Annotated in this window: 174 protein-coding genes and 1 pseudogene (1 of these 175 running past the window's edge); 86 read left to right on the forward strand and 89 right to left on the reverse strand. The window is 34.3% G+C overall.

What is annotated here, in order from left to right:
- The 3 genes in view from B3C18_RS05645 to B3C18_RS05655 are tightly spaced (at most 45 nt apart) and all read right to left on the reverse strand, a layout consistent with a single transcriptional unit that may run on beyond the window.
- On the reverse strand, positions 1–336 hold the start of the coding sequence (locus B3C18_RS05645) for a ferritin-like domain-containing protein (protein ID WP_291143725.1). 1,182 nt of this gene lie to the left of the window's left edge; 336 of the gene's 1,518 nt are visible here — the first part of the coding sequence; it begins with the start codon at positions 334–336; its stop codon lies off the left edge, out of view.
- 20 nt (positions 337–356) lie between these two features.
- Positions 357–2,351 carry a hypothetical protein gene (locus B3C18_RS05650; protein WP_291143728.1) on the reverse strand — a complete coding sequence of 665 codons (1,995 nt, stop codon included), beginning with the start codon at positions 2,349–2,351 and terminating at the stop codon, positions 357–359.
- 45 nt (positions 2,352–2,396) lie between these two features.
- Positions 2,397–4,115, reverse strand: a complete 1,719-nt coding sequence (locus B3C18_RS05655) for an alpha-keto acid decarboxylase family protein (RefSeq protein ID WP_291143730.1) — start codon at positions 4,113–4,115, stop codon at positions 2,397–2,399.
- 539 nt (positions 4,116–4,654) lie between these two features.
- On the opposite strand from B3C18_RS05655, the gene B3C18_RS05660 reads away from it, so the two are divergent.
- Positions 4,655–5,020, forward strand: a complete 366-nt coding sequence (locus tag B3C18_RS05660) for a hypothetical protein (protein ID WP_291143733.1) — start codon at positions 4,655–4,657, stop codon at positions 5,018–5,020.
- Positions 5,021–5,092: 72 nt separating this feature from the next.
- Here B3C18_RS05660 and B3C18_RS05665 read toward each other — a convergent pair whose 3' ends face one another.
- Complete coding sequence (locus B3C18_RS05665; RefSeq protein ID WP_291143736.1) at positions 5,093–6,052, reverse strand: Gfo/Idh/MocA family protein; 960 nt, start codon at positions 6,050–6,052, stop codon at positions 5,093–5,095.
- Between the two features lie 160 nt (positions 6,053–6,212).
- Between B3C18_RS05665 and B3C18_RS05670 the strand changes: the two genes are divergently transcribed.
- Positions 6,213–6,581 (forward strand): winged helix-turn-helix transcriptional regulator, encoded by a 369-nt coding sequence (locus B3C18_RS05670; RefSeq protein ID WP_291143739.1) that lies wholly within the window; start codon positions 6,213–6,215, stop codon positions 6,579–6,581.
- 376 nt (positions 6,582–6,957) lie between these two features.
- Here B3C18_RS05670 and B3C18_RS05675 read toward each other — a convergent pair whose 3' ends face one another.
- Positions 6,958–7,212, reverse strand: coding sequence for a hypothetical protein (locus B3C18_RS05675; protein ID WP_291143741.1), 255 nt, complete (start codon positions 7,210–7,212; stop codon positions 6,958–6,960).
- 169 nt (positions 7,213–7,381) lie between these two features.
- Between B3C18_RS05675 and B3C18_RS05680 the strand changes: the two genes are divergently transcribed.
- A complete protein-coding gene (locus B3C18_RS05680) occupies positions 7,382–7,525 on the forward strand; it encodes a hypothetical protein (RefSeq protein WP_291143744.1) in 144 nt (47 codons plus the stop codon).
- A gap of 995 nt (positions 7,526–8,520) precedes the next feature.
- Here the strand turns inward: B3C18_RS05680 and B3C18_RS05685 are convergent.
- Positions 8,521–9,441 carry a hypothetical protein gene (locus tag B3C18_RS05685; protein WP_291143747.1) on the reverse strand — a complete coding sequence of 307 codons (921 nt, stop codon included), beginning with the start codon at positions 9,439–9,441 and terminating at the stop codon, positions 8,521–8,523.
- A gap of 399 nt (positions 9,442–9,840) precedes the next feature.
- On the opposite strand from B3C18_RS05685, the gene B3C18_RS05690 reads away from it, so the two are divergent.
- Positions 9,841–10,155, forward strand: a complete 315-nt coding sequence (locus tag B3C18_RS05690; RefSeq protein ID WP_291143750.1) for a hypothetical protein — start codon at positions 9,841–9,843, stop codon at positions 10,153–10,155.
- On the opposite strand, the gene B3C18_RS05695 is transcribed toward B3C18_RS05690, so the two are convergent.
- The 14 genes from B3C18_RS05695 to B3C18_RS05760 form a co-directional block, all read right to left on the reverse strand.
- A complete protein-coding gene (locus tag B3C18_RS05695) occupies positions 10,156–10,320 on the reverse strand; it encodes a hypothetical protein (RefSeq protein ID WP_291143753.1) in 165 nt (54 codons plus the stop codon).
- 49 nt (positions 10,321–10,369) lie between these two features.
- Complete coding sequence (locus tag B3C18_RS05700; RefSeq protein ID WP_291143756.1) at positions 10,370–10,798, reverse strand: IS3 family transposase; 429 nt, start codon at positions 10,796–10,798, stop codon at positions 10,370–10,372.
- Positions 10,782–11,975 carry an IS3 family transposase gene (locus B3C18_RS05705; RefSeq protein ID WP_291143758.1) on the reverse strand — a complete coding sequence of 398 codons (1,194 nt, stop codon included), beginning with the start codon at positions 11,973–11,975 and terminating at the stop codon, positions 10,782–10,784. Before B3C18_RS05705 ends, B3C18_RS05700 begins: the two co-directional genes overlap by 17 nt.
- 61 nt (positions 11,976–12,036) lie before the next feature.
- Positions 12,037–13,272: an IS1595 family transposase gene (locus B3C18_RS05710; RefSeq protein ID WP_291143761.1), complete on the reverse strand. Its 1,236-nt coding sequence runs from the start codon at positions 13,270–13,272 to the stop codon at positions 12,037–12,039.
- Positions 13,273–13,835: 563 nt separating this feature from the next.
- Positions 13,836–14,306: an energy transducer TonB gene (locus tag B3C18_RS05715; protein ID WP_291143764.1), complete on the reverse strand. Its 471-nt coding sequence runs from the start codon at positions 14,304–14,306 to the stop codon at positions 13,836–13,838.
- A gap of 15 nt (positions 14,307–14,321) precedes the next feature.
- Entirely contained in the window at positions 14,322–15,002 is a 681-nt protein-coding gene (locus tag B3C18_RS05720) for a 3-keto-disaccharide hydrolase (protein WP_291143767.1), read from the reverse strand.
- A gap of 184 nt (positions 15,003–15,186) precedes the next feature.
- Entirely contained in the window at positions 15,187–18,435 is a 3,249-nt protein-coding gene (locus tag B3C18_RS05725) for a TIM-barrel domain-containing protein (RefSeq protein ID WP_291143770.1), read from the reverse strand.
- A 100-nt stretch (positions 18,436–18,535) separates the two neighbouring features.
- Positions 18,536–20,659 (reverse strand): RICIN domain-containing protein, encoded by a 2,124-nt coding sequence (locus B3C18_RS05730; protein ID WP_291143773.1) that lies wholly within the window; start codon positions 20,657–20,659, stop codon positions 18,536–18,538.
- Between the two features lie 182 nt (positions 20,660–20,841).
- Positions 20,842–22,005 carry a SusF/SusE family outer membrane protein gene (locus B3C18_RS05735; protein ID WP_291143776.1) on the reverse strand — a complete coding sequence of 388 codons (1,164 nt, stop codon included), beginning with the start codon at positions 22,003–22,005 and terminating at the stop codon, positions 20,842–20,844.
- A 16-nt stretch (positions 22,006–22,021) separates the two neighbouring features.
- The gene (locus B3C18_RS05740) at positions 22,022–23,914 is read right to left on the reverse strand and encodes a RagB/SusD family nutrient uptake outer membrane protein (protein ID WP_291143780.1); all 1,893 of its coding nucleotides are present in this window, start codon (positions 23,912–23,914) and stop codon (positions 22,022–22,024) included.
- Positions 23,915–23,931: 17 nt separating this feature from the next.
- Complete coding sequence (locus B3C18_RS05745) at positions 23,932–27,072, reverse strand: SusC/RagA family TonB-linked outer membrane protein (RefSeq protein ID WP_291143783.1); 3,141 nt, start codon at positions 27,070–27,072, stop codon at positions 23,932–23,934.
- A 645-nt stretch (positions 27,073–27,717) separates the two neighbouring features.
- Positions 27,718–28,701, reverse strand: a complete 984-nt coding sequence (locus B3C18_RS05750) for a glycoside hydrolase family 43 protein (RefSeq protein ID WP_291143786.1) — start codon at positions 28,699–28,701, stop codon at positions 27,718–27,720.
- A 75-nt stretch (positions 28,702–28,776) separates the two neighbouring features.
- Positions 28,777–30,942, reverse strand: a complete 2,166-nt coding sequence (locus B3C18_RS05755; protein ID WP_291143789.1) for a TIM-barrel domain-containing protein — start codon at positions 30,940–30,942, stop codon at positions 28,777–28,779.
- A gap of 187 nt (positions 30,943–31,129) precedes the next feature.
- Positions 31,130–32,179, reverse strand: coding sequence for a glycoside hydrolase family 43 protein (locus B3C18_RS05760; RefSeq protein WP_291143792.1), 1,050 nt, complete (start codon positions 32,177–32,179; stop codon positions 31,130–31,132).
- Positions 32,180–32,588: 409 nt separating this feature from the next.
- Here B3C18_RS05760 and B3C18_RS05765 point away from each other — a divergent pair, with 409 nt between their 5' ends.
- On the forward strand, positions 32,589–36,539 hold the full coding sequence (locus B3C18_RS05765) for a hybrid sensor histidine kinase/response regulator transcription factor (RefSeq protein WP_291143796.1): 3,951 nt from the start codon (positions 32,589–32,591) through the stop codon (positions 36,537–36,539).
- A 14-nt stretch (positions 36,540–36,553) separates the two neighbouring features.
- Here B3C18_RS05765 and B3C18_RS05770 read toward each other — a convergent pair whose 3' ends face one another.
- Positions 36,554–37,870, reverse strand: a complete 1,317-nt coding sequence (locus B3C18_RS05770) for a sugar porter family MFS transporter (RefSeq protein WP_291143797.1) — start codon at positions 37,868–37,870, stop codon at positions 36,554–36,556.
- A gap of 211 nt (positions 37,871–38,081) precedes the next feature.
- Here B3C18_RS05770 and B3C18_RS05775 point away from each other — a divergent pair, with 211 nt between their 5' ends.
- Together B3C18_RS05775 and B3C18_RS05780 are read left to right on the forward strand one after the other, a co-directional pair.
- Positions 38,082–40,568, forward strand: coding sequence for a beta-glucosidase (locus B3C18_RS05775; protein WP_291143798.1), 2,487 nt, complete (start codon positions 38,082–38,084; stop codon positions 40,566–40,568).
- A 41-nt stretch (positions 40,569–40,609) separates the two neighbouring features.
- The gene (locus tag B3C18_RS05780) at positions 40,610–43,804 is read left to right on the forward strand and encodes a glycoside hydrolase family 2 TIM barrel-domain containing protein (protein ID WP_291143799.1); all 3,195 of its coding nucleotides are present in this window, start codon (positions 40,610–40,612) and stop codon (positions 43,802–43,804) included.
- A gap of 82 nt (positions 43,805–43,886) precedes the next feature.
- On the opposite strand, the gene B3C18_RS05785 is transcribed toward B3C18_RS05780, so the two are convergent.
- From B3C18_RS05785 to B3C18_RS05840, 12 genes are all read right to left on the reverse strand, one after another.
- Positions 43,887–46,589: a glycoside hydrolase family 78 protein gene (locus B3C18_RS05785; protein WP_291143800.1), complete on the reverse strand. Its 2,703-nt coding sequence runs from the start codon at positions 46,587–46,589 to the stop codon at positions 43,887–43,889.
- A 493-nt stretch (positions 46,590–47,082) separates the two neighbouring features.
- Positions 47,083–49,041, reverse strand: a complete 1,959-nt coding sequence (locus tag B3C18_RS05790) for a glycoside hydrolase family 97 protein (RefSeq protein ID WP_291143801.1) — start codon at positions 49,039–49,041, stop codon at positions 47,083–47,085.
- A 66-nt stretch (positions 49,042–49,107) separates the two neighbouring features.
- Positions 49,108–51,288, reverse strand: a complete 2,181-nt coding sequence (locus B3C18_RS05795; RefSeq protein WP_291143802.1) for a GH92 family glycosyl hydrolase — start codon at positions 51,286–51,288, stop codon at positions 49,108–49,110.
- A 32-nt stretch (positions 51,289–51,320) separates the two neighbouring features.
- On the reverse strand, positions 51,321–52,751 hold the full coding sequence (locus B3C18_RS05800; protein ID WP_291143803.1) for a glycoside hydrolase family 125 protein: 1,431 nt from the start codon (positions 52,749–52,751) through the stop codon (positions 51,321–51,323).
- A 40-nt stretch (positions 52,752–52,791) separates the two neighbouring features.
- Positions 52,792–55,092, reverse strand: coding sequence for a GH92 family glycosyl hydrolase (locus B3C18_RS05805; protein WP_291143805.1), 2,301 nt, complete (start codon positions 55,090–55,092; stop codon positions 52,792–52,794).
- A gap of 3 nt (positions 55,093–55,095) precedes the next feature.
- Positions 55,096–56,904, reverse strand: a complete 1,809-nt coding sequence (locus B3C18_RS05810) for a glycoside hydrolase family 2 protein (RefSeq protein WP_291143807.1) — start codon at positions 56,902–56,904, stop codon at positions 55,096–55,098.
- Positions 56,905–57,031: 127 nt separating this feature from the next.
- Positions 57,032–58,216, reverse strand: coding sequence for a glycoside hydrolase family 76 protein (locus tag B3C18_RS05815; RefSeq protein ID WP_291143809.1), 1,185 nt, complete (start codon positions 58,214–58,216; stop codon positions 57,032–57,034).
- A gap of 61 nt (positions 58,217–58,277) precedes the next feature.
- Entirely contained in the window at positions 58,278–59,399 is a 1,122-nt protein-coding gene (locus tag B3C18_RS05820) for a SusE domain-containing protein (protein WP_291143811.1), read from the reverse strand.
- A 29-nt stretch (positions 59,400–59,428) separates the two neighbouring features.
- Positions 59,429–61,054, reverse strand: coding sequence for a RagB/SusD family nutrient uptake outer membrane protein (locus B3C18_RS05825; RefSeq protein WP_291143813.1), 1,626 nt, complete (start codon positions 61,052–61,054; stop codon positions 59,429–59,431).
- 11 nt (positions 61,055–61,065) lie between these two features.
- The gene (locus B3C18_RS05830; RefSeq protein ID WP_053470463.1) at positions 61,066–64,134 is read right to left on the reverse strand and encodes a SusC/RagA family TonB-linked outer membrane protein; all 3,069 of its coding nucleotides are present in this window, start codon (positions 64,132–64,134) and stop codon (positions 61,066–61,068) included.
- A 518-nt stretch (positions 64,135–64,652) separates the two neighbouring features.
- A complete protein-coding gene (locus B3C18_RS05835) occupies positions 64,653–65,678 on the reverse strand; it encodes a LacI family DNA-binding transcriptional regulator (RefSeq protein ID WP_291143816.1) in 1,026 nt (341 codons plus the stop codon).
- A 160-nt stretch (positions 65,679–65,838) separates the two neighbouring features.
- The gene (locus B3C18_RS05840) at positions 65,839–66,783 is read right to left on the reverse strand and encodes an ROK family protein (RefSeq protein ID WP_291143818.1); all 945 of its coding nucleotides are present in this window, start codon (positions 66,781–66,783) and stop codon (positions 65,839–65,841) included.
- A 548-nt stretch (positions 66,784–67,331) separates the two neighbouring features.
- Here B3C18_RS05840 and B3C18_RS05845 point away from each other — a divergent pair.
- Both B3C18_RS05845 and B3C18_RS05850 read left to right on the forward strand, forming a co-directional pair.
- The gene (locus B3C18_RS05845; RefSeq protein WP_291143822.1) at positions 67,332–67,775 is read left to right on the forward strand and encodes a DoxX family protein; all 444 of its coding nucleotides are present in this window, start codon (positions 67,332–67,334) and stop codon (positions 67,773–67,775) included.
- 5 nt (positions 67,776–67,780) lie between these two features.
- Complete coding sequence (locus tag B3C18_RS05850) at positions 67,781–68,230, forward strand: carboxymuconolactone decarboxylase family protein (protein WP_291143825.1); 450 nt, start codon at positions 67,781–67,783, stop codon at positions 68,228–68,230.
- Between the two features lie 84 nt (positions 68,231–68,314).
- On the opposite strand, the gene B3C18_RS05855 is transcribed toward B3C18_RS05850, so the two are convergent.
- Positions 68,315–68,758 (reverse strand): carboxymuconolactone decarboxylase family protein, encoded by a 444-nt coding sequence (locus B3C18_RS05855; RefSeq protein ID WP_291143827.1) that lies wholly within the window; start codon positions 68,756–68,758, stop codon positions 68,315–68,317.
- A gap of 243 nt (positions 68,759–69,001) precedes the next feature.
- Between B3C18_RS05855 and B3C18_RS05860 the strand changes: the two are divergent.
- Positions 69,002–69,478: pseudogene (locus B3C18_RS05860) on the forward strand (Crp/Fnr family transcriptional regulator); the annotation flags it as partial.
- On the opposite strand, the gene B3C18_RS05865 reads toward B3C18_RS05860, so the two are convergent.
- The 3 genes from B3C18_RS05865 to B3C18_RS05875 form a co-directional block, all read right to left on the reverse strand.
- Positions 69,473–70,114 carry an FMN-dependent NADH-azoreductase gene (locus B3C18_RS05865; protein ID WP_291143830.1) on the reverse strand — a complete coding sequence of 214 codons (642 nt, stop codon included), beginning with the start codon at positions 70,112–70,114 and terminating at the stop codon, positions 69,473–69,475. The pseudogene B3C18_RS05860 and the gene B3C18_RS05865 sit on opposite strands and share 6 nt — an antisense overlap.
- A 93-nt stretch (positions 70,115–70,207) precedes the next feature.
- On the reverse strand, positions 70,208–70,642 hold the full coding sequence (locus tag B3C18_RS05870) for a GNAT family N-acetyltransferase (protein WP_291143833.1): 435 nt from the start codon (positions 70,640–70,642) through the stop codon (positions 70,208–70,210).
- Positions 70,643–70,761: 119 nt separating this feature from the next.
- Positions 70,762–72,234: a PLP-dependent aminotransferase family protein gene (locus B3C18_RS05875; RefSeq protein WP_291143836.1), complete on the reverse strand. Its 1,473-nt coding sequence runs from the start codon at positions 72,232–72,234 to the stop codon at positions 70,762–70,764.
- A 143-nt stretch (positions 72,235–72,377) separates the two neighbouring features.
- On the opposite strand from B3C18_RS05875, the gene B3C18_RS05880 reads away from it, so the two are divergent.
- From B3C18_RS05880 to B3C18_RS05905, 6 genes are all read left to right on the forward strand, one after another.
- A complete protein-coding gene (locus B3C18_RS05880) occupies positions 72,378–72,821 on the forward strand; it encodes a carboxymuconolactone decarboxylase family protein (protein WP_291143839.1) in 444 nt (147 codons plus the stop codon).
- A gap of 34 nt (positions 72,822–72,855) precedes the next feature.
- Positions 72,856–73,272 (forward strand): DUF4345 domain-containing protein, encoded by a 417-nt coding sequence (locus B3C18_RS05885; protein WP_291143842.1) that lies wholly within the window; start codon positions 72,856–72,858, stop codon positions 73,270–73,272.
- Between the two features lie 275 nt (positions 73,273–73,547).
- Positions 73,548–74,378, forward strand: a complete 831-nt coding sequence (locus tag B3C18_RS05890; RefSeq protein ID WP_291143845.1) for an AraC family transcriptional regulator — start codon at positions 73,548–73,550, stop codon at positions 74,376–74,378.
- Between the two features lie 81 nt (positions 74,379–74,459).
- Positions 74,460–75,020 carry an ester cyclase gene (locus B3C18_RS05895; protein WP_291143849.1) on the forward strand — a complete coding sequence of 187 codons (561 nt, stop codon included), beginning with the start codon at positions 74,460–74,462 and terminating at the stop codon, positions 75,018–75,020.
- 9 nt (positions 75,021–75,029) lie between these two features.
- Positions 75,030–75,920 carry a 4,5-DOPA dioxygenase extradiol gene (gene ygiD / locus B3C18_RS05900; protein WP_291143852.1) on the forward strand — a complete coding sequence of 297 codons (891 nt, stop codon included), beginning with the start codon at positions 75,030–75,032 and terminating at the stop codon, positions 75,918–75,920.
- Positions 75,921–75,988: 68 nt separating this feature from the next.
- Complete coding sequence (locus B3C18_RS05905; protein ID WP_291143855.1) at positions 75,989–76,645, forward strand: alpha/beta hydrolase; 657 nt, start codon at positions 75,989–75,991, stop codon at positions 76,643–76,645.
- Between the two features lie 49 nt (positions 76,646–76,694).
- On the opposite strand, the gene B3C18_RS05910 is transcribed toward B3C18_RS05905, so the two are convergent.
- Positions 76,695–77,963, reverse strand: a complete 1,269-nt coding sequence (locus tag B3C18_RS05910) for an NAD(P)/FAD-dependent oxidoreductase (RefSeq protein WP_291143859.1) — start codon at positions 77,961–77,963, stop codon at positions 76,695–76,697.
- A 228-nt stretch (positions 77,964–78,191) separates the two neighbouring features.
- Here B3C18_RS05910 and B3C18_RS05915 point away from each other — a divergent pair, with 228 nt between their 5' ends.
- On the forward strand, positions 78,192–78,767 hold the full coding sequence (locus B3C18_RS05915; RefSeq protein ID WP_291143862.1) for a Crp/Fnr family transcriptional regulator: 576 nt from the start codon (positions 78,192–78,194) through the stop codon (positions 78,765–78,767).
- Between the two features lie 10 nt (positions 78,768–78,777).
- Here the strand turns inward: B3C18_RS05915 and B3C18_RS05920 are convergent, their stop codons facing one another.
- Entirely contained in the window at positions 78,778–79,968 is a 1,191-nt protein-coding gene (locus tag B3C18_RS05920) for a hypothetical protein (RefSeq protein ID WP_291143864.1), read from the reverse strand.
- Between the two features lie 178 nt (positions 79,969–80,146).
- Entirely contained in the window at positions 80,147–82,660 is a 2,514-nt protein-coding gene (locus B3C18_RS05925; protein ID WP_291143868.1) for a T9SS type A sorting domain-containing protein, read from the reverse strand.
- A gap of 310 nt (positions 82,661–82,970) precedes the next feature.
- Between B3C18_RS05925 and B3C18_RS05930 the strand changes: the two genes are divergently transcribed.
- From B3C18_RS05930 to B3C18_RS05945, 4 genes are all read left to right on the forward strand, one after another.
- Positions 82,971–83,405 (forward strand): GNAT family N-acetyltransferase, encoded by a 435-nt coding sequence (locus B3C18_RS05930; RefSeq protein WP_291143871.1) that lies wholly within the window; start codon positions 82,971–82,973, stop codon positions 83,403–83,405.
- 54 nt (positions 83,406–83,459) lie between these two features.
- Positions 83,460–84,275: a LytR/AlgR family response regulator transcription factor gene (locus tag B3C18_RS05935; RefSeq protein ID WP_291143873.1), complete on the forward strand. Its 816-nt coding sequence runs from the start codon at positions 83,460–83,462 to the stop codon at positions 84,273–84,275.
- A 108-nt stretch (positions 84,276–84,383) separates the two neighbouring features.
- Positions 84,384–85,517 carry a serine hydrolase domain-containing protein gene (locus B3C18_RS05940; RefSeq protein WP_291143876.1) on the forward strand — a complete coding sequence of 378 codons (1,134 nt, stop codon included), beginning with the start codon at positions 84,384–84,386 and terminating at the stop codon, positions 85,515–85,517.
- Between the two features lie 66 nt (positions 85,518–85,583).
- On the forward strand, positions 85,584–85,874 hold the full coding sequence (locus B3C18_RS05945) for a DUF1272 domain-containing protein (RefSeq protein ID WP_291143879.1): 291 nt from the start codon (positions 85,584–85,586) through the stop codon (positions 85,872–85,874).
- 69 nt (positions 85,875–85,943) lie between these two features.
- On the opposite strand, the gene B3C18_RS05950 is transcribed toward B3C18_RS05945, so the two are convergent.
- Positions 85,944–86,255: a winged helix-turn-helix transcriptional regulator gene (locus B3C18_RS05950; protein ID WP_291143882.1), complete on the reverse strand. Its 312-nt coding sequence runs from the start codon at positions 86,253–86,255 to the stop codon at positions 85,944–85,946.
- 72 nt (positions 86,256–86,327) lie between these two features.
- Here B3C18_RS05950 and B3C18_RS05955 point away from each other — a divergent pair, with 72 nt between their 5' ends.
- From B3C18_RS05955 to B3C18_RS06015, 13 genes are all read left to right on the forward strand, one after another.
- Positions 86,328–87,398 carry an alkene reductase gene (locus B3C18_RS05955; RefSeq protein ID WP_291143885.1) on the forward strand — a complete coding sequence of 357 codons (1,071 nt, stop codon included), beginning with the start codon at positions 86,328–86,330 and terminating at the stop codon, positions 87,396–87,398.
- A 55-nt stretch (positions 87,399–87,453) separates the two neighbouring features.
- Positions 87,454–88,380: a ClpXP adapter SpxH family protein gene (locus B3C18_RS05960; RefSeq protein ID WP_291143888.1), complete on the forward strand. Its 927-nt coding sequence runs from the start codon at positions 87,454–87,456 to the stop codon at positions 88,378–88,380.
- Positions 88,381–88,507: 127 nt separating this feature from the next.
- Positions 88,508–89,068: a Crp/Fnr family transcriptional regulator gene (locus B3C18_RS05965; RefSeq protein WP_291143891.1), complete on the forward strand. Its 561-nt coding sequence runs from the start codon at positions 88,508–88,510 to the stop codon at positions 89,066–89,068.
- 83 nt (positions 89,069–89,151) lie between these two features.
- On the forward strand, positions 89,152–89,829 hold the full coding sequence (locus B3C18_RS05970; RefSeq protein WP_291143893.1) for a hypothetical protein: 678 nt from the start codon (positions 89,152–89,154) through the stop codon (positions 89,827–89,829).
- Positions 89,829–90,140 (forward strand): hypothetical protein, encoded by a 312-nt coding sequence (locus B3C18_RS05975; protein ID WP_291143896.1) that lies wholly within the window; start codon positions 89,829–89,831, stop codon positions 90,138–90,140. Before B3C18_RS05970 ends, B3C18_RS05975 begins: the two co-directional genes overlap by 1 nt.
- 12 nt (positions 90,141–90,152) lie before the next feature.
- On the forward strand, positions 90,153–91,100 hold the full coding sequence (locus B3C18_RS05980) for an NADP-dependent oxidoreductase (protein ID WP_291143899.1): 948 nt from the start codon (positions 90,153–90,155) through the stop codon (positions 91,098–91,100).
- A gap of 16 nt (positions 91,101–91,116) precedes the next feature.
- Positions 91,117–91,986 (forward strand): PhzF family phenazine biosynthesis protein, encoded by an 870-nt coding sequence (locus B3C18_RS05985; protein ID WP_291143902.1) that lies wholly within the window; start codon positions 91,117–91,119, stop codon positions 91,984–91,986.
- Positions 91,987–92,040: 54 nt separating this feature from the next.
- Positions 92,041–92,859: a LytR/AlgR family response regulator transcription factor gene (locus B3C18_RS05990; protein WP_291143905.1), complete on the forward strand. Its 819-nt coding sequence runs from the start codon at positions 92,041–92,043 to the stop codon at positions 92,857–92,859.
- Between the two features lie 324 nt (positions 92,860–93,183).
- Positions 93,184–95,568: a TonB-dependent receptor gene (locus B3C18_RS05995; RefSeq protein ID WP_291143908.1), complete on the forward strand. Its 2,385-nt coding sequence runs from the start codon at positions 93,184–93,186 to the stop codon at positions 95,566–95,568.
- Positions 95,569–95,579: 11 nt separating this feature from the next.
- Positions 95,580–96,398, forward strand: a complete 819-nt coding sequence (locus B3C18_RS06000; RefSeq protein ID WP_291143911.1) for a DUF4249 family protein — start codon at positions 95,580–95,582, stop codon at positions 96,396–96,398.
- A 62-nt stretch (positions 96,399–96,460) separates the two neighbouring features.
- On the forward strand, positions 96,461–96,871 hold the full coding sequence (locus tag B3C18_RS06005; protein ID WP_291143914.1) for a hypothetical protein: 411 nt from the start codon (positions 96,461–96,463) through the stop codon (positions 96,869–96,871).
- A gap of 15 nt (positions 96,872–96,886) precedes the next feature.
- Positions 96,887–97,297 carry a DUF4345 family protein gene (locus B3C18_RS06010; RefSeq protein ID WP_291143916.1) on the forward strand — a complete coding sequence of 137 codons (411 nt, stop codon included), beginning with the start codon at positions 96,887–96,889 and terminating at the stop codon, positions 97,295–97,297.
- A gap of 304 nt (positions 97,298–97,601) precedes the next feature.
- Complete coding sequence (locus B3C18_RS06015) at positions 97,602–97,988, forward strand: secretion protein (protein ID WP_291143918.1); 387 nt, start codon at positions 97,602–97,604, stop codon at positions 97,986–97,988.
- Between the two features lie 74 nt (positions 97,989–98,062).
- On the opposite strand, the gene B3C18_RS06020 is transcribed toward B3C18_RS06015, so the two are convergent.
- From B3C18_RS06020 to B3C18_RS06045, 6 genes are all read right to left on the reverse strand, one after another.
- Positions 98,063–98,251 carry a hypothetical protein gene (locus B3C18_RS06020; protein WP_256634672.1) on the reverse strand — a complete coding sequence of 63 codons (189 nt, stop codon included), beginning with the start codon at positions 98,249–98,251 and terminating at the stop codon, positions 98,063–98,065.
- Positions 98,252–98,594: 343 nt separating this feature from the next.
- Complete coding sequence (locus B3C18_RS06025; RefSeq protein ID WP_291143926.1) at positions 98,595–99,005, reverse strand: hypothetical protein; 411 nt, start codon at positions 99,003–99,005, stop codon at positions 98,595–98,597.
- A gap of 247 nt (positions 99,006–99,252) precedes the next feature.
- Positions 99,253–99,852, reverse strand: a complete 600-nt coding sequence (locus tag B3C18_RS06030) for an REP-associated tyrosine transposase (protein WP_291143929.1) — start codon at positions 99,850–99,852, stop codon at positions 99,253–99,255.
- A gap of 218 nt (positions 99,853–100,070) precedes the next feature.
- Positions 100,071–100,589, reverse strand: a complete 519-nt coding sequence (locus B3C18_RS06035; RefSeq protein ID WP_291143931.1) for a hypothetical protein — start codon at positions 100,587–100,589, stop codon at positions 100,071–100,073.
- Positions 100,590–100,898: 309 nt separating this feature from the next.
- On the reverse strand, positions 100,899–102,389 hold the full coding sequence (ppk1, locus tag B3C18_RS06040; protein WP_349680568.1) for a polyphosphate kinase 1: 1,491 nt from the start codon (positions 102,387–102,389) through the stop codon (positions 100,899–100,901).
- Positions 102,341–102,859, reverse strand: a complete 519-nt coding sequence (locus B3C18_RS06045) for a hypothetical protein (protein ID WP_414655339.1) — start codon at positions 102,857–102,859, stop codon at positions 102,341–102,343. The genes ppk1 and B3C18_RS06045 overlap by 49 nt, the downstream gene beginning before the upstream one ends.
- 510 nt (positions 102,860–103,369) lie before the next feature.
- Here B3C18_RS06045 and B3C18_RS06050 point away from each other — a divergent pair.
- The 5 genes from B3C18_RS06050 (at position 103,370) to B3C18_RS06070 (ending at position 110,907) form a co-directional block, all read left to right on the forward strand.
- Positions 103,370–104,671 carry a hypothetical protein gene (locus B3C18_RS06050; protein WP_291143936.1) on the forward strand — a complete coding sequence of 434 codons (1,302 nt, stop codon included), beginning with the start codon at positions 103,370–103,372 and terminating at the stop codon, positions 104,669–104,671.
- 211 nt (positions 104,672–104,882) lie between these two features.
- Positions 104,883–105,752: a formate dehydrogenase accessory sulfurtransferase FdhD gene (gene fdhD / locus B3C18_RS06055; RefSeq protein WP_291143939.1), complete on the forward strand. Its 870-nt coding sequence runs from the start codon at positions 104,883–104,885 to the stop codon at positions 105,750–105,752.
- Positions 105,753–105,843: 91 nt separating this feature from the next.
- The gene (locus tag B3C18_RS06060; RefSeq protein ID WP_291143942.1) at positions 105,844–108,213 is read left to right on the forward strand and encodes an FdhF/YdeP family oxidoreductase; all 2,370 of its coding nucleotides are present in this window, start codon (positions 105,844–105,846) and stop codon (positions 108,211–108,213) included.
- 156 nt (positions 108,214–108,369) lie between these two features.
- Entirely contained in the window at positions 108,370–110,262 is a 1,893-nt protein-coding gene (locus B3C18_RS06065; protein WP_291143946.1) for a M1 family metallopeptidase, read from the forward strand.
- Between the two features lie 120 nt (positions 110,263–110,382).
- The gene (locus tag B3C18_RS06070) at positions 110,383–110,907 is read left to right on the forward strand and encodes a DUF4442 domain-containing protein (protein WP_291143949.1); all 525 of its coding nucleotides are present in this window, start codon (positions 110,383–110,385) and stop codon (positions 110,905–110,907) included.
- Positions 110,908–110,920: 13 nt separating this feature from the next.
- On the opposite strand, the gene B3C18_RS06075 is transcribed toward B3C18_RS06070, so the two are convergent.
- Complete coding sequence (locus B3C18_RS06075; RefSeq protein ID WP_291143952.1) at positions 110,921–112,045, reverse strand: LytTR family transcriptional regulator DNA-binding domain-containing protein; 1,125 nt, start codon at positions 112,043–112,045, stop codon at positions 110,921–110,923.
- Positions 112,046–112,235: 190 nt separating this feature from the next.
- Between B3C18_RS06075 and B3C18_RS06080 the strand changes: the two genes are divergently transcribed.
- Complete coding sequence (locus B3C18_RS06080; protein WP_291143955.1) at positions 112,236–113,216, forward strand: cytochrome P460 family protein; 981 nt, start codon at positions 112,236–112,238, stop codon at positions 113,214–113,216.
- Between the two features lie 2 nt (positions 113,217–113,218).
- Positions 113,219–113,689 (forward strand): hypothetical protein, encoded by a 471-nt coding sequence (locus B3C18_RS06085; RefSeq protein WP_291143959.1) that lies wholly within the window; start codon positions 113,219–113,221, stop codon positions 113,687–113,689.
- Positions 113,690–113,708: 19 nt separating this feature from the next.
- Here B3C18_RS06085 and B3C18_RS06090 read toward each other — a convergent pair whose 3' ends face one another.
- Positions 113,709–114,089 (reverse strand): winged helix-turn-helix transcriptional regulator, encoded by a 381-nt coding sequence (locus tag B3C18_RS06090; protein WP_291143962.1) that lies wholly within the window; start codon positions 114,087–114,089, stop codon positions 113,709–113,711.
- A gap of 123 nt (positions 114,090–114,212) precedes the next feature.
- On the opposite strand from B3C18_RS06090, the gene B3C18_RS06095 reads away from it, so the two are divergent.
- Together B3C18_RS06095 and B3C18_RS06100 are read left to right on the forward strand one after the other, a co-directional pair.
- Positions 114,213–115,007: an SDR family oxidoreductase gene (locus B3C18_RS06095; protein WP_291143965.1), complete on the forward strand. Its 795-nt coding sequence runs from the start codon at positions 114,213–114,215 to the stop codon at positions 115,005–115,007.
- Positions 115,008–115,045: 38 nt separating this feature from the next.
- Positions 115,046–115,366 carry a nuclear transport factor 2 family protein gene (locus B3C18_RS06100; RefSeq protein ID WP_291143968.1) on the forward strand — a complete coding sequence of 107 codons (321 nt, stop codon included), beginning with the start codon at positions 115,046–115,048 and terminating at the stop codon, positions 115,364–115,366.
- 146 nt (positions 115,367–115,512) lie between these two features.
- Here B3C18_RS06100 and B3C18_RS06105 read toward each other — a convergent pair whose 3' ends face one another.
- Positions 115,513–116,601: an NADH:flavin oxidoreductase gene (locus B3C18_RS06105; protein ID WP_291143971.1), complete on the reverse strand. Its 1,089-nt coding sequence runs from the start codon at positions 116,599–116,601 to the stop codon at positions 115,513–115,515.
- Between the two features lie 226 nt (positions 116,602–116,827).
- Here B3C18_RS06105 and B3C18_RS06110 point away from each other — a divergent pair, with 226 nt between their 5' ends.
- The 7 genes from B3C18_RS06110 to B3C18_RS06140 all read left to right on the forward strand — a co-directional run bounded on the left by B3C18_RS06110 (position 116,828) and on the right by B3C18_RS06140 (position 121,547).
- Positions 116,828–117,193 carry a DsrE family protein gene (locus tag B3C18_RS06110; RefSeq protein WP_053470424.1) on the forward strand — a complete coding sequence of 122 codons (366 nt, stop codon included), beginning with the start codon at positions 116,828–116,830 and terminating at the stop codon, positions 117,191–117,193.
- A gap of 147 nt (positions 117,194–117,340) precedes the next feature.
- Positions 117,341–117,808, forward strand: coding sequence for a nucleoside deaminase (locus B3C18_RS06115; protein ID WP_291143974.1), 468 nt, complete (start codon positions 117,341–117,343; stop codon positions 117,806–117,808).
- A 6-nt stretch (positions 117,809–117,814) separates the two neighbouring features.
- Positions 117,815–118,693 carry a helix-turn-helix domain-containing protein gene (locus B3C18_RS06120; RefSeq protein WP_291143977.1) on the forward strand — a complete coding sequence of 293 codons (879 nt, stop codon included), beginning with the start codon at positions 117,815–117,817 and terminating at the stop codon, positions 118,691–118,693.
- Positions 118,694–118,845: 152 nt separating this feature from the next.
- The gene (gene msrA / locus B3C18_RS06125; protein ID WP_291143980.1) at positions 118,846–119,337 is read left to right on the forward strand and encodes a peptide-methionine (S)-S-oxide reductase MsrA; all 492 of its coding nucleotides are present in this window, start codon (positions 118,846–118,848) and stop codon (positions 119,335–119,337) included.
- 89 nt (positions 119,338–119,426) lie between these two features.
- A complete protein-coding gene (locus tag B3C18_RS06130) occupies positions 119,427–120,284 on the forward strand; it encodes a helix-turn-helix domain-containing protein (RefSeq protein ID WP_291143983.1) in 858 nt (285 codons plus the stop codon).
- A 70-nt stretch (positions 120,285–120,354) separates the two neighbouring features.
- Positions 120,355–120,936, forward strand: a complete 582-nt coding sequence (locus B3C18_RS06135) for a DUF417 family protein (RefSeq protein WP_291143986.1) — start codon at positions 120,355–120,357, stop codon at positions 120,934–120,936.
- Between the two features lie 74 nt (positions 120,937–121,010).
- The gene (locus B3C18_RS06140) at positions 121,011–121,547 is read left to right on the forward strand and encodes a carboxymuconolactone decarboxylase family protein (protein ID WP_291143989.1); all 537 of its coding nucleotides are present in this window, start codon (positions 121,011–121,013) and stop codon (positions 121,545–121,547) included.
- Between the two features lie 92 nt (positions 121,548–121,639).
- Here the strand turns inward: B3C18_RS06140 and B3C18_RS06145 are convergent, their stop codons facing one another.
- From B3C18_RS06145 to B3C18_RS06155, 3 genes are all read right to left on the reverse strand, one after another.
- Positions 121,640–122,242 carry a murein L,D-transpeptidase catalytic domain-containing protein gene (locus tag B3C18_RS06145; RefSeq protein WP_291143992.1) on the reverse strand — a complete coding sequence of 201 codons (603 nt, stop codon included), beginning with the start codon at positions 122,240–122,242 and terminating at the stop codon, positions 121,640–121,642.
- A gap of 376 nt (positions 122,243–122,618) precedes the next feature.
- The gene (locus B3C18_RS06150; protein ID WP_291143996.1) at positions 122,619–124,043 is read right to left on the reverse strand and encodes a SusD/RagB family nutrient-binding outer membrane lipoprotein; all 1,425 of its coding nucleotides are present in this window, start codon (positions 124,041–124,043) and stop codon (positions 122,619–122,621) included.
- 12 nt (positions 124,044–124,055) lie between these two features.
- Complete coding sequence (locus B3C18_RS06155; protein WP_291143998.1) at positions 124,056–127,238, reverse strand: SusC/RagA family TonB-linked outer membrane protein; 3,183 nt, start codon at positions 127,236–127,238, stop codon at positions 124,056–124,058.
- A gap of 607 nt (positions 127,239–127,845) precedes the next feature.
- Between B3C18_RS06155 and B3C18_RS06160 the strand changes: the two genes are divergently transcribed.
- The 4 genes from B3C18_RS06160 (at position 127,846) to B3C18_RS06175 (ending at position 135,912) form a co-directional block, all read left to right on the forward strand.
- A complete protein-coding gene (locus tag B3C18_RS06160; RefSeq protein ID WP_073481727.1) occupies positions 127,846–128,538 on the forward strand; it encodes a response regulator transcription factor in 693 nt (230 codons plus the stop codon).
- On the forward strand, positions 128,528–129,895 hold the full coding sequence (locus B3C18_RS06165; protein ID WP_291144004.1) for a sensor histidine kinase: 1,368 nt from the start codon (positions 128,528–128,530) through the stop codon (positions 129,893–129,895). The genes B3C18_RS06160 and B3C18_RS06165 overlap by 11 nt, the downstream gene beginning before the upstream one ends.
- 1,055 nt (positions 129,896–130,950) lie before the next feature.
- Positions 130,951–134,166: a TonB-dependent receptor gene (locus tag B3C18_RS06170; RefSeq protein WP_291144007.1), complete on the forward strand. Its 3,216-nt coding sequence runs from the start codon at positions 130,951–130,953 to the stop codon at positions 134,164–134,166.
- 135 nt (positions 134,167–134,301) lie between these two features.
- On the forward strand, positions 134,302–135,912 hold the full coding sequence (locus tag B3C18_RS06175; RefSeq protein ID WP_291144009.1) for a class I SAM-dependent methyltransferase: 1,611 nt from the start codon (positions 134,302–134,304) through the stop codon (positions 135,910–135,912).
- A 108-nt stretch (positions 135,913–136,020) separates the two neighbouring features.
- Here the strand turns inward: B3C18_RS06175 and B3C18_RS06180 are convergent, their stop codons facing one another.
- A complete protein-coding gene (locus B3C18_RS06180) occupies positions 136,021–137,406 on the reverse strand; it encodes a leucine-rich repeat protein (protein WP_291144013.1) in 1,386 nt (461 codons plus the stop codon).
- Positions 137,407–137,558: 152 nt separating this feature from the next.
- Here B3C18_RS06180 and B3C18_RS06185 point away from each other — a divergent pair, with 152 nt between their 5' ends.
- The 6 genes from B3C18_RS06185 to B3C18_RS06210 all read left to right on the forward strand — a co-directional run bounded on the left by B3C18_RS06185 (position 137,559) and on the right by B3C18_RS06210 (position 145,707).
- A complete protein-coding gene (locus tag B3C18_RS06185) occupies positions 137,559–138,323 on the forward strand; it encodes a phosphatase PAP2 family protein (protein WP_414655340.1) in 765 nt (254 codons plus the stop codon).
- Between the two features lie 55 nt (positions 138,324–138,378).
- Positions 138,379–139,056 carry a response regulator transcription factor gene (locus B3C18_RS06190; protein WP_291144019.1) on the forward strand — a complete coding sequence of 226 codons (678 nt, stop codon included), beginning with the start codon at positions 138,379–138,381 and terminating at the stop codon, positions 139,054–139,056.
- Positions 139,049–140,314 carry a sensor histidine kinase gene (locus B3C18_RS06195; protein WP_291144022.1) on the forward strand — a complete coding sequence of 422 codons (1,266 nt, stop codon included), beginning with the start codon at positions 139,049–139,051 and terminating at the stop codon, positions 140,312–140,314. The genes B3C18_RS06190 and B3C18_RS06195 overlap by 8 nt, the downstream gene beginning before the upstream one ends.
- Before the next feature lie 63 nt (positions 140,315–140,377).
- The gene (locus tag B3C18_RS06200; protein WP_291144026.1) at positions 140,378–142,789 is read left to right on the forward strand and encodes a TonB-dependent receptor domain-containing protein; all 2,412 of its coding nucleotides are present in this window, start codon (positions 140,378–140,380) and stop codon (positions 142,787–142,789) included.
- A gap of 75 nt (positions 142,790–142,864) precedes the next feature.
- Entirely contained in the window at positions 142,865–144,823 is a 1,959-nt protein-coding gene (locus B3C18_RS06205) for an LTA synthase family protein (protein WP_291144028.1), read from the forward strand.
- On the forward strand, positions 144,823–145,707 hold the full coding sequence (locus tag B3C18_RS06210) for a diacylglycerol/lipid kinase family protein (protein WP_291144031.1): 885 nt from the start codon (positions 144,823–144,825) through the stop codon (positions 145,705–145,707). Before B3C18_RS06205 ends, B3C18_RS06210 begins: the two co-directional genes overlap by 1 nt.
- Before the next feature lie 69 nt (positions 145,708–145,776).
- On the opposite strand, the gene B3C18_RS06215 is transcribed toward B3C18_RS06210, so the two are convergent.
- A complete protein-coding gene (locus B3C18_RS06215) occupies positions 145,777–146,502 on the reverse strand; it encodes a phosphatase PAP2 family protein (RefSeq protein WP_291144034.1) in 726 nt (241 codons plus the stop codon).
- A 283-nt stretch (positions 146,503–146,785) separates the two neighbouring features.
- A complete protein-coding gene (locus B3C18_RS06220) occupies positions 146,786–149,725 on the reverse strand; it encodes an Ig-like domain-containing protein (protein ID WP_291144037.1) in 2,940 nt (979 codons plus the stop codon).
- Positions 149,726–150,076: 351 nt separating this feature from the next.
- On the opposite strand from B3C18_RS06220, the gene B3C18_RS06225 reads away from it, so the two are divergent.
- Positions 150,077–150,640 carry a GNAT family N-acetyltransferase gene (locus B3C18_RS06225; protein ID WP_291144041.1) on the forward strand — a complete coding sequence of 188 codons (564 nt, stop codon included), beginning with the start codon at positions 150,077–150,079 and terminating at the stop codon, positions 150,638–150,640.
- 18 nt (positions 150,641–150,658) lie between these two features.
- On the opposite strand, the gene B3C18_RS06230 is transcribed toward B3C18_RS06225, so the two are convergent.
- From B3C18_RS06230 to B3C18_RS06250, 5 genes are all read right to left on the reverse strand, one after another.
- The gene (locus tag B3C18_RS06230) at positions 150,659–151,153 is read right to left on the reverse strand and encodes a GNAT family N-acetyltransferase (protein ID WP_291144044.1); all 495 of its coding nucleotides are present in this window, start codon (positions 151,151–151,153) and stop codon (positions 150,659–150,661) included.
- 100 nt (positions 151,154–151,253) lie between these two features.
- On the reverse strand, positions 151,254–151,706 hold the full coding sequence (locus B3C18_RS06235; RefSeq protein WP_053470390.1) for a hypothetical protein: 453 nt from the start codon (positions 151,704–151,706) through the stop codon (positions 151,254–151,256).
- Positions 151,707–151,814: 108 nt separating this feature from the next.
- Positions 151,815–152,525, reverse strand: a complete 711-nt coding sequence (locus tag B3C18_RS06240; RefSeq protein WP_291144049.1) for a hypothetical protein — start codon at positions 152,523–152,525, stop codon at positions 151,815–151,817.
- A gap of 225 nt (positions 152,526–152,750) precedes the next feature.
- On the reverse strand, positions 152,751–152,945 hold the full coding sequence (locus tag B3C18_RS06245; RefSeq protein WP_180857841.1) for a hypothetical protein: 195 nt from the start codon (positions 152,943–152,945) through the stop codon (positions 152,751–152,753).
- A gap of 72 nt (positions 152,946–153,017) precedes the next feature.
- On the reverse strand, positions 153,018–153,671 hold the full coding sequence (locus B3C18_RS06250) for a GNAT family N-acetyltransferase (protein ID WP_291144055.1): 654 nt from the start codon (positions 153,669–153,671) through the stop codon (positions 153,018–153,020).
- Between the two features lie 315 nt (positions 153,672–153,986).
- Between B3C18_RS06250 and B3C18_RS06255 the strand changes: the two genes are divergently transcribed.
- Positions 153,987–155,978: an ATP-binding protein gene (locus tag B3C18_RS06255; RefSeq protein ID WP_291144058.1), complete on the forward strand. Its 1,992-nt coding sequence runs from the start codon at positions 153,987–153,989 to the stop codon at positions 155,976–155,978.
- A 50-nt stretch (positions 155,979–156,028) separates the two neighbouring features.
- On the opposite strand, the gene B3C18_RS06260 is transcribed toward B3C18_RS06255, so the two are convergent.
- Positions 156,029–156,841: an oxidoreductase gene (locus B3C18_RS06260; RefSeq protein WP_291144060.1), complete on the reverse strand. Its 813-nt coding sequence runs from the start codon at positions 156,839–156,841 to the stop codon at positions 156,029–156,031.
- Positions 156,842–157,063: 222 nt separating this feature from the next.
- Between B3C18_RS06260 and B3C18_RS06265 the strand changes: the two genes are divergently transcribed.
- The 6 genes from B3C18_RS06265 (at position 157,064) to B3C18_RS06290 (ending at position 161,552) form a co-directional block, all read left to right on the forward strand.
- Positions 157,064–157,525 (forward strand): VOC family protein, encoded by a 462-nt coding sequence (locus B3C18_RS06265; RefSeq protein ID WP_291144062.1) that lies wholly within the window; start codon positions 157,064–157,066, stop codon positions 157,523–157,525.
- Between the two features lie 94 nt (positions 157,526–157,619).
- A complete protein-coding gene (locus B3C18_RS06270; RefSeq protein ID WP_291144065.1) occupies positions 157,620–158,198 on the forward strand; it encodes a Crp/Fnr family transcriptional regulator in 579 nt (192 codons plus the stop codon).
- A gap of 130 nt (positions 158,199–158,328) precedes the next feature.
- Entirely contained in the window at positions 158,329–159,186 is an 858-nt protein-coding gene (locus B3C18_RS06275; RefSeq protein ID WP_291144068.1) for an SDR family oxidoreductase, read from the forward strand.
- 62 nt (positions 159,187–159,248) lie between these two features.
- Complete coding sequence (locus B3C18_RS06280; protein ID WP_291144071.1) at positions 159,249–159,884, forward strand: nitroreductase family protein; 636 nt, start codon at positions 159,249–159,251, stop codon at positions 159,882–159,884.
- A gap of 8 nt (positions 159,885–159,892) precedes the next feature.
- Positions 159,893–160,879, forward strand: a complete 987-nt coding sequence (locus B3C18_RS06285) for a VOC family protein (RefSeq protein WP_291144074.1) — start codon at positions 159,893–159,895, stop codon at positions 160,877–160,879.
- Positions 160,880–160,973: 94 nt separating this feature from the next.
- Positions 160,974–161,552: a Crp/Fnr family transcriptional regulator gene (locus B3C18_RS06290; protein ID WP_291144077.1), complete on the forward strand. Its 579-nt coding sequence runs from the start codon at positions 160,974–160,976 to the stop codon at positions 161,550–161,552.
- A 250-nt stretch (positions 161,553–161,802) separates the two neighbouring features.
- Here B3C18_RS06290 and B3C18_RS06295 read toward each other — a convergent pair whose 3' ends face one another.
- From B3C18_RS06295 to B3C18_RS06305, 3 genes are all read right to left on the reverse strand, one after another.
- The gene (locus B3C18_RS06295) at positions 161,803–162,300 is read right to left on the reverse strand and encodes a DinB family protein (protein ID WP_291144081.1); all 498 of its coding nucleotides are present in this window, start codon (positions 162,298–162,300) and stop codon (positions 161,803–161,805) included.
- A 207-nt stretch (positions 162,301–162,507) separates the two neighbouring features.
- Positions 162,508–163,086 (reverse strand): Crp/Fnr family transcriptional regulator, encoded by a 579-nt coding sequence (locus B3C18_RS06300; RefSeq protein ID WP_291144085.1) that lies wholly within the window; start codon positions 163,084–163,086, stop codon positions 162,508–162,510.
- 72 nt (positions 163,087–163,158) lie between these two features.
- On the reverse strand, positions 163,159–164,793 hold the full coding sequence (locus B3C18_RS06305) for an NADP-dependent glyceraldehyde-3-phosphate dehydrogenase (protein WP_291144088.1): 1,635 nt from the start codon (positions 164,791–164,793) through the stop codon (positions 163,159–163,161).
- A gap of 355 nt (positions 164,794–165,148) precedes the next feature.
- Between B3C18_RS06305 and B3C18_RS06310 the strand changes: the two genes are divergently transcribed.
- From B3C18_RS06310 to B3C18_RS06330, 5 genes are all read left to right on the forward strand, one after another.
- Entirely contained in the window at positions 165,149–166,579 is a 1,431-nt protein-coding gene (locus B3C18_RS06310) for an FAD-dependent oxidoreductase (RefSeq protein WP_291144091.1), read from the forward strand.
- 110 nt (positions 166,580–166,689) lie between these two features.
- Positions 166,690–167,469 carry a hypothetical protein gene (locus tag B3C18_RS06315; RefSeq protein WP_291144094.1) on the forward strand — a complete coding sequence of 260 codons (780 nt, stop codon included), beginning with the start codon at positions 166,690–166,692 and terminating at the stop codon, positions 167,467–167,469.
- A 131-nt stretch (positions 167,470–167,600) separates the two neighbouring features.
- On the forward strand, positions 167,601–168,695 hold the full coding sequence (locus B3C18_RS06320) for an acyltransferase family protein (protein WP_291144098.1): 1,095 nt from the start codon (positions 167,601–167,603) through the stop codon (positions 168,693–168,695).
- A 39-nt stretch (positions 168,696–168,734) separates the two neighbouring features.
- Entirely contained in the window at positions 168,735–169,385 is a 651-nt protein-coding gene (locus B3C18_RS06325) for a hypothetical protein (RefSeq protein ID WP_291144102.1), read from the forward strand.
- Between the two features lie 42 nt (positions 169,386–169,427).
- Entirely contained in the window at positions 169,428–170,264 is an 837-nt protein-coding gene (locus B3C18_RS06330) for a hypothetical protein (RefSeq protein WP_291144105.1), read from the forward strand.
- 8 nt (positions 170,265–170,272) lie between these two features.
- Here B3C18_RS06330 and B3C18_RS06335 read toward each other — a convergent pair whose 3' ends face one another.
- From B3C18_RS06335 to B3C18_RS06370, 8 genes are all read right to left on the reverse strand, one after another.
- Entirely contained in the window at positions 170,273–170,788 is a 516-nt protein-coding gene (locus tag B3C18_RS06335) for a hypothetical protein (RefSeq protein ID WP_291144109.1), read from the reverse strand.
- Between the two features lie 84 nt (positions 170,789–170,872).
- Positions 170,873–171,175: a hypothetical protein gene (locus B3C18_RS06340; RefSeq protein WP_291144112.1), complete on the reverse strand. Its 303-nt coding sequence runs from the start codon at positions 171,173–171,175 to the stop codon at positions 170,873–170,875.
- Between the two features lie 62 nt (positions 171,176–171,237).
- Positions 171,238–171,870 carry a hypothetical protein gene (locus tag B3C18_RS06345; protein WP_291144115.1) on the reverse strand — a complete coding sequence of 211 codons (633 nt, stop codon included), beginning with the start codon at positions 171,868–171,870 and terminating at the stop codon, positions 171,238–171,240.
- 176 nt (positions 171,871–172,046) lie between these two features.
- The gene (locus B3C18_RS06350; RefSeq protein WP_291144117.1) at positions 172,047–172,886 is read right to left on the reverse strand and encodes a DUF4249 domain-containing protein; all 840 of its coding nucleotides are present in this window, start codon (positions 172,884–172,886) and stop codon (positions 172,047–172,049) included.
- Between the two features lie 5 nt (positions 172,887–172,891).
- Complete coding sequence (locus B3C18_RS06355; RefSeq protein ID WP_291144120.1) at positions 172,892–175,507, reverse strand: TonB-dependent receptor; 2,616 nt, start codon at positions 175,505–175,507, stop codon at positions 172,892–172,894.
- Between the two features lie 102 nt (positions 175,508–175,609).
- Complete coding sequence (locus B3C18_RS06360; protein WP_291144123.1) at positions 175,610–176,458, reverse strand: FecR family protein; 849 nt, start codon at positions 176,456–176,458, stop codon at positions 175,610–175,612.
- Positions 176,459–176,470: 12 nt separating this feature from the next.
- Positions 176,471–176,680 (reverse strand): hypothetical protein, encoded by a 210-nt coding sequence (locus B3C18_RS06365; RefSeq protein WP_053470363.1) that lies wholly within the window; start codon positions 176,678–176,680, stop codon positions 176,471–176,473.
- Positions 176,681–176,726: 46 nt separating this feature from the next.
- Entirely contained in the window at positions 176,727–177,248 is a 522-nt protein-coding gene (locus tag B3C18_RS06370) for an RNA polymerase sigma factor (RefSeq protein WP_291144126.1), read from the reverse strand.
- Positions 177,249–177,529: 281 nt separating this feature from the next.
- On the opposite strand from B3C18_RS06370, the gene B3C18_RS06375 reads away from it, so the two are divergent.
- Positions 177,530–179,956: a tetratricopeptide repeat-containing sensor histidine kinase gene (locus B3C18_RS06375; protein ID WP_291144129.1), complete on the forward strand. Its 2,427-nt coding sequence runs from the start codon at positions 177,530–177,532 to the stop codon at positions 179,954–179,956.
- 345 nt (positions 179,957–180,301) lie between these two features.
- On the opposite strand, the gene B3C18_RS06380 is transcribed toward B3C18_RS06375, so the two are convergent.
- The 8 genes from B3C18_RS06380 to B3C18_RS06415 form a co-directional block, all read right to left on the reverse strand.
- Positions 180,302–181,408 (reverse strand): alkene reductase, encoded by a 1,107-nt coding sequence (locus tag B3C18_RS06380; protein WP_291144132.1) that lies wholly within the window; start codon positions 181,406–181,408, stop codon positions 180,302–180,304.
- Positions 181,409–181,730: 322 nt separating this feature from the next.
- Positions 181,731–183,104: an alginate export family protein gene (locus B3C18_RS06385; RefSeq protein WP_291144135.1), complete on the reverse strand. Its 1,374-nt coding sequence runs from the start codon at positions 183,102–183,104 to the stop codon at positions 181,731–181,733.
- Positions 183,105–183,142: 38 nt separating this feature from the next.
- Positions 183,143–184,162, reverse strand: coding sequence for an MBL fold metallo-hydrolase (locus B3C18_RS06390; protein WP_291144138.1), 1,020 nt, complete (start codon positions 184,160–184,162; stop codon positions 183,143–183,145).
- A gap of 51 nt (positions 184,163–184,213) precedes the next feature.
- Entirely contained in the window at positions 184,214–185,218 is a 1,005-nt protein-coding gene (locus tag B3C18_RS06395) for an alpha/beta fold hydrolase (RefSeq protein ID WP_291144141.1), read from the reverse strand.
- Between the two features lie 335 nt (positions 185,219–185,553).
- Positions 185,554–185,784: a hypothetical protein gene (locus B3C18_RS06400; RefSeq protein WP_291144144.1), complete on the reverse strand. Its 231-nt coding sequence runs from the start codon at positions 185,782–185,784 to the stop codon at positions 185,554–185,556.
- 118 nt (positions 185,785–185,902) lie between these two features.
- Positions 185,903–186,205 carry a putative quinol monooxygenase gene (locus B3C18_RS06405; RefSeq protein WP_291144147.1) on the reverse strand — a complete coding sequence of 101 codons (303 nt, stop codon included), beginning with the start codon at positions 186,203–186,205 and terminating at the stop codon, positions 185,903–185,905.
- An 86-nt stretch (positions 186,206–186,291) separates the two neighbouring features.
- Complete coding sequence (locus B3C18_RS06410) at positions 186,292–187,086, reverse strand: type 1 glutamine amidotransferase domain-containing protein (protein WP_291144150.1); 795 nt, start codon at positions 187,084–187,086, stop codon at positions 186,292–186,294.
- Between the two features lie 129 nt (positions 187,087–187,215).
- Positions 187,216–187,785, reverse strand: coding sequence for a Crp/Fnr family transcriptional regulator (locus tag B3C18_RS06415; protein WP_291144153.1), 570 nt, complete (start codon positions 187,783–187,785; stop codon positions 187,216–187,218).
- Between the two features lie 191 nt (positions 187,786–187,976).
- Here B3C18_RS06415 and B3C18_RS06420 point away from each other — a divergent pair, with 191 nt between their 5' ends.
- The 3 genes from B3C18_RS06420 to B3C18_RS06430 all read left to right on the forward strand — a co-directional run bounded on the left by B3C18_RS06420 (position 187,977) and on the right by B3C18_RS06430 (position 189,969).
- Entirely contained in the window at positions 187,977–188,333 is a 357-nt protein-coding gene (locus B3C18_RS06420; protein ID WP_291144155.1) for a hypothetical protein, read from the forward strand.
- Positions 188,334–188,505: 172 nt separating this feature from the next.
- Positions 188,506–189,057 carry a hypothetical protein gene (locus tag B3C18_RS06425; protein WP_291144158.1) on the forward strand — a complete coding sequence of 184 codons (552 nt, stop codon included), beginning with the start codon at positions 188,506–188,508 and terminating at the stop codon, positions 189,055–189,057.
- A gap of 3 nt (positions 189,058–189,060) precedes the next feature.
- Positions 189,061–189,969: a phytanoyl-CoA dioxygenase family protein gene (locus tag B3C18_RS06430; protein ID WP_291144161.1), complete on the forward strand. Its 909-nt coding sequence runs from the start codon at positions 189,061–189,063 to the stop codon at positions 189,967–189,969.
- A 4-nt stretch (positions 189,970–189,973) separates the two neighbouring features.
- Here B3C18_RS06430 and B3C18_RS06435 read toward each other — a convergent pair whose 3' ends face one another.
- Positions 189,974–190,612 carry an NAD(P)H-binding protein gene (locus B3C18_RS06435; RefSeq protein WP_291144164.1) on the reverse strand — a complete coding sequence of 213 codons (639 nt, stop codon included), beginning with the start codon at positions 190,610–190,612 and terminating at the stop codon, positions 189,974–189,976.
- A 157-nt stretch (positions 190,613–190,769) separates the two neighbouring features.
- Here B3C18_RS06435 and B3C18_RS06440 point away from each other — a divergent pair, with 157 nt between their 5' ends.
- Both B3C18_RS06440 and B3C18_RS06445 read left to right on the forward strand, forming a co-directional pair.
- A complete protein-coding gene (locus B3C18_RS06440; protein ID WP_291144166.1) occupies positions 190,770–191,789 on the forward strand; it encodes an SDR family NAD(P)-dependent oxidoreductase in 1,020 nt (339 codons plus the stop codon).
- 83 nt (positions 191,790–191,872) lie between these two features.
- Positions 191,873–192,685 carry a helix-turn-helix domain-containing protein gene (locus tag B3C18_RS06445; protein ID WP_291144169.1) on the forward strand — a complete coding sequence of 271 codons (813 nt, stop codon included), beginning with the start codon at positions 191,873–191,875 and terminating at the stop codon, positions 192,683–192,685.
- 1 nt (position 192,686) lies between these two features.
- Here B3C18_RS06445 and B3C18_RS06450 read toward each other — a convergent pair whose 3' ends face one another.
- Positions 192,687–193,055, reverse strand: coding sequence for a hypothetical protein (locus B3C18_RS06450; RefSeq protein ID WP_291144171.1), 369 nt, complete (start codon positions 193,053–193,055; stop codon positions 192,687–192,689).
- A 30-nt stretch (positions 193,056–193,085) separates the two neighbouring features.
- Entirely contained in the window at positions 193,086–193,607 is a 522-nt protein-coding gene (locus B3C18_RS06455) for a PPC domain-containing DNA-binding protein (RefSeq protein WP_291144174.1), read from the reverse strand.
- 203 nt (positions 193,608–193,810) lie between these two features.
- Here B3C18_RS06455 and B3C18_RS06460 point away from each other — a divergent pair, with 203 nt between their 5' ends.
- Positions 193,811–194,401, forward strand: a complete 591-nt coding sequence (locus tag B3C18_RS06460) for a hypothetical protein (protein ID WP_291144177.1) — start codon at positions 193,811–193,813, stop codon at positions 194,399–194,401.
- Positions 194,402–194,534: 133 nt separating this feature from the next.
- On the opposite strand, the gene B3C18_RS06465 is transcribed toward B3C18_RS06460, so the two are convergent.
- A complete protein-coding gene (locus B3C18_RS06465) occupies positions 194,535–195,305 on the reverse strand; it encodes a methyltransferase domain-containing protein (RefSeq protein ID WP_291144180.1) in 771 nt (256 codons plus the stop codon).
- Between the two features lie 187 nt (positions 195,306–195,492).
- Between B3C18_RS06465 and B3C18_RS06470 the strand changes: the two genes are divergently transcribed.
- The 4 genes from B3C18_RS06470 to B3C18_RS06485 all read left to right on the forward strand — a co-directional run bounded on the left by B3C18_RS06470 (position 195,493) and on the right by B3C18_RS06485 (position 200,292).
- A complete protein-coding gene (locus B3C18_RS06470; protein WP_291144182.1) occupies positions 195,493–196,083 on the forward strand; it encodes a TetR/AcrR family transcriptional regulator in 591 nt (196 codons plus the stop codon).
- Between the two features lie 77 nt (positions 196,084–196,160).
- Positions 196,161–196,610, forward strand: a complete 450-nt coding sequence (locus tag B3C18_RS06475; RefSeq protein WP_291144185.1) for a PaaI family thioesterase — start codon at positions 196,161–196,163, stop codon at positions 196,608–196,610.
- Between the two features lie 341 nt (positions 196,611–196,951).
- A complete protein-coding gene (locus B3C18_RS06480; protein ID WP_291144188.1) occupies positions 196,952–198,760 on the forward strand; it encodes a T9SS type A sorting domain-containing protein in 1,809 nt (602 codons plus the stop codon).
- 41 nt (positions 198,761–198,801) lie between these two features.
- Entirely contained in the window at positions 198,802–200,292 is a 1,491-nt protein-coding gene (locus B3C18_RS06485; RefSeq protein ID WP_291144191.1) for a hypothetical protein, read from the forward strand.
- A 639-nt stretch (positions 200,293–200,931) separates the two neighbouring features.
- On the opposite strand, the gene B3C18_RS06490 is transcribed toward B3C18_RS06485, so the two are convergent.
- Both B3C18_RS06490 and B3C18_RS06495 read right to left on the reverse strand, forming a co-directional pair.
- Positions 200,932–202,413 carry a DUF1254 domain-containing protein gene (locus B3C18_RS06490; RefSeq protein WP_291144194.1) on the reverse strand — a complete coding sequence of 494 codons (1,482 nt, stop codon included), beginning with the start codon at positions 202,411–202,413 and terminating at the stop codon, positions 200,932–200,934.
- 170 nt (positions 202,414–202,583) lie between these two features.
- Complete coding sequence (locus B3C18_RS06495) at positions 202,584–204,728, reverse strand: catalase (RefSeq protein WP_291144197.1); 2,145 nt, start codon at positions 204,726–204,728, stop codon at positions 202,584–202,586.
- A 313-nt stretch (positions 204,729–205,041) separates the two neighbouring features.
- Between B3C18_RS06495 and B3C18_RS06500 the strand changes: the two genes are divergently transcribed.
- Positions 205,042–205,482 (forward strand): hypothetical protein, encoded by a 441-nt coding sequence (locus B3C18_RS06500; RefSeq protein ID WP_291144199.1) that lies wholly within the window; start codon positions 205,042–205,044, stop codon positions 205,480–205,482.
- Positions 205,469–208,030, forward strand: a complete 2,562-nt coding sequence (gene ligD / locus B3C18_RS06505; RefSeq protein ID WP_291144202.1) for a DNA ligase D — start codon at positions 205,469–205,471, stop codon at positions 208,028–208,030. The genes B3C18_RS06500 and ligD overlap by 14 nt, the downstream gene beginning before the upstream one ends.
- Here the strand turns inward: ligD and B3C18_RS06510 are convergent.
- Both B3C18_RS06510 and B3C18_RS06515 read right to left on the reverse strand, forming a co-directional pair.
- A complete protein-coding gene (locus B3C18_RS06510; RefSeq protein ID WP_291144206.1) occupies positions 208,027–208,803 on the reverse strand; it encodes a Ku protein in 777 nt (258 codons plus the stop codon). The two genes, ligD and B3C18_RS06510, sit on opposite strands and share 4 nt — an antisense overlap.
- Positions 208,804–208,957: 154 nt before the next feature.
- Positions 208,958–210,187: a PQQ-dependent sugar dehydrogenase gene (locus B3C18_RS06515; protein WP_291144209.1), complete on the reverse strand. Its 1,230-nt coding sequence runs from the start codon at positions 210,185–210,187 to the stop codon at positions 208,958–208,960.
- Positions 210,188–210,393 lie beyond the last annotated feature (206 nt).

Here is a 210,393-nt window from a genome sequence, read left to right on the forward strand (position 1 = left end):
TTGTTTCACATTACATGCAAGTGCCAGGTGCAGCATTTCTTCAATAACAACACTCATAATTAAAGCAGCCGATTTGTTGGAATAAACTAATATATCCAGTTTTAGGTCTTGCGCTAATTCATCAATTTCGGCAGCAGTGCGCACACCAGATTGTGAAAGCTGAGCATGAAGTTTAGCGTATAGTTTATCCTGATCCTGCGCTCTGTTTATCGAATAATAGGTTGACAAATACGTGGGAATTGTAGCAAGCTCCAGTGCAATTGCTTGTTGCATTACTTCTTCGATATTATCTGGTGTTACCGAAGTAGAATAGGTAAATAGTTTTTTGTTTTTCATTTGTTTTTGGTTAAAATAGATTACTCCGGACTGATAAATGGATAGTATTTTTCGTCAATAATAGGTTCAATTCCAAAGAAATCATTCAGCACAGATTCGGCAGTACAAAATGCACCTTCAACCCAAGCCTGATCGTTTGAATATGTTTCTCCAACGATAAAAATTTCGCAGTCTGTGTTTGGAACAAGCTGTGATGGTTTTCTAATTTTTCTTTGCACATCGCCTAAATTATAGTGCGATTTATAGGCATGATATCCTGCATTAAATGGAGGAAGCGACCAGTCCATGTATTTAGTTTCTAAAGGTTCTGGCACATATGAATAATCAGCCTGCGGCCCAAAATGCAGTGACGCTAGTTGCGAACGAAGCATTTTTACCATTACAGGAGTAGCTTCTCTTGGCCCTTCAAGAGGCTGGCAGTCTCTGGACTCAGGAATTTCACGTGTTGTATTAGGTCCAAGTTCTAAAGCTTTCCAGAATGTTGAATATTGAATATCATCATAACTTGCTAAAATACCGTATACTTTTTTCCCTTTTCCGTCTCTGGCATTATCACCAAAATAAACAACTTGTCTAATAGGCATATCGGTAATACTTGGGCCAATAGTATCTAGTTCTGCAATCGTTGATATTTGTTTTTCTTCTTTAAAAGTTAAACGCTCCTGAATTGCATTTTCTACAGCAGCTATAAAACTGGCTTTATCATTAAAGGTATTTGCTATAATAACTGGGTTTTTAGCCTTTTCTATTTCTTTAAGATATTTAGATGGAAAACCTTCTTTTCTTAATTTCTCAATTCCTTCTTGTGTTAAGAAATAACTTGTAATCTTAGCAGGATAAGTTGGACTTCCCGCCTCGGTTACTCTCCACCACGGTGTATCGAAAAACATTCCTATTTTGTATGAAGGTTCCATTAATACAGACTCTAAATAAAGCTGTACTTTTTCATGATTTAATACATCTGTTCCTTCATCATCACTGTATCTGCTTGCCTGCGCTACCAAGTCAATTGCTGCTCTTGGCATAGCAAGAAATGCTGCATCACATTTTTTTCTTTCTGCAAGTGCATCTGGATCTTTACGTGTTGCAGTTGTAAAATTCACTCCAGATTTAGTGTGCACAATAGAACGCAGCCTAACATTTGGATAATAATTTAGCGTGATTCCTTTTTGTTTTGCCAGTTTTTCAACTTCTTCAAATAAGCTGTCAAATAAGCTGGAATATCCTTTTATTAAAGTTTTGTATTCTGTTCCCGGAAGAAACTCGTCATTGACATTAAATGACTGAGCACTATTACTGTTTACTACGTTTGAACTATAGCCATTACCATCAGATAAATAACCAAATCCTTCTTGTCCAAGCATATCATAACCCAGGTTCCAATATCCAATTTCTTTTAGTAAATCTCCTTTTTGGTAGATCGAACTATCAGGCATGTCAACATTGATTCTTCCTTCTTCATAAAATTTGCACCATTCTCTTCGGGTAGTCGGCCCTGATGTTTGAGTGATTGCTACAGATTGTATCGTTGTAAAACCATCATCTGGCGGAGCATCCTGAGCGTAATTGTTTGCGAAATATGGAGCTGGCTGATTAGAATTGATATCTGAGATATACATGTTTTTAGAACGTAAAGACATCAATGGGTCTGCTGATTCATTAAACGGAACTGAATCTTTCTTTAAATCTAATTCTTCTATGGTTTTAGTCACTAAACGATGTCCAGGTCCTTCAGGAGTGCCATCCCAGTACAAATATCTCATACCCCCTAATTCAAGGTACGAATTGTCTTTGTCGTCTTTATAATGCCATGTACAAACACGTGCGCCCGGTTCTCTGGTTCCTGGATTTTTTTTAGAAAAATCATATTTTCCCCAGTCATAAAGTTCTAATACATCGCCCTTAACTAGTATTTTTTCGTTTTTGGCAAGTTTAGATTTTCCATCAAGTAATCTCCACGCCGTGTAGAGTCCGGCTGCACCTGCTCCAAAAATAGAGTATGTTTTTTTGCTCATGATAGTATAGTTTTAAATTTTTAGTAGTTTTTATAGATAGTGGTTTTATTCATTTCCTAGTCTTGCCATTTGCTGTGCGAGATCTTTTTGAGGAATCACAATTTCTACCAGAGTTGGAAGATTTGTTTTTTTCTTAAGTTTTAGAAGTACTTCGTCTAACTGTGAAACAGTTTCAGCGCGATAGCTGTTTGCTCCAAATGCTTTGGCAAGTGCCTGATAATCCCATTTTGGAAGAATATCAAATTCGTCAAATTTATGATCCGGACCTGCTTTAAACGAATCCATGTCTACATATACTTGCTCAATTGCATATACTCCATTGCTCATCACAAAAATTACAGAGTTGATGTTGTATTTTACAAGGGTCGAAAGTGATTGCGCGATCATCATAAAACCACCGTCACCGGCTACAGTCCATGCTTGTTTACCGCTCCCTAGCTGAGCGCCCGAAGCTGCACCGGTTTCAAAACCAATACACTGCCACGCTGCCGAAGATATATAGGCGTTTTGAGATAATCCGTAAATATTGGTAGCCACGTACATTGACGAACTTACACCAAAAGTCATTACAATATCGTCCAGCATTTTTTCTTTTTTCAGAAAAGATGTAGCATGTTCAAAAAAGCGGTTAAACGTTATTACTTCTGGAGTTAAATCGTATTTAGGATCTGAATTAGATCGCCAAGGTTCAGGGAATTTTGGCTGAGACGGAGCTATAGCTTTTAAAGGATATCCTGAAGCTTTTTTAAAGCGCTCTGTTAAGGCTTCGATAAAGTCTTTTAAAGTTACTCCCGAATAGGTAAAATAACCAACTCTAGTTTCCTGAGTTGTTACCTGAATCATATCCGAAAATTTATTTTCTACCAGCCATAAATAATCATCGGTAATAATAGTTCCTAAAGATAAAATACAGTCAGAAGCTTCGACTAATTTTATAACTTCAGGTATTGAAGCCTGATCAGAATAAGTTCCTATAAATTTATCGCCTTTCTCATCCAGAACCGTTTTTCCAAGTGAAGTTGTAGTGTACAACATTCCGCTTGCTTTAATAAGTTCTTCTAATTGTTTTGTTAGTTTATGTCGCAAAAGCTCTACTCCTGCAAAAATTATAGGTGTTTTGGCCTGACTAATTTGTGACCAAGCCTGAGAAACAGCATTTTCAAGTGCTGCTGGTTCACTTTTTATGATTTCAGGTTCTAATTTTTTACTAGACGGTTTTGGACAAGGTTCCCCCCACACCTCTTTATAACATGCTATGTAAACAGGTCTTTGGTGTGTAAGTGCTGCGATAAGTAATTTATCGATTTTTTCAGGTGCACCTGCAGAAGTGCTCAAGGTTTCTGCAGCAACAGTTACTCTTTCATACACTTCCTGATCTGCGTTAAGATTTCCTGTAGAGTGATGGTAAAGTACATTGTACATACTCCCAATTTGTCGTGCATCGGCTCCCGGTGTGGCACTAATTACAACGACAGGACTGCGCTCTACATAAGCTCCTGCAATAGCATTTAATGCGCTAAAAGTACTTACTCCGTATTGTAGAGATACAGCGGCTAAACCTCTTGTACGTGCGTAAGCATCTGCTGCATAAGAAGCATCTAGTTCGTTTGAAGTTCCAATGGTTTCAATTCCATCAAAGTATTCCAGAGCCTGTGTAAAATGTTTTACATAGTCCCCCGGAATTTGAAAAACCTCAGTGACATTTAATTGTTTGAGTCGGGTAAGCAGATAATCTGCTACCGTAAATTCTTTTGTAGGTTTCATTTTGTTATGTGTTTTGGTTCTTTTCAGTTTAGTTATGTCTCGTTTAGAAAAGTGATTCTAAGACACATTGACACATGTATCTCATTTCAGTAATAAAATTAGTATCACGCTATAGTTCAAATTAAAAAAAAGGCACGAGTGCGGGATTTTTATCCATGAGAGGTCGAAATAAAAGCACAAGATCATTTTGCTTTATTTAAGAAGTAAAATCGGAATGACGTAAAAAACAAAAAACCCGCTATAATAGCGAGTTTTAGTAGAAAGGTTCAGCATTTCTTTTTATTCTATTTCTATAAATGACTTTGGCTTGTATTGCAGTAGAATTGACTGTAACTATCTGTAAATCAAACAAAAAATACTCTTTTTAATCATTATTATGCTATTTTATTTACCTTTAAACCCTTCTACAAGCCGTCTATATATCTCACAATTAGACCATTAAATCTACACTTCCGAAAGATTACTGCAAATAAAATCCATACTTAGAAAGTCAATTTTTAATATAAATCAAACCATTATTAACCATTAATTTTAAAGCTATGAAAAAGAAGATGATTATCAGTTCAATACTACTATTATTATCATTATGCATTAGTCCTCAATTTAATGCTGCAACGCTTCAGCAGAAGCATAATACTATCGTAAACAAGTTTGTACGCGTAAATATCGCTGTTCAATTGGAACAAGCTGGTGTTGTTGTTCCCCCATTAACATTCACAGTTACTAATTCTACAACAGGAACAGCGGGAACATTAATTCAAAACAATACGTCATATAGGGTTGTTGCACAAGAAGGTGATGTTATAACCTTTAATTTGGGAGGTTTAATTGGCATCAAACAATATACTATTACCGCAGAAGATGCATTTATCCATTTTGCATCTGTTGAATTATTAGATTTATAGTACCCTGTAAATAATTAATATAAAAACTGCTAAACGAATGGTTTAGCAGTTTTTTATTTGATAGAAGAATTATTAATTTTTAATGATATTCAGAATATCTAAAATCGTTGATATGTTATCTACAGATTCATTCATCATTAAAATCTGTTCCTCTTTATTATAGTTTTTAATATGATCTGCAAAGGCTTCTGCTTCAAAACGAAAACCGCTTCCAAAATCAACTTCAATCTTTTCTAATTCATAGTTCCAATCTAAACCTTTTTTTATTTCTATAAAAGCTGTATTGGGTTTTGTAACATTATTATATCCGCAGGTAATTATACCTTTTGCGCCTATCACACGGACATAACGATGTGGTGCAGCACTGAAATTGCAGTTTAACTGTGCCGTTATTTTGCTTTTAAATCGCAGCATTGCCGAAACAGAAATATCAAGCTGTTGGTCATTTAACTTACCGAAAGCCATTATTTCATTCGCTTTTTCGCCCGTAATAGCACGAATCATACTTACCGGATAAGCACCTGCATCCCACATTACACCTCCGCCAAGTTCGGGTTTTAAGCGTATATTGTTTTCAGCATCATCAACTGTAAATCCAAAATCGGCATAGATTTGTGATACTTCTCCAATCTCGCCTTCTTCAATTTTTTTTAATAACAAAATAGTCTGCGGCTGAAATTTATACGGATATCCTTCCATCAGGAATACATTATTAAGCATTGCCTGTTCGTACATTTCCTTTACATCTTCGACAGTTAAGGCAATTGGTTTTTCACATAAAATATGTTTTTTTGCCTTTGCAGCTTTTATAACCCATTCTGCATGCATGGAGTTTGGAAGTGGAATGTAAACCGCATCTAAATCCGCATCATCCAAAAGATCCTGATACGATGAATATGATTTTTCGATATCAAATTCTTTTGCAAATGCTGCAGCGCTTTCTAAAGTTCGGCTGGCAATTGCAGTAACTTTAATTTCCGAAGAACCTTTTATGGCTTCTGTAAATGAGCGTGCAATATTTGCCGTACTCATGATTCCTATTTTTAGCATATTTTCTAAATTTTATCGGCTTTTTAAAAGAATTAAACCGAATTATTTAGACAAATGTAAGTGCTGATTTTCACCCAGAAAAGTACTAACCATTTGGTTAGCTATGAACATATTGGTTAGATTTGTAGAAAATTAGATCGTTATGGACGAAAAAAAAATAGAAAAAAATACAAGTCCGGAAAACTATACCGATGGTGACAGCTTTTTTTCCTGTCATGTTGAACTTGCGAACAAAAGTATTAGTGGCAAATGGAAAATTCTTATTCTATACAGATTATCATTACAGCCTATTAAACGCTATACTGAATTAAGAAAAGAATTGGGATCTATTTCAGAAAAAGTACTTAGCAATCAGCTTAAGGATCTTGAAAATGATGGATTAGTCCACAGAACTGTATATCCTGTAGTACCGCCAAAAGTGGAATACAGCCTCACCGAAAACGGTAAAGGCATTATTCCTGTTATTATTGCTTTGAGAAATTTTGGCTGTTTTTTAAAACACCGCAGTTAATAGGCAATTTTGCTTATTAAAAATTGATAATAATATACCCAGGTTACCACTTTAATTTCTAAACAAAACCTAGATTTTTAATAAGATAATAATACCCTGTGTACAATTTGAAGATATCCGCCATAAGAGACATTTTTATTTTATCACAGAATATATCAAAACAAAAAAGAGCAGATATTTCTATTTGCTCTTTTAATATTCTTTAAAATCAATTAAAATCGTAGCCCGATATCCCTTCTAATTTTAAAGATTATTCTGTGTTAGTCTGCACAGGCTTATAATGTTAGGATGATTCTTGTCTTATTTTCAATGCAAATAACACCTTGTCAAAGGTATAAAAAATAAAATAAATTTAAGCGATTAACTTACAAAATTATCAACTTGTAAAAAGCCCTTTCGACTTAATAGAACTTTCATCTGTATTTGAATTTAATGTTATCAGACCATCATTTTCTAAACTAATAAGCGCATTTAATACTTGGGCTTGAAATTCTCTTTCAAATGAAATATCTTGATATAAAAGGTTATTAGGGATTACAGCCATAGTTAATTCTTCTAAACTGTATAACTTGCTTGGGTTTTGAGCAAGAATTTTGAGTACGTTTTTAAATAATTCATTCTTAACTTCCATAAAAACAGCTTTATTCTAAGATATGAAAAAATATAGTAATATATCAATTTTTCTATTTCAAATTTAAAGACTTTGAGGAGAGTATCGTTAATTAGCTAACGCAAACATGTCTTATTCAACCTGATTATTGTTTAATTATATATACTATATAATTTTAAACAAAGATATCATGAAAACACTTTCTAATCACATTCAGGAAAGTTTTGCACCTGTAAAAGAAGAACAGCAAACAGTTATAGAGAATCAAATTGACAACAAGGAAGAAATTGTTAATGAAGATGAATCTTTAGAAAAAGAAAAACCGTCTGAATAGACGATTTTATGTTTTAATTTAAATCGTTTTTCATCGTTTAAATTTGTTTTTCAACGTTTTTAATGCTTAAAAAAGTTTAAATTTGATTAAATTAGTTCTTTTTAGACCGATACTAAATAATTTTTTAACAAAACTTTACAGGTAAAAACCTACAAAAAATAATAAAATTTAATACCTTTGACTATGCTTAAAAACATATTTAAACATAAAATACACATAATCAGCATTTTAGCTTATTTATAATGATTATAAATTAATAGGATTAGCTGTAGATATGTTGTATATTTATATAAAAAGTTATTTTTGTTAAGTCGAAAAATGTCATACGAATGACATTTAAAAAGCTGTTCTAAAATAAAAAAGTCCCACCCGATTACGTGGAACTTCTTTTACCATCAACAGCATTCTCTTTGAAAAGATCTGTATACCATAATATTTTAAAAATGATAGTTTTTTAGATTTTTACGAGAAATCTATATAAACCACCATCTGCTTTATATTGTCTTTTACCCTTGATAGTTCTGTATCTAGAGTAAATATATCTATAACCAGCCGGAGCTTCATTTTGCATCATGTTGTTATGATGTGTTAAATTATAAAATTGGTATGATAAGTTCAGCCTTATCATTTTTACAGAGTCTTATTTCAAAGAACAAAAACATTCAGATTTTACTAATCGATGTAAAACTGATTTCGTATCATTTAAAAGGCATCATCTTTAGAATGCCTTTTATTGCTTTATCGAGTAAGCATAAGACACAAATATATCAATTTTTATCACTTTCCACAACTATATTGTTTGTAAACTTTAACACTTTATTGTAATACATTGATTACCAGCGAGAAGAGCTTTGGAATAAATGAAAATTATATAACATTTTAACAATATTCTATAACAATTCAAAAATATAATATATGTTAAACAACAAAAACCGTCTTAAATAAGACGGTTTTGTTAAATATTTGAAATCTAAAATTATTGGTTTGAAAAGAATCTACATTCCCAACACTCCCTTAGAAGCTCCTAAGTTATCTGTAAATTGTTGTCTCAAACCTGTCATTCTATCAAACGGAGTGAAAGAATAATTTCCTGCATATTGTTCTCCAAGCTTTGAGATTTGATCATTAAGCTTTTGTGCTTGTGCCGTTGCATTTTTCCACGCATTTATATTAGCAGTAGACATTTTGTTTCTTTGTATTCGATAAAGTCCAAGATACTTGTCAAGACTTTTTGAATGTGGAACCGTCTGCTGAACTAATGATTTCAACTTAATCTGGTAACTGTCTAATGAGGTTATATAAGATATATTCTTTTTCAGTTCGTTATACGTCCAATTATCTAATTTAACCTCACAAGTCTTAGATTTGATGTAATAGTAGTTTTCGTAATAAGCTTCCTGTGTTTTATAAACTTTGAATCCTTGTTTCTCAACAATTTTAATAAGTTCTTTCGTTTTAACATAGTCAGAAATAGATTTTAGACTTTCATCTTTTATTGCATACAATTTACCTGAAGAATCATTTTTGTAAATGTCATAAATGGTTTCAGTTAAACTGCCGTCATTGTTGTACTCTATTGAATTATCGACCAACTCGCTTTCAATATATTTACCTCGACGGTCATCTCTTCTTGCATGACGATATTTAATTGGGGTTGCTGAATATGAACCGATGATCTCATTATCATTTAGAAGTTCGTTACTCATAAATAAAACAGGTCTTTTAGTTTCGATAATCGTATCATGGACTATCCGTTGTAATTTTAAATCTTTCTCTTTTACGTATTTACAGATGTCTTCTGAAATTGATAGAGAATTGTTTTCTTGACTGAAAGTTCTTGTGGAAAATAAAAATGTAGAAATGGAAATAATGGCGTACGCAAAATGTATGCAGTACTTTTGGTAGTGCTTTTTCATTGGTGTGGTAATTTGGATTTATAAATGTTTAGTGGAAAAAAGAAGCGTGGACAATTACACCAAGCTAAATCCTGGGCTACCACACCCTTAAACAAGCAATGATGCAAAGCCACGCCATAGCGGCGTACCTTACATACATTATTTGCTTGTTAAATCGAGAAGCCGTTGAGCCTCAGGGTGGTAGTTTAGATTTAGCAATAACGTAATTAAGCACGAATATTTTTACAATACAAAAATAAATAAAAAGGACGACGTGTAACAATGAAACTAAACAATGTTGTGATAGTTTATGAACAGAATATTGTTTTATTATACATAGTTTAAAATATCATTATTATGTTCAAACTTCGTCTGTATAAATTTTTAAGTATCTTTATTCCTTACTTTAAAAGGAAACTAATGAGTGAAATATATAATCTAATTAAAAACAATTTAGATAATCATATTAGAAAATATGATAAGAAGAACTTGTTTACATTATCCTTGATTAATAACTTAGAAAAGATATATGCTGTCAAGTATATAACTAAATATAAAGGAGTAGATTTTTCAATCGAAGTCGAATATATTGACGAAAAGATAATATTTGCAACTTTTATAGGCGAATCTCATTCTAGTGAAGCTTCGTTAGAAATAACGGATTTTATGAAATTCATATTGATAATGCTCAAAGAAGATTTAACAAGACAAATTCAATTTGCTTTGAGTCGATAGTTATTTTTTATCCTCCGCATCTCTCGACGTACCTCTTGTAATTGCACTATCTTTTGCAATACTTGTTCTCATTATATCTGACAAATCTTCTTCGACAGGTTTCTCTTCAACTTTCTTGATTGTCTTATTTAATGATTCTTCAATACGTTGAGTTAATGTTTTCATAGGGTAGATTTTTATAGTATATATAACTGAAAAAAAACTATACTTTGGTCTAATTCTTTTTTACCATACTTGTCAATCCCATTTCACTCATATATTTTCTTACAGTCACTGCTGATAATTGATATCCTGATTTTTGAAGTTCTGTGGCAATTCGGTCACTGCCATAACGTCTTTCAAAAGTAAAGAATATTGAAGTTATTTCTTTCTGCATTAAAATTTTTCTTTTCTGAGTTTCATTCAATGGTACATTTTTCCATGCATGATATTCTCTTCTATTTATACCTAAAGCTTCTGACATTAATCTAATAGAATATGTTTTTTCATTGTTTAGTATAAAATCAAAAACTTTAGACTTTCCTTGATGAAGGCATATACCAGCACTTTTTAGAATTTCAAATTTCAAATCTGATTTCTTAATTTTTTTTTCAAGTTCAAGAATTTTTCTTTCTTTAAGTATTATTTTATCTGCCTTTTTCATATTTAAAAATATTTTCAAAATAGTGATCTGCATTGAATTGCTCTATAGTTCTATTATTCAATGCAGTATGTATTCTTTTTGAATTGTACCATTTTTCTATAAATTCAAATATTTCTACCCTCATCTGTTTCTTAGTTCGTAGATTGCTTTTTCTGTCAATTAACTCTCTTTTTAAAGAACTGAAAAAACTTTCAGTTATAGCATTATCAAAATGATTTCCTTTACGACTCATGCTCCTTATACATTTATAAGACTCAAGTTTTTTTGAAAAAGCTTTATTTGCATACTGAATACCTCTGTCGGAATGAAATATCAATCCATTTGATATTTTACGATTTGTTACTGCCATTTCTAATGCAGGTAATGTAGTTTTATTGGTAGAAAGTCTAGCTCCTAGACTCCAGCCTATTATTTTACGGTCGTATAAGTCCATGATAATTGTAAGATATAAAAAACCTTTTTGAGTCGTAAGATAAGTAATGTCCGATGTCCATACTCTAGAATGTTCACACACCTTAAATTCTCTATTTAAAATATTTGGTGCAGTATAATAACCATGTTTGGAGTCGGTCGTTACTTTAAATTTTCTTTTCTTGATATGCTTTAATCCTAATTGATGCATATAAAACGATACCTGCCTTTCACATATCTTATATCCTAACTTATGTAGTTCTTTTGTGATTTTATTTCTGCCATAATGCTTTTTAAAACGAAAAAACAACGATTTTATATCGTCTTTTAAAATACTTGTCTGGCGTTGTTTTTCAGAAATCCCATTCTTTTTCCATCGATGATATTTACCATATCCCACTTCTAACACTTCACACATTCTCAATATTGAATATTGATGCTCATTATCTCTTATGAACTCATAAATTGCTAAATTGCCTCGATAAAGAAAAGGTGTTGCATTCTTTAAAATCTCGTATCTGAGCTCATATTCTTTTGATTTTTTTTCTAGATCAAAAATTGGTTTATCTTCAGGATTTATTCTGTCGTATCCTGATCCTAGAAAACTCCCTTCTCCGAATTTTTGATATTCTTTTCTCCAACGTGTTAGTAGACATGGTAATATTCCAAGTTCTTCTGAAAATTCTTTAAGAGTGTTTTTTTCATAGCTTAATAGGACTGCATCTATTTTGAAAATACGATCATATTTTTTGTATTTCTTTGCCATAGACGAATATCAAGTGTTGTGTAGTCATTCCCAGGTCTAAGATAATTGAATTACAATATATTTACGAAATCAACTCCTTATATCTTAACCTCTCATCACAATTAATCAACGTAAAGTTAAATTGTTCTCCGACACTCATTGTTCTGGTATTATATCGATATACAAATTCATCACAATAACGATGTAAGTGCTTGTCACTTGTTTTATGATATATTCCAATAATACCACGTTTTAAAAGCCCCCAAAATCCTTCAATTCCATTAGTGTGGTATGAGCCTTTCTTGAAAAATCCTAAATTATGCTGGATAACTTTATGGCTATATTGTTTGTATAGTCCATTATATCCTATCCATCCATCACTTACAATTGTAGAACCTTTTTTAACCTTCTCATTGATGATACCTTTAAGAGTAGCACCTTCTGTGTTTTCAACTACTTCAGTGTAAACAATTCCGTTGTTGAGCATTCCAAACACTGGAGTTTTTGTTTTAGTACTTCTACCTTGTGTATTATCAACCTTTTTTCCTTTGCTACGATTTTTGTTTTTTCCTCCAATAAAAGTTTCATCAACTTGAGTAATACCGTCAAATTCGAAATCGTCTCTCATTCGAACTGAATTTCTAAGTCTACTTAGCATAAACCAAGCAGTTTTCTGAGTTACACCTATTTCTCTCATTAGTTGATAACTGCTTACGCCTTTCTTATTTGTTGTAAACATAAAAACAGCCATGAACCATTTTTGCAAAGGAATAGTTGATTTTTCAAAGATTGTTCCTTTTGTAACACTAAAAGGTAGTCTGCAATCTTTACATTTGTAATAACCATTATCATATCCTCTCTTTTTGATACGATAATGGTTTTCACGTTGACTTCCGCAATGTGGACAAATTGGTTCTCCGTTCCAACGAAGTTTTTCCAAGTGTTCACGACATGCTATTTCTGTATTTAATACCTTTCCCATGTCATATACAGATTTAAAAATCTGTACAGTATCAAGTTGAATATCAATATGTTTGCTCATATTTGTTTTATTAAAAATAATACTTTTTGGCGTAACAGGTAAGGTTTTTCTTGCTTTTTTCGAACGAGTTATTAACAATTTCACTGGATCGGGAAACCTAACAAAGATTGGCTTAGGAAGTACTATTCCACATTGAACTAGAAGTTCGTTTAAAAAATCTTCGCATGCTTCATGTAATACAGTTGGTTCTAAATCGGGATAGATTTCTTCATAATCAATATGTGAAAAGTCATATGCGTCGTAACAAGATGTAAAGTCATATTTAATTGATGTCATAATTTAATTTTTAGAATTATGACCAATTCAACAATATTGATCTACAAAAAAAAATAAAATTTGAAAAAGTGATGCGAAGTCCTGTAGAATAAGGAGGTTGTTTAATTTATAAAATAAAATCACCTGCTGGGAACAGGTGATTTTTGAAACATAATTAGGAAATTATCTTTATTAAATACTCAATGATAACAGAAATGATTGCTTGAGATATTGTACTTAGGATAATTTTCCAGTTTAACTTAATCAGATTGAAAAAGTTTCTTAGATGATTTTTGATTTGCTGACTCACAGCCTGAATAAAATTGAACATACTCAAAGTATTTTTATATTAATATTTGAGAATTCAACAATATTGATCTACAAAAAAATCAAACTTGAAAAAGTAATGCTACGCCCAGTAAAATAAGGTGTTGAATTAAATGAAAAAAGCCATCTGTATAAACAGATGGCTTTCAAAATTGTGGAACTTGTGTACAAGACCCTAAATTATTGTTATATTGTATCAAAACCATTTACCAAAAATAAGATTGGTAACCTGGGTATATTATTATCTAAAAATTTACCTACTGAAAATAAAAAGGAACGCTGTACAAACATCTTACTCGTTTTCCTCCCTTTAATGCAGGTATCCAGTTAGGAGATAATTTCAAAACCCTTAGCATCTCTTCACCTGATCCATAACCAAAATCGCGAAGAACCTTTATATCTGATAATGTTCCATCTTTTTCAATTACAATAGTTGAAAAAACTGGCCCTATCGCTTCTTCTTCAACTGCTTTTTTTGGCAAAACATAAGTCTTCGTTAAGAAAACATGAAACTTATTTAAGCCTCCGGGATATTTAGGCAAAGAATCTACCGATGATGCATTATAAATTTCCTTGTCATTTTCATCAATACCATATTCTAATACAGTTTTTTTTGGAGCTTCTTTTTTAACTTTTAAAGGAGGATTAACAATTGCAGGTTTACTGCTCTCTTTTTGACAGCTTATAATTAAAATCAAGCTAAAAAGTAAAAAAAACGGTTTCTTCATTTTGTTCCTGTTTATTTATAATTGTTTTAGCTCAATGTTACGGTACCATACATTGTTTCCGTGATCCTGCAACGCTATTTTTCCTTTTTTGAATGTTCCAAAATCAGGCCATCCGGCAAATTTACTTCCGTCTATTAATTTTTTAAAATTATCATCCCAAAGTACTGTTTCAACTACAGTAACTCCATTTAAAATCAAGGTTAATTTTCCTTTATTACTAATAACCTCTGCTTTATTCCATTCTCCAACTGGTTTTACAGGCTCTGATTTACTTTGAATCAAATCGTATAAATTTCCCGCACGATGTTTTGTGATTTTTCCGTCTGGATGACCGTCGTTATCCAAAACCTGCATTTCTAAACCTGTACTAAAAGTATTTGGGTATTTTTGAGGATCTTCATTCACATAAAAAATAATCCCGCTGTTTCCGTTTGGTGATATTTTCCATTCTAGTTTTAAATGAAAATTTTCAAATTCAGCATTGGTTACTAAATCTCCTCCCTGCCCGTCTTTAGCCGCATCGGGATTAAAATGCAATAATCCGTCTTCTACATTCCATCCGGCCAGAGCCGAATCTTTACCGTAAGTATGCCAGCCATTGGTAGTTTTTCCATCAAAAAGAGGTTTAAAACCTTTTTGAGCCTGAATTATTTGTGTAAAAGATAAAATCAAAACTGCTGCTATAACTTTTTTCATGTGGTTTATTTTTTTGATAAACTGAATTTTATTTCAGTCTTTTCAGTTAGTAAATTCTTTAAATATTGGGTAAAGATTGGATTTAGGATTCCCAACCTTAGTAAAAATAGTAAAAAAGGATGAACATTTTTTGCTCATCCTTTTTTAATAGTATTATGTCTTTTTTTCTTCTAAAAATTTCCCTTTAAATAGAAGGAAAAAGACTGGTTTTAGCGATTTTCTCTGATGAAAAGTCAACCGACAATCCTGCGCCATAACTTTCCTGAAAATATTCTAATCGAATTGGCACTAATCCTTTCTTTAAGATTATTTCCGATTTTTTTTCGTCAAAGCCATGTAAGCCATCATTATCAATAAGCAATTGATCGTTGATATAGAATTTACTTCCATCATCAGATGAAACATAAAAAGTATATTTTCCGTCTTCGGGAACGTTTATAAATCCATTATATACCAAGCCATAATTGTTGTCGTCGTGCTTAATTTTGTTTAAATCAAAATCTGGGGCATAACCTTTATCAACTGGAGTAAGTTTACTGAAATCAGGTGTTTTGCTCCATTTTCCTTTGTATAAATTATAATTTAAGCCTGTTTTTTTATTATAAAATATCTTCGAAATAACAGAACTCGTTGAACCTTCGCCCGCTGGAACTGCAATTGCATTTACGCGTGCAGGAACTGAAACTTCAAATGCTTTTGTATAAAGCTGCGAATTGCGTGTTGGAACTGAACCGTCTGTGGTGTAATAAATTTTATCGGTACCTTTTTGAATAAACTCTACTTTTGCTTTTGTGCCAGATTCTAACTCCGTTTCGTTGTTTTTAAATTCTGGTCTTTCGGCAATTTTCCCGTAGATTTTCAGTAATTCGTAATACGGTTTGTAGACTTTATTGGTTTCACTGATTGATTGAATAGTCAATAAAGCACTATTCCAGCGGTTGTTAAATCCATCAATTTCTTTTTTAATGTCGGCAATATTATATTCAATATTTTGGCCAAATTGAGAAAGTGACATTATTTCGAATGGACTGTATAATCCATCATTCCAATTGTTTAACAAACGAAATGTTTCGAAATTTTTCATGTATTTAATTTGTCCTTTTTTACCCGAAAGAAGCTGCTGATCGTAATCTGGAAATTGTACCTCAACAGAAACTTTTGTATTCGTTGAAGATTCGGGTACATAAATACGGGTTTCAAAATCATCTCCAACATACGACCAGGTTCCTGTTTTAGGTTCTTCGCTGTACGGAATATTTTGTCCGTTTACTGATACCGTTGTTGGAGGAAACGAACATGGAAAACGCAGTTCATAACTTCTTGAAGTCAGCATTCCGGGAAATGAACCTTCAACAGGCGCGATCACGATATTTGTTTTATTTCCGGTTTGTTCTGAAGTTATTGGCGTATACGTAAAAGCATTTTTCTTGAAATTGTTGTTATTTCCTTCGTCTTCATACAGTTTCAAACTTCCTTTTTTACCCGGATAAAAAGCAAGAATTAAAGGGTTTAATGGTTTTTCATCTGTTCTTTCGACTTTTGACTGCATTGGAATTATAGCGCCTTCTTTTACAAAAACCGGAATATCTCCTAAAGTAAAAGGCATCGCAACTTTTTTGCCGCCTTTTATAATGTTTCCTGTACTCAATTCATACCATTTACCTTCTGGCAGCCATGTTTCATGCGTCAGGAAAACACTTCCTTTTTCGATAGGTTTTGTTATGGGATGTACAATCATATCACGCCCAAACATATATTCGTTTGGTGTAGCATAAGCGGTTTCTTCTTTTGGATAATCATAATACATTGGATGCACGGTAGAAACTCCGGTTTCGTATGTATTGCGTGCTTCGTTGTATAAATACGGAACAAGAGAATATCTCATTTGATACGCTTCTCTCATAATAAGGAAATTATCAAGCGGATAAGCCCAAATACGTCTTTCGTGCTGTGGTGCAGCCGTTGCATGGGTTCTGAATATCGGACTAAAAACACCCCACTGAATCCATCTTGTATACAGTTCTGCAGTTCCCGCGTCGCCTTGGTGTCCGCCAATATCATGGCTCCAATATCCAAATCCAACGTTGGCAGCTGTAGCGGTAAAATAAGGCTGATAATTTAATGATTCCCAAGATACGTGTGTATCGCCAGAGAATCCTATTTGATATCTGTGATTTCCTAAACCACCCCAACGATGAAATATAAGCGGACGCACTTTGTTTTGGCGTTCCATGTCACTGTAATGTACATAATTTAAGTAGATAGTCGGGTTAACACCGGGAATATTGGTACTTCCCCATTGCTGCCAGTCTAACCACCAAAAATCAACACCTGCTTTTTCAATAGGATGTAATACCAAATTCATGTAATTGGTAGCAAATTTTTTATCCGTAATATCAAAAGGCACATATTTTTTGGTAGAAGGATCAATTCCCATTGCTTTTGCCATTTCGGGATATACTTCTTCAAAAGGCTGAATTCCAGATGCGGGATGCAGATTTAAACACGTTTTAAGATGTTGCTCATTCGTCCATTTTAAGAATTTTTCAGGAGAAGGAAATAAGTTTTTATTCCATGTAAAACCAGTCCATCCAGAATCTTCTCCGGCCTGATCTCTTTGTCTTTGTCCGTTTTTGAAAAATTCAGGCAATGATTTTACGTGCCAGTCCATATCGATTACAAATACATCAAGCGGAACGTCATGCATTTTGAATTCGCCTACTAAATCACGAAATTCAGTATCAGAGTATTCTCTGTATCGTGACCACCACGCACCAAACGCAAATCTTGGCGGCATGGCTATTTTTCCGGCAATATCAGTAAAATCTTTTAAGGCCGCTTTATAATCAGAATCATAAGCAAAAAGGTATAAATCCTGTGGTTTATCTCCCGGACGCGCCATAACCCACGGCCACTCTGAATTATCAAAAAGCGGGCGTTCGCTGTCGTCTATTAAATACCATCCATCACGAGAAATTATACCTTTTTCCAGTTCCTTAGCCGGCCCGTCAACTCCATCCAGCGTGCGGGTTGTTCCTAACAGGTTTTTAGTATTGGCCAAACCTGGTTTCCATGAAACAGGTTTACCGTTTACAATAAAATCTACACTTAAATTTTTGTCGTTAAAATTGCCTGAACCTGTTTTGTATTTAAGTTTTACGACATCGGTTACAATTTGTAGTACACCATTACTTTCTTTTTTGGTAAACGACGGCACGGGAAGGTTTCGGTTTACAAAGGTCAGCGAAGCATTGTCTGTAAACTTTCCGTCTGAACTCCATTCCATACGAATTACTCGCGGAGAAAGTACTGTAAATCTGGCATTGCCTGAAACTACCATTGCTTTGGGATTGGCTTCGGGTTTATATTCCTGAGCGGATAAAGCGGCGGAAGCAAGACAAATAATTGTAACTAAAAATTGTTTTGTTTTCATATTTTATTTTAAAATTAATCTTAAATAAATACTTCAAATCGTTTCGTTAAAATAATGATTTTAATGATCTTATTTGAAGTATTTACTTTTCATTCTGCGTTTATTTTTTAATAAATCGTTTTGTAACTTTTGTTCCGTCTTTTTCAAAAACAGCAAAATAAATTCCTGTTGCCAAGCCCGAAACATCGATACTATTTTCTTTTACTATTTGCTGCGAAACCTGACTTCCGGTTTCTGAATAAACCTGAACTTTTATTCCTGCCATTTCAGAAGTAAAAAAGAGCGTATTTTTTACCGGATTTGGATATACATTTAAAGTTTCAGCAGCATTTGGTGTAGGCTTCGAAATTTTGGCAGTTCCTAAAGTTGGGGTGAATTTTAGTAATTGCAGTTTCCAGCGTTGTGCATCGTTGTTGTTATCCGTCCACTGATGTACGTTTGTTCCCGGTTCTGCAAGATTATTTACTACGTCCAGACATAAATTCGTGTTTTTATGGGTCAGTTTAAAATAACCGTCATTCATTAATTCTATTTTCCAACGCTGTGCATCGGTTCCCAGATCAGACCATTGCTGTACATTAGCTCCGGGCTGACTGCTGTTGTTATCTACATCTAAAACCTGAGTTGTACCTCGATGCGTTAATTTATAAAAACCATCTGATTCTTTTGTAATTACCCAACGCTGTGCATCGGTTTCATTACTGGTGTATTGCTGCACATTTGCGCCTTGCTGTGTACTGCCATCGCTTACATCGAGGCTTTGGTTTGTTCCCTTGTGAATTAATCTGTAAACTCCGCCGGAAACAATTGGCACTTCAATTAAATCTAATTTCCATCTTTGGGCATCATTATTCGCGTTCAGGTTATCTGTCCATTGCTGTACATTGGCGCCAGACTGGCTGCTGTTGTTATCAACATCCAGACATTGATTTGTTCCTTTGTGGGTTAACTTTGCATAACCATCAGACATTATTTCAATTTTCCAACGCTGTGCATTATTGTTGCTGTCCAGCCATTGCTGTACGTTTGCGCCTTGTGCATTACTGTTATTATCAACATCCAAACACTGATTTGTCCCTTTGTGGGTTAATTTATAAAATCCGTCTGCTTCGAGTGTTATCACCCAGCGTTGTGCATCATTACCATTGTCTGTACTTTGCTGCACGTTTGCTCCTGACTGACTGCTGTTATTAACAACATCAAGACATTGATTAGTCCCTTTGTGGGTTAATTTATAAATTCCTCCCGAAACAATGCTTTGCGTTGGACAGGATTGATCCGGGATTCTTGGTGCCACACCGTAATTGGTCATGTTTACTGGTTCAATCAAATCATTAGAATTGAAATACATTCTGTCAATGGCAATTTTTCTATCTCCAGATGTGCCATTTTCGTAACGATGGTAAACCATGTAATATTCATCACAGTTTCCTATTTTGATTACACCATGATGACCCGGGCCTTTATCTTCTACATTAGAACTCAATACTTTTCCTCTATAAGTCCAGGGTCCCATTGGTGTATTTGAAGTAGAATACTGCACATTATAAGTATCATTAAACCAGGATCCATTGGAATACATCATATAATAAATTCCTTTTCGTTTTACCATATAAGGACCTTCCGTATAATTTTGAGGTGTTATATCGGTTGGGCCTGTGGCTAATGAAACCATATCTGGATTTAATTTACGAACAACCATTCGGCTTTTGCCTGATCCTCCGTAATAAATATAAGCCTGACCATCATCATCAACAAAAACATTGGCATCGATAATATCATCGGTATATGGATCTGTTGCGATAAGCGGTGCGCCTATATCTGTAAAAGGGCCTATGGGTGTATTTCCTACTGCAAGGCCTATTTTGGTTTCCGCAGTATAATAAAAATAATATTTGTTATTCCGAAAAACTACTGCGGGAGCCCAGCCGTTGTATTGCGCCCACGGACTATCCGGAAAGAGATCAAAAATAAGACCTTCGTCATGCCAGTTGGTCAAATCTGTTGAAGAATACGCATGAAATTGTGTACCATAAATCGCAGTAGTATAGATATAATATTTATTGTTGAAGTAATGAATTTCGGGATCGGCTCCTGTAAACAAGGGATTGCCGCTTGTTTGTGCCTGAACGGTATTGGCTAAACTTATAAATATTAAAAATAATGTAAAACGCAGTCTTACGGTATCCATAAAACAGAAACTATTTATTTTAAATTGTATCATAACTTGTTTTTTTATAAGAATTACTACTAACTTCTTCGTTTTCCGTTTAACGGAAATCTAAAAAGCATGCCTTATTTAGTTCTTGAAAAAAGTTAAAAAAAGAATCCAAAACTCTCCAGTCCAATATGGACTGAAAAGCCTTGTCTTCTCCAACTTAACTATCTAATTTTTATGCCATCGTATTATAGTTTTTTCAATAGAATAGTCATTTTTGCCGGATTTATAGTAAGTTCATATTGTCCTGCGCTTTCAATAATCCATTTATTATCCGGTGATCCATTTGGCATCAACATCACAGTTGGATTATCAGATGCTTCTCCTTTTATCACCGTTCCATTTGCTGGAGGCATTAAAAATCTGCCGCCCCAGTTACCCAAATCTAAAGCAAGTTTAAATTCTCCGGCATCAAATTGTCCTTTATAGGTAAATACTTCAGGGTTTTGAGGATCCCAATTCATTGGTTTTGCTTTTCCAATATCCCAGCCAATACCCGTTATGGCGTTTCCAACCATATAAACATTTTCATAAGGCACATATCCAAAGGCATAGGTTCCCTGATCAATATCCAAATAGAAAGAATGACGACCTGCCTGAGTTACTTTAAAGACATTATCATTGTTTCTTGGCTCGGTTTCGTTGTACACAATTTTGTTTCCGGCTATAGGATCATAAGATGGTAATTCGCTGCCTGGTTTTTCAATCACTTTGAATGAACCTACTGAAAAATCTCCTATGAAATTGTAAATGGTTCTTTCTGTTTTTTCCGGTAAAATTTTACCTGCGCTGTAATCCCAGCCGCCGCTTATGGCATCTCCAACCATAAATAATGGCAATGGTCCCGGACTGTAACTGGTTACGGCAAAACTTGAGGTAGATACTTCCGGCAGCTGATATTGTGCTGAATTATCGACTCTCGCAATAATCTGCACTTCAAGATTGGTAATAACTCCGCCCGGACGTTTAAAGTTTTTGAGCAATAAAGCATTTAACTGCCCTACGGTATAGGATTTTGTAAAAACGCCTGCCGGAATTTCTTCCGTAATTGTTGTACTTGTTCCGGGTGCTGCACCTTCTCCAAAATTATTTCCTGCAATATCCATACGGAAAAAATACGTCAGGCTGGTTCCGGCTCCTCTGTCATTTCCTTGTGTCCAGGTAAATGTTATAGCATTTGCCGCTTCATTATCTTTCGTCAATACAATTTCTTTGCTCGAAAGTGTTATAGTCAAAGGATTGGCAAAATTAGGCTGCTTAAGCCAATCCTGATTTTCAAGTCCGCTGTCTTCACAGGAGACAAAAACCAAACTCATTATTATAAATGAGATAATATTTTTTATATTTTTCATTTGCTTTGATTTTTAGTTATTTGTCCCAGAAAGGAGCCTGAATTAAATTAGGGTTCTTTTCGATTTCTGCTAAGTATATCGGGAACCAATAGAAAGATTTTCTGTATACTCTCGTTTGATACGCCGTTCTTTTATAGAATTCAGATGCATCTTTACCATTAAAATTCATTCCGTAGAATTGCCCATTCAAAACCGTTTCTGCCAGTTTCCATCTTCTTAAATCATCGTAGCGAATTCCTTCTGTACAAAGCTCCACTCTGCGTTCCATTCTGATAATTTTTCTAATACTTTCCTGATCGCTGTTTACATGAATATTGTCAACATCTGTTCCGCCAGTTGTATAGGTTCTTACTCCGGCTCTTGTTCTAATTTTATTTAGGTAAAGCAAGATTTCCGGATTTCCGGGATCAGACTCGTTAAGGGCTTCTGCATAATTTAAATAAGCTTCGCCTAAGCGATATAAAATTCCGTGACGAGGGGCAAAATAACCAATAGTAGGATTTCTTGTTGGGTCTGTTCTTTTTCTGGCTAAATATCCATTTTGTGGGGCATCATGAGTATTGTTATTGTCTTTTTTACCGTTAAAAAATTCCAGTTTTCTCCCTTTATCTTTTCCGGCATTATCACCGTCTGTATACCATGCACCGTCAAAATTTACAGCTAGATAAAATCTTGGCTCACGATTGCAGTACATATTATAAGTCCCTGCAAGTGTTACAAGTCCCGGGCTTTTTACTTCATTAAATTTGGTTACTCCGTTTGACCAATATCCATCCTGAGAAGAAAAACCAGTTTCAACATATCCGGAATTAGAATCTGTTATAGGCAATCCATTTGCGGTAAAGAAAGCATCTACTAATGATTGAGTTACGCCATATCCTCCTGCTCCACCTGCTCCGCCCGGTGCGGTATGTCTGTCATATTCTTTAGAATCAACATTTACACGGGCAAAAAGTACTTCACTATTTCCTTTGCTTGCTTCTATAAGATGAAGGTTTTGACAAGATAAAAAGGGATCAATTTTTCCGGCTGAGTTAGTTTCTATATATAACTTATGTCCGGCTGCTTCTGCACTTAGAATTAAATCTTTACTCGCATCTGCGGCAACTTTCCACTTGTTGGCATCATAAGTAGAGTTGAATAATGCTTTTCCATCTTTAGTAACATGATTTGCATATTCTGAATTTCCATTAACAAGCGGACTTGCGGCAAAAAGCAGCATTCTGGCTCTTACGGCTTTACACATAATTGATGTAGCGCGTCCAAATTTTCTTCCGTCTGAATAATTTGCTGGTAAAATTGTTTCAACTTCTTTCAGTTCTTTATTAATCCAGGCTACAATATCATCATACGGGGTTTGTCCTACTTGTAGGTCTGAAAGGTTATAATTTACAGGTGTAATTTCATCCGGACTAAAAGGAATTGGGCCATACGTATTGATCAATAACGAATAATAATAGGCTTTTAAAAAACGACATTCAGCAATCATTAAACGAACTTCATCTTCATTTAGATTTTGTTCCGGTAATGGTTTAATGTTTTGTATCAGAATGTTACATTCTCTAATTCTTTGCGGAAGGTTGTTCCAATATCCTGGACTCCATTGTGAACCTACAGACCAGTCTCCTAAAATAAAAGGAATTACCTGCCAGTCGTATTGACGCCATCTTTCTGAAGGTGTCATATCATCTCCTAAAATTTCCCATCCCAAACTGCGGGTATATCCCCACGTAGGATCTGGAATTCTGGAATAACAGCCTGCCAGCCAGTTTTCTGTTTTTGTTTTACTCTCAAAAACACCATCCAAAGTAAGTTCGGTATCGCTTTCTTTGTCCAGATAATCAGAACAGGATGACGATAATAATAATCCTAGAAAAAGGAAAATCGATCTAATGTATATATTTTTCATTTTAATTTCTTTTTAAATTATAGTCCGATTGATAAACCAAAAAGGACAGATTTTGTTGATGGATATTTCAAACCATTTCCTGTATCCAATTCGGGATCCCATAGTTTAAAATTAGAAGCGTACCATAAATTATTTCCGCTGATGTAGATTCTTAATCCCTGCAGATAGAATTTTTCAATTAGTTTTTTATCTAATGTATATCCAACTTCCATCGTTTTTAAACGGCCAAAACTCATGTCTTTTTTCCACCATGTTGAAGCAACTGAATTGTTTACGTTAGGGCCGTAACTTAATCTTGGCCAAAACACATCCTGACTTGGATTTTCTTCTGTCCAGCGATCGTTGTAATTAGAATAAATATTTCCTAAAGTTCCTGTTCCGCTTCCCGGAATAAAGTTTGCTCCGCCAATGATTCGCTCCGATTTGGCTACACCCTGAAAGAAAAAACTAAAATCGAATTGTTTGTATTTTAAATTGTTTCCAAAACCATACACAATTTGAGGATCAGTTGTTCCGCCAATAAAACCTTCGTCTAAACCACTAATGATTCCGTCACCGTTTCTGTCTTCATATTTAATATCACCCGGACGTAACGCTGTACCAAATGTTGGAATTGGCAGTCCCGGTGCTAAAACTCCCGGTGATGTAAAATCTTCATTCGTATATAATCCGGTTGCGGTATAACCGTATAAAGTATTATTTTGAATTCCTGTTCCAGAACGGTAAGTTCCTTTTACAGCTTCGGCTTCGTCTCTTTCTGTTACTTTGTTTTCAACAAAAGTGAAGTTCGCACGCCAGCTCATAAAGAAATCCGGAGTTACCTGTTTATTGATATTAAGACCAATCTCGATACCTTTATTTTCCATTTTTCCGAAATTGGCCCAAGGCGCATTGATAAATCCTGCCTGAGTTGGAACTGTATTTCTTTCTACAAAAATGTCTTTCCTTTTTTCCTGAAATATATCTACTGTTAAGTCCATCATATTCAGTATTCCTAACTCGATACCAATATCAGCTTTTGCTACTTTTTCCCAAGTCAAATCGTTTACTCCAATCTGGCCTTCTTCAATTCCTTCAAATTTTACTCCCTGTCCTGTACCAAACCAGTAATCAGAATTGTTATTATCGCTGATTGTAGTCAAGTAAGCAAACCTTCTGTTGGCTCCAATATTATCATTTCCAACTAATCCGTAAGAACCACGAAGTTTGATTTTATTAAAAATATCTTTTACAGGTTCCATAAATTTTTCTTCAGATGCAATCCAGCCTAAAGCTACAGAAGGGAAAAATCCGTATCGGTTTCCTTTTGCAAAATTTTCTGATCCGTTGTAACCAAAGTTAAATTCCCCAATATATTTTCTATCAAAAGTATACGAAGTTCTTCCTGCTAATCCCTGATGTTTAAAAGCCTGAGGCGCAGTTCCGTCGTTATAACTATCTTGGTTGTATAATAAAAGTCCGCTTAAATCATGTTTACCGAAAGTGCGGTTGTACGTTGTATTCGCTTCCAGATAAACACGTCTGTTACCAAACTCAGCCGATCTTTCATAACCAAGATATTCCTGTCCATACGCCTGAACCGTTCCGTGAATCAAACTTCCGTCAAGATCTCTTTGAGTTGCCACGTTATAATAATCCGGTGATTTACCACGTGTAATTCTGTTTTCTGAGTAAGAGTCAAACGAATAAGTAAATTTTGCTTTTAAACCCGGCGTAATTGCTTTAAAATCCTGCTCTAACGATACTAAACTTTCGATCTTACTTCCGCCTTGTCTGTAATATCCTTGCTGCGTGCTCATCGCCCACGGATTTTCACGGGCAAAAACTCTCGGAATAGTTCCATCTGAGTAAATAGCAGGATGAACAAACGGTGTTGTTTCAAAAGCCGTGTTGAATAACGCATCTGTACTGCTGTTTCCTTTTTGAAGGTTTTGCAGAAATCCTCCAATATTTACTCTTAATAAAGTTGTTTTAGATACGTTTACGTCGACATTGGTACGAACGTTTGCTCTGTTTAAATTTGTTTCAGAATCGTAGGTTTGTTTTGGATCTGCGGCAAGGATTCCTTTTTCGCTATAATAAGAAGCGGTTAAGGCATATCTTAAAATTTCTGATCCTCCGGCAACATTTAAATTTGATCTTGATGTAAAAGCATAATCTTTAGTTATGGCATCAACCCAGTTTACATCTGGATATAGATCCGGATCATATTTGCTTTCTGTTTTTGAAATACGATCTTCAGAAAACAAAACTGGTTTGCCCTGTTCTACTGCCAGTTCATTTAAAAGTCGCATATAAGGACCTGCTTTAATGAACTCCGGTAATTTTGTAGGTTCCTGAATCGAATATTCTGTTCTTACCTGAATTCTTGGCGCACCGACAAAACCTCTTTTGGTATTGATCAAAATAACTCCGTTTGCTCCTCTCACTCCGTATACAGCACTTGCGGCCGCATCTTTTAAAACAGAGAAAGATTCTATTTCTGAAGGGTCAAGATCGTTAAGGTTTCGCTCAATTCCGTCTACTAATACAAGCGGATTAGTTCCTCCTTTAAAAGTAGAGATTCCACGAATCTTAATATCGGATTGATCATAACCCGGTTCTCCAGAACGCTGTACGGCCATAATTCCCGTAATCTGACCTGCAAGGTTGTTTCCTAATGTACGTGCCGTTCCTACTTGTAATAACGAAGGTTTTATAGTTCCAATCGCTCCTACTACCGAGGCTTTTTTCTGAGTTCCGTAACCTACAACTACAACGGCCTGAAGATCGCTGGTTTCGTCTACCATGGTTACGGTTATTGTTTTGGCATTATTCAAAGGTTTTTCGACCTCTTTCATTCCAATAAATCTAAATACAAGTATCGCTTGCGGAGAAGATACTGTAATGGTAAAAGTTCCGTCAAAATCTGCCGTGACTGCATTCTTAGTACCTTTTTCAATCACGGTTGCACTGGGCAACGATAATCCTTTTGAATCAATTACTTTTCCGGTAATTTTTACGGGGTTTTGAGAATTATCATTTTGTGCATAACTGGTCTCTGCAAAGAGGGCCAGGAACAATAAAAAAATCAATCCGGCACTGCTAAACTTTATTCTACCCGGGGTAAAAAAGCTTAAAAGATTGGATGACATTTTCCAAGTCGTTTTAATTTCCATTTGGTTAATTTTTTGGTTGGTTAAAAGTTAGTTTTATCGAATTAAAAATTCATTCTAAGGATTTTTTTGAAGCACGTCTAAAAAAATAAGATTAATCTTGTAAATACAAATAATAGATTATACCTTCTTATTTTTTAATACATGATAAAATATCACATACTTTTTTATTGATACTTCAATTTATCTCTTAAAAATTTCATTTTAATTTTTGACCAAATTAGCGCATTGGTAACATTATTTTAATCCCATTTCGTGTCATAATTGTGTTCAAATGATTCACGAGGCCTTGAAAACACTGAAATGTAAGTTTTGGAGTGGTAATTTCTAGTTATGAATTATGAGTTATGAATTATGAGTTGGAAATACAGTTAAAAATGATGAATTGTGAATTAGAAGTTATGAGTTGTAAAGTGTGAAATATGGAATGTGGAATGGATAATCTTTTTGAAAATAGTAATTATGGATATTGAATAAATACAACCCAAACTCATAACATATATATCAAAACTCATAATTCATAATTCAAAACTCATAACTCATAACTCATAACTCATAACTCATAACTCATAACTCATAATTCAAAATTCAAAAAAAAAAATAACGCATCACTGCGTTATTTTTACGTTCTACAACTATCACTAAAAATTATTTAATCACATTAGCTTTTACGCCTTCGTTGGTGATAACAACGGGTTTAATAAAACCATTTTCATCAAAATGCATTTCTTCAATGCAGGTTTCTCTGGAGTTTCCATCGGTTTCTGTGAGTGGTCTTCGGTGGTAAACTATAAAATACTGGTCAGAATCTGGTTTTTTAATAACGGAATTGTGCCCGGCACCATTGGCAATTTTAAAATCTTGTTCCAAAATTTTTCCAATTCTTTTAAACGGTCCCATTGGCGAATCAGCGATGGCGTAGGCTACGCAATAATCGGGTCCTGTCCAGCCGCCTTCTGACCACATAAAGTAATATTTGTTATTTTTGATGAACATGAAAGGGCCTTCAACATAATTCTCTGGCGTAATTTCTTTAAAAACCGTTTTATCTTCAAAAGGAATAAAACCGGTAAAATCAGGTTTTAGTTTGGCAATATTACAATGTCTCCATCCGCCGTAAATTAAATAATGCTGTCCGTCTTTATCCCTAAACACAAACTGATCAATAGGCTGTGCCCCATTATAAAATTTATCAACGAGCGGTTTTCCTAAATAATCTTTAAAAGGGCCTTCTGGTTTTGAGGAAACGGCTACGCCAATTCCGCCAATTTCATTGTCACTCTGAATATCATTTGCGCCAAAAAACAAAAAGTATTTATTTTTATTTTTAATTATAGATGGCGCCCACATTGCTTTTTTTGCCCATTTTACTGCCGATGTATCTATAATTCTGGGATGTTTTTTCCAATTGGTTAAATCTTTTGATGAAAAAGCATCCATAAAAACCTGATCTTCATAACGGGCAGAAAATGTGGGATAAACCCAATACGTTTTATCAAAAATAATTCCCTCCGGATCTGCATACCAGCCTTTGAATATAGGATTATTGTTTTTTTTCTGATTTGAAACTGTTTCTTGTGCGATTGTTTTTGTGCACGAAATAAGCAGTAGAAAATATAATACTTGTTTCATAACATTTGGTTTGGTTTAAGGTTAGTTACAGCAATTTATGAAATTTAAAAAAATGTGGTTTTATTCTAATGAAATTTACTTTAAAGTAATTGTAATTCCATCTTTAAGATTTCCGTTTCCTGTATACGTTTTACCGTCAAGTAGTACATTTACAATGATATCTTTTACATCCTTGCTGCTATTTCTTTTACCTATTTGATCAGAAACTTTAACCACAACAGCATTGTCCTTTCTTTGCGCGCTAAAAGTTAACAAAGCGTAATCTTGTTTTTCAAACCCAAAACCATCTCCTTCATCGATATACAAATCTCCATTTGCTTTTCCATCTTTATCAAGACATACGAAAAGACTCAACGGATCGAATGAATTTTCTCCAGCGTTTTGAATAATTTTTCCGGCCGGAATAATGCTTCCGCCTTTTATACTCAATTTGGCCTGATATTTATCTTGTTGGTCTCCATCAACTAAACTTAATTTTTCCCAAATTCCTGAAGGAAGTATCGGATCTTTGGCGAAAGCCGGAACAACCAAAAGATTTTCTCCTAATAAAAAGACCTGTTCTTCAGCTCTTAAGCTCGAATCTTTAGCATTTGCAAAAAATACCGGAGCCATAACGGGCAATCCTGTTTGTGAAGATTCATAAAAAAGCGTGTACAAATACGGTAATAAACGATAACGTCTTTCTAAAGCAATACGAGATGTTTTTTCAATTTCTGCGCCGTAAGCCCAAGGTTCTTTATCGTTTGTTCCTGCGCAGGCATGTCCACGTGCAAAAGGCATAAAAGCTCCAAAACCAAGCCAGTTTGCCCATAAATCTCCGTCTGTATTTCCAAGGAAACCTCCAATATCCGGTCCGTTAAACGGCTGTCCTGATAATCCCAAAGTAAGGGACATTGGAACCGATAATTTTAAATGATCCCAGCCCGCATAATTATCTCCTGTCCAGGTTGCTGCATAACGTTGTCCTCCCAATAAATTAGATCGTGTAAGCAAAAAAGGACGTTTTGATGGATTTGTTTTTAAAATTCCGTTATAAGATGCTTCTACCATTAAACGTCCGTAAGCGTTGTGATAAAGTAAGTGAGAACCTTGTGGTAAATTTCCGCCTCCTTTGTGCGGCGTATCGTATGGCATTGTTCCCAAACGTTTGTCTTCCGGAAAATCATTATCATTTACGGCAGGTTCGTTCATATCATTCCAAACACCGTCAATTCCTGTCGCTAAGAAATCTTTGTAAAGTCCGCCCCACCAATTTCTTGTTTTCGGACTTGTAAAATCAGGAAAAGCACAATCGCCCGGCCATACTTTACCGTGATATTCTTCTCCGTTGTTTTGCATCACCCAAACATCATTTTGAGTTCCGGTATTATAAACAGCATAATCTTTATCTACTTTCACACCCGGATCAATCATATAAACAGCACGAAATCCTTTTTTATGCAAATTATCATTTAGCACTTTCGGATTGCGAAATCTAATGCTGTCAAAAGTAAAAACCCTGTAACCCTGCATATAATCAATATCCATCCAGATTACGTCACACGGAATTTTCTTTTCTCTAAAAGTATCGGCGATTTCCATAACACGTTTTTCGCTGTCATAAGAAAATCGACATTGGTGATATCCTAATGCCCAGCGAGGCGGTAATTTTATAGTTCCCGTTAATTCTGAAAGCCCTTTAATCACTTCCTGAGGTGATTTTCTATCAATAATATAAACTCTGAATAAAGCACCTTCAGAATTATAAATAATCTGATTTGAGTTTGTTATTAATTCCGCTTTCCAGGTACTGTCAAAGATAATTCCGAAAGCAGAACCATCTGCACGCACGCCCATAACCCACGGATGCGTTTGATACAATCTTTTTCCGCCTTCAACGCTGTAAGCTCCGGTATCAGTATTCCATAATTTTATCGATTGTCCGTTACGCAACAACGGGCCTGTTACTTCTCCTCCGCCATAAAGACTTATATCGCCTTTAAGATTAAGAACGGCACTTGCTTTTTCATTTTTAAACGTAAATTCAGGAACCAGCGACCAGTCTGATGGAAGCTTTCCTTTTGCTTTTGGTTCAGAAGCAAGAATTAACGATGGCGTTTTGTTTTTATCAAATCCTTTAGGAATAAATTCTGCAATTCTGTTCCCTACTAATGAAGATTTTAATACTGAAATTTCCTGAGCAGTTGTTGTGGTTATTCCTGCTGCAATTAAAAAGGAAAATAAGATAGGTTTTAAATTCATGTTAGAAAGTTAAATGTTATAAACGGTTATGAATCAACATATACGAATATACTAAAACGTTTTAGTGTATTTATAAAAATATTGACAAATTTTGTGTTTTTCAATTATAAGCTATGAACTGCCTTTTGTCCCGTCAATAAAATAACAAGCCAAAAGACAGTTTTATTTTGTTTTAAAAATAGTACTCTTACATAGCCGGAATAGCCAATACAGCTTCTTCCGACATTGGATCTCCAATTACCGGATTTCCGCTTTTATCCCATTTGATCTGCTGCATTCTTGGTGACCTTTTTTCGCCGCAGCCTTCTCCCGGATTAGAATTAGCATGGTACAAAATCCAGTCTTCTTTACCGTTTGGCGATTTAAAAAACGAATTATGTCCCGGGGCATATACTTTACTTTTATCGGATTGACATAAAATAGGCTTATCCGATTTTACCCATGCCGAAGCATCCAGTAAATTATCTTTCCCTGTAAAGGTTAAAAGTCCCAAACTGTAATTATCTGTCCAACATCCGCTTGCAGAAAAAACAATAAACACTTTATTTTTATGAGATAAAAATTGAGGTCCTTCGTTTACGTTTACCTGCGGCGGATTTACATCGTCATGCAATGCACCAAATAATTCCCAAGGATTTGACGGACTTGAAATTCTCACTCTGTCTCCATCAATTTGTGTCGGGCTTTTCATTTTAGCGATGTAAATATTCTGCTGTCCGTTGGTATCTCCCTCCCAGCCAGACCAAATCATGTACAATTGTTTTTTGTAGGTGAACACATTTCCGTCAATTGCCCATTTATCTGTTTCGGCTGCAATTTTTCCTTTAAAAACCCATTCTCCTTCCATCGGATTTTTCGAAGCATTTTCTAAAACATACATTCGGTGTGTATTGTTAGAACCATTGTCTGCAGCAAAATACACATACCATTTGTTGTTGATGAAATGAAATTCCGGTGCCCAGATTTCAGCAGAATAATCGGTGTTTTTAGGCGCAATCCAAATGGTTTTCTTTTCGGCATTTTTTAAATCTGCCAGATTTTTAGATTTTAAAAGCACCAAACGATCCTGCATGGTATGCGTGTAGTAATAATAACCATCATGATACGTGCTGTAAGGGTCTGGCCCGTAATCCAGAATAGGATTCGAAAAGGTTTGCTGCGCCGATGCAATATTGCCTGTGATACCAAACAGCATTAACAACAGAGTTTGTTTTAATATGGATTTTTTTCTTTTCATAAATAACTTTTGGTGTTTTTTTGATCCATTACTGGTCGTTTTTGTTTTTGGTTTTTAGGTTAGTTTATTCGATATGATTTTAAAAAATAACTTTTAACAATTTCATTTGTATTATTAAAAATATAAGTAATATTGCAATCGCTCTATTGCTGTTTATTTTGAGTCCTTTCAAAATATTTTGCTTATTTTTCAACAATTCCATAATTTATATATTAAAAAAATATCAATTTAATTTTTGACCAAAGTAGCACACAGCTCACTTTATTTTTATCTCATTTTGTTTCACAATTGTGTTCAAATGGTTCAAATGTCCTTTTAAAACAAGGCAAAAGCGAGATAAAAATCAAAATGAATGCTTGTGACACAAAAGGGGAAACTATTTTTATAAAAAATTAATAAAGACATTTACATGCAGCGCTTTTTAAAACTTGGGACATTAGCTTACTTTTTCTTTTTGTCTACTACCATTTTTAGTCAGGAATATTATTTTAAACATTATAAGGTTGAAAATGGAATGTCTAACAATACCGTTTTGGCTTCTATTCAGGATAAAGACGGATTTTTGTGGTTTGGTACCAAAGACGGTTTGAACCGTTTTGACGGTTATCATTTTAAGACCTTCCGAAGCGGTGCAGATCCTAAAACTTCCTTAGGAATAAACTACATTCAGTCACTGCATGAATTCAAAAATTATATCTGGGTAGGAACTGATAAAGGATTGTATTCTTATGATAAAAAACTGGAAAAATTTACCTTTATAAACGAAGCCATCAACAACCGCATTAATGATATTGACAATGATTTAAAGAATAATTTATGGTTTATTTCTATTGGAACATTAATTAAATATAATGTTGACACGAAAGAAACCAGAATGTTTGACGGCAGAAATTCCTTTTATGCCACTTCTATAACCTGCGATAAAAATGGTGTGATCTGGGTTTCTTCTTACGATGATTTATACCGATATTCTGAAGCGACTCAGAGTTTTGATAAGATTAAAGTGCAAATGCCCAACAGCACTTTTTCAATCTCTGTAATTTATGCCTTAGATGCCAATTCCATTCTAATTGGAACGCGAGATCATGGCATTTACAAATATGATGTCGCAACGGGAAAAACTGCGCCATTTATTAATGATGTCGAAAAACCGGTTTTTGTCCGTCAGTTTAAAAGAAACAAAAATGAATTGTGGATTGCCAGCGAATCTGGTGTTTATATTTATAATTTAAAAGATAAAACAACCCGAAATTTACGCAAAAGTCCGAGTGATCCTTACGCCATTTCAGACAATGCGGCGTATTGTATTACGATTGATAAAGAAAACGGTGTCTGGATTGGAACTTATTTTGGCGGTGTCAATTATCATCAAAAACAATACGATCAGTTTAAGAAATACTTTCCGCGAAAAAGTGAAAATGCAATTGTTGGAAGTGCCGTTCGGGAAATTCACAAAGACGATCACGGGAATCTCTGGATTGGTACGGAAGATGCCGGAATCAACAAGTTTAATTTACAGACCAAGAAATTTGTAAATTTTAAACCCGACGGAACAAAATCGGGACTTTCGTTTTATAATATACACGGCGTTTTACCCAGAGGAAATAAAATCTGGATTGGAACTTTTGAGCACGGACTTGACGTTATGGACGCTGCAACCGGAAGGGTTATCAAACATTATGACCATACTACGAGCAGTTTTAAAAGTGATTTTATTGTTACGTTTTACGAAACTCCCGATAAGAAATTATACGTAGTAACGTCTGTTGGAATTTATTTGTATGATGAGAAAAATGACAGTTTTAAAATCTGTGATTATTTTTCAGAAAGCACACATTTTACCTGTATGTTTAACGACAAAGACGGGAATTTATGGGCGGGATCTTATCGCGACGGATTGTTTTATTATAATCCAAAAACGAAAGAAAAAGCAGTTTACAGACACGATTTTAAAGAGGATAAAAGTATTAGCAATGATTTTATCACTTCGATTTTTCAGGACAAGCAAAATAACCTTTGGATTGCAACCGAAAATGGTTTGAATTTATTTGATTTTAAAACGAAAGTATTCAAAAAATTTACGACTAAAGATGGTTTTTCGAGCAATGTAATCTATTCTATTTTGCAAGATGAAAATCAGAATTTATGCATAACCACTTCAAAAGGATTAGTAAAATTCAATTATAAAACAAAAGCAGTTAAAATTTTCACGACGGCAAACGGTTTACTGAGCGATCAGTTTAATTACAGTTCTGCTTTTAGGGATTCTAATGGCGATATGTATTTTGGAAATCTGAACGGAATGATTAGTTTTAATCCTAAAAATTTCAGCACTTACAAATACAATCCTCCTATTTTTATTACGGGACTTCAAATCAATAATCAGGATGTAATTGTAAATGATAAAGATTCTCCGCTAGATGAATCTGTTTCGTATATCAAAAAAATTACTTTAAAAAATTATCAGTCTAATTTTAATATTGATTTTGCTTCGCTGAGTTATACTGCACCCGAACTTACGCAATATTGGTATAAACTCGACGGAATCAGCGATGACTGGGTTTATCTCAATAAAAACAATAAAGTGTTTTTTACGGAACTTCCTTCCGGCAGTTATAAATTCAGGGTAAAATCGTTAAGTGCAGGCGGAATCTGGAGCAAAGAAGCTGTGGTAGAAATTACCATTTTACCACCTTTTTGGGCAAGCGGTTATGCTTTTTTCTTGTATTTTTTAATTATTTCGGGATGTCTTTACTGGCTTTTACGTAGATATCATCATATGAATATCAAGGAAAATAACCAGAAAATTGCCAACCTGAATAACGAGAAAGAGAAAGAAATTTATCATGCTAAAATCGAATTCTTTACGAATGTAGCGCATGAAATACGAACGCCTTTAACACTGATTAAAAGTCCGTTAGAAAGTTTATTAAAAAGAACGTACGAGTCTCCGGAAATTATCCCGAATTTATCTATAATGGAGAAAAATACTTCCCGTTTATTGAATTTGGTAAACGAGCTTCTGGACTTTAGAAAAACAGAAATGGAAGGTTTGGGACTGACTTTTGTGGAAACAAATATTTCATTATTAGTGAGACAATTACACTCGCAGTTTACACCTTTAATTGAAGAAAGAAATATTCATTTAGAATTGGAACTGGGAGAAAAAAATATCTACGCTTTTGTTGATGAAGAAGCGATTCGAAAAATCCTGACCAATTTAATTAGCAATGCCATTAAATATGCTAAAAAAGAAGTGATTATTACTTTGTTCAGAGATGAAGATTCACTGGAATTTATCGTAAAGAACGATGGAAATTTAATTCCGAAAAGTCTTAAAAGTAAAATTTTCGAACCTTTCTTTAGAATTTTAGGTTCTGAAACACAAACCGGAACTGGAATTGGTTTATCGCTCGCCCACTCTTTGACAGAACTGCATAACGGAACTTTAAAACTACAGTTTGTAGACGATTCTATGAATACTTTTGTTTTGAGACTGCCGCTGCGTCAGCAAAGTGAATTTCATTTGTATAAAGATTCGGCTGATACGGTAAAAGATAATGATGAAGAATTTGAAAATGAGATTACGGCTAAAAATGTAAAAACCCAAATCCTGATTGTGGAAGATAATCTTGAACTTCTCAATTTTATGAGTAAAGAATTGAGTAAAGAATATAAAATCTATAAAGCGGCAAACGGTGAAGAAGCTTTAAAGATTATTCACAATCAAACGATTCATATTGTCATAAGCGATATTACAATGCCAATAATGGACGGAATCGAATTGTGCAGCCGTATTAAATCTAATATTGAAACCAGTCATATTCCGGTGATTTTATTGACTGCTTTAAGTGCTATCCAAACTCGTATTAAAGGCCTCGAATCTGGAGCTGATGCTTATATTCCGAAACCATTTTCAATGGATTTTATTCTGGCACAAATTGATAATTTACTATCAAACAGACGTCACGTTATGGAGTATTATGCGAGTTCTCCTTTATCGCATTTAAAATCTATTGCCCATAATACCATCGACGAAGAATTTATTAAAAAACTGGATGATATTATCGATCAAAATATGGCTGACACGAATTTAAGTGTTGAATCTCTTGCCGATATTTTACACATGAGCCGTTCAACTTTATACCGAAAAATTAAAGATATTTCCAACCTAAGTCCGAACGAACTGATTAATAACGCCCGTTTGAAAAAAGCCGCCGAATTACTGCTTTCCGGCAAATACAAAGTGTATGAAATTGCCGAAATAGTAGGCTACAATTCGCAGTCCAGCTTCAGCAGGAATTTCCAAAAAAGCTTTTCGATGTCGCCATCGGAGTTTATTAATGCAAACGAAAATTAATTGTTAATTAATAATTACTTCAAAATTGTTTCCTGAAGTTCTTCCAGCGTTTTTCCTTTGGTTTCCGGCATCATGAAAATGACAAAAAACAACTGGAAAACCATCATAATGGCAAAAATCAAAAATACGGCTGCTGCTCCAATTGTAGAGAATAAAAACGGAATCATAGATGGAATAATGGCAGCCAAAACCCAATGTGTGGAAGATCCAAATGCCTGACCGCTGGCTCTTAAATGGTTTGGAAATATTTCTGAAATAAAAACCCAAATTACCGCACCTTGTCCTATTGCGTGTGAAGCTATAAATAAAAACAGAAAAATTGGAACCTGCAGTCCTTCCCATTTAAAGAAAAATGCCGCCGCAACTAATCCTAAGGAAATGACATATCCTATTGATCCTATGTACATCAAAATTTTTCTTCCTAAAACATCAATTAAAAAAACACCGAAAAGTGTAAATATTAAATTGGTTATTCCGATGCCTACACTGCTCATTAAAGCGGCACTTTCGCCCAATCCTGCTTCTGCAAAAATTCTTGGAGCATAATACAAAAAAGCGTTAATCCCCGAAAATTGATTGAATACAGCGATCAGAAATGCTAATAACAACGGAAATCGGTATTTCTTTAAAAATATAGTTTCGCCTTTATTGTTTTCATTATCGTTTCCCAAATGCATTTCGTGCAGTAAATCTTCAATTTTAGCTGTCGGATCTATTTTTTCTAAAACTGCTTTTGCTTCAGTAATTTTTGATTTTGATAACAGCCATCTTGGACTTTCTGGAATTGTAAATACTACAATCGTATAAAAAAATGCAGGAAATGCCATTATACCAATCATCCATCGCCAGGCATTTTCGCCCGCATCACGCAATAAATAATTAGACAAAAACGCCATTAAAATTCCCAAAACAATATTAAACTGATACAGTGAAACCAATCGCCCTCTGTCTTTTGCCGGAGCAATTTCAGAAACATAAGCCGGAGCCGCAATGGTTGAAGCACCAATTCCCAATCCGCCTAAAAATCTAAAGAAAGCAAAAGTCCACGGATCATTTGCCAATGAAGAACCTATTGCCGAAACCAAAAATAAAATACCAATCCAGATCAGCGTTTTTTTACGTCCTAATTTGTTCGTGGGAATTCCGCCAAAAATGGCACCCACAACCGTTCCCCAAAGCGCCATTGCCATAACAACAGATCCATGAAAAACATCAGATGTATGCCATAATTCCTGCAGTTTAGTGTCTGCACCAGAAATTACAACGGTATCAAAACCAAATAAAAACCCGGCCAATGCGGCGGTAACAGACCATAATAGTATTTTATTCATAATAAGTATTTGTTAGTATCATCCATATAAAAACTCACAAAAAACTATAGTAACTAAAAAAAATCACATAATTTTTTATCAAATGTAAAAAAAATATTTTCAAATACTAAAACGTTTTAGTATTTTTATTGAATTATTAAATGTTTAATTTTTCAAAACCAAAAAATTGCTATTCAACAAAACTTAAAACTACTACCGCAAAATAAACCACATGAAAAAAACAATTATCATAGGCTTGTTAACCACAACATTTGCCTTGAATGCACAAGTCTACAAAGACCCCAAAGCGCCAGTTGAAGAACGGGTCAAAGATTTACTCGGCCGCATGACACTGGAGGAAAAAGTAAATTACATAAATGGTACCAACTGGATGTATACCAAAGAAATCAAACGGTTAGGGATTCCACAATTTAAAATGAGTGACGGGCCTGTAGGAACAAAATCCTACGGAAAAAGCACCGCCTACCCTGCCAGCGTAATGAATGCTGCCACATGGAATACCAGTTTGGTTTACGATCTGGGCGTTGCATTAGCAAGGGATTCACGTTCCAGAGGTATCAATTTTCTTTTATGGCCCGGCGTAAATATTGCGCGTGCTCCTATGACAGGACGCAACTTTGAATATTTGGGAGAAGATCCGTTTCTCTCAGCAGCGTTAGCCGTTAATTATATAAAAGGAGTTCAAAGTCAGCGTGTGGTGGCAACTGTAAAACATTTTGCCGCGAACAATCAGGAATACGATCGAAATTTTGTTTCTTCGGATATTGATGAACGAACCCTTCAGGAAATTTATCTGCCTGCTTTTAAAGCTGCCGTTCAAAAAGCAAAAGTCGGCGCAGTTATGAACAGTTATAACTTGTTAAACGGAGAACATACTTCGCAAAATGCTCATTTGAATTTAGACATTCTAAAAAAAGACTGGAAATTCGACGGCATTTTAATGTCTGACTGGGGCGGCGTTCATGACGGAATAGCTGCATTTAAAAACGGAACAGATCTCGAAATGCCGGGTGATGAACATATGCTTCCAACATTACTTCTGCCCGCTTTAAAAAATGGCGAAATTCAGGAAACAACTTTAAATGATAAGGTTTCACGAATTTTAAGGGTTTGTTTCAGCTACGGCTTTTTTGACCGAAAACAAACCGACGAAAGTATTCCGAAAGATGATCCTAAAAGTGCCAAAGCAGCATTAAAAATCGCTCAGGAAGGAATTGTTCTTCTAAAAAATGAAAATAACATTCTTCCAATAAATCCTACAAAAACTAAAAAAATTGCTTTTATCGGACCAAATGCCAATTCATTTAATGCAGGCGGCGGAAGTTCTCAAACAGAACCTTTTCATTTTATCTCATATTATAACGGATTTAAAACTGCTGCAAAAAATAGCACTGTAACGTATGCAATGGGGATTCCGAGTTTGAATGCCTTGTCTGAACAATCTGTTTTTTATTTAGAACCGGGTTCTCAAACTGTTGGTTTGAAAGCAGAATATTTCAATAATAAAGAGTTATCGGGAATTCCATTGGAAGTAAGAAAGGATAAAATTGTCGATTTCTCGTGGGTTCAGACTCCAAATGTTATTGGAATGGGGCAGGATAATTTTTCCGTAAGATGGACAGGCATTATCAAACCAACAAAAACTGCTGTTTATAAATTTGCTGTTCGAGGCGATGATGGCTACAGACTGTTTATCAACGACAAAATTGTGCTGGATTACTGGAGCGATCACGGCCCAATCGAAAAAAATGCTGAACTTACTTTAAATGCTGATACAGAATACAAAGTAAGACTTGAATATTATGAAAATAGCGGAGACGCTTCTATAACATTTGCCTGGTTTGAACCAAAAGAAGAAAATTTCAACGAAGCTATAAAACTAGCTTCCGAAGCAGATATTGCTATTCTTTGCGTAGGTTTTAATCAGCAGATTGAACATGAAGGAGACGAAAGACCGTTTGAACTTCCCGAAGCTCAGGAAGAATTGATAAAAGTGGTTGCAAAAGCAAATCCCAATACTATTGTGGTTTTAAATGCCGGAGGAAATGTGTATATGCAAAACTGGCTTCCAAACATTAAAGGCCTTGTTCATACTTTTTATGCCGGACAAGGAGGCGGTGCCGCTTTGGCAGATATTTTACTGGGAAAAGTAAATCCGAGTGGAAAACTTCCGGTAAGTTTCGAAAAAAACTGGAAAGACAATGCCACTTACAACAATTATTATGATACCGATAATGACAAAAGAGTGCAATACAAAGAAGGCTTGTTTGTAGGCTACAGACATTATGATAAAAATAATATTGAACCGCAGTTTGCTTTTGGTTTTGGATTATCTTACACGAGTTTTCAATACAGCGATCTTAAAGTTTCCTTACAGCAAAACGAGGGAAAAATTACTGCTAATGTTACGTTTAAGGTAAAAAACACAGGAAATGCAGATGGTGCTGAAGCGGCACAATTATATGTTCGCGATATCGTTTCTCCGGTCGAAAGACCCGTGAAAGAATTAAAAGGATTTAGCAAAATGTTTCTGAAAAAAGGGCAAACCAAAGAGTTCAAAATAACGCTGGACGAAAGTGCTTTTTCGTATTACAAAACAGCTCTAAAAGATTTTGGTTACGATGCAGGAGAGTTTGAAATTTTAATTGGTGCGTCATCAAAGGACATTCGATTAAAAGAAACCATTTCTTTAAATTAATAAACAGCATAATGATAACTAATGACCGAAATTTTAAATTTATGATGCCACCATTATTAAAAAATCAAGCTTCCAAAATTTTATTATTTTTAATTCTGATCCTGAACCAAAATTCAATTTTTGCCTTTCAAAAATTAGAACAAAACCTTACGTCTCAGGATACTGCCAAAGTTCCGAAAGAAATTGAAGATCCGGAAAACATTGGCATAAATAAAGAAACTGCTCATGCAACCTTGATGCCTTATGCTTCACTTAAAGAAGCGCTGGCAGCGAACCGACACGCTTCTACTTTCAGTAAAAGTTTAAACGGAATGTGGAAATTCAACTGGGTCGACTGGCCGCAAAAACGTCCCGTAAACTTTTATAAAACAGATTATGATGTATCTAGTTGGAAGGAAATAAAAGTGCCTTCAAACTGGCAGATTGAAGGTTATGGAACGCCTTATTACAGCAATTACAATTATATTTTTCAGAAAGATTTTCCTAAAGTAATGAGTACGCCGCCCGAAAAATTTACGGCATTTCACGAAAGAAATCCTGTGGGAAGTTACCGCCGTGATTTTACCGTTCCCGAAAACTGGAAAGGAAGACGCATTTTAATCACTTTTGATGGTGTTGATGCCGGTTTCTTTATTTGGGTAAATGGCAAAAAAGTCGGTTACAGCGTAAACAGTCGTAATGCTGCAGAATTTGACTTAACGAAATATCTTGTTGCCGGAAAAAATACGCTTGCTGTCGAAGTATACCGTTTTACAACCGGAAGTTATTTAGAAGATCAGGATATGTGGCGATTAAGCGGTATTTTTAGAAATGTAACGCTTTGGAGTACGCCGCAGCAGCATATTAGAGACTATTTCATCAAAACTAATCTGGATAAAAATTATAAAGATGCCGAAGTTATTGTTACTTCTAAAATTAAAAACTACGGAAATACAGCAACAAAACCCCGCTTAATTGAAGCTGTTCTTTATGATGGAGAAAATCCTGTGAGTAAAGCTGTTGGAAAGAAAAATATTCCGGCTTTGAAACCGGGTCAGGAAATTACGGTTGATGTCGCTTTTCATGTCAGTAATCCTAAAAAATGGACTGCCGAAACGCCTTCTCTTTACACAACCGTTATCAATTTAAAAGAAGGAAAAAATACAATCGAAACCTTATCATCAAAAACAGGTTTTAGAAAAATTGAAATTAAAGGCCGATTGTTTACTGTAAATGGCACTGCGATAAAACTGAAAGGTGTTAATCGCCATGAAAACTGGCCGGACGACGGACACGCCGTTACAGAAGAACAAATGATAAAAGATATTCTTTTGATTAAACAAGCCAATTGTAATCATGTGAGAACAAGTCATTATTCTAATGATCCGCGATGGTATGAATTATGCGATCAATACGGTCTTTATTTAGTTGCCGAAGCCAATGTAGAATGTCACGGCGCAATGAATGAATTTAATGATGAACCGCGAATGAAAGCGGCAATTGTTGATCGAAATGTAGCGAATACAGAAAATTTTAAAAATCACCCTTCAGTTTTGATCTGGTCTTTGGGTAATGAAAACGGAACGGGCGGTGTGAACTTTAGAACGGCTTTAAAAACAATTAAAGAAATTGATCCAACCAGACCTACGCATTATGAAGGCTTTGGTATTGCGTTAAATAATCCGGCAGATATTGACAGCCAAATGTATACGGATGTTTTTAATTTAGAAAAACATGCTAATGATGCCTCTTTAACAAAGCCTTTTTATTTATGCGAATATGCGCATGCGATGTTTAATTCGATGGGATCTGTAGATATCTACAATGATTTATTTGATAAATATCCGGCTTTGCTTGGCGGTGCGATCTGGGAATGGCAAGATCAGGGAATTTATAATAATCGTGATTCTAAACATCCTATAACGGCTTTTGGTGGTGGTTTTGGCGAATATCCAAACGATCAGTATTTTATTCATAAAGGTGTTGTTTTTTCTGATAGATCATTAAAACCGCATTATCCGGAATTAAAACATGCGTATCAATGGATTTCGATTGTAGATAAAGACAGTAAAAATGGACTTTTCACGATTAAAAACCGTTACGAAACCAAGAATTTAAACAGTCTTACTGCCAAATGGGAATTAACGCAAGATGGCAATTTGAGAGCTTCAGGGGATTTAAAAACGGGTTCTATTAATCCTGGTGAAGAAAAAGAGATTAAAATCCCTTTAGATATTTTGTATAAACCGGGTTCAGAATATTTTTTACGTATTTCATTTGCTCTTGCTGAAGATGAATTATGGGCCAATAAAGGTTACGAAGTAGCTTCACAGCAATTCGAACTTCCGGTTTATATTCCGCCAATTTTACAACATATTGCAGAAGCAGATTTATCTGTAAAAAACAGTAAAAACTTTATTCAGCTTATTGGTACTAATTTTAAAATTGAGTTTGATAAAAACAAAGGGACGTTTTCTAAAATTGAAAAAAACGGTAAAAATCTTTTGCAGGAAAATGGAGGGCCGCTTTTGCATTTATGGCGCGCACCGCACAGAAAAGACGATATGTGGGCTTATGAAAATTGGGATAAATACGGTCTACAAAAAATCAAATGGACAGCAAGCAACATAAAAACACAAAAAATATCAAGCGGCAGTTTTGAAATTAAAGCCACATTAACCGGAACGGGTAAAGAAAACTTTAAAGTAATACACAACGTTTTTTATACCATTAGCGGAAACGGTTCTATTAAAATCACAAATGATGTGAGTTTTAATGATCCCAATTTAATTTTAGGCCGAATTGGTGTTCGTTTATTTTTAGATAAAGATTTAAACCAATTTGATTATTTAGGACGCGGGCCAATGGAAAATTATCCTGATCGAAAAAGTGGCTTTGACGTTGGTCATTATTCCAGTTCTGTAAACGAACAATTAACGCCTTATGAAAAACCTATGGAAGCCGGAAATCATGAAGATGTACGCTGGGCAAATGTAAAATCTCAAAATGGTTTAGGTTTAACGATCAAACAAGGCGATGATTTACTGCAGGTTGCTGCGCTGCCCTACAGTGATGAAGAAATGGAAAATGTAGAATACAAAATAGATTTACCTAAAAGTAAAGGAACTGTTTTGTGTGTTTCGCATAAAACGTTAGGCGTTGGTTCCTGGGGATGCGGACCAAAACCTTTAGAACAATTTTTGGTGTATGCCAAAGCGACTTCTTTTAATTATGAAATTGATTTGAATTCGAAATAACCATATAATCAGTTAATTTGAAACCAAAAAAGCATTAGTAAATCGTTACTAATGCTTTTTGTTTTAATAGAATCTAAAGTTTTTATTCTTCAGTAATTTTAAAAGAATAAGTACCCGATTTAAGTTGAATCACTTTATATATTCCTTCATTTGTAACATTAATATCTTTTGAATTGCAAGTAAAAGTGCTGTTCTTGCCTAAATAAAAACTCGCATTTGAATTTGGCGGAACAACTACTTTATAAAGTATATTTTTATTTTCCCGTTTCCAGTTTGATACAATTTTGCCGTAAGGAGATGTATGTTCTGATTCAAAAAAATCAAGTCCGCTGACAAAATTTGGTTTTAATAGAATGTGCTTAAAACCCGGTGCATTTTCATCAGGAAAAATTCCGCCCAATCCTTTGTACATCCACGCTCCTATTTCTCCAAACATAATATGATTTAAGGATGCGTCGTTTTTTTCAACATGCAGCGGCCAGTTTTCATACAAAGTTGTAGCCCCGTTTTTTATCAAATAACCCCACGAAGGAAAATCTTCCTGCGAAGCAATTTTATACGCCGCATCGGCATAACCATTTTCGCTTAAAGCATTTAGTAAAGACTTCGTTCCTAATAAACCAACATCCAAATGAAAATTAGTTTCCTGCACTTTTTTATACAAATTATCAGCTACTTTTTGTTTGAATTCATCAGGAACTAATCCCCAATAAAGCGGGCCCGATAATTCGGTTTGTGTTCCGCTGGCATATAAGTTTGTTGACGAATTAAAAAACTGTTGGTTGAATGCGGTTTTAATTTTTGCTGCTAATTTAAAATAGTGTTCTGCATCGCCCGTTTTTCCTAATAGTCTGGCTGTTTTGGCTAAAATCAAAGCATCTGCATAATAATACATAGTAGAAGTAAGCGGTTTAGAACTTTGACTTTTAACAGGAACCCAATCGCCTAATCCCCAATCTGTAATACCTGTTGGATATTTTTGATCAATTAAATCTACATATTTTTTAATGTTCGGATACATCTTATTCAGCAAACTGCTATCGCCATAAAACTCATATATTTTCCACGGAATAATCGCAATCGAACTCGTCCAGTCCGGACCCGTTGCAAATTCATATCCAAAAGCTCCGGGATTTGGAACAATATTAGAAATTCCGCCGTCTGGCTGCTGCTCGTCCTGATGATCGGCAAGCCATTTTTCGTAAATCGTAATGCCGTCAAAATTGTATAATCCGGTTTCTACATTGGTTTGCGCATCTCCTGTCCATCCGTTTTTTTCGCGCTGCGGACAATCTGTTGGATAACCAAATAAATTGGCGAGATAACTGCTGTTTGTGGCTTCCCAAATCTTATTAAAAACCTCATTTGAAGTTTTAATTTTTCCGACAGAAGGAACGTCACTGTGCATTTCCAAAGCCAAAAGACAATCGTCATTTAATTTAAAAGGTTTATTTGAGGTTACTTCTACAAATTGAAATCCTTTGTAATTGAATTTTGGAGAAAAACTTTCATCGGCATTTCCTTTTACAATAAAAATATCCGTTTGAAAAGGATCTGAATTGTCAGTTGGGCGATAATGCAAGTCGATATTAGAAAGATCAACCATTCCGTTTTGATACAAACGTTCCGCATGTTTTATTCTGAAAATAGTTCCCGGAGCTGCATTTTTTATCGAAAAACGAACGGTTCCTGCAATATTTCTGGGGAATGAAAATACGGTTAAAGTATCATTAACCCGATTAATTTTTGTTGGTTTTAACTGAGCGGTAACCCGAATAGGATGCAATTGCTGTGATACCAAGTTTGATGATGGCGCTTTTACAACTATTGCTTTATTCCAATTGCTGTCGTTAAAATCAGGTTTGTTCCAATTGCTGATTTCTTTACGGGCATCATAATGTTCGCCTGTATAAATGCTGTTGAAAATTACGGGGCTATCAGTTGTTTTCCATGTTTCATCGGTAACTATTGTTTCGGTTGTATTATCAGAATAGGTAATTCTGATGTTTACCAAACAACGCGGACGATTTCTCCAAATTGTTTTATCAAACTTCCAAACGGCAGTCGATTGATGATTGTACCAGCCGTTTCCTAACAAAATTCCAAAAGCATTTTTTCCTTTTTGTAAATCGTCTGTAATGTCTAAAGTGGCATATAAATTTCGGCTGTCAAATTTTGTAAACATTGGGTCGAGAAGTCGGTTTCCGACTTTTTTTCCGTTTACATAAAATTCATATAATCCTCCGGCTGTAACATAAACACGAGCTTTTTTTATTGTTTTTTCTGTAGAAATTTCTTTTCTGAAATACGGCGCAGGTTTGTAATTTATATCATGTGAATCTGAAATCCAGCTTCCCTTCCAATCACTGGATTGCATCATGGCGGTTTCAAAACGCTGTATTTTTGAAATTTGCGTTTTGTTATTCTGATCCCAAACTTTTACTCTCCAGAAATAGGTTGCAAAAGATTTTAGGGATTCTCCTTTATAAGAAATTAAAATATCTGATGAAATTACTTTTCCGGTATTCCAAATGATTGCTTTTTCTTTGCTTAAAGCAAATGAATCTGTGGCAATTTCTATTTGATATGCGGTTTGATATACATTATTCTTGCTACCGTTTAACTGCCAGGAAAATCTGGGCTGTTGTACATCAATTCCTAATGGATTTACCAAATGTTCGCATTTGAGATTTACAGGCGTTTGTGAATGGCCTGCTAAACTCATTAACAGAAAAAGGAAAAACAGATATGTTGTTTTATTAATTTTTTTATTCTGTATTATCATTAGGTTTTATTTTTTAATACGTTTAAAAGGTGTAGTCCCTAACGGGACAAAATAATTTCGGTAATTGATTTTTGCTACCGATATTAAATCCCTAACGGGATAAACTAGTCTTATCATATTGCTCCACATATAAAATCCCTTTGGGATAAAACCGTAATTAATTATTTTTTTTAATTGTATTTACTTCAAGACTATTTGTTTAGTCCCTAACGGGACAAAATAATTACGGGCATTGATATATTTCTACTGATATTAGATCCCTACGGGATAGCACACAATCGATTGAAATGTTTACAAAAAATTATGCAACATTTTATTTGCTTTATCCCGTAGGGATTTTATATCTGTAATAATATACAAACGCCCAAACTAGTTTATCCCGTTAGGGATTTAATATCAGTAGAAATATATCAATGCCCGCATTCATTTTGTCCCGTTAGGGACTAAACAGACAATTAAAAATTAACAATATCTTTCAAAAATTTCGTTAGTTCTAAATCTCTTCTAAAACCGCAGCCCATCCTCCATTTCTAACCATTTTGATTTTCAGGACATCATTTTTACTGACTTCAGTACTTTTTTTTCTGTAATCCATCGCTTGATATCCGGCATTAATTCCGTCTTCAAATGTGGTTAATTTGTACTTTTTTGACGTTAGAAAATCTAATTTTATTTCAAAAGAACGTTCTTTTTCGGCGCTGTTTGTGATTCCTCCAATGAACCATTTTGTTCCTTTTCTTTTGGCTACAATTGCGTATTGTCCGGCGTTGGCTTCTAAGGCTTTGGTTTCATCCCAAGTTGTTGGGACAGAAGTGATAAAATCGGTACATTCTTTTTCACGATAATAAAGAGTTGGATTATCTGCCAGCATTTGCAGGCCGCTTTCAAACACTACAAACAAAGCAAGCTGATAGGCTCTTGTGCCAATACTTCCAGAATTTGGTCTTTCAGATCGGTACACTTCCGGCTGCATGCTGATCATTGCGCCCGGCGTGTAATCCATTGGGCCGACTGCGTTTCGCATAAAAGGAAAATACAAACTGTTGTCTGGTTTACAACCGTCCATTTGCTCCATTCCTCTTACACCTTCGTAGGAAATTAAATTTGGGTATTTGTATTCTAAACCTGATGGCTTAAATGCGCCATGAAAGTCTACAAAAATTTGATATTTGGCCGCTTCTTTTACTACTTTTTCATAATAATTCACCATTACCTGATCGCTTCGATCCATAAAATCAATTTTTACGCCGGCAATTCCCCATTCTTTAAAGGTTTTAAAAAGCTCCATATTTTTATCTACTGTAAGCCAAGTAAGCCATAATACGATGCCGACTTTCTTTTCTTTTCCGTAGCGAATAAGTTCCTGAACATTTACATTTGGATTTGGCGAATAGGGATCTTCTGTGTTATTTGCCCAGCCTTCATCCATAATGATATATTTTATGCCAAATTTTGAGGCAAAATCAATGTAATACTTATACGTATCTAAATTATATCCTGAAACAAAATTAACATCCGGACCATAAGGCGTTGCGCCATTCCACCATTCCCAGCTGGCTTGTCCGGGTTTTATCCATGACACATCTTTTAGTTCACTTTTTGGAGCGAGTTTCAGCGTCATTGTATTTTCTATCAGTTGTTTGTCATTTTTTGTAATGACAAAATAACGCCACGGTAAATTTCTTGTTCCTTGTGTTTTTGCTATATAGTTGGCTTCTTTTAAAATTTTAAGGCTTCGGTCGCCATCTGGACCAAATTCTAAAGGTGTTTTTGGAAAAGTCGATACAACGCCAGTTCCTGTTCCATTTAAAAACATTCCTGCGTAATCAGAAAGGTCAGATTCACTTATTAGAATTTTGTATTGCTTTTTTGTATCAACTAAAATGGGAAGTGTTGACATTTTATCTGAAGGTTTCCAATCTTTGACTGTCGTTTGTGAATAGGCTTCTTCATAAGAAGTTTTAAAACTTCCTGTCTGTTGTAAATGCAGTACATAATCGTCTGAAAAATTAACTGTAAAATCCTCGTTTATTACTTCAATTTCTCCTTTTTTTGCGGTTATAAACCGATATGCAATTCCTTCATCAAAAGCCCTGAATTCTACTGAATAGTTTCCTTTAAAATTCAGCAATAAATAATTGTAATTATTAGAAACAGATGAAAATTTCAACGGAACTACGGGTTTAATTTCTTCTTTTATTTTTCCTGTTTTGCTTCCGCTTAATTTTGGATTTAAACCTAAAGTTTCATCTTTAAGAACTAAAGCCAAATGATTTTTTGAGGTTAAAACTTCGTTTCCTGCTGTAATTGAATAATAAATTTTATCACTCAAATTAACCGAAACTTTTAATTCTCCGTTTGGTGATGTGATTTCAAAATTGGTTTGCTGCGAATGCACATTTGAAATACTCAAAAGCAATAATAAGCATGTAAATAATTTTATATTTTTCATAAAAAACGTTTTTATATGAATAACGTCCCATTTTCGTGGGACGTTATTTTTATTTATAAAATACTGTTATTTTGTTGTAAGTTGTATGTCTCCGCCATTTTTAAACAAATCGTGAGAAATGAAATAACTGTCTATTTTAGAACCGTTTACTTTAATCGTTTCCAGATTTCTTTTTCCATTTGGATTTTTAATGGTTACTTTTTTGCCTGCCGGCGTTGTCCACGAAACTTCTTTAAAAATAGGAACGGTTACAATATATTCAGGATCGGCGGGAGATAACGGGTAAAGTCCCAATGCTCCAAACACATACCACGAAGACATTTCGCCCGCATCATCCATACCGCTCATGGCCAGTTTTTCAGGGCCAATTCCGTACATCGTTTCTAATATTTCGTCTATTCTTTGCTGTGATTTCTCTGGTTTGTTTACAAAATAATACGAAAATGGAGCTTCATGATCCGGCTGGTTTCCATGACAATATTGGCCAATAAAACCAGAAATATTCCAGGCAATATAATTTGGGTTCCATGGTTTTGTAAACAATTCGTCCAGTTTTGCTTCAAAAGGTTTTGCGCCTCCGTAAAGCTTTACTAATCCCGGCATATCATGTGGCGTAAAGAAAGAAACCTGCCATGCATTTGCTTCTCTATACATGTATTCGTAATACGGAAACTCCGGATTAAACGGCGTAACCCACGAACCATCTGCTAATTTTCCTCTCATAAAAGTAGTCGATTTATCGAATACGTTTGCATAGTTTTTAGAACGTTTTACCAAATCATTGTAATGTTCTGTATCGTTCAGTTCTTTTGCCAATAAGGAAAGTGCGTGATCGTCATAAGCATATTCTAACGTTTTTGTAACGCCGGCATTTGCTACCGTTTCTATCTTTGGATCTTTAATATCTTGTTCCGGCACATAACCTTTTGCAATATATTCTGCAATATGGGGTCTTGTTCCGCCTTCTTTATAGGCGTTATTTAATAATAATTCATATGCTTTTTTAACATCATAATTTCTAATTCCTCTCATGTATGAACCTGCAATGAATGATGCTGCGTGATCTCCGTGAAAAAATGTTGGAATAAAACCTTTAATTTCTCCTTCGTTGATAATGGAACTGATTACATCGCTGGTAACTTCCGGAGAAAAAATACTTAATAAAACGAGTTTATTTCTGTAATCGTCCCATAAGGAAGGAAGTGTGTAATAATGGTAATTTTCTTTTCTTACTTTTCCGGCTTCATCTGTAAATTGTCCGTTTACGTCGCTGCGTAAGGCAGGCCATAAAAACGATCTGTACAACATGCTGTAAAACATAACGTTTTGCTGCTCTGTTCCGCCTTTTACCTGAATTTTAGAAAGCAGGTTTTCCCATTGTGTACTTCCTTCTTCAAAAACTTTAGTCAGGGTTTTATCCCCAACTTCGGCTTTTAAATTTTCTTTTGCATTTTCTACGCTCACAAATGATAAAGCTATTTTAACCGTTACGGGTTTTGTATCTCCGTCTTTAATATTTACCAATGCATAACCGTTGCTTTTAGCGATATCTTTGATATCTACTTTATCAATTGGACTGCTTAAAGCGGCGTAGAAATATATTTTTTCGCCTCCGGTTCTTTGAAAACCGCTTACGGCATTTGCGCCTTCCTGTTTAATCTGCCAATCGTCTACGTGATTGTTTGCTCTTCCTAAATCAAAAAGCACTTTTCGCCCTTTGTTATTTTTAAAAGCGTATTCATGAATACCACAACGCAATGTCGAAGTTAATTTTACCTGTACATTATAATCTTTTAAATAGACTTCATAATACGCCGGACTTCCTTTTTCCTGATCGTGGCTAAAGGATGATTTATACGGAAATGATGCTCCTTCTGAAACAGGCAAAAGCGGAATATGACACAAATTCCAATGTCCTTTGTTGGTATGTGTAAATCCTAAAATTTCGGTGTCTTCGTATTCATATCCTGCTCCGGATCTGTATTTTGTCATTGGACTTAACTGAACCATTGCATTGGGAACTGATGAACCCGGGAAAACCAATCCTGCCCATACGCGCATATCTGCGGGCGGTGTGTAGCCAATTATTTTGGTATCTAATAAAGGTGCAGTTCCAATAAACGGATTTACCAGCGCTGTATATTTTCCTTTTGCAAGTCCGCCGCCCGGTTTTTGTGCCGCCGCATTATAGCCAAAAAATGATATGGAAAGGGCTGCAAGAACGATATTCTTGTTGAATTTTATCATTTTATATAAAATTAAAACGTTTTACAAATAAGTTATAGCTCCAGTAATTTTGGATTTTTTTGATAGGTGTCCCATAATAATTCTCCAAATAAGGTGTTTGTCCAGGCAAACCATGATCTGGTGAAATTTTTAGCGTCGTCTTTATGAAACGATTCGTGCATAAAACCAGTATCTCCGTGTGATGCTTTCAACATTTTGATACATTGTTTTATTTCATTTTGATCTGATGTTGTGTAGGCTCTCATAACCAATGACATTGGCCAGATCATATCCATACCTACGTGCGGGCCTCCTATTCCTTCGGCTACTTTTCCTTTAAAGAAAAACGGATTATCTTCTGAAAGGACAAATTTTCTGGTATTTTGATAAATTGGGTCATTCACATCAATGGCATCTAAGTACGGAAGGCTTAATAAACTTGGCACATTGGAATCATCCATCAATAAATGACCGCCAAAACCGTCTACTTCAAATGCAAAAATATCACCGTATTTTGGGTGTTTTACTACTCCGTATTCTTTAATTGCTTTGTCAACTTCTTGTGCTAAGGCTCTTAATTCCTGTGCTGAAGCTGTATCTTTTTTAATAGATTCCAACATTTCTGCAGCTTGTTTCATACTGGCTACAATAAAGAAGTTGGAGGGAATCAGAAAAGAAAAAACGGTTGCATCGTCACTTGGCCTGAAAGCCGAACACACTAAACCAACTGGTTTCACCGGATATCCGTAACCTTTTAAAGGTCTTGTATCTGTAGCAAATTGCGTTGTTCTTTGAAACGTGTATGGATTTTTACCGTCTTTTTGCTGCTGTTCTTTAAATACTTTTAGTGTTGTTTTAATGGCTTTTACCCAATTTTCATCAAATGGAGAAGTGTCTCCGGTATTTTTCCAGTAATTATAAGCTAACCTGATTGGGTAGCAAAGTGAATCTATTTCGTATTTTCTTTCGTGAACGCCGGGTTTCATATCGGTGTGATCTGTTGTCCACTCGCCTTTTTTGTTGGGATCGTTATAAAATGCATTCGCATAAGGATCTTTCAGGATATATTCGGTTTGTCTGTTTATGACACCTGCAATCAGGTTTTTTAGTTTTGTATCTTTTCCTGCAAAAGCCATATACGGCCAAACTTGTGCAGAACTATCTCTAAGCCACATGGCATCAATATCTCCGGTAATCACGTACGTATCTGGTCTTCCGTTTTTTTGAGAAAAGGTTACTGTGGTGTCCAGCGTATTTGGGAAACAGTTATTAAATAACCATCCTAATTCTTTGTCTTTTACATTCTTTTGAAATTCGGCGATTGTTTTTTCAATAAAATCACTTTCAAAATTTCTTTTGCCTTTTGCAACCCTTACAATAGGGAAATCTTTGACCATTTTAGTTCCTGCAATAATTTCCATAGGATCGATAAGGGCTAAACTGCCAAATAATGCAGCGTTTTGGATAAATTTTCTTCTTTGCATTTGTTGTATATTTTAAAATTATAAAGGTCAAAACCTTTTATTATTCGTTTGTTAATGAGTATGGAACGTCTTCTTTACTGGTTCCTCTGTTTAAATTTGGCGATGTGGACATATCAAAATCTAATGTTGCTCCATTCATTAATTCAGAATGGCTTAACCAGTTTTTTGTGTATGATTTTCCATTGAATTTCATGTCTTTGATATATCTGTTTTGATTGCTGTTTTCGGGAGCATTGATTTCTATTTTCTTTCCGTTCTCCAATTCAATAGTTACTTTTTTGAACAATGGTGCTCCAACAACATATTGATTTGAAGCGGGAGTAACGGGATAAAAACCTAAAGAAGAAAATACATACCAGGCCGAAGTTTGTCCGTTATCTTCGTCTCCGCAATAACCATCTGGCGCTGCGTGGTACATTCTGTTCATGGTTTCCCTTACCCAATATTGTGCTTTCCACGGTTCTGCTGCATAATTGTAAAGATAAATCATGTGCTGAATAGGCTGATTTCCATGTGCATATTGTCCCATGTTTACAATCTGCATTTCTCGCATTTCATGAATTACTCCGCCAGTGAAGTTTGATGTTGCAAAAACAGGAGGCGCAGAAAATACTTTGTCTAATTGTGAAACAAATACCTGATTTCCGCCCATTAAATTAATTAAACCTTGTACGTCGTGAAAAACAGACCATGAATAATGCCAGCTGTTTCCTTCTGTAAATCCGTTAAACCATTGAAAAGGATCAAAAGGTTCCATGAATTTTCCGTCGCTGTTTTTTGGGTGCATCAAATTGTATTTCGGATCAAAAAGGTTTTTATAATTTAAACTTCTCTTTTTATACAAATCAATTTCTGACTGGGGTTTGTTCAGGGCTTTCGCCAATTGATAAATCGCAAAATCATCGTATGCGTATTCTAATGTTCTGGCTGCACTTTCGTTTACCACATCCTGCGGTACATAACCTAAAGTATTGTACGCATCTACTCCTGCGCGTCCAACTGCTTTTAGCGGACCTGCATTATTAGCGCCATGAATTACGGCTTTGTATAAATTTTCGATGTCGTATTTATTTCCTTTTCCGCTTTTTAAATAAGCTTCAGATACGATTGATGCGGAGTTGTTTCCCACCATAATATCACGTAATCCGGGACTTGACCATTCCGGCAGCCATCCGCTTTCATTGTATGCGTTTGAAAGTCCTTCCTGCATTTGGGCATTCAATTCCGGATACATTAAATTTAAAAAAGGGTATAATGCTCTAAAAGTATCCCAGAAACCGGTATCGACAAACATATAACCCGGCAAAACTTTTCCGTTGTAAGGGCTGTAATGTACTGGTTTTTTGTTTTTATCAAATTCGAAAAATTTTCTCGGAAACAAAAGCGATCTGTACAAGCAGGAATAAAAAGTTCCCATTTGGTCTTGTGTTCCGCCTTCGACTTTTATTCGGCTTAATTCTTTGTTCCAGGTTTCTTTTCCTTTTTCTTTAAGCTCGTCAAAATCGTCTTTTCCAATTTCTTTCAGGTTTCGTTCTGCTTGTTCATAGCTTATAAATGACGAAGCGACCTGAGCATTTACTTTTTCTCCGGCTTTTGTTTTAAAACCAATTACGGCTCCGGCATGATCTGCCTGCATTTCTAGAGCGTTTCCTAAAATATCTCCGTTGAAGGTAGAATGTACTTCAAAATCTTTATCAAAAGTAATGACAAAGTAGTTTTTGAAATTTAACGGAACTCCGCCGCTATTTTTAGTAGTGAAACCGATAATTTTTCTTTCTGACGGAATTATTTTCACATACGATCCTTTATCAAAGGCATCAACAACAACATACGATTTATCTGTTTCGGGAAATGTAAACCTAAATCTGGCGGCTCTTTCTGTTGGCGTGATTTCGGTTGTTACATTATGATCTGCCAGATAAACGCTGTAATAATACGGCGTTACGATTTCTGCTTTATGCGAAAACCAGCTTTGTCTTTCTTCTTCCTTAAATTTTAGTGCGCCGGTTACGGGCATTATCGAAAACTGACCGTAATCATTCATCCACGGCGAAGGCTGATGGGTTTGTTTGAAACCTTTAATTCTGCTTGATTTGTAGGTATACGCCCATCCATCGCCCATTCCGGCAGTTTGTGGTGTCCAGAAATTCATTCCCCACGGCATTGCAATTGCGGGATACGTATTTCCGTTTGAAACTCCGTAATCAGAATCTGTTCCTATTAATGGATTTACCCAATCTACCGGGGGTTTAGATTCGCATACCGTTACATTTTGCGCATTGATTTGAGTAAAAACAAGTAACGCAAATAAGCTAAAAAGTTTATATCTGTCTTTTATCAAAACTTAATTATTTATAGCGTTAATGACTTCTTTGTTTATTTTGCTTACTTCAGAAAAATTCATTTTATCGACTTTACGATCGTAGGTCATAAAACCATTTACTTCGCCTTCAACATCTGTTGTCTGCGTGTAAACTGCTGCCGAAAAACCAACTTTTGCTAATGTTTTTAACTGTTCTGCGTATTCTCTGTATTTGGCGGTTGTTTCGTCATTATTTTTAAACTGAGTGTATCCCCAGTTTTTATCTGTCTGCCATAAATGTCCGGTAACCGGAAGACCAATTCCGCCGTATTCGCCTAAAACTGTGATTCTGCGTGCGTCATACAATTTTAAATTTGGTTCAGGATAATGGTGAATGTCTAACATATCTCCAGTTTGAAAATGGTTTCCGCCGCTTGATGAATTTACTAATCTGCTTGGATCATGATTTTTTGTCCATTCTGTAATTTCAACTGTTTTAAATTGTCCCCAAGCTTCGTTAAACGGAACCCAGACTACAATACTTGGATAAGAATATAAATGATCCATTATTTCTCGCCATTCTTTTTTATATGTTTCTTCAGATTGTGCTGTTCTTTTTAATTCTGTGCCTTCAAAGTATTTGTGCATTTGCCAAATTGGACCGTCGTCTCCGTTTGGCATATCCTGCCATACTAAAAATCCCATTCTGTCGCAATGTGTATACCATCTTGCCGGTTCTACTTTTACGTGTTTGCGGATCATATTGAAACCTAATTCTTTGGTTCTGACAAGATCGTATTTTAAAGCTTCGTCTGTTGGCGCGGTATATAATCCGTCAGGCCACCATCCCTGATCCAGAGGGCCAAATTGAAAACAGTCTTTGTTATTTAACTGAATTCTCACGATGCCTTTATCATCTCTTTTTGAAGAAATTTTACGCATTGCGAAATAGCTTTTCACTTCGTCGGTTACTTTGCTTCCGCTGATTAGTTTTACTTTGATATCATATAAAAATGGGGAATCCGGCGACCATAATTTTGGGTTGTTCACTACAATATCTAGCGGCTGACCTGCAACTGCTTTTTCTACTGCAATTGTTTTAGCTCCGTCAAATACGGTAATTTCAACAATATCTCCTGCTGAAATTCCTTCTACTTCTGCATTGATATTGATGGTATTGCGGTCTATATCTGGTGTTGTTCTTAAATTGGTAATGTGTTTTTTACTAACTGGTTCTAACCAAACGGTCTGCCAGATTCCGGTTACAGGTGTGTACCAGATACTTTCAGGATTTTTAACTTGTTTTCCTCTTGGCTGTGTTCCGTCGCTTGTTGGGTCCCAAACTTTTACAACCAGTTTTTGGGATTTTCCATTTAGGAAAGGTGTTATATTAAAACTAAAAGGAACATATCCTCCGGTATGTGTTCCAATTTTTACGTCGTTAATCCAAACTTCTGTTTTCCAGTCTACAGCTCCAAAATGCAGTAAAATGTCTTTACTTTTCCAGTTGCTGTCTACCGTAAAATTGGTTTCATACCATAATTCGTTTTCTGATCCTACTTTTTTCATTACGCCCGAAAGGCTTGATTCAACAGCAAAAGGAACGAGTATTTTTCCTTCGTAGCCTTTTGGCGCTGTTTGTCCTGCGGGTTGTATGGCGTAGTTCCATAAACCATTAAGGTTTTTCCATTGGTTCCTTTCCATTATGGGGCGGGGATATTCAGGAAGCGGATTGTTTGGGTCTACCTGTTCTGCCCATTTTGTTTTGATTTTATCTCCTTGTGGTTTCCATTGTGCAAAGGATGCAAGGCTTACCAAAAGAAAACATATAATTGTGATTTTATTCTTCATTATAATATTTTATTTTTTTGAAATTGCAGAACTGCTTTTCTGTTGAATGGTTAAATAGTATAAAACCTGAAGGCTGTTTATTTCCTTCAGGTGTTACAAAAATTACTAACAAATACTAACTTACTAATTAATCAAAAAAGCCATCTTTATCCAGCTTGGCAGCTGCTTCTATTAACATTACACCGCTCAGCTGAGTCGTTAAATCAACGCTTGCTCCTGCTGATGGCGCTACTTTCCAGTTGTTTCCGGAAAGCATTGTAGGTCTTAAAATCCCTTTTTTATAGAATGATTCTGCATTAAATTTCAGAAATGAGGCAAATTTTTCTGTATCTGTAGAGTTGATGGTTGGCTGTTCTATAAGTTCTGTAAAATAGCGTACTAAAATACCTTTAAACAATCCTCCGTCGCCTTGTCCTTCGTCTCTCAAAAGTCCTTCTGAAAGTAATTTTGGATTGGTTAAAACATTTCTTCCTGATTTTACGGCATCGTCAAGATAAGTCTGCTCATTTGTAGCTTTGTACAATCTTAAACCTGCACCAATCCATGTTCCCATGTTATAGGTAAAAACCCAGTCTTTGTTGGTTACAACTGCTCCGTTTACTTCTGAAATATTATCCCAAACAGCTCCCGAAACCGGATCAACTAAATTGCTTTTTTGCCATGCGTAAATTTTCTTCGCCCAAACTAAATCATCCGGATCATTATCGATTTCATATAATCTTAGGGCAAGAATTACAGCCGGACCGTTTGATACGGCATTTTTTTGTTTTGGTGTATCTTGTTTCCAAGTGATTCCTCCTCCAAAAACATCACTCCAGCTTAGTTTTATTCTTTCCCATAAAAAGTCTGCAACGTCTTTGTATTCCTGATCGTTTGTTGCATTGTAAGCACGAACGCAGGCATTAGCAAGCCAAAGCATATCATCATTAAAAACATTGTTGTAGGTATTGTTTCCGTTTTTAATTTTGATTCCTTGTACCAAAGCTTTCATTTTGGTTTTGTAATTTTCATTACCAGTTCTTAAATAACCGTCTACCAAAACATCCAGAACGTGAGCATTTGGCCAGTAATTAAAGGTGCTGTTTCCAGCATTGTTTTGTACAAAAGTTCCGTTTGATCCCAGATAATTATTATAAGTTGAAAGCTGTAAAGAATCGGCTGTCTGAGCCCATGTATATTTAAATTCAGGGCCTGTTTGTCCGTTTGGGTCACGCAGCGGAATTGCTTCATCATCACAAGAGACAGACAATAACCCAAATCCTACTACGCAAAGCAATAAGGCCGTATAACGTGTTGAAAATAATTTTTTCATGATATATTTCGTTTAATAAAAACGTCTCTTAAAAAACATCTTTAAGAGACGTTTGGGTTATTTATAGAATTGTGAAACTGTGTGTGTAAGCTGGTGAAGCTGCACTGAAATTAATTTCTGCATTTACGTTAGCATTGTCTACTGCAGAGGCAAATTTGAAACAGTTATTCCAGAAATCACTTGTTACCGGAACCATGTACCAGAATGATGCTGCTGTACTTGCATCTGGTCTGTTGTTGTCCCCGTTTATACTTCCGTACCATTCTTCGGTTGTAGCAGCACCGTTTACTACTGTAAATTTGAATTTGTAACGCTCGTCTCTACCCCAAGATTCTTGTTTGAAAGAAATGTGTTTGTTAGCTGCTTTCCAGATTCCGCCGCCTGCGTATGTATATTCAAAAAGGTACTGGCTAAGTGGAGGGAACCATAATTCGATTTTCTTAATCTCTGTCATAGTTGTTACTCCTGTACTAAAGTCAAGTACAATTTTATACACTTTTGCATCTCCAGTAACAGTGGTTTCACCATTTTCTTTTAATTTTCCGTTATCAACATAGTAAACTACCGGAGTACCATTTTTTGTTGTAATGAATTTGTAAGTACCTGCACTTAACTTCGTGTAAATTTCAAATTTTGTTGTTCCTACTTTTTTGAAAGCCTGAGCATTGGCAACTGTTGTTCCGTTTTCAGAACCTGTTCCTGTAATAAACAACTGATCTGGAGTTGGGAATCCGCTTGCTGTAAGTACTTCAAAAATACCAGATGCTGCTGATTTTTGAACATTAATTCCTTTAGATGAATGAACCGTCCATTTTAATTTCCCGACAGCTTCAGTTGGAATACCTGCTAATCCTGCAATTTTATTCAAATCTGAAAAAGAAAGTGTTAGTGTTTTTTGAAATCCGTTACCATCAGATGGCATTGTGTAAACTGGTTTAGAGAAATCCCCGTTTTCCTTATCAAAAACTACATCATAAAGTACAACTCCGTTGTCTTCTGCTTTAGCTGCTTCCCATTCAAAAACCGCAGAACTCTGCGCGTTAAGATCAAAGAACTTATTATTTGCCGGTGAATAAAGAGTATTTACTGCGCTTACATTGGTATGACTCATTTCGTCATTATCGCAGCTTACAAGAAATACTGTACACAGTATTAAGACTAATTTTGAATATATATTTTTCATGTTTTTTATTTTAGGTTGTTAGTTAGTTTTTACCAGTTTGGGTTTTGAGATAAATTGGTGTTAATCAAACGTTCGTCTCTTGGTATTGGCCATAAATAATGTTTTCCGGGATCAAAAGTTCTTAAGTTCACTCTTAAGTAACCATTGTCTACAGACGATACGCCAAATTTGGCTCCGTGTGCATATCCGTTTAAAACATTTTCGGCAATTTTCCATCTTCTGATATCAAAAATTCTTAAGCCTTCCATTCCAAATTCTGTACGGCGCTCGTTTCTTATTACTTCTTTAAGTCCGGCTTGTCCTAATGCTGCATTATAATTTAAAGCTGCTGCATCTGTAAAACCTGCACGAGATCGTATTGGTTTAATAGTCTGATCCCAAACTGTGCTGGCCATTTGGCTTAACTCATTTTTAGCTTCTGCATACATCAATAAAACATCTGCATATCTAAACAACATTAGATTTATGCCTGATTTTAAATCCGTTCCATGTTGTACATCGTAATATTTACGTGTAAAATATCCCGTTGGTGTTGAAGATGAACCTTGTGCAAATTCATCCGGATGCTCATTAGTTGGAGAAGATCCCGGTTTGATGTAAATAATGTGTGAACTTCCATCAGCTTCTTTCCAGTTGTATTGATCATAAACTACTGTATAAGTAAGTCTTGGATCTCTGTTTACATAAGGATCATTTTCATTGTATCCTGAACCTGTTTCGTTGATTTTTTTTCCGTTAAGCATTAAATAACTATCCACTAATTCCTGTGTTGGAGCAAGGGCATTTAATCTTGAACCTGCAGAAATTGGTGCCATATCAAAAAATTCACCCCACGTTCTGTCTATTGGTACATATTGTAAGCTTAAAATATCTTCACTGTTGTATTCATTTTGCTGTTGAAAAAGACCTTCATAAGAAGGAAACAAACTGTACGTTCCGTAAGTATTTGTTAAAAATGGTTCTAATGTCTGCACAACTTCCTGCCATTTTCCTTCGTATAAAAGTACTCTTGCTTTTAAGGCTACAGCAGCTCCCATTGTGATTTTTCCTCTGCCTGCAGTGGCAAGCTGTGTGTTTTTTGGCAATGCCGGAATGACAGCGTTCAATTCATCTAATACAAACTGAATTACTTCTGCATGCGACGTTCTCGAAATTGTAGTTGCTTCTGTAAGAGACGGATCTTTTTGTAAAAGAGGAATATCTCCAAACCATGTTGTTAACTGAAAATGCTGAAATGCTCTTATAAAACGAGCTTCTGCTTTCATTCTTGTAATTACTCCCGGATCTGCATTTGGCACTCTGTCAATATTTTCTAATAAAAGATTACAGGATTTAATTCCGCCGTATCTGTCGTTCCATTCTTCTTTTATTCTTCCTAAAGAAGGATCGTAAAGTCCTGCTCCAATAGATGCTGCTCCAGCATTATCACCTCTTCCGTTGTAAGCATTATCAGAAAGTGCTTCGTTATAAAAGAAATACTGGCTTTTTTGCATTTGCGAATAAGCTGTATTCAACATCAATTGTGCTTTTTCTACGCTTGTCCAGTAATTAGAATCTGTAAATCGATCTTCTGGTGCAAGATCAAGATCTTCGCAGCTTACCAGTAGTAAGAATACTAATGGTATGAATTTTATGTGTTTAAATATATTTTTCATTTTGATTTTTTTTAAAAACTGATATCAATACCCATTCCGTAATACACCTGCGTTGGATAAGCTCTTCCGCTGTTAGCTCCTGAAGTCGACATGCTGTTGTTGAATTCTGAAAGTTCAGGATCAACAAATTTTACTTTAGATAAGGTCAGCAGGTTTTGTCCTGAAACGTAAACACGGAATGCACTCATTCCTAAACTGCTTGCAACATCATTTGATAATGAATATCCTATTTGTACATTTTTCAGTCTTGCATAGGCACCGTCATACAAATACATATCAGAACCTCTTCTGAAATTGTTTGTATTAGACTGCGTACCGTTGTTTGCCAGTCTTGGATATCTTGCATCAGGATTTTGCGGAGTCCAGTAATCTAATTGGTGTGTATACATTGTCATACCATAATTGTAGTGAAATGGCTCTACAAGCTCACCTCTAATCATCATGGTTCTTTTTCCAACACCTTGTATAAAAATGCTTAAATCAAAATTCTTGTAATCTATGTTGTATGTAGCTCCGTATGTGTATCTTGGAAAAGGATTACCAAAGATAAATTTATCATTGTCATCGATTTTTCCGTCTTTATTTAAATCTACATAACGATTGTCTCCTGGATGTACTGTAATTCCGGCCGGAACTGCTGCTCCCTGAATTTCTTCAACATTTTGGAAATAGCCGTCTCTTTTTAAACCAACATATGAATTAAAAGGAAGTCCTTCGCGAAGAATAACCTGAAGTTCTTCAACTCCTGTTAGTTTTTCTTGTCCGTTATTATAATCAAGGACTTTATTTTTAGAGTCTCCAATATTTACAGTAAGGCTTTGGTTTACTTGTTTTCCTTTATGTCTGTAAGTAGCGCTGAATTCCCATCCTCTGTTACCTACTTTAGCAGCGTTAAAATCTGGAAGCGATGTTCCGTAAACTCCTGGTACCTGCGGCGGAACAAGAATGTCTGATGTTACTTTATCAAAGAAATCGAATGAAACAGATAAAGCTCCTTTAAAGAAATCTGCATCAAGTCCAGCATTGAAAGTTGCCGCTTTTTCCCATTGAAGATCAGCGTTTGCAAAGTTAAATCCTGCACCGCTTACCGGTTTGTTGTCAAATCCGTAACCGTTTTGAAAAGAAAAATACGTTGTTTGATATTGGTAATTGTTTACGTTTTGATTCCCTACAAGTCCATAAGAAGATCTCAATTTAATATTACCAACTTTATTGCTGTAGTTTTCCATGAAACCTTCTTTAGTTAAAGCATAACCAATTGTGGCAGATGGAAAGAATCCCCAGCGAATTTCTTTTCTAAATTTTGATGAACCATCATATCTAAAACTGAATTCAGCAAAATATTTATCGTTGTAATCATAAGAAGCACGTCCGAAAAGAGAATTAAGGCTGTTTTTAGGAGAAGCCGGATTCTTGTTTGGGTCACTACCGTTTGAGTTATAAGAATCCTGTCCAATAACAGTTTCACTCGTTGGCGTTCCTAAATCAGGATCTGTAAATTTCTTGTAAATACCAATTCGTCTTTCTGAATGATTTTCGTTAGAAACCCCAACTAAAGCACCTACATTATGATTTCCAAATGCCTTGTTGTATTCTACCATAAACTGCGTATTCAGGTCAAGTGCTTTTGTAGTTTCATCTCTGGTATCGCGATCTGCACCATAAACTCCCTGCGGAGAAAACTGCACTTTTTTCACTCGGCTGAACATACTGCCGTTCCATAAACGTCCTCCGAAAACTCCTTTAATTTTGAACGATTTTGTTAACTTAAGTTCAGCATTTAAAGCTCCGAAAAGATCATCATTATCGTATTTTCTAAAGCCTCCCTGCTCTAAAATACCTAATGAGTTAAACTGTTGTAAAACGTCGTTTGTTAAGTAATTTCCATTTGCATCTTTTTGAGTATAATATAAAGGAACCCTGAAGGCATCAACCATTAAGGTACTTGTGTTTGATGAATGGTCATTAATTAATTGTTTTGAATAGGCCAAAGTAGACGTTAATTTAAATTTACCGTACTCATTAGTAAGGTTCATTCTAAAATTATAACGTTCCATACCTTTCGTAGGCCCAACAAAGTTGCTTCCCTGATTTAAATATCCTAAGGAAACTAAATAAGTTGAGTTTTCACTTCCGCCTGAGATCGAAAGACTTTGGTTTAACTGCGCTGCCGGTTTTACAATTTCTTCTGCAAACCATTCTGTGTCGCCTTTTGCTTTTAAATCTGCAATTTGAGCGGCAGTAAATACGGCAGTTGTTTCACCAGAGTTAAATGCGGCTTCGTTTCTAAGCATTGCATTTTCATATCCGTGAACCGGTTTAGTAAAGAATTTTGGTGTATTAAATCCGGTTAAACTGTTGTACTGAATGGACATTGGTTTGCTTTTACTTCCTCTTTTGGTCGTAATTAAAACAACACCATTACTTGCTCTTGATCCGTAGATAGCCGCGCTACCCGCATCTTTTAATACTGATACACTTTCGATATCGGCAGGGTTCAGCGAATTAATATCGCCTCCTACTATACCGTCAATAACAATCAGCGGACTATTGTTCCCTAATGTACTAATACCACGAATGTTTAGGTTTATACCCGCACCCGGCTCAGAATTAGTCTGCTGAATAGTTAAACTTGGCGCTTTACCCTGTAAGGCCAGTGTTGCATTTACATTTGGTCGCCCATTAAATGCATCTTTATTTACCTGATCGATGGCGCTGACCACTTTTCTCTTTTTCTGCGTACCGTAACCTACTACTACAACTTCATCTAAAGCTGATACATCTAAGTCCATTTCTACATTTATAACACTTCTGTTATTTACTTTTACTTCAACTGGTTTGTAACCAATCATTGTAAAGCGTAAAGAACCAGTTCCGTTTTTTAATGATATACTATAGTGTCCGTCAAAATCTGCATTAACAGCATTTCTTGGATCACTTACATCACTAATTGAAACTCCCGGAAGAGACAAATGATCTGAAAGAGAAGTAACAACTCCCGTAACTTGAGTTTTTTGGGTCTGGGCAGCAAGATTATTAAGGCCCCCACAAATGAGAATAATTGTGAGAAAAAAATGCATACAGAGCATCTTTTTCTTTCTGCAATTTGATTGTTTCATCATGTAAAAAATTTGGTTAGTTAGTTTTTATCGAATTAATCCCGAAGTTTAAAAAGGCTTCTCTCACCAGCCTGATTATTTAAAAAAATCAACATAGAAAAATCTTTGCGCATCGATTAAAAGTCCGGTAATTTTTAATCGTTAAATTTTATCTAGTTAGATTAACATATTAATTCTTTAACAAACATACTAAAACGTTTTAGTATAAAAAAATATTTTTTGTTAAATATAATTTTAATGTTAATTTTATAAGATATGTGTTTATTTCAGACTAATCATTGAGTATTATTCAATAAAAATCTACGAAAACGTTATAAACGAATAGAAAAAAGAAGAATCTTAAAATTTTCAAAAAATGGATATTTGCAGAAAATTAAAATTTAAGTAAGAAATGACATAAAAAAAATCTGACTATCAACAGAAGTATTGATAATCAGATTTATTAGGTAAAAATTTAAGGAAGATGTTCAGTAATTAAACTACTTCTGCAATGATGATTCCCGAATTATTAATTCTGTTTTTAAAATCACTTTATGGCTTGTTTCGGTTACATCTTTTTTCTTTAAAAGAGGCAGCATCACTTCCATTAATTTTGTACTTATTTCCAGTAAAGGCTGGGAAACTGATGTAATGGCGGGATCGTAAATCTTGAACATATCATTATCATCAAAAGCAATAATCCCTAAATCCTTAATTAATCTTGGATTGTTTTCTTTTAAAACTTCCAGTCCGCTTTGTGCAAGGTAATTGGTGGCAAAAAACATAGCGTCTAAATCAGCATGCTGGTCTATAAACTCCTTAATATACTGCTTCCCTTTTCCTTTAATAATCTCGTTAAACGGAATTTGAAGTGTATTGGGTTTTAAACCGTTTTCTACTGCCGCTCTTTCATATCCAACTAAACGTCCGTGCATCTGGCTTTGATCTGAAGCTGTAGTAACAAATCCGATATTTTTAAATTTATTCTGGATCAAATGCTGCGTTGCATCAAAAGAAGCCTGCTCATTATCAATAACCACACTGTTACAATCTAATCCTTCAAAAAATCGATCCAGTAAAATAACCGGGATATTATCTTTTATTAAATTTTCGATTGTGTCTTTTATTCCTGGAGACGGTACAATAATGAATCCGTCAACCTGACGAAAATTGAATAATGTGATTAATTCATTTGATTTTTCATCATCATTCTCGTTACTGCAAAAAATAACTTTATATCCTTTTTCGTAAGCGATGTCTTCAAAAATTCGGGCCAGTTTTGAGAAGAAATTATTCGAAATATCTTCGACCATAAAAACAAGCAGTTTCGACTTTCCTGTTCTAAGGCTTTGTGCAATTTGATTAGGTCTGTAATTTATAAGTTTTGCATAATCTAAAACCTTTTTTGTAAGCTCCTTAGAGATGTGCTTTTCTTTTGCTTTTCCATTTAGGACAAATGATACAGTGGTAACAGATATTTTTAGCTCTTCTGCGATATTCCTAATAGAAACAGGTTTTTTTTTCATGTGTGAATTATTTTTACTTTAAAACCTATAATTTTTCGTCAAATATAGTAAAGTTTATTGTTTCCTAAATAGCAGGAACTTAAATTAGTGTGATACAAATACTTATAAAAAACAGAACTTTAAAATACATTTACAGACTTCTCAATTGTTTACTGCCAGATTAAAAAAGTGGCAATTCTTCTTTTATTTTTTCCCAAAACGACTCATTAAAAAGATAACTCGAACCCAGAATACTGGTCTGCTCTGTATTATCAACAATGCTGACCGCTAATTCTATGTTTCTGTTTTTTAGGCTTTCTTCAAAAGGAGCTAAAAACAAGCGATGTGATTTTGCAATATTTCCTCCAATAACCAGTAATCCGGCATTAAATTCCGTAATATAAGGCGCTAAAAATTCAGCCAGATTAAAAGCAAAATTTTTAAAGATTTTTACTGCGTGTTCATTTTCAATATCCGCTATTTCCTTTACTCCGTCTGTTAGCTTTTCACCAGTACTTTGTTCATATTGATTTAAAAACCATCTGGTTGAAAAACAATTATCTGCAAGATCCCCATTGTATTTTTTATCCCAAAGACAGCCATTATCCGGCACATTATCGCCTTGTGTTATAGGCAGTTTGTTATCTAAAAAAGCGGCTCCAAAACCTGTTCCTAAAGTTATAGCAATAACCTTTTTATTTTCTGGTTCCTGTTCTTGTTTCAAAACTCCTCCAACTCCAAAACAGCTGGCATCATTGAGAAATCTAAAACTTACATTTTGTGTTTTTAAGTATTTTAAAAGTTCATCCGGCACAGAAACATTATATAAGGATTCGTATTTATCATTTCCTTCAAACATCGCAATTCCGCTTTGATACTGAAAAGGCCCAGGCATAGAAAAAGCTATTCCTATTTTTTCATCAGCATCAAATTCCGGAATATTGTGAACTACATCGATGGTATGGTTAATTATTTCTGCCCATTTTTCTAAAATAACTTCTTTGGAAGCTTTGCTGTTTACTGCTCCGCTGAAATACGTTCCGTCAATTATTGTAAAAACATTGCTTTGTATTGCAGCACTGCTTATATGACTTCCTCCAATATCTACTCCTATTATTATCGACATCTATTCATTATTTTTAGTAGTTATTTTTAATACTAATTAGACTTTGTTAACTAAAGCTTTTTTGTAATGGTGTAAGGTTCAAACCTAAAAGGAAAGAATTACAAAATCCAATACTTTATTATCAAAAAGCAATACTATTTACCTCGTACATCGGAATTTTATCTCACAGCTATTCCGATATTATATACTTTGGGTTAAAACATTAAAAAGTGATTATACGCATTTTGTCACCGGACAGAAAAAACAACATACTCTACTCTCATTACACTAAAGCAGTAATATTTTAACTATAAAAACTAGTTATCACTAAACAAATAACATTATAACTAGTTTCTAAATAAATAAGTTAACAATTGGGACAAATATACTAAAACGTTTTAGTATACAAAACAATTCTTCTTTTATTTTAGTTTTAAGCCAGAGTAAATTTATCTCTGGACTACTTAACAAACTAAAACTGGTCTAAAATGCTCCCTTTGTGCCTCCTTAATTTTGAGCTGCCAAATAAAAAAAGCATAAAATTTCCTAACTATTTTAAAAATCAATAAATGAAAAATTCAAACGGAATACCACAATTGTTTCTTCGTATCGCATTAGGATTAGGTTTTATTTTACCGGTCATGGACAGAATTGGATTAATGGGACTACCCGGCTCAGGGAAAGTAGCCTGGGGCGACTGGGAACATTTTATAGATTATACTAACACTCTTATTCCATTTGCCAGCAGATCTGTTGCCAATATATTTGGACTTACGGCTACCATTGCAGAGGTTATTATAGGAATCTGCCTAATCGCAGGACTTAAGATAAAACTAGCCGCTCTTGGCGCAGCCCTTATAACAGCAACTTTTGCTGTGTTCATGATTTTCGCATCAGGAATTGGTGCTCCTTTTCAATATCCGGTATTTGTTTTTACAGGAGGTGCATTACTGCTTTCAACATTAGATAATTTTAAATGGAGTCTTGATACTTATATAAATAAACCAAATTAATTAATATGAAAAAGAGATTGTTATTTCACGATTACCTTCCTGAAGCTTATAAACTGATGAAGGAAATTGATGCTGTCGCAAAAGAAGGCATTAAACCCTTATACATTGAAATAATAAAAATCCGCACTTCACAGCTTAACGGATGTGCGTATTGCCTGAATATGCATACTACAGATGCCATAAAACTTGGAGAAGATCCGCAGCGTCTTAATGTCCTTTCAGCATGGAGAGAAGCTTTGAACTGGTTTACAGAAGAAGAACAAATTATTCTTCAATTAACCGAAGAAGTTACTCTAATTGGACAACACGGAATAAGCGATAAAGTCTATGATCGCGCAGTTGAATTATTTGGAGAAGAAAAACTGGCCCGTTTAATTCTTGCGGCAATAAACATAAACAGCTGGACAAGAATTGGTGTAAGCCAGCATCTTCATCCTGTTAAGTATAAAGTTTAAGTCGCGGTTTTCAGTTTTCAGTCGCAGTATTCAGTCGCAGTAAATACTGAAAACTGCGACTGAGACTGAGAACTAATAAAAAAACTATTCATCCAGATCAGGCTGTTGATGCGTTGTAATGGCGATTCTGTTCCAGGCGTTTATGGTGATTATCGCCATAATGGTTTGAGAAAGTGTAACCTCATCCATAAGTTTGGCTATATTGTTATAAGTCTGTTCAGAAACGCCTTTGTTTATAAATGTCATTTCTTCAGCAAGTGCTAACACTGCTTTTTCAAGCTCACTAAAAAAAGAAGTTTCTCTCCATGCGTTTAAAGCATAAATTCTCTGTTCTGTTTCTCCCATTTTTCTGGCATCTTTTGTATGCATATTGATACAGAATGCACAGCCGTTAATCTGCGATACTCTAATTTTAATTAATTCTTTTAGTGAAGCATCGAGATTTGATTTTTCAAGATATTTTTCAAACCCAAACATTACTTCATAAGCCTGTGGCTGCACTTCACTGATAACTACTCTTTTACTCATTTTTTTATGTATTTAAATTATTAATGATGCAAAATTGAGGATAGTACAGTTCTAAAAAATTAAAGTACTTGAAGAAAAAAGTTTTAGACAAAAAATACCTTTGACCGAAGAAATATTTTAAACCAAATCATTAAATAACATTCGATATTATGAATCCGCATGAACTTTTATTCAGCCATATTAAACGATTTACAACCTTAAATGAAGATCAGGAACAGCTAATTAAAATACCGCAAAGTAAACCGTAAAGATTTTTTGCTAAAAGAATATGAAGTCTGTTCGTGTTATTATTTTGTAACCAAAGGATGTCTGCGATTTTATCGAAATACAGAGAATGGATTTGAGCAGGTATTGCAGTTTGCTATTCCGGGTTGGTGGCTAAGCGATTTTCAAAGTTTTGAAACCCAAAAGCCATCAGAATATTTTATACAAGCCGTTCAGAATACAGAAATGCTGATTCTGCATCGATCCGATTATCAGGAACTGTTTACTGAAGTTCCTGTTCTGAATACTTATTTCAGATTGATGATGCAGAAAGCATATACTGCGTCGCTAAAGAAAATGGAACTAATTCTTTGTGAATCTGCAGAAGAAAGATATTTACAGTTTATAAATTCCTTTCCTGATTTTGTGCAGATTGTTCCGCAATATATGCTTGCATCATTTTTAGGTTTTACACCACAGTTTATGAGTATGCTGCGGGCAAAAAAAGAATTATGACAAATGTCTTTTGATAAGCGTTTTTATTCTTGCATTTGAATTATTTTTTGCCAATTCAAATGCTTCTGTACCAAAAGCTTCACCGTCAACGCTTACTTCCTGAATATCGGTTATACCAATAATATTGAAAACTGTTCTCAAATAGTCAGACTGGAAGTTCATGTGTTCATTATAACCTCCTTTTTCATATCCCTGTGCACCTCTTGAAAGAAGCAGAAACAAAGATTTATTTTTTAATAGTCCAATGTACGGATTACGCTGATCTTCATGATTGACTTCCCAAGTTTCATTTACTCTCAAAACCTGATCTATATAAGCTTTTAATGAACTTGGAACAGACCAGTTGTACATTGGCGAACCCAAAACAATAACATCGGCATTTTTCAGCTCTTTTATAAGTTCTGCGCTGAATTTTAGTGTTTCAATTTCTTCAGGAGTTCTGGCAGATTCGTGTTTGAATGCTCCCGCTATCCATTTTTCGTTTACATGCGGAACATTACTTTTGCCTAAATCCCTGAATTGTATTATAGATTCCGGCTTACATTCTTTGTAATATTCAACAAAAACATCCGTAAGCCTTCTGCTGTGTGATCTTTCCTCACGAGGGCTTGCGTTAATTACTAGTATTTTTTTCATATTGCTAATTTTATTGCAAATCTAGCCTCTCGGCTCATTTTAAAAGTTAATCTAGTTGAAGAAGCAACCAAACTTCCTTCGATTTTAATTGAATTATTCTTTCATCATTTTGGCAAAGTGGTGACATGCCAAAAAATATCCTTTACTCAAATAAAGTCTGTGAGCAGGATGCAGCGCAAAACCGCTGTCTAAGTGTACTGATTTTATACCTCTCTGCACAGCAAGCTGATCTACATAATCTAAAAGTTTTCCCGCATAGCCGCGTCCGCGATATTCAGAAAACGTAAAAAGATCATCAATATAAATCATCTTTCCGGTTCTTAGCATATTTATAACTCTAAAGCCTACAAAGGCTGCGGCTTTACTCCCATCGTCTGATGGAATGCAGGCCAATTCAAAACCTCCGCTGGTAATCATTTCAAAAACCTGATCTACCACATTTTCTGATTCTAAATTAGTTCTGAATTCTAAAATTGCTTCTTTAGCAAATTCAATTTCTGCTGTTGTCTGAACATTTAGTATATCCATAATTTCATTTTATTTGTTTTATGAAGCAAAATTAGAGGTCATAAAAACGCCGTACAGAGACCAGATTACAATAATAAGCTAGTCCAAGACGAAAATAAAATAGAATTATAAATTTCGGATTACAGGTTTTGAGTAACCGTTTTGATAATATGGACTGCTTCTGTGAGTTCCTGCTCATTTAAAGAAGCAAAACCAAACCTGAAAGCATTAAAATGAGCATCCTTTCCGATACAATAGGTACTGCCTTTTATGGTAAGACCTTTGAGATCGGCCTTTTTAATAATTTTTGATAAATCATATTGGGGTTTTACTCTCAGCCATAATGCCATTCCGCCTGTGGGTTTTGTAAAATCAATCATATCGCTCATTTCTGAACTTACTAAATCCGATAGAAAATCACATCTTTGAGAATATAATTTATTAGTTTTTTGAATATGTCGCGCCAGATCTCCATTTGCAATCATTCCAGAAATGGTTTCTTCCATTATAAAATCACCTCTCAAATCAATAAGAGTTCTCAGTCTTGCAGCCGCATGAAGAAAATCTGAAGTCGCAATCATATAACCCAGACGAAAAGGCGAACCCAGAACTTTGGTAAGCGAACCTATATAAATTATTCTGCCGCCATGATCGCCGCTCGCTAAAGGCAGATAAGGATCATATTTAAATTGAAAGTCATAATCGTAATCATCTTCAATAACCGCAAAATTATAAGCGGTAATAAGTTTCATCAAATGATTTCTTCTTTCCACGCTCATTGTAACCGTTGTTGGATGATGGTGATGCGGAATGATATAAAGCATTTTTATGGCATTTTTTTTCAGAATATCTTCCAGTTTTTCTGTACACATTCCCTCGCCGTCCATTGGCACACGAATAAGTTCGGCGCCCAGTTTCTCAAAAAGCGCCTCCGCTATAAAATAAGTCGGTTCGCTCACTACAACTTTGTCGCTGGGTTTTATAATAAGTGATGCCGCTATATAAATGGCCATTTGAGCTCCGCGTGTTGTAAATAAGTTCTCTTCTCCCATATCAATTCCGCGTGTCTGATTAAGAAACGAACGCAGCGAAGTCTTGAAATTTGAAGAACCGCCGTCTAAATTTACTCCTGAGCGTCTGCTCGATGCAGAAGATTCTAAAGTCTTCTTAAACTGCCTTGATATTGCCTGAACAGGAAGCAGCGAAATATCCGGAAAACCGTCATTAATCTCTAAACGATGATTATTTAAGGAACGAGATAAAGGCATTACAAGTTCAAAATGATCAAAATCAAAAGTTCCTGCTTCTGCAAATGGGCTTACTCTTTTACTATTATAAGATCTCGGCCTAACCATTGGCAGATCTGGTGATACGGTGTAACTTTTACGGGGTAAATTATCAATCCAGTTTTCAGACACAAGGGTTTCATAAGCTGCCACAATTGTTTTTCTGTGCAGCTGCAAATCAAAAGCAAGCGTTCTGGTACTTGGAAGTACAGCGCCTGGAGGCAGTTTTCCTTCCTGAATTAAGGAAATAAGCTGTAATGAAATTTGTCTGTAAACTGGCAGACTGTCTTTTTTATCAATTATAATAAGGTTTTTATAAGGAAGCATAGGAAAGTTTTGAAGTCTGTTTATTAATCGATTACAGCAATTCAAATATAACAAAACTGGACTACTAATGAAACATTTTCTGGTCTATGATTCCGATTTTTATGTATAATAATTTTGCATGACCAAAAGCAAAACAAGATACTATGGAAAGTACATTAAATTTCAAAAGTTTTATTCTGGATTTCTACCAAATTTTAAGTCAGCTCGACGTATTAATTTCCAATTCAGGATTAAACAAACTACAGCAAGGACTCATAAAAATCAGAACCTCGCAGATTAACAGCTGTGATTTCTGTGAACAGCTTCATACTTATGATGCCCTGCAACATGGTGAAGATCCTAAAAGAATTTCTATGTTAAGTTCTTGGCGGGAAGCCAAAAAATGGTTCAGCAGAGAGGAACAGCTTATGCTGGCTTTATTAGAAGAAGTAACCACAGTATCTGATCACGGATTAAGCAGCGAAATCTACAACTCGGCACTCGATACTTTTGGTAAAGAAAAAACCTCCAAACTGATTATGGCTGTAGCTAATATAAACGGATGGAACAGAATAAGCGTTTTACTAAACACAAATCCTTTTGCATAACAATCTCACTTTAACTAATTTATAAATCTGACTTATGAAATCTTTTATTCTAACAGTAAGAATCTTGTCCGTCGCCTTTATTGGAGTATCGTTACTACATTTGTTTATGGGCATGTATGCAGATGCTACACTTGGCGCGCCTGTTACCGCTCAAATGGCATCAAATCCTTCATTTGATAGTCAAAATCGTTTTTATGGTATTACATTTTCTTTGCTTGGAGTTGCATTATTAATTTCCTGTACTGATTTGCGCCGTTATTATCCGATTATGAATGCGGCTTTTGCGGTATTATTTGCAGCAGGAATTGCCCGTGTCGCTGCGTGGATAATGAATGGTGCGCCTTCTCCAATCATCATAGGAATTCTTTGTGCCGATTTACTGCTTCCTCCGGTTCTTTATTTTTGGTTGAAACACAATCTTAAATCTTTAGACCGTTATCCAAATTCTTAAACAGTACTTTATTAATATTTAACCCGTTAGGTGTAATGCATAAAAAATAATAATTAAACACATAGAGACATAGATTTTATGTTTTTGAAAAAAGTAAATCAAAAAGAAACTTGTTTCTCTCACATAGTCCCGAAGCTTCGGGATGTGTGTTAATGCAAATGAAACGCCTTTCTTGAGTTCATCCCGACGCTTAGGCACTATGTTTCTATATGTTAAAAATAATTACACCCAACGAATTAAATACTTACTTTTAACTTATCTTTCAAAAAACCACTATGACAGAGATCTTTAAAATATTTCGTATTACTGCTGCTGAGTCTTTTAAGATTCAGCTTACTGTAAACGAGCCTCATGTCCATGATTTTGAAGAACTCATTATAGGCGGACAAGGTCAGCTGGAACATTTTATAGATTTTAAATCCCGTTTAATCGATGCGCCGTTTATCAGCTTTGTTACCCAAGGAAAAATCCATCGTGTAAAACCTATTATTAAAGACGGTTTGTGTGATATGTGGGTTTTAAGATTTAAAAGTGAATTTATTGCAGAAACGATCTTTAGTCTTTATGCTTCTTTTCATGATAAGGCTAATATTCGTATGCAGAGTAATGACTGTTTTAATAGACTAGATATAATCTGTAAAATGATTCATGATGAATACAATCAGGAAGTGTCTGATTTGGCTGTTATTAGACAATTGTTAAGCACTCTTTTTACCATCATAGAATCAGAACGTCGTAAATTAAATCTAAACGACGATGAGTCGAAGAAAATACAAAGCAGCACTTTTAAAAATTTCCTTAGACTTTTAGAAGAATATTACAAAGAGTCTAAAGATGTGAATTTTTATGCTGAAAAACTTTTCATGACGACACGCAATCTCAATTTAATCTGCCAGAATGTATTGCAGCAAAGTGTTTCGGAAATTATAGAAACCCGCAAACTTACCGAAGCCAAAAACTTATTGATGACTACGGATAAGAATATTGCCGAAATAGGTTATGAACTCGGATTTAATGAAAAAACCTATTTTACTCACGCCTTTAAACGCAAAGCAGGCCTTACTCCTACTGAGTTTCGGGAAGAAATGCTAAAAATGCTTTCCTAAAAACACAACCATTCTTCCGAAAAGCGTTACCGTTCCCTTATCATTTAGATGCAGCTTTGTATCAACAAAATAAATGATATTATGAAAAATTCAATTTTAATACAAGCAGCCGCTTTGGCTCTTGTTTTTACTGTAAGCACTACAGTAACCGCTCAGAAAAAAGATGATAAGGCTGATTTGGTAAAACAAATTAAAGAACTTGCTGCTGCAAATGCGCAAATAGCTAAAAATCTGGAAACTTTTGACACTTTAGACTTTACGGTTTTCAGCAACCGCGACTGGTCAAGACTTCACGAAAGCCATGCAAAAAACATCAAAGTACATTTTCCTGATGGACATACCGAAGTTGGTTTAGAACAGCATATCAAAACGCTGGATGCTATGTTTGTATATGCTCCTGATACCAGAATTAAGGAACATCCCATTAAAATTGGTTCGGGCAATATTACGGCTGTAATGGGTTATATGGAAGGAACTTTTACAAAACCAATGCCAACGGGTGACGGAAACTTTATACAGCCAACTGGAAAAAAATTCAGACTGCCAATGGCAACTATCGGAATTTGGGAAAATGGGACTATGCAGGAAGAATATCTTTTTTGGGATAATAAAGCCTACATGGAGCAAATACTAGGTAAATAAATTGAAGAAATGGACAGAAAAGATTTTTTAAAAACTATGGCCATTTTACCATTGGGAGCTGCAGCAATGCAGCTCAGCTCCCTAAAAATAGCAACAGATACTTTTGGCGCAACAGAGCGTATGCCCGTTCTTTTTCTTGGACACGGGAATCCGATGAATGCTCTTGCAGATAATAATTTTACTCAGGGTTTTGAGCAAATTGCCAAAACATTGCCCAAACCACGTGCTATACTTTGTATTTCTGCACATTGGGAAACTAAAGGTACTTTTGTTACCGCAATGCAAAAACCGGAAACCATTCATGATTTTGGCGGTTTCCCAAAGGCTCTTTTCGACCTGCAATATCCTGCGCCCGGAAGTCCGGAATTAGCATTAGAAACACAAAAACTTATCACTTTTACTCCGGTTGGGCTCAGCAATGATTGGGGTCTGGATCACGGATGCTGGTCTGTAATAAAGTTTCTTTATCCAAATGCCGATATTCCTATTGTAGAAATGAGTATCGATTATACAAAACCTGCTTCTTATCATTATGAATTAGGTAAAGAATTGGCAGCGTTAAGACGCAAAGGTGTACTTATTGTAGGAAGCGGAAACTCGGTACATAATTTACAGCTTGCGGCATGGGATAAAATGATGGTTCCCGGATATGCCTACGAATGGGCACATATTGCAAATGAAAAAATGAAAAAAATGATTTTGGAAGATGATCATCAATCGCTTATCAATTTTGATAAACAAGGACGTGAATTCGAACTCGCTGTTCCTACACCGGAACATTATATTCCAATGTTATACATATTAGCACTTAAAGAAAAAGACGAAAAAGCTACTGTATTTAATGATGCCTTAGTAGCCGGTTCACTCAACATGATGTCTATCAAAATTGACAAGGCATGATTGTAAAAAAGCATTTTTGGGTATCCTTTGGTATCCTTATTTTAATTTCAATTTTTAGTTTTACTATTATGAATTCAAGCAGAGAAAATACCAAACTACATTATTTGGTAAGACAACCTAAAATCAAAACTACAAATCCGCCCTTAATTTTGTTATTGCATGGCGTAGGCGGAAATGAGCAGAACCTTTTTTCTTTTGCTAATGATTTGCCCGACAACTTTTTGGTAGTCTCTGCACGCGGGCCGCTTACTTTTGGCCCGGAAAGTTTTGCCTGGTTTCAGGTAAATTTCGTTGACGGAAAACCACAAATCAACGAACAACAGGCCGAAGCTGCGAGAGTAACGATTTTAGATTTTATAGAAGATTTAAAACACGAACTTCATTTTGATGAAAAACAGGTTTATTTAATAGGCTTTAGCCAAGGAGGAATCATGAGTTACAGCGCGGCTCTTACCGCTCCAGAAAAAATAAAAGGAATTGCCGTTATAAGCGGCAGACTTCTTCCTGAAGTACAACCTCTTATAGCAGACCATAAACGTCTTGAAAAACTTAAGGTTCTAGTTTTGCACGGAAGACAAGATCCTGTTCTTCACCTGCCTTATGCACTTGAAGCTGTAACTTATCTAAAATCAAAAGAAATGAATCCGGAATTTAAGTCTTACGAAGGAGGTCATTCCATAAACAAACAAATGCTTGATGACATAAATCTTTGGCTCGCAAAATAATAATCATTCAAAAAAATACCTGCTTTATAAAGCAGGTATTTTTTTAGTTTTATGATCTAAAAATCATTCGTAAAGATTGATCTTTAGTAATATACGCCACAATCCAATTGTAAAACGTTTTGAGTTTATTGTTGTAGTTTGCCAAACCAAAAAGATGGATAAAAAGCCACGCCATTAAGGCCAGAAAACCACTAAGATGCAGTTTATGTTTAAAAAGATCCACCACAGCATTGTGTCTGCCTACAATCGCCATATCTCCTTTATCAAAATAAATAAAAGGCTTTTGAGGTTTTCCTTTTGCAATCAAAGAAAGGTTTTTTGCCAATAATTTCCCTTGCTGAATAGCAACCTGAGCCAGTTGCGGATGTCCGTTTGGATAATTAGGATCAGAACTCTGAATACAGCTGTCTCCAATGGCATATATAGCATCAGAAGACATTAATTTATTGTATTGATCGACAATCATTCTGTTTCCTTTTCCTAAACTTGTCTGCGAAATTCCATCAAATACATTTGCTGTTACGCCAGCAGTCCAAATAAGGCTTTTGGTTTTAATAGATTCGCCATTTGTAAATTGCACTTCATCATCCATATATGATTTCACCTGTGTATTTAGCTTGATTTTTACATCTAAATTTTCAAGTGCTTTATACGTTTCGCGATGTGTTTTTTCGCTCAGGTTAGCCAGTAATACCGGCATACTGTCAACGATATAGATACTAGCATTAGTCTTGGCAAGTTCAGGATATTCTTTTGCCAGCAGGTGTTTTTTCATTTCTGCAAGCATACCCGCAACTTCAACACCAGTTGGTCCGCCTCCGGCAACAACAATCGTCATTAATAGTTCACGTTCTTTACTATCTGTAGTTATAGAAGCTCGTTCCAGATTCTTCAACAATGCATTTCGCATCTTTAAAGCATCATCAACCGTTTTCATTGGTATCGCATTTTTCTGAACACTTTCAATACCATAAAAATTAGTTTTGGCTCCCGCGGCAAATACCAGAATATCATATTCTAACTCGCCGTTATTTAATTTTATAATTTTGTTTTCCTGATCAATGCTTACCACTTCTCCCATACGAAAATTGATGTTTTCGTATTGAAACATTTTCCTAAACGGATAACTTATACTTGAAGGCTCCAAAAAACTTGTCGCAACCTGATACAACAACGGAGAGAAATAATTGTAATTGTTTCGGTCAACCACTGTAATGCTGTAATTAGAATTTTTACGCAGATTTTGTACAAGATTTAATCCGGCAAAACCACCGCCAATTACGACGACTTTTTTCTTATTTGAAAATGATTTTTTCATGATGTTTGGTATTAAATTAAACCGATCTGACAACTCAGTATCTTCGTTTTTTATACCGTGCAGTCTTATCTGTTTTTGTAAATGTTTTTTTCTCTTATTCATTTATATATGCAAAGTTGTACCTTTATAAGGAGAAAAAAGTTAATGTATTTGAAGAAATATTTTTAGAGATTTTTTTTTCTGAATTCCAAAATACACTTTGAATACCAGACAATTAAAACAAATCTTATGTACGAAATTCTCTTTGCACATATTTCAAATTATACTTTCATTTCTGATCCCGAAAAGGAAATACTTGAAGATAAACTGGAGCATAAAAAAGTGTCCCGAAAAGAGTTTTTGCTTACGGAATTTGAAGTATGTGATTCCTATTATTTTGTATTGTCGGGCTGCATTCGGCTTTATAAAAATACCGACAACGGAAACGAGCAGATTTTACAATTTGGAATTGAAAAATGGTGGATTAGCGATTACAACAGTTTTGAAACCCAAAAGCCATCAGAATATAACCTGCAGGCCATTGAAGATACCGAAGTTTTGATTCTAAAAAGATCAGATTATAATTATTTGTTTACCAATGTACCATGTCTGAACACTTATTTTAGGCTTATGATGCAAAAGGCATACAGTGCTTCACTTAAAAAAATGGAGATTATTCTTTGCCATTCGGCAGAAGAACGTTACCAGCAATTCAGCACTTCCTTTCCGGGATTTGTACAAAGAATTCCGCAATATATGCTTGCCTCTTTTTTGGGATTTACACCGCAGTTTTTAAGTATGCTCAGGGCAAAAAAAGATTCCTAATTAAACTAGTTTATTCTGATTTAGGAAATTTTGCTGCCGTAACTTTCGGGATAACCACTACAAAATCAAATCCATTTATAATTCTTGACAGCGTAACATCATTTACTACTATTTCTTTATTTTCTAATGCATTTCTTAATGACTGCATATCAACACAATACCATTGATTACCTTCAACGGCACTAAATATTGGTTTTAAAACTTTTGTATTGTTGCTGTTTTCATTTATCTCTTGTTCTGGAAATCCTTTAAATGGCGAACCTATAGCGCCTGATTTCCCAACAATTAAAATGTGTAAAGAGTTTTTAAATTGGCTGTCCGCAATATTATGAACTAAACTGCCTATATCATAAACTTTCAAATAGCTTTCGCCTTTTGGCAAATGTCCGGCTCCGTATTTAAAAAGATTCTTTTTGTTTGCCCATTTATCATATACGTTCATCAAATTATTCTTCATTAATTGAACTCGTAAATGATGGTTTTGCTCTTTATAAATCTTAGCTGTTAGTTTTAGCGCTTCAATTTGTTCTTTTTCCTTTTGACTTATATTTAGCTGCAGCAATTCTTCAATTTGTTTTCCAAAATCATCTGTCATTAAATACATTGGCCTACTTGAATTTTTTAAAAAATCAGCAAAATATGTTTTGGATTTTAGTTCAATATCTTCATAAATCTTTCTTGCTTTTTCATTCTTCGTTTTAAGTTTAAGTTCACTGCAAATCAATCGGTCGGCGTTCATTAAAACTTGATCAATTCCGTAAACAGAAGTATTGGCTTTTACGAGTTTTTTCAACAGTTTAAATTCCGGTTCCATCGCAAAAAAAGAAAAAACATTTCCAAAATCATCGACATACTTTTCTAATTGTACATTAGATAATGTTTTGATTTTTGAGGTAATTATTTCGGCCGAATACGGATCTATTTCGCAAAAGAAATTATCAAACTTAACTTTATCCGTTATTGCCGATGTAAAAAATGGAATTTCATTTGTAAAATGATCTTCGGCAAGTAATACATAATTTGATTTTTGTATTTCATTAATCAGATTATCCCAGCCATTTCCGGTAAAAGCTGTTTCATTTACAGCAAAAGTCTTGGCATTTTTCTTCACATATTTGGTTACCAAAGAATCTTGAGAAAAAGACATTAAAGGTGTTGCCACTATTGCTGCCAACAGAATAAGTAAGTGAAATGGTTTCATGATTTTATGAATTAAGTTAATTTGATTTTTTCGATGATGCAAAGTTACTATCATAACACATTTCGCTGATTCACAATTGTTAAGAAATAATTCTAAATAAAAAGAGCTCAATATAAAATTGAGCTCTTTGACCTAATTAATCATTACTTGGGGCAAAATGTTTAAATCAGGCTGTACTTTATTGCTTTATTAATTTCTTTGTAAACGATCCCTTATCGGTTTTAGCAACTACCAGATAAATTCCCGTTGATAAATCAGAAACCGAAAAACTATTTGAAGGATATTCTTTTATGAGCGAACCCAATAAATTGTAAATTTTTACATTTCGGATTTCATCACTGCTGTCTATTGTTACAATATTTGAAGTTGGATTTGGATGAAGTACCAGATACGCATTTTCAAAAACTTCATCTTTAGTTCCAAGATTAGAAAGATCACCAACTTTCATTCCGTTTCCAAAACTCGTAACCCAAAGTTCATTGGCATTATACGGATTAAAGAAAACACGTTCCGGCTGCTGAAACGGATAAGAATCAACCATAGAAAAAGTAGGCGTTGCCGAATTAATATTAGAAGAAATCCATAATCCCTGCCCTTCTGTAGTTAAGTAAATTTGATTTGCATTCGTTGGATTAAATGTAATTGAAGTTACCCTGTCAATCGTTGAACCCGATAATTTAGTCCAGCTTGTACCACGATTTGTAGTTCTGTATAAACCGCCTAAACCATTTGGCGCACCGCCCCAACCGCTAAACACACACGCATACCAAGTATTTTGTGCCGCATCATTAGGATCAATTACAACATCTTTTGTCCAATATTGCATTCCTGCATGCGAAACATCTGTCCACGAATTGTTTGCCGGAGTGTAAACAAATACACCAGAACTCGGCTGAAAACCAACATCTTCAACACGACGTCCAGAATAAGAACAAACCACTTTTCCGTCATTCAAAACATTAATACAAGCCGGATGTTTTTGTGTTCTCGGCGGGTTCGGTAAAAGTGTCCACGTTGAAGAAGCTAAAAGATTCAGGTTTGTTGTTTTATAAATTCCGCCAACACCATTTCCGTTTGCATAATGAATTACACTCGCATAAGCCGTATTTGGGTTATTAGGATCAATCGCAATCCAAAAAACAGGATGATTAAAAACGTGAAGATTCTGCCATGTCTGCCCTTGATTTGTAGAATAAACAATCTTTCCGTTAGCATCATCCGCATCGAGCGTTTCATCAAACAATCGTGTACTTTGGTACATATCATGAATGTCTGACGTTGCCATAAACAAAGTTCCATTTGTTGGATGCGCCGCAATACGATAACTCGTATTTGCATTGTGTCCCGTATAATTAAATGACCAAGACGAACCCGCATCATCACTTTTAATTCCTTTAATATCAGAGAAGCAAGACCATACTTTGTTTGCATTAATCCAATGCATTTGCCAGCTGGTTGTATTCTCTAATCCGTTACTTTGGTACGAACGAAATTGCGGTGTCACAGCATTTGCAGCATTTTGCGAAGCAGTCGCAACATAAGCCTGCTGCCATGAAGTTCCTCCGTTTGATGTTTTATGTACAAAACCATAATCTCCAAAAATAACTTTACTGGAATTGTTTGGAGAAACAGCCATCCCAAAAGGACATTCGCCGTAAGACCAGCCGCGGTCACCGCCTTGCCCGCTCCATCCTGTTGTTATATTTTGATTATTTGTTGTTATAAAAGTATTATTCCAATTCGTTCCTGCATTTATAGTTTTAAACACTGTAGGTCTTGCACTCGAATTACTTCCGCATAAATAAACCGTATTAATATCGTTTTTAGCCATTCCCACAAACATAGGAAAATCAACACCCGGCGTAATTCCCGTCATTTTTGAAACCCAGTTTCCTGAACCGTAATCTACCGAATATATTCCTTTTGGAAATCCCCAATAATCAGAACCCGGCATTCCTGCATAAACACTATTAGTTAAAGCCGTAATACAAAAAAAGCGCGTTACGCCTCCTACTTTAGCGCCTGCAAAAGACCAAATTCTATCCGTAGCAGGAATTCCTGTTAATGCAGCAATGGTCCATGTTGTTCCACCATTTGCAGAAACCAAAACGCCATTATTAGTACCAATATAAATATTGTTTCCATCAAAGAAAACACCTCCTACGACTATCCCATTTCCGGTTGCAGCGGTATGAATACTGGTAAAACTTGTTCCGCCATTATTAGAAAAATAAATACGGTTGTATTGCGAAATTATAATTCGGTTTGGATTGTCGTAATCAGCATTTATGCTGTACAATTCCTCAGAATTGTTTGGATTTCCTGTTAATGGTGTCCAGGTAATTCCGTTATCAGTACTTTTCATAGGGCGCTGCATATCATTAGCATAACTAATCGTGTACAACAATCCCGGTGTCGAAGTATAACACACTTTTGAATTATGTCCGCCCCAAATTTGTCGGTGGTCAACCTGCGAATAATTCAGTCCAAAATCAGTCGTATGAAACAATTCTCCCATATCGCAAGAAGCATAATACTCATTGTCGTTATTAGGATTAAATGCCATTGAAAACATGGCGCCGCCTCCGCCAATTCCCCGCGAGACAAATGTTGACGGTTGAGCAAACAGCGATTGAAATGACAATACTGCGCAAAAAATTAAAATAGTGGTTTTTAAGGTTTGGTGCCTCATAGTGTAAAGATTTGGTTAAGTTTGTTTTTGTTAGATTCGGTAAAAAATACGCGCAAAAGCCGGGGGTTAGCTTTTGTACAATTAAAAATTGCGATTTTTACATAGGTCAAATTTACATGGTTATTTCACAAAATTAACAGCATATTAAAAGTAATTTATTCACATTTGTTAATAAATTATGTTTTTTATTTCATTATGTGATGTTTTCTTTTAAACTTATATTGGCGTCACTGCCAGATATTCTTAACAAATGTGAACGAAAAGCAGGCATGTCGTCGCTAATTTTGTATCGAATTAAAATTTTAAAAACATGAACGAATTAGTATATCGGAAGGCATTAGAAACAGATATGGATTATTTGCTTCAGCTTCGCAAAGAAACTATGAGCGAACATTTAATCAATTCCGGGATTGTTTCTAATGATGAAGATCAGTTATTGCGAATCAATTATCTTTTTGATCAGGCTAAAATTGTAGTTTTAGACAATGAAAATGTTGGTCTTTTAAAATTAGATGAAAAAGAAAACAGAATTGAAATTGTACAAATTCAAATTGATCCCAAATTCCAGAAAAAAGGACTTGGACAGCAAATTATTAAAGAAGTTATCAAAAATGCTTTAGCCGAAAAGAAGGAATTAGTTTTAAGCGTATTAAAAGCAAATCCGGCCAAAGAATTATATGAAAGACTGGGATTTAAAATAATTGACGAAGATGAATTTTCGTTTATGATGTTGTTTGTTATTTAAAAATATCCAACCTAATATTTGTTTAAATTTGTTCTTTCATCTTAATCGAGTTTTATGAATGTTTGGAAACAAAAGGATATTAAATTATTTCTAATCGTAATTCCGGTAATTAATTTGATCAATTACTTTATTACCTACAACAACGTATCCTTCAATTTCTATTTCTTCATTACTTTTCTGATTGATACGGCTCAGGGCTATTTTGCGTGGCTTATAATTCGGTATATTATTATAAAAATGGAAATGAAAAGTCCGCTGATTCACTTTTCATTTGAACGAATTTTAAAACAGCTCATTTTGACTTCTGTTATAGGATTAGCAATCATTATTTTACTTACCGAAATTTTAAACGCCGCAGCCAGAGATACTCCCGTTCCTTTGAGCTTTTATTTTCTGGATATCTGGATTTACTTTATCTGGATTTTAGTTATTAATGGGGTTTACATCGGAATGTATTATTTTTTGATTTGGAGAAACTCGGAACAAAAATTATTAGGTTCTCAAAACTTAAAAGCAGAAGGAATCAATGTTAAAATAGGAAACAAAAACAGTAAAATTGCCCTTAATTCTATTGCCGGATTTTATGTGGAAGACAATGTTAGTTTTGTAATTGACAAAGATTCTAAATCGTATATTATAGAAAGTTCCCTTGAAAATTTAGAGTATAAACTGCCTCCCGAAATTTTCTTTAGAATTAATAGAAAATACATTCTTAACCGAAGCTCCATTGTATCGTTTAAAAGAATTGAAAACAACAAATTATTAATTCTAACCATCGATAATAATGTAATTCCCGCCGAACTTACTTTAAGCAGACTAAAATCGCCTGCATTTAAAAAGTGGTTTGAAAAAGATATGCTGGAACTTTAGTGCGTTTCAACTCTAAATTCAATACGCTTCGGCTTTAAAACCCAATAAATAAGGTGTTTTGTTTTTTCATGAAAATATATTTGCTCCAAATTTTAAACAAATAATATCATGAAACAATTCATTTTTAAAATTGCAATCTTTATTGTTTTGCCATTTTTAAGTTATGCACAAACCACTAATTTTGATCAAAAAGAAACGGTTATAGATTCTATTATGAAAACCAAATTAGTTTTTAAAGGGAAAAAACCAGTTCACAGTTTTCTTCTTTATGGAAAAAATAATACAACCGGATTTGAAATCAATAAAGGCGTTGGAATCATCGGAAGAAATAATACTCCCGTTGACGAAAACTATCAATACAATACCGCCAGTATTACCAAAACATTTGTAGCCGCAATAATCCTTCAGTTAGAAGAAGAAGGAAAATTAAAAATAACAGATAAAGCGATACAATATTTAGCAAATGATGCAAATGTAAGATTCGAAAAAATCAATTATTTTACAGAAATTTCAATTGAAATGCTTTTGAATCATACTTCGGGAATTGCGGATGTTTTTACAGATGCCGAAACTAAATTCAATATAAGTGTTCTCTTTCATAAAAAAAGACAATACACGCCGCAAATGTTGATGGATAAATTTTATAAATATAAGCTGAATGAAAAGTTCTTTAACAAACCCGGCGAAGGCTATCATTATTCTGATATTAATTATATGATGCTTGGCTTTATTATCGAAAAAATTACGAATCAATCGCTGCCGCAAGCTATTAGAGAACGTATTTTGGAACCTTTAAAAATGGAAAATACGTATTTTGAATATTATGAACCAATTCATGGAAACGGCAAACGCGCAGATTCTTATTTGAACCGTATTAATATGACTAAAAATATTAATACATCTTATGAATGGGCTGGCGGCGGACTGGTTTCGACCACAAAAGAACTGGGCATTTTTATTGAAGCTTTATTCGATTTAAAACTCTTTAAAAACGAAAAAACATTAGAGAAAATGATTGACATAACGGCAACAAAAAAACTGGATGCTCATTATGGACTTGGACTTTATAAATATGATTTTAACGGAAAAACATTTTACGGTCACGGCGGATTTTACGGTTCAATTCTTGCTTACAATCCTGCCGATAAAGTTACAATTTCGGCTAATATTGGGCAGGCCTTTGCTCCTTTTAATACCGGAGAACTTATTCAGGAGTTAGTGAAAATTATTTCAAATCCTTAACAATTTCAATATCAAAAAACAATAACAATTTCAATATCAATATTAATATTAATAAAATCAAACATTATGTTAGAAATAAGAACCAATTGCGAGCATTGTAACAAATCTTTGCCAAACGATAGTTCAGAAGCCATGATATGCAGTTTTGAGTGTACGTTTTGCAGCGACTGTGTAACGAATGTATTAGAAAATGTCTGCCCGAATTGCGGCGGTGGTTTTGAAAAAAGGCCGACACGTCCAGCACAATCTCTTATAAAGAATCCTGTAAAAACAGAAATAATCCTAAAACCTGTTGATCTGGAAGTGTTTAAAACTTTAAAACAAAAAAATAAAGATATTGATCCTAGAAAACGTTAGATCATAATTAGTAGTAAATCGGGACATTAGTTTTGTTCCGATTTTTTGTTTTTAGAAGAAATTCTATTGTTATAAAAAACGCTCTAATTGATAGAAAACTGCGGTAAGTTCTTTTCCTTTTTCTGTCAATTCATATTCTACATGAAGCGGTTTCAGCTTAATTACTTTTCTTTCGAGTAAACCATCGTGTTCCATTTCTTTTAATGAAGAAGCGATTGATTGTTTATTTGAACCTTCAATTTCTCGCAAAAGACTACTAAACCGAACCGTATTATCGACCACCAAGCGAAAAATTTGCGGTTTCCACTTTCCTGCAAAAAGCTTTAAAACCTCTTCGGCTGGGCAGTTATCGATTTTATCTTCAATTTTTTTAGTAGTCATAAATTTTTGACTTATTGTGTAATATAAATTGTTGCTGGAACTTTGCGTAAAATTATTTAAAATAAATGAATTATGAATACTGAAAAACTTTTTAGTGCTTTAGATTTTAACGGTCTAAAACTAAACAATAGAATTGTAATGGCTCCTATGACACGATCAAGAGCGATTAATAATGTTCCGAATGATTTAATGGCTTTGTATTATGAACAAAGAGCAACAGCCGGATTAATAATTACCGAAGGCACTGCAACATCTGCCAATGCATTAGGATATGCGAGAATTCCCGGAATCTACAATCAGGAACAAATTGAAGGCTGGAAAAAAACAACAAACGCTGTACACAAAAAAGGCGGAAAGATTTTTACACAGCTTATGCATGTGGGGAGAATTGCCCACAAAGACAATCTTCCTGCCAACGGAATAATTGTAGCACCTTCTGCAATTTCTGCAGAAACCGATATGTGGACCGATGCTAACGGAATGCAAAAAACTGAAACACCGAAAGAACTATCTCATGATGAGATTCAAAACCTGATTCAGGAATTTGTTCAGGCGGCTCAAAATGCAATCGAAGCAGGATTTGACGGCGTAGAAATTCACAGCGCAAACGGTTATTTATTAGAGCAGTTTTTAAATCCAAATTCAAACGTAAGAACAGATGAATATGGCGGAAGCGTTGAAAACAGAAGCCGTTTTATTTTAGAAATTACGAAAGCTGTTGCAGCAAGTATTGGCTCAGCTAAAGTTGGAATCAGACTTTCGCCATACGGAACTTTTAACACGATGCCGGTTTATGATGAAATCTTTAAAACGTATGATTATTTGTCTGCCGAATTAAACAAATTAGATATCGCTTATTTACATCTTATTGATTATGCGGCAAGAGCATCTGAGGAAGGTTTGAACTTAATTCAAAAAATAAGAACCAATTTCAATAACGCCTTGATTTTAAATGGCGGTTATACAAAAGAAAGAGCTTTAGTTGGTTTAGAAAATGATAAAGCCGATTTAATTTCTTTTGGTTCGAGCTTTATTTCAAATCCAAATTTACCTTATAAATTAGAAAATAATCTGGAATTGACTCCGGCTGATCCAAGCACTTTTTATATGCCAGATGAAAAAGGATATACGGATTATGTATAAGTTAATCTTAATCACAACATTCCTATTTATTAATTGTAACAGTCAAAATTCAAAAATGAAACAAGAAAACAACAATCCGCTTTTATGCGATCCTGAAAGCGGAATCTGCGAAATGCCTTCTTACCAAAAAAGTAAAGAAGACGAAATAAAAACTGAAACTGAAAAACCGATCAAAATAGTTTATTTTACTGATCCTATTTGTTCTTCGTGCTGGGGAATTGAACCGCAATTGCGAAAACTGAAATTAGAATATGGAACTAATTTTGAAATCGAATACCGTATGGGCGGACTTTTAAAAGACTGGTCGTACAGCAGCGGCGGAATAAGTAAACCAAGCGATGTGGCGCATCATTGGGACGAAGTAAGTTTGTATTATGAAATGCCAATTGATGGCGATGTTTGGTTAGAAGATCCGTTAGCGTCTTCCTACCCTGCTTCTATCGCTTTTAAAGCGGCTCAAATACAAAACAAGGAAAAAGCAATTCAGTATTTAAGAAGAATCCGAGAAATGGTTTTTCTGGAAAAGAAGAATATCGCGAAGTTTGAAATACTTCAAAAAGCCGCTTTAGAAGTTGGTTTAGATACCGAAAAATTCAAAGCCGATTATGAAGGAACGGCAAAGGAATTATTCAATGAAGATTTAGAAGTTACCAGGAAATACGGCGTGCGAGGATTTCCAACTTTATTTTTGAGCAATCAAAAAGATAATCAACTTGTAATTAATGGTTTTCAACCTTATCAAAACTTTGAAAAAGCCATTTTGCAATTGTATCCAAATGCTGAAAAAACAGATATTAATAAAGGTTACAGTTATTTGTTTGGAAAATATGCAACATTAACAACTAAAGAATATGCTGTTTTAAGCAATCAATCAACTCGTGAAGCCGAAAAGTTTTTAAGCGATTTGGCGCATCAGAATAAATTAAAAAAGATCACTTCAAAAAATGGAAATTTATGGCAGTTAAAAGATTCTGGTAATTAACCCGAATTTCTAACAACCCTAATGAAACAGCCGCATCGCTGCAGCATGCCGGCTTAACATTGGGAAATAAAATGCTGTTTTATTTTCTGTATTAGTTTTTTTATCTTTGAAATATAAATCCACTACCATGTACGACCAACTGATAAAAAAGATAAAAACCATTCATTCTTTTACAGATGAAGAGATTGATTTTTTTATCAGCAAACTCAAGGAACGCTTTATTCCGAAAGGAGAACATTTCCTGATGGAAGGTCAAGTCAGCAGGCATTTAGGTTTTATTGTTTCGGGAATTGGAATGCATTACAGGAATTATGAAGGCGTAGAAATTCCGACTGATTTTACTGTTGAAAATGAATGGCTGGGTTACTTAAACAGCTTTACCAACAAAACAGTTTCTGATATGAATATCAAAGTATTAGAAGATACACAGCTGCTTCTTTTATCAGCAGAAGATTTTGAAACCGTTTATATGTTTCAACCCAAATTTATGATCTTAAAAGATTATTATACAGAGCTTTCCTTTATCAGTAATACGCGCCACACAGCCGATCTGGCCATGCTTGACGCCAAACAGCGCTATTATAAATTCATGAAAGACAAAGCAGATCTTGCTAATCGTGTTCCCCAATATTATATTGCTGCTTATTTAGGAATTAAACCTCAATCACTCAGCAGAATACGAAAATAAACCTACTGTTTTTTATTAACAAATGTGAACGAAACTGTTCGCTGTAGCTGCCAATTTTGCATCATAATTTTTATACTAAATTAATGATGGAAAATTTTAAAAAACAACTACTAAAAACAATAGTCGTAATAACGGCTGTAGTAAGTCACACAAATGCACAAACACAAGACTGGAAAACCGAGAAAAGAGTTAATCTTCTTTTTGGCATAGCGCAAACGGCGATAGCAAAAGGAATAAATGTTGAAGGAAACTATATTCACAACCGTTTTATTTTTGATTATTCGCACGGCGCTTCACTTGAGTTTACAGGTAACCTACTACCTGATGATTTAAAAAACCAACATCTTGCCGTTCACGAACCCTGGACAACGGGATTTGGTATTGGTTACAGAATTAAGGAATGGATCAACATTCGCGTTGAACCAAAATGGCACAAATTTGAGTTTTATTACGAAGGCGATCCGCAGACAAAAAGCAACGAAATTACTTCTTACAACACATTCAGCCTCGGATTAGGAGTTTATGGCAGTTATCTTCCGTTTAAAAAGAAAGACAATTTCCTAAAAGGATTTATTATTTCACCAAGCGTTAGATTTTGGCCAACCGTAAGTTCAAGTTTAAAAGGCGGTGAATTTATTTATCAGAATAGAGAAACTGGTAAAGTTGAAGAAATAAAAACGCTTGATCCCGGAACAAAATTTACGCCTATTGTAGTGAATGTCAGCATTGGATATTCTTTTCAACTAAATAAAAAAAGATAATGGCATCTGAAATAAAAGCCATTGTTTTCAAAACACCGCTGCTTAAAGCAACAAAGCTCTTTTTTGAAAATATTGGCTTTCAAATCAAAGAAACTTCTTTGATGCATTTTGTAATTTATTCTAAAAACTTACGGCTGGTTTTTCTTAAATCAGAAAGGGATTTTGAAATAGAATTATACACGAATGAAAAAGAAAGTTCTGAAAAATGTTTAACTGAAAAATGTAATGAACATTCTTTTGAAACTTCTGAAGACCCAAACAAAATAAAAGTGATAACGATTGTCAATAATCAGAAAAACAATAAATTATAATAATTAAAAAATATGAAAGCAATAGTATTAGACGGTTTTGGAGGAGTTGAGAATTTTAAAATTAAAGAAATTCCCCGTCCGCAAATCCGAGAAAAAGAAGTATTACTAAAAGTAAAAGCATTCAGCATAAATCCTGTTGATATTAAAACACGAAAAGGAGCTTCACTTGCCAGTGAATTAGCTAAAAATCCGCCTGTAATATTAGGTTGGGATGTTTCGGGAATTGTGGAAGAAGTGGGTTCTGAGGTTACCAATTTTAAAGTCGGCGACGAAGTTTTTGGAATGATTAATTTTCCGGGAGTTGGAAATGCTTACGCCGAATATGTTGCCGCTCCAGCCGGACATTTAGCGATTAAACCTGCCAACATAAGTCATGAAGAAGCCGCAGCCAGTACTTTGGCAGCATTAACGGCTTGGCAGGCTTTCACCTTTTTTGGTAAAGTAAAAAAAGATGATAAAATCCTGATTCATGCGGCGGCTGGCGGCGTGGGACATTATGCGGTTCAAATTGCCAAACATTTTGGTGCGTATGTTATTGGAACTTCTTCAGAAAAAAATAAAGATTTTGTTTTAGAATTAGGAGCCGATGAACATATCGATTACAAAAACGCCAGATTTGAAGATGTAGTTTCAAATGTTGATTTTGTTTTGGAAACTATTGGTTATGATAACTTTGGACGTTCTGTTGATGTTGTAAAACCAACGGGAACTATTATCAATTTACCATCGGGATTATCTGAAGAAGTAAAAGAAAAAGCCTTAAAAAAAGGTATAAATGTCAATTTCATGATGCTTGTTTTTTCTGATCCTGAAGACATGAAAAGTATTGCATCGCTTTTAGAACAAGGAATTATAAAAGCACACGTTTCAAAAATATTCGATTTTGAAGACATTCAGGCCGCACACACGCAGGTTGAAAGCGGAACTACTGCGGGAAAAATTGTTGTTAGAGTATTTTAATTTAAAAAGACATAAAATGAAATATCATCACGTTGACGTTTTTTCAGATAAACCATTTTCGGGAAATGGACTGACTATTTTTATTAACGAAAATCCTCTGGAGAAATCTCTTATGCAGACTATTACGCAGGAAATGAGACAATTTGAAAGTATCTTTTTAAATCAAATAAACTCAGATACTTTTCGCGCTCATATTTTTACAATGGAAGAAGAATTGGATTTTGCGGGACATCCCATAATTGGAGCAGCCGCAATTGTTCATGATTTATATGCTAAAGATACAGAAGAAAGCAGTGTCAATTTTCAGCTTAATGAAAAATTAGTTACGGTAAAAACGGTAAAGCATAACAATCATTATTCTGCACAAATGAATCAGGGGAAACCGGAATTCAGAAATATTCTAAGTAAAGAACAGGAAGAAACTTTTTTAAGTTATTTCAATCTTTTACCAGATGATAAATACGATCATTTGCCTTTGCAGGTAATATCGACAGGACTTCCCTATTTGATAATTCCTGTAAAGTCAAAATCTTTAGCCAAAGTAAAAGTCACTATACCGGATTTAGAAGAAAAGCTACAAGAAGTAAATGCGAAGTTTTTCTATGTTTTAGATACTGAAAATCTGGAAGGAAGAACCTGGGATAATTTTGGTTTGGTCGAAGATATTGCCACAGGAAGTGCGGCGGGACCTGCGGGCGCTTATTTAGTTGAGAATAAATTGGTAAATATTAATAGCGAAATTATACTAAATCAGGGAAGTTTTTTAGGAAGACCGAGTGAAATGAAAGTAATAGTAAAGGGAACTAATGTTGAAGAAAGTGATATTTATGTGGAAGGTAATGTTTACAAAATAGCCATTGGAGAGCTGTTTCAATCAGATATATAATTGAAAAATAAGATGTTTCGTCAATTTTAGTACTTTTACATCAAATCTAACTTTATGAGCATTTGGAAAGATAAATACATCCCGATATTTCTTGTATTGATCCCAATATGCAAGCTGATAAATTTCTTTATTACTTTTTCTGAAGTAACGTATAACTCTGCTTTGGCTGTTGCTTTTGTGATTGATATCATTCAAGGATATTTGTGCTGGATGGTCATTCATTTAATCATCAAAAAGATGGAAAAGAAACAAAGTACCGTTCACTTTTCTATCTCTCAATTTTTAAAACAGGTTTTCTTTACTTCGCTTGGTGCAGTTGTAACGGCACTTATTGTTCCTGATGGAAGTGTTTTGATTACAGGAAAAAGATATACCAATTCTGATGGAAGTTACTTGCTTCATGACTTAATCACATTCCTGATTTGGATATTGTTAATCAATTTCATTTATGTCTTTTTAAGATATTATGATGTTTGGAAAAAAGTAGAAGAAAATCTATTGTTAGAAAAAACCTTAAAAACCGAAGGTCTTACGATTAAAATTGGCGACAAGAATATTAAAGTTGCTTTAACGGATATTCATGGTTTTTATGTAGAAAACGGTTTTACGTTTCTTATTAATTCCGGTTTTAAAACTTTTATTGTCGAAAGTTCTCTGGATAAACTGGAAGAAAGACTGCCCGAACGTTACTTTTTTAGGGTAAACAGAAAATTTATTCTGCACAGAAATGCTATTGTTTCTTTCAAAAGAATAGAAGATAACAAATTATTGATTACAACTTTATCGGAAAAACCTCTTCCGATCGAACTTTCTATGAGCCGTTTGAAAGCGCCTGCTTTTAAAAAATGGTTCGAGCTCGATACTGCGCTTTAATTAGCTGACATTTCAACCCCAAAATTGCTACACTTCAACTTTTGTTCGAGGTGAAATTCACTACACTTCAACTTTAAACCCTTGTTATCGCTAGGATTGCGGTTTCTTGTGCCAATATCTTTGCCAAAAATATTTAACCATTAAAAATCAAAATAATTTAAAGCAGGAAATCATGGTATAACAAATTAGGAGTTTCAATCATCAATCAATCACACATTCAAAACAAGCTTTTAGTCTTCTTTTAATCAATCATAAAAAGCTTGTTGCGGATATAATTTTAAATGCAGCTTACGGATGCTGCAGAATCAAATAAATCAATATCTAATGAAAATTACAAAACAATTATTTTTTAAATTACTATTTCTGATGGCGTTTGCATGGAATGCGTCGGCACAGGAAAAGGTAACCTTAAGCGGAACTATTTCCGACGACGCAAATAATGAAACACTCATTGGCGTAAACATTTACATTAAAGAACTTAAAACAGGAATCGTTACTAACGAGTATGGCTTTTATTCTATTTCGGTTCCTAAAGGAAAGTATGAACTTCAAGTAAGTTATATCGGGTATAAAACGATAATTCAAAACATTGCTTTAAATGCTTCCATTAAAAAGAATATAGCCCTGGAAAGTGACAGCGAGCAATTGCAGGAAGTCGTAATTAACAGCAATGATAAAAGTACGATTACCAACATCAGAAAACCTGAAATGAGTACCAATAAACTTACGATTCAGGAAATTAAAAAAATGCCTGCCGTTTTGGGCGAAGTCGATGTTTTGAAATCGGTATTGCAATTGCCGGGCGTTACCAATTCTGGAGAAGGATCAAACGGATTTAATGTTCGCGGCGGTTCAACAGATCAGAATTTAATTTTACTGGATGAGGCAACGGTTTACAATTCATCTCACGTTTTTGGTTTCTTTTCTGTTTTCAATTCAGATGCTATTAAAGATATCAAATTGTACAAAGGCGGAATTCCTGCAAAATACGGCGGACGCGTTTCTTCTGTTCTTGATATTTATCAAAAAGACGGAAACAGCAACGAGTTTCATATGAATGGCGGAATCGGTTTAATATCAAGCAGATTAATGGCCGAAGGCCCAATTACAAAAGGCAGAGGTTCGTTTTTAGTTGCCGGAAGAGGTTCATACGCTCATTTATTCATGAAGTTGTCTGACAACAAAAACTCGGCTTATTTTTATGATTTGAATGCGAAATTAAGCTACAAACTGAGCGATAACAATACGTTATTTGCGTCTGGATATTTTGGAAGAGATACTTTTAAAATCAGCGAAGATTTTAGCAATACTTACGGAAACTCGATTTTTAATTTGAGATGGAACCATTTATTTTCAGATAAGTTATTTTCTAATTTATCGGTAATCTACAGCGATTATGATTATGGTTTGGATTTACCTTCGGAAGGGCTTACTTGGAAATCAGGAATTAAAAATTACAATTTTAAATATGATTTTAAACACTACGCATCAGATAAATTAAAATTAACTTATGGTGTAAACGCGATGTTTTATGCCTTTAATCCTGGAACTGTAAGCCCTTTTGGTTCTTCTTCTGGAATTAATTTCAAGCAATTGGATAAAAAATACGCTGCAGAACCTTCCATTTATGTTCAGGCAGAACAGGAACTTACAGATAGATTATCGGTTAACTACGGACTGCGCTATAATATGTTTTACAGAATTGGCGAAACAGAGAATATTTATGCTAATGATCAGGCCGTAGTTTTTAATGATGCGATGCAAATTTATCAAAGTGCGACTCCAATAAGTGTAAAAAATCACGATGGCGGAGAAGTTATTGCAAGTTTTGATAATCTGGAACCGCGTATTGCCGTGGCTTATCAATTATCTGAAAACGAATCGTTCAAAGCGAGTTACAACAGAATGAGCCAGTATTTACATTTGATTTCAAACACAACATCGGCAACACCGCTTGATGTTTGGGCTCCGAGTGATAAATTCATCAAACCGGAAATATTAGATCAGGTTGCTTTTGGATATTTTAAAAACTTTAAAGACGGCGCGTATTCTCTTGAAGCAGAGACTTTTTACAAGCGAAGCAAAAATCATATTGATTATATTGACGGTGCTGATTTAATTGCCAATAATGCTATTGAACAAGTGGTACTTACAGGAAAATCAAGATCGTATGGTTTAGAGCTTTTGGTTAGAAAAAACACAGGTAAATTAACTGGTTTTGCTTCTTATACACTTTCTAGATCAGAACAGCAGACGCCGGGAAGAACAGCAAATGAAACCGGAATTAATAATGGTGAATGGTACCGTTCCAGCTATGATAAAATGCATAATCTTTCGGTTACAGGTGCGTATCAGGTTACAGAAAAATGGTCTTTCGGCGGAATTTTCGCCCTGCAGTCAGGAAGAGCGGCTACTTTCCCTAACGGTCAATATTCTTATGGCGGAATGGTAGTTCCTACTTTCGAAGGAAGAAATAAAAGCAATTTTGCGGCTTACCATCATTTAGATCTTTCGGCAACATATATTCCAAAACCGGATAAAAACAAAGGATGGCAGAGCGAATGGGTATTTAGTGTTTACAATATCTATAACAGAGCAAATGCGGCTTCGATGTCTTTCCGTCAAAACGAAACTTCGGGAGCAAATGAAGCGGTTAAAATGTCCATTTTCGGAATCATTCCGAGTGTTACGTACAACTTTAAATTCTAAAAATAAACAAAATGAAAAAACTAAAATATATAGCAATTATACTGGTAACTCTAATCGTTGCCAGCTGCGAGGATGTTGTTGATGTAAAATTAGATACAGCCCCGCCAAAATTGGTCATCGACGCTTCTATCAATTGGTTTAAAGGTACCAACGGAAGTGTTCAGAAAATTAAATTATCGACAACAACTGGTTTTTATGATACTGAAATTCCAGCGGTTTCGGGAGCAGTTGTTCAGATAAAAAATAGTGCGAATACTATCTTCAGTTTTGTTGAAATGCCAAATACGGGAGAATATATCTGCAGCAATTTTACACCCGTAATTGGTGAAACGTATGAACTGACGGTTGCAACTAACGGTGAAACGTATACTGCAGTCGAAAAAATGATGGGAGTTCCTGACATTGATCGTATCGAACAAAAAGATGATGCAGGATTTTCTGGAGATGAAATTGAAGTGAAATTTTACTTTAAAGACAATGCCAATGAAGCTAATAATTACATGACAACTTTTGAAACTGATATTGTCGTTTATCCTTATTACTCGGTTTTTGATGATGAATTTTTTCAGGGAAACGAAAGTTATGGTTCTTATACGCATCAGGATTTAGCACCCGGAAATGAAATGAAAATGGCACTTTACGGAATTTCTAAAGATTACCTGAATTATATGAACATTTTGTTGAGTGCTTCGCAAGATCAATACGGTCCGTGGTCTACAACGCCAACTAATGTGAGAGGAAATTTTATCAATCATACTGATTCTAAAAACTTTGCTTTAGGTTATTTCCGCCTTTCTGAAGTGGATAAAAGAGATTATACTATTCAGTAAATTATTTAATGCAGGAATCCTTCAATATTTAAAGAAGGATTCCTGTATAAATAGCTGCAAACATGGAAACTATTCGTAAAAACCTGCTGAGAATTCACGGCGTATTATTAATCTTAATTGGAATATCTGCCGCTATAAATACAACAGTTGGCGTTCATTTTAACAGAGGCCTTTATCATTTTCTTTATACCAACAAGCTTGCTTTTATTGGCTTATTTCAGGCTTATTTATTAGTGGTTTTAATTGGCATTGTTTTATGGTTAGGTTCTCAAAAGAAAAACAGGAAAAAGTGGAACCGCATTGGCTGTCTTTTTCATTTTTTTATCCTGATTTTATATGTTCAATATTGGGATTTCTTTATCTCCTTATATGAAGAAGAAAACACTACACTTATTAATTTCACCTTTCATCTTACTTTTTTTTCACTAGAACTCTGGGCAGGTTTCGCCAAATCAAAAAAAATACATACTTAAACAATTTTACAACAAATGAAAAAAGCAGTTAAATTATTTCTAATCACAAACGGAATAATCTTAATTCTTCAATCTATGCTGCTTTTAATAAAACCATCAGCATTTAGAATAACAGAATGCATAATACCTGACAGTCCAAATCTGGTCGAAATAATGACGCTGTACGGCGGACTTAAACTGGGCTTGGGTTTCTTCTCTTTTTGGAGTGCCTTTAATACTAAAAGATATAAAATGGCACTTTCTATATTTACTTTTATTTATTTTATCGCAGAAATTACCAAACTTATTGGCATAATTCAATACGGAGACAAGGATCTAAACAAATTAATTGCAATGGCTGCTAAAGTTGTTTGTGCTTTTTCTGCTTTCTACATCAATAAGGTTATTTTTTATTCGAAAAGAAGAATTGAGACTCCTAATTTTTGACAGAAAAAAATATAAATAACTGATAATAAATCTTTTAAAACAGCTTATAAAATAAAACACAGGATATTTTCTTATTTATTGCATTTTTAAAAAATATTAATAAACTGACAATCAGCCGATTTTTTTTTAAGATGTACAAAAAGAACATTGAAGGGTTGCATTTTTAACACATATTTTAGCAAAAACAGTAAAACATCTGTAATTCAGCAATTTACACAATAAAAAATAAGTTTTTTTTGAATAAAACTGAATTTCTTTTCTAATTTTGCGCCACAATAATCTTTGACAATCAAGCAATTAAAAAATGACAAAATTTAGTAAAACAGTTTTAACTGATACCTTATTACTATCATCACTTTACACTTATGCTGATGAAGAAAAAGGAGACTACATTTTGATGATCGATACCGGAAACGGAAAAGTGGAAAGCTTTATTCTAGATGGTGCTGAAAACGCATCTTTTACTATATGTGATGAAAATCACAATTTAATTTACTCCGGAGAACCTGAAATAAACAAATTTGAAATATCAAAAACAATTAGTTTACAAGGTTATCCATCTGGAATTTATTTCTTAGAGATAATAGAAAATGGAAAAGTTGCAAAACACCAGATTAAAGTTACAGCTAAAAAAGAGAAAACACTACAATTAGACGAAAGTCTAAATCAAATTCCTGCTTTTAGCCTATAAATCCCCTTTTTTGTCCCAACAAAATCTTCTAAACAGCTTTCTGAGCTGTTTTTTTGTTTTTGTCTAATTCCTAACTACTCATTTTCGGCCTTGCTGATCATTTCTAAAACAATATCAATAACTAAAAGGGCTTTTAGTCTGGTTCCGCAGCTCAGATAAATCCAGGTTCCTAAAGATTCATCTGCGGTAAACATGCAGGTAATTTGAGAAATATTAACGGTGTACTGGGTTAAATCATCGGTTCTGAATTGGATTGTTTTCATTTGTAGGTAATGTTTAGAAACATTAAAGTTATTTGATGTAATCCGTTTATCTTCAAAATTTCAATTATAATATTATTATAATTGTTTCAACGAATTATTAATAACTACGAGGAAAAAACTTATCAGAATAACTTATTAATATGCTAATTATGAAGGAAATGTAAATTTATTTCTACTTGTAAGATTTAGATTCTTTTTACTGATTTGAAATAGTATTAAATAATAAAGCAACCCGAAGGTTGCTTTATTTTAGGCTATGATAATACTGTTAATAGTTGATTTTTTTGGGAATGTAATAGCACAAAATCACTTGTTGACAAATTTCTAAATATGCTTTTTTTTTTTAGGACGAGAAAGGGAACTCTTCAGAGAGCGGGGCATTATTTAATGGCGGAGTTTGTATGAAAACTTTCCATAACAATAGTATTTCTTTAAAATCAGTTAAGGGAATTTCTTTAATTAAAACCCCGTCTTTATTTTCAAATTTTGCTGTAGTATCAGTATACATTACCCTCATATTATCCATAAAAATATCTCTACAATAGCCATCATCATAATACCCATCTGTAATTATGAAATTAATGTCTTCTATTATATCTTCTACATCATCTTTATCAGCAAAGAAATAAAGAAAATAATTAAAAAGAGGGATCGATGCATTTTTATCATCTGCCTCTTTCGAATATTTTTGCCCAGTTGGGGTATTTATAATCGCATTTTTAAAAACTATATTATATTTTTCTAAAACTGTCATTTTTTTAATTTATAGTTGGATAAGAACCCTGCTCGCAAAGTGTTCTTTATTATGTAACATGCTCCGCAAATGTCCACGCTCTGCAAAGTGTTCATTATTATGCAACATGCTCAGCAAATGTCTCCGTTATGAAAAGTGTTCTTTTATCACACAATCACGCTGCGCAAATGTCTCCGACTTTGCGCTATTTTAAAATCTTCATCAAAAAACGAAAACGTCTAAAAGTCTCTGACTTTAAAATCAAATTTCAATACTGATTATAACGAATAAATGATTTATTATCTAAAACATTAACAATTAAATTATCTGCTTTTTCTATTTTTAGTAAGCCTGAATCACAAACATAATTACTTGCACTTGAATAAACATATTCTGAGGCTTTAGCAACAAGTCCGGCTCTTACAGGATTTAAATGTATATAATCTAATTTAGACCACATAAATTCATTTGTATAAATTTCTTCTGCATGGTTTCCGTATTGCCAGAATTGGTATTCTTTATTTCTTGAATGGCTTTGTGTAACTAACTTAAAACGTTCCAATATCCATTCTCTTCTACTTTCGGGACTATTTTGAATTTTTTCGAGAATATTTTTAGCTATAAACTTTTTAAAATCCCTTATTAAATCTGATAATTTCCCATTTTCAGACTGAACAATTAAATGTATGTGATTACTCATAATAACATAACCATATAAAATCATTCCTTTATTCTGAATGCAGTATTCTAAACTTTCAATAACAATATCTCTATAAATCTGACGTGTAAAAATATCTACCCAGTCTACAACTGTAGAGGTTATAAAATGTGGCAATGCCTGATCCCTGATAACGTATCCTTCTTTCATTATATTTTTTTACAAAAATATAAGATTTAACTTATTTATTTTATCGTTTCTAGAAATAGACAAGAAAAGTCACAGACTTTTGACACGCTTATAATTTCTAAGAACAAAAAAATTGCGCAAAGTCAGAGACATTTGCGCAGCTTTTTCAGTTGAACTCTTCGGGGAGCGAGGATAATATAAAAGTGTTCTTTCCATATTTTTGAGTGTCTGTTAATCTTTCATTTCTCTTCTTTGAAATCTTCAATAGCTTCAAATAATAAATTTTTATGATAATCATTTAGATTTGTAAACCAATTATCAACTTTACTATAAATTCTATTCAGATCATTTGAATTGACTTCGTTACTACGATCTTCTAAATCTTTTACATCAAGATATATTTCTTTCAGACCATCCCAATCTACTCTTGAACCTGGTGAATAACTATCGGCAAATTTTAAAAAAACTGGCTCGTCAAAAAGTTCATTTTCCAAAAAGTGTTTTGCTTTAAGACTTGATCCACCGCTTCCAAAAAGCTCAGGTAAATTAGGTATGATAACTCGTAATAACTGATAAACTACTTGTGCATATGTTATCGCTAATGCACCAGTTTCGAGTTTTTCTTTCCAAGTTTTTTTGAGCTTATCTTCTTGCATTGGCGCATGAACACGACAAAAACCAGCAAATTCTGGTCGTCCTATATTCTTGCATTGCTCTTTTGTCGTTTTGGTTACTATTCTACATCTTTCACTACTCATAACTATTTGTTTTTTAATAATAGACCATATTTAGTTAGACTTTCAGCCAATTCATTATAGAATAACCATTATCCAACATAACAGAGATATACTGTCGTTGTTTAATTATCCTATTCAAAATATAAGTATTTTAAATATTCTATTTTTCGAATAATTTTTACAGTATGAAATTAAATATATAACCCCAAATGCACAATACGTACAAATACTTGATTTAAAACAAGTTATAAACAAATAGATTATAATAACAAAAAGCCCAACTTTACAGTTAGGCTTTTTCTCTATAAAAATAATAACTTCACATAAACATTATTCCACATTACACTCCGCAAGCCAATCATAAATTTCAGTCTGCGCGCGTCTTGGTTCATCAATATTTAGAATTTCCATTTCATTATTTCCTTCACTATTTATGATTCTTCTTTTCGTGTTATCTTCTAACTGTAACTGAATAATTGTATTAATTTCTTCAATATGTTTTTCATCATACAATGGATAAGCAACTTCTATTCTTCTGTTTAAATTTCGGCTTAACATATCTGCAGATGATAAATAGATTTTTTCCTCGCCATTATTTGCAAACTTGTAAATTCTGGAATGTTCTAAAAACATATCTACAATTCTGTAGATTTTTATATTCTCGGTTGCATATTTTATTCCCGGCAATAAAGTGCAAATTCCGCGGACTATTAATGTCACTTCAACACCTGCCCTGCTTGCTTCAATAAGTTTATCAATAATATCTTTTTCATCAACTCCGTTTACTTTTAAAAATACTGTAGCTTCTCTTCCGGCCTTCTTATTTTTTATTTCGGTATCTATTAATTCTATTAGCTTCTCTTTCATGTTAAAGCCTGCGGCCAGAATATGTTTTGGTGCGTTTGCTTTTTTCTTCGTTTTTAAAAATGCAAAGACTTTTTTTAGATCATCTGTATATTTTTTTTCTGAGGTGAAAAATCCAAAATCAGAATAAATATTGGCGGTACTTTCATTAAAATTTCCTGTCGATAAATAATTATAGTACTTTTTATTTCCGTATTTGTCTTTCATGGTCACCATTGCCACTTTAGCATGAACCTTTAAATTCGGCATACTTTGAATGATTTTTATTCCGGCATTTTTCATTTCGCGTGACCAGAATAAATTATTGTATTCATCAAAACGTGCTTTGACTTCGACAAAAACAGTTACTTTTTTTCCGTTTTTAGCGGCGCTTATCAAAGCATTTGCAATTAACGACTGCGATGAAATTCGGTATAAAGTAATTTTTATCTCCAGAACGTTTCTGTTAATTGCCGCCTGATTAAAAAACTGAAGTACATAATAATACGATTGATACGGAAAGTGTAATAATTGATTTTTTTTATCAATAACTTCAAAAATAGATTTCTTGCTTTCAAATGGCAGATGCTTGAGACTGGGATAATTTTCTCCCTGAAGATTGGGTTTTACAGGATTTGGAAACTTGAATAAATCATAAAAATTATGATGGCTTCCTCCTTTTATCATTTCATCTTTTTTAAGACGGAAAGTTTTTTTACATACCGAAAGTGTTTCAGCATCCATATTAGAATCATACAAAAATCTTGTCGACGAACCGCGTTTTCGTTCTTCAATTTTTGCTTCAATTTTCGCTATTAAATCTCCTGAGTTTTCATCTTCTATCAAATAATTTTCATCACGGTTTAATTTTATAGCATTACAGGAAACCACTTTTCCGGAAGAAAATATAAGGGATAAACAATTCTTTATTATAGTATCAATCGAAATAATATAATGCGTATCTCCTGGCTTTGCAATTGTTTAAATCGATCTAGTTTATCCGAAGGAATATTCAAATAAGCATAATTAAAGTTACCCGAAGTATCTTTTAACTTGACCAAAAAGTATAAACTGCGATTGTTTAAAAAATACGTTTTAGGCTGGTTTATCGAAATATAAATAACCTGAATATAAGAGAGAATGATACTTTTAAAATAATACTCAATCTCCTCAAGATGCTCTTCAAGAAGCTCTTGATTTTCATAGTAAACAATATTATTAGCGGCTAATTCTGGCAGTATTGATTTCTTCCAAATTGCTCCGAATCTGTTTTGCTGGAGATTTACTTCGGCTAAAATTTTATTGAGTAATTCTGTGTTCTTTTTTGAATTTTTAGTCAGCAGTTTTCTGATTTTAACCCTGAAAAATTCATCTAAATTAGAAGAATGAATGGCTAAAAATTTTATTCTTTCATATAGCGAATTATTGGAATCATAGGCTTCATCCAAAATACAGTTATTGAAAGAGAGCCACGAAATTTCTGAAGGTATAAGATGGTTTTGCACGTAAAAAAATTGGTTTATACTTTATTGATACTTGTAAATTTCAGGATTAATTATTTTAAAATGTAAATACAAATGGGCTGTTAACCATAATTTAATTTATTGGTAACATAACTTAATCCGCATAATATCATTGTTATAGCTTATATCGAAATCTCATTATTACGTTGGTATATGCTAAATACCGTCTTCTTTTTATTGGCTTCAAAAATAATAAATAATCTTAATCCTATTAACTTTTTGTTAACCGTATTATAATACTGCTTCGATAGTACGATTTCTCTTTTAACGTACTTACAAGTAGTAAGAATTATAATTCAAAAACAATCCGTTCTATCGACAACATTTCCAGAAAACAAAGCTGATTACTTTTTATTTCTCAGTTGGTTATTGCTATCAAATAATTTATAAAAATCATTGAATTTAAATATGTTATAAACCATTAAAACTAGAATTATGAAAAAACAGAATCCAAAAAAGGTATTAAGTAAAGCCTTAATTATTATGCTGTCGGCCCTTACATTCTCATGTCAGGACACAACATTAGAAGAAAGCGAAAATTCTGCTGTAGCAAAAGAGCAGCAAAATTTCAAAAAAATGAGTATCTCAGCAAGTTCTAATTTGGCAAGAAGATGGGCTCCAATTCATTACAAAGATGTAGACGCTACAGGAACTTATGCCGAAGGAGGAAAATCAGATTATCTTACTGCAATTAACTACGACAATGACTGGAATGCCGAAAACAACTGGAACAATCTTCCTGCTTATGCTAATTCTTTAGCGGCACATTGCTACTATTCGGTTGTTGAATCAAATACACATTGGTTTATTACTTATGCTTTTTTCTCTCCACGCGATTGGACAGATAATCCGTTTTTATACAATTTAGATCAGCATGAAAATGATTTAGAAGGTGTATTAATGATTGTAGAAAAAGATGGTTCTACTTATGGTTCTTTAAAAGGAGCGGTTACAGTAAGTCATTCAGATTTTTTCTCTTATGTACCATCTGGAAGTTCTTTTGTAAGCGGACTGGAAAGTGTTGACGGAACATTACAAATGAGAGATTATAACGGAGAATTGCATCCTATTACAGCGCAGGATTCTAAAGGACACAGCCTTAAAGCGTGGCCGCAGCACGATATTGATGGAGACGGAATTATTTACTACCCATCGGCAAGTGGAACTGCACAAATACCATCTGATAATTATGACACTTACGTGGAGTACAAACTTGTTGATATTTTTGAAACTGGAGGATTATGGGATCAACGATTCAATACTGAATTGTTTTCTAGTCCCGGAGGAGGATTTAAAGGAAATGATTTTAAAACTGGCGGTGCTAATGCTCCGTGGGCGTGGAATGACGGAAATGATGCTATTGTACAAGGCGGAGAATTTGCAACAGATCCAGCAAAATTAGCCGATAATTATTTTGATGGCGTAGGCAATTTGTCACATATCTATACTGATAATAAATACAATAGTTCTGCCGGAGGCGTTGTTACAGTTTACCAAAATTGCAGCTATTCAGGGTATGCAATTGCTTTGCCTGCGGGCGATTACACATTGGCTCAGCTAAAATCGTATGGTATTGCAAATGATGATTTATCTTCTGTTCGTTTAGAAAATGGATACAAAATTACATTCTACCAAAACGATAATTTTGGAGGAGAATCTGTTGTTGTAACAGGAAACAATAGTTGTTTAGGTGGTTTTAATGATAAAGCCAGTTCTATAAAAATCAGCGCTATATAATCTGATCTTTTTAATTTAAATATGCAGACAAGAAGCTTAATTATTTTCTTGTCTGCATATCTTTTTTTGTTTTATCCAAATCTCCAATTTCAATTAAAATGGCATAAATTATAGTAATTTAATTCCTTAAAAACGGTTTAATTACAAGGAGAAAAATCTTCTTATAAATCATTTTTTACTAATTTTACGTATCAACATTTAATGAATTTACATGGAAATGAATGATTTGGAATTAGTTTCCATTAAAGAGGTTTGCATTACAAAAGTGAACGGTTTTGAAAGTTCATCTTTATTAGACATTCTTTCTGTAGAAGAACCGCTTGAAATAAGAATTTCTTACGGTTCCGAAGCCGAAAAAATACACAAGAATATCTCGGTAACAATGCGTACTCCAGGCAATGATTTTGATCTTGCAATTGGTTTTTTATTTACCGAAGGCATTATAACATCTTATCAGGACGTAAAAAAAGTCTGCCACACCAATACAGAATGCTCCTTTCAAAAGAAAAATATTGTTCAGGTAGATTTAGCCGAAAATTTCATTCCGCATTTGATGTCGTCAGATCGGAATTTTTATACGACATCAAGCTGCGGCGTTTGCGGAAAAAGTTCTATACAATCTATCAAAACAGTCAGTACTTTTAATCCATTAGAGAATCCAAAACTAAATATCGTTGCACAAGTACTTTATCAATTATCAAACAAATTAAAAGCAGCTCAAAGCAGTTTTGCCGTTACTGGCGGTATTCATGCGTCGGGACTTTTTACTATTGAAGGCGATTTAGTTTTTTTACAGGAAGATGTTGGACGACATAATGCTTTGGATAAACTAATCGGTTCTGCTTTAGTAAATAATTTACTTCCATTAAATAAGCATATTTTACTTCTTAGCGGAAGAGCCAGTTTTGAGTTAATTCAAAAAGCGGCTATGGCAGGAATATCTGTTGTTGTTGCTATTGGCGCTCCATCGAGTCTTGCTGTAGAATTAGCTAGAGAATTTAATATTACTCTTTTGGGTTTTCTTAAAGAAGACCGATTTAATATATATAATTCAAGTGATCAGGTTGTAATCAACTTCTAATAAAAATTAAAACAACAGTTGTTTCTATAACTGATAGTAAAATCATAATTATTCCAAATTTCTGCGAATAAGCCAATTAAATGCAAAAGTCATGAAAGAAGATAAATCTCCAAAAGACATCAACGATAAAATTACAAAAGAACCAAATGCCGAAAATCCGTATAAACTTTTAGATCTTAAGCTCACAAAAACAGGAAAATGGGCTGCCGGAGTTCCTGCTGTTATCTCAGCTTTTAGTGATCTTATTGAAGAAAAAACACTTGTTCGAGGCACAAAAGCTTTATTTAAGATGAACCAAAAAGGTGGTTTTGACTGTCCGAGCTGCGCATGGCCTGATCCCGATGATGAACGTTCGCCTTTGGGAGAATATTGCGAAAACGGAGTTAAAGCTTTAGCGGAAGAAGCAACTACCAAAAAAATCACAGCTGATTTTTTCAAACAAAATTCTGTTTATGATCTTGCCCAATTAGACGATTATCAAATTGGAAAAATGGGAAGATTGACCGAACCTATGTATCTTCCTAAAAATGGTACACACTATGAACCTATAAGCTGGGATAATGCATTCAAAAAAATAGCAGAACATCTCAACGCGTTAGAATCGCCAGACGAATCTGCTTTTTATACCTCAGGAAGAACAAGCAATGAAACATCATTTCTTTATCAGCTTTTTGCAAAAGAATTTGGAACCAATAATATGCCCGATTGTTCTAATATGTGCCATGAAACATCAGGATCGGCTTTAAGAACTACAATTGGAATTGGAAAAGGAACCGTAACATTAGATGATTTTTATGATACTGATGTAATTGTAATTATTGGTCAAAATCCCGGAACTAATGCCCCAAGAATGCTGACTGCATTAGCAAAAGGCAAAAAAAACGGAGCAAAAATTATCGCTGTTAATCCGTTGCCGGAAGCGGGCTTAATGGGTTTCCATAATCCGCAGGAAATCAACGGAATCATTGGAAACGGTGTCAAACTAGCCGATCTTTTTCTGCCCGTAAAAATAAATGGAGATATGGCGCTGTTAAAAGCCCTTGAAATTATATTATTGGAACTGGAAAATAAAAATCCCGGAAAAGTCTTTGATTATGATTTCATCAAAGAAAAAACTACCGGATATGAAGCTTTCCTTAAACAATTTGAAGATTATAATTTAGATGAACTTGTCCAGCTTTCGGGCGTTTCTAAAGAAGCACTTTATGAAGCCGCTGAAATAATCGCCTTCAAAAAACGAATCATTGTCTGCTGGGGAATGGGACTTACGCAGCAGCCAAACGGCGTAGAAATGATTAGAGAAATTCTTAATATTTTATTGCTTAAAGGAAGTATTGGTAAACCCGGTGCAGGTGTCTGCCCCGTTCGTGGTCATAGTAACGTTCAGGGAAACAGAACCATGATGATTGATGAAAAACCTACTAACGAACAACTGGATCGTCTTCAGGCTTATTTTGGATTTAATCCGCCTCGCAAACACGGATATGATGTTGTGAGAGCCATTAAAGCTATGAAGGAAGAAAAAGTAAAATTACTATTTTGTATGGGAGGTAATTTTCTATCGGCAACTCCAGACACAACGTATACAGCAAGCGCGTTAAGAAAACTGAATTTAACCGTAAATGTTTCTACAAAACTGAATCGCAGTCACTTGATTCATGGACAAGAAGCCATCATATTACCAACTTTATCCCGAAGCGATATTGATATCGTAAATGGTGAAGCACAATTTATAACTACCGAAAATTCAATGGGCGTTGTGCAATCGTCAAAAGGAATGCTCAAACCCGTATCTGATAATCTTATTAATGAAACTCAGATTGTATGTAAATTGGCTATGGCAACGCTTGGAAACAAATCGGTTGTTGACTGGAAACGTTATCATGACAGCTATGATGATGTGAGAGATGCTATTGAAAAATGTATTCCCGGTTTTGAGAATTATAATGAAAAAGTACGCCAAAAAGGAGGTTTCCATTTACCTAATGCAGCACGCGATGGAAAATTTATCACGAAAGATTTTGGAGACCGCGCACCTTTTACATTAACGACAATTCCAAAAAACGAACTTGCTCCAGATGAATATATGATGGCAAGCACCCGAACGCACGACCAGTTCAATACTACAATTTACGGCCTTGATGATCGTTATCGCGGTGTAAAAAATGAGCGCAGGGTAATATTTATGAACGAAAAAGATATTGAACAGGCAGGATTTAAAGCTGGCGATAAAGTCGATTTATTTAATTATGATGATGATATTGAAAGAATCGCGCCTTTGTTTGTTATTGTTTCGTATCAAATTCCGGAGAAAAACACGGTTACTTATTTCCCCGAAACAAACGTTTTGGTTTCTGTTAATAATGTGGTTAAGGATAGTAATATGCCAGCTTCAAAATATGTGAAAATTAAAGTTAGAAAACACGATCCTAAAATTTATGAAAGAATAAATCGTTTGTAAAAATATAGGTGGCATGAGGCAGATTATCAATAGAAATTCTTGCTTTGAAAAGCGTTAAATCTATCTAAATAAACAAAAATAAAAGGTATTTTTTTTATTCATTTATACGATAAAACACGCCAGCTAAGATTTTTCTTAATTAACTCATTTTTGCCTATGTATAATTTACTGCCTTTGTTTCAAAAGAAAATACAATTGTCACTATTTGTCATTTTATGTCTTTTGAATATTAACCTATATGCACAAGATATTCCGTTATTGCGAAATGTCACAAAAGCAAATAAAAATAATACCAGAAATGCAATAGGAACACCGGGAAAAAACTACTGGCAAAATCGAGGAGATTATACTATTACTGTAGATTTTAATCCTTCAACATTAAAGGTTCAGGGCAAAGCCGCCATTATATACACAAACAATAGTACAGATACTCTTAAAACACTTGTATTTAAGCTGTTTCCTAACTTTTACAAAAATAATTCCATGCGTAATATGATAATTGCTCCCGAAGATTTGGGCACTGGAATTAACATAAATACGATTACTCTTGATGGTACTTTATATAATGAATCAAAGAAGAAAATTAGAGGAACTACAATGTATTTGCCAAGTGTAATAATTTTACCGGGAAAAAAAATAAATATAGAAATTGAGTACGACTATACATTAAACAAAGGGTCTTTTGTGAGAACGGGACAGATCGATCCTGATAGCTTTTTTATTGCTTACTTTTTTCCGCGAGTTGCTGTATATGATGATGTTGATGGCTGGGATGAATATCCTTATTTAGGCAAAGAAGAGTTCTATAATGACTATGGCAACTTTAATGTTTCGATCACAGTTCCCGGAAATTTTCAGATATGGGCTACTGGTGATCTTAAAAATCCCGACGCTGTCTATGATCCTCATATAATTGAAAGGATTGCTATGGCTGAAAAAGGAGATAAAATTGTCGATATCATTACACCTTTGGACATAAAAAATCAAGATATTACGATAAAAAACAAAACAAACACCTGGAAATTTGAAGCTCTAAACGTAACCGATTTTGCTTTTGGATTAAGTAAAAATTATGTTTGGCAGTCAAAAAGTGTTGAAGTAGATTCGAATACTAAACGTCGTACAAGAATTGATGCGGTTTTTAATCCAGAGCATACGAGTTACAACAAAGTGGCTGATTATACGGCAAAAACTGTAGAATTAATTAGTAACCATTTTCCAAAAATTCCTTTTCCTTATTCACATCAAACTGTTTTTGACGGACTTGACGCTATGGAATATCCTATGATGGTCAATATGCTGCCGTTTGACAATCATAATGAATTGCTTGAATTAACCACTCATGAAGTTTTTCACAGTATATTTCCTTTTTATGTGGGAACAAATGAAACAAAGTATTCTTTTATGGATGAAGGCTGGGCAACATTTACAGAATTCTATTTTTCACCATTGATTGATTCTTCTGAACCTTTAAATTATGATATCAGCTCTGTAAATAACAGCGCCGGAATTGCCGAAGATATGCCTATTATGACCCCTACTCCGCAGCTTTATGGTAAAGCTCGTTTTTCAAATAAAGATTTGAAACCTGCATTGGCCAATTTTTATCTTATGGAATTAATGGGAAATCAATTATTTCTTAAATCTGTTCAGGGCTACATTAAAAACTGGGCCGGAAAACATCCCACGCCTTATGACTTTTTTAATAGTATCGAAAGTGAAAGTAAAACAGATTTAAAGTGGTTTTGGAAAAATTGGTATTTCGAAAAGAATGTTCCAGATCTCGCAATCGCAAAAGTAGAAAAAGCAAAAAAGAACTACACAATTACAATTTCAAGTCCGGGAACATTGATGATGCCTATTCATTTGATCATCACGTATTCTGATGGCAGTAAAGAAACCATTTCTAAAAAAATAGATTGTTGGAAAAAAGGCAATAAAGATGTTGTTATTTCTTTACCATCTCAAAAAACAATTACTCAAATAAACCTAGGCGATCCTTATGATGTTGACATAAATCCTGCTGACAACGTATGGAAGGCTAAATAGAAATTTATATTGCTACACTAAGGATTTACAAAAGCATATTTTTTATAGCTAAAATTTTAATAGTTGAAGGTCAATTTTTTGTAATTTGTGAGGATTATTAAGCTCCTAAATCAAATTTAAATGTCAGTATATCAAAAAATAGCAGCAGTAGGTTCGAAATATATTGGGAAACCAAAGCTTTTTAAGTACGGATTTAATCTGTCTCCAATGTACCGAAGAAGTACTGCCAGAGTTGTAAATGTATCGCAGGATTTATTGCAAATTCAAATAAAGCTTCCTATCAGTTATAAAAACAAAAATTATGTAAACTCTATTTTTGGAGGAAGTATGTTTGCTGCTGTAGATCCAATTCCGATGGTACAATTGATCAATCTTTTAGATGAAAATTTTGTAGTTTGGGATAAAGCAGCCGAAATCTATTTTAAGAGACCTGCAAAAGAGAATTTATACGCTGATTTTATTTTTACTTTAGAAGAAGTTGACGAAATAAAAAACAAAATTAGTCAGCAAAATGAATTAGAAATTGTAAAAACGACATTGCTTACAAACAAAGATAAATCGATCACATACTGTGAAGTTCGCAAAACAATTTACATTGCTGATAAAAGCTATTTTAAAAAGAAAAGAGAAAATAAAAAGCCATAAAATTTAGCTTTTTTTACTGATCAAGCCAGTTTTTAAATTCTGCTACTTTATTTTTACTGATAATAATATCGATTTTTGGATCGGGTTTTATAATTAGTTTCAACTGGTTTTTTCCATAAAGCAATATACTGCTGATAGAATTGATATTAATTATAAACTGTCGGTTTGCTCTGTAAAAAATAGTTGGATCAAGCCATTTCATCACCTCATCGAGGCTGTTATTGCTGTTATATTGACGATTGTCAAAAGTATAGATATACGTAATTCCGGTGTCCAGTAAAATATAGGCAATCTCTTCTATATCAAGTTTTATCAATTCATCTTTATGATAAGTAAGTATTCTTTTCTTTGGAGTTTCTGACTCTTTTGATGTATCATTTTGAATCGTATTATCTGCGAGATTTTGTAATTTCTGCTGATTTGAATTCAACTGTAAATTCAATATCTGCAGCTCATTTACCCTGTAATTCAAATCTTCTTTTTCAAGATCAAAAACTCGTTCATATTTTCGATAAATAAGTCGTATCATTAAGTAACAGCAAACACTTATGAAAACTGTACTTAAAAACAAACTCACAACAAACTGCAGATACAAATCTGATAATTCTTCTTCTAAAACAGCTAAGTTAGCATGCGAAGCGACCATCCAGTCTGTTCCTGCAACGGGATTTATATTGATTATTTCCGATTTTCTTTTGGGATCATTAGGAAATGTTCGCATCCCTCCTACTTTTTCTCCCTGTTCTAAAACGGTACTTAAAGGTTTAAACTCTTGATTGCCTATTCCATTAACCTGAGAATTATTTTCCTGAATTTTTAACCCAATTAACGCCGGATTAGGATGGCATAATTCAATTCCTTTTTGATTGTACATACAGATAAAATCACTTTTTATATCTGTATTTTCAATACTTATTTGGAGATTATGAATTATCTGATCTTTAGATAATCCGCTGCGAAGCTGTTGTTCCAATAAACGGGAAATTTCCCGAACTTCCCTCTCGCCCGATTCTAATTTACTATTGCACAACTTTTCTTTGGCAGACAAATAAAGATAACTGGAAGAAATCAAACTAATAATTAGAACAACAATACTAATGCCTGTAAGTGTCAAAGTATAAAGGCGTGCTTTTTTCATGTAAATTTATAGTCCTTAAAATGAAATCCGTTTAGAAAATTTTGTTTAGGCTAAAATAAGCAATTTATTTAGCTTACACTATTTCGGCTTCAAGGTCAAAAAAAACCCTTTGAGCCAATTAAATCTTTTAAACACTGGGATTAGGCCTAATTTTGAATTGATTATTTATTTCATCTAAAAAATAAAACAAATGAAAAAAGGACTTAAAATCTTCGCAATTTTACTGGTTGCATTTATTGCTTTACAATTTTGGAAACCTGAAGAAATTGAATATAGTACACCAACAAAGGATTTAACTAACGTTCCTGCAGAGGTAAATACTATTTTAAGAAACTCTTGTTTTGACTGCCACTCTAACACCGTAAATCTTGCGTGGTTTGACAAAATAACGCCTGCCAATTTTATAGTCGCTTCTCATATTACGGATGGTCGAAAAGCGTTGAATTTTTCTGATTGGGATAAATTAGAAAAGCCAAAGCAAAGTGCTACACTTTTTTATGCTTTCAATAAAATACTGTCGGGCGAAATGCCGCTTAAAAGTTATACAGCCCTTCATCCTTCTGCCAAATTAGATGATCGCTCTATCTCTGTTTTAAAAAATTATTTAGCAACAATAGCAGTCCGAAAACCAAATCAGGAAATACTGCCTGTTGCTGCTCCAAAAGATGTTGAAAAAGTACTTCCGAATAAAAAAATAACAGATTACTCTAAAGTTAAACCAACACTAAATAATATTTCATACATACCCGATTTTAGAAACTGGAAAGCTGTCAGCACATCAGATCGTTTTGACAACGGTAGTATGCGTATTATTTATGGAAACGAAATCGCCGTAAAAGCTATTGCAGAACATCAAACTAATCCTTGGCCCGATGGTGCTATTTTTGCCAAAACAGCCTGGAAACAAAAAACAGAAGCCGATGGAACTATATCTGCCGGAGCATTTATTCAGGTTGAATTTATGATAAAAGATGCAAAAAAATATGCAGCTACAAAAGGTTGGGGATGGGCAAGATGGAAAGGAAATGATTTAAAACCGTACGGCGATAATGCCAATTTTGATCAGGAATGCATTTCATGTCATAATCCAGTCAAAAACAATGATTACGTTTTTACGACTCCGCTGCATCTTGATGTCAATAAATTTAATATTTACAATAAAACCAAATAAATATGAAACCACTTCATTCTATCATAATCACGCTTATTATTTTACTTTCCGGCTGTAACGGAAATAATAAAGATAATCTTAATGAAAAAGCTTCTGTATCAACTTTAGATGCGCTGCCTGAAAATCCATTGTTATTATCCCCTATTACATTTTCCATTAATCCGAATAAAGCCGCTATGTCTACTTTATACGGAAATAAAATTGCTTTTCAGCACGCAAAAACAAAAGCAGACAGTTCTTATCCTAATGGAGCTGTTTTATATGAAGTTAACTGGAAACAAAAAGCAGATTCACTATGGTATGGCGCCAATATTCCCGATCAGATTATTAGTGTAGAAAAAGTACAATTTACCGGAAATGCTGCTCCCAAATATGAATTGTATGCCGGACATCCGTTAAAAAAAGTTTCTTCTAATGATGAAAACAAAAGAATAGCTTTAATACTATCTAAACGTATGGCAGAAACTCCTTAAAATAGAGTCCGTTTATATCTTATTCTTCTTCGGGATCGGTTAGATTAGAGAATTTTTTAATAATTAACTTCCTTAACCGTTCCTGATTTTCATCTCCCCAGCCTCCTAAAGCGCCAATTACAGGAATCAACGTTTTCCCAAATTCGGTGAGGCTGTATTCTACTTTTGGCGGAACTACAGGATATATTTTCCTGACAACAAGTTCGTGTTCTTCCAATTCATTCAACTGAATATTCAAAACCCTGCGTGAAGCATCTGGTATTTTACGCTGCAATTCGCTTGGTCTTTTATGGCCTTCATTAATAAACCAAAGCAAACGTATTTTCCATTTGCCATACAACACTTCACCAATCAGGTCGAGTCCGCAGTTTAAATTCGGGATTGTTTTTCTTTCATACATATTACAAAAGTAAACCTATGTTCTGATTTGTACAATAGGGGAAAAATTTATCCCTATCTGAATCGTAATTCCGTACTTGTGAGAAAGTTACATAGTTCTGAAATTTGTACAAAAGAAATCACTATGAAACAACAATTTGATTATCAGAATGAACTATCAGGCAAAATTGCACTGGTAACAGGAGGAACAAAAGGAGCTGGAAAAGCCATTGCCGAACGTTTAAAAAATGCAGGTGCCAAAGTAATTATCAGCGCCAGAAATCAAGCCGAAATACCCGATGAAGATTTACATTTCATTGCAGCAGATTTAAGTAAGGCAGAAGGAACACAAAAAGTAATTAACGCAGTGCTGTCGGATTACGGGAGACTGGACATTCTTGTGAACAACCTTGGATCTTCTTCAACACCCGCTGGAGGTTACAGCGTATTAAGTGATGAAGACTGGGAATCAACCCTGCAAGCAAATTTGCTGGCTCCCATCAGATTAGACAGAGGATTTTTACCGCAGATGATAGATCAAAAAAGTGGCGTTATTATTCATATCGCTTCTATTCAGGGTAAACTACCTCTTTATGATTCTACTTTACCATATGCCGCAGCAAAAGCCGGATTGATCAATTACAGTAAAAGTTTATCAAATGAAGTTACTCCAAAAGGTGTACGCGTGCTGACTGTTTCACCGGGATGGATAAATACATCTGCATCGACAGCGTGGCTGGGTGAGATTGCAAGAAACTCAAATATTACTGTAGAACAAGCTCAACAAGGTGTTATAGATGCACTTGGAGGAATACCATACGGCAGACCTGCCGAACCGGAAGAAGTAGCTGAATTAGTTGGCTTTCTTGTTTCACCAAGAGCCAATTATTTAACAGGAACTGAATTTGTTATCGATGGAGGAACAGTTCCAACAATTTAATTTCTAAAAAGAATTATGAACAATAAAACAGATACATTATGAACTTACCAGAAGTAATAAAAGACTTAGTAAACGCCCAGAACAATTTTGACAGCACGGCTTATGCCAATTGCTTTTCAGAAACTGCAATTGCATTTGATGAAGGCAAAAACCATACAGGTAAAACAGAAATAAAAAGCTGGATAGAAAAAGCTAACAAGGAATATAATGCAAAAATGAAACCTCTAAGTTTTGAAGGTGATGCTGAAAAGGGCAGCTTAAAAGCAGAAGTTTCCGGAACTTTTCCGGGAAGTCCTTTGGTTCTTACTTATAATTTTAAGTTTGATGGAGGATATATTGAATCGTTGAAAATTAGCTGATTCACTATACTTTTTTTATCTTATACAATAAATGATAGGATTAGCTATCCAAAACAAAAAGCAAAATAAGTTTTTTAGAATAAAGTCATTATAATAAAGAGGCTAAATCTTTCATCAAAGATATAGCTTCTTTATATTTTTAGCTTTTACAAAGAACCTGCCTTTACAAAAGTCTGCCATCCACGCATCGTTTCAATAAAACGTTCGCTCAATCCTCCTTGTCGCAAATAATCGGCCATTACAGGCAGCTGCGGACTATCATACATTGGATTTGCTTTTACCTGAAGCGGAAAATCACGCTGCAAAATTGCAGCACGTGCAATCAATACAAAATCGCAGCCTTCATCAAGAAGTTCTCCCGCACGCTGCGCACTCATAATTTTTCCTGCAGCGCCTAAACGAACACCTTTTCGCGGAAGTTCTGTAAAAACACTCAACATGGTTTTTCCTTTAAAAGTTCCTTCACGAACGATTTGTGCCGAATCCCACAACGCTAAATCTAAATAATCGATTAATTCACGATCAAAAATATCGGCTGTCACTTCTCTTAATTCTTCCAAAAGCAATCCGTAACGTTCAATAGATAATCGCCATCCAATTTGGAAATCTGGGCCGCAGGCTTTTCGAATTCCTTCAATAACTTCAATAGTAAAACGAGCTCTATTTTCCAGACTTCCACCATATTTATCCGTTCTATCGTTCAAATTTGGAGACATGAATTCTGAAAGAATCCAGCCGAAAGCACCGTGAACCGAGATTCCGTCAAATCCTGCCAATTGTGCTCTTTTTGCTGCAGCGATGAAACTGTCACGAATTCGTTCAACTTCCTCAGTTGTAATGGCTTTTATTCCTTCTACTGTTTTTCCTGAAGCTGGAGCTGGGATTCCTCCTATTGAAGGTTTGGCACGATGTCCTGCATGATGCAGCTGTACGGCAGACAACGCACCGCCATCTCGAATAGCCGACGCCATTTTGGTCAATCCAGGTAAATGGTGATCGCTGTGAATACCTAATTGCCTTTCAAATGCGATGCCTCCCGCTTCTACTGTTGAAGCACTGGTTTGGATTAATCCGTAACCGCTTTGTGCCAATTGTTCCATCCAATATTGATCAAATTCAGATGCTGTGCCATCAAATTCACTTTGCTGACTTGTTAATGGTGCAAGCATGAAACGGTTTCTCATTGCCGGACCATGCAGCAACGTAAGGGGTTTAAATAAATCAGAAACAGACATATTGTTTATTTTTTAAAGTTCTACTTATGTGAGTTATTATCGATGCAAAGTTGCCGAGATAATCAATGGAGAAAAATGGATGATTTTTACTTTATAATGGACGTTTTAAACCTGAACTTTTAAAGAATTTACAGGGGAAAAAATTCTCCATCATAAAGTAAATTTTCTCCATTCTTTAGCGGGCATTGTCGTCAGATCTTTGCCTTGTTAATAAAATTTATTCAAAATGAAAAAAACAGCAATTATTATTCTATCTGATCCCAAAGCTGGTTCAGAAGAAGCTCTAGGACGTGTATTCAATGCTTTAGCATCAGCATATGAATTCAAACATGCAAATGAAGATGTAAAAATTATTTTTCAGGGTGCAGGTATAAGATGGCCTGAACAACTTGAAAAAGAAGATCATCCGGTTTATGGACTTTATAAAGAAGTAAAAGATCATGTTCATGGCCTTTCTAAAGGTTGTGTTGCGGTATTTGGTACCGAAATATCTGGCTATGATCTATTAAACGACAATGAAGTACCTGGAACTCCTGGTCTGCCAAGTTTCCTTAACCTTAGAAACGAAGGTTACGATCTTTTGATTTTCTAAAATATCTTATAAACTGCCCTCTTATTTTGATAGAGGGCAGTTTTAATTTTTTACAAATACAAAACGTTATCAAACAATGCTTGCTTTTAAGTAATTTAGCATTGCTGGAAATACATCTATAAAATCAAAAATTTAAGTTATAAAATTATGCAAGAGGATTTTCAATATTATATGCATCAATGTTTAGATCTTGCTAAAACTGCTTTAGCAGAAGGAAATCCGCCAGTTGGTGCTGTTGTTGTATTAGATGGAGAAATAATTGGTACTGGAATTGAATCTGGAAAATCAACTGGAGATATTACCAATCATGCAGAAATAATGGCAATCAGATCAGCTATAAAAAATGGTTATTCAGATAAACTCCAACAAGCATCAATGTACACGACTCACGAACCTTGTATTATGTGTTCCTATATGATTCGCCATCACAAAATTGGTGAAATTGTATACGGTACAGCAGTTCCTTACATTGGTGGACTAACTTCTCAATTTAGTATACTTTCTACTGAAGATATTCCAAAATGGGGAAATAAACCAAAAGTTACAGGAGATGTTTGTATTGAAGAATGTAATACACTTAATGCTCAATTTTTAGAATTATTAAGCAAAAAATAAAATATTATGCTTTCACAGTCTGTATATACGCTTGTTAACCAGCAAAATGGAAATCTATCATTCAAGGTATTTGAATTTGATAACAGCAGTTATTTTGATCATATTCAGCGAAATAATTATTTTACAATCATAATTATTACATCTGGAGAAGGATTAGCGAAAGTTGATCTTTGCGAATATGCTTTTCAAGAAAATACATTATTTGCATTTTACCCTTATCAGCCTTTTATGCTGGCTTCTGAAGGAACACTAACTGGTATTTCCATTCAGTTTCATCATGATTTTTTCTGTATTTACAGGCATCATAAAGAGATTGCGGCTAACGGAATTTTATTCAACAATATTTATCAGCAGCCATTTATTCTTCTGGATCAAAATAATAAACAAACATTGATGAATATCGTAAAAGAAATTGTCAATGAACTGAAAGTTGATGCTTTGAGAAAAGACGAAGTTTTGGTTTCTTATTTGAAAATATTTTTAGTGCTGGCAACGCGAATAAAACTCGAACAGCAATCTATTGAAAATGTTAATGGCAATGAAAAACAAACGCTCATTATTCAGAACTTGAGAAACGCGATTGAAGATAATTTTAGAACCAAACATTCTGCAAGCGATTACGCAGATATGCTGCATGTAACGCCAACTGTTCTTGCGCGTACTGCAAAAAATCATTTTAACATGACGCTCTCCGATTTAATTACGGAACGAATTATCGTTGAAGCAAAAAGGGAATTATATCTCACCAACAAAACCGTTAAAGAGATTGCTTACGAACTTGGTTACGACGATGAATATTATTTCAGCAGGGTTTTTAAAGGTAAAACCGATATCTCTCCTCAAATTTACAGAGATACGATAGGTTTTAATCGAGGGGCTTCTTAATCCAATATAACAAATACTTTTTTAGCTTTTTGATTTCCGATTTTAGTATTAATATTTATTAACTTTATCTGCATTTACTGTTTTATCTTTAGCTTTCTTTAAAAAGATAAATAAGTGAATACATTAATAATATCTTGATTTAATATATAAATATGGAAAATTTTAAAAAAGCCTATATCGCAGGAGGATGTTTTTGGGGTATGGAAGATTTATTTCGAGTACGTCCCGGCATTAAAGATACTCAGGTTGGCTATTTAGGAGGAATTAACGACAATCCAACATACGCTAATCATCCCGGACATGCAGAAGGTCTGGAAATTGTATACGATCCGGCTGAAACATCATATAGTGAACTTTTAGATTATTTTTACAGAGTGCATGATCCCAGAACTATGAATAGACAGGGAAATGACATTGGAGAAAGTTACAGATCTGCTATATTTGTTCAGGACAAAGAGGAAGAAGAAACTGCGAAAGAAATCATTAAAGTAGTTGAAGATTCAGGAAGATGGCAGGGAAAAGTGGTTACCACGCTTGAACCTTTTACAAAATTTTGGCCTGCAGAAGAATACCATCAGGATTATTTAGTAAAAAATCCTAATGGCTATACTTGTCATTTTGAGAGATTTGGTACTTTTTTGTAAAGAACCTTAGTATTGTTCTAAAAATAAATCGAATCTGTAACATAGCGTTTTGTTTTATCTGTTTTTCAGAAAAAACAATAGACATTTTTATGACACAATTAAAATCGCAGTCAGGTACCAATTTAATAAGTCTTCAAAAAGTACAGCAAAACATTTTAAGCACACCTGTACAGTTTAGTGAATATACTATCATTATTATAAAAGAAGGCGAAGGAATCTTTTATTCCGATTTTGGAACATTTCCGTTTAAGGGGCCGATGATGCTTTTTGCCACTCCGCTGCAATTGATTTACATTAAAGAGATTAATACAATTGAATATGATATATTACAATTTCACGGCGATTTTTACTGCATTGAATATCATCGTGAAGAAGTGGCCTGCAATGGTTTGCTTTTTAATAATGTATACATTGAACCTTCCCTTAAATTAGAACTTATCGATCAGGCTGTATTTGATAATCTCAAAGATCAAATTACAGAGGAACTCTCTAACCCTGCTCCTTCTGATATTGTTTTAAAATCATTACTACAGCTTTTTTTAGCAAAATCAAGTCAGATAAAAACTCGTGAACTGGAGAAAAATACTGATTCTCAGGTTCGGGATGATGAAATGGAACGTTTCAAGAATTTATTGGACACTAATTTCCTGACACTTCACAAACCATCTGATTATGCAGATCTTTTGAGAATGTCAAACAATAACCTCACTAAACGCTGCACAAAATACTTTAAAAAAACACCTTCGCAGCTTATTACCGAAAGAATAATGCTGGAAGCAAAAAAGCAATTGCACTTAACCCGAAAGAGTATTAAAGAAATTGCTTTTGCACTCAATTTTAAAGATGAATTTTATTTTAGCCGTGTCTTTAAAAAATTCACCAATGAATCTCCGCAATCTTTCAGGGATAAAACAGGCATTTCTATCGTAGCAGATTTGTACAGGTAATATCCTTTTTTATCCATGTTTCGGCTTCCATGCCAGATGTAACTTTGTCTCAACAAAAACAAATTACATCATGAAACATTCAATCATTCAGCAGTTTGCACAATTAGAAAATTTAGCCAAAACTATAATCCGTTTTGGTATTGTAATAGTCTTTATATGGATAGGGACGCTAAAATTCTTCACTTATGAAGCAGACGGTATTGTGCCTTTTGTCGCCAATAGTCCGTTTATGAGCTTTTTTTACAATACTCCAAGTGAGTATAAAACTCACCAAAATAAAGAAGGTGAATTAATCACAGCCAACTACGAATGGCATGTTCAAAACAATACTTACGGATTTTCAGAAGGTTTAGGTGCATTTTTAATTGCTCTTGGTATTCTTTTAGCACTTTATAAAGTTGTGCCTTTATGGAGTATGGCAGGAAGTATTCTGGTTGTTATTATGTCTTTAGGAACACTTTCTTTTTTGATAACAACGCCCGAAAGCTGGGTTCCCAATCTTGGCGATTCTGATTATGGTTTTCCTTTTCTATCCGGCCGCGGAAGGCTTGTTCTTAAAGATATAGTAATTCTGGGTGGGGCTTTAATAACCTTAAGCCAAACAGCACAATTTTACTTAAAGAATAATAACAACAATCATCCAAAACTTTAATTATACAATTCTAACGATCATGACTTTGTCATATCCAATCAATATATCTATAAATTTTAAAACAATATTACATCATGAAAACAATTAATGTACCATCAAAAGACCAAGTAAGTGAACAATCTCAACAAATATTTGATGCTATTACAGCAAAAATGGGTAAAGTTCCCAACTTGTATGCTACAATAGGATATTCTGCAAATGCTCTTAAAGGAATATTAGAATTTGATGAAGCTTTTGCCCATACCGCTTTTACGGCTAAAGAACGTGAAGGTATCAATCTTCTGGTTTCTCAAATTAATAATTGTGATTACTGTCTTGCAGCCCATACGATGCTTGCCGGCCTTAAAGGAATTAAAAGCGATGAAATTATAGAATTGAGAAAAGGGATTTCTGCCAATAGTAAATTTCAAACTGCATTAAATCTTGCCAAATCAATTGCAGAAAATAAAGGTGCTGCCAATCCTTCTTTAAAAGAAGCTTTTTTTGATGCAGGTTATACTGAAGCTGCTCTTATAGATCTAATTGGTATTATAACTGTACGCACATTTACTAACTACGTTTATGCTTTAACAGAAATTCCAATTGATTTTCCTGCGGCTCCTGCACTTTAATTTCCAGTAAGATATAGAAACAAAAAAAAGAGCTTTTAAAGCTCTTTTTTTATATCATAACGCTTTGCAGCTAAATGATTTTATTTTTTCAATTAATAATAAACAGAAAGCATGATTTTAGAATCAGAACTGTCTATTATTTTTTCAAGTCTTTTAAAGAAAACTTCGCTTACCATTGGGCAGCCGTGGCTGTTAATGATGTAATATTCTTTTTCTTCATCTGGAACTTCTTTGTAGCAGTGCAGTACAATAGCTCTTTTTAGGGCGTTACTGTTAGTTTCATCTAAACCGGCAAGTCTGAAAGCTTTTCCAAAAACACCTTTATAAGACTTCTCTATAGAATATCGTCCAAGTGAACTACAGTTAGAATTTGGCATATTACTAAATTGCAGTATATCGCCTTTAATTCCGGTTTCTGAACCAGAACCGTGCGCAACAAGCCCCTGATCAATGATCTTTTCATTTTCAAGATCATAAACAAAAAAACGGTTTTTTCCGGATTTGATTTTCATGTCAACAAGAAAAGCTATTTTCCTGCTGTAGCCATGGTTCGAAGCTGTAAAAGATTTTACTTCGTTTACATGCTCATTAAGCCTTACTAGTTCAATCTCGCTTAAAATGTCTTTCTTATCCGTTACGTTGTAGGTAGTAAAGGAACTTAAAGAAAGAAGAAGTGCTACAAAAAATATTCTCATAAATAGCAATAAAGTTAGTTTAACAGCAAATTTGGGATTTGAGTTGCCAAAAATTATATTCTTCCTTTTGATCTTTGACTTTGCAAAATTATGTACAAATTTTATATAATTCCCATGTTTCGAATGTTAAATATATTATAAATATCTGAAATAATGATACTTATCATAAAATTTTTCAGAAAAATAATTCTTAAAAGTAACGTTTTAGCAAGCTTATTTTTTTCCAAACCTCCCCTTTTTGCTGGTTTTACTGCTTTTTTCTCATCAACAAAAAATAAAAAACGGTTGTAAAGTTTTTCTTTACAACCGTTTTACTTTTTTTCAATTTTTATTGAAAAATTTATTTTAAAGAATCACTTTTCGTAATTCGTTCCGCTTATTTTACGTCAAACCAAAGCTTAGTCGTCAATAAGTCTTTTCCTTGTACAGCAATTGCAGCTTGGTAACTAGCACCATTTAGCGATTGTTCTGTTCCGGGATAGAAGAAACGAGAAGGAATTTTTCCGTCTAAAACTGTAGCCGGACCAGCCGTTAATACTGGGAAATCCAATCTTCTCCACTCTGTAAAAGCGTCAAGACCTTGTCCGTAGAACGCAATCCATTTTTGTGTACCAATCGATTTAGCATAATTTGAAGCATCATATTTTACAACTGCCTGATTAAGGTAAGTAGAAATAGTCGCTGCATTTGTAATACCAAACTGATTGAACGATGCTGTAATAGCATCATTATAAAGTTGTTCTGCATTTCCAGAGATATATCCGCGAGCTACAGCTTCTGCAAGATTAAATAGTGTTTCAGAATAAGAAGCAATTACAGCCGGAGATGAAGAAGTCAGGAAGTAAGTTCCCGGTTTTGATGTTTTAGCAAAACCTTGACTGTTAGCATCACTGTTTGATAATCCGTTAGCACCACCAACATATTTACCTACAGTTGCATCAGATGGTAATTGAGCATAAACTGGCAAACGCGGATCTGCTAATTCATTTAATTTATCAACTAATGTTTTTGAAATACGGTAATCATCACGAGTTTCAAACCAAGCCGACGCTGGATTTTGCTGAGGCGAACTTATATAAGTAAACTTAAAAGTATCGCTGTTACTGCTTAATACTCCTGCAGCATCGCTTGTTGCGTCAATTGCAGCTTGTTTTGCCAAAGCAGGTTCTCTGTCTGAAATTCTCAAAGCGATACGCAAACGAAGTGAATTTACCAGTTTTTTCCATTTTGTAATGTCACCTTTGTAAACTAAATCACCGGTTACAGTACCATTTGCAGTATTTAGTAAAGTCTGTGCTTGTTTTAAATCTGCTAGTAATCCTGTGTAAACCTCTTTTTGAGTATCATATGCCGGAGTTACTTTTTGACCTGCTTCTTTATAAGGAATACTTCCGTAAGCGTCTGTCAGTAATAAAAATGTCCATGAACGTAAAGTCAAAGCAATTCCTTTGTAATTTGAATTTGCCTGATCTGCCGGGAAATTCAAAATGGTGTTCAAATCTGTAATTAAAGTGGCATAACCTGTGTTCCACAAAGTAGTGAAAGAAGCATTAGATACATCAAATCTGTCTGGTTCTGTATATTGGATTTTAGCCCAATGCTGCACAAATAATAATGATGAGTCAAAGTTATTTGTTGATCCCCAATATAAGTCAGCTCCTTGTTTTAATGTTCCCGTTAATAAGTAAGGCGCAAGTGGAGTTTCTGTAGCATTTGGATTTTTGTTTATCTCATCCAAATCATCACTGCATGAGGTCAGTGTCAATGCAAATAGAGTTATATAAGCTATTCTTTTTAGCATGATTTCGTGTTTTTAAAATTTAAGATTTAAATTAAGGCTGAAATTTCTGGTTGTTGGCAGCGCTAAACTTTCCAATCCTTGAGCATTTCCTGTATTGAAAGCTGTTTCAGGATCAATATTTGGGGCATCTTTGTAAATAAAGAACAAGTTACGACCTGCAGCAGTAATACTTGCTCCATCAAATCCAATTTTTCTAGCCAGTTTTTTATCAACATTGTAAGTCAATTTTATTTCTCTTAGTTTTACAAAAGTTGAGCTGTAAATGTATGCTTCGCTGATATTGTATGATGCTTTGTAATATTCCTGTGCACTAAGTACTTGAGTGTTTGGAGTTCCATCAGCATATACACCGTTAAAAATCATACCATCATCGTATACCGTAGCTCCACCTGGTGCACTTGCACCTGCTGGCAATAAGGTTTTTGTAGTACCTGCCAAATAGTAATTTAAACCACCATTTTCAGCACCACGACCCGGAAGCGTTTGAGCTAATACTCCTGTATAATTACCAGTTCTGTTAGTTCCTGAGAAAAGCTCTCCTCCTACACTTGCATCAACTAAGAACGATAATTCAAGGTTTTTATACGTTATTGTATTGGTAATACCACCAATCCAGTCTGGAGTATAGTGTCCTAATACTCTCTTTTGCGGATCAGCTTTTGGTAATCCGTTTGCACCAACTACAATATTTCCGTTTGCGTCACGTAAATAAGCAGTACCGTAAAGTGCTCCGTAAGCCTGCCCAACAGATGCTAATACATCAACACCTCCAGAAGAACCAATTGTGTAGTTTTGAATTTGTCTGTCGTAGTCCAAAATCTTTACTTCACTTTTATTCTTAGAATAATTTAAAGCCACATTCCATTTGAAATTTTCAGTTTGAATTGGATTTCCATCTAATTGAACCTCGATACCACGGTTGTTTATTTTTCCAGCATTGATTAACTGTGAATTATAACCGCTTGAAGCTGTTGTTTTGATTTCCAAAATCTGATCAAAACTATTGGTGTTATAATAAGCAAAATCAAAATGAAGTCTGTTTTTCCAGAAAGAAGCTTCTAAACCAAGTTCAGTAGAACGAGTAGTTTCCGGTTTCAGGTTCTCATTCAATTTTTTCTGTGAAGAAGTTTGAATTGGATTTCCGTCAAATGCCGTTTGGAAATTGTAAACTGTAGACAATTGATACGGATCTGCATCGTTACCTACTTCAGACCAACCTCCGCGTACTTTTAAGAAATCAAGCGTATTGCTTTTTAAATTTAAAGCTTCAGATAAAACTAAACTTCCGTTAACAGAAGGATAAAAATAAGAACGGTTACTGCTTGGTAATGTAGATGACCAGTCATTACGAGCTGTAAGGTTTAAATAAGCATAGTTTTTATATCCAAACTGAGCCGATGCATAAGCACTATATACTTTCAATCTTGAATATGAATTTGAAGAGGTCAACGGATCTCTTGAATTCGTTAAAGTATATAAATCCGGTACAGCTAAACGTGGCGCTTTTTGATAGTTGTTTGCATCACTGTGTGTACGAACGTTGAATCCTCCAAGAGCATCTATAGTAAAGTCGTCACCTAGTTTTTTAGTATAAGTAAAAATACCTTCTGTATTTTGTTCACTTACCGTGTAAGCATCTTCCGCATATGATCCAAAAGGAGTTCCGTTTGTACCATATTTAATCGTGTATTTTCTACGATCGTTATAGTAGTCAATTCCAGTACGGAATCTAAAATTAAGTCCTTCTGCAAGTTTTGCATCTAAATGGATATCTCCAATTAAACGGTTACGCTGCTGGCTTGTAGTGTTATAATATGCATTCCAGTAAGGGTTGCTGTAGTAACTGTTATTCCAGTTTACGTTTCTGTTATTTTGAAGCTGATTGATATCAACCTGACGTCCGAACCAGATAAACTGAAGCATTACACCCGCAGCACGGTTACCAGATGGACCTCCTGGTAAAGCCGGAGCATCTGTAACAATATAGTTACCCGTTACTCCTACCTTTATACCTTTAGAAATTTGGTAATTAGAATTAATACTAACGTTTGTTTTGTTTACTTCACTGTTAGGTACTGTTCCTAATTGTTTTTGGTTGTTTACTCCTAAACGAAAATCTGATTTTTCATCTGATTTTGCAACCGAAACACTGTTGTCATAAGTAACACCTGTATTAAAGAAATCCTTAACGTTATCAGGATGAGCTACAAAAGGAACTGCTTCTCCATTTGAATAAAATTGAGGAATAAGACGTCCGTCTAGTCTTGGTCCCCAGCTTTCATCAACACCATCATTAATTCCGCCTCCTTTACCATCTACAAAGCTAAATCTTCCGTTTGAACCTTGTCCAAATGAATTTTGAAAACGAGGTAAAGTAGTAACCTGAGAAATTGTTATACCAGTACTAAAGCTAATACCAAGACCTTTTTGGTTTTTACCAGATTTTGTTGTGATAAGTACAACACCATGCGCCGCACGCGATCCGTAAAGTGCCGCAGCATTAGGACCTTTCAACACAGTTAATGATTCAATATCCTGAGGATTTAAATCGGCAATTGCATTTTTAAAATCACGGGTTGCTCCACCAACACTTCCTAATTGAGAGTTATCTACCGGAACTCCATCTACCACAAATAATGGCTGGTTATTTCCTGCAATAGAAGTTTCTCCACGAATAATAATACGTGAAGATCCCATATCTCCTTGTGAATTGGTGATACGCACACCTGCCAGTTTACCTGTAAGGTTATTTAAAAAGTTAGTTTCTTTAGTATCTACAATTTCCTTATTTTTAAGGGATTGTGTAGTATATCCTAAAGATTTCTTTTCTTTAGAAATACCTAAAGCCGTAACTACAACTTCAGATAATTGATTTTGTTCTTGTTCAAGACCAATTACAACTGCATTTTGAGTAACTACAGTTTCTGCTTTTTTATATCCAAGGAAACTTACTACTAAAGTATAAGGAAATTTTTGTCCGGTTTGGAAGAAAAACTTCCCATCAAAATCGGTCAAAACACCGTGTGTAGTACCTTTAATATTTACCGAAGCCCCAATAACAGGCTCCTTTGTAACAGCATCTATTACTGTTCCTTCAAGTTTTGACTGGATTAAAGGTTTCGTTTCCTGAGCCTTAATCCCTATGGAAATCAACAAAATACATATCCATGTATATCTATTTAATTTTTTTTTCATTACTTTGTTTTGGTTTAAAAAATAAGGCTAGCCGAAAACAGATTTATTCTATTCTCGCTTCCTTATAGAGATGTACAATTTCTTTAAGCTTCACCATTTCTGCTGCAACAGAGATGGTTTTTTTTTATCTGCAACGCATTCGTTTTTTCATTTTTATTTTTTTTTGATTATTATTATTTTAATTGGCCTGTATCGTATTTTGGTTCAACCTTTTAGGTTTCATCTTATAGAAAATTTCTGCTAATTTGTGATTAAAATATTTGTGACATCAGCAAATACAATAAACTCTACTAATTCGATAGAACAAAAGTAAATTAAAAATTTTAAATCAAAAATTTTAACTGTTCTTTTTGCAAAAAAAATGTTAATTAAATTTTTCAATATTTTTAAACACCTAAAAACAAGACAGTTAATACATATTCGTGTTTTTTTACCGTGTAAGATTTTTTCTAAATTAATATGAACTTTATTTACATTATGGCGTTTTTTAATTCTGAAATACCTAAAACGTTTTACCAAACAATCAAATAGTAATAAAAACCCAATGCTGTTTTGCCTGATCTATTATTTTATTACTTTTATGACATAGGTAAGCACATCAATTTGTATGAATAAAATATTATTAGTTGAAGACGATCCAAGAGTTGCATCTTTTATTACAAGAGGACTTGAGGAACATCTTTATGAAATCAAAACCATTACAAAAGGTTTTGATGCCATAAAAGAAGTTATGGAGAATGAATACAATATTATTATTCTCGACATTATGCTTCCGGATATAACAGGTTTTGAAGTTTGTGAAGTTTTAAGAAGCCGAAAAATAATAGTCCCAATTCTTATTTTGAGTGCGCTCGATACGCCGCAGGAAAAAGTAAAAGGATTACAAGCCGGAGCCGATGATTATCTGGCCAAACCTTTTTTGTTTGAAGAATTACTGGCGAGAATAAATGCGCAGCTGCGTCGTACAGAATTCAGTTCCGGAATTCTGGATTTTCAATCCTATGCCGGAGTCGAAATTAATATGAAAGAACAAAGCGCAACAAGAGACGGAAAAGAATTGAATTTGTCTTCCAGGGAATTAAAGCTTTTGATCTTTTTTATGAAAAACAGAGAAAGGGCTTTATCCCGAATTGCAATTGCACAAGCCGTTTGGAATATTGATTTTGATACCACCTCGAATACCGTAGATGTTTATATTAATTACCTGCGAAATAAATTAGATAAAAACTTCCCTACTCCATTGATTCATACTGTAAAAGGAACTGGTTATATGCTCAAACAAAAGAGTCATGAATCTTAAAAATAAATTAGCGGTTAACTCTACTTTGCTTTTTGCTTTTATTGTCGGGCTTCTTATGGCTGGCGCATTTCTCTTGTTCAAAAGCCACATGAAAGATCTTTATATTGATAATCTTGAAGATCATGCCATGACATCGGCTTTATTTTATTTTGAAAAAGACGAAATCAATGCAATTAACAGCGAACGCTATCGCCAAATTGAAATTCAATATAACAGAATTAACAATGAATCCATTCGGGTTTATAATGCTAAAACCAAAAAACTTTTTATACAAGATAATATTGATATTAATTTAAGCGATCAATATTTAAATACAATTAAAAAAAATAAGATCGAGCATTTTACAATAAACAACAGGCAGTTTGTTGGCTTATTTTATAAAGACAATCAGGGAGATTTTATTATTGTCGTTTCCGGAATCGATCGTGCCGGAAATCACCAATTAGAAATTCTGGGTTTAATGTTTCTTCTATTTTATTTGATTGGAATTCCGTTAAATTATCTTTTGGGAACATTTTTAGCTAAGCAGACTTTCCGTCCTTTTTCAGATGTTATTGCCAAAGTAAATACGATAACAACCGAAAATCTTCATTCGAGATTAGAAGTTCCGCAGACTAAAAGTAAAGATGAAATTAAAGAATTGGTTACCACTTTTAATTATCTTTTAGAAAGACTCGAAAGTGGTATTATGATTCAGAATAATTTTCTAAAAAACGCTTCTCACGAATTAAAAACACCGCTTACTATTATTATTGGAGATATTGATGTTTCGCTGCAACAACCGAGAACGAACGAACAATACGAAGAAATCTTAAAATCTCTCCGAAAAGATACTTTACATCTTAAAGCGACTCTCGAAGGACTTTTGGTTTTATCAGGATTAGAACTTTCTGAACCACAGCAAATGGAAACGGTTAGAATTGATGAAATTCTGTGGAATGTTCTCGAAAAGAAAGCTATTGAATATCCTGAATCTAAAATTGCTGTAAATCTCGATGCCATTGCAGATTATGAAGATTTGCTTTCTGTTTACGCCAATAAACACATGCTTTTTATTGCATTATACAATATTTTAGATAATGCCGTTAAATTTTCATTTCCGGCACAAGTTGATGTTTTTGCTCTTTCAAAAAATAATAAACTTATAATCAAAATTATAGATCAAGGCCCCGGAATTTCTGATGCTGATAAAGATTCTATTTTTGATCTCTTTTTTAGAAGTGACAATACACGTCATATTCAAGGACAAGGATTAGGACTTTTTATTACCATGCAGATTCTTAAACTTCATAATATAGAATTGATTGTAGATTCTGAACTTGAAAAAGGTACTTCGTTTTCTTTGGTATTTCCTTAAAATGTTTTTTTACGCAGATTGGGCAGATTTTAAATGGATCTTTTATCCAAATTAAATTTAAAATTTGAACTGTTAGAACTACGTCATTGAATTTGCGTTTGTACCGTTAGGTACAAAATATCGGTAGAAAAAAAGATACCACATTAAGTTTGTGCCGTTAGGTACAAAACTATAACGAAAATAAATATAACGTGTCTTATTTGTGGCGTACCTACGGCACGCTATCGAAATCTAAAATTAAATGCTACCGATATTTAGTACCTAACGGTACTCGTTTTTTCACACAGATTTGCTTCACCTGTTCGCTATCGCTCGGGTTGCAGATTGAGCAGATTTTTTTTATTTAATTAAATTTAAAATTTGATCTGTTAAAACTTCTTCATCGAATTTATACTTGTACCGTTAGGTACAAAATATCGGTAGAAAAAAAATACCCCGTTAAGTTTGTGCCGTTAGGTACAAAACTATAACGAAAATAAATATAACGTATCTTATTTGTGGCGTACCTACGGCACGCTATCGAAATCTAAAATTAAATGCTACCGATATTTAGTACCTAACGGTACTATAAATAAAATGTTATTTTAATTGCCTCCAGCTTTAGCTGGAGGTCAAGAATTAAATTGAAAAAGGCTTTAGCCAAACTTTTACTTCTTTGGCTAAAGCCCTTGTCTAAGACTTTATTTTTACATCCAACTAAAGTTGGACGCAATTGAATCATATATCAATTTGAAATTTATTATAGACTTGATATATATCTTTTTTCATCTTTTATCTTAAAAAACTAATCTCTTAATTATGCCGATTTTTACAATCGGTAACATTCACTTAACACTCTAATCTTTTTCTAATCTACTTTAAATCTGCTTCTAATCCGCTATTTTAAAGCATTTTACACAAACAATTGATTTTAAAGGCTTAAATCAATTTTAAGAAAATAACATCTTCATAATTGTCTCTTAACAATGAATTGTTTTATGATTTTAAGTTAACAAAAGCGTTAAATCTGATCGAAACAAACCGAGTTACTTTGTCAAATAAAAACTAAAAACAACATGACAAAACTCAAACTCTTTTTTTCGGCATTTATGCTTCTTGTTATGGGAAACATTTTTGCTCAAATTACAACCTCCTCATTATCTGCCAAAGTTAGTGATGGTACAAGCCCGGTTACAAACGCAGAAGTTACCTTAACACATTTACCAACAAATGCTGTTTACAGAGCTGTAACAGATAAACAAGGTCGGTTTAGTTTCGAAAATTTAAGTGCAGGCGGGCCTTATGAACTCGAAATTAAAAGTGCAGACACTAAAGATTATTCTAACGCACAAATACATTTAGCGCTTGGCGACAATGATTTACCTACAATTGTAGTTGGAAAAGCAGATAATACGGTATTAGAAGAAGTAGTAATTACAAGCTCTAAACCATCTTCTAAAAACAACGGAACTAATATTAATGAGAAACAAGTAAATGGTCTTCCGTTAATCAACAGAGGAATTCAGGATGTTACAAAACTAGTTCCGCAGAGTTCTAACAACTCTTTTGCAGGAACCAATTTTAGATACAATAACGTAACAATTGATGGTTCTATAAATAATGACGCCATTGGTTTTAGCCCATCTTTAGGCGGTCAATCAGGAACTTCAGGAATGCCGGGAAGCAGTACGCGCTCTAACTCTATCAGTTTAGATGCGATACAAGATATTCAGGTTTATATTGCTCCTTATGATATTAAATTAGGGAACTTTTTAGGAGGAAGTGTAAATGCTGTAACCCGCAGCGGTACAAATACAGTAAGCGGATCTATCTACAGCTACGGAAGAAGTGCAGCGATTACAGGTCCAAATAATGCTGGCGACGGTTCTAAAATGCCAAGTTCTTTTGGTGATTATCAAGTAGGTTTCAGATTGGGACTTCCAATCGTAAAAGACAAATTATTCTTTTTTACCAATATGGAATATGCAGAACGAACTGATCCTTTATTTTACAATGCAGGAGAAACCAATTCTGCCGGAAAATTAACTTCATTAGTAGATAATGCTACAGCAGAACAAATTTCGAATTTCGTAAAAACCAACTACGGATTTGATCCGGGAAGCTACGGTTCGTACAACAACTTTTCAAAAAGCCAGAAATTCTTCAATAAATTAGATTGGAAAATTAATGACAAACATTCTCTTTCGTTAAGAAACAACACTGTTATTTCTCAAGCTTCAAATTTGGAACGCGATGCTGCAAATTTCAGGTTTTCAAGTATGGATTTTACGCAAAAAAACCAATCTATTAGTACTGTTTTAGAGTTAAAAAGTCATTTTAACAGCCAGTGGTCTAACTCATTTATTGCCAGTTATTCAGCCATTAAAGATTATCGTGATCCAAAATCAAGCAATGTTATGTTTCCCCAAACAGAAATTGGTTATAACGGAGGAACTATTTTCTTAGGAAATGATCGTGAAGCAACTGTTTTTAATATGAAACAAAATACTGCTGAAATTACAGACAACCTTACCTACAAAACAGGAAATCATACTTTATTGTTTGGTACACACAACGAATTCTACGACATTAATTACGGTTTTGTAAACGCTCTTAACGGAAGAGTTGCGTATAAATCTCTTGCAGATTTCTACAACAAACTTCCTACTCGTGTTCGTGGAACGTATCCTTTTGACGGTTCTACAAGAGATGAAATTTTCAATAATCCGTATGCACAATTCAAAGTAAATCTTTACAGCGTTTATGCACAGGACGAAATTAGAATTGGAAACAAATTGAAAGTTACGCCGGGTGTGAGAGTGGATTATACTGATTTGCCAACAAAACCAAAGTTGAGTTCGCAAGTACAAAATTCTCCAGCTGATCCAAATTACGGAACAACATATTCTTATACACCTTTAAACCAAATTAAAAACAACTTTTTCAGCACAGCTTTAGTTTCTCCAAGAATAGGATTTACGTATAATGTAGACGAAGATAAAACATTAGTTTTAAGAGGCGGGTCTGGAGTATTTACAGGTAGAATTCCATTTGCATGGTTAGGATATGCTTATTACAATGATGGTGTAGGTTACGGAAGTTATGATAAAAACAACTTAACTCCGGCGCAGGTTGCAGCGGCAGGCGATCCTTTGGCAAACAACGGATTAAACGGATATCACGATGCAACGCCAAAAGTTCAGGCAGATTTAGTAGATAATAAATTCAAAATGCCGGCTGTTTTAAGAAACTCACTGGCTATTGATAAAATCATCGACGGATATAAATTTACAACCGAAGGTATTTACACAAAAGTAATTCGTGATTTGGAATTTCAACAAGTAAATAAGACTGATAACCCAACTTATTTCTCTTACGATACGAATCATCAAATGCCAATTTACGCGGCTAACATCAATCCTGCGTTTTCAAATGCTTATTTATTGTCAAATACAAATAAAGGATACAGATACAGCATAACAGAAATGATCTCAAAAACATACGATTTTGGATTCAACTTTATGGTAGCTTATACTTACGGAGATTCTAAAGATGTTACAAACGGAATTCGTAACTCTATGGAAAGTAACTTCCAAATGAACCAATCATTAACACCAAATGATCCTCAATTAGCAACTTCTAACTTTAATATCAAACACAGAATCGTTTCTAATGTAGGATATGCAGTAAAATTAGCGGATAACAATACTTTCTCTGCAAACGTGTATTTTAATGCACAATCAGGAAATCCATTTTCTTGGGGATTTGTAAACTCAACAATTGCAGGAACAGGACAAGCAGCAGGATTAGCTTATATCTTTAAAGATGCTGCGGAAGCGGCTAAATATATCGGAGTAAATGCAGCAGGAGTTCCATCGGCAACGGCAGCACAGCAAGTAGCAGATTACGAATCTTTCATCAACGGAAATTCTTATTTAAAAAGCAGAAGAGGAAACTTCACAGAAAGAAATGGTGATACTACACCTTGGAACATTCAGGCTGATTTAAAATTAATGGACGAAATTAATGTAGCACACGTTGGTACATTCCAGGTTTCATTCAGCATGGCTAATATCGGAAACCTTATCAATAAAGATTGGGGAAGAAGTTATTTTGTTCCAAATACATACAATTCAACAGCAAATTTAGGTTTAACAAAATCAGGAAACTTAGGCGGAGTTGCTACTGGCGATCCAACTTACACGTTCCAAAAACCTACAACTGCACCTTATACTATAGATCAATTAGCTTCAAGATTCCAAGGACAACTTGGCGTAAGGTATTCGTTCTAAAGATTGTGTTTTATTTTTTTTACTATCCCCCAGTTTCGAGGAATTTGAAACTGGGGGATTTTTATTTTTCCTATATAACGATGAGTTAACAGTTAAAAAAAATCACTATTTTTAGTACACATTTACACTTGTACTATGATCGATAAAGCACAACTTCGAAGCTCCATTTTCAGACATCTCGACGGATTAGCGACTGCTCCGGTAGCAATAGCATTAAAAAAGCATGCAGTTTTAGAATTTATCTTAAACAAAAAACAAGTTCAATTATCAGAATTGGTAACTGTTTTTAAAGCAAATGAAGGTTATTTGAATGTCGGTTTGAGAATTTTAGCTTCTCAGGGATTTCTGGATTATGAAGTCGATAATAAAACACAGAAAATTACAATCGCTGTAAATGAAAAAACCGAAACTGCTTTTTCGCTGTTTTATCTTTACGAAGATGTTGTCGATCTGCTTCAGTTTTCCATTCAGTTTCATCCCCGTCTTTTTGAAGATGTTCCGTTTGAAAAACTCAATCTTATTTTTGAAAAATATAAAAAGAATTACGGAATCGAACCTTCTGATAATCCATTAAAAAATACTATTCAGGAACAAATTTTAAAACATGTTGAAGGTTATTTAATTGGCCCTACAATTGTGCGTTTGGCCATGAACGGAATGTTTCATAAATATTTTATGGAGACTTCTTTCAGACCCGAAGAGTTTCATAAATCTCCTGAAAATTTCAAAAAAATATTAGATTTTTTTGTGCATCTTGGATGGTTTCTGGAAAAAAACGGCAATTACCAATTTACCGAAACGGGTTTGTTTTTTGCAAAACGAGCCAGCGCTTATGGCGTTACGGTTTCTTACCTACCGACATTTGCCAAAATTGAAGAATTAATTTTTGGCGATCCAGCCGTTTTAAGAATGATAGCCGATGGTGAAAACGAAATTCACGTTGATCGTGAAATGAATGTTTGGGGAAGCGGCGGCGCTCACGATACTTATTTTAAAGTAGTAGACGAAATTATCATCAAACTTTTTAACCTGCCAATTGAACAGCAGCCAAAAGGAATTCTCGATATGGGCTGTGGAAATGGCGCTTTCCTGGAACATATTTTTGAAGTTATCGACAGACAAACTTTACGAGGCGAAATGCTTGACGAATATCCCCTATTTCTTGTTGGTGCAGATTATAATCAGGCTGCTTTGAAAGTTACCAGAGCTAATCTTATAAAAGCTGATATTTGGGCAAAAGTTATTTGGGGAGATATCGGACGTCCAGATGTACTTTCAGATGATTTGAGAGAGAATTATAATATTGACCTGAAAGATTTACTTAACGTAAGGACTTTTCTAGATCACAACCGAATTTGGAAAGATCCGCAGCACGTTGATGAAAACAGAGTCAGCAAATCTACCGGAGCATTTGCTTACAGAGGAAAAAGAATCAGCAACAATTTGGTAGAAGATAATCTATTAGAACATTTACAAAAATGGTCGCCTTACGTTCGTAAATTCGGTTTGCTTTTGATTGAATTACATACGATAAATCCAAAACTTGCAGCCCAAAATTTAGGAAAAACGCCCGCAACAGCTTACGACGCCACTCATGGTTTTTCGGATCAATATATTATTGAAATTGATGTTTTTAATGATGTCGCTTCAGAAGCCGGATTATTTCCCGATAAAGCCATTTTTAAAAGATTTCCGGAAGCTGATATTGCTACTGTTAGTATTAATTTACTAAAAGGAGGTTTTTAATTGTTAATTATAAATTGTGAGTTCTTAATTCTTAATTCACAATTTATAATTAACAATTAATAATTCATGTATGATTTCACAATCAGGCTTAATTTACCTCATGAAAAATTATTGTGCCACTAAAATATCCTTATAAATTGACCAGTTTGCATTTGTTTTATACACTTCTAAAGAACCGCTTGGCACTTTTATTTCTTTAAGATTTTTACAATTAAGAAAAGGCCTGTCAGTATTTGGCGGAGTAGTTGAATTGATTGTTACACTTGTTAAATTCGTATTATAGCTAAAAGCAAAGAAAGAGATTTGAACAACATTTTTTGGGATTGTAAGGGTTTTTAAAGCGGTACAGTAAGCAAATGCATTTTGCTGAATTGTTGTAAGACTTTCAGGAATCGTAATTTCTGTTAGTTTTGCAGCATATGCAAAAGCTGCTATTTCTATCATTGTAACGCCTTCGGGTATTGCATAGGCATCGGATGATTTAGCACTAGGAAAATTTCGCAATGCCGTAACTTCTTTATTAAATAATACCCCATCAATTACACTAAAATAAGAATTGGATTTTAAAGTAAAATCAACAAGAGGACAATTTAAAAAAACGACATCTCCTAAAGAATTCAAATTGTTAGGTATTGCAAAACTTGTTAAGTTAATACAATCCATAAAAGCACCGTTACCAATCTCTTCAACTGTATCTGGAACATTTATATTGGTTAAACCCGGACAGCTTTTAAATGCATATTGCTTGATACTGGTAACGCTGTTTGGTATTGTAACGGCTGTTAAGTTATCGCAAAACACAAAAGCGTATTCCCCAATAGTTGTAACTCCATTAGAAATTGTTATACTACTAATTTCTGTTTGACTTTCAAATGCGTGACCACCAATTTTTGTAACCGGATATCCTTCTATCTTGGATGGTATTGTCAAATCATATTTTGACGAAATTGTCAAGTCTTTCCAAAGCTGAGACAATCCTGTAATTACCACTTCCGGCTTTGCTCCCTGCACTATTTCATAGGTAAATAAAAGATCATCTGTAAGAGGTTTTACATTTACTGCCGTTGTCACTTCATTATTAGTGATTATTAAATCCTTCTCCTCTCCAGAAATTACTGTTTTTGTATTGTATTCGCCTGATGCATTGATTTTTACATGGATCGATAAAGTTGCCGCTGAGCCATTACTGAAGTCGCCTATAGACCAAACACCGGTTTCTTCATTGTAAGTTCCGTCAGACAATTGTGCGCTGATAAATGTATATCCAGTAGGAATTTTGCTTAATACTTCAACATTTGCAGCGTCTAATGGACCTGCATTTGCAGCTATTAAATTAAATGTCAAATCAGTATTTGCAATTGGGTTAATTAAATTGGCCGTAACCGCAATCGATAAATCTGCTGCGTTTTTAGTATCAGTTTCTTCATCTTTAGAACATGAAAATAATAGCGAAGTCAGCATCAAAAATATAAATCCTTTTAAATAAAATCTCATAATGTTTCTTTTAGTTTTTAAATAGGGCAGCATTAAAGCCGGGGCAAAGTTAATTTTTGACTAAATCAAAAAAATCACTATAAATGAGTATATTTAAATTAAATTCCCATTATAATAAAAACACTAATTTTATAATCCTAAAATAAATCATTTTGATAAGAAAAATTATTCTCTTAGTTGTATTACAATTTTTGACTTGTTCTGTCTTTGGGCAAAATACTGTGCCAAAAGATTCTATAATGACTGATACCGTAAAAAACATTCGTTTCAATTACAAACAGCTTATCATTCCCGGAATTTTAATTGGATATGGTTTTTGGGGAAATGAAAGCGGACAGATAAAAAGTTTCAATAATCAAATTCGCGATGAATTTACAGAGGATATTGATCGTAAAATTTCTATAGATGATTTTTCCAGATATGTTCCTGCTGTTTCCGTTTATGCGCTTAATGCGTTTGGTGTTGAAGGAAAAAATAATATGCGTGACCGTTCTGTCATTTTAATCACTTCAACAATTATAAATGTGGGAACTGTTTTTGCTTTAAAATCACTCAGTAATGTGGAACGTCCTGATGGAACTTCAAACAATTCATTTCCTTCAGGTCATACCGCTATAGCTTTTGCAGGAGCAGAATTTTTGTATCAGGAATATAAAGACAAATCAATATGGTATGGTGTTGCGGGTTATGCTATTGCCACAGGAACCGGAATTTTTCGTATGTACAATAACAGACACTGGCTTACAGATGTTGCCGCGGGTGCAGGAATTGGAATTTTGAGTACCAAAATTGCCTATTGGGTAAATCCCTATATTACACGAAAATTATGGCATGGTGAACAAAAAAAATCGATGTCATTTATAACTCCATCTTATGATGGCAGAAATTTGACAATCTGCTATTTCAAAACATTTTAGGTTTACAGGATACTAATATTCAGATTTTCTTCAAAATTCATTTGTAAATTGCGGCATGAAAATTCTTATTATTGAAGATGAGCAAGAAATTGCACAAAGCATCAAAGAGTACTTTAAAACAAATGGCGTTCAATGCGAAACAGCCCAAAATTACGATTTGGCACTCAGCAAAATCGACAGCTACGATTATGACTGTATTCTGCTGGATTTAATGCTGCCAGATGGTGACGGGTTTGATATATTAAAAGAACTAAAAGCGAAGAATAAAACAGAAGGCGTTATTATTATTTCGGCAAAAGAAAATCTGGAAACACGTTTGGAAGGATTTAATCTCGGCGCAGATGATTATCTTACCAAACCTTTTCATCTTGCTGAACTTTTAGTCCGAATGCAGGCACTTATTCGCCGCAAGAATTTTAAAGGCAGCAACAGTATCACATTCAATGAAATTGTCATCGAAATTTTCTCAAAGACAGTCTTTGTAAACGATATAAAACTGGATATTACCAAAAAAGAACTGGATTTACTGCTCTTTTTAATTGGTAACGAAAATAAGGTATTATCTAAATCGTCAATTGCAGAACATCTTTCTGGCGACATGGCAGACATGCTTGATAATCATGATTTTATATATGCACATATTAAAAATCTAAAAAAGAAACTCACACAAGCCGGCAGTGGCGATTATATCAAAACAGTGTACGGTTTAGGTTATAAATGGGAAAATGAATAACAAAAAACTACTTCGCAAAACAACAAACAGCTTTCTTATATATGCCGTTATCATACTATTGATAGCAGCGCCGGTATTTTATTATATCTGTCAGTGGCTGTATGTTTATGAAACCGATGAAGTACTGCTTTTTCATAAAGGCGCTTTTGTAAACGAAAGCCACAACAATTACACTGCTAGTGATATCGCCGCCTGGAACAAATACAATCCTAATATATCTATTGTTAAAGATATGGGTGTAACAAAAGATTCTATTGTGGGTAAAATGATATTTGAAGCTTTAGCCAATGAAAAAGAACCGTTTAGAATATTATACGCTCCTGTTGATATCAACGGAAAAAGATATACTTATATAGAAAAGCGAAATTTGGTTGAAATGGAAGGAATGGTTTTTAGTGTAGCCGTTATGTTTCTGTTTATCATCATCATTTTACTTACCGGAATAATCTGGATTTCAAAAAGATCAGCAAAAATTATCTGGAAACCTTTTTACAACACATTAAGTCAAATAGAAGATTTTGAAATTGATAAAAATAATCCGCCTCATTTTATTCCGACCGATATCGACGAATTCGCACGTTTAAATAAAAGTCTCGAAAGTTTAATCGAAAAAAATACAGCCATTTATAAAAGCCAGCGCGAATTTGTAGAAAACGCAGCACATGAACTTCAAACACCTTTAGCATTATTTCAAACCAAAATTGACATTCTGCAGCAATTAGAATTAAACGAAGAACAATCGACTTTAGTTGGTTCTTTAAATAAAGATGTATCCAGACTCAACAGACTGAATAAAAACCTTTTATTACTTTCTAAAATTGATAATGAAAGTTATCTAGAAAAAAATACCATTAGTTTAAATGAGTATTTTGAGAAACATCTGGACTTTTTTACAGAACAGGCCAAAGCTAAAAACCTAACCATTCAAACTGATTTAAAAGATACTTTAAGCGTTCAGGGAAATGCAGCATTGGCAGAAGTGTTATTAAATAATTTATTTCTTAATGCTATTCGCCATAATAAAAAGGATGGCAGAATAGGAATTCAAATAGAAAATAATACCGTTCGATTTACCAACACAGGTCAGGAAACAGCTTTGGCAGCAGAAAATATTTTCAATCGTTTTTCAAAAGTAAATCCTTCTTCACAAGGAAATGGACTCGGATTGGCGATCATTAAAAAGATATGCGAAATCAATCATTGGGAAATTCATTATTTTTTTAATGATAATCTGCACATTTTTGAAGTGAAATTTTAAAAATTCAAACTTCCTACAGAATCGGTTATGAACTTTGTACTATTCTTTTTTTAAATAGTACAAATGAAATCAAAAACAATACTGCTGTTATCTTTTCTATTGATAATAGTACTGCAGCTATCCGCCCAAAAAAAATCGGTAACCATTTCCGGAATCGTAAAAGACAGTAATTCTAAAACGGCAATACCTTATGCTAATGTGGTTTTAAAATCTTCTAAAGATTCTAAAATTTTCTTTGGCACTGTAAGCGGTGAAGACGGACGTTTTACCATTGCAGCTGTAAATTCGGGAAACTACATTTTAGAAGTCAGCGTTGTTGGTTTTAAAACCAAATCCCAAACTTTATTTGTGGGCAGTCTTTCTGATTATTTAGACCTTGGAAACATTGAAATTCAAGAAGATATCAATACTTTATCAGAAGTCGTTGTTAGTTCAAAAGCACAGCAAAATCCTGTAACATTAGATAAAAAAGTTTTTGCTGTTGCTGATAATATTACGCAAAGCGGAGGCTCTGTTTTGCAATCCATGCAGAATTTACCCGGAGTTACCGTTCAAAACGGAAAAGTACAATTAAGAGGAAATGATAAAGTCACCATTTTAATTGATGGCAAACAAACTGCTTTGACAGGATTTGGAAATCAGTCCGGACTCGATAATATTCCGGCTTCTGCCATCGAAAAAATTGAAATTATAAACAATCCATCTTCTAAATATGATGCCAACGGAAATGCCGGAATCATCAATATTATCTACAAAAAAAACAAACAAGACGGATTAAACGGAAAAATAGGAATTAGTTCGGGATACGGAGCTTTGTGGGAGCGTCAGGCGAATCTGCCAACGATAAGACCTCAATATAAAGTGACACCTAAAATTAATCCGAGCCTTTCGTTAAACTACAGAAAAGATAAAATAAATGCTTATTTACAAGCCGATTATCTCTACACAGAAACACTAAATAAAAATGAATTTGTTACCAGAACTTATGATGACGGCAGCATAATTAATCAACAGACAAAGCGAAATCGGGATACGCATTTTACGACACTTAAAACCGGAATTGACTGGAATTATAACGACCGAAATACCTTTTCTTTTTCTGGTCTTTATGGCCGTGAAAAAATTATGGATCATGGAGATGAACCTTTCTTTAATGAAGATAATACGGAGCGTTTGCGTTTGTGGCAGTTTTTAGAAGATGAGCTTAAAACAACTGTTATGGTAAGCGGTTCTTATCAGCATAAATTCAAACAGGCTGGGCGTAAATTAAATGCAGGAATTAATTATACGTATCATCAGGAAGATGAAAAATATTTCTTTGATAATATTCTGCCAGCGTCTAGAGGACAAGATGCCTTTAAACTGCTTTCGGATGAAAAAGTAATCGACCTTAATTTAGATTATGTACAGCCATTAAAATACGGACGTTTTGAAACCGGAATTAAATTTAGAAACAGAGAGATTCCTACCAATATGCAGTTTTTTCCGGGAGAAAATTCTCCAATAGATGCAAATGCCGGAGGCTGGGCGACTTATAAAGAAATCATTCCGGCTGTTTACGGTAGTTATATTTATGAAAGTGAAAGAATTGAAGCTGAACTGGGGCTTCGTTATGAATATGTCGATCTTAAGTACGATGTAAATCCTAATCATCCTACTTATAAAAGCAACGGATATAATTATACAGAACCTTTTCCGAGTGTTAAACTGGCTTATAAAATTGATGATAAAAACAAATTCACCGCTTTTTATAACCGCCGTGTCGACAGGCCAAATGAAGTCGATATACGTATTTTTCCAAAATACGATGATGCCGAGATTATTAAAGTAGGAAACCCTGCCCTGCGCCCGCAATATACAAGCGCGTTTGAAGTAGGTTATAAAACCGATTTTAACAAAGGCTATTTTTTAACCTCTTTGTATTATCGCGTTATAAACGGAACTATTACCAGAATTGCGACTACAGTTCCCGGCAGTTCGTTGATTTATAACGTATTTCAAAATGCTCTGGAAAGTTCTTCTTTTGGTGCCGAAATTGTGTACGCAAAAGAAATCAATTCGTGGTATTCTTTCAACATCAATGGAAACATATATAAAAATACAATAGATGCCTTTACGGTCACCAATTTATATCCTGTTCCATCAACTTACACGGGCAGTCTTCAGGAAATAACTTCGGGAAATGTAAAATGGAACAATACTTTTTTATTCAATAAAACACTTTCCGGTCAGGTTTCTATGGTATATCTCGCACCAGACATAATTCCGCAGGGAAAAATAGATTCCCGCTTTTCTACAGATTTGGGTATAAAAAAGATCGTTCAAAAAGGAAAAGGCGAAATATTTTTAAATGCCACAGATGTTTTCAATACGCTGGTAATCAAAAAAGAAATTCAAGGCGAAGGATTTCGCTATACAAGCAAGGATTATTATGAAACACAAGTTGTTCGTTTTGGGTACAGTTACAAGTTTTAACGGTATCCAAAATGAAATTCAAAATTAATTCAGAATTGCATTATAAAATTTGCATACGAATGTTAAATAATAATTATGAACAAATTATCTTCAAAGTTCGGCAGATATTCACTGTTGATGCATTTTATTTTTTGGTTTTTAATACTATCTCAATTTTTAAGAATTTCCTTTTTTATATGGCAGTATAGTGAAGTTTCGTGGAATATTATCGATCTTTTAAGAACCCTTGTAACAGGTCTTTTCTTTGATTTTGGTACTGTTGCTTTCATCTCTATTTGCAGTGTATTATATTATACTGTAATGCCAAATAAATGGGTTGGTTCTTTTTTAGATAAAATCTTAATTTACTTTTTTACATCCTTAACCGTTTTTATTCTTGTTTTTACTTTTTTTGCCGAATTGACATTTTGGGATGAATTTAAAACACGATTTAATTTCATAGCCGTTGATTATCTTATATATACGCATGAAGTTGTAGCTAACATTCAACAGTCCTATCCCCTGCCCGTTTTAATTGGCGGCGTATTACTGCTTACTTTTGTGTTTCTGTTTATCTTTTATAAAAGAGGTGCTTTTACAACTACGTTTACTTCTAAAGCAAATTTAAAAACGAGACTTTCGGTTTTATTATCTACCATTTGCATTGCTTTATTTTTTGGTTTCTTTATTACCAATAATCAGGCAGAATGGTCTCAAAATAGATACAATTCAGAAATATCAAAATCAGGTATTTATTCCTTTTTTGCCGCTTTTAGAAACAACCAAATGAAATATGTTGATTTCTATACTTCTATACATAATGATAAAGCTTTTGGCCTTATTAAAAAGAAATTAGCCGATCCTAATGCTATTTATACCCGAAAAGATTATTCGATTCATAGAAAAATTACAGACTCTATTCCTTCTCTTGAAAACAAAAATGTTGTGTTTGTTTTGGTAGAAAGTCTGAGCGGAAGTTTTTTGCAAGAATTTGGAAATAAAGAAAACATCACGCCTTTTCTGGATAGTCTTGCCCAAAAGAGCATCTTTTTTGAAAATTTATATGCCACAGGAACCAGAACCGTAAGAGGAATGGAAGCCGTGACTTTGTGTATTCCGCCTACTCCGGGTCAAAGTATTGTAAAAAGACCCGACAATAAAAATTTATATACGGTTTGCAGTGTTTTCAAATCCAGAAAATACGACTGTAATTTTTTCTACGGCGGCGACGGTTATTTTGATAATATGAACGCTTATTTTGGCGGAAACGGATTTAATATTTACGATCGCGGACGCGGAAGTGTATTGAGCGATGAGATCAAAACGACTCGTAATAATATCAACGACAATGAAGTAACTTTTGAAAATGCGTGGGGAATTTGCGACGAAGACATTTTTAATAAAATGCTAAAAGTAGCCGATTCACAATATAAAACCGGAAAGCCGTTTTTCAATTTTGTAATGACAACATCTAATCACCGACCTTTTACTTATCCTTCGGGAAAAATTGATATTCCTTCGGGAACAAGTCGTGAAGGTGCTGTAAAATATACTGATTTTGCGCTAAAAGAATTATTCAGAAAAGCCCAGACAAAACCTTGGTTTAAAAATACCGTTTTTGTAATAATTGCAGATCATTGTGCCAGCAGTGCCGGAAAAGATGAAATTGATGTGGCCAACTATCATATTCCTGCTTTCATTGTTAACTTTCCCGAAAATCAAAATCAGAAAATAGCGCAGCAATGTTCTCAAATTGATTTATGGCCTACGCTTTTTTCACTGTTTCATTGGGATTATGAATCTGATTTTTTTGGAAAAAACGTTTTGGATTCTCAATTTGAACAACGTGCTTTAATGGGAACTTATCGAAAATTAGTTTTAATGAAAAAAGATAAAGTAATGATTTTATCAGATCAGAAAAAGCAGGCGTTTTATTCCTGGAATAAAGAAGATAACAGTCTGAAATCACTTCCGATAGATCAGTCTTTTTTAGAAGAAACCATTTCGTGGTACCAAACCGCCGATTTCCTTTTTACCAATAAACTTTTACAATAATGATTTACATTCATTTTATAATCAACCCCATTTCCGGAAGCGGCAAACACAATTTGTCTGCGTCTTATATCTTAAGCCAATTTCCTAAAGATAAATATAAAATTGAGGTTGATTATACAAATCAAAAAAAGCATGCAATTGAACTTACAAAAGCGGCCATTGCACAAAATCCAGATTATATAATTGCATGCGGCGGAGACGGAACGATAAATGAAGTAGCTTCTTCACTTATAGGAACTTCCATAAAATTAGGAATTGTTCCTGTAGGTTCAGGAAACGGATTGGCCTCTAATTTGAATATTCCAAGAGATTTTGATAAAGCAATTGCTATCATTAAAAAAGGGCATGCAACAGCAATGGATGTAGGACAAGTAAATGATAAATACTTTTTTAGCAATATGGGTATTGGCATCGATGCGCTTATTATTAAAAAATACGAACGAGCAGGAAAAAGAACACTTCCGGCTTATATTAAAGCAGCAACGTCTTCGAGCTTAGAATTTAAACCTCAAAAAACAATTGTGCAATTTGATAATCAAATGCTTGAAATAAATCCGCTGATGTTGTTTATATCCAATTCTAACGAAATGGGTTACAATATGAGTCTTACGCCAAAAGCAAGTCTTCAGGATGGATTATTGGATATGATTGTAATTCCGAAATTGTCTTTTTTAGAAAAAATAATGCTGGGTTTTAATGTGCTTCGAAATTCAATCGAAAAATTCAAAAAAGCGCAGCACTTTTTAGTAAAAGAAATTAAAATTGAAATGCCGTCAAAAATCTTTATCGATTCTCAAATTGACGGAGAACAGCATAATTTGAAAACAAATAAATTAAACATCAAAATACTGCCAGGAGCGCTGAACGTTTTAGTAGATTTATAAAAATATAATTCCATAGAAAGAACCTTTTTTAATTCTCTCTATGGAATATTTTTTTGCTTAAAGTCAGATTTAAAATTGTCTCACAAAGCTGCAGCCCAATTCTTTTCCGTTATAAAAAGGCATAATCATTGAGGTAGTTTTGTTTTCTTTTGAAGATTTAAAAACTTTATTCTGCAAATACGGATACATCCAATATGCCGCTTTTGTACTTAAAATTCCAATTCCTGCGCCTGCAACAACATCTGTAAGCCAGTGTCTGTCATTGTACATTCTAAAAAGTCCCGTTCCTGTCGCCACTGCATATCCTGCAATTCCATACCAAATCGATTGATCTTTATATTCCTGATACATAAATTCTGCTCCTGCAAAAGCGGTGGCAGTATGTCCTGAAGGAAAAGAATTGTTAGAAGATCCGTCCGGTCTTTCTACTTTGGTAATATTTTTTAAAGCAAATACCGAAGCACTCATCATCAAATAAGAACTTGCTAAAATAATAGAACGGTCTTTCAAATTATTTTTTCCTTTTACACCAAAAGCATTTAAGCCGTATACAGAAGCCGCAGGCGCCCATTGCGAGAAATCATCAATAGAGATTTTATGATCAATATCTTCATTTACTTCTTCCTTAATTTGTGCATTATAAGTTTTAAGCTGGTCACTTTCTAAACCAATAAAACCATACCCAAGAAGAACGCTGGGAATGATCAATTGTTTGTAGTTAAACTTTAAATTGTGTACAGTATCTTGTACTGCAATTGTATCACTTACTGTGTTTTGGGCACAAATAGAAGTCATACCAAAAATAAATAAGAGGAACGTTTTTCGCATTTTAAATGAAAATTAGAAATTAATAATTACGCTTGGTGATTAAAATAAACGTAGTTTTTCCTCATAGAAAACAATTAAATTATTAGGCAAAGTTGAACACCAATTTTGAAGAAATTCTGTATTTTGAAAGTAATGGAGAAAATATTTAGAGAAAACAAAAAACGACCAGATATAAAACATATCTGATCGTTTTTAAAGAGGAATAATTTGAACTGTAAAAGTTGAAACCTTTACATAAAACTCTAATTTATTATTTAATAATCAACTTTTTAGAAACATTAAAAGCATTAGAATTAATCGTAACAACATAAATTCCAGAAGCTAAATGATGATTGATTTTTGCAGAAGAATTGATTTTGTTTACCAAAACTTTTCTTCCGTTGATATCCGTAACCGTTACTGTTGCCGAATCACCCGCTTCTAATTCCGGTAAAACAACATTAAACTCATTATTAATCGACGGATTTGGATAAATACTAACTACAGAATTTTCAACTGTTACTGCTGCTTCAACATTCGCTTTTTTTAATGTAGAAGTAGATTGAAACTGCCATTGTGCACTTTCCCAATTGTTTTGACCTCCGTTATATTGAGCAGAACCGTTTAGGTTTTCAATATGAATCATAGCTCCTGTCTGCCATCTGTTTTTAATTCTCACGTAAGTTCCATCCACATTTTCGCTTGACCATTGCGCACTCCACCAGCCAGTTGATCCTGCCGTACATTGTACTGCCCCTGTTAAGTTTTCAATATTCATTATATCTCCCGTACCTACATTTTTTAGGATATAAAAAGTAGCATCAACCGCAACTTTTTCCCATTTGTAATTGTTGTTGGCAACCGTTGCTCCATATCCAACATTTGCTCCGGCATCATATAAATAGTTTCCAGTCCATCTGTTTTTAATCGTGAAATAATTTCCTGTTGCAGCATTAACCGTAATCGCTGCTGTACTTGTTTTATTTCCGTCTACAGTGGTTACTGTAATGGTAGCTGTACCAGCAGCAACTGCTGTAACTAAACCTGAACCATTTACAGTTGCAACACCCGTATTATTAGAACTATACGTTACGTTTTTATTTGTTGCATTTGATGGTAAAACTGTTGGCGTTAATTGCTGTGTTCCGCCTACAGATAATGTTGCCGATGTTGGACTCAAACTCACACTTGTAACTGCTACATTTGATGAATTTACAGTAATTACAGCTGTTGCCGTTTTATTTCCATCCTGAGTTGTTACCGTAATCGTTGCCGTTCCCGAAGCAACCGCCGTAACTAAACCTGAACCATTTACCGTTGCAACGCCTGTATTATTAGAACTATACGTTACATTTTTGTTTGTAGCATTTGCAGGAGCAACAGTTGGTGTTAATTGCTGTGTTGCGCCAACGCTTAAAGTCGCCGTTGTTGGCGAAATGGTAACGCCCGTAACCGGAACATTTACAGTAGAACAGTTGCTGCTTTGTGTCCATGAAAATGAACCAATGGCACTGATTTCTTCATTTGCAGCAGCATTTCCGCCTCTGTTAGAATAATTCATGTTGCAATAGGTACCATTTCCACTAGGCGAACCTGCAATAAGTACAAAGTAACCTCTGCCCCAATTTCTATTTAAGGCATTGTTGTTTGGAAATTCTTTACCTGTTCCGTTAACGGTAATGTCTTTAAATGAAAGATTGTAAATTCCATCACCCGATCTTTTGCTGATAGAAATCGCATCATTTCTTGAATCATTAATATCGATATTATAAAGCTGTACATTTTTAACCTGAGATCCGGCATTTGTGGCACTAAAAATATCTACAGCCGCTACAGGATTATTGTATGTATCATTAAAAGTTCCGCAGGTTGATACCGTAATATCGTGAATTTCGTGCATTCCATCATTGTTAAATGGCGCTCCCGGAAAATTATTACTCATCCTGATACCTGCTTCAAGATTATCTTTAATAATCAAATTGTAGCCTTTGTTGTTTTTTCCACCATAAATAGCAAGACCACAAGCACGCCAGCAGTTTTCTGAAGTATTATATCTAAAGGTATTGTTGATACATTCCAATCCGTCAGCAGACCAAATTGCCTGATCGTCATCACCATTGTTTCTAAAATTACAATGTTCTACAACAGAATTGGCAGTTCCTTTACAAAGATTAATTCCATCCGCATAATTGTTTCTAAAACGACAATGAGATAATGTAAATCCGTCAGCAATTGCAGGACCTCCCGTATTGTATTGTGCAATCCAGGCACCGCATTCAAAATGTTCTGCCCAAATATTTTTTACAATTGAACCGCTTGTAAAAACGCCATTTATCCCTTTATAAGAATTACTTCTCGAAGCTGAATTTGTCGTTAAATAAAGATCGGTAAATGAAATATTACTGGCATTAGCACGCAATCCTCCGTTTAAACTGCTCGTGTTGGTAAAATTAATTTGAGTATACCACATTCCGGCTCCAATTAAGGAAGTATTTGCCGAACCAAAATACAATTCTCTGTTTACGTTATAAACACCAGTTGGAACGAAGATTTTTTTACCGCCGTTTGCGTCGATAAAAGTTTGAAGATCACTTCCGTTTCCACTATACGTTACAGCACCTGACGGAGCCGTTACCGCCGTTGGAATTGGTTCCATTTCTGCAAAATCCAAATGAATGTTTCCTGATTCTCTCACAATTTTTAAAGTTCCCGAAACCGCAATTTTAGCGGGAAGTTTATAACGCACTTCATCAAAACGCATTCTTGGGTTTTGATTTGTGATTCCGTTATTATTCGGATTTCCGTTGCTCCACAAATACTCCCACGACCAGGTTGAAGTCAAAGTAAGCGTTGTAAGCTTTGTATTTCCGTTATAAACACCAACAGTACCCGATTGTCCGTCAGGAACGCTGTAACGAATTACAAGTCCGTCTGCGGCTTCTGTAAGTGTCCATTGCACGGTAGCGTTTGTAGCAGACAGATTCACACATTGCTGATCTGAAGCTTCTGATTGAAGATCAGACTGCACATATGATTTTGAAGTAGTTGCAGCACCATTTGACAATTGGCCTAAATTGGCTTCGTATCTTTTGTACGGCGCATCATAATAACCGCGCTGCGCATAAGAACTTGAAGTTAAGAGAACGAAAAAAATCCATAGTAAAATATGGCAGTCTCTTTTAAAAAAAATAGCATGTAATTTGTTTCTCATAAGTTTTGGTTTTTAAATAGTTAGTGCCTTAAAATAAGGGCATAACGAAACTATACTTAAAAAAGAAATTAAAGAAAAGGTTGACAAAAAATCAAGACTCATACAACGATTTCGTTTACATAAAAACTTAATAATCAATAACATATATTTTTTAAGGAAATAAAAAATCAAGAATAAATATAGATGCAAACTTGATAATTTAAGGCTCTGAAAATGAGAATATAAAAAAAATCGACCCTGTTTATAATCACATTCTCTTTTTGTAATTATTTTTTTTCCAATTTGTAAATTCAATGAAATTGGTCTACTTTCATTTAATCAAAATTCATCTTTAAAACTTTAGATAACTAAATGATCGAGAAACCTTTACATATAGAAACTCCGCAGCTTATTATTCGACATTTAACATTATCTGACTTATCAGACTTTATTATCTACCGTTCCAATCCAGAAGTCACAAAATATCAGGGTTTTGATGTTATGACAATGGAACAGGCAGAAGATTTTATTAAAGATAATTCAAGTAAACATTTTGGTAAAGCCGGAGAATGGGTTCAATACGGAATTGAAAATCGCATAACTGGAAAACTTATTGGTGACTGCGCCATTAAACTTGACGAATATGATCCAAGAATTGCCGAAATAGGAATCACCATTTCGCATCTGGAACAAAAAAAGGGTTATGCTAAAAAAGTTCTTCTCGCAATTTTAGCATTTTTGTTTCATGAAATAAAAATACACCGCGTAGTCGAAATCGTTGATGCAGAAAATATTGCTTCAATTAATCTGCTAAAGAGCATTGGCTTTAGACAAGAAGGACATTTTATTGAAAACATATTCTTTAAAGGAAAATGGGGAAGCGAATTTCAATATGCAATGCTAAAAAAAGAATGGGACGAGCTAAAAGAAATTTAAAAACTTGCGAATCATGAATTATAAATCCTCATTTGCTGGGCTTATATCACATCGCATAGTTGTCAATATTGATTTGAAACCTGCTTTTTCATAAGCTTTCACTGCGGCTTCGTTGTCATGATACACTTCTAATCTAACCTCGGTTATTCCCTGAGATAAAACCCATTTTTTAAGATCATTAAGCAAGAGATTATTAAGACCGTTTCCTCTAAAATCAGGATCTACAAACATAAAACCAAGGTAGCCGAATAATTCATGTTTTTGATATGGTTTTGCTGAACGAATTTGAGCATATCCGCATCCTATAAGCTCATTGTTGTATTCCATAACCAGAACCTCAGTTTTATTATCTAAAATAAGTTCCTGTATACTATAATAAAAAATTTCTCCTTCTTTTAATGTGGGATCAAACGGACGCTCTGCCTCTACTAAAAACTGCAGAAATGTTTCAAGTTTAGGCAAATCAGCATTTACAGCGCGTCTAATAACTATGTCTTTTATATTTAGATTCATATTTCAAATATATAGAAAATTAATTCTAGCTGTAAAATAAAAAAACTCCAAAATCAAATGACTTTGGAGTTTTTTAAGTTTTTTCAAACTTGTATGTTTATTACATTTCGTTCAAGTCGTTGAATTCGTGTAAAGATTTTAATGTGTTTTCGTAGAATAAAATTGCTGCGATAAGGTTTCCTTTATCAGAGTAAGGCATCATTTTTCTTTGAAATTCTACTGTCGTATCTAAGAAAGTAGAAGTACCAATTGCTTGGTTATCTAAGATTTTTTTGTGGTCTCCATCGTCTGGAATACCTAAATCTGCCATAGTAACTCCTGGTTTTGTAACCAATGCGATGTAAGGAAGAGTTTTCACTAATACTTTAATACGCTCGATGTACAATTCTAAAAGTTCACCTTTTTGCATACCGCTCAATTCTTTTTGATCGTGGTATTTACGAATTAAGGCTGTTGTACTGATGATACTTCTTGGGGCATTTTTTGCTTGTGCCATGATAGCGCCAGTCGTCAAGAAGAAAAGGGCACATAATAGTATAATTTTGCTCTTCATTTTGTAGATGTAAATTAGTTGTTGGTTGTGACAAAAATATATAAATTAACTTAAATCACAACTTATTTCATTTCTTTTTTTTAGAAAACTTTAACAATGAGTGTTATATCATTCAATTTCGTCGTCGTAACTCAGCGTATCTTTAGGAATTTCGGCGATTTGATGGCTGTTTCTTATATCGTCCGGCGACTTAATAATTCTAAATCTTCCCGGATATTTGATCCAAATACTCTTTTTATTGCCGTAATAATCCATAAATTCTTCGCAAACAAACACGGCATGCGCGTTTGACCAAGCCACAACTCCGCAAAATTCATTTCCGGATTGTCGCTTTAATTTTTGAATTTGTTTGCCTTTTTCAAATCCCAGATACTTATAAATAGTTGGTGTATATACTTCCCCATCTTCTAAATCTTCTAAAGCTTTATCAAAAGTGGCATCTTTATCAATAATCTGTTTGTATTTTGCCATTACTGCGTAAGCCAGTATTGCATAATCTGTAATAGCTTCGGCCTCACAATTATCTTTAATAAGAACAAACCCGGCAGAAAATCTGGCTTTATCGAGTTCAGCACTTTTTAGATTAAAGGAAGCATTATTCTTTAGTATAATTTTTTGCTCGTTGTCGCTTATTTTTTGAGTTACAAAAAGATTGTCTACCCCGTAAATATTTAAAGCGGCTTTGATTAAAGCAATCGATGAGCAGTTGGTACGTTCTCCTTGTTTAAAGCTTTCCCATATTTGATCTGAGCTCAATTGAGAGTAACAATTTGAATAACCGAATATTAAAAATAAAAATATTGAGGTAACGGATTTCATTGTCTTTGGCTTTTATAATTGTTTCCAAAAACTAATTTTTGGAAATTATAGATTTGCAAATCTATAAAAATCAACCCATAGTTTTTTTTACTTCGCAAAATTTATTAACAATTATAAACTACTCTCTAGCTGAATACTTAGCAAAGTATTGTCGTTATTGTTTTCAACAACTATAATTAATTCAAAATAAAAACGTCTCAAACAGAAATTTGAGACGTTTTAAAATTATTTTTTTTCTTCGTTATTCAACTTATCGTCAAAATCAGGTTCTTTACCTTTAAATTTATGAGTATCAACATCATATTTTTCATCGTTTGTTAAAACTTCATCATGATCTTTATATTGATGTTTTCTCATGTCACTTCGATTATCAGAACCACTCTTTGGAGTGTTATTCGGATTTGGATTTTTTGTGTTCATAACTCTAAGTTTTAAATTTAATTAAAATTACTTAAACTCAAAATCAAACACTTATATAATCATTTTTAAAAGTTACAGGATATTATGTTTCTTCGGATCATACAACATTGCCGTACATAAACAGTTTTTTCTTTCCTTATTCAGTAATATGGAACAATTGACGCAGGATTTACAGTTTTCCCAAAAAATCTCATCAGTCGTTAATTCGGAATAAGTAACAGGTTCAAAACCAATTTCATGGTTCATTTTCATTACTGCCGAACCTGTAGTAAGGCTGAATATTTTGGCTTCGGGATATTTTTGACGACTTAATTCAAAAATTTTTCTTTTAATGTTTTTGGCAAGTCCGGTATGTCTGAATTCGGGAGCCACTATTAATCCGGAATTTGAAACAAACCGACCATTATCCCAGGAAGAAATAAAAGAAAAGCCTGCCCATCTTCCGTCTAATGCAAAAGCAATAACAGCCTCACCTTTTTCTATTTTTTCTTTAAGAAGTTCCGGCGACCGTCCGGAAATACCGGTTCCCCGCGCTATAGCAGATGATAATGTCATGTCACAAATTTCCTGTACCCAGAAAATATGGTCAGAATTAGCAGTTTCAACCCAAAATTCAATTGGATCTTCAGGGTTTTGATTGTGGCAAAATAAGTTGGTTTTATCTAAAATGGAGGCAGACAGAAAATCTTTGTCTGAAAAATCTACGGGCGGTTCTTGGGTTTTCATATTTGATTTATCGCATTTTAATTTAGTAATAAAGCGTAATTCTATAATTCAAACACGTCTTCCAAATTAGAGACCAATTGTAGTATTACAATTCAAAACCAAACATTATTATCTGTTTATAAGCATCTTACATTAAAAACACAAAATAGTGCCGTTTATAAAATACTTCTCAAAATGATACGTTTTTATCATTTTGATTGAATAGCATCCATAAACATCATAATTTATTTTTCTACCTGATACAGATAGATTTAAGAACAAGCTGACGAGTTTTATTTAATATTATTCTATTTTTGCATTTTACTTTTCATTAGAATGAGCAATCCCCAACAACCTCTACCACACAACGAAACAGAACGTTTAGCAGCATTAAAACGTTATAATATACTAGATTCACTTCCTGAGCATATCTTTGACGATGCTACTAAATTGGTCTCTTATATATGTGCCGTGCCTATTGCGCACATATCTTTTATAGATGAAAGCAGACAATGGTTTAAATCTGAAATTGGAATTGGAGTTTCTGAAGTTCCTCGTGAAATTAGTTTCTGTCGTTATACCATTTTGGATTCAGAAATGGTTGAAATTGGAGATACTCATTTAAACGAAAGATTTAAAAATGATCCTAATGTAGTTGATGGTTTTAAAGTTAGATTCTATGCCGGAATTCCGCTTACAACTCCCGATGGTTATAACATTGGAACGATTTGCGCGATCGATCATATTTCGAAGGAACTGAATGAAAATCAAAAAAATGCGCTTTCGATTGTAGCAAAGCATATTATCAATCAACTCGAATTACGAACAAAAAATACAGAACTGGCAGCGCAGAAAAAAATTGCACAGCGTGCTGTTCTTGCAAAAGATAGTTTTCTGGCCAATATGAGCCATGAAATCAGAACGCCTTTAAATGCTATTATTGGTTTTACTGATCTTCTTGCTGAGACAAGGCTCGATACCATTCAACGCGATTATATCAATAGCGTACAAATTGCAGAAGAAAACCTGCTTTTAATTGTGAATGATATTCTGGATTTATCTAAAATCGAATCTGGAAATTTGACTATCGATGCACATCCATTCAATTTAAAAAATACCCTTAAACATATCTATGATTTATTAAAGGTAAAAGTTCCTGCCAATGTGGAATTTAATCTTTTTCTGGATGCCGATATGCCGGAAATGGTTATTGGCGATCAGGGAAGACTGAATCAAATACTGGTGAATCTTGCCGGAAATTCTCTAAAATTTACTGAAGAAGGCGAAGTAACTGTTTCTGTAAAAAAGACTGCTGAAACAGCTGATAATTATTCGCTTAGATTCTCTGTTAAAGATACCGGAATTGGAATACCCGAAAAGAAGCTTAAAACTATTTTTGAACGTTTTACACAAGCTGAAGAAAGTACAACACGAAAATTTGGAGGTACGGGACTTGGGCTTAATATTGTAAAGCAATTAATTGAATTACAGCATTCTGAAATTCAGGTAAAAAGCAAATTGGGTCATGGTTCAGAATTTTTCTTCACACTTACTTATAAAAAAGCTGATGATGTTGAAGAAATAAAAACAACTTTACCCGTACATAATCCGGATAAATATAAAATATTGCTTTGTGAGGATAATGTTTTAAACCAAAAATTGGTAAAAAGCGTTATTTACAACTTTGGTTATGAAGTAGATATTGCCGAAAATGGTGAAGCAGGAATCCAATTATTATCAAAAAATAAATATGATTTAATTCTAATGGATCTTCAGATGCCTGTTAAAGACGGGTATCAAACTACGCAGTACATTAGAAATGAAATGAAGCTGAATATTCCTATTATAGCCATGACCGCGCATTCTTTGGTTGGAGAACAAGAACGTTGTTATAAAGAAGGAATGAACAGTTATGTACCAAAACCGTTTAAACAGGCCGTACTTTTAGATGCCATAAAAACGGTAATGAATAAAGATATTCCGCTTACTCAAAAACGAAATATCGATTTGTCTTTTATAGATGAAGTTTCCTGCGGAGATCCTGACTTTAGAAAAGATATGATCTATTTGTTTTTAGAAAAAATTCCGAATGAAGTAATGCAATTGGAAGATGCCATTCATAAAAATGATGTTGATACTGCAAAAAAACTTTCGCATACTATGAAATCCAGTTTGGATATTTTTATGCTGAAGGATCTTAGCAATTATGTCTCTATTATTGAAAAAGAAGCCAATCTGGGGGAATTTAGTACCGAAACGGTTGGCAAAATAAATACTTTACGCACTGAAATTACTGAAGTTATTGCGATTTTAAAAGATATTAAATAGACAATTAACAATTGATAATTATCAATTATCAATTGTTAATTGTTAACTATCTATTTCATCGCACTCATAGTTACTTTGTCAAACATTTTATCAGACAATATTTTTCGCATAAAAAGAGCTGGTCCAGCCAGATAACCTCCATGATAACGTGTTTTTGGTTTATTTGCTTTTAAGGCTTTCAAAATTAATTCTGCAATAAGTATTGGTCCCGGATTCTTTTTTTCAATATTCGCAAAAGTCTTCATCAATTTATTGACCGTTGTTCCGTAAGCACCGTGACCGGAAGTTTTAACCATACTGTCAAATGCAATTCCCGACCATTCAGATTTTATTCCGCCTGGTTCAATTACAATAACATCTATCCCGAATGGTTTAACTTCATTACGCAGACTATCGCTCAAACCTTCAATTGCAAATTTACTGGCATGGTACCAGCCGCCAAAAGGACTCGCAATCTTGCCGCCAATAGACGATATATTGACAATTTTTCCCCACTTATTTTCTCTCATATACGGAAGACACAATTGAATTAATCTCGCTGCACCAAATACATTTACTTCCAGCTGATATTTTGCCGTTTCCATCGAAACATCTTCAATTGCGCCATAAGATCCAAAACCAGCGTTATTGATCAAAACATCTATTCTTCCTTCATTCGTAATAATGGTATTGATACCGTTTAGCATCGAAGTATCATTTGTAACGTCCATTTCAATACATTTTATACCTAGCTGAACCAGATCTTTCATTTTATCTACTCGTCTGGCAGCTCCATATACGATATAATTATTGGCTGCTAAATGTTTTGCTGTTTCTTTACCAATACCTGCAGATGCACCTGTAACTAATACTACTCTTTGCATAATTCTTTTTATTAAGTGGTTGATTTATAAAGGCAAAATTAAATCTATTTGTAATTAGTCACTTTAGTCAAAAGCTCAGTTTACTTTGTTTAAAAGATCAAATATTCTTGATCTACATCAATACATTTCCTATCAAATGTCAATGTTTTAAAATAAGATTTGTTTGAAATTTGTATCATAAAATACATTACTTCAAATACAAATTTTTAAAATCCTTTAAACATGGAAAATACAACTGCAAATAAATCAGGACTTGCCTCCTTTTCTCTTTACAATATTGCTTTTACGGTTTCAAATATCGAGCAGTCCATTAAATGGTATTCAGATATATTTGATTTCAAATTAGTCAGCCGTACTACATTTGCAATTCCGTCTGGATCTGCGGAAGCGGCTATTTTAAAAGCTGGCGGAATGCGCATCGAACTTTTAAATATCCCCAATCCCGAAAGAATCGAAGCTTTATTTGCCGATGCTCCGCTCCACTTAATTCCGCTTGGTAATAAATCAATTGTTTTGCAAGTTGAAGATCTGGCTGTCGCAACAAAAGAACTTGAAGAAAAAGGGGTCAATTTTGTATGGAAAGAACAATATCTGGCAGGAGATAAAATGTTATGTACCATGATTACAGATGTTGATGGAAATAAAATAAACATTTTCCAAACCAATACAATTATCGGAAACTAAACCTGATAACATCATAATTAAAGGCCGGAATTAATCTCTAATTCCGGCCTTTTTATTTCATTTAAGCCGTTTATAAATACTATATCTTTGTAATATGTTTAGTGTATTTAAAAAATATATCGAAAGTAAAGCTGTTCTGTCTGATGACGAATGGGCGTTTATAGAATCTGTCAGCAACGTTAAAAAATTCCGTAAACATCAGCTGGTATTAAAAGAAGGCGATGTTTGGAATTTTCACGCTTTTATTTGCGACGGCTGCGTCAGACGTTATTCTGTAGACGCTGATAACGTTGAACATACAATTCAGTTTTCAATCGAAAATTGGTGGACAGGCGATCGCGAAAGTTTATTAAACGAAACACCTTCTAAACTAAATATCGAAGCCATCGAAAACACAACAGTTCTTTTAATACATAAAGACTACTTCGATAAAATCTGCGAAAAAATCCCAACCTTCAGTTCGATCATCAGCAGCATACTTCAAAAAAGTATGAATACCATGCAAAAAAGAATTCAGGCCGATATTAGCTATACTGCCGAAGAAAAATACCTTCATTTTCTTGAATTTTATCCACAGCTTGCCAATCGTGTTCCGAGGCATATGTTAGCCTCCTATTTAGGCGTTACTCCCGAAACTCTAAGCAGAATAAGGAAATTAGCTTATAAAAAATAAAATAATACGTCCCGTTCTTCCATTCTCTTGATAAATGTCAAGATTTTTTGTAATAAACATCAATGACTTAACGAGTGTTCCTGACGCAACTTTGTACTATAAATATTTCACTAATTAAAATAGATACAAAATGTCAAAAACAATTTTTATTACAGGAACAAGTACAGGATTTGGTAAATTAACTGCAATCACGCTTTCAAATGCTGGTCATACCGTTATTGCAGGTATGCGTGGAACAAACGGTAAAAACGAAGCCGTTGCAAAAGAATTGGCTGCTTTGCCAAATGTTGAAGTAGTTGATATTGATGTTACAAACGATGAGTCGGTAACAAAAGCATTCGAACAAACTTTAACCAAACATGGCAAAATCGACGTACTTATAAACAATGCCGGAGTTGCCGGATATGGTGTTTGGGAATCTTGGACTTTAGACCAGATCAGAAACATGTTCGAAGTTAACTTCTACGGTGTTATTCGTACGTATCAAGCCGTTTTACCAAGCATGCGTAAAGCTAAAAACGGTTTAATTATCAACCTTACTTCTGGCGCAAGCGGACACACTTTACCTTTTATGGGACCTTATTTAGCTTCTAAATTTGGTGTAGAAAGTATTACAGAAGGAATTCAGGATGAATTAAGCGAATTCGGAATTGAAAACGTAAGTATTCAGCCGGGCGTTTATCCAACAGAAATGAACAACGGTCAAAAATCAGGACTTCAGGCTGATAAAGCAGATATTATTGCCGAATACGGTGAAGAAACTGCAACTAAATTCAACGCTCTTGGCGGCGCATTTTATGGAAAAATGGCACAATACGATATGAACCCTCAAACTATTGCTGATGGAATCTTGTCTCTTGTAAACATGGAAAAAGGTACACGCCCTTTACGTTTACCACTTGACGCTATCGCTCAGGGAACAGATCAGGAATTTATTACTGCAAGAGCTGAGATTAAAGCGAAATGGCTTTCTGCTTACAGCAACTAATTCAACTAAATAAGGCTTTGCAAAACTCGTAAAGTCTTATTAACTCTTCAAAATAAACTACTATGAAATCTATTATAGAAGCACTAAACTGGCGTTATGCAGCAAAAAAAATGACTGGCCAAAAAGTTCCTGATGAAATTGTGGAACGCATTATTGAAGCCGCTCATCTTGCGCCTTCGGGAATTGGTTTACAGCCTTATGAAATCATCGCGATCAGCAATCCCGAACTTAAACAGCAAATTCTGCCTATCGCCATGAATCAGCCGCAAGCTGTTGAATCATCACATTTATTGGTATTTGCAGCTTGGGATAATTATACGCCGGAAAGAATTGATCGTGTTTTTAAACATCTTAACGAACAAAGAAATCATGAAGAAACCGTAACCGAACGTCAAAAGAATTTCGCCATCAGTTATTTTGGAAATTTCACTAAAGAAGAAAATTTCCATCACGCCGCAAAACAGGCAAATATTGCACTTGGGCTTTCTGTAGCTGCAGCCGCACTCGAAAAAATTGATGCAACACCAATGGAAGGTTTCAATCCTGCACAATTAGATCAATTATTAGGATTGCCCGAAAAAGGATTGAGAAGTTCCATGCTTTTGGCTTTAGGCTACAGAGACGAAACCAACGATTATAATTTAAAAGTAAAAAAGGTTAGAAAACCAATTTCAGAATTTCTAACAGAAATAAAATGATAAAACAAATGAAAACAATTTATAAAACAATCTATATGTTAACGCTTACCACTATATTTTCGCAAAACACATCTGCTCAAACTCCTGTAGTTAAAGGCATTGAACACATTGGAATTACGGTTCCTGACATGAAAACGGCTTTGCCCTTTTTTAAAGATATTTTAGGATTCACGCCTGTAACAGAAATTGGCCCTTTTGAGCTTGACGATGTATGGAGAGAAAAATACAAAATTCACTCTGGTGCTCAGGTTGAAAAAATCGTATCGCTAAGAGCCGGCGACGGAGCTAATATTGAATTATTTGAATACAAATCACCAAAAGGAAATAAAGAAGTGCCTTACGGAGATGATTTGGGCTGGAATCATACTGCTTTTTATACTGATGATATTAATAACAGCGTAAAATATCTTAAATCAAAAGGGATAACCGTTTTGAGTGATCCTAATGTAAGTACTGCGGGGCCAACTGCGGGCGAATCCTGGGTTTATTTTTTAGCGCCTTGGGGAGCGCAGTTTGAGCTGGTTTCGTATCCTAACGGAAAAGCGTATGAAAAAGAAAATCCGCAGACTAAATTATGGTCGCCTAAATTGGCTGGAGAATCTTTTGCAATTACCAGCGCAACAAAAGTTATGGCAACAATTGAAGTAGAAAAATTGCTTCAATTACATTTGGCAACTTGGGGCGAAAAAAATGTAGAGAAAAGAACCAAAAACTTCAAACTGATTTATACCGAAGATGTGAATATTGTAGATCCGTTTTTTATTTTAAACGGAACTGCTAACCTGAATCCGTTTATTGATGATCTTCAGAAAAAACATCCGGGATTTAAATTCTCTTTGGCAAAACCAATTGAAACACATAATAATATTGCACGCCTTTTTTGGCAGTTTGGCCCTGAAAGTAAACCCGATACCATTACTGGTCAGGATGTTTTTGCGATAGAAAACAACAAAATCAAATCGCTTTACATTTTTATTGACGGATTAAAAAAATAAATTCCCGAGTTCTTTTAACTTCAAAATCCCGCTTTATGGCGGGATTTTTTTATTATATAAATCAAAATCGATAATTTTACCCAAACTCATTTTTATGTCTCAGGATTTTCTCGATTATTTAAAAACGAAACTTCAAATTTCTGAATCTGAATTTGAATTAATACAAGAAACTCTTATTCATAAAAATATTAAGCGAAGAAAATTTCTGCTGCAGGAAGGTGAAATTTGGCGTTATTATGCTTTTGTTTTAAAAGGACTTTTACGCACGTATAGTGTAGATGATCGCGGCGTTGAACATATTATTGATTTTTCTTTAGAAAATTCCTGGACGGGCGATATGGAAAGTTATTCTTCTGAAACACCTTCAAATCTAAATATAGATGCTCTCGAAGATTCTGAAGTGATATTGATTTCGAAAGTAAATTTTGAAAAACTTTTAACCGAAATTCCAGATCTTTCAAAATTCATGAAAAAGCTGTTTGAGATTAGTTTTATAGAATCTCAAAATCGGGTTTTGTCGAATATCAGTTTAACATCGGAACAAAAATATACCAATTTCCTTCATAAATTTCAGAATGTACATTCCAGATTTCCACAGCATATGATTGCTTCTTATTTGGGAATTTCTGCAGAAACATTAAGTCGAATTAGAAATCAAACTGCCAAAAAATAATTATTTTAAACACATAGGAACATAGCTTTTCTGTGGGTTAAAAAGGCGTTTCACTTGCATTAATTCACATATTTGTACGCGTAGAGCTTTGTCAAAGTTTAAAACTTTGACAAAGCTGCGTCATCGAAAAACACACAAAGCTATGTGTTAAAATCTAGATTTTTTTTAATCTTCTTAATAAATCATTTTAAATCTATGCCTTTATGTGTTTAATAAAATTTTTATACCTAAAACACAATTGACATAAATATTATAATAACAAAACCAATTGCCCTAAATGATAATTTTGATGATTGGTTCTGCTAATCAAAACATTAAGTTTATTTCTAGTTGGGTCTTTCTTAAAATCATCTTCGCTTACAGAAGCGTGTTTTTCAAGCCATTGTTCTGGTGACATATTTTCGATATGTTCTAACATCACAGCATTTATCTTTTCCCAGTTTTGTTTTAAAACTTCAAAATCAGGAAAAATTTTACCCGATTTATCCGGAGCAGAAACAAAAATAGGATCGAGTTCAGGATATCTTTTTTTATCAAAACCCAATAACTCAATCATGGTATCGGTTGTAGAAATAAGATGCCCCAAAAGATAAATTCCACGGTTTCTTTCGGGAGAAATTTCTTTATAGATTTCTTCTTCAGAAAGTTTGATAATTAAATTGTGTAATCTTCTGTTAGATAAAAGCCACGCTTCTATATAAAGTTTAGTAGTTAGCAAGAGCGCTTCATCGCTTTTAAAATGTGACATAATACAATGGTTTAATTATTATAAATGTTACAAAGTTCTTGTTTCTAACTTTGAAAAACATTGATATATAATATCAAACAAATTGACTTTAATCAAGGTTTTTAGCGCATGTTTATTTAAAATAAAAAAAGGGCAGAAAACACCTGTTTCCTACCCTTTTCATATTCAGTATTAACAATTAATAATTAACCATTAACAATTATCAATTCATTTTTTCAAAGTCTGCTTTCGAATCCTGCTTAAAGTTTCAGGCGTAATTCCCAAATAAGAAGCTACCATATGCTGCGGAACTCTCAAGGCTATATGAGCCTGTTTTTCCATAAAGTTTTTATACTTTTCTTCGGCAGAATGGCTGATACTGCTGTTAATTCGGTTTTGACTTGCGACAAAACTTCTTTCAATAATCAAGTTTACCAAATCCTGAAATTGAGGAATACTTTTGGTAAGCATTGCAAAATTATCTTTGCTTATTAATAATACTTCGCTGTCTTCAATGGCATCAATATTAAAACGTGAAGGCGTTCCGTTCAAAAGACTTTCTCTGTCTCCTATCCACCAATTTTCAATAGCAAAATTAATAATGTGTTCGTTTGATTTGTCATTTACACTATACGTTCGCAAACAGCCTCTTGTGATAAAAGCATTAAAACGCCAGATATCGCCTTCCTGCAACAAATATTGATTTTTTCTAAGTTTACGTACAACAGTAACTTCCCGAATCATTTCTAATTCTTCATCACTTAATTGTATCTGATTCAGTAAATATTTGGCAAAAACTTCAAACATATCTTGGGTATAAAAACTTTAAAAAGCTATTTCTTCTAGCCTAACAAAGATAATACAATTGCTCGCTTTCTATTAAAATATATAATCTGTACTCAAGAAATTAGAATCGTGATCTCTTACAATTGAGTTAAACAATTTCTTATTGGCATCTGTAGCTTTAGTGGCAACAAGCGAACGAATTGAAAAAGAACGTAATGCATCAGAAATGGATAAAGTTCCCTCTGCGCTGTCTTTTCTTCCGGTAAACGGAAAAACGTCCGGCCCGCGCTGCGATTGGCAGTTGATATTTACACGGCTTACTAAATTCACAAACGGATCAATTAAACTTGCCACTTCTCTCGGATCTTCGCTAAAAATACTCACCTGCATTCCGTGCGACGCGTTGATTTGGTAATTAATTGGTTCATCGATAGAATCAAAAGGAACAATCGGAATAATTGGCCCAAATTGCTCTTCGTGATACAATTTCATTTTATCGTTTACCGGATAAACTACAGATGGAAATACAAATGAATTATTGGTATATCCTCCGTTTTCATTTATAATTTTTGCTCCATTTGCCAACGCATCATCTAAACAATTTTTAAGATAAGCTGGTTTATCAACTTCCGGAAGCGGTGTAATTTTCACATCTTTATCCCACGGAAGTCCCGGTTTTAAGGCTGCGACAGCTTCGCTCAATTTTTGAACAAATTCATCGGCAACATCTTTCTGCACAAAAATTAATTTTAATGCCGTACAGCGTTGTCCGTTAAAAGATAATGCGCCGAGTAAACATTCATTTACAGCAACATTTATATCGGCATGTTTCGTTACAATCGCAGCATTTTTAGCATCAAGACTTAAAATAGAGCGCAGTCTGTTGGCTTTTGGATGCAGTTTCTTTAATCCATTTGCAACATTACTTGAACCGATAAAAGCCAATACATTTACTTTTCCGCTTTCCATTAATGGAGAAATAATCTCTGCACCGCGTCCGTAAAGCGTATTTACCGTTCCCGGAGGAAATGCTTCTTTAAAGGCATTCAATAAAGGATAATGTGCTAAAACGCCATGTTTAGGTAATTTAAACAAAATGGTATTTCCCATTATTAAGGCCGGAATCAGTGTGGTGAAAATTTCATTTAAAGGATAATTAAATGGTCCCATACTCAAAACAACACCCAAAGAAGATCTTCTGACTTGTGCCAAAACGCCTTCTGCTTCTTCAAATCGCGAAGATTGTCTGTCCAGATCTTTTAAGGCATCAATTGTAGCGTTGATATATTCTACCGTTCTGTCAAACTCTTTAGTTGAATCCGGAAGGCTTTTTCCAATTTCCCACATTAAAAGTTTGATAACCAATTCACGCTGCTGAATCATTAAGTACACAAATTTCTGCATGCATTTAATTCTGTCTTCAACGCTCATTGTTGGCCATACGCCTTGTCCGTCATCGTAGGCTGCAACGGCTGCGTCTAATGATTCTAATGCTTCTTTGGCAGAAGTATGCGGAATTGTTCCAACGAGTTTGCGTTTAAGTCCGTCTGTTCCATTCACAAAAACGGGAGAAAAAACTTTGGTAACGTCTCCGTTCCATGGAACTAATTTACCGTTTAAGAGATATTCTCTTTGATGAATTTCTGAAATCTGATATTCTTGGGGGATTAGATTTTCTTCTGTAAAAAGGCCGTCAATAGCCGTTAAGGATGCTTTTAAATTTTCCATATACAAATGTTTAATTGGGAATTAATTTTAATAAAATTCGTTTTTGGTTTTTTAATTTATTTCCTTAACAAATTAAGGAATGTTAAGCAGAACTATGTTAAAATTCTGTTATCAGTTTCAATTCATAAGCAATCAATATACCTTTTTTGTAAAACCAAAGAATACAACATATTACAGCAATAGAAAAAATCTTATTTATTTTATTTCGCTAATTTGATATTGAAAATTATTGATATTTAAAAAATAGAACAACGATTAGCCTTCAGTAAAAAATTGAATTTGTGTATATTCTAATTTCGCTCTAAATTTGCCCATTCTAAATTTGGTACAAAGATTTAGTTTTAAACAAACGAATATGTGGACTACTTGCCCGGAATGTCAGGGACGCGGTAAAAAAAGTCGAAGGCTTAGCAAAAAAGTACGGCTTAATTACCAAATGGCATTCGAAGAATTTGAAAAAACACAAGGCAATGGAACTCCTCCTGTTCGTCCTAAGGCTAACTTATACAAATGTTTGAACTGCAACGGATCTGGATTAATTGAATCTGCCAGTTTTCCCGAACCAGATACAGAAAATTACCCTCACGTTGCTATTATTGGTGCCGGAATTGGCGGAACTGCACTTGCTGTTGCCTGTTTGCACCGAGGAATTCCTTTTACTATTTATGAGCGCGATGACAACTTCTCTGCCCGATCTCAGGGTTACGGACTTACTTTGCAGCAAGCCAGTAAAGCGATCGAAGGTTTAGGTATTTTTTCCTTAAAAGACGGCGTAGTTTCTACACGACATTTAGTGCATACTCCCGAAGGAAAAGTGGTTGGCGAATGGGGAATTAGAAAATGGCTGCAGACTGATGCTAAAGTAGCTGTAAAACGTTCTAATGTGCATATCGCAAGGCAATCGCTTCGTTTAGAATTACTAGAACAACTTGGCGGACATGATGTTATAAAATGGGGACATCAATTAGTTGATTTTAAAGAATGTGAAGATGAAAGTCTCGACATAAACTTTCTGGTAAATGGTGAAATAAAAAGCACCAAAGCTGATCTTATTGTGGGTGCCGATGGTATTCGCAGTTCGGTTCGAAAGCTTTTAATTGGGGACGATATTACACCTTTACGTTATTTGGACTGTATTGTAATATTAGGCATTTGTCCGTTAAGTGCACTTGAAGGTGTTGATAGTTCTTTACTGGATTCGGCAACGGTATTTCAAACTGCAAATGGCAATGAGCGAATCTATATCATGCCTTACACTTCAGATTCTGTGATGTGGCAATTGAGTTTTCCAATGTCTGAAGATGAAGCAAAATCTTTAAGTGTTTTAGGGCCTTCAGCTTTAAAAGAAGAAGCCTTTCGCAGAACACAATGGCACGATCCAATTCCGCAGATTTTAGAGGCAACTTTAGCCGCTCAGATTTCGGGATATCCTGTTTATGATCGTCAATTACTCGATTCTGATTTATTAGATAAAAGTGGTTCATCAACCTTAATTGGAGATGCAGCGCACCCAATGAGTCCGTTTAAAGGTCAAGGTGCCAATCAAGCTTTACTGGATGCATTATCGCTAGCAAGAGCAATCGCAAAAGGATGCAAGCCTTTATCGCAATGGAGAGAATCCGGAATCAGGAAAAGTGTATTAACAGAGTTTGAAGCAGAAATGCTGGAACGCAGCGCAAACAAAGTAAGAGATTCTGCAGATGCTGCCCAATTTTTACATTCGGATATTGTCCTTCATGAAGGTGATGAACCGAGAGGGCGATGTTTGAAGAAAAAAGAAGCCTAGCAAATTATAACTTATTGCCTCATAATTAATTCCTACATTTTTTTGTTATATTTGAGAGTCTTTTTCTGTTAATTCAGTCGTTTCATTATTTCTAAAAAACAACTAATCGTATGGATACAGGTATTCTCTATCAAACTGAAGCGTGGGTAATTGCGCTATTGCTTTTTGTATTAATGCTTATTTCAAGTTTTATTGGAAAAGTAGCCGGAAATCATATTCGGAAGAAAAATCCTGAAGAAGAAAAAACGACAGAAACATCTTCACTTATTGCCTTGCTTTTTTTCTTACTGGCTTTTACCTTTAGCATGAGCAGTGACCGTTATGATTCCCGAAGAAAAATTGTGGTTGAGGAATCCAATATTATTGGTACTGCAATATTGAGAAGTGATTTATATCCTGATTCAACGCGTGCATTGTTTCGAAAAGATTTTAAGGATTATGTAGAAACAAGAATTTCATATTACGAAGTGGGTCCCAATGTAAAAGGAATTTTAAAGGCAGATAGTTTATCTCAGGTTATTTCTTCGAAGTTATGGAAACGTGCAACCAAACTTTCTAAAGATCCGGCTAATCTCGCCGCAACACAGCAAATGATTCCTGCACTTAACGACTTGATTGATGTGACTACTTCCCGCCTGTCTGGAGAAAAAGCAAAAGTTCCCGAAAGCATTTTAGTGATGTTGTTTTTTCTGTCTATGATAATTGCGTTTTATTCTGGATATTCTGAAGGGCTTAAAGGCAAAATTGACTGGTTAGTTCAAATTGGTTTTTGTCTTTTAGTATCGTTGGTTATTTTATTTACACTCGATTTAGACAGACCCCGCAGAGGTTTTGTAAATCTTGATGTGCCCAATCAAACGATAATCGGTTTAAGGAATAATTTTAAGTAGTTTTTTCTAACAATTATCATCATTTTTTTGTCTTTTTCTGGCTATTTGGCAAGCTAATTTTATATATCTTGCCATGACAAATTATGTGCTTATCGACGCCTTTAGTTTAATATGACCGGATATACATTAAAATGAATACGAATACAATTACCGCATCAAACCTGCAAACGAAACAACATTTTGAAATTCTCGACGGACTAAGAGGCATCGCTGCCATTGCGGTTGTGATTTTTCATTTTATGGAATGGGTTTTTACAGATCCTACTCAAAATTTTATCGGACATGGATTTTTAGCGGTCGATTTTTTCTTCTGTCTTTCCGGATTTGTAATTGGATATGCTTATGACGATCGCATAGCAAAAATGGGACTTCGTAAGTTTTTCATTTCGAGAATTATCAGACTTCATCCGCTTGTTATTATAGGTTCTGTATTAGGTTTATTGGCCTTTTTGTTTGATCCTTTTGGCGGTCATCCAGAATTGTACAGTACAGGTAAAATTGTTCTAACTTTTATCTGTTCTTTATTTCTTATTCCGCTGCCTGTAATTGCTGATCGCGGTTTTAATTTGTTCAGTTTTAATGCTCCGGCCTGGTCTCTTTTTTGGGAATATATTGCGAATATTATTTATGCTTTTGTACTGTGTCGCATTAATCGATTTTACCTTCAAATTCTAACGATTCTTTCTGCTACAGCAATCTGTTATGTGGCTTATAATTCAGATAATTTATTGGGAGGCTGGAGCGGTCCAACATTTTGGGACGGCTGCGCCAGAATCTCATATTCTTTTTTAGCGGGTTTACTTATTTATCGCTGTAACTGGGTTATTAAAAACAAACTCGGGTTTATCAGCCTGACTGTATTTTTGCTTATGGCTTTTTTAATGCCGTCTTCAGAATGGAACTGGCTGTCTGAACCTTTGGTAGTGTTATTTTATTTCCCTTTGTTAATTGCTTTGGGTGCCGGCGCAGAGTTGACACCAAACCTTAAAAAAATCTGTGTATTTTCAGGAAAGATTTCTTATCCGTTGTACATGACGCATTATGCAGCTTTGTGGATGTTTGGTAATTATTATACTTCTTATAAACCAGATACTTTACATCTGACTATTATTACTATTTCAGGAACGATTTTGCTGGTTGCATTTGCGTATTTGGTAATGGTATTTTATGATATTCCGCTTCGAAAATATTTGAGTGAGAAATGGAATGGAAAAGCTGTTAAATAAGTTATTTTAAATATTATAACTCAATTCAAACACTCAAATATGTATAAAAATACCCTGTTTTGTTTCTTATCCATTCTACTGTTTTATGCCTGCAATAAAGTTGAAAAAAAGCCAATCAAAAAAACTGCAATTGTAAGTGATACTTTATCCAAAAAAGATACTTTAACCGTTGCACACCCGCCGGCAGAAGTATATTTTGATTATAGTAATACGGTAATCAAAGAAGAATTTAAAGATTCTTTGTCTGCAAAATTTTCAGATTTGTCAACTGAGGATAAATTTATTATTACTGTTCCAAAAGGAAATATTAATGAAACAACATCCGTATTTCAAATTTTTAACAGCATTGGTGAATTGATATATGAAAAATCTTTTAAAACAAGATACATAGCAAATGGTTATCATTTGATATATATTAAAAATGATGAAGAAATGGAAAAGTACATTTTAACTACAGCTAAAGAAATGGTTGATCCAAATTCTCTTACCGATATATCTGATAAAAATGAAATGGGAAAAGATGATATTTTTGGTCAGCCAAAAGATGAGTTTATGAACTACGATGTCTTTATAGAATGCCAAAATGATAAAAGACCTTTGTTCCCGATTTCACTTGCAGAAGAAGATATGACTTATATTGGATATTCTAAAAAACTGAAAAAAGCAGTTGATATTATAGGCTGCTGTTAATCATCTTTATAAAACATTTCAAGATCTATTTAAAAATATCCAATGCAAAAAATAACTTTTATACTTTTTATAATTTCATTTTCCATGTTCCTTTCTTGTCAGGAAAAAAAGAAAGAACACAAGAATATACCATTAAAAGAAATAGCAGAAGACAACTCAAAATTAGAATTAGAAATAAAAGAGGATAGTATTTATCCTGTTTATGATCTGGCAGATAACACTACAGCTATTGTTATCACCATGTTTGAATCTGATACAATATCCAAATACGAAGAAATCTACAGAAGAATAAATGAAACAGATTCTTTAGAGTCTGGTTTTTATGATCCTAAATCTGTAAAAAATATAAAACTTGAATTTTATGATACTTTAGGAATTGTAAAGCTTATTAAAAGTAAAAACTTAGAAAAGGAGATTAAAAAAATCATCCAACCTAAATATTATGTTTACGGAACTAAAGGATTTGCAGAAATGAAGGTTGATGAAGTAATCTGCAGAATTGATGATTGCAGAGAAAATTTCATTGGCTTGACCATCAAGAATTTTGATACCGCAAGAAATGGCAAACCAATTTTATGTTCTAAAAAGCCATTAAATCTAAATTACGGAACGGGCTATTTTCCCATTCAAAGAAAAATTCAAAAAATGGACGACAGCATCGTTTATAGATATAGTGATGAAGACAAGACCAAAGTAAAAGTGTTTGCTAATATTGGTCCTGCCTATTTTGTATATAATGATGATTTTTTGTGGGGAAAAACTACAGCTAAATCGAAAACCAAATTTCCTGAAAGAAGAATTCTTATTCAGCAAAAAAACGATAAATTTAAAACGATATATGTTGAAGGATTAGACTTGCATGGTTATCGCTGCGACTAAATCTAAAGTTACGGCAGCGATACATATTGTTTATATTCTATTTTATTATCGCTGTTTTTATAAAAAACATACGTGTCTTCACCGCCTTGATAAAACAGATTTATTTTTAATGTATCCTGCTCAACCCATGTGTAGGTAACGTCTGCATCTGGAGCTTTCCATTCCTTATTTTTCTGCGGTAATTTTTTCAATAAATTCTTTTGCTCGTAATCTGGTGACTCTTTGTAAAATATTTCATAAGCGCCGTCAAATGTAGTTTCATTGCATACACAGGTTTTATTTAAAGGATCGTCATATCTCGACATACCGTTGTCGTTTTGTTTGCATTTAAAAAGAAGTTCAGTAAGTTTTTCAGTCTCCTCAACCTCAATAATACTGCCAGTATCTTTCTCCTTTATTAAAAGATTTTCTGAATTCACCTTATTATCAATTTTTACATCTAAAGATTTATTCTCCTCATTTTGATGCTTGCAGCTTGTTAATGTTAGTACAGTTATTAGCAGAAATAGTGTTTTTTTAATCATTTTTGTTTTCAGTTTTATCTTCTAAAGTTACTTTTCCAAAATTTATTTTTTCCATCTCATACATAAAAGGCAGATGAGAAGAAGCTATCCATTCTCCGTTTCGAAAAATAAAAGATAAATGTCTTCTAATAGAACCTTCAGGGGTAAAATTTGAAGGTTATCTTTTTCATTAGGCTCGTAATCGAAATCAAAACAATTTTTACTGTTAAGATCAACAAGCATTCTTTCGTTTGTCAAATCTTCTGTTAAGGCTTTCTCTGGCATATATCCCATTCCATCCATTGTAGTTTTACTGTAGCCCACGCATTTTTCTAACGTCCAGGTAAAATCGACACGTCTTTTTTGCCTGTTTTTTCGGGAATTCTTATGGTGAATAATAGTATCCATTCCATTGGGAACGCAGGTGCAAAGTTTAATTTCTTTTCCGTTTTGACACATAGATTTTGATATTATTTTACCCTTTTAAACGTTTGATCAAATAAATCTGAATCAGCTTTGAGTACTAATTCGTCAGGATTCTTTATTTCGAGAATTAACGATGTCCAGATTTTCATTTCTCTTATCTCCCATTTTTTATTGCCTTTTTCCAAAGCTTCTTTGGTTGATGTAATAGGCGGCAGAACTGGATTTTCTAATACATCTGGTTCATTTAGCTCGATCTTTACCTTTAATGAATTATTTTCCCATGGTTCAACCTGAACATTTGCAACAAAAAAACCCAGATCATAGCATTCTCTGGCAGCATCAAATAAATCTGTATTACCGTAAAATAATCCGGTTAGTGTTTTCTCTACAACTTCTCTTTTTTCATTTTCTTCTTCCCATGCATAACCTTCAAAATCAGTAATGCTTTTAGTATCTGTTGTTTTCAAAACTAAAAGAAGGTTTTCCTCTGGATTATCTGGATTTTTAAATTCATATTCTCCTATAAAATCACTTAACTGATCATTATTAACAGATTGAACTTTATCTTCAACTACTTTTGGGGTTATTTCTTTTGTTTCTTTTATTTCTTTCTTTGGTTCTTTACAGGCACATAATGAAAGAAACAGAAAGCAAATCATTATTCTGGTGTTTATCATTCTTTATCCTTTTTTATCTCTAAAAGCTTCATATTTTAAATCAATCACGTTTTGTTTTTCAGTAAAACTAGCAAATTTTATTTATCATTTATAATACATTAGGACACAAAAAAACATCTGACACTAAATTGCTTTAATGCCAGATGTTCGCGTACAAATCAACCTAATTAAAATCTTTATTTTACCAAATAGGAAACTTTATCAGCTTCGCAAAGCCTGAAATAACCAAAGGCATAATTATTAGCATCGGTAGTGTTTACAATGTTTCCGCGGATATTTCCGGGAGGAATTGAAAACGGACTTCCGCCGTATATTTCTAAAAGTAAATTCATATAGTTGTAAAAGTTTTTAGAAATACCGCGATTTGTAATATCAACTGTATTTCCTGCTTTCATATCTTCATGATTGAACCTTGTGCTTACTTCATTTCCGTTAAAGAAATCATCGTCTGTAAGCTCATATTCCGGATAAATCAGGAATTCACTTTTATAATCTGAAAGGTAATAGTTCACCTGATCAGCAGGATCTTTATAATAAAAAGTCAGTTCTATAACATCCTCTCCGCCAAAATCAGGAACAGTCTCCTGCTCTACTCTTTCAATAGGTGTTACAGAAGTCAGTTTTTCGGTAGCGGTAAGACTCTGACCTTCTGCTTGTACATAAAGCGTATAATCTGTATTTAAAACCGGAACAAAATTAGTACACTTATAAATACCCGGTTCTGTTTCGTTAAAAGTAAAAACAGTTCCTGTACTGTTTTCAACTCTTACCTGCGCTCCCGAAACTTTTGGCGTTGTGTTATTGTAATACGGAGCTGTTTTACTAATTTTTATCGTTTGTTCGTTACCAGCAGTTCCTTTAAACCATAAAATCTCCGCATCGACTACTATTCTTGTCTGTCCAGTTTCTAAATCAAGATTGACTACATCTTCACAAGATGATAAAAACAGCACACAAAATAAGCTGAATAAAACTAGTGCTTTACTTTTAAAATTATATTTATTAATCCTTTGCATACTCATTAAAATTTAAAATTATAAGAAATTCCAGGTACTACTCCAAAAATTGAAAGTCTTCTGGTTTCATTTGCTCCCGTGTCTTCATTTGTTGCAAACGTCATAGATGCTGCATTTTTTCTGTTGTAAACATTATAAAGACTGAATACCCAATAGCTTTGCCATCCTTTCTTTTTATCCGGTTTAGGCGTATAAGTCGCTGCCAAATCTAAATGGTGAAAAAGCGGCAGTCTGTTTTCATTTCGAAGTGAAAAGTTTGGGATATTGATTCCGCCAAATTCATAATAACTATTTGCATACGTTACAGGCTGACCAGACTGCAAAGTGAAATTAGCGTTAAATGACCATTTTGGATTGTATTCATAACTTCCTACAATACTTAAATTATGCAGTTTATCATATCCTGATAAATACCAGTCACCATTTGCAACTCCCGGTTCATCAGGAGTTCTTCCAGGTGTTTTTTGTTCTGCTCTTGATAAAGTGTATGAAACCCATCCTGTAAAATTTCCGGTGTTTTTTCTAAATGATAATTCCATACCATACGATCTCGCTTTACCATTTAAGATAACCTGCTCGATATTATTATTAGCCAATATATCGGCACCATCAATGTAATCAATACGGTTTTGTATCTTTTTATAAAACAACTCTCCTTCAAAAGAATAATCGCCGTCTTTAAAATTTCTAAAATATCCTGCCGCATATTGATCCAGTAATTGTGGTTTTGTAAACGGTCCGCTTGGTGTCCAGATACTGGTAGGCAATGGCGATTGTGTATTCGATAAAATATGAATGTACTGCGCCATTCTGTTGTAACTTGCTTTTACAGAAGCATCATCACTAAAAGCATACGATAATGCCACACGTGGTTCAAGATTATCAAAACTGCTTATTTTATCTCCTTTTCCGTATGTTATAGATCCTGTTGGAGTGCCTTCCTCGTAAATATGATATAACGGATTAAATACGACTGCTTTTCCATCTGCATAAGTATTAATAGTTTCATCACCTAAACGATAAAACAAACTATAACGAAGTCCGTAACGAAGGTTTAATTTTGGCGTAATTTGATTCTCAAAATCCAGATAAGCAGACGTTTCTAACGAATATTTTTTATCCAGTTGTTTGTAATTAAAATCCGAATCTAAACTTGTAGGCTGTACGGTACCCGGATTAAAATTATAATACTGACCGTCGATTCCGTAGTTTAATTTAAACTTATCCGTTACAATATGATTAAAACCATATTTAAGTCCGTATGTTCGGATATTATTATTCCAGTCAAAATCTTCCTGCTGCAAGCCAAGATTAAACTTATAATCGCTGTAGAAAACTGCTAAATTCGTATTCAGGTTTTCTGAAAATTTATGTTTCCAGCTTAAAATTCCCATCGTGTTTCCGTAAGTACTAGAAAAACGGTCGTTTATATCAAAAACATCATTTCCAAGATATCCAGAAAAAGCAAGTGAATTATTAGCGCCCAATCTATAATTGAACTTCGCATTAATATCATAAAACATAGCCGAATTATTATTATCAGCCAGTTTTAAAAATAAATGCGCATAAGAGGCACGACCTGCAATAAGAAACGAACCAACATCTTTTTTTATGGGTCCCTGCACTAAAAGACGGCTTGAGATTAAACCAATTCCTCCGTTAACTTTGTAATTTTCAAAATCTCCGGTTTGCTGCGTTACATCAAGAACAGAAGATACGCGTCCGCCAAATTTAGACGGAATTCCTCCTTTATATAAATCCAGTCCGTTTACAACATCGGCATTAAAAATAGAGAAAAATCCAAACATATGTGAGTCGCCGTATACCGGCGCACCATCCAGCAGAATTAAATTTTGATCTGCAGCACCTCCACGCACGTTAAAACCAGAAGAAGCTTCTCCCGCATTTGTAACTCCAGGCAGCGTTAAAAGTGATTTTAAAGGATCAGGTTCTCCCATTGCAACAGGAATACGTTTAATTTCTGCCATCGAAAGTTTGTTCACACTCATTTGAGTATTCCTTACATCAACCGCTTTACTATTGGTTACAATTACCTGCTCAAGCTGCTGACTGTCAGATTCCATGTTGAATTTTACTCTTTCATCATCGTTATCAACCGCAATCTGTCTTTCTTTGTTTTTGTAGCCCACATAACTTACAACAAGATTATAAATACCTCTGTCCAGTTCTATAGAAAACGTTCCATTAATATCTGTTGTAACACCGGTAGAAAGTTCTATGATGAAAACATTCGCTCCTATTACGGGTTCCCTGTTTTCATCAAGAACCTGTCCTGTCAGTTTATTTTTTTTTTTAGCCGTTTTTACAGCTTTTTGTTTTACAAAAATATTACTGCCTACAATCGAAAATTGAATCGATGTGTTTTTATTTAATTCATTAATAAGCTGTTTGATTTCGATATTATTGTACACGCTTTTTTGCGTAAAATATCTTTGGCTTGTATTAATTTGATCTGTAAAGGCAAATTTAAAATCAGATTGATTTTCAATTTGTTTAAAGAATTCCTTTAATGTTACCGTTTGATCTACAGTTACCGTGACGTTTTGAGAAAAAACTCCCCAACTGAATAAAAAAAAGCACGCTGAAATTATATGCTTCATGAAATTTTGTATTTTTGAATATTATTAAATGGAATAGTTTTATACTATCCTGACTATAGGAAGGATGTTTTTAGTTTCGCGGCTAGTGCATCCTTTTCTTTTCTATTGAAAAGTAACTTGTTTTAATTTTTCATTTACTTCATAGTTTAGGTTATACATTTCTGATATTAATTGGATAATCGTATTTAAATCTTCTTTTTTATTGATGCGCACCGTGATTCGCTGGTTTTCATATTCCTGTGGCATAATTACTTTATAACCGTAATTTGTTTCGATATAAGTACTTACATCTGTTAGCTTTTGATTATCAAAATCTATAAATCTGTTGAATTCTGTAACCGATGTAGTTTCGTTTCCGTATGTGAATTTTTCGCCCGGTTTTAGTATCCATTTTTCATCCAGATCTTTTACATTCATTTGAACACTTCCTTCATAAAGTTCAACCGTTACTCCCTTTTGAGTATATCCTTTTACCGTAAAAGAAGTTCCTAAAACTGTAGTGGTCGTTTCGTTGCAAAATACCTGAAAAGGATGTTTTTTATCTTTCGTTACTTTAAAATAAACTTCTCCCGAAACTTCTACTTTTCTGTTTGCTGCAAAATTACTTGCGTAAGCAATTTTAGAATTCGGACTTAATTCTACTCTTGAACTATCTGGCAGAATTGCTGTTTTTATTATCGAAGTTGTATTTTCAATTACATTTTCGGTAAGTTGAATATTATTCGTTACAGGATTGCTTCCGTTAAAATAAAGTCCGGTTCCTATAAGAACAAAAATCAAAACAGCCGCCGCTGCCGCAAAATAACGCCAAGAATTATTCTTCTTCTTTTTTGGAGAAAATGCCTTTGCCTGGAATTGTTCCCAAGACATCTCTTTTTCATTATCAGAATGTGAAACAGGGATTTCGTCCCATATTTTTTTCAATTCCTCTTCTATTTTCTTTTCATCCATGTCTTTAGTGCGTTAAAGTTTTTGACAATAAAATCCTTGTTTATTAAAAACACCATACACCATTTCTTTAATCTCTCTGTTCGTTTCGATTTTTAGAATATGATTACTATCATCTACCACAAAATCCATTGAACAATCAGAAATGATAAACCTAAGAAGCACTACAATAAAGCTTGCATCTTCCTTGGTTTTAACATCAGTTTTATAAGATTCAATATGCATTTTTTGTTTCTGTTTATTAGTATAACAAACGAGAACAAAAAAGTTCCTAATGGTTTTCGATTTTTTTTCGAATAAATTTACTGGCGAGGTAAATATGATTGGCAATTGTTTTTTCAGAAAGGTCTGTCATTGCCGCAATCTCCTTATAGCTAAGGTTTTCCAGTTTGTGTAAAGTAAATATTTTTTGCTGCTGCTCCGGAAGCAGATTTATGAAAGTATATAAAATTTCTTTTCTTTCTTCGAAAATTACGTCATCATAATCCTCATTTTCGATTTCAAACTCCGAAGTATTGAGTTGAATTATTTTATTTTCTCTGTTAACGTGATTGATGATAATATTTTTGCAGATCACAAACAGCTGTTTATCAAACAAAACATCTTCGTTAAGTAATTCTCTTTTATTATAAAGTCTTAAAAAAGTTTCCTGTACAAAATCCTGCGGAGTAAGAACTGTAAAATTAAATCGTCTGGCAATACCAATAAGTTTATCGTAGTAATTTAGGTAAGCTTCTTTGAAGGAAGCCTCATTACCATTTTTTAAACTTAATATAAACTTTCTATTGTCCATAACGTAAATATGATCCTTAGTCTTAACTCCATGTTCAAAATAATATTGTACACGATTTTTTGCAGCAAAGACTGTATTCCTTATTTTATTACTGCAAAGAACAGAAATTTATTCTAAAATTATTTAACAGAAAAAATATAGTTTTAAACAAGAGGTTATGAAAATCAATTTTTACTGTTAAATTATGATAGCAGATACACGCCAGAGAACTCTAAAGACTTGATTTATATCCCTATATTTGTTCATTAACGATCAATTAAGTCGTTATTTACTAAATACTTATGAAACAAATTTATGCTTTTATTCTGCTTTTTATTTCGTTTCATAGTATTTCTCAAACAACATCTTCTACTGCAGATTATGATTTAAAGAAAAAACGATTATTGATCCAGTTTGGTTCGATGTTTTTATATGCTAAAAATCAAGGAAAAATTGACGAAGACAGTTCGGTTGTCTTAACCTGTAAAGCTTACAAATTGCCCGTTTATTTAAGTTATAATGAAGGTTATGACAGTAAGGCTAATTTAATAGGTAATGATCTTATCGAAAAAGGAAATATCAACGCCTACAAAAAGCTTTTATCTAAATCAAAAAATGACACTCAAATTAAAATGCTTTTACAGCTTGGTTCTTATTATCTTTTTAAAACAGGAACAAAATCAAATGATTTTGAAAATGCTTTTACTTATATAAATGAAGCTTTAACAAAAAGTAATAAACACAACGATAAAAAACTACAACAGCAGAGTTTGTTATTGCTTGGAAAATATTATTCACAGGCATCTCGTTTTGCAGAAAGCAAAAATTGTTTCACTAAAGTAGTAAAGGAATACCGAAAGCAAAATGATTCAAAATCACTTGCAGATGCTTTAGCAAATGAAGCATTATGCCTGCCAAATTCAGATCCTGAAAAAGAAATCATTTTAAATGAAGTTATAAAACTTTATACGCAGTTAAATCTGCCAGAAAAGAAAATAGAAAACCACATGAGGCTGATAACCGTTCATTACGGAAAAGGGAATATCAAACTTGCCTTAAAAGAATTTTATCAAAGTTTATACGATCAGAGAAAAATAGGTTTTAAGCATACCCATTTTACCGAAGCTACCATTTCTTATATAGAACTCTTTCTTTACAATACAAAAAGTGCCTTGTATTATGCTCTAAAAAGTATAAAAACAATGGAAACTATTCAGGATTATAACTTTGCAGACATTTTTTACCTGCGTTTTGGAAACGTTTATTTAGCACTTGGTCATTATGAAGAAGCTCTTGATATTTACAAAAAAAGTGTCGAAATGGGGCATCAAAATATGAACAGCGGCGGTTTTTACAGAAGTTATGTTAGTCTGGTTTTAGCCATGTCATCCAAAGGGAAAAATCAGGAAGCCATTAATTATTTGAATTCGATAACAGTAGATTATCCGCCAATTGATCTTTTTGATAAAATGATTGTAAATAATACAAAGGCAAATTGTTATGAGCGAATAAATAATTTTGCTTTGGCAGAAAAGTATTTTAAGGAAATGGATCGTTATGCCAGTCAATTAGCTAGTCCCGAAACATTGATGGATGTTTTAAACGCTTATTCTTCAATGGCTTCTTTTTATGCCCGCAGACATCAGACCGAAAAATCAAAGCTGTATACAGATAAAATTTTAGCACTATCGAAGAAATATAAAAGAAATTATAATTCTGAAAATCTTGAACTCTCGCTGTCTATAATTGATTCTGTACAAGGAAATTATCAATCAGCTTTAAACCATTATAAGAATTATAAAAAGATAAATGATTCTATCGTTAATTTTTCAAAAAATAAACAAATTGAAGAACTTATTATTCAATACCAAACCAAAAATAAAGAACAGGAAATAAAGCTTTTAAATCAACAATCAGTATTACAAAAAAGTGAGCTGAAAAAATCAAAGCTCTTAAATACATTATCTATTTGGAGTCTTATTTTACTTTTAATTGTTATTGGTTTACTGTTTAATAGATACCGACTGAAACACCGAAATAACATTAAACTTGAATTGAAAGAAAAAGAAATAAACCAAAAGAATAAAAACCTGAGGCATTTGCTTGATGAAAAAGAATGGCTTTTAAAAGAAATTCATCATCGGATAAAAAACAATCTGCAAACCGTTATTAGTCTGCTCAATTCACAATCGGCTTATTTAGATAATGATATGGCATTAATGGCAATAAAAAACAGCCAGCATAGAATTCATTCGATGTCGCTAATTCATCAAAAATTATATAATTCAGACAATATTTCGACGATTAACATGCCGAATTACATTAAAGAATTAGCCAAATATTTAAAGGAATCTTTCAATTTAGGACAAAGAATTCGGTTTGAAATAAAAGCAGATCCGCTGGAATTAGATGTGGCGCAAGCCGTTCCGCTTGGGCTTATTTTAAATGAAGCTATTACAAATTCTATAAAATATGCGTTCCCAAATTATGCTGTAGGAATGATTTATGTTTCGGCAGAAAAAACAATCGGAAATTATTATCTGCTTACTATTGCTGATAACGGAATTGGTTTTGATGCTGCAATTTCTTCAAAAAGAAAAAACTCGTTTGGAATGAGTTTGATAAAAGGTTTAAGTGATGATCTGGATGCTAAACTTTTAATAGAAAATCAAAACGGAACTACTATCAAAATTGAGTTTTTGTCTGAATTTTTAATTGATAAAAAATAAACCGGATTAAAATCCGGTATTTTAATTATTTTAAACTGGATTGAAATCCAGCCCTACAATATGATCCGTTCCTTCGGAACTCATATAGATGCGGTTAAATTTTTAACGGATTAAAATCCGTTTTTACGATATAATTTATTTGTTCGCAATTTTAAAAAAGAACCGGAGGTTCGATTTATATTGTAGGTCCGGATTTCAATCCGGTTTACGCATAATATTATAAATCCGAGTGTCAGGCTGAGCGAAGTCGAAGTCCCGCCCTGCTAAAACCTAAAACCCGACAGGTTTTAAAAACCAGTCGGGTTTATTTTGAAATTAATAATTTATTGATTTAGTGATAAATATTTACCCCATAAAAGGATAATCGGTATAACCTCTTGCTGTGCCGCCGCCAAATAAAGTATGAGTATCTGAAATTTCATTTAGCCTGAACTTTTGTTTTACTTTAGCAGGATAATCTGGATTGGTTAAAAATTTTCTTCCAAAGCCCACTAAATCGACCAAATTTTCCTCAAGTAATTTCTCCGCTTCTTCAGGAGTTTTATTGCCTGTTGCAATAATGGTCTTTTTAAATGTATCTCTGAGCTCGATTCTAAAATCAAGCGGAATTTGAGGCGGATCATCCCAGTCAGCTTCACAAAGATGAATATAAGCGACATCAAGTTTGTTTAATTCTGCGGCTGCAATCATTATGGTTTGCAGAATTTCGGGATCGTTCATATCTTTAAAACTGATAAAGGGAGATAATCTTATTCCTGTTTTTTCTTTTCCAATGGCATTCGCAACTTCTTTTGAAATTTCAATTAGTAACCGAATTCTGTTTTCCTGTGTTCCGCCATATTCATCGGTTCTTTTATTGCTGTTGCTTCGCAAAAACTGATCGATCAAATAACCATTTGCACCGTGAATTTCAACTCCGTCAAAACCGGCTTCAATTGCATTTTTAGCTCCTTGTACAAATTCTTGAATTACAGTATCGATATCGGTTTTAGTCATTGCTCTGGGTTCTTCTACCGGAACAAAAGTCACATCTCCGTTTACTGCGCCATCAAATACATAAACACTGGTATTTTGAGCTAATAATGCCGAAGGCGCTATAGGCTGTAATCCGTTGACTTTTGAACTGCTTACCCGCCCAACATGCCATAACTGAAGAAATATTTTACTTCCGTTTTGATGTACGGCATTTGTTATTAATTTCCAGCCTTCTATTTGCTGTTTACTGTAAATTCCTGGCGTATTCGCATAGCCTTTTCCCTGCAAAGAAACCTGAGTGGCTTCTGTAATTATGATACCTGCCGTACTTCGCTGTGCGTAATATTCGGCCATTAAAGCATTTGGAATATCTCCTGGCTGTGAAGCTCTTGAACGCGTCATGGGAGCCATTAAAAAACGATTTTCTAATTGATTTCCGCTTAATTCGTACGGTTCAAATAATTTATGGTAATTCATAGCTTTTCATGATTTTTAATTTTATAACTAATATTCGTAAACTGGATTGAAATCCAGCCCTACAATATGATCCGTTCCTTCGGAACTCATATCGATGGGGTTAAATTTTAACGGATTAAAATCCGTTTTTACGATATAATTTATTTCTTCGCAATTTTAAAAAAGAACCGGAGGTTCGATTTATATTGTAGGGCCGGATTTCAATCCGGTATTTTAGATTTACAGAGCCGGATTTCAATCCGGTTTATTTTAGATTTGTAACGCCGAATTTCAATCCGGCATTACAAATCATCCTGTTTATTTTAATTACATTTTTTTTAACCTAAAAATTCAGCTGCATGGTAATTCCGGCGAAAAAAATATCTTTCCCTGTTCCCGAAGCTTTTATATAATCTCCCGCATTAAACCACGTGGATTCAAAACGAAAATAAAGATACGGATTTGGCTGCCAAATCACCTCATTTTCAAGCTGGTTTCCAATTTTCTTGCTTGATGTTGTATCACCCGGATAGATCAAAAAAGTATTTGGCCCATAAATCCCGTCATTGCTGCTGTATCTCCAAAACATATCATAATCGATCACCCAGTCAATATTTTCACTCAGTTGTAAACTTATTCCGGGATGAAAATCCAAAAGATTTGACGGCCCAATTATAGAGGCTAAACCAAAATAGCCGCCACGTGGAAACAACGGATTAAAAGTCTGTAATTGATTATCTCCCATTTGTTTATCACCGCTTATAGCTTCGGCTTTAAAACTCAGTTCAGGATGAAATTTTATTTCATTAAAACGATATCCCAAATTAATCGAAGCCGTCCATGCACTGATATCTTTTGAAGCAAAATCACCAAACTGATACAAAGCTTCACCGTCATAACGCCAGTTTTCGGTTTTTCCCCAAATTCTGGTTCCTACAGAATGTCGTTCTTCTTTTCCTGCGCCGTCATTAAATGTGGCTTTTGTTCTTTCATATCCAAAATAATAAACATCGATATTTTTGATAAGCGGAACTTTGTTAATTACAAAATAACTGCCCCAAAACTGCCTTTCTGGAGTAGAATTATCATCAAAAATTCCGTCGTGCGCCACAACAAAATGACTGTAGAAAAAATCAGCCGAAACATTGTCTTTTGAAGTTATCAATTTTACCGCATCAAAAGACTGGCGGTTATTTGGCCCGTCTCTCATGGCAACCAAACGCTGTGATCCGTACGTGAGTTCCTGCCTTCCTGCCCTTAAAATAAGCTTGTGATTTTTTTCATTTATGAAATTAAAATCGGCGAAAGCCTGATGCACTTCAAGCGGATTTTGATCAACCGGACTTGGATCAATTCTACTGTCGGCCAAACTGCTTTGTGTCTGCACAAAAGCCCTGAAAAATTTTCCAGCATGAAAATCGGCATGAAACAAATAGCGTGATAAAACATAACCATCGCTGTCTTGCGGGCCGTCTCCCCAATTTTCATTTTCGGCATAGAAATATTGATATCTAATGCTTCCGCCAAAACTGATATAAGATTCTTTAGATGCCGAAAGCGGTAAAAACTTCATTGTTTTATACCAGTTATCTGTTGTGGTATCGCTTTTTAGGAAACTATAATTTTCATCATATCGAAGCGATTTAAAATCAGGATACTGTTGTCCAAAACAGGACAATGAAATGAACAAAATCAGTATTAAAATTGTATTTTTCATTGTCCTTATTTTAAAACATTTATAAGTTGTAAACAACATTATTTTAGGCTGTTTTGTTTGATATCCTTATAGGCATTCGGAATATTGAAATTAAAATGAAGCCAGTTAAAAAGTTCATAACCTTTGTTAAACTCTTTCATTTTAACAGCGGTTTTGGTTTCTTCTAAAGTCAGGCCTTTTTTAACCGCATTTTCAACATTTGTTTTTAATGCTTCGACATAATCAATCGTATATTTTATTCCGGCTTTATTGGTAATTCGCCCGTGTCCCGGAACTACAATATCTTTGTCGCCAATCATATTATAAATCTTATTCAGGTTGTTTACAGGCTCCAGAAAATAACCGTCGAACAACCACGGGATTGTCGGACTTTCGGCAATAAATGGATTTCCGGCCCAAAGTACATTTCCCGTCGGCGATTTTAAATACACAAAAAGATCTGCCGGAGACTGCGCCGTTCCCACGTTTATAATCTCAACAATGTTTCCTTTTCCCATATCAATCTTTAGGTTTTGATTGATGGCGATTGTAATATCTGCCGGACGATAAACACTTTCTTCAATTCCTCTGCCTTTACCAAAAAGCATAATCATAAACTGTTTGATATTCTCGTAATTTTTAGAAAGGTTTTCTTTGCAGAATTCGTTCTGGATAATAATGGTTTCTTTTGGAAGCAAATAATTTCCAAAACAATGATCGCCATGATCGCTGGTGTTTACGGCATAAACAATAGGTTTATCAGTAACAGATCGGATTAGTTTATACAACTGATCGTACAATCTTTTGCTCAGCAAAGTTTCAATTACCAAAACTCCTTTTTCGCCCACAATAAAACCTGCCGATGTTGCTTGTGCAATACCTTTTGTTGTTTCAGCTTCAACCGTTTCCGGCGCGACTGAATAAACATTTTCTGCAATTTTATGAAGTTTTAAAGTTACCGTATTCGCATCCCAAATAGGAACATGATCCGGCATAGGAAATTGTGCGTAAGCCGCTGTATTACTTAAAATAAGCAATATGATAATTGTAAATCTTAAAATGATTTTTTTAGTTTTCATTAGATATGGTTTATAGAAAATAGCTTAGAATCTTCAATTATTGAGTTGAAGTTATTTTGCAGTAAAAAAGGCTAAAAGATCTTTTTGAACCTGCGCTGTATTTTCCTGAACCAGCCAATGTCCTGAACCTGCAATTTTAGATTCGGTTACGTTTTCGGCAACTAGTTTAGAATGGTCTTTCAAAAACGCTGCTGCAAAATATTCGCCACCCATTGCCAATAAAGGCATTTTTAGTTTTGTTTTAGCAAAAACCAAATTATCTTTTCCGTCCTGAGGGAAATTAGCAAACCATTTAAAACTTGATTTTGCACCATCTTTTACGGCATATGCTCTAACAAATTCTGCAGTTTCTTCTGGAGTGAAAGGATCTTTTACGTGTCCAACCATTGGCCAGAAATTAGTCAAAAATTCTTTTTCTTTTCCTTTAACAATATCTCCCGAAGCTGGCCATGCAAAGAATCCAAACCACCACGCAGAAGCCGAAACCTGCGACCAAACTGGTTCAATTCCCGGAAGCAATGCATCCATTAATGCCAGTTTTTTAACTTCAGAACCGTATTGCGCCGCATAAGCATACGCTACCATAAGTCCAATATCGTGACCTGCCAGATTGATATTATTATAACCTAGTTTTTTTACTAACTCATGAATATCTGTTGCCATTGTTTTTTTGTCATAACCGCCTTCTGGTTTATCAGACTCGCCTACTCCTCTTAAATCTGGCGCGATTACGGTAAAATGTTTCGAAAGTTCAGGCAGCAAACGATTCCACATATACCAGTTTTGCCCAAAACCGTGAACAAGTACAAGCGGTTCCCCTTTTCCGCCTATAACGTAGTGAATGTTGACACCGTTAACTAAAGCAGTTTGGTGTTTAAAATTAGCCGGTGGATTGGCGGGTTTTACCGTAGCCGTATCTTCTGCAACTGTAGTTTCTTCCGCTGCTTTTGCCGGTTCTTCTTTTTTATTACAAGAGGTTAGAGAAAATAAACTGATGATCAAAAGGCCTATAAATATTTTTAAAGACCCAAAATTTTGGTTAAAAATTGGTTTCATAATTTTTTTAAAATTAATTGTTGGTAATTTTTTTAGATTTTCGATTATTCGAATACCAACCGGGAAACCAAAATAATGCCTTTATACGAAATGCTTTATTATAAAGACTTTACCTGTTTTTCTAAATATCGTTATTAACTATATATCGCTATCATATGTAAAAGTGGCGATATAACACTAATTAATTCTGATTTTAGATTTTAGATTTTAGATTTTTGACTTTAGATTTAGCTTTGCTTTAAATAAGTTTGAAACTTAACAGGCATAAAAAAAACCGCATTAAAACGGTTTTTATTTTAAGATTATAAAAGTTTAGCAGCTTTTATAAAATTGGCCTATTTTTTAGGAGCATTTGCATCACTTGGCTGCGGGTCACTTGGTTCGTTTCCTTCGTTAGCTCTCGTTGTTCCTTTAGTTCCTGTATTTAATGATGTACTGTCTCCTGCTTTTATAGCATCTGAATCTGTATTTACTGCAGTTCCTGAAGAAGAACTTGTTTTACAAGAAACAGAAAGTGCAATTATAGCGATATATACCAGTAGTTTGAATTTCAATATAGTTTTCATAATTAATTTTTTAAGTTTATAATAAAGCTTATCAAATTTAATTATTACGTATTTTATTATGTTTCACTATTTTAACTTTATGTTACACAATTAATTATAGAAAAATTCAATATTGTTTTTATTTTATTGGCGAAGTCAAAATGATATTTCTTTCGTCTAAAAGCGGGACAATCTGCCCTAAAACTAAATCCTTAAAATGAGCAGTATTTCGGTGTTCGGTTACAGCCTCTTCGCTGGTATATCCTTCAAATAATACAATTGTATTTAAATCGGTAATGCTTTGGTGAATGTTGTAAAACAGATTACCGCTTTCCTGAATACTTTTTTCCTGAACAGTTTTTAGTAACTGCAAAACGTTTTCAATTTGACCTTCTTTAACTTTCCATGTTGCGAAAACATGAACTGGATTTTCATTTTTCATTTTTGTTTTCTTTTGATGAGATAATTGATTTTTAAAATCATATTGACCTCTGCCCGATTTTGGAAGAGGTCAATAGAATCAGCTAATTATTTTTTAGGAGCTTCTAAAATGGCAATCATTTTTTCGGCTACTCCTTTTGCAGATGCAGGGTTTTGACCTGTAACCAAATTTCCATCAGCAATACTGTGCGCTGACCAAACTGCGGCCGCGTGGAATTTTGCACCTTGTTTTGTCAACGCAGATTCTAATAAAAATGGCACATCGGCAATGGCGTACCCTTTTTCTTCTTCATCTGTAAATGAAGTAATGTTTTTACCGTTTACCAAATACGATCCGTCACTTAATTTTACATTTAATAAAGAAACCGGACCGTGACAGACAGCGCCAACTACTCCGTTGCGTTCGTAAGTTTCTTTAATCACTTTTTTAAGAAGCGCGTTTTCAGGCATATCTACCATTGGTGCTAATCCACCTGGTACAAAAACGGCATCGTAAGTACTTACATCAACAGTAGATAATTTTACTGCTTTTTGCATGGTTTCCCATCCTTTTCCAGTTAAAAAAGCAAGGTTATCTGGATCTCCTGCTAAACTAAGTGCATCTAAATACGGAGTGTCTCCGGTTAAGCTAGCAAAATCAATTTGATAATTTGCTCTGTCAAATTCAGCATATGGATGTGCTACTTCAGGAAGAAAACTTCCTGTTCTTCTGTTGTTTGGACCAATTGTATTTGCATTTGATACAATAATTAAAATTCTCTTTTTCATTTTCGTTTCATTTTTGTGGTTTGTTTTTTCTTCCGATACTTTATTTTCTTTTTTAGTTTGTGCACTAGCTGCAAAAAAGGAAAGTGCCATTGTCAAGATCATAATTTTTTTCATCTGTATTATTTTTTAATTGGTTATGAATTATTTACAAGACAAATTTATATCGGTATGCCTGCTCAATGCGAGGAGGCAAGTCACAAAAAAAGTGTGACGTAAATCACACTTTGAGAGGTTTTAATGATGCTATTTATTGTTAGAGTAAAGCCTGCTAAGGGTTTCACGGCTTACGCCCAGATATTCTGCAATATATTTTTTGGGAATCTTCTGCGTTAAATTGGGATAGAGATTGGCAAATTCTTTGTATCGCTGTTCCGGTTTATTAGAAAGTAAGGAAACAATTCGCTGCTGAAGCGCAATATATCCTTTGGTTAGTTTTACCCTAAAAAAGTGTTCCATTTTGTGTGATGCAATCGAAAGTTTTTCTCTTCCTTCCAGCGTTAAACACAAAACTTCTCCGGCTTCCATGCAAACTACATACATGTTTGCGGGTTTTTGGTTGAAATAAGAAATATAATCAGACATCCACCAGTTCTCTGTTGCAAACTGTACAATATGTTCTTTTCCGTCATCATCAAGATAAAAAACCCTGAAAATACCGCTTACAATAATATATTCATACTTTGCTTCGTCGCCCTGACTAATTAAATATTGATTTTTTAAAACTTTTCGTATCGTGAAAAATGGTTTGATCGATTCAAATTCTTCATCGGTTACGGGAATAATTTCTTCAATATGTTTTCGCAGTTTTTCCATAATTCAGTTTTACCAAACCAAAGATAAAAGATTTATTGCTTTTCATTATTGTTCATTTAGAAACCTTCAATGATAATTAAGTAATTGTTTGCCGAAATCGTATAAGAAAACATGCTGACTATCTGAGTACTTTTGAAATAGTATGAAAACTTAAATAAAGAATTTCATAACTAAATTTTAAAAATATTTATATGATAGCAGATACTAATAGATATTACAATCAGGACGATAGTAATTTCACAAACGATAATCAGAGTTACGTAGATCAATATCAGCAAGAACACATTGGCGATCAAAATAATTTTGAAGAAACTTATTCTTTAAACGAAGAACAGAATTATCTTGATAAGGAATTTTCGAATGCGCTTGAAAGAGACGATCAGGAAGATTTAGAACAGGATTTTGACGAAAGTGAATTAGAAGAAGATGATTTAGAAGAAGAGGAAGATTTAGATGAAGATGATCTGGACGACGATTTGGTAGAAGATTATGATGAAAATGACCGAGAGCCGGAAACTTTTGCCGACGATGCGTATAAAATTGATTAATCTGAACTTCAAAAAATTTAAAAGTGCTATATCAAAAGATGAAGCACTTTTTTTGTTTTTATCTACAACGAACACAAAAACAGGTATTTATACCTAAGAAAAAGAAAAATTAATTGATTAAATTTGAGATAATAATTACGTATAAGCAGGTTTAACTAAATATCGGCACAATATGAAAACAAGCCCAAATCAATCTGTAAAACACTTAAATAGTAATGATTTCGCTTATTCTGCAAAAATCTCAACTCCCAACGGAGAAAAAGACATTCAATCTTTTCAAATAGGAGATTCAATTTTAGCCTTTTCTGCAAAATTAGAATCGGGAACCGTTAAACTGACGGCTTCTCAGGCAAAAGTTTCGTTTAGCCATGGTATCGAATGTGGAAAGCAAACACGTATGATTTATATAAATTTGGTAGATTCTCAGGGTTTATCAAAAAATATTACCTGCAGCGCAGACCAGCTTTTTTTACTAAGCAACGGAAAATATGCACCTGCTTCACAATTACAGTCAGGACAAGAACTTGTCAATAAAGATGGTAATCCCATCCATATAGAATCTGTTAAATCAGGTTCATTTCGCGGTGGCATTCATAGTATTTCAACAAATGCTGCGGTTGGTGACATTCCGAATGGTCATTTATTTGTGGCAAATGATATTATAATGGGAGATTTTTCACTTCAATTGTATTTTGATTATCTTCCTGACGATTTGAAACAATAAAATATGCCCTGGAATATTCTCGAAAATTTATGGAACCGTACTATAAATACCTCCACTGTTATAACTGATGCACAATGGGATCTGGAAATTAAAACCTTGTTCCAATTAGGAATCAGCATGGAAGATACCGTACAATTTTTATATTTTGAAAAACCTGATTTTGAAACTTTTAAAGTCTGGATTAATCATCAAAAGAAAAACGAAAATACTGCCGAAGATGCTATAAACAATGTACTTTCAGAACAAGATCTTGAGTTCTGGAATAAAAATGGTTATGTAATTGTAAAAAATGCCGTTTCGCAAAAAGACTGCGAAGATACTGTTAACGCCATTTGGGATTATTTAGAAATGGATCCTGATAAAAGCGAAAGCTGGTACAAAAGACATAAAGATCAAAAAGGTTTAATGCTTAATTTTTCGGATCACGAAACCTTAAATAAAAACCGTTTTTCTCCAAGAATAAAAAAGGCTTACGAACAGCTTTATAACTCCACCAAAATTTACAAAACGATTGACAAAGTCAGTTTTAATCCGCCGGAAACTAAAGATTTTACATTTTTAGGAAGTCCGCTGCATTGGGATATTAGTTTAAAACAGCCCATTACTTTTGGATTTCAGGGACTGCTCTATCTTACAGACTGCGGTATTGATGACGGTGCTTTTCATTGTGTTCCGGGATTTCATAACAAAATAAACAACTGGCTCATTAATCTTGAACCAAATGAAAATCCAAGAAATAAAGCCATTGAAACCTTAAAACCCGAACCTATAACAGGCAATGCAGGCGATTTTGTCATTTGGAACAATACTTTACCGCATTGTGCATCGCCAAACAAAGGCAAAAGCCCAAGAATGGTGCAATATCTTACCTATATGCCAAACGATTATGATGCTTCTGGAGAATGGATTTGATCTATTAAAATTCAAAAATTTCTTTAGGTTCGATTATTTTCTTTCCGATTGGAAGTATTTTTGGAGCCTTAACTAATTTCTTTGCCAAAAGTTCTGTTTCAATTGGTTTTAATTTGGTCAGAATGCCAATTGAATTCAGAAAATTGAAAAGTTTAACCGAAATCTTTTCGTCCAATCTATCTGTATCTTCACGTACCAAAGGCCCCGGTCTAAAAATAATGTATTGCCCAAAATTAAGTTCGGCGATATAATCTTCCAGTTTTCCTTTCATTTTAGAATAAAAAACACTGCTTGTAGCAGAAGCTCCGTAAGAAGAAACAAGTACAAAAGATTTTACTTCATTTTGTTTCGCTGCAACGGCAAATGCAGCCGGAATATCAAAATCTATCTTCCATTGTTTTTCTTTTGAACCCGCAGCTTTTAAAGTTGTTCCGAGGCAGGAAAACAAAACGCCTCCGTTTATCTGATCTTTAAAAGATTCAATATCATCAAAGTTGACAATGTGTTCTGTTAATTTAGAATGTTCCTTTCCCGAAGGTTTTCTAACAAAAGTCACGACAGAAGTATAATCGTTATCCTTCAGCAGCTCGTCTACCAAAAATTTTCCGGTTGAGCCCGTAGCTCCAATTACCAATGCTTTCATAAATTCAAGTTTAATTGACTGGTTGTACAGCGTTAAAGATACTTAAAACCAATGAATTTAAAATGACGTTTTAAACAAAGTAAATTGGCGTTTTAAACAAAATCGAAAGTTTTGCTTCTCTATAATTTTGCTTCATAACAATTAAACATTTATAAAAATGAAAACAAATAATTATCAGGGAGCTTTACAAAACCCTTTACAATCAGGATTTAATGCAAAGTCGACTGCTGCAGATGTAATTAAAGGAATTGACCTTACAGGAAAAATTGCCATTGTAACGGGCGGACACACGGGTATAGGTTTAGAAACTACTAAAACACTTGCAAATGCCGGAGCAACTGTAATTGTGGCGGCGAGAGATATTGCAAAAGCGCAAAAAAATCTGGACGGAATTGCTAATGTTGAATTAGAAGCGTTAGATTTCATGAATCCGGATTCCATTGATTGGTTTGCAGCAAAATTTCTTTCTTCAGGAAGACCGCTTCATCTTCTTATTAATAATGCAGGAATTATGTGGGTTCCGTTACGCAGGGACGAGCGCGGTTACGAATCGCAATTGGTAACCAATTATTTAGGACAGTTTCAGCTTACGGCAAAATTATTTCCGGCATTAAAAAAAGCAAACGGAGCGAGAGTTATAAATGTATCTTCATTCGGACATCAAATGGCGCCGTTTAATTTTGACGATCCTAATTTTCTTCACCGTGAATATCATACTTTACAAGGTTACGGACAATCAAAAACGGCCTGTAATTTATTTGCTTTAGAATTAGACAATCGTGCAAAAGACTTTAATGTAAGAGCGTATTCCCTGCATCCGGGAAGTGTTTTGGGAACTGATTTAGGGAGAGACGAACCTATCGAATTATTCAAACAAATAGGAACGCATGATCAGGACGGAAATTTAAAACCAGAAGTTGCTGCTTTATTAAAAAACGTTCCGCAAGGTGCTGCAACTACGGTTTGGTGCGCTGTAAGTCCTTTATTGAACAATATTGGCGGTGTGTATTGTGAAGATGCTGACATTGCCCGATTAGATCTTGGAGAAGTCGAACACAAATTTGATGACCCTTCAACCGTATTTGGCGTTCAGCCTTATTCTGTAGATCAGGATAATGCAAAAAGGCTTTGGGATTTAAGCGAACGTTTGTTAGGAATGTCATTTGACGTTATTTAATTCACTATTAGAAAATAATTTACCGTCAGGATTTTTATCTTTGATAATCGAAGAAAAAACCTGGCGGTTAAAACTGTTGTAAAATGGAACATATATCAAAATATTTAACTCCTGAAATCAAACTTTCTTGTTATGAAGATAAGTTCTTCAAATCTGATTTGGTTTTTGATGATCATATGCTGATTTGGTTTATTTCCGGAGAAACCAAAATCATACAAACCGATGCCGTTTTTACTTTTAAAGCCGGAGATATTTTCCTTATTCCCAGAAATTTACTGGCAACTATTATCAATTATCCCAAAAATGGCCAGCCGCACAAAACAGTTGTCATGCATCTTTCGGTAAAACGTTTAAAAGAGTTTTATAAGAATGTAGATTTAAGTGCCAAAACAACTTCTGAACAAAAAATCATTTCTTACAGCAATCATCCGTTATTAGAAAGCTGTCTCGCGTCTTTAATGCCTTATTTTGATATTGAAGGGGATTTTCCCGAAGATATTGCTTCTTTAAAAATAACAGAAGCCATCACTATTTTAAGAACAATTGACAAACGAATAGATGCTGTTTTAGCAAGTTTTGATGAACCGGGCAAAATTGATTTGATCGATTTTATGCAGCGCAATTTTATGTTTAATATGCCAATGGAAAAATTGGGGTATTTAACAGGCCGAAGTTTATCAACTTTTAATCGGGATTTTAAGAAATACTTTAATACAACGCCTCAAAAGTGGCTTACCAAAAAAAGGCTCGAATTAGCGCATTATCATATGGCTGAGAATAAAAAAAAGCCAACCGAAATATATTACGAAGTGGGTTTTGAAAATCTCTCTCATTTCTCTTTTGCGTTCAAAAAGCAATTTGGTTATTCGCCAACAGCATTAGCCAGTATTGAATAAACTATTTTCTGGGTTTTATTCTAACCGAATCTTTATCAATATTTTGCTTTTTTGAAGAGCTGGTATAAGTTGAACCATCCTGAGCATCTTCGCCCGGGCCAATTCCTGTTCCGGTCCCGCCATTTTTTGTGCCCTCTTTTCCTAAATCTTTATTGGTTGTGGTACTTGCCGCGCCTGTAATGGGTTTGCCGGTACTTTTATTGGTTCCGGTTTCATTTGTACCTGTACTATCTACAGGCTTTTTTGTAGTGTCGGGAATGGTTGTGGTTTCAATTTCGTCACTATAACCATCCTGATTGTTTTTACATGAAAACAAAACTGCGGCGAGAACAAGAATTACGGCGATATTTGATCTGAATAATGATTTCATAACTAAAATATTTAAGTTTATAGGCTTATATTATTTTAAACATGGAAGCTGCAATACATTGGCATTCAAAGGCTGTTCTATTTTTCTTTCGAGTTTTTCGCTATTTACCGTTATATAAATTTCCATAGAACCCGTTCCAACCTTCAACGCAAGAATATGCCCGCCGTACGCATCAAATTTATCATCTGTAGCAACTCCGTGAATGTGCAGAGATGGTTTTCCTTCATTCCATGCGATTGAGCCCGTTAAACTGCCCATTTCGACTTTATTGAATGTTTTAGGATTGAATTTCTTTTGATTAAAATCGTAGAATCCAAAAGTAACTTCCTGTGCAAAACCAATTCCGGTAAAGTTTGCCGAAGGAATTTGCTGTTCTTTGGCTAAGTTTTCAATTGAATTGAGCACATTATCACCTTCACGCAAAACCATCAAATAACCATAAGTCGTTTTAGTGTAACGGCATTTTTGATCGTCATTTTTTTGCTGTGCCTGCATATTTACGGCTAAACATAAAAATGCGCCAAATACTATTTTTCTAAGTGATACATACATCTCCAAAATATTAATTAATTACAATTTTTAAAATTACCCTGATATGTAAACAAATCTTTACACGATTTGATATGGTTGTTACAAAACTTCTACTTATGTCGATTTAATTGCTTTTTGAGGCAATAAATGCCCTAATCGATTGTTATAAATAGATATTTAGAAGTTAAAAAAGACTTCAAATACATTTCAAAATAAATTTAAGTATGAAAAGAATATTGTTTTTAATGATAATTGGAGCTTCCCTGCACGTTACTGCGCAGGAAGAAGTTAAGGGGAAATATCAGCCTATTCAATCTAAAACTCCGGAAACTAAAGAAGTTATTCCGCCAACAGAAACGCCGCCGGCAAATGAACCTACTCTTGCAAAAGATCCTATTGTTTTAAAAATAAATCCAGAGGAACTTTTTAAGGACAACACGCTTTATAAAAGAGAAGCCAATGTTGAGGGTATTTTTTACAGACGAAATGAATATTTAGGAGGTTTTGTAACCAAATCTACAACCTCAACAATTCGTTATCGTGATGCGGCTTTTGTAGACGGCGATAAAATTAGAGTATATCTTAATGATAAAGTGATTGAGCCGGAAGTTAGTTTGATTGGAGAATTTAAAGGATTTAAAATAAACCTGGTAAAAGGAATGAACAAAATTGATTTTGAAGCTTTAAACGAAGGTTCAGCATCACCAAACACTGCCGAATTTCAGGTTTATGACGACAACGGAAAAGTAATTGAAGCCAGCCAATGGAATGTTGGTACAGGCTACAAAGCTGTAATTATTTTATATAAAGACTAAATTTGACTATTAATTCAAAAAAAGCCTGTAGAAAATTCTACAGGCTTTTATTTTACAGTAATTACAATCATTCACAATTCACAATTCACAATTCACAATTAATAATTCATAATTCACAATTCACAATTCATAATTAATCACTCTTTCTCCCATACATTAAAATCCTCTTAAAAGAATAAATAGCCGGAAGTTTAGGAAAATTTACAGCAATTCTCTCTTTATACGTTTTAATAAAAAGTTCTTTCTGTTCACCTTCAAGCCTTTCGATATAAGGAATTAATGCCGAACCCGAAATAAAATTATAAAGCGTTTCGTGATCATCAGCAATAATGGGATATACTTTTTGCAAAATCTCAATATCCTTAAGACCGCCGTCAAAAAGTATTTGGGCGTATTCGTCAAGACTTAAAACTGGAGAATCTCTTTTATATCCTTTTAAATACGATCTAAACGGTTCTTCATCCACAAGTTCAGAAAGAATTTTATTGAGTTTATTTTCTGGCTGAACAGGCATTTGTACGGCAAACTGTCCATCTTTATTCAGTAATTTTAATAAATTCGAAAATAAACTTTCATGATCATTTGACCATTGCAGCGCGGCATTACTAAAAATCAAATCCCATTTTTCTCCAGAATTTATGGTTTCTTCGGTAGTTGCTTTTTTAAAATGCAGATTATTAGTTTCTAAGGATTTTGATTTCTCCAGCATTTCTGCAGAAGAATCTACGCCCAGAAAATGAGCCTCTTTAAATTTATCTGCTAAAATAGAAGTTTGTTCTCCCGTTCCGCATCCTAAATCAATCGCCTTCATTCCGTTTTGCGGTTGTATAAATTCTATTAAATCATAAAACGGTTTGTATCGAATATCTTTAAACTTATTATAAACATCTGGATTCCAAGGCATATTTTACTATTTTTAATTGAAAATAATTGTTCTGTAAACTTTCCATTTTACAAGAAATACTAAGATACTAAATTTCAATTTTTAGAGATTGAAACCAAATCACAATAATCTCATAAAAAATAATTGCATAAATCTATTCAAAAATTATACCGATTGGTATATATTTGTATAACTAAATCATTTCAAGATGAGTAAAGCAGAAAAAACAAAGCAATTTATAATAGAAAAAACCGCTCCCATCTTTAATACAAAGGGTTACAGCGGTACCTCTATAAATGATATGACCACCGCAACGGGTCTTACTAAAGGAAGTATTTACGGAAATTTTGAAAATAAAGATGAAGTTGCCATCGCTTCTTTTAAGTTTAATGTGAAAAAGCTTCACGATGTTTTGAGTCGGGAAATCGAAAAACAAAGAACTTTTAAAGAAAAATTGTTGGTTTATCCGCGTGTTTATGCCAAATACCAAAGTCTGGACGTAACACTTGGCGGCTGCCCAATTTTGAATACTGCCATAGAATCTGATGATACACATCCGGTTCTTAAAAAATATGCTGAGAGAACGCTGATTTATTGGAAAGAAAAATTAATGTACCTCATCGATCAGGGAATTAACGCAGGAGAGTTTAAAGCAAAATCGATAAACACTGAAAATACGGCTTTAACCATAATTGCATTGATTGAAGGCGGTATGATGATTAGCAAATTAACGGGAAATGATAACGATTTATCTGCGATAATGCTTTCGCTTTATAAAATTATCGAAGACTTAGAATAAAGCAATACTCAACGATTGCTTTTTTTATACATAAAAATATACCGATTGGTATAATTACTAATTTTAAATTTATAATAATGAAAACAAAAACAAGATTAGAAGTATTGCAAGATCACATTGGCGGAGAATTTGTGCTTTCACCTTCTCCATTTATGCTTTGGATGAAACCTATCGTTGTTGTAGCTGAACCTGGAACAGTAACTTTTAAATATCACATTAGAGAAGAAATGACCAACCCAATTCGATCATTACACGGCGGAGTAACGGCAGCAATTGTAGATGATTGTATTGGTGCAACGTTATTTTCGCTTGACGAGGAACATTTTTACACTACAATAAACCTGACTATTGATTACTTCGCTCCTGCTCATTCCGGAGACAATATTCTGGCTAAAACTTCTATAATAAAAAAGGGGAAACAATTCGTGAATGCGCAATGCGAGATTTGGAATGAAACCGAAACAAGGCTAATTGCCAGAGGATATTCTAATCTCTTTAAAACCAATGTAGTCAAAAAAGTTCTTTAATATCGATTCACTTTTATAAGACAAGGGCGTAAAATGGAAATTATATAAAAATTGTAGGAAATTATGTAAAAATTTAAGTTATATAGAGTCTAAATTTGAGTATAGTAAATTTCTTAAATATTTGATTTATCGTAAGTATTAAGTAAGTATTTTTCTAGTTAGTAAACTAATTAACGCAGCTTTTATTTACAATTAAATTAATTTCAATCGTACTTTACTTTCCGTGTTTTATAAAAGTGAATTCTTAATCATGCAGTGAGGAAACAGCAACTATTTGCTGCAGGCGGAAATATATAATTAAGGGTTTCAAGAGCATCTAATTTTTAACTAAACTAAAAATTATGAAAAAGTTTGCCTTATTAATTTATATGATTTCTATTCAAAGTTTTGGACAGATTTATGTTGGCGCCAGTACTCCCGTTTATGTAAAAAACCAAGTTCTTTACGTGGGGCAGACTATGAATTTAGCCGCAAATTCAAACTTATATCTGCGTAATTTATCCCAATTGGTTCAAGGTACTACAGGAACTTCGACAAATGTAGGAACGGGAATTATTTCTGTTTATCAGGAAGGAAGCGCAGATAATTTTGACTACAATTACTGGTGTTCTCCCGTAGGTGTAAATGTGGCGGCAACCGGAAACCGAAATTTTGGGATTACATTACTGAACAGACCAACAACCTCAACGGCTTCGACTGCTGCAACCATTCTTCCGTTAGCCAATTATGACGGAATCGCGAATCCGCTTTCTATTGCCTCCCGATGGATTTATAAACTGACGAATGCCAATAGTTATTCGCAATGGGTTCAGGTGGGAACTACAACTACACTGGCACCCGGTGAAGGTTTTACCATGAAAGGAACCAGCGGATCTGACGCTGTAGATCCGGAAGGAACTGGAGCAAATAATCCCGGCGGAACTGGCGCACAGCGTTATGATTTTAGAGGAAAACCCAATGACGGAAATATTACCGTTACTGTTGGCGCAGCCAATGCTTCAACCTTAACCGGAAATCCGTATCCTTCTGCATTGCATTTAAATGCTTTTTTATTAGATCCGTTAAATAATGCCTGTACAGGAATTGCGTATTTCTGGGAACAGGATAAAACTACAAATTCACATTTAATTAAGGCTTACAGAGGCGGATATGCCACTTATTCACCCGGAAGTTTAGGTTCAAACGGTATTTATGTTCCTGCCACTTTTAATAGTTATAATGGTGATGGTTCGTTAAATACAGTTGGTACTTCGTCTGGGCTTATGCGTCAGCGTAAATATTCGCCTATTGGACAGGGTTTTGTCATTAAAGGCGCTGCCAATGGAACGGTGACTTTTAGAAATTCATATCGAATATTTTATAAAGAAGGCGCAGGTTTGTCGCAATTTGAAAAACCCGCAAGAGATAAAACCACCGCTAAAACCGAAGAAACAGCTAAAACTGAAAAAACGGAAGAATCAAATGATATTCCGCACATCAGAATAAATGCCATTATCAATAACGAATTTACCAGACAGCTGGCTCTTGCTTTTTTACCAGAAGCTACAGACGGTGTTGACAGAGGTCTTGACGCTGTAAGTATGGACAATTTCCCCAGCGATACTTTCTTTTTGATGGAAGGAAAAAATTATATCATAACAGGTACTAATTTTGACATTACCAAGCAAATTCCTTTAACCGTAAAGGCCGAAGCCAGCACGACTCTTAAATTTTATATTCCTGAGGTTATCAACTTCGATCCTGCACAAAAAATATTTTTATATGATGCTTCTGATGCTTCTTATCATAATATTAAAACAGGGAATTATGAAGTTACAATTCCGGCGGGCGTTTTTCCTGATCGTTTCAAAATTACTTTCACAGATAAAACACTGGGTACAAATGAAGAAACTAAAACTAATTTTTTCATTATGCAGGACAATTCAAGTCGTTTATTAAAAGCTTCAAATCCTGATTTCATTCGATTTAAATCATTTTACCTCTATGATATGGCTGGTAAAACGGTACAATTTAAAGAAAATCTGGGTGCCGAAGAAAGCTATAGTTTCTCTACTTCCGGCTTAAGTTCCGGAGTTTATATTGCGACCTTCATCACTGTTGATAATGAAAAAATAGCTCAAAAAGTAATCATTTCTAATGCAGGAAATTAATAATGTTTTTATTGCCTTTCAACTATCTAAAACCTGAAATCATGAAAAATACAGCCTCAAAAAACCACAGAACATTATTACTACTAGTTTTTATCTTTTTATCATTTATTGCAAATGCCCAAGTCGGAATTGGAACTACTACTCCTAATGCCAGTTCTGTATTAGATATTACCTCGACTACTCAGGGTATGCTGACTCCCAGAATGACTACTGCCCAAAGAGCTGCTATAACAACTCCTGCCGATGGTTTAATTGTTTATGATACTGATTTAAAAGCGTTTTACTATTATTCTTCGGGTACAACATCATGGTTAGTGGTGAGCAGCGGTGTAAATCCCAGATTAAATTTTAAACGTATTCGATCTACAGATAATTTAGCAACCGTTCTCGCAGCAGAGTTGACTGCAGGTGGAGGAACAAAGTATCAGTTAAACACAAATACATTGTATGAAATAAATGGCACTGTAACGTTCAATTTTCCTATCGATTTAAATAATGCTTATGTACACGGTTTAGACTCTAATGAGGATATTATTCTTAGAACAACAGGAAATATTTTTGAAGGCGCGACAGGCGGAAATATAAAAAATGTTACCCTTAGAGCAGCAAGCGGAAGTGTTTTTAACCTAAGCGGAGCGGCAACTCAAAATTTAGTTTTTAGAGATTGTATCGTTGCCAACTCAACCAGTGTAGGGACTATATCTGGTTTTGGATTGGTTTTTCTTAGTATTGTTCAATTTGCAGGAAATACAACTGGTATCACTTACAATAATATAACACAGCTTTTATTAAGTAATCAGGGCTGGTTTAGTACTAATGCAGGAACCTACGAAAAACTAACAGGAACTTTTACATTAGTAGAAAAACAAGGTGGTTTTAGCCAGGTTGACGGTACTGCGATAGGATTTGATGTTTCAACAAGCGGACTTACTATTACGGGAGACGCCGTATTAGAATCTGTTGTTTTTACCGGTACTAATACAACAGGATATGTGAAAGGCTATACAACGGGCTCTTATACAGGATATAATTTTACTAATGCATGGACAGTCAGAGCTGCTGGAATCCCTACAGAAACAGATGCAAATGCTGTAGGCGATCTTTCTATGGATTATACTGTTGGAAACGGACTTGGAGTTAGTTTTACCAATAACCTCAACCCAAGTAATATAGTAAAAGTAGGTTCTGGAACTCCTTTGACAACCTATTCGAATTTATTTAGATTTTCAACTGACAATGTAAATAGATTACGTTATCAGGGAAAAAAGAAAAGAATCTTTCAAATAGGAGGATCTATTTCTTTTCAAGTGCCAGGAGCAGGTACTTATATTATTTACATTGCAAAAAACGGAACAGTAATAACCCAGTACAAAATTTATGGAAGAGGGCAAATACTTAATGATATTGTGGTACTTCCCATAAATGCATCAGTAGAATTAGTAAATAATGATTTTATTGAAGTTTTTGCGCAACGTTATACAGGAACTAATGGAGATATCGTTGTTCCAAATATGACGCTCATAATTAAATAATTTAACCAATTTGTTTAAAAAATGTAGTCCCTACGGGACAATAATATTGGGGAATGCATTTTTTTTCTACCGATCTGAAACTCCTAACGGAGTTTTTTTATTATAACAAATTTCAAACATTTTTCTACCCACCAGAAACTCCTAACGGAGTTTTTAAATTCTAATGCATTTCTGCTAACGTAAACTTCGTTGGGAGTTTCCGGTTGGCAGAAAAAACAATACCAATCACTGCAAAATTGCTCCATAGGGCTACAGATCACAAACTCTAATAAATTTTCAAGAAGTAACCTCCGTTAGGAGTTTCATATCGATAGAAAAAAATACCAATTACTGCAAAATTGCCCCATAGGGGCTACAGATAGGAAACTCCTAGCGGAGTTTTTTTAAATTCTAACAAATTTCCAATGAAGTAAACTCCGTTAGGAGTTTCATATCCGTAGAAATAAATTCTAATACATTTCCGCTAACGTAAACTCCGTTAGGAGTTTCATATCGGTAGAAAAAACCAATATCGACCACAGAAAAATTGTCCCGTAGGGACAACATCTCATTAAACATACCAATCAAATATCAAAAAAGAGGCTGACTCAAAAATATGAGCAGCCTCTTTTTTATAATTCATAATTAACCATTAACAATTCACAATTCCTCAAAATCCCCAGGTTTCCAGCTTCCGTTAAAAGCACCCGCTTCTGGGCCGTAAATTCTAATATAAGCAAACCAGCCTCTGTTAGGGAGTGTTTTTATCCATTGTCCTTCTTTTCCTGCCGGAGCTTTTGGACCAAAATACAAATCGATACTCTTTCCTCCTATTTTATCTTTCAATTCAAATAAAGAACGAAGAGCCGCTTTATTCTGATCTGTAATAACCTGACTTCTAGTAAGAGCATCATAAATAGTAACCGACCAAAAAAGCTTCGCAGGAACAGGCGTCGGAATCGTAAGTTTATATGTTTTCCCACCATCTACATATTTTCCTGTGCCGTCTTTAAGCCCAAGCCAGTACAACGACCCTGAACCTTCTTTTCTGCGAAACATTGAAGGAGAGGCTCCAATAGCCTGATAAAACCATGTTTCGCGACCATCAAGATCTACATAATTTTGGGTATTGAAGTCTCCGTCTTCAAATCTTAAGCCAACCCATTCCCATTTTCTGTCATTCCATACCACTTTATCAGGGCGGCGGTCGGCAAACGATTGTACTCTCATTTGCGCATTTGCTATTTTCGCCGCTTTTTCGAGTATTCCTTTCAAACGTGCATCAGGTTTAAAAGGTTTTCCTTTTATAATACCTAATACGGCAAGTTCTCCGTAATAATTTCGATACCCATCATAAGCAGGTTCACGCTGAATTACATCATTAAGCGCTTCCCAGTATTTAAAATTATTTTCCCATGCAACAGGCGTTGTATTTTGAGGTTTATCTGTAAGCTCCAGCCAGGAAGGTTCTTTCCAGTCGGCTCCTTTGTTTAACGGATATACTTTTACCGTTTTAATGCGTTCCATTGCCGCTTTTACATCACCGCCTACAGGAAGCGAACGTATTCCAACCGTAAGATTATTGGAGGAAGATTTCCAGACATGATATCCAGAACCCGGAACTGAACCTTTATAAGCAGGCGGCAGTAATAAATGTTTCCCGCCATTTCCTGCATCTGGCCCCGGAATTCCCATATCGGCAACCCATCGCTGGTTTACGTCCATTGCAACCACAATAAGCGGACCTTTAGGCACATCAATAATCATTGGCTCTTTAGACAAATCTATTGGAATTGGCCCATACGGAGTATCAGAATTTAATGTAAAACCTATTTGTCCCGGTTTAGTGTCCAATGTTCCAAATGAGCTATTTGGGATGATTTTAATAGTGTCATTTCCTTTTACCAAACCTTCACCTGAAACTGTTGGATAGAAAAATTTATAAGCTTGTATTGCTCTGTTTAAATCAGCATCATCATATGCTTTTTGTATTGTTTTTTCTGTTGGATAACCTCCAACAAACTCATAACCGTCTGAACTGGAAGCTGACGAATTATTATCTGAAACTGCAGTATCAGATTCTTTTTTACAGCTGCTTAAAACTAGAAGAAGCAGGCTTAGATATAGAAATAACTTTTTCATAAAAATGGTTTTTTTTCGTGGTTTAAGGAACAACTAAGTTACAATATACTAAGAGCCAAAATCTTACAAACAGGTTTCAAGTTATAATTTGAAACCTGTTTACTTTTATTCCACAAAAAAACCATTCAAATTAATGAATGGTTTCAGCATATTTTATGTAAATGAATTTGTTAGAGCATCTTTTCTCTTTCCCAAAAACGATGTCTTCCTAAAGCTTTTATAAAAGAAGTATTTAAAGCTTTGTCAGCAACGTTATTACTAATTAAAACTCCTGCATCTTTCTCTTTTATATCACTGTTCGTTTTTATTATTTGAATTCCTTCGGCTTCAGCTGCAATAAACTTACAGTGATTATAGGAATCATTTATAAATTCTTTTACTTCTTTGATTCTTGAAAGTTCTTTAATTCCTTTTCCTCCCGGAATAAAAACTCCGTCAAAAAGTACCGAAGCTGCAATTTTATAAGTTTGATCCACCGGAATTTCTGTTCCGTCTTCGGATACAATTGTTCCTAAATGCGGTGCAATAATTACTGCTTTTGCACCTGCATTTTGAAGCGCCGTTTTCATTGCTTTTACTGATGATGCATTTACGCCTTCTGCACATAAAAAAGCAATCTGGCGTGTTGCAATAGTATTCGAGATCGTTGGATTTTTCAGCATACTCAAAGCATCTGAATTTTTAATGCTTTGTTTCACTTTTGTTGGTTCGTGATTGCCTTTATCATCAGCGCCAACTCCATGATTGATGGGTTTTTCGATATTTTTTGGAACCGGAATTCCTAAAGATTTGGCCACTTTTGCTGCCAGATTACCATCAACTTGATTCAGCAGTCCAAGCATTCTTTCTCGAATCGCAACAGTTTCAAGCTTACCCAGTTCAAAAGATAGCGCGTTTGCAATATGATCTTGTTCTACAGGTGTCTGGCTATTATAAAAAAGTACCGCCTGACTAAAATGATCTGAAAAACTTTCGCTTCGTTCTCTTATTTTATGCGCATCTATTCGCTCATTAAAACTGGCAAAACCTCCTTCATCAATTTTTGCCTGAAAAGGACATCCTCCTCCCAGAGAATTAGGATGATAACTTACTTTGCCCACCGCAATTTCCTGACGCATGTGTCCGTCACGTTGGTTGTTGTGCATAGGTGCAATAGTTCTGTTAATGGGTATTTCATGAAAATTAGGGCTTCCTAATCTTGATAATTGTGTATCCGTATAAGAAAATAAACGGCCTTGTAATAACGGATCATTTGTAAAATCAATTCCCGGAACTATATGCCCCGGATGAAATGCAACCTGCTCTGTTTCTGCAAAAAAATTGTCGGGGTTTTTATCCAGCACCATTCTTCCAATAATAGTTACAGGAACCAATTCTTCCGGAACTAATTTTGTTGGGTCTAAAAGGTCAAAATCATATTTATGTTCGTCGCTTTCCGGAATAATCTGAACGCCTAATTCCCATTCCGGAAAATTACCGCCATCAATCGCTTCCCATAAATCCTGTTTATGAAAATCGGAGTTTTTACCCGATATCTTTTGCGCTTCATCCCAGGCAACAGCGTGAGTTCCTAATTTTGGTTTCCAGTGAAATTTTACAAAATGAGATTCGTTTTGTGCATTCACAAATCTAAAAGTGTGAACTCCAAAACCTTCCATCATTCTTAAACTTCTGGGAATCGCCCTGTCGCTCATTACCCACATAACCATATGCATGGATTCTGGCATTAAAGAAATAAAATCCCAAAAAGTATCGTGTGCAGATGCCGCCTGTGGAATTTCGTTATGCGGTTCTCCTTTAACGGCGTGAATTAAATCAGGAAATTTCATGGCATCCTGAATAAAAAATACCGGAACATTATTTCCAACTAAATCAAAAATACCTTCCTGAGTATAAAATTTTACAGCAAACCCGCGAACATCCCGCGCTAAATCTGTTGATCCTCTTGAACCTGCAACTGTTGAAAACCTAACAAAAACGGGAGTTTTTACACTTGTATTGTTTAAAAATCCAGCTTTGGTATATTTCTCCATGGTTTTATAAAGTTCAAAATAACCATGAGCACCAGAACCTCTTGCGTGAACGATTCTTTCCGGAATTCGTTCGTGATCGAAATGGGTTATTTTTTCTCTAAGAATAAAATCTTCCAGAAGAGATGGGCCTCTTTCTCCGGATTTTAAGGAATTATTATTATCATTAATCTTAACACCCTGATTAGTGGTCAAAAACTGATTTTCTCCATTCGATTTATTCAAGTCTAAATCTCTTTGTTTTCCGTCAGCATTATCTTGGTTTGTTTTCTTTGAATTTTTCATTTTTTTTCTTGATTTAAAATGTATTGGTGACTTAATAAATGGTCTATTTCAATAGAGGAATTTTAGCAGAAATAGGTAAACAAAGTTAGAAGGCTTTTCATGTTAAATATTATACGATTCAGGTTCAGGGTTATAACATTCGTATTACAACAACCATGATAATCAATTATTTAATCCTATAATTATATAATTCCGAAATCTAATCGTATAACTAAAAAAGGTGTTTCTAAAAGTAATTTTGAGTAAGAGCCAATTATTAAAAACATCATACATGATTTTATATGTCATTATACAATTACTTATAGTTTCAATTATGGCAACATCGGCCATGACGTGGTTTAGTTATGCCATGTCAAACAGCTTTAGAGAATTGTATAAAGAGCCGGTGCTTTTGACTTATGCTATTGATAAAATGAAAATAGAGCTCTCACCGCAGTCAAAAAAAACCTGGGGCTGGTTATTGCACTACATAATCGGTTTTTTGTTTGTTGTAGGATATCATATTATTTGGGTAAAGGACATAATCCCAATTTCACCGTTAAGCGCTCTTATATTAGGAGTTATAAGCGGTGTAGTTGGCATAATCAGCTGGATAATTATTTTTAAGATGACCCACCATCACCCCCCAATTGATTTTAAGGGTTATTACATTCAGCTGTTCTTTGCCCATATAATTTTTACCATTGTCGCCACGGCGCTCTACTCTGTTACGTTAACACTTTTAATATTAGCAAACGCTTATGTCACTGTCTAAATACAATGAAAAAAGAGATTTTAAGCAAACACGTGAACCAAAGGGAAAAATTGCAAAATCGGCAAGCGAATTGATTTTTGTCGTGCAAAAACATGCGGCCTCACATTTACATTATGATTTTAGATTAGAAATGGATGGCGTACTTAAAAGCTGGGCTGTTCCAAAAGGCCCTTCATTAGATCCCGAAGTGAAACGTCTTGCAATGATGGTAGAAGATCATCCGTACAGTTATAAAGATTTTGAAGGAACAATTCCCGAAGGAAATTATGGCGCGGGAAATGTTATTGTTTGGGATAACGGAACGTATACTTCTGACGAAAAAACGGCATCAAACGAAAAACAATTACTGGCAGATTTAAAAAAAGGACGTTTGAGTTTTATCTTAAAAGGGAAAAAACTAAAAGGCGAATTTTCATTAGTAAAACTTCATGGAAAACAGGAAAATGCCTGGCTGCTGATCAAAAAACAAGATAAATATGCCACTGATGCTGATATTTTAGATAAAAACAAATCGGTTATTTCTAAAAGAAGTTTAGAAGAATTAGAGAAGAAATCTGAAAAACAAATTGCAAAAACAGAAGCTGTAAAAAAAAAGCCTAAAGCTAAGCCAGTCGAAGTTTCTTTTGTAAAACCAATGCTCGCCAATACGACCGAAAAACCTTTTGATGATGAAGAATGGGTTTTTGAAAATAAATACGACGGTTATCGCACAATTGCTGTTATTAATCCGAATGAAGTAGATTTATTAAGCAGAAATAAAATTTCGTTTAATGAAAATTTTAAAACTGTTGCAGACGAATTAAAAAAGATCGATCATACCGTAATTCTGGATGGTGAAGTCGTAGTAGAAAATGATTCGGGAAGAGCCGATTTTCAACTTCTTCAAAATTATCTTAAAACAGGAATTGGAAACTTAAAATATTATGTTTTTGATCTGCTCAATTTAGATGGAAATTCAGTAACAGAATTATCTCTTTTGGATCGAAAAGAACTGCTCAAAATCTTATTTAATAAATACGATTTTACAAATGTTTTTTATTCTGAACATACTATTGGAGACGGAATTAAACAATTTGAAAATGCCCGAAAAAACAATAGCGAAGGCATAATTGCGAAGAAAGCAGACAGCACATATTCTGTTGCCAGCAGAAGTAATAACTGGCTTAAAATTAAAATTTCGAATGAGGAAGAAGCCATAATTATTGGAATAACGGAACCGAAAAACTCCCGAAAATATTTTGGTGCTATTCTTCTTGGGCAATATAATGGAAAAGAACTGAAATACATTGGAAAATGCGGAACGGGTTTTTCAGAAGAGGTTTTAAAGGAACTTTATACGAAGTTAAAACCGTTATTTCTAGACAAATCTCCGCTTAGCGAAAAAGTGCCGTTACGAGATAAAATTCAATGGGTTAAACCCAAAGTAGTCTGTCAGGTAAAATATTCAGAATGGACGCAGGACAATTATTTAAGACATCCGGTTTATCTCGGATTACGAATAGACAAAAAAGCCAATGAAGTTGTTTTCAATGGCAAGGACAATAGCAATGAAAATCTCAAAAACAATAACAAAACTAACCTCAAGCAAAATAAAATGGAAGATTTAAAAGAACACAAAACCGAAAACGATTACGACTTAAAAGTTGGAAAAACCACTTTACATTTAACGAATCAGAACAAAGTCTATTTTCCTGACGACGGTATTACAAAAGGCGAAATTGTTCAATATTACAATGAAGTTTCATCACTTATGCTGCCCTATTTAAAAGATCGTCCGGAATCTATGAACCGCTTTCCTAACGGAATTAATGCGCCGAGTTTTTACCAAAAAGATATTGATCTGGATAAAACTCCAAAATGGCTGAAAACCAAAAAAATCTTCTCAGAATCGAATGAAGAAAATATAGATTATCTTATTTGTAATGATAAGGAAACATTGCTTTATATGGCAAATTTGGGTTGTATAGAAATGAATTCGTGGAATTCGACCATAAAAAACATTCACAATCCCGACTGGCTTGTAATGGATCTGGATCCGGCAAAAGAAGATGATTTCAATATAGTTGTTGAAACTGCACAAGTTGTAAAACAAGTTATGGATGAATTAGAAACGGAATGTTTGTGTAAAACTTCGGGAGCTACGGGGCTTCATATTTATATTCCGCTTGGCGCGCAGTACGATTATGATTCGATTAAAATTCTGGGTGAATTAATTGCCAAAGAAGTTCAGAAAAGGCTTCCGGACATTACAACAATTGAGCGAAGCATCAAAAAACGAGATAATAAACTTTATATCGATTATCTGCAAAACCGCCGCGGACAAACTTTGGCTGCGCCTTATTCTGTTCGTCCTAAACCTGGCGCAACAGTTTCAACACCTTTAGAATGGAGTGAAGTTACTACTAAATTACATCCGTCACAGTTTACCATTAAAAATGTATTACAGCGATTTGAGAAAAAAGGGGATTTATGGGAACCTGTTTTATCAAAAGGTGCCAATATTAAAAAGATAATCAAGAAATTAGAAGAGAAACAAGAAAGAGTCTAAGAGGACTTTTTCTTTGTTTCCAAACTCGCTTTTAGCATCGACATTAAATCGTCGCTTTGTTTGCTGTGCACCACTTTAAGTTTTGGTGTTTTGGCCACTTTTCCTTTGGCTTTCTTTTTAATTATATCCAAAAGTTTGGCTGTATATTCATCTTTAAAACCTGTAATATCAAATTTCTCAGTAAGCTGATCGATCAATTTTTCAGCCATATCCATTTCTTTGGTGGCTTTTTTAGAAACCGGCGGCAGTTTTAATTCGTCTGTAGCCCTGATTTCCTGTTCAAACCGAATTCGGTTTAAAACAATGACATTTTTGTACGGTTTTAAAATGGCAAGACTTTCTTTGTTTCGCAAAACAAAACGCGTTACGCCTACTTTTCCTGAAGCTTCAAGCGCATCACGAAGCAATCCGTAGGCATTCATAGCGCCTTTATCCGGTTCGAGATAATACGGCTGTTCGTAGTAAATACTTTGGATTTCTTTTTCGAGAACAAAACTTTCAATAGCAATTGTTTTGGTTTTAATGGCATCTGCGGCTTCAAAATCTGAATCTTCTAAAATGACATATTTGTCTTCGATTTTATAACCTTTTACGATGTTAGCAAAATCAACTTCTTTACCCGTATCTTCATTAACACGTTTGAATTTAATATTGGCGTGGTCCTTTTTATCCAGCATATCCATATCCAGACTACTCTCCTGCACCGCCGAAAACATTTTTATTGGAATATTAATCAATCCAAAACTCACTGAACCTGTCCATATTGATCTCATAACTATTTCATTTTTATTGACTTTAAAATTAAATCACAAACACTGATATAATTTTATAACATTCATCAAAATGTTTTACAAAATAACGACCAAAAAAAACGGCGCATAAAGCACCGTTTTTTATAATTAATAATTCACAATTAACAATTGATAATTATTTCTTATCTATTTTATAAAGTCTTCCCTGATCTGTTACGGCATACAAAGCGCCATCTGCACCTTGTGTAATATCTCTAAAACGCTGGCCTTCGCTAGCCAACAATCTTTCTTCTCCCACTACTTTATTATCTCTAATAACAAGTCTCGCAATATGTGTGGCGCTTAATGAACCTATGAAAAGATTATTTTCCCATTCCGGTACACGATTTCCTGAGTAGAAAGTCATTCCGCTAGGCGAAATCACAGGATCCCAGTAATAAACCGGCTGTTCCATTCCGTCTTTTTGCTGAATAGCATCGCCAATTGGCTGTCCGCTATATTCAATTCCGTATGTGATAGTTGGCCAGCCATAATTTGTTCCCGCTTTTAAACGGTTGATTTCGTCACCGCCTCTTGGTCCGTGTTCACTCTCCCAGATTTCTTTCGTAACCGGATGCATAGCAAGTCCCTGCGGATTTCTATGTCCGTAAGTATATATTTCAGGCAATGCGTTTGCGCCGCCAAAAGTTGGATTTCCCGCTGCAGGCTGTCCGTCTTTTGTAATTCTGACTACTTTTCCAAGACTTGCCGTTAAAGATTGTGCCAAAGGTCGAGTCTGCAATACCGAACGTTCTCCCGTACTTACGACAAGATTTCCGGTTTGATCAAAAAGAATTCTTCCGCCATAATGTAAATCACTTGGATTTGCCGGACTTGAACGATAAATTACCGTTGCATTTTCGATAGTTTTTTCATCGTTTGAAAGTTTTCCTTTTGCAACAGCAGAAATATTTCCTCCTGTTACGGCTTCAGAAAATACCCAATAAATCATTTTGTTTGTTGCATAATCAGGATCAAGGCATAAACCTAATAAACCTCCCTGATTCGCAGGATTTACAGCTGGTAAACCTGTAATTGGCGCGCTCACCACTCCGGCAGTTGTCACGATACGTAATGTTCCTGTTGTTTTTTGAGTAACCAAAAGTCGGCCGTCTGGAAGCACTTTCACGCCCCACGGACTTGTAAGCGCCGATGTAATGATTTCAGATTTAAATTCTGTATTGGTAGTCATTCCACTAATTCTGGTTTGTCCGGCAAAAGCAGGTTTATATTGAGTATTTGCAGGATTTGTTTCTACAGGGTTCGTTACGGTTCCGCCTCCATTTTCAGGATCATCATCGTTGTTATTGCAACTAAAGGCAAATAATGCACTCGAAAGAATCAAAATGTACTTTAAATTTTTCATCGTAGATATTTATTAAATTAATTTGGGTTATAACTCCAAATATCTAAAATAAAAATTCAAAAATTTTACATAATTTAAGATAAGACTTACAGAATTTTTATTACTAAAAACTTTGTATCTGGCTATCACTATCATTCCATAGGAATGTTTCGTTGGTAGAAAAAAATAATGATAATTATTTGATTTTACGTTCCATAGGAACGTTT

This window comes from Flavobacterium sp. UBA7680 (genome assembly GCF_002482975.1).
Lineage (GTDB): Bacteria > Bacteroidota > Bacteroidia > Flavobacteriales > Flavobacteriaceae > Flavobacterium.

What these genes read in the sequence shown, in the direction of transcription:
- B3C18_RS05710 (WP_291143761.1), bottom strand. Translation starts at nt 13,272, where the DNA reads ATGACATCAATTAAATATGACTTTACATCTTGTTACGACGCATATGAC.
- B3C18_RS06235 (WP_053470390.1), bottom strand. Translation starts at nt 151,706, where the DNA reads ATGAAGAGCAAAATTATACTATTATGTGCCCTTTTCTTCTTGACGACT.
- B3C18_RS06280 (WP_291144071.1), top strand. Translation starts at nt 159,249, where the DNA reads ATGAAATCTATTATAGAAGCACTAAACTGGCGTTATGCAGCAAAAAAA.
- B3C18_RS05955 (WP_291143885.1), top strand. Translation starts at nt 86,328, where the DNA reads ATGAATACTGAAAAACTTTTTAGTGCTTTAGATTTTAACGGTCTAAAA.
- B3C18_RS06415 (WP_291144153.1), bottom strand. Translation starts at nt 187,785, where the DNA reads ATGGAAAAACTGCGAAAACATATTGAAGAAATTATTCCCGTAACCGAT.
- B3C18_RS06380 (WP_291144132.1), bottom strand. Translation starts at nt 181,408, where the DNA reads ATGAATTACCATAAATTATTTGAACCGTACGAATTAAGCGGAAATCAA.
- B3C18_RS05840 (WP_291143818.1), bottom strand. Translation starts at nt 66,783, where the DNA reads ATGTCGATAATAATAGGAGTAGATATTGGAGGAAGTCATATAAGCAGT.
- B3C18_RS06075 (WP_291143952.1), bottom strand. Translation starts at nt 112,045, where the DNA reads ATGAAAAAAGCACGCCTTTATACTTTGACACTTACAGGCATTAGTATT.
- B3C18_RS06410 (WP_291144150.1), bottom strand. Translation starts at nt 187,086, where the DNA reads ATGAAAAAAATTATGATCTTGACAATGGCACTTTCCTTTTTTGCAGCT.
- B3C18_RS06250 (WP_291144055.1), bottom strand. Translation starts at nt 153,671, where the DNA reads ATGAAAACCCAAGAACCGCCCGTAGATTTTTCAGACAAAGATTTTCTG.
- B3C18_RS05690 (WP_291143750.1), top strand. Translation starts at nt 9,841, where the DNA reads ATGAGTGAAATATATAATCTAATTAAAAACAATTTAGATAATCATATT.
- B3C18_RS06150 (WP_291143996.1), bottom strand. Translation starts at nt 124,043, where the DNA reads ATGCTAAAAAGAATAGCTTATATAACTCTATTTGCATTGACACTGACC.
- B3C18_RS06455 (WP_291144174.1), bottom strand. Translation starts at nt 193,607, where the DNA reads ATGTATGTATCACTTAGAAAAATAGTATTTGGCGCATTTTTATGTTTA.
- B3C18_RS06110 (WP_053470424.1), top strand. Translation starts at nt 116,828, where the DNA reads ATGAAAAAAACAGCAATTATTATTCTATCTGATCCCAAAGCTGGTTCA.
- B3C18_RS05745 (WP_291143783.1), bottom strand. Translation starts at nt 27,072, where the DNA reads ATGGAAATTAAAACGACTTGGAAAATGTCATCCAATCTTTTAAGCTTT.
- B3C18_RS05780 (WP_291143799.1), top strand. Translation starts at nt 40,610, where the DNA reads ATGATGCCACCATTATTAAAAAATCAAGCTTCCAAAATTTTATTATTT.
- B3C18_RS05920 (WP_291143864.1), bottom strand. Translation starts at nt 79,968, where the DNA reads ATGAAACCATTTCACTTACTTATTCTGTTGGCAGCAATAGTGGCAACA.
- B3C18_RS06255 (WP_291144058.1), top strand. Translation starts at nt 153,987, where the DNA reads ATGAGCAATCCCCAACAACCTCTACCACACAACGAAACAGAACGTTTA.
- B3C18_RS06230 (WP_291144044.1), bottom strand. Translation starts at nt 151,153, where the DNA reads ATGAATCTAAATATAAAAGACATAGTTATTAGACGCGCTGTAAATGCT.
- B3C18_RS05660 (WP_291143733.1), top strand. Translation starts at nt 4,655, where the DNA reads ATGAAAAAGAAGATGATTATCAGTTCAATACTACTATTATTATCATTA.
- B3C18_RS06395 (WP_291144141.1), bottom strand. Translation starts at nt 185,218, where the DNA reads ATGAAACCAATTTTTAACCAAAATTTTGGGTCTTTAAAAATATTTATA.
- B3C18_RS05785 (WP_291143800.1), bottom strand. Translation starts at nt 46,589, where the DNA reads ATGATAATACAGAATAAAAAAATTAATAAAACAACATATCTGTTTTTC.
- B3C18_RS05740 (WP_291143780.1), bottom strand. Translation starts at nt 23,914, where the DNA reads ATGAAAAATATATACATTAGATCGATTTTCCTTTTTCTAGGATTATTA.
- B3C18_RS06200 (WP_291144026.1), top strand. Translation starts at nt 140,378, where the DNA reads ATGAAATCAAAAACAATACTGCTGTTATCTTTTCTATTGATAATAGTA.
- B3C18_RS05670 (WP_291143739.1), top strand. Translation starts at nt 6,213, where the DNA reads ATGGACGAAAAAAAAATAGAAAAAAATACAAGTCCGGAAAACTATACC.
- B3C18_RS06270 (WP_291144065.1), top strand. Translation starts at nt 157,620, where the DNA reads ATGTTTAGTGTATTTAAAAAATATATCGAAAGTAAAGCTGTTCTGTCT.
- B3C18_RS05975 (WP_291143896.1), top strand. Translation starts at nt 89,829, where the DNA reads ATGGCATCTGAAATAAAAGCCATTGTTTTCAAAACACCGCTGCTTAAA.
- B3C18_RS05750 (WP_291143786.1), bottom strand. Translation starts at nt 28,701, where the DNA reads ATGAAACAAGTATTATATTTTCTACTGCTTATTTCGTGCACAAAAACA.
- B3C18_RS05655 (WP_291143730.1), bottom strand. Translation starts at nt 4,115, where the DNA reads ATGAAACCTACAAAAGAATTTACGGTAGCAGATTATCTGCTTACCCGA.
- B3C18_RS06310 (WP_291144091.1), top strand. Translation starts at nt 165,149, where the DNA reads ATGTGGACTACTTGCCCGGAATGTCAGGGACGCGGTAAAAAAAGTCGA.
- B3C18_RS06495 (WP_291144197.1), bottom strand. Translation starts at nt 204,728, where the DNA reads ATGAAAAATTCAAAGAAAACAAACCAAGATAATGCTGACGGAAAACAA.
- B3C18_RS05850 (WP_291143825.1), top strand. Translation starts at nt 67,781, where the DNA reads ATGAAAAAGAGATTGTTATTTCACGATTACCTTCCTGAAGCTTATAAA.
- B3C18_RS06205 (WP_291144028.1), top strand. Translation starts at nt 142,865, where the DNA reads ATGAACAAATTATCTTCAAAGTTCGGCAGATATTCACTGTTGATGCAT.
- B3C18_RS05725 (WP_291143770.1), bottom strand. Translation starts at nt 18,435, where the DNA reads ATGAAAACAAAACAATTTTTAGTTACAATTATTTGTCTTGCTTCCGCC.
- B3C18_RS06315 (WP_291144094.1), top strand. Translation starts at nt 166,690, where the DNA reads ATGGATACAGGTATTCTCTATCAAACTGAAGCGTGGGTAATTGCGCTA.
- B3C18_RS06345 (WP_291144115.1), bottom strand. Translation starts at nt 171,870, where the DNA reads ATGATAAACACCAGAATAATGATTTGCTTTCTGTTTCTTTCATTATGT.
- B3C18_RS06420 (WP_291144155.1), top strand. Translation starts at nt 187,977, where the DNA reads ATGATAGCAGATACTAATAGATATTACAATCAGGACGATAGTAATTTC.
- B3C18_RS05855 (WP_291143827.1), bottom strand. Translation starts at nt 68,758, where the DNA reads ATGAGTAAAAGAGTAGTTATCAGTGAAGTGCAGCCACAGGCTTATGAA.
- B3C18_RS06080 (WP_291143955.1), top strand. Translation starts at nt 112,236, where the DNA reads ATGAAAAAAGGACTTAAAATCTTCGCAATTTTACTGGTTGCATTTATT.
- B3C18_RS06210 (WP_291144031.1), top strand. Translation starts at nt 144,823, where the DNA reads ATGATTTACATTCATTTTATAATCAACCCCATTTCCGGAAGCGGCAAA.
- B3C18_RS05665 (WP_291143736.1), bottom strand. Translation starts at nt 6,052, where the DNA reads ATGAGTACGGCAAATATTGCACGCTCATTTACAGAAGCCATAAAAGGT.
- B3C18_RS05765 (WP_291143796.1), top strand. Translation starts at nt 32,589, where the DNA reads ATGCAGCGCTTTTTAAAACTTGGGACATTAGCTTACTTTTTCTTTTTG.
- B3C18_RS06005 (WP_291143914.1), top strand. Translation starts at nt 96,461, where the DNA reads ATGGAAACTATTCGTAAAAACCTGCTGAGAATTCACGGCGTATTATTA.
- B3C18_RS06355 (WP_291144120.1), bottom strand. Translation starts at nt 175,507, where the DNA reads ATGAAGCATATAATTTCAGCGTGCTTTTTTTTATTCAGTTGGGGAGTT.
- B3C18_RS06405 (WP_291144147.1), bottom strand. Translation starts at nt 186,205, where the DNA reads ATGAAAAATGAAAATCCAGTTCATGTTTTCGCAACATGGAAAGTTAAA.
- B3C18_RS06225 (WP_291144041.1), top strand. Translation starts at nt 150,077, where the DNA reads ATGATCGAGAAACCTTTACATATAGAAACTCCGCAGCTTATTATTCGA.
- B3C18_RS06085 (WP_291143959.1), top strand. Translation starts at nt 113,219, where the DNA reads ATGAAACCACTTCATTCTATCATAATCACGCTTATTATTTTACTTTCC.
- B3C18_RS06100 (WP_291143968.1), top strand. Translation starts at nt 115,046, where the DNA reads ATGAACTTACCAGAAGTAATAAAAGACTTAGTAAACGCCCAGAACAAT.
- B3C18_RS05885 (WP_291143842.1), top strand. Translation starts at nt 72,856, where the DNA reads ATGAAATCTTTTATTCTAACAGTAAGAATCTTGTCCGTCGCCTTTATT.
- B3C18_RS06035 (WP_291143931.1), bottom strand. Translation starts at nt 100,589, where the DNA reads ATGAGTAGTGAAAGATGTAGAATAGTAACCAAAACGACAAAAGAGCAA.
- B3C18_RS05890 (WP_291143845.1), top strand. Translation starts at nt 73,548, where the DNA reads ATGACAGAGATCTTTAAAATATTTCGTATTACTGCTGCTGAGTCTTTT.
- B3C18_RS06325 (WP_291144102.1), top strand. Translation starts at nt 168,735, where the DNA reads ATGTATAAAAATACCCTGTTTTGTTTCTTATCCATTCTACTGTTTTAT.
- B3C18_RS06140 (WP_291143989.1), top strand. Translation starts at nt 121,011, where the DNA reads ATGAAAACAATTAATGTACCATCAAAAGACCAAGTAAGTGAACAATCT.
- B3C18_RS05930 (WP_291143871.1), top strand. Translation starts at nt 82,971, where the DNA reads ATGAACGAATTAGTATATCGGAAGGCATTAGAAACAGATATGGATTAT.
- B3C18_RS05990 (WP_291143905.1), top strand. Translation starts at nt 92,041, where the DNA reads ATGAGCATTTGGAAAGATAAATACATCCCGATATTTCTTGTATTGATC.
- B3C18_RS05965 (WP_291143891.1), top strand. Translation starts at nt 88,508, where the DNA reads ATGTACGACCAACTGATAAAAAAGATAAAAACCATTCATTCTTTTACA.
- B3C18_RS05870 (WP_291143833.1), bottom strand. Translation starts at nt 70,642, where the DNA reads ATGGATATACTAAATGTTCAGACAACAGCAGAAATTGAATTTGCTAAA.
- B3C18_RS06180 (WP_291144013.1), bottom strand. Translation starts at nt 137,406, where the DNA reads ATGAGATTTTATTTAAAAGGATTTATATTTTTGATGCTGACTTCGCTA.
- B3C18_RS05730 (WP_291143773.1), bottom strand. Translation starts at nt 20,659, where the DNA reads ATGATACAATTTAAAATAAATAGTTTCTGTTTTATGGATACCGTAAGA.
- B3C18_RS06400 (WP_291144144.1), bottom strand. Translation starts at nt 185,784, where the DNA reads ATGAAAACTATATTGAAATTCAAACTACTGGTATATATCGCTATAATT.
- B3C18_RS06120 (WP_291143977.1), top strand. Translation starts at nt 117,815, where the DNA reads ATGCTTTCACAGTCTGTATATACGCTTGTTAACCAGCAAAATGGAAAT.
- B3C18_RS06375 (WP_291144129.1), top strand. Translation starts at nt 177,530, where the DNA reads ATGAAACAAATTTATGCTTTTATTCTGCTTTTTATTTCGTTTCATAGT.
- B3C18_RS06290 (WP_291144077.1), top strand. Translation starts at nt 160,974, where the DNA reads ATGTCTCAGGATTTTCTCGATTATTTAAAAACGAAACTTCAAATTTCT.
- B3C18_RS06095 (WP_291143965.1), top strand. Translation starts at nt 114,213, where the DNA reads ATGAAACAACAATTTGATTATCAGAATGAACTATCAGGCAAAATTGCA.
- B3C18_RS06060 (WP_291143942.1), top strand. Translation starts at nt 105,844, where the DNA reads ATGAAAGAAGATAAATCTCCAAAAGACATCAACGATAAAATTACAAAA.
- B3C18_RS06445 (WP_291144169.1), top strand. Translation starts at nt 191,873, where the DNA reads ATGGAACATATATCAAAATATTTAACTCCTGAAATCAAACTTTCTTGT.
- B3C18_RS06305 (WP_291144088.1), bottom strand. Translation starts at nt 164,793, where the DNA reads ATGGAAAATTTAAAAGCATCCTTAACGGCTATTGACGGCCTTTTTACA.
- B3C18_RS05680 (WP_291143744.1), top strand. Translation starts at nt 7,382, where the DNA reads ATGAAAACACTTTCTAATCACATTCAGGAAAGTTTTGCACCTGTAAAA.
- B3C18_RS05735 (WP_291143776.1), bottom strand. Translation starts at nt 22,005, where the DNA reads ATGAAAAATATAAAAAATATTATCTCATTTATAATAATGAGTTTGGTT.
- B3C18_RS06500 (WP_291144199.1), top strand. Translation starts at nt 205,042, where the DNA reads ATGGCAACATCGGCCATGACGTGGTTTAGTTATGCCATGTCAAACAGC.
- B3C18_RS05650 (WP_291143728.1), bottom strand. Translation starts at nt 2,351, where the DNA reads ATGAGCAAAAAAACATACTCTATTTTTGGAGCAGGTGCAGCCGGACTC.
- B3C18_RS05755 (WP_291143789.1), bottom strand. Translation starts at nt 30,942, where the DNA reads ATGAATTTAAAACCTATCTTATTTTCCTTTTTAATTGCAGCAGGAATA.
- B3C18_RS06360 (WP_291144123.1), bottom strand. Translation starts at nt 176,458, where the DNA reads ATGGATGAAAAGAAAATAGAAGAGGAATTGAAAAAAATATGGGACGAA.
- B3C18_RS06215 (WP_291144034.1), bottom strand. Translation starts at nt 146,502, where the DNA reads ATGACTTCTATTTGTGCCCAAAACACAGTAAGTGATACAATTGCAGTA.
- B3C18_RS05950 (WP_291143882.1), bottom strand. Translation starts at nt 86,255, where the DNA reads ATGACTACTAAAAAAATTGAAGATAAAATCGATAACTGCCCAGCCGAA.
- B3C18_RS05800 (WP_291143803.1), bottom strand. Translation starts at nt 52,751, where the DNA reads ATGCAAAGAAGAAAATTTATCCAAAACGCTGCATTATTTGGCAGTTTA.
- B3C18_RS06330 (WP_291144105.1), top strand. Translation starts at nt 169,428, where the DNA reads ATGCAAAAAATAACTTTTATACTTTTTATAATTTCATTTTCCATGTTC.
- B3C18_RS06475 (WP_291144185.1), top strand. Translation starts at nt 196,161, where the DNA reads ATGAAAACAAAAACAAGATTAGAAGTATTGCAAGATCACATTGGCGGA.
- B3C18_RS06320 (WP_291144098.1), top strand. Translation starts at nt 167,601, where the DNA reads ATGAATACGAATACAATTACCGCATCAAACCTGCAAACGAAACAACAT.
- B3C18_RS05925 (WP_291143868.1), bottom strand. Translation starts at nt 82,660, where the DNA reads ATGAGGCACCAAACCTTAAAAACCACTATTTTAATTTTTTGCGCAGTA.
- B3C18_RS05720 (WP_291143767.1), bottom strand. Translation starts at nt 15,002, where the DNA reads ATGAAAAAAGTTATAGCAGCAGTTTTGATTTTATCTTTTACACAAATA.
- B3C18_RS05915 (WP_291143862.1), top strand. Translation starts at nt 78,192, where the DNA reads ATGTACGAAATTCTCTTTGCACATATTTCAAATTATACTTTCATTTCT.
- B3C18_RS05980 (WP_291143899.1), top strand. Translation starts at nt 90,153, where the DNA reads ATGAAAGCAATAGTATTAGACGGTTTTGGAGGAGTTGAGAATTTTAAA.
- B3C18_RS06130 (WP_291143983.1), top strand. Translation starts at nt 119,427, where the DNA reads ATGACACAATTAAAATCGCAGTCAGGTACCAATTTAATAAGTCTTCAA.
- B3C18_RS06190 (WP_291144019.1), top strand. Translation starts at nt 138,379, where the DNA reads ATGAAAATTCTTATTATTGAAGATGAGCAAGAAATTGCACAAAGCATC.
- B3C18_RS06440 (WP_291144166.1), top strand. Translation starts at nt 190,770, where the DNA reads ATGAAAACAAATAATTATCAGGGAGCTTTACAAAACCCTTTACAATCA.
- B3C18_RS06385 (WP_291144135.1), bottom strand. Translation starts at nt 183,104, where the DNA reads ATGAAAAATACAATTTTAATACTGATTTTGTTCATTTCATTGTCCTGT.
- B3C18_RS06135 (WP_291143986.1), top strand. Translation starts at nt 120,355, where the DNA reads ATGAAACATTCAATCATTCAGCAGTTTGCACAATTAGAAAATTTAGCC.
- B3C18_RS06170 (WP_291144007.1), top strand. Translation starts at nt 130,951, where the DNA reads ATGACAAAACTCAAACTCTTTTTTTCGGCATTTATGCTTCTTGTTATG.
- B3C18_RS05825 (WP_291143813.1), bottom strand. Translation starts at nt 61,054, where the DNA reads ATGAAAAATATATTTAAACACATAAAATTCATACCATTAGTATTCTTA.
- fdhD (WP_291143939.1), top strand. Translation starts at nt 104,883, where the DNA reads ATGGAAATGAATGATTTGGAATTAGTTTCCATTAAAGAGGTTTGCATT.
- B3C18_RS06165 (WP_291144004.1), top strand. Translation starts at nt 128,528, where the DNA reads ATGAATCTTAAAAATAAATTAGCGGTTAACTCTACTTTGCTTTTTGCT.
- B3C18_RS06115 (WP_291143974.1), top strand. Translation starts at nt 117,341, where the DNA reads ATGCAAGAGGATTTTCAATATTATATGCATCAATGTTTAGATCTTGCT.
- B3C18_RS05695 (WP_291143753.1), bottom strand. Translation starts at nt 10,320, where the DNA reads ATGAAAACATTAACTCAACGTATTGAAGAATCATTAAATAAGACAATC.
- B3C18_RS05700 (WP_291143756.1), bottom strand. Translation starts at nt 10,798, where the DNA reads ATGAAAAAGGCAGATAAAATAATACTTAAAGAAAGAAAAATTCTTGAA.
- B3C18_RS06015 (WP_291143918.1), top strand. Translation starts at nt 97,602, where the DNA reads ATGACAAAATTTAGTAAAACAGTTTTAACTGATACCTTATTACTATCA.
- B3C18_RS06350 (WP_291144117.1), bottom strand. Translation starts at nt 172,886, where the DNA reads ATGCAAAGGATTAATAAATATAATTTTAAAAGTAAAGCACTAGTTTTA.
- B3C18_RS06425 (WP_291144158.1), top strand. Translation starts at nt 188,506, where the DNA reads ATGAAAACAAGCCCAAATCAATCTGTAAAACACTTAAATAGTAATGAT.
- B3C18_RS06265 (WP_291144062.1), top strand. Translation starts at nt 157,064, where the DNA reads ATGGAAAATACAACTGCAAATAAATCAGGACTTGCCTCCTTTTCTCTT.
- B3C18_RS06515 (WP_291144209.1), bottom strand. Translation starts at nt 210,187, where the DNA reads ATGAAAAATTTAAAGTACATTTTGATTCTTTCGAGTGCATTATTTGCC.
- B3C18_RS05995 (WP_291143908.1), top strand. Translation starts at nt 93,184, where the DNA reads ATGAAAATTACAAAACAATTATTTTTTAAATTACTATTTCTGATGGCG.
- B3C18_RS05935 (WP_291143873.1), top strand. Translation starts at nt 83,460, where the DNA reads ATGAATGTTTGGAAACAAAAGGATATTAAATTATTTCTAATCGTAATT.
- B3C18_RS05895 (WP_291143849.1), top strand. Translation starts at nt 74,460, where the DNA reads ATGAAAAATTCAATTTTAATACAAGCAGCCGCTTTGGCTCTTGTTTTT.
- B3C18_RS05795 (WP_291143802.1), bottom strand. Translation starts at nt 51,288, where the DNA reads ATGATAAAATTCAACAAGAATATCGTTCTTGCAGCCCTTTCCATATCA.
- B3C18_RS06090 (WP_291143962.1), bottom strand. Translation starts at nt 114,089, where the DNA reads ATGTATGAAAGAAAAACAATCCCGAATTTAAACTGCGGACTCGACCTG.
- B3C18_RS05910 (WP_291143859.1), bottom strand. Translation starts at nt 77,963, where the DNA reads ATGAAAAAATCATTTTCAAATAAGAAAAAAGTCGTCGTAATTGGCGGT.
- B3C18_RS06000 (WP_291143911.1), top strand. Translation starts at nt 95,580, where the DNA reads ATGAAAAAACTAAAATATATAGCAATTATACTGGTAACTCTAATCGTT.
- B3C18_RS05970 (WP_291143893.1), top strand. Translation starts at nt 89,152, where the DNA reads ATGATGGAAAATTTTAAAAAACAACTACTAAAAACAATAGTCGTAATA.
- B3C18_RS06260 (WP_291144060.1), bottom strand. Translation starts at nt 156,841, where the DNA reads ATGCAAAGAGTAGTATTAGTTACAGGTGCATCTGCAGGTATTGGTAAA.
- B3C18_RS05675 (WP_291143741.1), bottom strand. Translation starts at nt 7,212, where the DNA reads ATGGAAGTTAAGAATGAATTATTTAAAAACGTACTCAAAATTCTTGCT.
- B3C18_RS06480 (WP_291144188.1), top strand. Translation starts at nt 196,952, where the DNA reads ATGAAAAAGTTTGCCTTATTAATTTATATGATTTCTATTCAAAGTTTT.
- ygiD (WP_291143852.1), top strand. Translation starts at nt 75,030, where the DNA reads ATGGACAGAAAAGATTTTTTAAAAACTATGGCCATTTTACCATTGGGA.
- B3C18_RS05880 (WP_291143839.1), top strand. Translation starts at nt 72,378, where the DNA reads ATGGAAAGTACATTAAATTTCAAAAGTTTTATTCTGGATTTCTACCAA.
- B3C18_RS06340 (WP_291144112.1), bottom strand. Translation starts at nt 171,175, where the DNA reads ATGGATACTATTATTCACCATAAGAATTCCCGAAAAAACAGGCAAAAA.
- B3C18_RS06195 (WP_291144022.1), top strand. Translation starts at nt 139,049, where the DNA reads ATGAATAACAAAAAACTACTTCGCAAAACAACAAACAGCTTTCTTATA.
- B3C18_RS05685 (WP_291143747.1), bottom strand. Translation starts at nt 9,441, where the DNA reads ATGAAAAAGCACTACCAAAAGTACTGCATACATTTTGCGTACGCCATT.
- B3C18_RS06490 (WP_291144194.1), bottom strand. Translation starts at nt 202,413, where the DNA reads ATGAAAAAGTTATTTCTATATCTAAGCCTGCTTCTTCTAGTTTTAAGC.
- B3C18_RS05830 (WP_053470463.1), bottom strand. Translation starts at nt 64,134, where the DNA reads ATGCATTTTTTTCTCACAATTATTCTCATTTGTGGGGGCCTTAATAAT.
- B3C18_RS06450 (WP_291144171.1), bottom strand. Translation starts at nt 193,055, where the DNA reads ATGAAATCATTATTCAGATCAAATATCGCCGTAATTCTTGTTCTCGCC.
- B3C18_RS06370 (WP_291144126.1), bottom strand. Translation starts at nt 177,248, where the DNA reads ATGGACAATAGAAAGTTTATATTAAGTTTAAAAAATGGTAATGAGGCT.
- B3C18_RS06105 (WP_291143971.1), bottom strand. Translation starts at nt 116,601, where the DNA reads ATGTCTGTTTCTGATTTATTTAAACCCCTTACGTTGCTGCATGGTCCG.
- B3C18_RS06025 (WP_291143926.1), bottom strand. Translation starts at nt 99,005, where the DNA reads ATGACAGTTTTAGAAAAATATAATATAGTTTTTAAAAATGCGATTATA.
- B3C18_RS06050 (WP_291143936.1), top strand. Translation starts at nt 103,370, where the DNA reads ATGAAAAAACAGAATCCAAAAAAGGTATTAAGTAAAGCCTTAATTATT.
- B3C18_RS06365 (WP_053470363.1), bottom strand. Translation starts at nt 176,680, where the DNA reads ATGCATATTGAATCTTATAAAACTGATGTTAAAACCAAGGAAGATGCA.
- B3C18_RS06065 (WP_291143946.1), top strand. Translation starts at nt 108,370, where the DNA reads ATGTATAATTTACTGCCTTTGTTTCAAAAGAAAATACAATTGTCACTA.
- B3C18_RS06465 (WP_291144180.1), bottom strand. Translation starts at nt 195,305, where the DNA reads ATGCCTTGGAATCCAGATGTTTATAATAAGTTTAAAGATATTCGATAC.
- B3C18_RS06020 (WP_256634672.1), bottom strand. Translation starts at nt 98,251, where the DNA reads ATGAAAACAATCCAATTCAGAACCGATGATTTAACCCAGTACACCGTT.
- B3C18_RS06155 (WP_291143998.1), bottom strand. Translation starts at nt 127,238, where the DNA reads ATGAAAAAAAAATTAAATAGATATACATGGATATGTATTTTGTTGATT.
- B3C18_RS06285 (WP_291144074.1), top strand. Translation starts at nt 159,893, where the DNA reads ATGAAAACAATTTATAAAACAATCTATATGTTAACGCTTACCACTATA.
- B3C18_RS05760 (WP_291143792.1), bottom strand. Translation starts at nt 32,179, where the DNA reads ATGAAAAGAAAAAAATCCATATTAAAACAAACTCTGTTGTTAATGCTG.
- B3C18_RS06175 (WP_291144009.1), top strand. Translation starts at nt 134,302, where the DNA reads ATGATCGATAAAGCACAACTTCGAAGCTCCATTTTCAGACATCTCGAC.
- B3C18_RS05770 (WP_291143797.1), bottom strand. Translation starts at nt 37,870, where the DNA reads ATGAATAAAATACTATTATGGTCTGTTACCGCCGCATTGGCCGGGTTT.
- B3C18_RS06070 (WP_291143949.1), top strand. Translation starts at nt 110,383, where the DNA reads ATGTCAGTATATCAAAAAATAGCAGCAGTAGGTTCGAAATATATTGGG.
- B3C18_RS06470 (WP_291144182.1), top strand. Translation starts at nt 195,493, where the DNA reads ATGAGTAAAGCAGAAAAAACAAAGCAATTTATAATAGAAAAAACCGCT.
- B3C18_RS05715 (WP_291143764.1), bottom strand. Translation starts at nt 14,306, where the DNA reads ATGAAGAAACCGTTTTTTTTACTTTTTAGCTTGATTTTAATTATAAGC.
- B3C18_RS06460 (WP_291144177.1), top strand. Translation starts at nt 193,811, where the DNA reads ATGAAAAGAATATTGTTTTTAATGATAATTGGAGCTTCCCTGCACGTT.
- B3C18_RS06430 (WP_291144161.1), top strand. Translation starts at nt 189,061, where the DNA reads ATGCCCTGGAATATTCTCGAAAATTTATGGAACCGTACTATAAATACC.
- B3C18_RS06275 (WP_291144068.1), top strand. Translation starts at nt 158,329, where the DNA reads ATGTCAAAAACAATTTTTATTACAGGAACAAGTACAGGATTTGGTAAA.
- B3C18_RS06160 (WP_073481727.1), top strand. Translation starts at nt 127,846, where the DNA reads ATGAATAAAATATTATTAGTTGAAGACGATCCAAGAGTTGCATCTTTT.
- B3C18_RS06510 (WP_291144206.1), bottom strand. Translation starts at nt 208,803, where the DNA reads ATGAGATCAATATGGACAGGTTCAGTGAGTTTTGGATTGATTAATATT.
- B3C18_RS06485 (WP_291144191.1), top strand. Translation starts at nt 198,802, where the DNA reads ATGAAAAATACAGCCTCAAAAAACCACAGAACATTATTACTACTAGTT.
- B3C18_RS06390 (WP_291144138.1), bottom strand. Translation starts at nt 184,162, where the DNA reads ATGAAAACTAAAAAAATCATTTTAAGATTTACAATTATCATATTGCTT.
- B3C18_RS05775 (WP_291143798.1), top strand. Translation starts at nt 38,082, where the DNA reads ATGAAAAAAACAATTATCATAGGCTTGTTAACCACAACATTTGCCTTG.
- ligD (WP_291144202.1), top strand. Translation starts at nt 205,469, where the DNA reads ATGTCACTGTCTAAATACAATGAAAAAAGAGATTTTAAGCAAACACGT.
- B3C18_RS06010 (WP_291143916.1), top strand. Translation starts at nt 96,887, where the DNA reads ATGAAAAAAGCAGTTAAATTATTTCTAATCACAAACGGAATAATCTTA.
- B3C18_RS05845 (WP_291143822.1), top strand. Translation starts at nt 67,332, where the DNA reads ATGAAAAATTCAAACGGAATACCACAATTGTTTCTTCGTATCGCATTA.
- B3C18_RS06245 (WP_180857841.1), bottom strand. Translation starts at nt 152,945, where the DNA reads ATGAACACAAAAAATCCAAATCCGAATAACACTCCAAAGAGTGGTTCT.
- B3C18_RS05790 (WP_291143801.1), bottom strand. Translation starts at nt 49,041, where the DNA reads ATGAAAAATATAAAATTATTTACATGCTTATTATTGCTTTTGAGTATT.
- B3C18_RS05985 (WP_291143902.1), top strand. Translation starts at nt 91,117, where the DNA reads ATGAAATATCATCACGTTGACGTTTTTTCAGATAAACCATTTTCGGGA.
- B3C18_RS05940 (WP_291143876.1), top strand. Translation starts at nt 84,384, where the DNA reads ATGAAACAATTCATTTTTAAAATTGCAATCTTTATTGTTTTGCCATTT.
- B3C18_RS05945 (WP_291143879.1), top strand. Translation starts at nt 85,584, where the DNA reads ATGTTAGAAATAAGAACCAATTGCGAGCATTGTAACAAATCTTTGCCA.
- B3C18_RS05820 (WP_291143811.1), bottom strand. Translation starts at nt 59,399, where the DNA reads ATGAAAAATATATATTCAAAATTAGTCTTAATACTGTGTACAGTATTT.
- B3C18_RS06335 (WP_291144109.1), bottom strand. Translation starts at nt 170,788, where the DNA reads ATGATTAAAAAAACACTATTTCTGCTAATAACTGTACTAACATTAACA.
- B3C18_RS05815 (WP_291143809.1), bottom strand. Translation starts at nt 58,216, where the DNA reads ATGAAAAAATTATTTTCAACACGTTATACGGCCTTATTGCTTTGCGTA.
- B3C18_RS06435 (WP_291144164.1), bottom strand. Translation starts at nt 190,612, where the DNA reads ATGAAAGCATTGGTAATTGGAGCTACGGGCTCAACCGGAAAATTTTTG.
- B3C18_RS06295 (WP_291144081.1), bottom strand. Translation starts at nt 162,300, where the DNA reads ATGTCACATTTTAAAAGCGATGAAGCGCTCTTGCTAACTACTAAACTT.
- B3C18_RS05960 (WP_291143888.1), top strand. Translation starts at nt 87,454, where the DNA reads ATGAAACAAGAAAACAACAATCCGCTTTTATGCGATCCTGAAAGCGGA.
- B3C18_RS06145 (WP_291143992.1), bottom strand. Translation starts at nt 122,242, where the DNA reads ATGAGAATATTTTTTGTAGCACTTCTTCTTTCTTTAAGTTCCTTTACT.
- B3C18_RS06220 (WP_291144037.1), bottom strand. Translation starts at nt 149,725, where the DNA reads ATGAGAAACAAATTACATGCTATTTTTTTTAAAAGAGACTGCCATATT.
- B3C18_RS05875 (WP_291143836.1), bottom strand. Translation starts at nt 72,234, where the DNA reads ATGCTTCCTTATAAAAACCTTATTATAATTGATAAAAAAGACAGTCTG.
- B3C18_RS06300 (WP_291144085.1), bottom strand. Translation starts at nt 163,086, where the DNA reads ATGTTTGAAGTTTTTGCCAAATATTTACTGAATCAGATACAATTAAGT.
- B3C18_RS06030 (WP_291143929.1), bottom strand. Translation starts at nt 99,852, where the DNA reads ATGAAAGAAGGATACGTTATCAGGGATCAGGCATTGCCACATTTTATA.
- B3C18_RS05810 (WP_291143807.1), bottom strand. Translation starts at nt 56,904, where the DNA reads ATGAAGAATAAAATCACAATTATATGTTTTCTTTTGGTAAGCCTTGCA.
- B3C18_RS05705 (WP_291143758.1), bottom strand. Translation starts at nt 11,975, where the DNA reads ATGGCAAAGAAATACAAAAAATATGATCGTATTTTCAAAATAGATGCA.
- B3C18_RS06240 (WP_291144049.1), bottom strand. Translation starts at nt 152,525, where the DNA reads ATGAAATCCGTTACCTCAATATTTTTATTTTTAATATTCGGTTATTCA.
- B3C18_RS05865 (WP_291143830.1), bottom strand. Translation starts at nt 70,114, where the DNA reads ATGAAAAAAATACTAGTAATTAACGCAAGCCCTCGTGAGGAAAGATCA.
- msrA (WP_291143980.1), top strand. Translation starts at nt 118,846, where the DNA reads ATGGAAAATTTTAAAAAAGCCTATATCGCAGGAGGATGTTTTTGGGGT.
- B3C18_RS05835 (WP_291143816.1), bottom strand. Translation starts at nt 65,678, where the DNA reads ATGAAAAAAAAACCTGTTTCTATTAGGAATATCGCAGAAGAGCTAAAA.
- B3C18_RS05905 (WP_291143855.1), top strand. Translation starts at nt 75,989, where the DNA reads ATGAATTCAAGCAGAGAAAATACCAAACTACATTATTTGGTAAGACAA.